Raw genomic sequence first — 230,686 nt, 5'->3', positions numbered from 1 at the left:
GGCGCGCCGGTGCCCCGAAAGACCGAAGAGCGGGCCTGACGCTCGCCCGCCACGTCGGCGACGAGGTTTCGGCGGGCGAGGACCTGTTCACCGTCTACGCGGAGACCGCGAGCAAACTGGACGACGCGCTGGCGCTCGCCGACCGCGCAGAACCAGTCCGGGTGCGAAGCCGCGAGGAAGCGATGGTCGAACGCGTCTGACTACCAGACCATCTGACCGTCGTCGGTGACGTTTCCGACGTACAGCAGATGCGTGAAGGGGACGAACGCGATGAAGTCGCCGCTCTCGTCGTAGAGTTCGACGCCGTTGTCGCCGTCTTCGTAATCGTCGCACTCGATTTGTTCGCCGTCGGAAATTTGGGCCTTGAACATCCGTGGCGTATTGCCAACGCCGACCGGCAAATGATTGTCGGCGAAGTCAGTCACTCGCCGATTCGAATCCGACGCGGGCCGGACGTTCGTAGTCGCCCAACCTCGGGTGGGTCTCGCGCATCCACGCGAAGACGACGAGTCCCGCGCTCGAACCGGACAATATTTTTCATATGCAACAATACTATCTGGCGGCACAATTTGAACCGTTCGCCGAAATACCGGCCAATTGCCGAACCAATATTGTGAATTCAGAACATACGAACGACCATGAGCACCGACTGGCGAGAGACGGTTCGACGACAGCGCGCCGAGAAGGACGACTACTTCGGCCGACACCCGCGCTCGCCCGTCCCGGACGACGAGCGCGAGGAATTCGAGGGCCTGAACTACTATCCCATCGACGAGGACTACCGGTTCACGCTTCCGCTCCACGAACACGACGAAAAAGAGCGCGTCACCGTCTCCACGAGTACGGAGGGCGAACAGGAGTACGTTCGCTGGGGAGAGTTCGAGTTCGAGGTAGACGGCGAGGAGATAGCCCTGCAAGCCTACAAGTCCGACCCCGACGAGAAACGCCTCTGGGTTCCCTTCCGCGACGAGACCAGCGGCGAAGAGACCTACGGCGCGGGTCGATACCTCGACCTCGAACCCGCCGACCACAGAACCGACGACGGCGAGTGGGTACTGGACTTCAACGAGGCGTACAACCCGACCTGCGCCTACTCCGACCGGTACGAGTGCCCGCTCCCGCCGATGGAGAACTGGCTGGACGTGCCCATCGAAGCGGGCGAGAAGTCGTACCACTGACCGACGAAGCTTTTTGACCGATTCGGCCGTGTCGGACGGTATGGGGGGTAGCTACGACTTCGAAGGCACCGAACCGTCCGTCCACGACGACGCCCACGTGAGCAGCGAGGCCACGCTCGTCGGCGACGTGACCGTCGCGGCCGACGCCAGCGTCTGGCCGGGCGTCGTGCTACGTGGCGACGTGGCTCCGGTCCGAATCGGCGAACAGTCTCACGTCGGAGACAACGCGGTCCTGCACGGCGTGACCGTCGGCGACCAAGTGATGGTCGGTCACGGGGCAGTTCTCAACGACGCCGAGGTGGCCGACGGGACGTTGGTCGGTTTCAACGCCACCGTCAGCACCGACGTGACGGTCGGCCAGCGTTGTATCGTCGCGTCCGGAACCGTCGTCCCGGACGAGTACGAGATTCCGCCCGAGTCGTTCGCTCGCGGGGTGCCTGCACGCGTGACACCGCTCGAAGAGACCGACGTGGACGCCACCGAAACCTTCGACGCGTACTCGTCGGGCGAGTACACCGACCTCGCGGCACGGCACGGCGACCTCTTCGAGTAGTTTCGACCGTGCTTTTCGACGTGAGACGCTTGTTCTGGCGCGTTGGGCGCGAAACGCAGAGTGAAATTCGGCCGTCCGGATTCACGTTGTACGTCGAGAGCGGCGACGAGGAGCACGGTTCGTCGGAGCGGTCTGTCTCCCCGCCGATGCGCGAGGAGTTCCACACCGCCAGCGAAGAGGTCCACCTCGAATCCGGCGAGCAGTACGCCATCCCCCTGACACGCGCCACTGATTCGAGGCGGGCGACGAGGTCGGGTCGTCTCGGAGTTCTCGTCGCCGAGTTACGACGAGAGGGACGCGTTCACCGACCCCGAAACCGACCGGATGGCCGGTTGCTACCGACCGTTTCCGGCTTTCCGCGTCGAGTTCGCTGGGTTCCTTCTCGATGCTGATCGCGTCGGCTTCGAACTCCATCGGGTCGGGACTTCAGGGCCGGGCGTGAGTGGTTTTGGCGGTCGTCGGACTCGAACTCCGCCGCATCGACCCGTTTCCGAAGCACCGTCAGGACTCCCACCGAACTGCCGTCACGACCGCTCTCGAACCGCCGTCAGGACCCAGTTCACGGCCCACAGCACGCCGACCACGCCAGCGGTGATGACGAAGTGGTTGCCGACGAGACTCAGCGCGATGCCGATGGAGTAGGCCGCGCTGTCGAGTTCCAGCGTCGGTAAGACCCCGTGATACCACTCCACCGCGTACCACCCGGCCAGCGCGACCGCGGCGAGGTGCGGCGCGTGCCGAATCCCGGCCGCTATCGGTTCCGCCCCCTCGAACTCCCGGAGAGCATCGGCACGGAAGACGAACGGGACGTAGACGAACACGAGCGCGTAGACGAAACTCGACCCGAGGACGTTCTCGGCACCCTGCGCGTACCTGCTGAGGATGACCAGTACGACCGAGACGGCGAGCGTGACGAACGCGTACATGAAGACGGCGAAACCGAATATCAGCAGGTAATCGCCGTGCCTGCGCGCTCGCTCGGCACACCGGTAGGAGTTCCGGACCGCGACGGACGACGTGAGCAAGAACAACAGGAGGACCGCGCCGACCGCGCCGGTGGTCGTGGTGGCGGACTCCTGGAACTTCATCAGATACACCGAGAGCGCGCCGAAGATGCCGATGACGGTGAACAACTGATGGTTGGTTTCGAGGAACTCCTCCATCGATGCCGGTCGCTCGTCCGTGGCTTCCGTGCGTCTCCGTCCCGCGAGTTCACCCCACCGACCCATGGGTAGTGGAGTCCGAGCGCTATTCATAAAAGCGGCGTAACTGCCGCCCGACAGGTCGCCCATGGGACCGGTCTCTCGTTCGTCTCGGCTCATTCGGGTAGGTATACATTGCCTTAGAAATCGAGAATGATGTGTAAAGACACGTTTCTATTCCTCTGTGCGACCGCACTCCGCTGACGGGAATACGCTGAAGTCGCTCCGCGTCGTCTATAGCCAACCGGATGACGCTCCTCGTGGACATCGCGTGCCCGGACTGCGGTTGGAAACGCTCCGTGCGAAAACGCGGACTCGGACGCTACTACTGCTCGAACTGCGGCTGCGAGTTCACGCAGTTCGAGGTCGTTCCCGAGTAGCGGCGTCAGTCGCCCTCTGCCGACGTTTCTGCCGGCTCGGCGTCCGTGCTTCCGCCGTCGAGCAGGCGCTCGGCCTTCTCGCGGTCCTCGGGGTAGCCGACGTCGACGCGCCACCCGTCCATCCGAATCGCGTCGATGGTTCGGCCGCTCTGAATCAGAAGGTCTACGGCCTCACTGATTTCGTATTCGCCGCGGTTCGAGGGCTGGACGAGGTGACAGGCGTGGAAGATGGCGGGCGTGAAGGTGTAGAAGCCGGTCATCACGAGGTTCGACGGCGGGTCCTCGGGTTTCTCCACTACGTCAGTAATCTCGCCGTAGTCGTTGGTGTCGCAGACGCCGTATCGGTCCGCCTCCTCGTAGGGCACTTGCTCGGTCAGGAACGCGGCGTCGGCGCGGTCCTCCCGCTGGCGCTTCACCACGTCGCCGAGGTTGGCGTCGAAGACGTTGTCGCCGAGCATCAGCATGAAGTCGTCGTCGATGTGGTCTTCGACCGTCAACAGGGCGTGAGCCAACCCTTTCTGCTCGCGCTGGTGAGCGTAGGTCATCGGAATTCCCTCGAACTCGTCGCCGTAGTGGCTGATGATGTCCTGCTTCCGGTAGCCGACCACCACGACGAACTCGTCGGCACCCAACTCCCGCAGTTGCTCGAAACAGTGCGTGAGAATGGGCTTCCCGTCTACCTCCACCATTCCCTTCGGTTTGTCCTCCGTCAGCGGCCGTAGGCGGGTGCCTTCCCCCGCGGCGAGTACGACGGCTTTCATGTCTCTCTGCCGGAGCGACTACTTGGAGTAATAAATAACTCTCGGCTGTGCAACCAGTAGGGAACGACGCACGCAGCGTGCCGGGGGACCGGACCGCCCGAGGGCTTTCGAGACTCGTCTCCGATTCTACGTACCCCCTCTGGACACCGTCGAACGTCGCGCCCGAAGGACTAACCCGACGCGATTCGAAGGACGGTCCATGTGGCCATGGGGACATCTCGCGGTGGGGTATCTGCTGTACACCGCTTTCGTTCACCTGCGCGCTCGTCGAGCTCCCGACGGTTACGCGACCGTCGCGCTGGCGTTCGGCACGCAGTTCCCCGACCTCGTGGACAAGCCGCTGGCGTGGACGTTCGGCCTCATTCCGAACGGCCGGTCGCTCACGCACTCGCTTCTCATCGCCGTCGTCGTGATACTGGTCGTCCAGGCCCTGCTCCGGCGATTCGACCGCGAGACCGTGGCGACCGCGTTCGGCGTCGGCTACCTCTCGCACCTGTTGGGTGACGTGCTATACCCCGTGGCGACCGGCGACCTCTACTCGCTCGGCTTCCTCGCGTGGCCGGTCGTGCCCGCGATAGAGTACGCGACCGAGCCGAGTTTCGCGGCCCACCTTCGGGGGTTGTCGCTGAGTTCGTTCGTCGCCATCGAAGGCGGGGTGGCGCTTCTGGTCTTCGGCATATGGCTCTACGACGGTGCGCCGGGCCTCCGAGTCGTCGCGGCGATTCCGCGGTGGGTCGGCCGGAAGCTCTCGATATAATTCGGGTAAGGCGTACCGACTCGCGGGCTGAAACGCCAATTTCGGCCGCCAGCGGATTTATACCAATCGTCGTGGATTGTCCGCCGGGGGAGAAATTCAGTGAGCCGTAAACACGCATCTTTGGCTATCATGCTAGTCATAGCCACGATTTTTGGGGGAGTAGCTACGTCGCTCGGCGCAACAGCACCTGATACCGAACGGGCCCAGTCGCCGCCGGGTGAGGTGGTACGGCAGACGCAAGTGGCCAACACGACGGTCACGTTCGAGAATCAGACGAGCGACGGCACCGTCGTCACCGTAGAGCGAGTGAACCTCACGGAGGGCGGGTTCGTCGTCGTCCACGACCGGAGCCTCCTGAACGGGTCGGTCCTCGAAAGCGTCCGCGGGTCCTCAGAGTACCTCGAAGCAGGGACCCACGAGAACGTGGAGGTGACGCTCGACGAACCGATCGACGAGTCCCAGACCCTGCTCGCGCTGGCCTACCGTGACACGAACGACAACCAGAACTTCGACTTCGTGGAGTCGCAGGGCCAGAACGACAGCGCGTACACGGTCGACAATCAGGTCGTCGTGGACGAGGCGTTCGTCACTGTCGAGGAAGTGACCGAGACGACCACGACTGAGACGACCACGACTGAGACGACCACGACTGAGACGACCACTACGACAGCGACGCCGACGGAAACCACTACAACTGAGACGACTACGACGGAGACGCCGACCGAAACGACGACGACTGAGACGACGACGACAGCGACGACGACTGAGACGCCGACCGAGACGCCGACTAAGACGACCACGACTGAGACGACGACGACAGAGACGCCGACGGAAACCACGACGACAGAGACGCCAACCGAAACGACCACGACGCCGGAGACTACGACGACGGTCGAGGAACCGATCGAGGAACGGCAGTTCACGTTCAGAGTCGATAACGCCGAGGTCGAGGAGTTCTCGTTCATCGTCGGGGACTCGGACGAGGTAGACCGGACGGTCGTCGTGGAGAACGTCTCGATTAGCGACCGGACGGTCCACGTGGACCTCACGAAACTCCTGAGCGGTGCGTCGCTCGAAGAGAGTCTCGGCGAGTCCGCGGACGGGGAGACCGCGATAGACCGGTCCGACCTCCAGACCGTCCAGTTCGTCCTCCGCGACGTGACGATTCAGAACGTCGAGTTCGTCGTGACCGCGCCGGAAGGCGTGAAGACGCGCCTACCGGACCGGACGACCACGCCGACCGAGACGACTACGACGACTGCGACACCGACCGAAACGACGACGACTGAAGTCGAGACACCGACAGAAGAACCGACCGAGACGCCAACTGAAACCGAGACGCCGACCGAGGAACCGACCGATACGACGACGACTGAAGTCGAAACGCCAACTGAAACGACTACGACCGAAACGACCACGACCGAAACCGAGACACCGACCGAGACGACGACCGAAACGCCGACTGCCGCGGAACCGTCGCTCCGGGTCTCGGGACTCAGTGCGCCGGGAACCGTCGTCTTGAACGAGGGGAAATTGGCCGTCAACGCGGAGGTCAGTAACCCGAGCGATCAGACCGTGACCGAGACGGTGCAACTCCGAATCGACGGGACCGTAATCGAGGAACAGACGGTGACGGTCGAACCCGGCGAGAGCTTGCCGGTGAAGTTCGCGGTCGACAAAGCCGACCTCGGACTCGAACCTGGCGAGTCGTTCCTCGGCGTCCTGACCGACGACTTCGGCGAGACGGTCACCGTCACGGTCAGCGAGCGTCAGCAGGAGTCGAACGCCACGACCGCGGAAGCGTAACGCTTCGGCGCTTTCTTTTTCGGTATCGGACGAGACCCGGAGTCGAGGCGACGAACAGGAAATCGAGCGTCGAGACTACAGGTATCCCAGGTCGGCCAACTGCTCTTTCATGTCGTCGGAGAACTCCGCCTCGTCGGTTTCGACCGCGGTCCAATCCACCCAGTCGTCGACGACGCCCGACAGCGTTTCGACGACCTCCGGATGCTCGTCGCTCACGTCCGTCTCCTCGTCCGGAAGTTCGAAGAGGTTGGACTTGCTGGCGCTTTCGAGATACTTGAACTCGCGCGTTCGAATCGCGCTGACGGGGTGCTCGTGGAGGAGTTCGGTGTCGAACCCCGAATTGATCTCGAAGAACTCGTCGAAGTCGGCGCGGCCCCGTTGGCTCAGGCAGTAGTCACGCGTCTCCGTGCGGAGGTCGTACCCACGGAACTGCTCGTGGTCGTGACCGAGGATACTCCCGATAGTCCGAGTCACGTCTACGTGCTGGACGAGTTCGTCGCCGTCGCAGTCGAGGTCCGCGCCCGCGACGACGAGCGGAACGTGCGTCAACGCGTCGTGGAGAACGAGGTTGTGGCCGACGAGTCCGTACTCGCCGAAGAGTTCGCCGTGGTCGGCCGTGATTACGAAGATGGTGTTCCCGTCGTCGTGCTCGCGAACGTGGTTCACTATCTCCCGCACGCAGTCGTCGGCGTAGGTTATCTCGGTGTCGTAGAGCGTCTCGATGGCGTCCCACTGTTCGGGCGTGAGTTGGCTCCCGTTGGCGTTGAGTCGGCGGATTCGCTCGGAACCGCCGTACACGTCGAGCGAGAGGTCTATCGCCTCGTCCATCGACACGGGGAGCGAGTCCCGAAATCGGTCGCGCGTCCGTCGCGGCGGACAGTAGGGATGGTGGGGATTCCCGATGTGGGCGTAGAGAAAGAAGGGGTCGTCGCCCTTCGCGGCGTCGGAGACCCACCGCTTCGCCATCTCGGTCATGACGTACGAGAGGTTGTGTTCGTTCCTGTCGAGGGTGAACCCCGGCCCGTGCGACCGGACGTTGAGCGCGTACTTCACGAGCGCCCGAGTCTTCGCGTTGAGCGGACTCCCTTCGTGCGACCCCAGATTCAACGCGTACTCGAACAGGTCAGTGACCCCGCCGTCGGCCAGATTCTTCGAGAGCCAGTAGAAGTCCCGAAACCCGCGGTCGAGACCGTTCGCGGAACTCAGATAGCCGTTCGGCGAGAGGCAGGCGGTCCGGTACCCGTCGTCGGCGAGCAGGGCCGGGAGCGTCGTCAGGTTCGGCGGGAGCGTTCGCATCCCCGACCCGTCCTTCCCGACACCGTGATCCGAGAGATACGTTCCCGTGAAAATCGAGGCGCTGGACGCTGGCGTCCACATCGAGTGCGCGAAGCAGTTCTCGAAGGCGGTCGCGTCGTCCTCCTCGGCCAACTGCCGAATCGCCGGCGTCGTGTCTCGGTCGTACCCACCCATCGGCGTGTGGTCCGCTCTGACACTCTCCAGCGTTAGCCACACCACGTTCGGAGAGTCGGATATCATGCGACCAAAACTCGACAGACGCCGGTATAGCTATTTCGGCTAGCAATCCGAAACGCGCGCTACCGGCGGGGCTACGTCGCGTTCTCTCCGGTCTCGGCCGAAGAACTCGAAGCGGCGACAGTGAGGCCAGCAAACCTTTGCCCGCGCGTGCCCTCCGTTCCGCTATGGAACTCGGACCCGACGAGGAAGGACAACCCATCGAAGTCTCGGTCGAGGACGAACCGCCGGGCATGGAGCGCGTGCGGGTTATCGCCGACCTACTCGACGAGGCGATCGAGATTCCGGGAATCAACTACAAAATCGGACTGGACCCCATCCTCGGCATCCTGCCGGTTGGCGGTGACGCCGTCTCGGCGGCCATCTCGCTGTACATCGTCGCCGAGGGCGCGCGGATGGGCGCGTCGCGCGATACCGTGCTGAAGATGCTGTTCAACGTCGGTGCGGACGCGGTTATCGGTTCGATTCCCGTCCTCGGGACGCTCATCGACGCGGTCTGGAAGGCCAACGAGCGCAACGTCGCGCTGTTGGAAGACGAGTTCAGCGACGGGTACTGAGCGGTAGAGTCGGAACCCGGCGCTGTTGGAAGACGAGTTCAGCGACGGGTACTGAGCGGTAGAGTCGGAACCCGGCAGCGTTTCTCTCCTTCGTAGTCGTAATTCGGCCCGCTGTACGGGTAACTTCATCGCCGTCGAGATTCTACGAGACGGTATGCCGACGGTCCAGACGAACGACATCGAGACGTACTACGAGCGACGCGGCGAGGGACCGCCGGTGGTCTTCGTCCACGCGGCCGTCCTCGACCACGCCCAGTGGACGGCCCAGATGGACGCGCTCGGCGACGAGTACACGACCGTCGCCTACGACGTTCGAGGACACGGCCGAACCGGCGGGTCGGCCGTCGACCCGTACTCGTTCGACCTGCTCGCCAGCGACCTCGACGCGCTCGTCACGGCGCTGGACCTCGACCGCCCCGTCGTCTGCGGCCTCTCGATGGGTGGCTGTATCGCTCAGGTGTACGCGGCGACCTACTCCGAGCGTCTCTCCGGACTGGTACTCGCCGACACGTTCGGCCCGGAACTGTTCGACCGCCGCGAATGGCTCCAGCGGTCGGCCGCCCTGCGAGCGACCGTTCCGCCGGTCCGACTCGTCGGCTACGAGCGGGTGGAGAAGCTACTGGTCTGGCTACACGAGCGTCTCTCAGGCGAGGGCGTCAGCGGCGACTACGAGAACGTCGAACGACTCCGGGCGGACGGGCCGAAGATGGAGACCGACGAGTTCGCCAAGGTCATCCGCGCCGTCGCCGCGTTCCACGAAACGGCGGTCGATTTCTCGGCCATCACCGTCCCGACGCTGGTGTTGTACGGCGAACGCGAACCGGCGTTCGTTCGCCGACACGCGACGAAGTTCGGGTCGGCGATTCCGAGCGCGTCGGTTCGGGAGGTCCCGGGCGCGGGCCACGCGTCCAACTTGGATGCCCCCGAGTTCTTCACCGACGCACTGCGGGAGTTCCTCGCGCGGGTCGCTCCGCCGGAGGCCGGGACCGTCGACGACGAACACGAGGAGGCGTAGTCCTCGATGGCCGCCTACGTTCCTCGTCGACTGTCGCTGCTCTACACGCTCTCGTCTATTCGGACCCAGCAGTAGCCGTACCGTTCCAACTCGAAGCGCCACTCGCCGGAACCATCTACACCTTCGCTACCACTTCCTCTGTCGGTGTTAGAGGAACTGATACATTTCTCGGAACTATCTTTATCTGTCTCGATGGCGTCAGACTCGCTATCGGCTTCCGACACGTCACCGGCCTCCGACTCACCACCGTCCTCGACTCGCTCGAACGCCGCCTCGCCGAACAGTCGCACGGGTCTGTGGTCCAGTTCTAGGGTCGCTTCGGCCTCGTCGTCGCCGAGGTTGTGGATCGCGACGACCCGCCCGTGGTCGCTCGACATTCGGTGGGCGAAGACCGCGGGGTCGTCGGTGTCGAACACCTCGCAGTCGCCGTGGCCGATTTCGGGACACTCGCCCCGGAGGCGGTTGAGACGCGAGAACCACTGGAGCAGGGAGTCGGGGTCGCCGCGCTGGTCGGCGACGTTGACCGACTCGTAGCCGTACTCGCCGCCGGAGACGACCGGGCGCACGAGGTCCTCCGGGTCGGCCGTCGAGAACCCGCCGTTTTTCTCGGAGGACCACTGCATCGGGGTACGGACCGCACTCCGCCCGGGGAGGTCCAGGTCGTCGCCCATGCCGATTTCGTCGCCGTAGACGACCAGCGGCGTGCCGGGGAGCGAGAACAGCAGGCTGTAGGCGAGTCGGACGCGGTCGTCGTCGCCCAACATCGGCGCGAGGCGTCGTCGGATGCCGCGTCCGTAGATGCGCATCTCCTCGTCGGGCGCGAACGCCTCGAAGACCGTCTGTTGGTCGGCCTTCGAGAGGCGACCCACGTTGAGTTCGTCGTAGTTCCGGAGGAAGTTGGCCCACTGGCCGCCTTCCGGTCTCGGGGGTAGCAAGTCCAACACCTCCCGAATCGGTTCGGCCTCCTGCTCGGCGAGCGCCAGCACGAGGTAGGCGTCGAGGAGGAAGTTCAACAGGACGTTCATCTCGTCGCCCTCGCCGAGTTCGTCGCTGGTCTCGGCGTCCGACGGAGCTCGGCCGGTCGTGGTACCGAAGTAGTCGCCGAGGTGTTCGGGCGCGTCGTCGGCCTCGGCGAAGAGGATGGCGTCGTCGCCGCGGCGTTCCACGAACTGGCGCATGTCCCGGAGGACGCCGTGGGGGTCGTCGAGTTTCGTGGATTCGAGACCGCCCTTGTTGTCTATCATCAGCGTTGCGGCGTCCACCCGGAAGCCCGAGACGCCGAGTTCGAGCCAGAACCCCATGATCTTCCGAATCTCCTCGCGAACGTCCGGATTGGCGACGTTGAGGTCGGGTTGGAAGTGGTAGAACCGATGGTAGTAGAACGCCTCGGCTTTTTCGTCGTAGCTCCACACCGTGTCCTCCTCGCCGGGGAACACCGGCCCTCGGTGCGGGTCGGGGTCCTCCGGCAGGTCCTCGCGCCAGATGTAGTAGTCGCGGTACTTCGACTCGGGGTCGCTTCGCGCGGCCCGAAACCACGGATGCTGGTCGGACGTGTGATTGACTACGAGGTCCACGATGACCCGAATCCCCCGGCGGTCGGCCTCGCGCACGAACTCCACGAAGTCCCCGAACGTGCCGTACACCGAGTCCACGCCGTAGTAGTCGGCCACGTCGTAGCCGTTGTCGCGGTTCGGCGACGGGTAGAACGGCAGGAGCCACAAACAGTCGACCCCGAGGCCTTCGAGGTAGTCGAGTCGTTCGGTCAGTCCCTCGAAGTCGCCCACGCCGTCGCCGTCCCCGTCCGCGAACGCCTCCACGTCGATAGCGTAGAACGTCGCGTTCTCGTACCATCGGTTTTTGGTTCCCATTTGGCACACCCCTCTCACGACGGCCGACGGGTTCGAGCGGCAAAACTGGTGTGGGCGAAACGGAAACGGAGCGTTAGTCGACGACGATGCCACGCGACCGGTAGCGTCGTCGTACTGTCGTACCCAACGGTACGTTTCTCCCATTTTCGAACCTCCAACGCCGGAATAAGACCGGAAATACCGGTCGAAGTTCGCTCAATTACGACGTTATGTGGTGGGAAGTTCGATACGGTCTGTCCTCTTAAAGGGTCGTGCCACCCAAGGCAGTTCCATGACCATCGAAGAGACCGGTGACGTACTCACTGCCGACCCGGAGACGGGAATCTACCGCGTGACGTACGATTATCCGTCGAACCCGCCGAGTATCGCCGTCCCACTCGCCATCGGGGAGATGACCGGGCGCGGAGTGACCGACCTCGAATCCCTGTACGAGGCCGGAGAGGTGGACCCGGACGCGCTCGACGATCTGTTTCGGCCGACCGCGAGCGGTATCGCTCCCGAGTGCCGCGTAACGTTCGCGTACCACGGCCACGAGGTCACCGTCAAGAGCTACGGTCGTATCGTCATCCGGACTCCGGACGCGTCGCGGTCGATATACTGAGGAAACTGCGGTGGGTCGCCGGCGTCGGCGCTCGCCGGTCGGGCCGCGAAAATCACTCGCCGAGAGATTATTCTCGGTCGGTCACTGGTCTCGGTCGCGCCCCAGACAGCGCTCACACGGTTCGAGGCCGCGTCGTTCCGCCTCGACTTTGGGCAGAATCTCGTGGGCTTGACCAGCGAACAGGTCGTCTCGTTTTACGGTGCCACAGACGCTCTCGGTTCTATCGCCGGTTAGGAGGTGGTAGGACCCCCCGCTACCGGACGCCGCTTCTAACGCCGTGATAACGTCCATCGGAACCTCCTTAAGATAGTACGGCATTATTTATAATGCTGTTTATCCCTGGTGTCAACGCGGTGTACTCTCGCCTTCTCCCCTCCCTCGGACCCGACCCTCCGACCGAACGTCCCCGGGCGGGTCGGTGTCAATCGACCCAAAACGCCGTCTAACGTTGATTTAACCTCCTCTCCGAGGAGAATGGCCTGAAACGCTAAGTGGGTCGGCGTGTTCTACCCTTCCGTTCTGGGGGGACTGATGGACGCGAGTACGCGAACAGCGACGGGGGAATCGGACCGGAGAGAAGCGGTAGTCGAGTGTTCGAGAGTTACTCGGACGTACGAGCGAGGCGGTAGCGGCGGGTGGTTCTCGTTCGGGGACGGGAACGACGCACGCGACGACCGGCCGACCGTCACGGCGCTCGAAGACGTGTCGCTCACCATCGAGCGCGGCGAGTTCGTCGGCCTGTCGGGTCCGAGCGGGAGCGGCAAGTCAACGCTCATCCACCTGCTCTCGGGGTTGGACTCGCCGACCGACGGAACCGTCACGCTCGCGGGCGAGGACGTGTCGTCGCTCTCCCAAAAGGAATTGACTCGTCTGCGACTCGAACAGGTCGGCATCGTCTTCCAGCGGTTCCACCTGCTCCCGTCGCTGTCGGCGCGGGCCAACGTCGCGCTCCCGCTGGTAGAGCGCGGGATGGGCAAGGGAGCGCGCCGCGAGGAGGCCGGGGACCTGCTCGAACGCGTCGGCCTCGGCGACCGACAGAGCCACCGCCCCGGCGAGATGTCCGGCGGCGAGCAACAGCGAGTCGCGGTCGCGCGCGCCCTCGCCGGCGACCCGCTCGTGGTCTTCGCCGACGAACCGACCGGCGAACTCGACACCGACACGGGCGCGGTCATCCTCGACTTGCTCGGGGACCTCGCCGAGGACCGGGCCGTCGTCCTCGCGTCCCACGACGAGCAGGCGCTCGCCCGGACCGACCGGGTGATTCGACTCCGCGACGGACGGGTGAAAGATGCCTGAGAGGACCGTAGAGGCGACGAGGGGGCAGTAGATGAGCAGTATCACGCGCTGGTTCGGTCTCGTCGGGGTCGCGCTCCGCCGGACCGCTACCAAGGCGACCCGGACCGCTCCGCGCCAGACCGCGGTCAGCGTCCTCGGCGTCGCCATCGCGGTCGCACTGATGCTGGTCGTCACCGCGACCGGTCTCGGTCTGGTCCAGGGGACGACCGTTCGAGGTGACGCCGTGGACTACTGGGTCGTCCCGGAGTCCGGCGGCGCGTCCACGATGGTCGTCTCCACCGAGTCGGTCCAACTCGGCGACGTTCACAGTAAGAGCGCCGCGCTGAACGAGGACGGGCGCGTCGAGTACGCGACCCCGGTACAGATTTCGGTGTTAGAGGTCGAGTCCGGCCCGAACAGCGAGTACGTCCTGGGGGTCGGAGTCGTCGGGTCGCCGAAACTCGACCGGGTGGCCGGACTCCCGACCGCGGCGCTCTCGGAGGGCGACCCCTACTACGCGAACGGAAGTTACGACGGCGAGTGGACCGGGGAGACCGTCCTCTCGAACGGCGCGGCGCAGCGTCTGGGCGTGAATCGGACCGACGACCTCTCGGTCAGCGGAGCCATCTCGGGGTCCCAGCGCGGCGACCTGCGAGTCACGGCCGTCGAGAACGTGGCCGTGGAGTCGGGTCTGTCCGGAATGCCGGTGATGCTCGTCCACCTGAGCGAACTCCAGGCCATCACCGGCGCGGAGTCCGGCGACCAGGCCGACCAGATACTCGTCCAGTCGAACGCCGGCGGACTGGAGTCGGACCTCGAAGACCGGTTCCCCGGCGCGAACGCGGTCACTCGCTCCGGGTTCGCCGCACAGAGTTCGACGGACTCGGACCTCCCGCTGGCGATGGGGCTGGCGGCCCTGCTCATCGCCATCGTGGTCGGCACCCTGTTCGTGGCGACCACGCAGGGCCTACAGGTCGAGGCCGACAGCGAGCAGTTGGCGACCCTCACCGCCATCGGTTTCTCCCGGCGCGCGCGTGCAGTTCTGCTCGTCGTGCAGGCGCTCGCGCTCACGCTCGTCGGCGGCGTCCTCGGCATCGTGTTGGCCTACGTCACGACCGCCGTCACCAACTACGCCGCCACGCGGGCAATCGCGCCGGTTCCCATCGCGAACTTCCATCCCCTGCTGGTGGTCTACGGTCTCGGAGTCTCGGCGTTCATCGGGATACTCGTCGCGCCCTACCTGCTGGCGATGGAGCGCCGGACCGAGGGCGTCGTGGAGGTGATTCGGTGACGCGACCTCGCGGCGGTCGCCGGACCACGGGGGTGGTTCGGTGAGCAGACTCCTCCGAAGTCGGCTCATCGCGACGGCCCGGAACCAGGCCGCCGCGGGGGTGATCCGATGAGCCGACTTCGGGTCGCGGTCTCGGTCGCGGCGGCCCAACTTCGCCACGACCGCGCCCGGACCGTCCTCGCGGTGGTCGGCATCGCGGTGGCGGTCCTCTCGACCACCCTGCTCGCCAGTCTCGGCTACGGGGTGTTCGAGACCGGCCAGCAGAAGTTCGACTCCTCGGGCCGGGACCTCTGGGTGACGGGCGGGTCACTCTCGCAGGGGCCGGGCGGATTCGGCACCTCCATCCTCGACTCCCACGAGGTGGCCCGCGACGTCGAGTCCCGCGAGGGGGTGAAGTCGGCGGTACCGATGGCCTTCCGGGCGGTCTACGTCGGAAACGGGTCGGGGGAGATGCGGACGCTCGTCGGCGTGGGCGTCCCCGGCGCTGGTCCGTTCGTCTCCTACGAGGAGGGCGAACTCCCGCACGGCGACGGCCACTACGAGAACGGCACCTACGAGGGGAAGATGTACCACGAGATAGTCATCGACCCCCGGACCGCGGAGATGCTCGACGTGGGCGTGAACGACACCATCTACGTCGGCGGGTCGGTCGAGAGCGCGCGGAACCACGAGTTCGAGGTCACCGGCATCTCCTCTACCTTCTCGAGTTTCCTCGGCGCCCCGACCGTGACGACCTACCTCAGCGAACTGCAGGAGGTCACGGGCACGACGGGCACCGACAAGGCGACGTTCATCACGGTCGATTTGGCCGACGACGCGAACGAGTCCGCGATGGAGCAGGAACTTCAGCGGGCCTATCCCGACTACAATATTCGGACGAACGACGAGCAGATGCGCTCGATTCTCCAGCACAACGCGGTCGTCATCGCGGTCGGGGCCGCGTTAGTCGTCCTCGCGGTGGTCGCGGGGTTCGCACTCACGCTCAACGTCCTCTCCATCGTCGTCTTCCAGCAGAAGGAGGAGCTCGCCGCGCTGACCGCGCTCGGCGTCTCCTCGAAGACGCTCGTCGGGATGGTAGCCGCGCAGGGCGTCCTGCTCGGCGCGCTCGGCGGCCTGCTCGGGGTCGCAGTCACCCCGCCGTTCGTGGTCGGTCTGAACTTCGTCGCGGCCGAAATCGTCGGTTTCGAGGGACTCGTCCAGGCACCGGGGTCGGTCCTCGTCCTCGGCGCGACCATCGCGCTGGTCATCGGGACGCTGGCGGCCGCGGTCGCTGGCTGGCGCACCCTCCGGACCGTGGGTATCGACCAGCTTTCGCGGTGAACGACGGGACGGGGCTTCCGAAGCCTCCACCCTCCTGCCGTCCCGGTACCGGTCTCGCGTCGTGGTGAACGAAGGACTCCGACTAGAGCGACACCGACTGGGCCCGCTTCGTGACGTTCCCGGCCGAGTCCTTCGCACGGAGGTTCACGTCGATGGTGCTTCCCACGGGGAACTGGAAGAGTTCCCATCCGGACGCGCTACCGCCGCTGGCGTCCTCGACCGAGAAGTTCACGTCCGACGACCCGTCGTTGACGACGACTTCGACCGTGTCGAGGTCCTCGTCGGCGTCGGCCGCGGCCCACTTGACCGAGAACATCCGGTCGTCGCCGAGTTGGTTGCTCTTGGAGACGTCGAATCGCTCGACGGTCGGCGCGGCGGACGGGAGGAGGTCCTGCACGCTCACCTCTTCCCCGTCGTAGCGGATGGTCCACTTGGTCTCGTCGAGGGTCATCGACGTGAACGTGCCGTCCACGTAGTAGGCGTCGCCGTAGCCGTTACCCGCGGTACCTGTGACAGTCACCGTGCCGTCGCCGTTGTCGGTGATGCTGTCGTTGCTCTCGGCGGAGTTGTCGCCTGCGGACGTGTTCTTGGTGACGCTCCCCTCGACCGTGAACTCGTACTCCACGCTCTCGGTGTCCGATCCCGAGACGAGTTCGAGCGGTTTTCCTTGGTCCTCGTCCCCGCTGCTACCGGACGACCCGTCGGTGGAGATGTCCGGCATCTCGGTGTCGCTGAGCGCCCAGCGGTCGAAGTAGACCGACTGGTCCTGTGGCGAGGTCCAACTGCCACCGAAGTAGGCGTTGAACCAGTAGTTGCAGCCGAGAGAGAGGTCTTCCGTGAACCGCATTCCCGACTTGTCGAGTTGCAACTCGTCGTTGACCCACATCTTGAGTTGGCCGTCGGCGTTCGCCGACCCGCCGTCGACCGAGTTCAACTTGATGTACTGGCCGACCTTCACCCATTCGCCCGTCGGAACGGTCGCCGCCCAGAAGTGGTCGCCGTACGTCCCGCCCTGGTCCATGTGGTACGTGTAGTAACCGATTTTCACGCCGTCGCTCGGGGAACCGTCGAACGTCGCGCGGGCCGACCACCCGTTCGTCCCGTCGGAGGGTTCGCCGCCCTTCGCACCGCCGGGTTCGGCGTTCGCGGGACCGGGGAGCTTTCCGGTACGGCCGGTGAAGTCGGGGGAGAAACGTATCCACGCGTTGGCGTACAGTTCGGTGGCTTCGGAGTCGAGATCGCCGGCTTCGACCGGGTCGTACGTCGCCGACATCCCGTAGTGGTTGTCCTCGGGGAACTGAACGCTCAACGCGTTACTCCCGGCCTTGACGGGGTCATTTACGCGCTCGTCGTAAGTGCCTTGTTCCCCCGTGTCAGTGAATACGTCTTCGTAACCGCTCTCGTCGAAGGTCTCGTAGACGAGTTCGTGTCCGTCTTCCGCCGCCGCACCGCGCGAACTCGTCACGTTCAGTCCGGCCACGGATGCCGCGGCCCCACCGGCGAGTTGAAGGTAACTCCGCCGGTTCAGTAGTGATGTCTCTGATTCGGATTCGCGTGCCGTTTCGTCGCGTGCCATGCAGTTTTCAATGCTCTGCAGACCTTTTAAATATTTACCGGAACGTCACGATTGGTGTTGGTCGGCTGTGACGAGGGTGATTCTCCCAAACGAATCCGTCCGGCTCTCGCCGCCGTTACTCTATTATAGAGTTCGATAGTTTCTCTTGTATGCCCTCGGAGGACAGAACCCGCCTTCGACTGTTCGCGGTCCACGTCCGGAATTCGGGAATCACCTGCTCGCGGCGACCGTCTTCTACGACACCGTCACCGCCCGCCCGACCCGGTAACCGGCATGTCGGATAGCGACCCGACGATTCTCGGCTTCACCGACCTGCGACCCGAGGAGTTGGTCGCACCGCTCGAAGCCGCCGATGCGTCCGGTCGCGTCTTCTCCTTCGAGGAGGCGGGTCCGGTCGCCAAACTCGTTCGGTCGGCGGTCCGAGGCGCGCGCGTCCTCCGAGCATCGGACGTCGACGCGATACTGCTCTACAACGGGACCGGGATTTTGGGGTTGGTATCCGTCGTTCTCGGCAGAATTTTCGGCGTCCCCCTTCTGCTCCGGGTCAACGGGGACATCTACAGACAACACGCCGACAGGTTGCGCGAACTCCGAGAGGACGACCGGTACGAGCGGGCCGCGGTCTTCGTCGTCTACCACCTCCTGACGAGACTCACGTACCGCGCTTCGAGGGGGTACGTCACCGTCTCCGACGACCTGCGCGACCGACTCGAATCGGGACCGGGCTATCCCGACCGGCCCACAGTCAGCGCCCGCAACCCGGTCGACGCGTCTCGGTTCGAGGACCGCGAGGAGGTAGACCGCATCTGCGGCGTGGACCTCGACGGGAAGCGAGTCCTGTTGACCGTGACGAACCTGAACTACGAGGGGAAGTACCGTGGCGTGGTCGAAATCGTGGAGGCGCTGTCCGATCTGCTCGCCGAACGCGACGATGTGGTGTACGTCGTCGCGGGCGACGGGACGTACTTCGACCGACTCGCGCGCTACGTCGAGACCCGCGTGCCCGAGACCGTCGCCGATCGAATCCTCCTCCCCGGCTACGTAGAGGACGTTCCGCCTGTGTTCGCCGCGGCCGACGTGTTCGTCTACAAGTCCTACATCGACGGCTACCCCAACGTCGTTCTGGAGGCCCAGGCCGCCGGACTCCCCGTGGTGGCGAACCCAGACTGGGGCATCGGCGAACAGGTCTCCGACGGCGAGACGGGCGTGTTGGTCCCGTCGGACGACCACGGGGAGTTCGCCGAGGCGGTGGGACGTCTGCTGACCGACGAGCGCTCGCGCGAGACGGTCGGCCGGAACGCGACCCGTAGGGTCCGGGCGACGAACTCCGACGAGAGCGTCGGCCGCGAACTGTTGGAAGCGGTCGCTCGCGTCCTTCGGGCGTAGCCGAGACCGGAGAGTGACGTTCTGCCTCGCTGGAACTCGGTACGATACAGCGCCGTCCGCACCGTAACCTGCCGCAACGTATTTCTATATATGGGTGTTTGGTCCGGTGCTACGGGGGTTTCCGACGTACTCATGAAAGCTATTATGTTAGGAGCAGGTCAAGGCTCGCGCTTACGTCCTCGAACCGACGGGAATCCGAAACTCTTCCTCGAGGTAGACGGAAAGACGATATTCGAGCGCCAACTCGACGCGTTAGCACCGTTAGTCGAGCAGGGACTCGTGGACGAGCGTATCGTCGTCGTTCTGGGATACGGATTCGCCGAGGACAGTATCGGAGATCGGAGTCGCTCGGAGAAAATCGACGAGTACGTCCGCATCGACGACCGATTCGAGTTCGAGATTATCGTCCTTCCGTACTGGAGTGCGGTCGAGAACGCCGCCTCCGCGCTCGCGGGTATCAACGTCGTAGACGACGACGCGCTACTGTTGTGCGGCGACGTTATTACGACCGACGAGCTACTGTCGTCCGTCGTCGAGCGGTTCCACGACGACCACCGCTCCGAGGGCTACAGCACCGTCGCCGCCATCGAAGGCGTTCAGGACGAGATGACCGCTATCGACTGGGACGACTCCCGAACCGTCACCGACTACGGCGCTATCGAGGGCCATCAGGAGGCCGGCATCTTCGTACTGAACCGCGACCACTTCGATACGGCCGGTCGCCTGCTGTGCGAGAACGCCGTCGAGGAGTGGTTCCCGATAGTCTTCCCCGAGGTGCCGTCGAAGGCCGTGACGGTGGACCCGCGACGACACGCCGAAATCAACACCGAGGAACACTTCCGCGAGGCCGAGCGAAAGCTTCCGCTCGAACCGGCCGACGGGAGCGAAATCGAACTGTGACGTTCGAATGAGTAACGCACTGACCGACGCGGCCGACGCGGTCGTCTCGTACGTGGTTCGGCCGTTCGTCTTCCTGCTCTCGCACCTGGTTCCGCGCAACGACCGCGTCTGGGTGTTCACCGCCGACTGGAGCGGCCGGTTCGCGGAGAACACCAAGTATCTGTTCCTCTACGCGGCCGAGCAGTCCGACGGGGTGCGACCGATCTGGATAGCCCGCGACCGCGAGGTGTTGGAGACGCTTCGAGCGCGCGGCTACGAAGCCTTTCACATCGACGACCGGCGAGGCAAGTACGCGGTTCTCCGCGCGAGATGCGTGTTCAGCTCTCACAGCATCCCGTTCTGGCCGTACGTCGGCGGTGCGCAGGTAGTCCAGACGTGGCACGGCAACGCGCTGAAGCGACTCGGGCGCGACCTCGAACTGGACGCCTCACCACTCGTGCGGTTGTATCGGAAGTACATCGTTCGGAACTGGAACTGGTTCGTGACGACCGGCACCGCAGACGCGCTCGCGCCGTTCGCCTCCGCGTTCGGAATATCGGACGACGAGGTGATTCCCAGTGGCTATCCTCGCAACGACGTGTTCTTCCGGGACGTGGAGGGCGCGACGGTCGGTCTCGACTCCGGCGTCTACGACCGGTTGCGGGACCTGAGCGACGACGCGACCCTCGTCTCGTACATGCCGACCTCCAGACGCGCGTTCCACGAGGACGCGGGTGTCATCGACGGGAGCAGACTCGACGTGGAGAACCTGAATCGACTCCTGGCCGACCACGACGCGTACCTGCTCCTGAAAGCCCATCCGTGGTCGGACGTGGAGATAGACGAAGACGAGTTCGACCGACTCGTCATGCTCCCGAACGGAATCGACATCTATCCGATTCTCCCGCTAGTAGACGTACTCGTCACCGACTACTCGTCGATCTACTTCGACTACCTCCTGCTGGACAGGCCCGTCGTGTTCTACTCGTACGACCTCGACGCGTACCGGGACGCCCGCGGACTCTACTTCGAGTACGACGACGTGACGCCGGGACCGAAAGCCACGACTTCCGAGGAGTTACACGAGTGGTTGGACCACTTCCTGCGCGGCGAAGACGGGTTCGAGGAGTCGCGGGCGCAGGTCCGAGACCGATTCTATCGCCATCGGGACGGTCGGGCGTCGGAGCGCATCTACCGGCACGTCCGGAACGTGGTACGGGGAGCGTCTACCGACCGGCCAGATTCCGCCGGCGGTGACGGTGGTCGCCGGTCCGCCGAGTGCGAAACCGACGCCGAGCAGTTGCTACGGGAGACGAAAACGTGACAGTTCCGTACGGGTTCCAATCCGTCGGTGGCGCAGTTCCTCCGAAAGATGTAGGTATAGAAAGGAATTAAATATAGGCGCTTAACGAACGTTTCTATTGCTCAAAACGATACGAATAATGTTCGAAGTCCGAGTTCGGCGGCGTCTCCACGCTCGTGGTTTCGTCCGGGCCGTCATACTTACGGACACACTCCAAATATAAGAGAGAGGGGATTCTAACGGACAATGACTGGGGGACGATGAGTGGGGACATATCACGAACAGAGAAGTTAGCAGCGTTTAGAGAGATCATCTACTATCGACCGCTCCTGTCGGGGGTAATACTGGTTTTGGGTATCGTCGCCGCTCTTCTCGAAGGTATCGGTCTCAGTTTCCTCATCCCTATTATCGGGTTCATCCAGTCGGAGAACGGAACGCCCGACAGCGGCATGGTCGGGATGTTCGCCGACGCCTACGAGTTCCTCGGCATCCCGTTCACGCTCGAAACCGTCGTCGTCGGCGTCACCGTCATCATGGCCGTCCGGTACGCGTCCGGGTTCGGCGTGATGTGGCTCGGCGAAGCCTTGCGCACGTTCTACGAACGCGACCTGAAACAGGAGGCGTTCGACGCCGCCATCGACGCGCGAATCGCGTACTTCAACGAGAAGGGGTCGGACGAGATTTTGAACGCCATCGTAACGCAGTCGAAGTACGCCGGAAAGAGCGTCTCGTGGTTCGTGAAGGTGCTTCAACCGTTGCTCCTCGCGCTGATGTACGCCGGGATTGCGATATATCTCGCGCCCGTCTTGACGCTCCTGACCGGCGTCGTCCTCGGCACCGTGGCGCTGGTGATCCGACACGGGTTGGAGTCGGGGTACTCGGTCGGAGACAAGGTATCCGAAGCGAACGAGCGGATACAGGAGGCCGCCCAGGCGGGGACGCAGGGAATCCGCGAGGTCAAACTCTACGGACTCGGCGACGAGGTGCGCAGGGAGTTTCGGGACGCGGTCGAACAGTTCGTGGACGCGACGGTCCACCTCCGCCGGAACGAGGCGGCGGTCCAGAACAGCTATCAGTTCGCCGCCGCCATCTCGATATTCGTCCTCATCTACCTCGCCGTGACGTTCACGTCGATGAACCTCGGGACCCTCGGCGTGTTCCTGTTCGCCATGTTCCGACTCGCACCCATCGTGAGTATGCTGAACTACCGCGTGTACCAGCTAGAGGGGAACCTCCCGCACGTCGTCAAGACCGACATGTTCGTCAACTCCCTGGAGCAGAACCGAGAGCAAGTCGACGGCGGCGTGGAAGACATCGGTGAGGTGAACGAGGTGGCGTTCGACGACGTCTCGTTCTCCTACTCGAACGCCGAGTCGGTCCTCGAAAACGTCTCGTTCAGCGTGTCGAAGGGCGAGTTCGTCGCGTTCGTCGGCCAGTCGGGTGCCGGGAAATCGACCATCGTGTCGCTACTGAGCCGGATGTACCTCCCCGACGATGGGGTGATAACCGCCGACGGCCGTCCCATCACCGACATCGACTTGGAGGAGTGGCGGTCGAAGTTGGCCATCGTTCGACAGAACCCCTTCATCTTCGACGACACGCTCTGGTACAACCTCACCGTCGGCAATCGGTCGGCGTCGCGCGACGAGGTCGAGCGCGCGTGCGAAACCGCACAGGTCTCCGAGTTTCTCGACTCGATGTCCGACGGCTTCCAGACTGAACTCGGCGAAGGCGGCGTCAGACTGTCGGGCGGCCAGAAACAGCGAATCGCGCTCGCTCGTGCGATTCTGAAGGAGGACGCGGACGTGCTCGTCCTGGACGAAGCGACGAGCGACCTGGACTCGGTGACCGAACAGCGCGTCCAGGCCGGAATCGAGTCGATGGAGCGCGACTACGCGGTCATCACGATAGCGCATCAGCTCTCGACCATTCGGAACGCCGACGAGATAAACACCATCGAGGACGGCCACATCGTAGAGCAGGGGAGTCACGACGTACTTCTGGAGAACGAGGGCACCTACGCCGACCTGTACAGTCGCCAGTACTCGGACTGACTCGGAATCAGTAACGAACCGTTCCCATATTTACACTTTCTTTATACGCTCTTGGTCCTCTAGCGCCGGTTACGGACCACTCACTGGCGGCGACTGGACCGTGATGATAGCAAATGAAACCGACGAGAAGACGCGTTCTCCTCGGCCTCGGCGCGGTCGCAGGCGGAGCGGGTATCGCGTACGTGGGGCGTGACCAGAGGCGAGCGGAGAAGGGGGTATCGGGAGACAGCAAGACGGCGACGAAACGAACCGGTGAGACCGAACGCGAGGAGACGACGACCGAAACGGAGACCACCACCGAACGGGAGACCACTACCGAACGGGACGTCGAGTTCCCCGAGCAGTTCGTCGAGTTTTCGTTCGACACGCCGGAGTCGCTCGAGAAGTTCACGGAACGAAACGCGACGCAGAACGTCGAGATCGGAGAGCGCGGCATCTCCTCGGATTCGAACTCACTCCAGGTGACGTTCCGCGAGGGGAGACACTACGGCACGTCGCTCCAGTATCAGTTCGACGAGGCTGGCTACCCCGAACCCGAGGAGTTGCACGTCCGCTACTACCTCCGATTCGGCACGTCGTTCGAAGTGCCCTACGAGGGTGGGAAGTTACCCGGCCCGGCGGGGACCTACGGGCAGGCGGGATGGGGCGGACGCCAAGCCGACGGGACGAACGGGTGGTCGGCGCGAATGTACTTCTACCAGAGCGACGACTCCGAGCGTCCGGTTCAACTCGCAAGTTACGTGTATCACGCGGAGATGGACAGTCCCTACGGCGATGTCTTCCACTGGGACAGGGAGAATGCCGGACGCTTGGAGTTGGGGAAGTGGTACCGAATCGACAACTACGTGAAACTAAACACGCCCGGCCAAGACGACGGCGTGCTGAAAGGGTGGGTCGACGGGGAGCGCGCACTCCAAGTAACCGACCTGCGGTTCCGCGACGTCCCTCGGATTCGAATCGACAAGTACTGGTTCGACTGCTACTGGGGAGGTTCGGTCCATCCTTCCGCCGACCACCACGTTTATTTCGACCAGCTGAAGCTGTACTCCGAATCCCGGGAGACGGACGACTGGGACGGAACCGAGACGGGGGTGACCCCGATACCGGAAACAGAGACGACCGAGGTCGAAACGGCCGAGGACGAAACGACCGACGACGAGTAGGCCGGCGACGAAGCGCCCAGTCGGTAAACGAACCCTCCGAGCCGACGCCGTTTAACCGCTACACTACGGTTCAAACGTACACCGAAACTTTTGTACTCACGAGTTGGCGTTACGATGGATGAGTACTGTAATTACGTTCCTGCGGGCGGCGTTGGCGGGGTCGATTCTGACGGTACTGTACACGAACGTCCTCTATCCGGTCGCGGTTTCGCTCTTGGGACTGCTTCACGGGCCGGAGTCCGAGGGACGGGTAGGTGGAGGCCCGGCGGACGGCGGCCGCCGAAGTGACCTCCCGAGCGTCTCTCTCGTCGTCGCGGCCTACAACGAAGAGGACGTAATCGCCGAGAAGATAGAGAACAGCCTCGCGTTGGACTACCCCGACGAAAAACTGGAGATACTCGTCTTCTCCGACGCGTCGAGCGACGCCACCGACGACATCGTTCGGTCCTACGCCGACGAGGGCGTCGAACTGGTTCGCGTAGAAGGTCGAGTCGGCAAGACCGAGTGCCAGAACGTCGTCGCCGACCGGGCCGACGGCGAGATTCTCGTCTTCTCCGACGCGAACAGCATGTACGAACCCGACGCGATACGCCGACTCGTCGCCCAGTTCGACGACGACGTGGGGTGTGTCGTCGGCGGACTCCACTACGAGAACGTCGGGAACAACACGGCCGCCATCCCCATCTACCGGCGGTTCGAGCGGTTCGTCCAGCGGTCGGAGTCCCGAACCGGGTCCATCGTCAAGGGGAACGGCGCGATTTACGCGGTCAGGGCCGACGACTACGTGCCGCTCTCGGCCGACCTGATGAGCGACTTCGGCGAACCGCTGGCGATTCGGTCCCGGGGCAAGCAGGTGAAGTTCGCGCCCGACGCGGTGGCGCTCGAACAGGCGCGCGACGACCTCGACTCCCAACGAGAGGCGGAGAATCGAATCACCACTCGGTCGTGGCACACGTTGTCGGAGTTCACCGAGTTGCTGAATCCCGTCGAGTACGGCACCTACTCGGTCAAGCTCTGGTCGCGGACGGCCCTGCTGTGGCTCACCCCGGTCATGTTGGGCGTCGCGGGGTCGTCGGCCCTCCTGCTCGCGCTCCTCCAACCGACGGGACTCCACCTCCTGTTCGCCGGGGGAGTGGCGGCGTTCGCGGTCTCGGTCGGCGTCACCGCCGGAGCGAAGCGTGCCGGACGTACCGCACCGCTTCCGCTTCAGGCGACCTACTACTTCGCCCTGCTCAACTACAGCCTCCTCGTCGGCCTCTCGAACTTCCTCCGGGGTCGCAACGTCGTGACGTGGGACACCGACGAGCGACCCGAGGAGACCGGACCGACCGCGGCGAACGCGACGAACGCGGCCGATCCACAGGGCTGAGCCAGCCACATGGCTTTACACTCAGTTCGTCGTACGCCGTCTGGATGCGGGGGAATCGAGACCGAACCGGGGGGCTGCAGGTGACTGCATCGTCGGCCGAGCGAACGGAACCGACCGAGAGCGAGACTGAGAGTGGTTCGGCGAGCGAAACGCGGGTGTTGCACCTGCCGCACTTCGACTCGAATCCGTATCAGTCGAATCTGGCCGACGCGCTCGAGTCCCGCGGCGTCTCGGCGACGCTGGCGAGCGGCTATCCGCTTTCGACGTTGCGAACGGTCGCGTCCGAGGGGCTTCCGGACGTTCTCCACCTGCACTGGATTTCGCCGTACCTCGTCGCCGACGGGCGACTCCGGACCGCGGCGAAGGCCGTGGCGTTCGTCGCGGGTCTGCTCGTGGCGCGACTGCTCGGGACGCGAATCGTCTGGACCGCCCACAATCTGGTCGAACACGAGCGCAGACGCCCCGAGTTCGAGCGATTCTGCAAGCGACTCCTCGTGACTCGGGTGTTCGACCGGGTGTTCGTCCACTGGCCGAGCGCGCGCCGCCGACTGGTCGAGGAGTACGACCTCTCCGGCGGCCAGCGCACCGACCTCGTGACGATACCCCACGGCAACTACGTCGGGGACTACGAGGACGAAATCGACCGCGCGACTGCGCGAGACCGACTCGGTCTCTCCGACGACGAGTTCGTCTTCCTCTACTTCGGGCGCATCCGACCCTACAAGCAGGTGCCTCGGCTAATCGAGGCGTTCGGCCGACTCGACGCCGACGACGCTCGCCTCGTCGTCGCCGGAAACGCGACCGACGACGAGTTGCGCGAGCAGGTCGCGTCCCGGGCCGCCGGAGACGACCGGGTTCGCTCGGTCCTCGAATACGTTCCGGACGACGAGGTCCAGACGTACATGAACGCGGCCGACGCCGTGGTCTTCCCCTTCCGGGACATCTTCACGTCCGGGAGCGTCCTGCTCGCCATGTCGTTCGGCAAGGCGGTCGTGGCCCCGGAGTCGGGGTGTCTCACCGACGTGGTCGGCGAGGAGGGCGGCGTCCTCTACGACCCGGACCACTCCGAGGAGTCGGACGACGCGGCCGAGACCGACGCGCTGACCCGAGCCATTCGGGAGGCCCTGTCGCGCGACGTGGCCCGGATGGGCCGTCGCAACTACGAGACCGCGGTCGGCTACTCGTGGGACGACGTGGCCGAGCGAACCGCCGACGCCTACGCCGAACTGCTGCGGTCCCGCCGAGAAGGGTGACCGCCGATCGAAGTGTCGCTACTGACGCAGGTTTCGCGCTATCTGGTCGGCCGTGCGCCGTACGTTGTAGGCGTTCCAGACGAACCGGTGTCCGTCCACGAGCGTGAGTCCTCCGCCCGAAGAGATGGTGTGTCGACCGGCCGAGAGAGGACCGTCCTCGCTCGGTGCGATTTCGGCGACCGGCTCCTCGGCGAACCCGGTCGACGTGAGTTCGGTCACGCGATTCACGACGATTTTCCGGCCGTACCAGTCGGCGCAGTACTGAGTCGGCCGATACAGGTCCCCGTCCGTAGTCCACGGAGTTCCCGCGGGTCTCGCGGCGCGAACGTCGGTCTTGACCGGGTTGTTCTCGTGGGGTCGCCACTCCCCGGTCAGGGTCGGCGCGTGCCAGAGATGCAGGTTCGTGTTCACCATGTCGTCCTGCTTCGTGAAGAACAGCCACCACCTGTCGTCGTGGTAGACCGGGGTCGGATCCACGCCCGCCACGTCGGGTATCAGCGTTCGCTCGCGCTCCCAGTCGTCGGGCGAAGCGACCCTGTACAGCGCAATCTCGTTCGCTTCGTGCGTCTCGGGCGTCGCGTAGAGGTCGCCCTCGTGTCTGAAGAGGTACGGATACGAGAGGTGGTACTGTCTTTCGAGGGCCGTCTCGACGGTCGGATTCCGTTTCCCGTCGTTCCGTTTGCCGTCGTCGTATCTCACATAGGAGATGTTCCCCGTCTCGTCTTCGTACGAGTACTTCTCGAAGAAAACGTAGGTGTCGCCGTCTATCTCGGCTGGAAACGGGTCGGCGACGAACTCGGTGTCTCTCGGCGACGAGTACCACTGGACGGTCGCCGACTTCGACTCGTCCAGGAACCTCTCGACCGGGGCTTCCGACACGCCGATGCTCCACTTCTCGTACCCTCTCGTCAACTCTCGGACCATCGCGGCGGCGCGTTTGGAACCGAACCGGAACATCTGGGACAGTCTCGGCGAGCGATAGACGGGGGCGTCCGTCTCGGAGGGCGACTGCTCCAAGTAGTCGGTCCGTCCGTTCAGAACGTCGACGGCGACCTGTGCTGGCCACTTCGTAGTACCGTACAGCGCCTGATCCAGATTCGCGGTCCACGAGTACGGAATCGTCGGGAAGTACCCGCGGCGAAGGATGATTCCGCCGTCGAGTCGCTCGGTCAGTCGCTGTAACACCGCTCCCGTCACCGGGTCGCCCTCGTATATCTCCCAGAAACACGGCGGGACGCCTCTGTACTTCCGCTCGTCGTCGTGGTGGAACGACCAGACGCCGTATCTCGGAACGTCGAGTATCTCGCCCTTGATGATGCCGAAGGCGAACCGCAGTACGAAGTCGAGGTCGAACTCGCGTATCCGGTCGAGGTCCGACTCGGAGAAGTACTCGGCATACCCCTCCTCTCTCACGTCACAGGCGATTCGCTCGACACCGCCGAGTTCCTCGGACAGGTCCACCGGTTTCCGAGACGCGCCGTCGTCCGAAATGTGCTGGTTGTACAGCCGCCACGAAGCCCTGTCCACCGTCTCCTTCGCGCCCTCGGACGTGGCCGTCTCGACCGCCGAACGGACCCGTTCTGCGACCCGGCCGATTCGGGACTCGCGGCTCCGGTCCGTCGTTCGACGGTCGTCGAGAACGAGCAGTTTCGGTCGGACGCCCTCCACGTCGAGCAGGTGTCGAATGCACTCGGCCTGCCAGTCGTCGAACGTCGTTCCGGTACACATGACACCGAACTCCAGCGTCGAATCGCCCCGGCTCATGTCGCCCGTCCCGGCCCTCCGTCGGTCTCGGCTACGGCCCAGGAGCGGACGTCGTACCTCTCTGGGGCTGTTGGGACTCTCATGTTCGGCTCCGACGGGACGACGGTCCGAACGCTCAAATAGCTCTTGGTAAGTTGACAACCAGAACGGTCGGAAATTACCTCGCCCCGTCCGCGTGACGCGTTCGTTTCCCTCCGTTCGCAGCGGCGCTCCCGCCGTTAATCTATTGTACGAGACTACAGTCTGCTGTTACATGCTCTCAGAGTACCGAAGCGACGTTCGACCGCTCCCGGAGCGCTTCGGATGAAATCGCTATACATCGCCCACACGCCGTATCACGTTCTCCTCGCCAGCACGCTCGCGGCGTCGGCCGAGGAGGACCGGGAGCGACATCTGGTGAGCGTCCTCGACTCGGACATGGCGGAGCTCTTGCGCTCGCTCGAACTCGACGAAGACCCGCCGTTCGACCACGTCTACTCTATACCGGGGACGCTGGACACCACGGGTCGGCGTGGCGAACTCCGCAAGAAGGTCAACAGCCTGCGAGTCCGGCGGTACGTGAACTGCGAGCGACCCGACGAACTCTACACGTTCAACGACCACCGCCCCGAATCGCAGGCCGCCTTCGACGCTCTGGGCGACGACGTGCGCCGCATCTACGTCGAGGACGGCACCGCCGCCTACGCTCGGTTCCCGCCAGCAGACGAGTGGACCCGCCTCGGCTATCTCAAGGCGAAACTGTTCTACGGCCCGTGGCGCAGAAACCCGCGGCTTCTCGGGACGACCGACTGGATAGACGAGGTTCGACTCGTCTTCCCCGACCACGCCCTGCCGGAGGTGCGAGCGAATCCCGTCGTTCCGATACCGCGAGAGTCGGTCCTCGTGCTCGCCGACGCCGACTGGTTCCGGCGGTACGTCGAGCAAAGCGGCGTCGACGAGACGCTGGACCGACTGGACGCGCTCGTCTTCGTCACCCATTCCAACTACGTTGGCGACATCTCGAACTACGTCGAACTCCTCGAAACGCTCGTGGACCGCCTCACCGAACGGGGGTTCCGCGTCGGCCTGAAGTACCACCCGCGAGAGAAACAGAAGGCCTTCGAGTTCGACCGAGACGACGTCGAGGTCCTCTCTCGCGGCGTCTCAGCCGAGGTTCTCTACGTCGCCGACCCGACGCTCGACTTCGTCGTCGGCGGGATGTCCACGGCGCTGTTGACGGCGCGGTGGCTACTGGACGACGCCACCGTCGTCTCGCTGACGGAGGTCCTCCAGCAGTCGAACCGCGAACTCCCCGACGTGTTCGAGCGTCTCGGCATCCACGTCCCCGAAAGTCGCTCCGAAGTGGCCCAGGTCCCGATTCGACGGTGACGGAACGCTCCGGCGATGGCGGGACCTCCGGCAGTCGTGGTCGCCAGGAGGGAAACGTGTTCGATACTCTCGGCAATACACGTAGGAGCTAAACGAAGAATTCCCTTTTCTACGACCGTATTTAGAACCGTCGAGCGTATCGATTTATTCCGACCGAATCACCGTGGCGGAACCGAAACGTCACGACTTCGCGTTCACCTCCAGTTCCGACGCGAGTGAGAAGTCGTCGCCCCCGATATTCAAGCGGTTCGGCGTCGTCGCCGTTGACATGCGAATCGTCTTCGTGACGCACAACGACCTCGGGCGGGCCTGCCTGGAGGAACTCGACGCGCTGGACGCCGACCTGCGCGGTATCTTCACTCGGCCCAAGCGCGAGGACATCGCCGACCAGACCGACCTGGAGGCGTTCGCGGCCGAACGCGACGTACCGCTCCACGAGACCGAATCCGTCAACGCCGACCCGGTTCGGGACCAGATCTCGGACTACGACCCGGACCTGCTGTTCGTCGTCGGGTGGTCGCGTCTCGTGAAACGCGAGGTCCTCGATATCCCGAACGTGGCCGCGCTCGGGATGCACCCGGCCCCGCTACCTCGCGGGCGGGGCCGCGCGCCCATCGCGTGGAGTCTCATCAAGGGCCTCGACCGGACCGCGCTCTCCTTCTTCCATCTGGTCGAAGAGGCCGACGCCGGCGATTTGGTCGGCCAGCGTCCCATCGACGTCGAACGCGATGACGACGCGGCGTCGCTCTACGAGAAGGTGGTCGAGGCCGGGCGTGAACTGATTCGGACCCACTACCCCCGGTTCGAGGACGGGGAGGTCCCCCGAACGCCGCAGGACGACGACGCGGCGACGTGGTGGCCCAAGCGCACCCCGGACCACGGACTCGTGGACTGGACCCGACCGCCCGGAGAGGTGTACGACTGGATTCGCGGCCAGAGCCACCCCTATCCCGGCGCGTTCTCGTTCGTGGACGACCGCCGGGTCACCATCTGGGCCGCTAATCCGCCGAGCGACGAGTCGGCCTTCTGCACGCCGGGCGAGATTAGCTACCGGGACGGCGACGCCCTCGGCGTCGGCGCGTGGGAGGGAATCGTCGAACTCACCCGCCTGCAGGTCGAGGACGGCGACGAGATTCCGGCGGGCGAACTGGTCGAGCGATTCGACGTCGAAGTCGGCGACTCCTTCGAGAACGCCCGGGACCGACTGTCGAACCGAAACTGACCGTCGTAGGAAACGGACCGTCGTCGGCGAGTCAGCGCGGGCCGAGCGCACAACGCTCGGCCCGCGCGACGGTCAGTACGACGACAGCGTTCCGAACTCGGCGTCCTCGTCGGCGTCGTCCTCGTGGCGAACGTCCACGTCCACGAAGTACGTCTCGCCGTCCACCTCGACGCGAGCGTTGTCGAACGGCGGAAACGTGAGCGCCCGGAGGACGTCGAGGAGTTCCTTCACGGTGTACTCGTCGTCCGGGTCGAGTTCGCAGAGGTCGGCGAAGTCGCTCTTCCTGTGAGTCGTCGCCTCGGTGTCGTCCTGCGGTTCCGCTTCGACCGTTCCGGCCTCGACGTCGGGCCACGTCTCCGTGAACAGTTCGAAGCAGGCCCGTTCGAGGCGCTCGTAGAGGTCTCGCCCCGTGTCGTCGAAGCGTTTCTCCACCCGCTTCCGGGCGATTACGTCGCCGGTGTCCACGCCGTCGTCCATGTAGTGGAGCGTCGCCCCGGCGGGGTGGCCCTCCACGATGCTCCAGACGTTCGGGTTGAACCCCCGCGTCTGCGGGAGCAGGCCCGGATGGAGGTTGAGACACCCTCGGTCGGGAACCGCCAAAATCTCGGGCGGAACGATGTGGCGGAAACCGACCGCGACCACGAGTTCGGGGTCGAGGTCGGCGACGAGCGACAACTGGTCGGCCTCGGTCAGCATCGCTCGGACGGCCACCGAGTCGCGGTCGCAGAGCCAGTCGTACACCCTCCGGCCGACGTTGTTCGTGCCGAGGAAGACGACCTCCGTGACGTCCGAGTCGGTCGCTGGCGCGTCCTCGCTCATGATTCGTGACCCAGTTCGTCGAGTGAGACCTGCCTGTCCTCCTCGTCGGCGATGTGCCCCGCGACGAGGGTGCGGATTACGTCCAGCGTCTCCTCGGGGTCGAGCACCGGTTCGCCCGTCCGGACCGTCTCCACGAACCGCCACAGCGTCCGCCGAAACGCCGTGAAGTTGTCCCGGAGGTCGTAGCGACCCGTCCGCTCGGTGCCGTAGACGTCCACCGAGAACGTCATCGGCACGTCGCCGAGCGTATCGACCTGCACGAGCGTGCCGCCGTCCATCCGAATCGCGGCCGAGGTGTGGTCGGCGTCGGCCGTCTCGACCGCGACCGGGCGCTGGTCCAGGACGCCGAAGATGGCGTCGAGCATGTGTGCGCCGTACTTCGGCCAGTTCTTGATGACGGTGCCCCGGACGAGTTCGACGTCGCCGAACCGGTCGGTGTGGGCCCGCGGCACGTCGAGGGACTGCGCGTAGCGCATGCCGGAGCAGGACATCAGTTGCCCGCGTTCGAGGTAGGGCCGGAACTCCGCCAACTCCGACCGGTCCATCGTCAGCGGTTTGTCGAGGAAGACCGGCGTTCCGTCCTCCAGAAATGGGAGGGCCATCTCGGCGTGGGTCTCGTAGTCGTCGCGCGCGATGATTACTGCGTCTACCGCGTCACCGAGCGATTCGAGGTCCTTCGCGGCGTTCGGAATTCGGGCCGCCTCGCAGAGTCGCTCGGTCTCGGCCTCGTCTTGAGTCCACGCGTGGGTGACGCCCACGCCCGGGAAGCCGAACTCCGAGGGGTCTTTCTCCCGGAGATAGTCGTGGATCACGTCCCACTCGGTTCGCGCGAACCCCTCGTCGGAGTAGCCGTTGACTATCGACGCGAACGAGTAGGGGTGTCCGTTACCCTCGCTGACGCCGACGACGCCGAGGTCGAGGCGCTCTACCACACCGTCCACCCCCCGTCGAGGACGACGTTCTGGCCGGTCATCCACTTGCTGGCGTCGGAGGCGAGGTAGACCACGATGCCCTTCATGTCGGTGTCGTCACCCATCCGACCGAGCGGGGTCCGGTGCTCGTAGTTCGGGACGAACACGTCCTCGTAGTCCTCCACGTCCTCCATCTCCTCGCTGTAGAATCCGCCGGGGCTGATGGAGTTGACTCGGATGCCCTCGCTGGCGAGATACGACGCGAGCCATCGACTGAACTGGATGACGCCCGCCTTCGCAGACCCGTAGGTCGGCGGGTTGTTGATGTCGCTGTCGCCGTAGACGCGGTGGTCCGGCGCGACGACGCCGTAGTGGCTCCCGATGTTGATTATCGTCCCGGCGTCGCTCTCGCGGATGGCCGGGAGCGCCGCCTGCGAGCAGAAGAACGTCTGAGTCAGGACGCCTTCGAGCGTCTCGGCCCACTCGTCTCTGGTCAACTCCTCGAACGGGACGCCGTAGCCGCTGGCGTTGTACGCGTTGTTGACGAGCACGTCTATCTTGCCGAACCGGTCCACGACTCGCTCGACCATCTCCTCGACGGCGTCCTCGTCGGTCACGTCCACCGACACCGCCATCGCCTCGTTGTGGCGCTCCGAGAGTTCGTCGGCCTTCTCCCGGCAGTCCTCGTACGTTCGGGAGGCGACGACGACGTTCGCGCCCGCCTCGGCCAGCGCGTCGCACATCTGCGAGCCGAGTTTCCCCGGGCCGCCCGTCACGACTGCGACTCGTCCGGTCATGTCGAACAGGTCCCAAACGGTTCGGTCCTCGGATTCACTCATGAATGCCCTCCTCGATCAGGAGTTCCGCGAGTTGGAAATCGAACTCCGTGTCGATGTCCACCGCGCGCTCTCGGTCCATCGTGACCGCGCCCGCCTCGCCGAACAGCAGCGAGGTCCCGTCCGGCGGGAGGCGGTCGATTTCGAAGGCGTAGACCGCGCCGGTGAGTTCGTAGCCGTCCGGTTGCTCCTGTCGCGGGAGCCACGGGTCGGCCCCCTCGACGAACGGTTCCGGCGACCCGTCGCGGATGTCCCAGAGTCGGTGGGGACTCGGGTCCGCCTCGGTGAACGTCGCCACCGAGTCGTAGTCGGCCGCCGGGTCCGCGAGGAGTTCCAGACAGTTTCGCACGTCGTCGCTCGTCCGGAGCGGACACGTCGGTTCGAGCATGACGAGATACTCGGCGTCCTCGCCCTCTTCGCGGAGTTCGCCGACTAGATGGCGGAGCGCGTCGACCACCAGCGAGTCGTCCTCGGCCAGCGAGTCGGGCCGCGTCACGACTTCTGCCCCCCAGTCGCGGGCCGTCGAGGCGATCTCGTCGTCGTCGGTCGTCACTATCGTCCGGTCGATTTCGGGCGTCTCCGCCGCCACGTCTATCGGCCACGCGACCAGCGGTTTGCCCGCCAGCAACCGGAGGTTCTTGTTCGGTACTGTCGTACTTCCCCCACGTGCGGGGACTGCGGCGACTACCCGCTTGTCGTCTATCATCTGACCCCCGATACGTCTTCAGTAGCGTCTCGTATAATTGTTCAGGCTGGTCTGACGGAGGTATCAGTGGGAAATCGGACGGTTGTGGGAACTCTCGGCCGGTTTCCTCAGCGTTGACGGACGGGTTACGATAGCCGACGTTTCGGACGTTCTCGTCCCCTCGCTAAAAACGAAATTACTGTGAGAATCTCCGCCAAAAACAGTGAGGGGATTCGGTAGAAAGCCCCCGTCCGCTCGCGGTCGTTGCACGACGTATCCGCCTCTCTCCGCACCGCCCGAGGCGGATAGTGGTCTAGCAAGCGACCGAGCGGCGCGCGAACGGACGGCCCCTTTCAGTCCCTCCGTCGGTTGTGTCAATCTGCTCCAACGGGGTTGGTCGGTCTTCCGTGGTGTCCCTAAACATCACATCTCGTGGTAATAGGTATATATGGAAACACTAGACAAATAAATAATTATGTTTAGAAAATATCTGTAATTCCACTTCTCAGTCGTCAGCAAATCGTCCACCCGCCGTCCACGACGAGATTGTGCCCGGTGACGTACCCAGAGGCGTCGGACGCGAGATAGACGACGGCCCCCTCGAAGTCCTCGGGGGTCGCCATCCGGCCAAGCGGCGTGCGCTCCTCGTAGCGGTCCACGAACTCGGGGTGCTGGTCGTCGAACACGCCGCCCGGACTGATGGAGTTCACTCGGACGCCGTACTCGCCGAGGTACGACGCCATGTAGCGAGTCAGGTTCAGAACTCCGCCTTTGATCGCGGCGTACTCGACGGGACTGGTCATCTCGGTCCCCTCGTACACCGAGAAGTCCGGGGCCTGTATCCCGTAGGTCGAACCGAAGTTCACGATGCTTCCGCCGTCGTTCTGGTCCATCATCGCCCGCGAGACGGCGTGGGCGGCCACGAAGTAGCTGTTGAGGTGGAGGTCGATGTTCTCGCGCCAGTCGTCGGCGGTCACGTCCTCGTACCGCTGGCCGTAGTTCTCGTTTCGCGGGTACGAGCAGTTGACGAACGCGTCGATTCGGCCGTGACGGTCGAGGACCGTCTCGACCATCTCGACCACCGAGTCCTCGTCGGTGACGTCCACGCGGAGAAACTCCGCGTGGTCTCCGAGTTCGTCGGCTATCTCCTCGCCGCGCTCGGCCGCCGCGTCGGCGACGACGACGGTCGCGCCGTGGTCGGCGAGTCCCTCGCAGAGTGCGGTGCCGATGAGTCCCGCTCCCCCCGCGACGACTGCGATGCTGTCCGACAGGTCGAAAACTCCCCCCATACGTCGGTTCTCACCGTACTCCGGGAAAACGGTTCGGGCGAAGGGGTCCCGAGTTACGCCGTCCGACTCACTGTCTGTCGCCGACGAACACCATGTAGTCGCTCTCGGCGTCGTCGTCCACGACCTGCTGGAACTCGTTGAGGTTGTCCATGAGGTACGAGTAGAGGTCGGAGTGCTGGAACTCCTCGATTTCCAGACAGAGTTGCGTGAGCAGTTCGTAGAAGTCGAGTCCGAAGAACCACGCCGCCTCGGCCGAGAACCCCGTGCGGTCGAACGCCGCCTCGACCGACTCCCTCGTGAACTGCTGGACACCTATCGGCGGAATCGAGTGGCGGAGCGCGCGGTCCGGAATCGCTCGGTGGACCATCGAGGACATCGACTCGGCGTTCATCACGCCGAGTCCGACGTGTCCGTCCGGTTCGAGCATCTCGTGGGCCAACCGAAGGTCGCGCATCGAGTGGGGAATCATTTCGAGGTACCCGAAGAACGTCACCACGTCGAACGTCTCGTCGGGGTTCCGCTCGGCGTACTCGTCGATGGGTCGCTGTTCGAGTTCGACGCCGAGCGTGTCGCGCGCGACTTCGACGCACTGGTCGCTGACTTCGAGTCCGACGGCGTCCCACCCTTCCGATTCGAGGTACTTGATGGACGCGCCGACTCCGCACCCCACGTCGAGCCATCGGCCGTCGTCGGCGTCGACGTGGTCCACCACGAAGTCGATTTTCGGCTTCGTGATGTTCTCCAACCGGTACTCTATCTGTTCCTCGTCGGTGTATATGCTCGCGAATTCGGAGTCGGTCTCGTAGTACTCGCTGAGTACGTCGTCGGGGAGTCGCTGAGTCTGGTAGACGTGCGAGCAGTTCTCGCACTGGGCGTACTCGTAGCCGAACATCTCGCGCACGATTTCGGCCTCGGTAGAGCCACAGACGTAGCACTCGTCTACGTCTACGTCTGCCCTGTCGAGAAACTTCCGGGCCTGCTGGCGCTTCTCCTCGACGCGTTCCTGCAAGTTCGATAGGTCCCGATGCTTGAACTCCCGCGGGTCGACCGGCTTTCCGTGGTACGTCTTCATACTCTGTCCCCTTCGTGGACCGGGAATCGACACGGTTCGGTCCCGTCGTCGGACACCTGCCGGCCGACTCTAATTCGTCCTTTCCGAGTGATAATTCTGGATTCACTGGTTTCGTTCCTCCTTGAGTTACTGTCAGTTCGTGTACTGGCACTCGAATTTCGCATACGATCCACCTCAGAGTCACACCATCGACCTACTTATACTTGACAGCCAATTGAAATTTACTTTACAGTAATTCCCGCTCAGGGGTCACGCCTCGAGGTCGAAGGTCGCTCCTCCGTGGGGGAACTCGTTGCAGTCCATTCGCGGGAGGGCCAACCGCGAGTTCCGAAATCGCCCCGGAGTCGCGCGAGCCGAAATCATCGTGAACGCCGCGTCACAGTCGGCCGCTTCGAGGAGGCGCTTCGTCTCGGCCGAGAACGTCTGGTCGGTCCCGTACGGATACGCGAACAGTTTCGCCGGGAGGTCGCCGACCCACTCGGCGAGCGACTCGAACGAGTCGGTTATCTCCTCGCGCTGTTGTGCCGAGGAAAGCCGCGAGAGGACGGGGTGATTGACCGAGTGGGCACCTACCACCATTCCGGCGTCGTGGAGTTCGCGGACCTGCTCGGGCGAGAGGTAGTACTCGTCGGCGCTGGGACCGGTCTCGAAACGCGATTCGACGTCGCCGAGTACGTCGCCGAGTCGGTCGTACGGCACCACGAAGTTGAGGACGCGTTTGAACGTCGTCAGCGCGTCGTCGGTCTGGCGCCCCTCGTAGGGGTCGTCGGCCGTTCCCGCGTCAGATTCGGCGAACTCGTATCGGGCGAGTACGTCGAACAGCGCGTCGCGGAGTTCGGTCGCGCTGTGCCGACCGGCGAGCGAGTGGACGCGATGGACCGGCAGGACGCCCTCGCCGACCAGCGGGCCGGTCGGGACGAAGAACACGCCGAACAGGTCCCGAGACGCCAGTTCCGGTAGGACCCACTCGTAGTGGTCGACCAGTCCGTCGTCGAAGGTGAGAACCGCCGCGTCCGCCGGCGGTACTCGGTTCCCGGTCACGCAGTCGAGGAACGACTCCCGGTCGAGGAGGTCGTACTCGGCTTCGAGGTGGTCCAACTGCCGCCGGAAATCGTCGAGGGCGAGGTGATAGTAGCCGTGCGGCGGTCTGTCGGGCGACGGCCGAACGTAGTGATACGTGACGACTCGCATCGTCAGCCGTTCACCATCGTCTCGTAGGCCGACGTGTTCTCTATCATGGCGATGATTTCGGACTTCGAGAGCGGGTCGACGTCGGCCGAGGTGTACTCCGAATCGAGGGAGTTTCGACTCTCGTAGTCGAGCGGTTCGTACCCGCAGTCTTCGATGAGTGGCGTGATGACGAACATGTCTTCGAGTTCTATCGTCTGCTGAATCTCGTCTTTGGATATCAACTTCTCGTGGATTCGCTCGCCGGGTCGCTTCCCGGTCTTGTGAATCTCGATTTCCGACGGGTCGTAGCCGAACTGCGGAGCGTACTCGGTCCGCATCGCTTCGGCGAGGTCCATCAGAGCGAACACCGGCATCTTGAGGACGAACGTCTCGCCGCCTTCCAGACGCCGGTAGGCGTCGAAGACCAGATCGGTCGCTTCCTCGATGGGCATGATGAACCGCGTCATCTCCTGGTTGGTGACGGTTATCGGCCCGCCGTCCCTGATCTGGTCGAGGAACACGGGGACGACCGACCCGCTCGACCCGAAGACGTTTCCGAACCGGACGCAACCGAACTTGGTGTCCTGCTCGCCCTTGTACGTGTTCGCGGCGATGGTCAACCGCTCGGAGAGGAGTTTCGTCGCGCCCATCACCGAAGTCGGGTTCGACGCCTTGTCGGTGCTTATCGTGATGAAGGCGTCGACGTTCTCCTCCATCGCGGCGCGAATGAGGTTCTGGGTCCCTAACGCGTTCGTCTGGACGGTTTCGAACGGATTGTACTCGTTCAACCCCACGTGCTTGAGTGCGGCCGCGTGAAACACCACGTCGATGTCCTCCATCGCCATCTCCAACCGGTTCCGGTCACGGATGTTCCCGAGAAGGAACCGTAGTCGCTCCGGAGAGGAGAGCCGCGTCTTCATGTCGAACAGCCCCGCTTCGTCGTTGTCGAAGACGCGAATAACCGACGGCTCCTCGTAGTCGAGCAGTCGCTCGACCAACTCGGAGCCAATCGACCCGCACCCCCCGGTTACGAGCACCTGTTTGTTCTCTAAGTCCGTCATCCCGACCGCTGTACCACAGAATAGCTAATAAATTGTCGGGACGGTTTGAATAATTGGCGGACGATTCGTACGTTTACGCTCCGCTGACCGCCTCTCGAACGGTCGAAACGATGCGGTCGGTCTGGTCCCGGGAGAGTTCGGGATGCATCGGAAGCGAGAGAACCCGCGACGAGACGTCTTCGGTGACGGGCAGGTCGCCTTCTACCGGACGCCGTTCTCGATAGTACTCGGTCAGGTGGACCGGCGGGTCCCAGTACACTTTCGACGCGACGTTCTCCGACGCTAACGTCTCGATAATCCGGTCTCGGTCGAGCGACTCGTCGAGTGTCACGGTGTAGAGTTGGTGGACGTGCCGACCGGAGCCGTCGCCTGCGTGCGGTTCGACGCCCTCGACGCTCTCTAACCCGTCGGTCAGTCGGTCGGCGGCGCGTCGCCGCCCGCCGACGAGACGGTCGATTTTGTCGAGTTGGGCGCACCCGATGGCCGCGACCACGTCCGGCATTCGGTAGTTCGTCCCCACGGAGACGTACCGACCGCTGTCTGCCGAGTCGAAGTAGCCCTCGGAGACGCGCCCGTGAGACCGATACAGCCGGATCTTCTCCGCCACCTCGTCGTCGTCGGTCACGACGGCACCGCCCTCGCCGGTCGCGACGATTTTGTTCTGGCAGAAGCTCAGCGCCGCGCTGTCGCCGAACGTGCCGACCATCCGGCCGTCGGCGTCCGCACCGAGCGCCTCCGCGGCGTCCTCGACCACGGCGACGTCGTGTTCTCGGGCGACGTCCACGATTCGGTGGATTTTGCAGGCGGCCCCGTAGGGATGCACCGGCAGGACGGCGGCGGTCGAGGGGGAGAGGGCGTCGCGAACGGCGTCGGGGTCGAGTCCGTAAGTGTCGCGCTCGATGTCGGCGAACACGGGCGTCGCCCCGACCAACTCTACCACGTTGGCGGTGGCGATGAACGTGAACGAGGGAACGATTACCTCGTCGCCCGGGCCGACGCCGTGCGCGACCAGCGCGCTTTCGAGGGCCGTCGTCCCGGAGTTGACGGTAATCGCGTGCTCGACGCCGAGATACTCCTCGATTCGGTCCTCGAACTCCGAGACGTACGGTCCCTTGGCCCAGTACCCCCCGCGACAGATAGAGTCGACGGCGTTCGTGACCTCGCCGTCGTCCCACGGAATCTCGAAGAGCGGTATTTCGTCTGTCATCGCCTCGAACGCTGTTCGACGACCGGGGGCTTAGGCTTTGTCGCGGTCGGTTCGCTCCCGGTCCGCGACTGGTCGATTCGGTGCGGGGCTCGAACGGCCGACGTGTCGAAACGACTCGTTACCGCCGTCGCCGGTTTCAGATACGGTGGTTTCGGTCTAAGCGGTCTCGCCATCTCGGGTCGATTCAACGGGCGAATATCGATGCTCCACGCGACGGTAATCGACGTTACGGCTTACCCTGGGCTAATCGTCCGTAATAGCGTCTGTAGGGGCCGTTCTACGAAGCGCGTAACTAAGTACCTCATGATGTAACACGTGCAGGAGTCGAGGGGGTGGGAAACGACACGCATGAAGAATTTAGAGGAGCAACCGGTATCTATCGAGGATACCCAGAAACCGACCGTCGCTATCGACGCGACCAGAGCGACGCCCGGCGACGTCGCCCGCACGACTCTTCGCGCGAAGATACGGGACTATCCCGTCCTCGTCAGCCACGACGGGGTCGCGTCCCCGGAAGCGCTCCAGATAGCCGACCGGGCCGGGGCGCTCGTCCTCGACACGTCCGAGTCGACGGAGGAGACCCAGATGACGCTCGTGAAAGCCGCCAAGACGTACGGATTCTGTGGGCTGATATGGCACGACGCGCCGTCCGAACCGATCGACTACTCCAGGACCGTCTACGAGTTCGAGAACTCCGAGGAGTACGTGGTGTCGGCCGCCATCGGGTCGTCGGAGGACCGAGGGGCACAGACCGAGGTGCTGGTCGCTATTCCGGCGTACAACGAGGCGGACACTATCGGTGAAGTGGTATCCGAAGCGAGACAGTTCGCCGACCGCGTGGTCGTCGTGGACGACGGGAGCGACGACGACACGGCAGCGCGCGCCGAAGAGGCGGGTGCGACCGTCGTCGCGCATCCGCGCAATCGGGGGTACGGTGGGGCGCTCCAGACCGCGTTCGCCGAGGCCGACCGTCTCGGCGTCGAGCATCTGGTGATACTCGACGGCGACGGACAACACGACCCCGCCGACGTACCGAAGTTGGTAGAGACCCAACGCGAGACCGGTGCGGAAATCGTCGTCGGAAGTCGGTTCCTCGGCGACAGCGACGTACCGCTCTACCGCCGATTCGGTCTCTTCGTGGTCAACACGTTGACGAACCTCGGACTGGCGACGTTCCACCGCGGTTCGTGGATACACGACACTCAGAGCGGCTTCCGGGCGTACGACGCCGACGCGATTCGGAGTATCGTCGAGGACGGCTCCATCGGGACCCAGATGAGCGCCAGCACGGACATCATCCACCACGCGCTCGACCGGAACTACTCGGTCGAGGAGGTCGGAACCCGAATCACCTACGACGGGGAGAACGCGAACAGCCAGCATCCGCTCTCGCACGGCGTCGTCCTGATTCGGAACATCCTGACACTCATCGAGCAGGAGCGGCCCATCATGCTCATCGGCGTGCCCGGATTCGTGGCGACGTTCGTCGGATTCGGACTCGGCTACTGGGCGCTCACGAACCTGTTCCGAACCGGGGACTTCCCGGTCGGACTGGCGATAGCGTCGGTGTTCTTCGTCCTCGCGGGAGGACTGGCCTGCTTCTCCGCGGTCATCCTCCACTCCATCGAGGTCCACCTCGGATGAGGCCACCTCGGACGGGTTCTCGACGGGTCTCGCTTGCGGTCGCACTCTCGGGCACGTTCGCAGACACGCTCTCCGTCGCGTTTACCGTCGCATTCCCAGTCGCGTCGTCTCCGCTCGGCGTCCCCACCGGTTCGGAACTCGCCCGGTAGATGCGAATCCCGCCGTTGGCGTACACCTTCCCCAGTCCCTCGTCGCGGTCGAGTCGCCGGAAGTCGCTCGGCCTGTACTTCCAGTATTCGGGGTACTCCGGATGGAGCGTCGGGTAGTACTCTTCGAGGCGCTGGGTCACGAGCAGGTAGCTTCCGGCGTGGTTCGGCGTGGCGAACGTCGAGGCGTTGTGGTACCCGAATCGCTCTGGAATCGGGCGTTCCGCGTACGCCCTGGGATTCGGTGCGACTCCCCGAAACGCGTGTTCCCAGCGGTGGCTGAAGCCGTACGCCAATCGGTCGTCGTCGCGGTGGTCGACGAACCACTCCATCCCGTCGAGGCGGGTCTCGGGGACGTGACTGTTCGTCCCTCGCTGGAGCGGCGAGTCGTAGGCCCCGAACACGACGAGACTGAAGAGAACGAGGACGACACCGACGACGACGACGTGCCGGGTGCCGAACGACCGGCGTGAGCCACCGACGTATACGTACGCCGCCGTCGCCACGAGGAGGACGGCGAAGAACTCGGCGAACTTGAGGAGTCGCGTCCACGTCAGCATGATTGGTTTGACGAGGAACGCCGCCGCCAGCACGGAGAAGAGTCCGAAACCAGCGACCCAGAACAGGTCCTGCCACCGGAGTTCCCGCTCGCCGTACCTGACGTGGTAGGCCAGGTAGAGGACGACGACGACGGTGCCGACCATGAGCAGGATTTCCAACCCCTTCCGGAAGACGACGACTTCGAGGAGGTCCGCGGGTTCGAGCGGGACGCTCCGGAGCGCGTTCGAGTACTCGCCCAGTTGCGACGTGCCGATACCCAGGAACAGCGACCCGAGCATGCTCACCGTCATCGTCAGAATCTTCAGGAACGAGTAGTACCACGAGACGAACACGACCCCGACGGCGACGGGTATCGCGACGACCGAGAGCGACTGCTTGACCGGCAGTCGGTCGCCGCGCAGACGAGACGTGGCGAGTTTCGAGGCGGCCACGAGCGCGACGGTGAACAGTCCGAGCAGCGTCGTGACGGGATGGGTGAAGACGAAGTAACAGAAGACGAGCGAGACCACCGCCACGAACCGATTCCGCGACCGTCGGACGCTGAACAGCGCGTACAGCAGGAGCGGGTAGAGGCTAAAGCTCAGCATGTTCGGGCCGAAGTACACCTCGGTCCGCTTGAAAATCGGGAGGAGCGCGAACGGGACGAGGTAATGGAACCCGGCCGGTTCGTCGGTGACTCGGACGCCCAGCGCCAAGATACCGAACCAGTACGCCACCGAGAAGACGGGTGCCAGGACGTTCTTGACCGCGTAGTAGTCGAGACCCGTGACCTCCATCACCATCACCGCGTGGATGTGGATTCCTGGGTAGTAGTTGCCCTCGTTCACGCGGCCGTTTTCGAGTATCTCGATGACTCGACCCAGATGGGTGAACATGTCGCCGCCGCCGAAGACGGCGTAGCCCCGTATCACCGGCATGAAGAGCAGGAACGTGTTGGCGAACAGGATGATTCCGGCACCCAACGCGAGATACCGTCTTCGGTGGGGCACGTCGGTCGAACCGAGGACGACGACGGTTCCGAGGACGAACGTGGCGACGATCCCGCCCCAGAACCACCACGGATAAGCGGCGTAGATGGAAATCTCGTACCCGCTGGCGCTCGAAGACGACGCAGTCAGGGCTAAGACGGTGACGAGCGTCAACGCGGCTATCGCAACCCCCTTGAGCGTTCGTTCCTCCACGCTGTGTCCCCCTCGACTTTCCGCTCGCGTTCTCTGCGTCGTAGAGCGTTCGACGACGACGGGGATAAATATACTGTCCACGCTCGTCGCGTCGTTTCGGGCGGTTTCCGTTCGCGTGGACTCACCTACGTATCTACGTTACCCGGCGCACACTGGCCTATTTATCTACTGGGCGCGCGCTGGCGCGACCTCGTAGTTTGAAGTCGCCCCATGCGCGCGGGACGAGCATCGCAGGAGAGTGGGAGGTGTGAGGTCCGCGGTCGCGGTGCTATGCGGTGACTCCTTGGCGTCGGGAGTAGCTAGCTTCTCCGTACTGGATTCTCCAACGCGTACGGCCGGAGAGGTCACTTAGAAAGCCCCCGCCCGGTCGCGGTCACACTCGCTTCGCTCGCGTGACCTCGGAAGACGCGGGTCGTCTTCCGGCGGTCGCTCAGCGACATATCCTCGCTCGCATCGCTCGCTCGGATAGGGGTCGCTGAGACGACCAAGCGATGCGCGACCGGGCGGCCCCTTTATCCTCCCGCGCCGGCTTTCTGGCCAAACTTTCGTTGCCGAAGGAAATATCCTCAATTGGAAAATAACTGAATGTACGTGTTAAAAACACATTTACCTTCCCGTCTTGCTTCGAATCAGTACGTCAGGCGCTTCCGGAGGAGGTCCTCGCCGAGTTCGACCGACGCCAGTCGCTCGGCGACTCGGCGACCGGCCCCGCCGTAGTCGTAGGGGTTGTCGCACTCGGCGGCGCGTCGTCGGACCGACTCGTCTTCGAGCGCGCGGTCGATTGCCTCGCGGATTTCGGCGCGGTCGTGGGCCACCGAGAGGGTGTTGTCCGCGCGCTCGCGGCCCTCCTGGCGCGGTCCCACGTCCACGACCGGCAGGTCGAACGAGGGCGCTTCGATGATGCCGCTGCTGGAGTTGCCGACCATCACGTCCGCGGCGGCCAGGAGACCGAGGTACTCCGCGCGCGGGAGGCTTTTGAACGTCTCGACCCGACCCGCGGCGGCGTACTCGTCCACGACGGCTATCATCTGTCGCCCGCCGGCGTCTGAGTTCGGATAGACGACGACCGGGCGAACGCCCGCGTCGGTGACGGCCTCCAGCGTGGCCCGCATCTGGTCGCCCGCCTCGTCGGGGACCGTCGTGACGGGGTGCTGGACCACGAGCGCGAGGGGTTCGGAACCGCCGAGGTCGTACTTCGAGACCACCTCGTCCGGGTCGGCGTACTCGCCGTCGAGAACAGCGTCGAGGCCCGGCGCGCCCACCGTGGTGATTCGCCACTCCTCCTCGCCGAGTTTCCGGATTCGGTCGGCGCTCAGTTCCGAGACCGGGAAGTGGAGGTGGGCGAACTTCGTCAGCGCGTGCCTGATGCTGTCGTCGATTATCGCGCCGTGCATCGAGTCGCCGCCGTGGACGTGCGCGACCGGGACGTTCATGTGCGCCGCCGCGAGACCGCCCGCCAGCGCCTCGTCGCGGTCGCCGAGGACGAGGACGACGTCCGGGTCGATGCTCCCCAGCGCCTCGGCGATTCCCTCGGTGCCGATGCCCAGCGACTTCGCCATCGAGAGGCCGGTGTCACCGGCCACCAGCATGTGGACCGTCTCGGTGACTTCGAAGCCGTCCGCTCGAATCTCCTCGACCGTGTTGCCGTGGTCGGGCGAGAGGTGCATCCCCGTGGCGATGGTCCGGAGCGCCAGACCCTCTGTCCCGCGTATCGCCTCCATCGAAGACCGGAGGAGTCCGTACTCCGCCCGGGTCCCCGTGACGACGCAGACGACGCGCTCGTCTGCGTCTCCGCTCGGACTGTCGCCTCCGTTCCGACCGTCTCCCTCCCCACTCATAGCGACTCGCGCACCTCCCTGACCAGACCGAACGCTTCGGCCGCCTCGACGCCCGCGGCCGCTCCACGCGTCCGAGCGCGAGCCCGGAGGCTCTCGGCCGAGCGCGGGTGCGGGAACTCCCGGGTCTCGGACTCGTACTCGGCGAACGCCTCGACCTTCGCGTCGAGGTGGTCGGTGATGTCCACGTAGACGTTCGGCGCGAACTGCGGTCGGTCGCCGCCCGTCCAGTCGGTCGAAGACGGGACCTCGTAGGTCAGCACTCGCTCGACGCCCGACCCCGGCCGGGTCGCCACGAGCGTCGAGTCGTAGAGCGCGCGGTGGTCGCCGTTGACCTCGCGGTCGGAGTGGGTGTAGACGACTTCGGGTCGGTACTCCTCGACCATCTCCTCGATTACCGCGTTGACTTCGACGTGGGGAACGTCGTCGAGTCGCATGTCGGGAAGGTCGCCGAAGTGGACCTCCGCGACGCCGAGTCGCCGGGCGCAGGCCTCGGCCTCCCGGCGCTTCTGCTCGACCAGCGATGCGTCGTCGTACTGCTGGGTCGCGCCCTCGGTCACGACGAGGACGTGGACCTCGTCGCCCGCGTCGGCGTGCTTCGAGAGCGTCCCGCCAGCGCCCAGCACCTCGTCGTCGGGGTGGGCGGCGACCGCGAGGACGGTACGGTTCTCCGCCATGCTACTCCTCCACCTCCCCGTCTACCGCATCCTCCGTGATCGCCTCGCCGGGTTCGAGCGTCTCCCGGGCCCGTCCACCGAGAACGCTCTCGTAGTTCGTCGGGGCCAGTCCGTCGGCGGGACGAGTGACGGCGACGTTCTCCTCGGACAGCGCGTCGCCCGCCTCGACGCGCTCGGTCGCGTGGAGGCTCTTGCGGATGACCGCCCGGTTCTCGCGCTCCTCCTCGGTCGGCACCTTCTCGGGGCTTCCCAACGCGGTGGCGGCGTCGCGAACCAGCGAGACCGCCCTGTCGAGTTCGTCGGGTTCCAGCGACGCGCGGTGGTCCGGGCCGGGGAGTCGGTTGCTCAGCGTGAAGTGCTTCTCCACGACCGTCGCGCCCGCGGCGACCGCCAGGCCCGGCGTCTCGGGGGCCGTGGTGTGGTCGGAGTACCCCACCGGCACCGGGAGTTCGTCGTCCATCGTCTGCATCGCTCGCAGGTTCGCGTCCCCCATCTCGGTCGGGTACGCCGACGTGCAGTGGAGGAAGACGAGTTCCACGTCCGGATTCGCCGACCGAATCACCTCGAACGCCTCGCGCACCTCCTCTAACGTCCCCATCCCCGTACTCACTATCATCGGCGTGCCGAACTCGGCGACGTGTTCGAGCAGGGGTACGTTGTCGAGTTCGCCCGAGCCGATTTTGACGACCGGGACGCCGAGGTCGGCCAGCAGGTCGGCGCTCCGTGCGTCGAACGGCGTCGAGAGGAACGTAATCTCCCGCTCGTCGCAGTACGCCTGTAGGTGTTCGTGGTCGGCCCGCGAGAGTTCGTAGTTCTCCAGCATCTCGTACTGCGAGCGGTCGTCGGTCGTCTCCTCCTGATAGTCGGCCTTCGGTGCCTGCTCGGTCACGAGTCTGTCGGCGGCGAACGTCTGGAACTTGACCGCGTCGGCATCGCTCTCGGCCGCCACGTCCACGAGTCGCTCGGCCATCTCGATGTCCCCGTTGTGGTTGACCCCCGCCTCCGCCACGAAGTACACCGACTCCGGGTCCCGGACCGCGTCTCGAAACGAATCCATGGAGAGTACAGCAACGTTCCTCCGTATAGGTTCTTTGTCGGTACTCGGCGGCCCGGAACCCGCCCGAACCTAAAAGCGTCGAAAGGTCGAATCGAGTGCCATGCGGATACCGACGACGGAGGACTTCGCCGAACTCGAAACGTGGGGGTTGGTCGAGAATCCGCGAGCGGCCATCGAGGACTACTCGGAGGAGCGAGCGGAGCGCCGGTGGGACAACGACCGCCACCGTCGCGCCCACCGGGAACACGACGAGAACCTGTCTCCGGAGTTCGTCGCCGACTCCCAGGCTTACTACCGGGAGCTGGAGCGACCCATCGACAGGCGGAAGTGGGAGTTCCTGAAGCGCCGGAAGGCGTGGTTCCACCCGCCGGTCGAGTGGGGTCGATTCGCGTCCCCGGACGCCTGCCGCATCCTCGACCTCGGGTGCGGAGACGGCGACGTGACTCAGCGAGTCGCGGAGTTCGTCGCGGGCCGGTGGACCCAAGCCGGATACGACGGCGCGCCGATGGAAATCGTCGGCGTGGACGTGAACGAGTCGCGCGTCCGGAACGCTCGCAAACTCACCGAGTCGCCGCACGAGAAGATTACGCTGACCTTCGAGCGGGCCGACGCGACCGAGCGACTGGACTTCGGCGACGACTTCTTCGACTACGCGCTGATGGCTGGCCTGCTGGAGGTGCTGGACGACGAGACGTTCGAGTCCGTCCTCGACGAAGCGCGTCGCGTCACCGCGCGAGGACTGTACGTCCGCGACCTGCTGGACGAGTACGAGGGTCTCCACCCGAGACCGAACCTGCCGGAGACGCTCTCGGAGTACGGGTTCGAGACGGTCGCGCGCCACGAGGTCTTCGAAGAGCCGTTCACCGAGGAGGGAACCAGGGACCCACTCGAAGTCTGGCCGATGAACGTCCATCAGGTCCTGTTCGCCGAGAACCCCGACTCACCGTCGCTCGCCGACCGATACTGACCTACCGCTTCGCGGCGTCCGGCACGGGGAGTGACCGATTCCCGTCGCCCGACCGAGTGACGTTCACCCAGAGGTGGGTCTCCTCGTACGCGCTCGCCACGCTCGGTTCAGCGGGCGGGTCGCCGCGGTACAGCAGGTACTGGAGTCGCAGATTTCGGCCGGTCATCGTCGGCCGGACTGTGTGTTCGTGACGCCACGTCTCGTTCGGCCCGAGGACGACCCGGAACCGATGGAGGTCACGCCGGTCGAGGACCGAGGCGTTTCCGGTCTCGCCGTCAGTGACGCGCTGGAGTTGCACGACGACGGTGTAGTTCGTTCGCTCGCCCTCGTGGTTCGTGACGCCGACGGTCAGTGGCTTGCCCTCTCCGCGGTCGAACTCGGTCGGGTAGTCGTCGGCGGTCAGTTGGTCGTCGCTCCCCGAGAGCAGGTAGAACTCGGTGTACTGCTGGCCGGGTTTGGGTGACGTTATCGCGTACCCGACGCTCCCGAGCGCCAGTACCAACGAGACCGCGAGCGCGACGTTCAGCGCCCGGTCCGTCGGCGTCTCGGCCGCGAGCAGTCCGGTCTTCGCCGTGGCGTACCAGTCCCGGTAGGGGACGCGAAACCGACGTTCCGGCGGGAGGTTCCATCGGCGAACCGCCGCGAGGACGGTCGCGGCGCCGGTGAACGCGCCGACCGAGACCACTATCGGGACGAGTCGGATTCCGACGGGCGTGAAGTTGAGCACCACGCCGACCAGCGGGACGACCACGAGACTCAGGCCGAGCGAGAGCGCGAGGCGTTCCCAGCCACCGATGGCACCGCGGCGAAGTCTTCGGAAGACGCCCTCGTCTCGGTCGTTTCTCGTGCCGTGGTCTCGCTCTCCGTAGTCTCGCTCCCCGCGGTCGTGGTGGTCGCGACTCGAACCGGCGCGTTCGGGAAACAACGCGGCCGTGAGTGCGTATCCGGGAGCCAAGAGCACGAACGTCAGTCCGAGACCGACGCGGAGCGGCGTCTCCGAGACGACCGGCAGGAAGACGGCGAGACAGGTCGCCGCGTCGAGCGCCAGCACGGCAGCGAGGTCGGCGGGGAGGCGTCGAACCGGGCCGGGAACCATCAGGCGGAGGGTCCGCGCGTCTATCATCGGTCGGCACCCTCCGTGGTCGCTGGGCCGTCGGTCCCGGTTCCGGCCTCGGTTCCAGTTTCGGTTCCGGTCTCCTCGGCGAGCAGCGACCCGGCGCGGAGAGCGGTCTCCGCCGTCTCGGTCGAGAGTCGCTGCGATGAGAACCGGGCGCGCTCGTAGGCCTGGGTCACGCGGCGGAGCGCGTCGAGCCGGTCGTCCGGGAGTCCGCCGTCGCGGCAGAGGGCGTAGAGTTCGGCGTGAGTGACAGAGTGGTCGGCCCCGAACTGGTCCACGAGTCGTCGGCGAACGGCGGCGTAGACCGTTTCGACGGCCGACTCGGGGTCGTCGCGGTCGAGTTGCTGGCAGGCGAGCGACAGGAGGAGCGTTCGCGACGCGCCGCCGGAGTCGGCGTCGGAGTGCGCGCGGCTACCGTTTCCGGACGCGAGAGGCCCGCCTCCCGTCGCCGGTTCGTCGCGGTCGGGTCGGAATCGACGGGCGGCGGCGTACGCGACCAGTGCGATTGCCGACCCGACGAGCAAGAGTGCCCACCACGGCGCAGTCGCGGCGGCGTGGACTGCGTCCGCGAGGAGCGAGGCGGGACCGCCGGGCGAGGGGAACGCGACCGTCTCGGTGGCCTGCGCTCGCGTCAGACCGCGACTCCCGTCGAATGTCGCGCTCGCGGTCACGTTGCCGTCTTTCCGGGCCGACTCCGGGACCGAAATCGTCGCGTCGTAGCGACCGGCGTCGTTCGTCTCGACCACCGCGAGCGCCGCGTTTTCGTCCACTCGGACGTGGACCGCCCGGTCGCCCAGTGGCTCTCCGTCCTCGGTCGTGAGTCTGCCGGCGACCTGGAGCGTCGTGCCGTTGCGCGAGGCGTTCAGCGACACCGCCGTGCCGACGCGCTCGACGGGGACGGTCGTCGTCGCGCTCTCGGCGGCCAGCGCCGCGTCTCGGAGTGCGAGCGAGACCCTGAGCGAACTCCGGTTCCCGGCGTCCGCCTCGGAGAAGCGACCCGAGAGGACGAAACTACCGTTCCCGGCCGTCGTGGCGTTCCCGAGGAACTCGTCGCTCGCGGTTAGTCGGACAGGCACGCCAGCGACCGGGGTTCCCTCGACGGTTACGCTCCCTCGGACTCGCACGGTTCGGTTGTAGGCGACGCTGTCGGGCGCGTCGGTGATGCGAACGGTCGGTTCGACTTGCCGGACGGTCACCGGAAGCGAGGCGTTCGAGGTCCGGTAAACCGAGTCGTTATCGGGGACGTAGCGTACGGTGACCGCGGACGCGTTCGCCGGGAGCGACGCGGGACGGTACGCGAGTCGGAACCCGCCGGTCGCGTTCGTGTTCGCCGTGGCGGTTTCGTTCCCGACGCGGAACGTCGCGGTCCGGTTCGCCAGCGGCGTCCCGTTCGCAGCGCGAAGTCGGCCGGCGACGACGAGTGGGTCGGTGAACGACGCGGTCCGGTCGTCGCCGGTCGCGGTCGCGGACAACTCGGTTCCGACGAACGACTCGCGTTCGACCTCGCGCTGGCGGGCGGTGACGTTCGCCGTGCGATTGCGGACGACGCGACGGCTTTCGGTGAGATTGGCGTCGGTCGTGTTCTCCGCCTCTCGGAGGCTACCGAGGAGCGAGTCACTGCGGCGCTCGACCCGGTTGGAGTAGCGTCGGAGTTGGCGGGCGAGTCGGCGAGCGCGAGCGTCGCTCCCGTTATCGCGGGCCGCCCGGTATCGGTCGTACGTCCGGTCGTATCTCTTCATCGCGGTCAGAAACGCCTGCTGTCGGCGTTGGGCGCGTTCGAGGGCCGTCGTGTTCGACGGGCCGTCTTCCATCCGGTCGGCCACGTCGGCGTACCGCTCGTACTCCTCCCGATACTCTTCGCCGATGGCCTCCGCCGCGGCGTCGTACTGTCCCTCGCTCAGGTTGGCCGAACTGCGCTCGAAGCGCGAACCGAGTTGGTCCACGAGCCACGCTTCGACGCTCCCGAGACTGCCGTCTTCTTCGAGTTCCGCCGGGTTCACTTGCCCGGGCGGGGAGTCGTTGGGCCGAGTCGTCGAGTCGTTGGCCGGGGACTCGTCGCCCGTCTGACCCACTCCTGCGACGCCCTCGGCCGAATTCGCCGCTTGGATACCCGACGTCTGCCTCGCGTCCGCGACGCTTCCGGCGGCAGCGGGGTCACCTGCTACGAGAGTCCCGGTCACGAGACTCACGACGAGGAGAGCGACCGCTAAACGGCGTTCTGTCGCGCCGACTCTCGGGAACAGATCACTCATGAGCAGACTCTCCTCGGACGCCGTGCGGACCAGCGGAACGTAGGTGTGAGAAAAACTACGACCGTTTTCTTGAAGATGACTGTTTTTCTCCCGCCCGGACCGTTCGGAGCGAACGTCTCGACGCCGCAGCGACTCTCCCGACGGGCCGTCGTCGGTCGAACGGAGGTTCGGCAGTCAGCGACTCGGCCGCGGGGAAACATATAGGAATATTAAACAAATAGAAATACGCTTCTACGAAACGTATTCATTTCCCTCTTCGAGGTAGGCCGTGCTTTACGCACTCGGAAGCCTACCCCTAGCCACCAGGGCGGGACTGGAAGGGGCCGCTCGGTCACGCGAGCGGTGCGCGGCGCATCGCGGCGCGATGCGACCGGTGCGGCCACGAGCAAGCGGGTGTGACCTCGGAAGTCTCAGTCCGCACAGGACTGCACAGCAATCGGACGAGTACTCGGAAACAGACTCACGGACGCGAAAATAGACCATTACCGTTCGAACGACCGGTATCTTCAATGGAGACGGCGGAGTTAGATACCGCCGTGCGAGCAGAGCGACGCTACTGGGGGGTGGCCGTCGTCGGCGCGTTGCTCGCGCTCTCGGCTATCACCCTCGACCGACCCGCACTCGTCGTCGGAGCAGCGGGTATCGGCGCGTGGCTGGTCTCGCGGCAGTTCGCCTTCGTCCGGGCGTCGGCCGCGGTTCGCTCCGCGCTCCGGGTCGAACAGGAACCCGAGCGACCGGTCGCGCTCACCGACCAGCCGATTCCGGTGTCGCTCCGGGTTCGACTCGCCCGTCCGTCGGCGCTGACGCTACGAGTCGCGCCACGGCCTCCCGTTTCGATGCGGCGCACGACGGGCGAGCGGGAGAACCGGGAGACCGACGACGCGACCGAAGCGACGACCGCCAGTTCGACCGACGCGGCGATCGGCGAACCCGCCGACGAGACGACTACCGAACCTACCGTCACGCTCGCTGCGGGTGAGACCGCAGTGCGGCGGACCGACACCTACGAGACGCCGGTCGCCGGAGACCACGCCTTCGACGCGCCGAGCGTCACCGTCACCGACCCGGCCGGACTGTTCACGCAGCAGTTTCAGCACGGCCCCGGGCGGACGGTCGCGGTCGAACCGCGACGGCCGCGAAACGTCCACATTGGCGAGGGCGGCGAGCGGGTCGTCGCGGCGTACGGCGACAGGACCGAGCGCCGACGCGAGAGCGGACTCGAGTTCGCGGAGCTACGCGAGTACGTCGCGGGCGACCCCGCCAGCAACATCGACTGGAAGACGACCGCGCGGATGGGCGAACCGTACGTCCGCGAGTTCGAGGCCGAGACCTCGCACCCGACCGCGATACTTTTGGACCACCGCGCGTCGCTCGGAGCGGGACCCGACGGCGCGACGAAACTCGACTACCTCCGGCAGGTCGCGCTGGCCGTCGCGCAGAACGCCCACGACCGCGACGACCCCGTGGGTCTCTACGCGGTCGGCGACGAGGGGCCGACCGAACTCCGCCACTTGGACGCGAGCGAGAACCACTACGACGAAGTTCGTCGGGCGATTCGAGAAGCGACCCCGACCGCGGCTACCGGCGGCCCGGAACGGAGCGTGACGTCCGCGGCGGCGCGACGGATGGCCGACGACCTCGCGAGCGACTCCGACGAGTACGCGACCGTACTCCGGCCGTATTTCGGGACCACGGACAGATACGTCTCGCAACTCGGCGACCGTCCGTTGGCCGGAACCGTGCGAATCGCCCGCTCGCGGTCTCGGAACACCGACCTGAACGTGCTGCTCACCGACGACGCCGCGCCCGTCGAGACGCTGGAGGCCGTCAAACTCCTGCACCACGGCGGAGGCCGCGTGCTGGTGTTTCTCGCGCCGAGCGTCCTCTTCGAATCGGGCGGATTGGCCGACTTCGAGCGCGCTTACTCCCGGTATCTGGAGTTCGAGGAGTTCCGCCGCCGACTCGAACGACTCGAACGCGTGACCGCCTTCGAGGTCGCGCCGGGCGACCGAGTGGAGGCCGTCCTCGACGAACAGCGGAGACGCCGCGCCGGAGCGTAACCATGTCAGGAGCATCCCCATTCACGAAACTCTCGTCCGTGGCCGAGACGCGAACGCCCGCCAGCGGCGTCGCCGCGCTCGTCGCCGCGGTCGCACTGGTCGTGAGCGTCGGACTGACGAACGGCAGTGTCGCGGCGGGTAGTATCGCGGTCGGTGAGCGCGCGGTGAGCATCACGGCGGGCGGTGTCGCCGCAGGCGGCCTCGTCCTCGGGACGTGGGCGCTGGCGGGACCGGTCTACGCCTTCGCGTTCGGCCAGATACTGTTCGCGGCGCTCGCGCCGTCCCCGTCCGGCGTGGAGGTGGGAGTAGCGCAGGTCGGACTGTTCGGACTGCTCGCGGTCCCCGTCGGCCGGGACGCCGCGCGCGAGACGGTCGGCGGGTTCGTCGTGGCGAGCGCCGGACTGGTCGGCCTCGGTGCCGGAGTCCACGACGCGACCGGCGAACTCTGGCCCGCGGCGCTGGCGGTGGCCGGCGCGGTGGCCGTCGTTAGCTACGCGCTCCATCGCTACGAACTCGTGGTGCTGGACCTCATGGAGGCCGAGGCATGAGTCGGCGAACGGACTCGCAGAACTCTGGGGCACCGAACTCGGACTCGCGGGACACGGGGTCGGCGAGGTCGGCGTCAGACGACGCCGAGGCCGCCGACCCCGCGAGTGGCGGGCCCGGACGTCCGAACGCGGAGTCGGACGGGGACGCGACGGCAGTCGAGGAACTCCGAGCGCAGGTAGCCGTGCTGGAGGAGGAGAACGACAGACTCCGGCGCGAGTACGCTCGCTCGAAACGAGCGCGTCATCGCCAGACCGCCCTCGGTCTGTTCGCGGTCGGCCTGGTCGCGGTGGTCGGCGGTCTCGCGCTCCCGGCGAGCAGGGACGTGTTGTTCGCGCTCGGCGGCACGGGACTGTTCGCGGGCGTGCTGACGTACTACCTCACGCCCGAGCAGTTCCTCCCCGCCAGCGTCGGCGAGAGCGTCTACTCTTCGCTCGCGGAGACCGGAGCGTCGATTCGCGCCGAACTGGGTCTCGCCGACGCGACGGTCTACGTCCCGCAGTCCGAGCGCACGACGCGCGACGAGCGAGTGTTCGTCCCGCAACGCGACGACTACGAACTGCCCGACGACGACGCGCTCGCCCGGACGTTCGTCACGGCCGAGGGACGACGCCGCGGCGTGGCGTTCGAACCGGTCGGAGAATCGCTGGTCTCCGAGTTCGAGCACGCGCTGTCGGGGTCGCTCGCAGGGGACCCCGAGACCCTGGCCGACCAACTCGCCGACGGGGTGGTCCAGCAGTTCGAACTCGCCCGCGGTCTCGACTCCGACGTGGACCCGGGCGAACGACGAGTCACCGTCGGAGTCGCCGGGAGCGCATTCGGGCGCGTGGACCGTTTCGACCACCCGATTCAGTCGTTTCTGGCGGTCGGACTCGCGCGGGGCCTCGGCCGCCCCGTGGAAGTCGAGACGGTCCGGGCGTCGGACGGTGACGGAGACGACTACGAGTATCTCGTGACCTGTCGCTGGCAGTCGACGGACGAAACGTAGAAATCGTCGGTCGGTAGGGGGTTTTCAATCGGTAACGGTCGTCAGTCCGTGGCGTCGGTGCTGGCGGGGTCGGCGAGTTCGACCTCCGTCTCGCTCCCGGGGGGTTCCACGCCGTCTACCACGTCCCCCACGACGGCCTCCGGGGACACGTCCGCGAGTTCGGTGTCGGCTTCGAGGACGAGTCGGTGGACCAGAATGGGTTCGGCCAGCGCCTTCACGTCGTCGGGAATCACGTAGTCTCGACCGTGGATGGCCGCCCGCGCCTTGCTCGCGTCGAGGAACGCCAGCGTGGCCCGCGGGGACGCGCCGTAGGCGACTTGCGAGTTCGACCGCGTGGCAGTCACCACGTCGAGGATGTACTCGCGGACCGGTTCGGCGACGTGAATTTCGTTGACCGTCTCGGTGGCCTCGTACAGTCCTTCGACCGAGACGACCGGCGACACGTCCTCGGGGGTGAGGTCGGGGTCGCGGTCGAACTGGTCGAGGATCGCTCGCTCGTCGTCGCGGTCGGGGATGTCTATGCCGAGTTTGAACTGAAATCGGTCGCGCTGGGCCTTCGGTAACTCGAAGGTGCCTTCCATCTCGATGGGGTTCTGGGTGGCGACGACGAGGAAGGGCGTCGGCAGGGTGTGGGTGTCGCCCTCGATAGTGACCTGTCGCTCCTGCATGGCTTCGAGCAGGGCCGACTGGGTCTTCGGCGTCGCGCGATTTATCTCGTCCACCATCACGACGTTGGCGAAGATGGGGCCGCGCTGGAGTTCGAACTCCCCGGTCGTCTCCCGGTAGACGTGGGTCCCAGTTACGTCGGCCGGGAGTACGTCGGGCATCATCTGAATCCGGTTGTACTCCAGGTCGATGGTCCGGGCGAACAGGCGGGCGATGGTCGTCTTGGCGACGCCCGGGACCCCTTCGAGGATGACGTGGCCGTCGGTCAGGAGGGCGATAGTCAGGAGTTCTACCGCGTCGTCGTTCCCCACGAGGACGCGGTCGGTCTCGTCGGCGACCGCCTCGTAGAGTTCCGCGGGGTCAGTCATTCGGCGAAGAGTGTCGTGACGGCCAACAATACGTCTTTTGCCAGTAATGGATTATTTCCAACCGTCGGCCTACTCGACGGAGTCGTCGTCGTTCCGGTCGATTCGCCGTGCGACGCGGCGCACGCGGTCGTCGCTCCAATCGGGATGGCGGCGCTCGACTGCGGCCACGACTTCCTCGGTCGAGAGCGTCGGCGAAGGCGTTCCGGATACCCCGAACCCCCATCCGCGCCGGAGGCGACGGAATCGGCGAGCCATCCGGGCCACTACTCCCTCTCCCGACCGCGTCCAGAGACCGACGAGCGCCAACCCGAGCGCGCCGAGACCGACCTGAGCGAGTGGCGACGACCGGAGGGCGAGTATCGCCGCGACGAGCGGCGGAACCTCGGCCGAGTGGATGTGGTCGAGCAGAACTCGGTCGCCGGTTCCGAGGAGGGTCCGGGCGAACGCGCGATTGTCGGACCGGTCGAGCATCGAGTTGACGAACACGCCGGAGTCGCCAACCACCACGACGCGGCCCGACCCGACGCGCTCGACCGTCGCCACGGGGCGGCGCTCGAGCGTCTCCGCCCCGTCGAGCGTCGCGTTCCGGTTCCGGTCGAGGTAGGCGTACTCGGACGTGTTGACCAGAATCGTCGCGCCGTTCGGTCGGACGACGGTCCCGTGGTTCAGCGTGAGCGCCGACACCCTCCGGACGAGTCGGTGGTCGGAGGTGTTCGTCGCCACCGGGAGCGACGGGTCCCGGTAGTTGTGTCGCTCGTCTCGGACCGGCGTCCGGTTGATGCGGGCGCTCGCTCCCACGGCCGAGAGCAGGGAGTTGGCGCGCGGGCCGTAGTCGTCGGCGACGACGAGCGTCCCGCCGCGAGCGACGAACTCGGCGACGGCCGCAGTCTCGTCCGGTCGGTAGGCGTCGTCGGGCGAGAGGACGACCGCCACGGTGTCGTTCGGCGAGGCCGAGCGATACGCGTCGGCGTTCCGGACCACCTGCGGTTCGCTCCCGACCGCCTCGGCCTGCGTCCGGAGCGCCGACCCGCCGTCCCACCCGTAGTTGTACGCGCCGAACGCGGCGTCCGAGGTGGTGGCCACGGTCACGCCCACGGCGGCAGTCGCGACCACGAGCGCGACGAGGACGACGCGAGGCCAGTCGAGGTCGAACGAGTCGAGACCGAACGAACCGCCGGCGGACGTGACGCGGTCGGAGTGGTCGCGGTCGGAGTAGTCGCGGTCGGACGAACCGCGGTCGGAGGTCACGGTATCGCTCCCTCCGGCATGAGAGCGAGGATACGCTTCCCGAGGAGATACGCGAAGACGAGCAGGCCGAGCAGGACGACCCACTTGAGTCGCTTGCGCCACGCCGGGGTCACGTCGAACGGGGCCGTGAACTCGACCATCACGAGAAAGCCGACGAGCGACGCGACGAGGAACACCTCCGCCGAGAGGGCGTCGAGGGTCACGAGGACGACGACAGACGCGAGCATCCACGCCACCTGCCCGTGGACGAACTGCCATCGACGCGCGGTAGCCATTGAAGCCAGTTCCACGGCCTCTCAATTGAAGGTGTTGCCCGTCTTCGCGTCGTTCTCGGCGTAAACATCGTTCTTGCAGTTGGTTTTGGGGTTAGAACGAGAACTATCTATTCCGTGAGCTACGGAGCCACCGCAGTGCACTGTGAACTGGGAAGATACCACGAAGCTAGCTGCTCCTTGAGCCAATCATACCGCACGGCACCGCCCCGCACCGCAACCGCGGACCTCACACCTCCCCAACCGTTTGCGGTCCTCGGCCTGCGGCCTGCGGTCCTCATCTCTCTCGCGGTTGGCGCGACCCGCGAGAGGTCGCGCCAGCGCGCGCCGGTAGTGGAATTGTAAATGTTTTCTGAATACCTTTTTATATTGTCTTAAGAAACACAAATATGGTTAAGCGCGGTAAAACACCCCCATTCTGCGTCTCCGTCCTCGGACCCCGCGCTCGGGTGCCTCGCCGAACACTCTGCCGCCTGACGCACCTTTTTACTCCCGCCGAGCGACTGTCCGAGCATGGAGTACACCACGCTGGGCGACACGGGCATGGAGGTCAGCCGAATCTGTCTCGGGTGCATGAGTTTCGGGTCAAGCGACTGGCGTCCGTGGGTCCTGGACCCCGAGGAGGGCGAGGAGATAATCGAGCGCGCCATCGACCTCGGTATCAACTTCTTCGACACCGCGAACATGTACTCGAACGGCGAGAGCGAGCGCGTGTTGGGTGACGCGCTGGAGGGCCGCAGAGACGAGAGCGTGGTCGCCACCAAGTGCTACTTCCAGATGGACGACGAGAATCCGAACTCGGGCGGTCTCTCTCGGAAGGCCGTCGAACAGGAGTTGGAGAAGTCGCTCGACCGCCTCGGGATGGACACCATCGACCTCTATCAGATTCATCGGTGGGACGACGACACGCCCATCGAGCAGACCCTCCGGGCGCTGGACGACGCGGTGCGCCGGGGCAAGGTCCGCCACCTCGGGGCCTCGTCGATGTGGGCCCACCAGTTCGCCGACGCGCTCCACACCAGCGACCGACTCGGACTCGACCGGTTCCAGACGATGCAGAACCACTACAACCTCGTCTACCGCGAGGAGGAGCGCGAGATGCTCCCGCTCTGCGAGAAGGAGAACGTCGGCGTGATGCCGTGGAGTCCCCTCGCGCGGGGGTACCTGACCCGACCGCACGAGGACATCGACGCCACGACCCGCGGCGAGACCGAGGAACACATGTACGAACACCCGTACCGCGAGGGCGGCGGGCGGGAAATCAACGAGCGCGTGCAGGAACTCGCGGCCGACGAGGGCGTGACGATGGCCCAGATTTCGCTCTCGTGGCTCCTCCACAAGGACTGGGTGGACGCGCCCATCGTCGGCACCACCAGCGTCGAACATCTGGAGGACGCAGTGGAGGCGCTCGAAATCAACCTCTCGGCCAGCGACGTCGCCTACCTCGAAGAACCGTACGAACCCGTGGAAGTGTCGGGCCACGACTGAGACCCGATCGGCGACGACTCACTACGATGAACCTCACACCACACGACGTGACGGCACCGGACGGCACGCTACTCCGGGTCTGGGAGGACCCGCCAGAAGGAGACACGCCTCCCGACGAAGCGGTCCTGTTCGTCCACGGAGCCATCACCCACTCGCGGGCGCTGTTCGCGCCGCCTGTCGAGGGCGACGATTCGTACTCCTGGCTCCGCGCGACCGCAGACGCAGGCAGGACCGCCTACACCCTCGACGTGCGGGGCTACGGCGATAGCGAGTTCCCGCCGGAGATGGACGACCCGCCCGAATCAAACGACCCGCCGATACTGGCCCGCGACGCCGAGTCCGACGTTGCGGCCGCCTTCGACTTCGCTGCGGAGCGCCACGATGCGATCCACCTCGTCGGCGTCTCGTGGGGGACGATGACGACCGGGCGCTTCCTCGCCGAGCGCGACCGCGACGTCGCCTCCTACGTCCAGTGCGCGCCGGTGTACGACCCGCCCTACGAGTTCGAGGATGGCATCTCGGCCCTCGGTCTCGACCCGGACCTCGACGCCTACTTCGTGGACCACGAGCGGGACGTGCGAGAGCGCCAGGACGGCGACGAGGACCCCGCGCTCTTCGAAGCGGTCTGGCGCGCGATGGTCGAGTCCGGGCAGGGAGACGCCGCCGACCGCGAATACGCCTACGTCGCGCAAACCGGCGCACTAGCCGACGTGAAGGCCTGCTGTGCGGGCGACCCGCCGTACGACCCCGGCGAGATCGCCGCGCCGACGCTCGTGGTCCGCGGGAGCGACGACGACACCTCTCAGCGGTCGGACGCGCTGACCCTCTACGACGAGTTGGGCGCGGCCGACGACCGCAAGGAGTACGCCGAACTCGCGGGCGCGGACCACTACGCGATGCACGGCGACCGACGCCGGGCGCTCTACGACCTCACGACGGCGTTCCACGACCGGAACCGAACGTCGTCCGACGTGGGTCGCTCGGACTGAGAGGCTCGGAAAGCCCGGATTTCTCGGAGAAACGTGCCTTCCATCTGTGATTGGACGAGTTGTACGAGTAGTTTCCCGTCTCGAAGACCACCGCGACCAGAAGGCAGGGATGCTCTCGGGCGGCGAGCGCCGACTGCTCGAACTCGCGCGAGGACTGGTCGTAGAGCCGAAACTGATGCTCCTCGACGAACCGTCTATCGGACTCGAACCTACTTACATCGAGCAGGTGTTCGACCGCATCCGGAGCCTCAACGGCCTCGGGACGACGATTCTGCTTGTCGAGCAGAACGCCGAGAAGGGCCTCTCGATAGCCGACCGAGGGTACGTGCTGGCCAGCGGGGAGATCAAGTTCTCCGGGTCCGGAACCGAGTTGCTGGAGGACGAGGAGGTCGGACGGTTGTATCTGGGCGGGTGAGCGATTCCCTGCGACGCCCTTCGCGGCAGAACCCTAATGAATCCGACGTACCAACCGGAGAGTCGTGACTCCTCGCTTCCCCGACCGAGTCGGTCAGGGTTCGCTCTCGCGTCTCGCCTCGTCGGTCCCGACCGAGGGCGACCGACCCGAAATTCCGGTCGAAGCGCCGTACTCCGGCGAAACTATCGGAACGATTCCCGCGGGGACGCCCGCGGACGTGAGCGCGGCGGTCGAGCGCGCCCGCGAGGCCCAGCGCGCGTGGGCCGACCGGGGAGTCTCCGACCGCGCCGAGGTCGTCCGGCGATTTCACGACCTCGTGCTGGACCGCCGGGCCGAACTCCTCGACGTGACCCAACTCGAGACCGGGAAGGCCCGCATCGACGCCTTCGAGGAGGTGCTGGACGTGGCGACCAACGCGCGCCACTACGCCCACCGCGCCGAGGACTACCTCGCGCCCTCGCGCCGGAAGGGCGCGCTCCCGTTTCTCACGAGAACCACCGTCCACCACCATCCGGTCGGCGTGGTCGGCGTCGTCTCGCCGTGGAACTACCCCCTCACGCTGGCGGTGTCGGACGCGCTTCCGGCCCTGCTGGCGGGCAACTGCGTCGTCTGCAAGCCCGCCAGCGAGACGCCCTACACCGCCCTCTTGCTCCGCGATTTGCTCCGAGAGGCCGGACTCCCCGAGAACGTCTTCCAGGTCGTGACCGGTCGAGGGAGCGAAGCGGGCGGCGCACTGGTCGAGGAGTCGGACTTCGTCTGCTTCACGGGAAGCACCGAGACGGGGCGGACAGTGGCCGAGCGGGCGGGCGCGAACCTGACCGACTGCTCGCTCGAACTCGGCGGCAAGAACCCGATGGTCGTCCTCGCGGACGCCGACCTCGACCGGGCGGTCGAAGGGGCAGTGCGGGGCTGTTTCACCAACGCGGGACAACTCTGCATCTCGTTCGAGCGCCTCTACGTCCAGCACGAGGCGTACGACGAGTTTCTCGATCGCTTCGTCCGGCGGACCCGAGCGCTCGACCTCCGGGCCGCCTACGACTACGGGCCGGACGTGGGGTCGCTGGTCGGGCCGGACCAACTCGAAACCGTCGAGCGACACGTCGAGGACGCCGTGGAGGAGGGAGCGGACGTTCTCACCGGGGGTCGCGCCCGGCCCGACCTCGGGCCGTACTTCTACGAACCCACGATTCTGCGGGGCGTGACCGACGAGATGAGAACCGGGCGCGAGGAGACGTTCGGCCCGGTCGTGGCGGTCCGGCCCTTCGACACCGAGGCGGAAGCGATTGAACTGGCCAACGACTCCGACTACGGCCTGAACGCGAGCGTCTGGACCGGAGACGCCGCCCGCGGCCGCGAAGTCGCCCGACGTATCGAGTGCGGGACCGTCAACGTCAACGACGCCTACGCCGCGGCGTGGGCCTCGGTGGACGCGCCGATGGGCGGGAGGAAAGACTCCGGACTGGGTCGGCGGCACGGCGTCGAGGGGTTCCTGAAGTACACCGAGTCCCAGACGGTCGCCGAACAGCGCGGCGCGGCGATCGGCCCGCCGCGCCGGGTTCCCGACTCGTGGTACGCCAAGGGGATGGCGCTGGCGCTCCGAGCGATGGACCGGATTCCGGGGGTGCGGTAGATGGCCGACCGCGAGACGTCGGTCTTCTTCACCGGCTTTCCGGGCTTTCTGGGGTCGGAACTGGTCGCGCGCCTGCTCGACAGATACCCCGAAGACGTGCCGATTCGGTGTCTGGTCCAACCGACGTATCGGGACCTCGCGGAGCGACGGGCCGCCGAAATCGAGGGCCGAAGTCGCGGCGGGCGTGTCGAACTCTACGAGGGCGACATCACCGAACCGGACCTCGGACTGGGCGACGACTACGCGGACCTCCAGGCCGACGCGGTGGAGGTGTACCACCTCGCGGCGGTGTACGATCTGGGAGTCGCCCGCGAGGTGGGGATGGCGGTCAACGTCGAGGGGACTCGCAACGTGCTGGACTTCGCCGAGGGTTGCCCGGACCTCCGGCGGTTCCAGTACGTCAGCACCTGTTACGTCAGCGGGCGACACGAGGGCGTCTTCACGCACGAGGACCTCGACGTGGGTCAGGAGTTCAACAACCACTACGAGGAGACCAAGTTTCTGGCGGAGGTCGAAGTCCAGAATCGGACGACCGAGGGCCTGCCCGCGACCGTCTACCGACCCGCCATCACGGTCGGCGACAGCGAGACGGGCGCGACCCAGAAGTACGACGGGCCGTACAACGTCCTGCGACTGCTCGACCGGCAACCAACCATCGACGCGGGCGTCGGCGTGGTGCCGACCTTCGGGAACCCGCGTGACTACGAGGTCAACGTCGTGCCGCGGGACTTCGTGGTCGACGCGATAGCACGTCTGAGCGCCCGCGAGGACTCCGTCGGCGAGGTGTATCAGCTCTGCGACCCGAATCCGCCGACCGTCGCGGGGATGGTTCGTGCGTTCGGGGACGCGCTCGACGCTCGGATTCTCCAGTTGCCGCTCCCAGGCGGTGCGACACTCGCCCGGCGCGCGCTCGAAACAGTTCCGGGTCTCGCGTCAGCGCTCGGCGCTCAACCGGCCGTCCTCGACTACTTCGTCCATCCGACGAGTTACACCTGCGGGAACGCGAGGCGAGACCTGCGGGAGAGCGGCGTCTCCTGTCCGCCGTTCGAGAGCTACGTGGAGCGACTCGTCCGGTTCTACCGCGAGCATCCCGACGTTCCGTCGGACGCGATGACGTGAGTCGGTCGCGTCGGAAGTTCTCCTCCGGAGCGGTTCGGTGACGTGAGCGACATTGGACAGTGTTCGCGTGGCTAAAACATTCTAGACCAGTCTATACCTTGCGTATATCGTTCTAAAAGAAACGAAAATACGCCCGAACGACCGAACGTCACGCTTCGACTTCGTTCCACTCCGACCCAGATGAGGACTCCGGTCGGGCGCACTTAACAGAAATCATTTACCGACCTCCGACATAGCCACGCACATGACCGACGACGACAGAACCGAACTCCGGACCGCCGCCGAAACGCTCGTCGAGGTTCGAGACGGCGTCTCCCACGACGAGACCGCAGAGCGCATCGACACGTTCGCCGACCAACTCCGGTCGATGGCCGACGCGAACCGCGGGCCGGACCACGGCCGACTTGACCGGTTGATGCACAACCTCCGCGAGGTGGCCGACGAGTTGGACGAAGAGAGTGCGGAGGACGTGCGCTCGGCGCTCGAACACGTCCGGTCGTACCGGGAGACCGTCGAAGGAGTCTGAGCTGGGAGCGGTTTTTCGGCGGGGAGGAGTCAGGCCGGGTGAACGGGGCGCGAGATCGCGCCGCGGGGGAGGTCGCTTCGCGTCCTCCGAGCGGTCACGCCGACGACGCGATGACGCCAGCACGCGCCAGAGCGACGGTTACGTTTTAGACTGGGCAACGAAACGGGATACGGAGTTCGTGGGGGTTGGCACAGGGGACTCTCCCGGCCTGAAAACGCCTCCGTCGTCGGTCGAAGCGGCGTAGCCGGCAGTCGACGTCGCTAGTTCGCGGTCGGGGCCTCCTTCTCGCCGACCGGTCGGAGTTCCGCGCTGAAGTGACGAAGCTCCGCCATCTCCGGTTCCTCGACGATTTCGAGACCCGAGATGTCGCCCGCGTCCCGGCGCTCGGCGACCTTCTCGAACGTCTCGGCGACGTGTTCGAGGTGGTCCGCGCCGTAGGTCCGGCGAGGGAGCGACAGTCGAACCAGTTCCGGTCGGTCCGTGTCGGGGAAGGCGAAACTCCCGAGTTCGACTCCGCGGACCGCGCCCTCGCGGTAGAGATCGCAGACTAGCGCCTGCCCGGGGAACTGCTCGCGCGGAACGTCGGGCAGGAACTCCGCGGCGTTCACGTACACCGCGTGACCGCCCGTCGGTCGCTGGACCGGCACGTCGCGCTCGGCCAGCAGGTCACCGAGGCGCTGGACCTGCCCCACGCGGTCGGCGATGTACGACTCCTCGACCGCCTCGCGGAGACCGACCGCCATCGCTTCGAGGTCCCGGCCCGCCATCCCGCCGTAGGTCGTGAACCCCTCGTATAGGATTGCGCGCTCGCGGGCCTCGGCGTGGACGTCGTCGAGGTCCGGGTCGTCGCGGAGTGCGACGAACCCGCCGACGTTGGCCAGTCCGTCCTTCTTCCCGCTCATGACGAGCGCGTCGGCGTACGAGAGTTGTTCCCGGGCGACGTCCGCGACCGACTCGCCCGCGAACTCGTCTTCGCGCTCCCGGACGAAGTAGGCGTTCTCGGCGAACCGGCAGGCGTCGATGACGAAGGTGGCGTCGAGTTCGTCGGCGACTTCGCGGGCCTCCCGGACGTTCTCGACGCTGACCGGTTGGCCCGCCAGCGAGTTGTTCGTGATGGTCAGCAGGACTGCCGGAATCCGTTCCTCGCCCACCTCGTCGGCCAACTCTCGGACTCGCTCCACGTCGAGGTCGCCCGCGAACGCGCGGTCGCCGTCCAGTGCTCCCTCGTGGGGGCAATCGACCGGTTTCGCTCCGTTGTTGGCGATGTGCGCTCGGGTCGTGTCGAAGTGGGTGTTGTTCGGCACGTAGTCGCCGTCCTCGACCAGCGCGCCGTAGAGGACGTTCTCCGCGCCGCGACCCTGATGGGCGGGTAGGATGCGCTCGAAGCCCATCACGTCCGAGACGGCCTCCCGAAGTCGGTCGAAACTCTCGCTCCCGGCGTAGGCCTCGTCGCCGACCATCATGGCGGCCCACTGGGACTCGCTCATAGTCCCAGTGCCGCTGTCGGTCAGGAGGTCCACGAACACCCCCTCCGAGTCGAGATTGAAGACGTTGTAGCCCGCTTGCTTCAGATTCGCCTCGCGTTCCTCGCGGTCGGGAAGTCGGATCGGCGAGACCACCTTCGATTTGTACGCTTTCATGTTCGAGGAAACGTCGTCACGGAACGTATTGTTTGCGAGACACGTTTGGCCGAGAGTGGTCGCCAGCGGAGTCTGTGTCCCGTATCTGGTCACTGACCGACGGACCTGTCCCCGGCGGGACGGGCGAACTTGTTATCGTTTACGTAAACGCAAACGATTTTGCCTCCGTTCTTTGATTTTACCACCAGCGGTGTGTTCGCCCGACAGACCTAAATTTGCCGTTACTCTGCCACTAGTTACCGTGCCTGATGATACCTCCAACGGGGGAGGCGACGACCGGACTCCGCCGTTCAGTTCCGACGGATCGGGCGAGGACGGACCCATCGGCGAACTCTTCGAGGCACTGGCGGACCCACGCTCCCGATACGTCCTCTCGTACCTCGAATCCATCTCTGTAGACGTGGTCGAACTCGCCGACGTCGCGGACCACGTCGTGGAGTGTGAAACGGCGGCCCCGGACCAGTCCGACCCCGACCGGTCCGGTCCCGACTCCGAGCGACACCGCCAGCGCGTCGCGGTATCGCTTCATCACAACCATCTTCCGAAACTAGACGACGCCGCCGTCATCGACTACGACCCGCGCACGAAGGCGGTCCGCTATTGGGGCGACGACCGAGTGGCGTCGTGTCTCGACCTGTTCGAGTCGGTCGAGAACGCGTAGCGTGCCGGACGGACCGTATTCGATGCGTTATCGGGACTCCTAATTTGAGGCTCGGAGCCGGTAATTATATGTATGTCCGCACACAATTCGTTCGTCGTTAGAAGGGACGAAATCGGCCAACCGAATCTGCGGGGAGGAAACGGGGGTTCGTAGTGCCGCGTTCCAACGAAATTGTATCACTGATAGTATGATAGACGCCAACGAAACCCGAGACGACGCCAGCGAACGCCGGACAGAGGCTCACCACGTTCACTACGACCCGAAAACCGACGAACGTCCGAGCGAGATACTCGTGGCTGCCGTCGCCGACATCGCCGACTCGAATCCGGTGGAGTTAGAACCGCTCTTCGAGACGGTCGACCCCGACACGCTGAACGACTTCGTCGGGACCGGCGGACTACCCGAACTGAGTGGCCAGATCTCGTTCACGTACGAAGGGTACGACGTGACGGTCTACCCGAGCGGACTTCTCGAAATCGAAACCGACGACTGAACCCTACAGACCGACTCCGACCGAAATCATCGGTCGCACCCGTCGAGCGCGACAGTTCTCGCCAGCGACTCGCCGAGCAGATACAGCGGTACACCGAACGACAACCCCAGCACCGCGAGTACGAAACCGACGAGAGCGATCAGTCCGCCTACCGCTGGCGGGTCGGTGAACGACACGAACCGAGTCGTCACGAGTATCACGAGCGCCACCGTCGCTCCCACGGCACGACGTTGCGAGACCGCGTCGCCTCGGCCAACGGCGTACCCGAGCGGAAGCGTCGCGGCGAGAGGGACCCCGAGTAACACGGTGTCGGACACCGCACTCGGCGCGTCGGGATAACTCAGCCACGTCACCAGCAGGGCTCCGATTGGAGGCGTTGCGACGGCCGGCGCGAGGAGCAACCACCACGGAACCGGACGACTCAGCCTCCCACGGACCGGCCCGCGACTCGGCCTCTCGCGAACCGATTCCCAACGACGTGTGGCGACGAGTACGAGCGCCGACGCGCCCACCAGCGCGTAAGCGGTGCCGGCGGCCGACAACGCGGTGATGTCGTCGTTGATAAGCGGCACCGACCCCGCGTAGAACGGATGAGCGATGGCGAGCAGGCCCAGCGCGAAGACGGCACGCGCCACTCGCTCGGGTCGCCGCAGACGGAGTCCGGCGACGGTCGCAGCTCGGTAGCCCGCGAGACCGACGACCACCGCGAGTCCGGCCGGGAGCAGGACCGCGAGGTTGTTCAGAACCGCAGGGAGTCCGCGACTCGCCAGCGCGATTCGGAGCGCCACCTGCTGGACGAGTCCGTCGTCCGACGCGAACGCGACGTAGGTGTCTTCGACGTACGTATCGACTCGGTACTCCTCGTCGCTGTGACTCACCCAGGTCACTCGGTCCACGCCGACCCGGCCCGACCCGGGACGCTCACCGACGTGACCCAGTTCGGGGTCGTTCACGACGCGAGTTCCCTCGGGCCCGACGACGGTGAACCGGTCGGCGTCCAGACCGTAGCTCTCCCGGCCGCTCGCGTGGACGTAATCGACTAACAGCACGCCGGCGCCAACTCGGTCGGCGAACGACGAGTACGAGAAGGTAACGGTGACGATGTGCCCTCGAACGCGGGCCGACACGTTCGAGAGGCGGCGCGCGTCGGGCTTTCGGTAGCCGTCGCCGAGTGCGTCTCGGACGATTCGGTCGAGCAGGTCGGCGTCGGACCGGAGACGCTCGGCCACCGACTCGTTCGTGAGGTGATTCCGGACGGTCCACCGGCCGGTGGCGTCCTCCCGGACTCGGACCACGGCTTCGCTCCGTGCGACGGTGGCGTTCAGACCCCGCTCGTCGGCGGCCTGCTCGAAGCCGTCGTCGCAGACCGGACAGAGCGGTTGGGGTGGCGAACTCGCGGGTGTGGCCGCGGGTGCGACCGCCGCCAATACGAGGAGGGCGACAAAGACGCGGCGTTTCACGTCGGGACGTCCTCGGGGATTCGGTAAGTGCTTTCCGTCGCACCTACGTCGGACAGCGAAACGGGGACTTCCCGCTCGTCGGTCTTGAGTGCCGAAGAACGCGAGGTCGAGAATTGGACTCGGACGGGAGACGTTTTCCGCGACCTGTACGGCCCTTCTGGCTTCCACCAGTTTCACGAACGCCGCTTACGTGGCGTCCGTTACTTGGCCTTCGTACGGAACCACTATGGTGGTCCCGTTCCGGGTCACTTCGGTTCTCCTTCGGGCTTTGACCTCGTGACCGTTTTACCGGTCGTTTAGTGTTCACCCGTAAGCAACCTCGGTTTCTTGCGAACGATTCGAGATTGCTCGTCCGACGTGTCCTCCCGACCCCGCGACAACTGTAGGTAGGAGCGAGTCGATATTAAGCATTTTTCGGGACTCCGTGATATGTGTTACCACATGAAAATCGCGCCCGACAGGTCCGTTTTACGACAGCGACGAACTCTTGTCTCTCGGGGCGGAACTGCCGAACGATGGCCGAGTATCCGCTCAAGCAGCGGTTCGTCCTCGATACGTCCGTGTTCTTCACCGACGAGATACTCCGGGACGACGAGAGTCGGGAGGAGGCGGTCGTCCGCCTGCTGGACCTCGTCGCCGAGGCGAAACTCTCGCTGAACATCTCCTGTTACGTCCCGCCGTCGATTCACGACGAACTCACCGCGATGCTCGAAGACCGCGGCGTCTCCGACGAGGTCTTCTCGAAACTCAACACGTGGGTCATCCAGAAGCACCCGGCGCGCTTTGAGGTCATGATTCCGGCCGAAATCGTCTTCGAGTTCATCGACGAGATGAGCGACCGAGTGAACCGAGGGCTTCGAGTCTCCGAGGAGGCGGTCCGCGAGGCCCAAGAACTCGACGGCGACCCGGTCGACGGACAGGAGTACATGACCGACGTGGACCAACTCGTCTCCGACCTCCGGGAGAAGTACCGGCGGGCGCTCCGACAGGGTGCCCTCGACTCACACGAGGACTTCGACCTGCTGATTCTGGCGCGCGAACTCGAAGCGGGAGTCGTCACCGAGGACATCGGCATCATCAGCTGGGCGGAGGACTTCGGACTCCGGTATCTCCGCGGCCGGGACTTCCCGTCGCTTCTGGAGGAGTATCTCGACGCGAGCGAAGGAGTGGAGTGACGCCGAAGCCGCCACCTCTTTGGAACTCGGAACTACTAGTTGGACACAATGAATTCGCTCGAAATCACGGGCCGTCTCGTCGCCGGCGTCTTGCTGATACTGGCGAACGGGTTCTTCGTCGCCATCGAATTCGCGTTGACGCGCGCTCGTCAGTTCACCGAGGACGAGTTCGTCGGCGACGGCAGTCCGACGCTGGAACGCGCGTGGGAGATGACTCAGAACCTGGAAATCTACCTCACCACCTGCCAGGTCGGAATTACGGCGTCCAGCATCGCCGTCGGTATCGTCGCCGAACCCGCGCTGGCCGCTATCTTCGAACCGCTGTTCGCGAACACGGTGCTGGCGTCGGTCGGGTCCGGCGCGATTATCGCGTTCCTCATCATCAACCTCGTGCATCTGACTCACGGCGAGCAGACCCCGACGTACCTCGGCGTCGAACGCTCCCGGATGGTCTGTCGGTACGGAGCGACCCCACTCTACTGGTTCAACTACGTCATCTCGCCGCTCATCACCCTCGGCGACTGGGTGGCGAAGGCGACGCTCAAACTGTTCGGCATCGAGATGACCGGCGCGTGGCTCGAAACCGAGGAGGAGGCCATCGAGTCGCGGGCCGACCTCCGGAACCGACTCGGCTCGGTCCTCGAACGCGGCGACATCTCCGAAGAGCGCCGCGACGAGGTGATGAACGCGCTCCAGATCGGCGAGCGGTCGGTCCGGGAGGTCATGATTCCCGCCGACGAAATCGTCGCGCTGTCCACCGAGGCCGACACCGAGGAGAACTTCCGGCGGATGGCCGACCGGCCCCAGACCCGGTATCCGCTGGTCGGCGAGGAACTGACCGACTTCCGGGGTATCGTCTACGTCCCGGTCCTCGTGCGCCACCGCGAGAAGTTGACGGGCGGCGAGGTAGACTTCTCGGAGTTGGCCGCGCCGCCGATGACCCTCTCGCCGGATACCGACGTGAGCGACGCCATCGACCAGTTCCAGACCGAGAATCAGGAACTCGCGCTGGTCGTCGAGGACGGCGACGTCGTCGGACTCGTCACCGTGACCGACATGCTGGAGTCGATCATGGGCGACATCGAGGACCCGCTGGACAAGGAACAACTCGCGGCGACCGGGAGCGCGTAGATTCGACGCGTTCGGAGTTCACAGGCCTCCGCCACGACTTTCTTTGTCGTCGCAGAGCTATTCGAACGAGTGTACCACGAGATTCTGGTACCGACGGACGGGAGCGAAGAGAGCGCGACTGCAGTAGACCAAGCCGTCGCGGTTGCGAGCCACCAGGAGGCGAGAGTCCACTTCCTGTACGTGGTCGACGTGGGAGAAGAGATGTCCGCGTCCGGCGTCGGAACCATCGCAGACGACCTCACGGAGACCTACGAGCAGGAGGCCGAAGACGCCCTCGACGCCGCCGCGACTCGGGCCGACGAGGCGGACGTCACCTACGAGCGAGCCACGCTCGAAGGCGTGCCCCACGAGGCGATTACCCAGTACAGCGACGAACACGATATCGATCTCATCGTCGTCGGAGCGAGTGGCCGAACGGGACTGGCCGAACACCTCCTCGGAAGTACGACCGACCGCGTGGTTCGCTCGGCCGACGCGTCGGTGTTGGTCGCGCGGGACTGAGAAACGCCCGGCCGCGGCCCGGCGCAACTCCGGCCCTTTCTGAGTCACGGATGCGCCGCCGACTCGTTACCGCCAACCCACCACTCAAATGCTCGGCCTCCGACGTTCCGAGCATGAACGTAGACCGCGACAGACTCCGCGAGGACCTCGAAGCAAACGCCGAGTTCGGCGAGATAGAGACCGACGAGGGGCGGGGTCGCACCGTCCTGACGGGCACCGAGGCCAACCGCGAGGCCCGGGAGTACCTCGTGGCGCGGCTGGAGGACGCGGGACTCGACGTGCGAATCGACGCCGTGGGGAACGTCGCGGGGCGGTGGACGCCCGAGAGCGCCGACCCCGAGACGGCCCCGGTCGCGGCCGGGAGCCACCTCGACTCGGTGCCGGAGGGCGGCATCTTCGACGGCCCGCTCGGGGTGTACTCGGCGCTCGAAGCCGTCCGAACGATGCAGGACGCCGGAGTCGAACCCGAGCGCCCGGTCGAAGTCGTCTCGTTCACCGAGGAGGAGGGCCAGCGATTCGCCTCGGGCCTGCTCGGGTCGTCGGTCGCGGTGGGCGAGCGGTCGGTCGAGCGTGCCCTCGCGCTGGAAGCCGACGACGGGACGACCCTCGAATCCGCACTCGACGCGATGGGTTTCCGCGGCGAGGGCCGCATCGACGCCAGCGAGTGGGACTCGTGGCTCGAACTCCACGTCGAGCAGAGCGAGCGACTGACCGACGCCGGGGTTCCGGTCGGCGTCGTCACCGCCATCACGGGCATCACCCACTGCGAGGCGACGGTTCGCGGGGAGGCCGACCACGCCGGAGCGACCCCGATGGGCGACCGGACCGACGCGCTCGCGGCGGCCAGCGAGTTCGTCCTCGACGTGGAACGGGCCGCGAACGAGGTCGTGACCTCCGCCAGCGACACCGCGGTCGGCACCGTCGGGAGCCTCGACGTGCGGCCGAACGCGACCAACGTCGTCCCCGGCGAAGTCGAGGCAGGGGTCGACGTTCGGGACGTGGACCGAGACGCGATGGAGGAACTGGTCCGGCGCGCTCGCCGGAGTCTCGCGCGCCTCGAACGCGAGCGAGGCGTCGAGACCGAGTTCCGGCGGCCCTTCGACCTCGCTCCCACGCCCATGAGCGACCGGGTGCGCGCTGCCGCTCACGACGCGGGCGAGGCGGCCGGAATCGAGACGCTGGACCTCCACTCGGGCGCGGCCCACGACACGATGCACGTCGCGGGCGTGACCGACGCCGGACTTCTGTTCGCACCCTCCCGCGAGGGCATCTCGCACAACCCGAAGGAGTGGACCGACTGGGACGACTGCGCGACCGCGACTCGGGTACTGGCGGGTGCGCTGGCCGACCTCGCGGGTGCGTAGTCGGACTCGCGGTCGGCCGAACTCCTTCGGTCCGACACCGCCGCCGGTCTTAGAACGATCGGTGCATACTAGAGCAGTATATTCATTCCTAAAAGATTCCAATATATTGTCGAGAGACGTGAAAGTCAGCCTCCGGGCGCGACCGCCGGTCGCGCGTAGGCGACTACTCCGGTTTCAGTCCGTCGCCAGTCACCCGCATCACGGCCTCGCCGTCGGCGAGGTTCGGCGCGTCCACGAGGCGCACGACCCGCTTTTCGCCCTTCGACTGGCGGAGGTAGATACGGAACGTCGAGGCGTGCCCGAGGATGTTGCCGCCGATGGGCTTGGTCGGGTCGCCGAAGTAGGAATCGGGGTTCGACTGGACCTGATTCGTCACGACCACCGCGGCGTTGTGGAGACTCCCCAACCGGACGAGGTCGTGGAGGTGCTTGTTGAGTTTCTGCTGGCGCTCGGCGAGTTCGCCGCGGCCGACGTACTCGGCGCGGAAGTGGGCCGTCAGCGAGTCCACGCAGACCATTCGAATCGGCCACTCCGAGTCGGCGTACTCCTTGGCGAGTTCGTTGGCCTTCTCCGCGAGGAGCATCTGGTGGTTGGAGTTGAACGCCTTGGCGACGTGAATCTGGTCCAGCATCGCCTCGATTAGTTCGTCCTCGGTTTCGACGCCGTGGCTGTCCATCCCGGCTCGCTTGGCGTCGTCTTCGAGTCCCCGAACCATGTCGTCGATGCGCTCGGGGCGGAACGTGTCCTCGCTGTCCACGAAGAGGACCCCGCCCTCCAGTCCGCCGTACTCGCGGGGCAGTTGGGCGTTGACCGAGAGTTGGTGAGTGATTTGGGACTTGCCAGTACCGAACTCGCCGTACACTTCGGTGATCGACTGGGTTTCGACCCCGCCGCCGAGCATCTCGTCCACCGCGGGGACGTTCCACGTCGCCTTGCCTATCTCGGCCCTGCGCTCGAGGACGTCCGAACCGGTCTCGAAGCCGCCCACGTCGGCGGCGTCGCGGGCCGCGCGGATGATGTCGGAGGCGTTCGACTCGCCCACGTCGGCGGTGTTCGAGAGTTCGCCGGGACTCGCCACCGCGATGGAGGCGAACGAGTCGTAGCCCGCGTCTCTGAGTTTCTCCGCGGTCGCTGGTCCTACTCCTGGGAGCGTGTCGAGTTCTTCTGTTGCTGCCATCGAGTGTGGTTAGCACCGCTAGGTGATAAGGTAGCGTATACAGGAGACCGAAAGTGAAACTGCTCGCGGCCGTAAGTCCGGCTTCGTCGGCCGCCCGGGTGGTAGTTCCTACGTATCCGACAGTTTCGTATGCAAACGGAGCGAAACGGCCAGTTTCGTCTGTTCGCCGCGCCGAGTGACTGCCGGTGGTGGGATCCGCAGAGGGCGTCCCGGTGGTTCGGCCCACCGAGCGCAGTCCTGTTCGTCGACTGCTGGTACGCCACTGCTGGTACGCCTGCCAAGGATTAACTGTGCGACCCGCGACCGTTCGACCATGGACCTACTGCCAGAGGAGACCCGACGATTCGTCAGCGCGATGGTACCCGACCGCGACGACACTCTGCGGGAGATGGAAGCCCACGGGGAGGAGATCGGCTTCCCGACGGTCGGTCCGGAGGTCGGCGGCTTCCTGCGACTCGTCGCCCGGATGGTCGAGGCCGAGCGGATCTTCGAGTTCGGGTCGGGGTTCGGCTACTCGGCCTACTGGTTCGCCGAGGCGCTCCCCGAGGACGGCGAAATCGTCCTGACGGAACACGACGCCGACGAACTCGACGACGCCCGCGAATTCCTGGAGCGAGGCGGATACGCCGACCGCGCCGTCTTCGAGGAGGGCGACGCGCTCGAAACTGTCGAGCGCCACGACGGTCCCTTCGACGTGGTGCTGGTCGATTGCCACAAGGACGGCTACCCCGACGCCTTCGACGCAGTGCGCGAGAAGGTGGCCGAGGGCGGCGTCGTCGTCGCCGACAACGCAATGGAGAGCGGGATTCAGGACTTCGAGACGATTCTGGAGATACTCGAAGGCGGCGACCCCCACGACGTGGACGACCAGAGCCGGGGTATCGCCGACTACCTGTTGGCGGTCCGCGACGACCCGGCGTTCGAGACGGTGGCGATTCCGCTCGGCGAGGGAATCGCGGTGAGTTTCCGAACGTAGCTCGACTCGAAACCAAGTTCCAGTCGCAGAATGAGGAAATTTTATAACTCGGCGTGCCATAGAGTAGCCCAGTACGAGCGATGGGAACAGACAGTTCCGACGCGCACGGTTACGACGACGAGTTCATCGACTTTCTGAGTCTGCTGAACGAACTCAAGGCCACTGGCTGTAATCTGCTGGTCGTCGGAGACGCGCGTCCGGAACTGTTCGTGCGCGCGAGCGAGAACCTCCTCGGGGACCCAGAAGCCCTTCGCTACCGCCTACTTGCCGTGACTGACGCGAGTTCGCGGAGTATCGCAGAGCGACTCCCCGACCCGGACGAGGTTCCACGCCCGCTGGCCGAGACGACGAAACTGGTCAATCACGCCGTCACACCGCGGTCGGTCACGTCGGCGACGACACCAGCCGACCCGACGGACCTCGTCAGGATACCGGAAACCCGAGTCGCCGACCCGCAACTCGACGGATTACAGACCGCGCTCGTGGAGGGCATCGAGGAGTTCGACCGCCGCGCCGACGGTCTCCGACCCGCGGAGTTACGCCTCGGCATCGACTCGCTCGGCAGCCTGTTCGACCACCACGGCGAAGACGTGGTGCAGCGATGTCTCCGGATGGTCGGGGGCTACGTCCGTGACCACGGCGCGATGGCCCACTATCTCCTGAAAGACGACTACGACAGCGAGCGCGTGCAGGCACTGGTCGGCGACGTAGACGCCGTAATCGAGATCCGGTCGGTCAATCCGGACGCCCACGACGCCCACGACGCCCAACAGCGGTGGCACGTCCCGACCCGGGACCTGACCACCGACTGGGTTCGGCTCTGAAACGGAACTGACCCCGGGCTTTTAACCGCTGGAGTTCCTCGGCTGACTACGACGTATCCCGACCCACAGTATGCACCCCGAGTTCGACTCGCTGACCACCACCGCCGGAATCGAGATACTCGACCCCATCGAGTCCCGGCGGTTCACGCTCCGGACGACGACGCCGATAGCCCCGATGCCGGCGACGACGGACGGGTTCCCGTTTCCGGTGGACACCGCCTGCGAGATTCGGACCGACGAACTCGCGCTCCCGTACACGATTCCGGTGGACGTTCGCTCGCCAGACGGGAGCCATCACGCCTCGATCAGTCCACCGACCCGCCGGGAGTTCCCGCCCGACGAGTACCTGCTGGACTTTCACGCGCCGATGAAACTCTACCTCCGAGTCGGGAGTTCCCTGGAGATAGCGGCCGACGCCGACGACGTGACCATCGATTTCGGCGAAGCGACGACGGTCCGCGTCGGTGCCCGGTCGTATCACAGTTCTCCGGCGGGGACCATCACCGTACCCGACGACCCGGAGGCCGTGATGGAGGCGGTATCGGCGTTCTCCTCGGCGCTCAAGACCACCTCGCCCGAACACGCTTGGCCGACCCTGCGCGGGCACCCGCCGCGCGTCGAGCGCAGCGACGAACTGTCGATTCCCGATGGTCTCGAGGCGCCCGACACCGGTATCTCCATCGAGGTCCCACCCGAGTACGGCCCCATCTACGGTGTCGCCCCGCTCGCGTACTACCTGGGCGCGAATCTGGTGCCGAGCGAGATTGCCCGTCTGACTACCGACACCGGGACCGGAGTCGCCCGGCACCTCGGCGACGACGCCGCGGAAATCGCGGAGACCGCCGGAGACCTCCTGAAGCGAGTCCTCCTTCTCGACTGCGTGACCCGGACCGAGGGGTACTTCCCGGTCGAACTTCACGAGCGCGAGGTCCTCGAACCGCAGGTGGACCTCGACTTCGAGGCCCTATACGAGACGCCGCTCGCCGAGCGATTGGCGACGTACCTCTCGGTGCCCGACGAAGCTGTCGACTCCATCACACCGACGTGGCACCGCGCCACACACGTCGAACCGGACGCGTCGGCGGTCGAACTTCTCCCGTACGTCGTCGACGACCTCCCATTGGTCCGCATAGAGTCACCCGTCGGCGAAGCGTGGAACCCGACAGAAAGCCAACGCGTGACCGAGGACGCCCTCGGGTCGTTCGTGCGCCGCGCCGAACCCGCCCGCGGCGACGACTTCGTGCGGTCGGCCGACACTCGTGCGCCGCGCTCGCCCCCGGACGACGATTCTACGAACGGGCGTGGCGTGCCCGGCGTCGGCGAGTACGTCCCGCTTCCGGAGGTGGACGCGCTGGAGCAGGCCTACGTCGGCGACAAGACGCCCGAGAGTGGTTCGAAGCTACTCGTCGAGGCGTTCCGGAACGAGACGCCCGAACACGAGGAGGGAGTCATCGAAATCACGGTGGTCTGCAACGACGACGAGATGCGAGCAGAGTGGGACGCCGTCTCGGAGGTATACGGCAGTCGAGACGACGTGTACGTTGACGTAGACTGTCGGTTCGACGTTTCGACAGGCGAACTCAGAGACCTTCTGGCCGAAGACAACCATGTATTCCACTTCATCGGCCACATCGACGGACTCGGATTCGAGTGCCGGGACGGGATCCTGGACGCGGAGACAGTCGAAGAGACCGGTGCGACGACAGTGCTGTTGAATGGTTGTCGGTCGCACGACCAAGGCATCGCGCTCGTCGAGGCAGGGGCGAACGCGGCAGTAGTGAGTCTGGGCGACGTAGGGAACGGTGGGGCAGTGGAAGTCGGCGAAACCCTCGCAAAGCTCCTTCACCACGGATTCAGCGTAGGATATTCGATGGAGATAGTCCGGAAGTACACGTCGATCGGTCGGGATTATCTGGTGGCAGGGGACCCGGGAGTAACGATAACGCAAACCGAGACTGGAATGCCGATCATGTATCACGTTTTCCCCGACGAGACCGAAACGGATGGTAAATTAGTAGCCGAATTTTATGCGTACCCCAACCAAAGACACGGTGCCGGATCAGTCATCGAATCGTACTTACCCGGCATTGAGGGCATGTTCTTTGGCGTCGGGGCGTGCGGCCACACCGAAGTGGCTCACAACGTACTGCACGAACTCCTAGAAGGCCGGACGAGACCACTAATAGTAAACGAGGAACTAGTTTGGAGCGACGTCTGGTTAAAGGAGGTCTAAGGGCCAATGACAGTGCCGTTGTCAGCAGCTACCTTTCCCGTTTCTGCGAGGATTACAATTAGTGCCCATAGCGCGCCCATCATTTTTGGATTCTCCGCAAGCCAGTTCCGGAAGTCGGATTGATGTGCCATACCAACCCTATATATTTCTGCTGTTATTATCTAATTTACTAAATGTTATAAACAAGAAAATTATAATAAAAAGGACAGGAAAAGATAATTCCTCCATCCTACGCGCGGCGTTTTATAATTATTCTACAGAAAGCTTTTCAGGTTTTCGGCCCTATCTGCCGTCCCTGACCCTTCTACCGCGCTTTCACGTCGAACTCCACGGGTGGTTCCGGGTGTAACGTCACCATGGGAATAAGTTCCGGTTCGTCGCGGCCCGCGTACTCCAACTCGAACCGGCGACCGATGGTCGCAAGTACGAACTTGGCCTCGCGCGTGGCGAACTCCTCGCCGATACACCGTCGCGGCCCGCCGCCGAAGGGATAGTAAGCGTAGTCCGGGCGCGAGGCGTCGTCGCGCGCCTCGTCGCTCCATCGCTCGGGCCGGAACCCGTCGGGGTCGTCCCACCAGCGCGGATCGCGGTGGACGACCCATTGGGGCATCGAGACGATGGCTCCCTCCGGGAGGTGGAATCCCGTCACGCTGTCGTCCGCGTTCGCTTCTCGATAGATAGTGTAGGCGGGCGGATAGAGTCGCATCGCCTCCTTCACGACCCGTTCGGTGTAGTCGAGTCGTTGGACGTCTTCGACCGTCGGATCCGAATCGCCGACGACCGCGTCGAGTTCGGCGTGGAACCTCCGCCGTGCCTCCTGGTTCTCCGAGAGCAGGTACCACGAGTAGGTCAGCGTGAGCGCCGTCGTGTCGTGGCCAGCGAGAAGCATCGTCAGTACCTCGTCGCGAATCTGTTCGTCGTCGATTTCGACCGCGCCTGCGTCTCTCGCCCGAAGGAGCAGACTGAGCATGTCGCCACCGTCTTCCGTTCTCTCGCCGCGCTCGTGCTGCCGAACGATGTCCCGAACGACGCGTTCGAGGCGGCGTTCGCCGCGTCGATACTTCACGTTTCGCGGCGTCGGCACGTCCGCGGGGACCAAACTCCGCACGTCGTCGGATCGGAATCGCCCGCTCACGTCGATCAGCGCCTCGGAGATTTCGCGCTCCATGCCGCCGAGTTCCGCACCGAGAACGGTCTCCACGATGATACGGAGTGTGAGTTGCGACATCGCCGAGTCCCCCTCGATACGGTCGCCGACGCTCCACGTCTCGGCGAGTTCGCGGGCGTCCCCGACCATCGTCTCTGCGTAGCGGTCTAACTGCTCGCGGAAGAACGCGGGTTGGATGCGCTTTCGCTGGCTCCTCCACAGGTCGCCCTCGCTGGTCAGGAGACCGTCGCCCAGTAGCCCGTCCAGTCCCTCGCCGTCGAGGTCCGGTTTCCGGTAGTTCCCGTAGTTCTCGGTCAGGACGTACTCGATTCCCTCGGGGTCGGTCAGCAGGTACACCTCGCGGTTCAGCGTGTCGATGCGTGCGAAGTCGCCGTACTCCCGCGCGCACTCCTCCATGAATCCCAGCGGGTCAGCCGCGAAATCGAGCGAACTGCCGAACACCGGGATACCGGTCGGGCCGCGTGGCTGTCGGTCGGCCATGCGACACGTTAGCTTGCAATCGGATTAAACTTACGCGCCATCGGACTCGCCGGACCGCTGGCAGTCCTCCGGGACGACGACCGTACCCGGACGGTCAGCAGACGTGGCCGCCGCCGTCGACCCAGACCGTCTCGCCGGTCACGTAGGAGGCCGCATCACTCGCCAGAAAGAGGTACGCTCCGGCGAGTTCCTCGGGGTCGGCGGCCCGCAAGGGGAGACCGGGGGTGTCGCTCTCGGGTTCCATCTCCTCGGCCTCCTCCGACCAGCCTTCGCGGATTTCGGTGGCGACCGGACCGGGCGCGACGGCGTTGACCCGCACGTCTTCCCGGGCGAGTTCGAGGGCCGCGCTCCGGGTTATCATCCGAATCGCGCCCTTGGTCGCGGCGTAGTGGCTGTGGTCCCACGCCGCCCGGCCCTGCGTGTCCGAGGAGGTGTTGACGACGACGCCCGGTTCTCCGCGGTCTATCATGTCGTTGGCGGCGATTTGAGTCCCGAAGAAGGTCCCGCGAGCGTTGACCGCGTGTACTTCTTCGAACTCCTCGGGCGTCACCTCGCGGAACCTCCGCTTGGTGTAGATTCCGGCGTTGTTCACCATCACGTCCACGCCGCCGAATTCGCGGGCCGCCTCTATCAGGGTCCGAATCTGGTCGGGGTCGGCCACGTCGGTCTCGACGTACTCGGCCTCGGCGCCCGCGTCGCGGATTTTCTCGTGGGTCGGAGCCGACTCGGTCTCGGCTTTCGGATCCTCCCGCACGTCGGCGGCGAGGACTGTCGCGCCCGCGTCCCCGAACGCGAGCGCGACGGCGCGACCGATGCCCGCGCTCGCGCCCGTGACGATTACCGTCGAGTCGGAGAAGTCGGGATTCAGCGTTGCCATCTCGACCTCATCGTCGGGCCGACTCACCGTAATCGCACTGGCTCCGGAGAGCCAGTCGGCGGCCTACATCGCCCAGTCAGCAATCCACGCCACCACACCCATCGCGACCATGGCGATGCCGATAGCGGAGGTCGTTGGCTCGGGGAAGAAAAACAGGACGACGCCGACGAGAAGCAAGGCCCCGATGAGCCCCTCGTCTAACCACGTCCCGCCCTCGTCGTCCGATTCGGTCGTCGCCGGCCCGGTCCCGGCGGTCCGGTCGTACTCGCCTTCGGTCGCGTCGGACCTGCCTTCGGTCCCGTCGTAGTCGGCATCCACGCTGCTGTTCGACGGCCAGATTCCCCACCCAGTCGGCGAGAGCGTCCCGCCGACGCCGGAGGGGAAGAAGGTGTCGTCTGTCGCCTCGTCGCCCGCGTACTGGTCGCGCGCGGGTTCGTCCCCGTGGACCTTCTTGTACGTGTCGTCGTACTCGTCGTCGGTGTAGGGGTCGTTCGGCATGTTGGAAAGAAGGGTTCTCACGCGGTTAGGGTCTGTGGCCGCGTGAAACCCTCGGGGAGTATCCGGGGTAAGTTGGAGTCGGGGTTGGAGGTCTTCGTTTTCGTGGTCGTGTGGTCGGAGGTGAAGGTGGAAGTGGAGTACGAGTTGGAGGTGGAGGGCGGTGAAAAGTAGCGAAGGTAGCTACTCCTCGAGCCAAGGAGTACCGCAACCGCACAGCACCGCATGCCCCCGGACGGCCCCGCACAGCACCGCACCGCAACCGCGGGCCTCACGCCTCCCCAACCTCCTCGTTCGCTCCGCTCACTCGTCCCTCGCGCGCCGTGGCGCGACCCGCGGTTCGGGTCGCGCCAGCACGCGCCGGAGATCTATGTGACGTCGAGCGAGTGCTGGTGGGAGCGCGTTTCTACCGCCGACTTCCTGGTCGTGGCTCGACGTGGGGTTTCGCCATCAGGTCTTCGAATCGCTGGTCGTCCAGCCACGTCAGCAGGTTCGCCAACTGCTCGCTCGCGGCGTCGAACAGCTCTGCACCTTTCTCCGGCGTGGCGTCGGTCTGGTCGCCGAGGACGCCGTTTTCGGTGTTGTCGATGGCGTCGTAGAAGTTGCGCGCGCCGTAGATGTACCCCTCGTCGCCCGGCCAGTCTACGAGGCCACCGTCGCGCGCGTCCTCCAGTTTGTCCGTGCGCACGTTCTCGGGGTCGAGGTGCATCATCATCGCCGTCTCCTTGGGACCTCCGTGCGGGCCGTTGACCTCGAAGAGGTCGTTCACGAGGTCCGGGACGGACTCGTCCCACATCCACTCGACGGCGTAGGCCACCTCGTCCTCGCGGAGGCGGCGTCCGACCTCCCGGAGGTGGGTCTGGTTCCCGCCGTGGGCGTTGACGAAGACGATGCGGTCGATGCCGTGGTACGAGAGGTTTCGGGAGAAACTCTCGACGTAATCGCGGAACTCCGGCGGGTCGGCCCACATCGTGCCGTGAAACTGCTTGTGGTGGGGGCTGACGCCGACGTTCACGGTCGGCACGCAGAGGAACCCGGTCCAGTCGGCCGCCTCGCGGGCGAGACCCTCCGCGATTCGGTGATCGGTCGAGAGCGGGAGGTGCGGCCCGTGCTGTTCGGTCGAACCCAGCGGCACGACTGCCAGCGACTCCTCGGCCACGTAATCGCTCAGTTCCGGCCACGTCTGGTCGGCGAGGTACATACCAGTAGGCCGGGAGCGAGCGGGTAAAATTCTTCCCCACGTTCGAGTCGAGAGCGGTCGGTAGTGCGACCGTCGTGGGGACCTGGAGATGTGGTTACCCAGAAGTAACCACGTTTCGCCAGGGTTAGCAAACGTATAATTCGGTCGCGGTCCACGCTTGGAACACGATGTCTGACTGCCTCGACGACGACGCCCCGCCGAGCGCGAAGCTAGTCGTGAAGGTACTCGAATACAACGACGAGGCGCTCACCCAGCAACAGATCAGCGACCGAACCAGACTCTCGCCGCGTACCGTCCGGAGTTCCGTCAAGCGACTCAAAGAACAGGAGGTCATCGAAGAACGCGTCTACATCCCCGACGCCCGCAAGCAGTTGTACGCGCTGACCGACTCGGTGCAGGAGTGTCTGCAGACGGGCGAGCGCGGCCCCGGAAGCGCCGAAGCGGTCTGACGACACCGAATCGAAACCACTTCTTTCGGCCCGTCTGTCTTCTCGGTCGTGACCGAGTTCGACAAACTCGTCCGTGACCGGATTCCCGATATCGTCCGCGAGAACGACGAGACGCCCGTAACCCACGTCGCCGACGGAGCTGAGTACCGCGAGCGCCTCCGGGAAAAGCTCTGCGAGGAGGCCGACGAGTTCCGCGAGAGCGGCGACCCCGAAGAACTCGCCGACGTGCTGGAAGTCCTCGCGGCGATTCGGGACGCCGAGGACGTAGAGCGGGCCGAACTGAAGCGCCTCCGCGAGGAGAAAGCCGACGAGCGCGGACGGTTCGACGACGGAGTGGTCTTGGAACGAGTAGAGTGACGCATCTATACAATCGTCGAAGGAACAAAATTATTACCTGAAGAAACGATACGAATTCCGGTTCCGTCAGTCGTCCGCCGACGGGTAGTCGCGTTCGAGGTCCACGTCGGCGAGCGACGGTTCGCCCTCGACCTCGTGGGTGCCGACCGGCGGCCGATTCACCTCCGCCGCGGCCGACACTTCCACGTCGGTTTCCTCCTCGATTTCGGTCATCTCGCCGTCGGCCTCGCGTGCGTCCTGGTCGATGCGCATCGAACAGAACTCGACGCCGCACATCGAGCAGAAACGCGCTTCCTTGTAGTTGTCGCCGGGGAGCGTCTGGTCGTGGTACGACCGGGCGCGCTCGGGGTCGAGTGCGAGGTCGAACTGGCGCGTCCAGTCGAAGTCGTACCGGGCCTCGGAGAGGGCGTCGTCCCAGTCGCGGGCACCCTCGCGGTCGTTCGCCACGTCGGCGGCGTGGGCCGCGATGCGGTAGGCCGCTAACCCCTCGCGCACGTCCTCGGCGTCGGGGAGACCGAGGTGTTCCTTCGGCGTGACGTAGCAGAGCATCGCGGCCCCGGCGCGGGCGGCCTCGGTCGCGCCGATGGCGCTCGTGATGTGGTCGTAGCCCGGTGCCACGTCGGTCACGAGCGGTCCGAGGACGTAGAACGGCGCGCCGTCGCAGACCTCCTGTTGGCGCTCGACCTGCCCCGCGATTCGGTCCATCGGGACGTGGCCCGGCCCCTCGACCATGACCTGCACGCCGTGGTCCCACGCGATTCGGGTCAGTTCGCCGAGGGTGTCCAACTCGGCGAACTGAGCGTCGTCGCCCGCGTCGGCGAGACACCCCGGCCGGAGACCGTCGCCGAGGCTGAAGGTTACGTCGTACTCCGCGAAAATCTCGCAGATCTCCTCGAACTTGGCGTAGAGGGGGTTCTGCATTCCGTTCTCCTCCATCCACTGCGCGAGGATGGACCCGCCGCGAGAGACGATGCCCGTCTTGCGGCCGTCGGTCAGCGGGAGGTGTTCCATCAGCACCCCGGCGTGAATCGTCTGGTAATCGACGCCCTGGGCGGCCTGCTTCTCGATTACGTCTAGCAGGAGTTCGTGAGTGAACTCCTCGACGCTCTCGACCTGCTTGACGGCCTCGTAGATGGGTACCGTACCGAGCGGAACCGGCGAGTGGTCGACGTTGGCCTCTCGAATCCGGTCCAGGTCGCCGCCGGTACTGAGGTCCATCACGGTGTCCGCGCCGTAGTGGACCGCGGTGTGTAGCTTCTCCAACTCCTCCTCGACGCCGCTTTCGGTCTCGCTGTTGCCGATGTTGGCGTTGACCTTCGTGGCGAACTCCCGGCCGATAATCATTGGGTCGAGGCGGTCGTGTTCGACGTTCGCGGGAATCACGGCCTGACCGTCTGCGACCTGCTCGCGGACGAATTCGGCGGATACCTGCTCTCGCTCGGCGACTCTCTCCATCGAGTCGGTGACCGTACCCTCTCGGGCGCGCTGTAGCTGCGTCACGGATTACTAGGTTGTACCACCGATTAATAAATCCGGTGGTCGAGGAAGTCGGTACGACCGCCTCGGTCCGACGAGTAGGCGACAGATGCGGAACCCAAACGCATTATATCGTCACCCGAAAACCACCACCCGATGGACAAGTGGAAGCGCCGCACGCTCTACTACCTCTCTACGCTCGTGGTCGTCTTCCTCGGCTACGCGATGGTCTACGACTACGGGATGGCCGTCTACGAAAATCACACTCAGCCGTTCTACCAGTCGCTACAGGTCGTGATAGAGACGTTCACGACGACGGGGTACGGGTCGGACGCGCCGTGGGAGACCCCCGAGATGAACCTACTGGTGATGATCATGGACCTCACGGGGGTCATCCTCATCTTCATGGCCCTGCCGGTGTTCGTGGTACCGCTCCTCGAGGACGTCTTCTCGACCACCCTTCCGACCGACGTCGAGGACCTCGAAGACCACGTAGTCATCTGCACGTACTCGCCGCGGGCCGAGGCGCTCATCTCGGAACTGGAGTCGTGGGGCGTGGAGTACGTCGTCGTGGAACCCGACCGCGAGCGAGCGATGGACCTCTACGAGTCGGGTCACTCGCTGATTCACGGCGACCCCGAGTCGGTCGAGACGCTGGAGGCCGCGAACCTCGACGCCGCGAAGGCGCTGGTCGCCGACGCCAGCGATGAGGTGGACGTGAGCATCGTCCTGACGGCCCGCGAGGCCGCCGAAGACGTGCGCATCGTCAGCGTCGTAGAGGAACCCGACCAGGAGACGTACCACGAACTCGCGGGGGTCGACGAGGTGCTCTCGCCGCGCCGACTCGTCGGCGAGAGTCTGGCCGACAAGGTGACGACCGCCGTCTCGACGGAACTCGGCGACGCGGTCGAAATCGGCGCGGACTTCGAAATCGCGGAACTTCCGATACACCGCGGGAGCGAAATCGCTGGCCACACCCTCGCCGAGAGCGGTATCCGCGAGCGGTCTGGGGCGAACGTCATCGGCGCGTGGATTCGCGGCGAGTTCGAGACCCCACCGTCGCTCGATCTCGAACTCGACACCGGCATGGTTCTACTCGTCTCTGGCCGACAGGCCCAACTCGAACGCCTCAAGGAACTCACCAGTACACAGACCCACAGACCTCGCCGGGGCACGGTAATCGTAGTCGGTCACGGCGAAGTCGGTTCGACCATCACCGACGCGCTCGCGTCGGCGAACATCACCTACACGGTGGTCGACATCGAGGACAAACCCGGCGTGGACGTGGTGGGCGACACGACCGACCCCGAGACGTTGGAGGAGGCGGGCATCGAACAGGCCCGGACCGTGGTGTTCACCGTCGCCGACGACACCCTCACTGGATTCGGGACGCTGGTCGCGCGAGACCTCAATCCGGACGTCGAGGTGCTGGCCCGCGCCGAGGAGACCGAGAACATCCAGAAACTCTACAGGGCGGGCGCGGACTACGTGCTGGCGCTCGCCACCGTCTCCGGCCGGATGCTCGCATCCACGATTCTGGAGCGCGAGGAGGTCATCTCGATGGACAAGCAGGTCGAAATCGTCCGGACGACCGCCTCGGAGTTAGCCGGCCAGAGCCTCGCCGAGGCCGACGTTCGCGCCCGGACCGGGTGTACGGTCGTGGCGGTCGAGCGCGACGGAGAAGTCGTTACGGAGGTCGGCCCGGAGTTCCGATTCCAGCACGGCGACGACGTAATCGTCGCCGGGACCGACGAAGGTGTCAACCGATTTACGACGCTGGCGAACTGAACCGGCTTAGCCGGAGCTATCCCGCGTTTAACGCAGCGTTTAGGTTCGGGGGTTTTTGTCGCTTGGCGTCGTAATCGGTCGAAGGGAGGACCCACGGGGGACCGAGAAACACGATGAACGTCATCGAAGGAGCACGAATCAGTTGGCGCAACATTCGGGAACACAAGCTTCGTTCGACGCTCACCACGCTCGGAGTCATCATCGGCGTCGCGGCGGTCATCACCTTCGTCACGCTGGGAGCGAGTCTCCAGCAGGACATCATCAGCACCGTCGCGGGCGGGAACGCCGCCACGATGTACGTGACTTCTCAGTCGCCGGGCGACAGCAGGGTGCCGTCGCTCGGCGGCGGTGGTGGGTCGGTCGTCTTCACCCAACACGACGTAGAGCAGATACGAAAACTGGAAGGCGTCCAACTCGCCGCACCCGAAAGTGGCATCGCGGCCTCGTCGGTGACGCACAACAACTCGACGTTGGGCAGACAGTGGATAACGGTCTCGTCGCCCAGCTACTTCCAGGTGCGGAACATCTCGTTCGTCGACGGGCGTCCGTACCGACTGGGCCAACGGGAGGTGGTGCTGAACCGGCCCGCGACCAAGATGTTCGGCGACAACGTCACCGTCGGCGAGAACATCACGTTCACGCGAGCGGCCAACGGCGAGACGCTGAACGCGACGGTCGTCGGCATCGTCGAGCAGAGTGGTGGCGGCGACGTTCTCGGGTTCGGTCAGGACGGCGCACAACCCCAGATCTTCGCGCCTAACGACCCCTACTACGAGCGGACGGTGGTGAGTCCGAACCTCCGGGCCCGCCAGTTGGTCTACGGGCGGATACTCGTCAAAGCCCAGAACCCGGGACAGGTCGATGCGGTGCAGGGCCGAGTGTACAACTACCTCGGCGAGGAGTCCGACGCCCGCCGACTGAAGTCCCAGTCCTACCAGTTCAAGGTCACGACGCAGGGCCAGATTATCGGTCAGGTCAAGCAGTTGACCAGCACGTTCACCGCGTACATCACGGGTATCGCGGTCATCTCGCTCATCGTCGGGTCCATCGGCATCGCCAACATCATGCTTGTGAGCGTGACCGAGCGAACTCGTGAAATCGGCATCATGAAGGCCGTCGGCGCGCAGAACCGCGACGTGCTTCAGTTGTTCCTCGTGGAAGCCGTCATGCTCGGCGTCCTCGGGTCGGCGCTCGGCGCGGTCGTCGGCATCGCCGGCGGGTACGCCGGAGCGCAGGCCATCGGACTCCCGCTGGCGTTCCAGCCGATCTGGTTCGTGGCGTCGGTTCTCGTCGGCGTCGTCGTCGGCGTCCTCGCGGGACTCTACCCGGCGTGGGACGCCGCCCACACCGACCCCATCGACGCGCTCCGGTACGAGTGAGTCGGCGCTCGGCGCGTCGGAGGGGATTCGGTCGCGCCGAACGACGGAAAAGATAGAGGGTCGTTCTCATGCCTAAAGACACATATAGAACCCCTAAAGAATTGAATTGTGGTCGTAAGCAATCGAAAACCTGTCTCTAAATCGATTTCGGGTCACATCGTAGCCGTAATCCGGGTCGTCCGAGCGCGACTACGGCCGCGTCACGCCGAGCGAATCCACCTCTCACGGCCGAAAGTCCTTTAATTCGTTTCGAATCGTTTTGCGTCGAAATCCGGCCTTGAACGACGGGTTCTGGGAGGTAACGACGCCGGAGAAAACGTGGTGGACGACGACGCGCCGAATAGCCACTGGATAACAAAGAGGCCCCGACACCAACGACGGATGAGACCGAGCGCGCTCTCTTCGAGCGCAGGGAATCTCTATGACGGAACAGAACCTCGCACAGAAGACGACGGTACGTGAGCAGGGTTACAAACGGGAGTGTCTCTGGCTCGCGCCTGCACTCCTCGCTTCAGTACTACTCTTCTACTTCTATCTGCGCTCGCACCCCTACCCCTCGTTCGGGGCGGGCCTCTACCTCCTCATCGCCGAGCGCATCTCCGAGATGGGCTACGCCCTCCCGAAGACGATTCCGTACTACACGGAAGGCGGCGTCCCCTTCTCGTACCCGCCGCTGATGTTCTACGTGGTCGCGGTGATTCGGGACGTGACGGGCGTAGACCCCATCGCTATCTCGCGGTATCTGCCGGGCATCGTGACTATCGCCTACCTCGTGCCGGTCTATCTGCTGGCTCGCGACCTCCTCGACTCGCGGCCACAGGCCGCGATGGTCAGCCTAATCGTCGCAGTGAGTCCGCCGGTTATCCAGTGGCACGTCTCGGCCGGCGGCATCGTCCGGGCACCCGCGTTCCTCTTCGCGCTGTCGGGCATCTACGCGGGCCTCCGACTCTACCGGGACCGCGACCAGCGGTGGGTCGTCCCGTCGCTCGCGCTGTTCACCTTGACCGTCCTGACCCATCCCGTCTACACCGTCTTCTTCGCGCTGTCGTACTTCCTGCTGTTCGTCCAGTTCGACCGCACGCTCTGGGGACTCACCCGCGGTGCAGTCGTCGGATTCGGCGGCATTTTGCTGGCCGCACCGTGGTGGACGCAGGTGATGGCCATACACGGCGTGGACGTGTTCACCGCGGCCGCGGGCACCCACGGTGGTCTCGGCGGCGGCATCCCGTCGGTGTCGGAAATCCTCAACATGGAAGCCGAGAGCCTCTTCGTCGGAACGGCCTGGTCGCTCTTGCCACTCGTCGGAATCGGCTATCTCCTGAAAGAGCGCCGGTACTTCCTGCCGGTCTGGTTCGTCGCGGTGACCGTCGTCATCGGGAAGCCCCGGTTCTCGGTACTGGTCGGGTCGTTCATCACCGCGGTGTTCCTGTTGGAGGCCGTCGGGACGTGGTTGAAGCGCGAGTCGCCGTTCGGCGTCGGTCGCAGAGAGGTCGTCACCGCCGCGCTGGTGCTGATAGCGACCGTCGGACTCGGTAGCGGCGCGATGTACGCGACCAGCGACGTGAACGCCCACGCCGGGAGTCCGTCGCTCCCGCAGTTCGTCACCCACGACGACGTGCAGGCGATGGAGTGGGCCGAGAAGAACACCAAGCCGAGCGCCACGTTCGTCGTGCAGGGCGACGCCGCCGAGTGGTTCCCACAGCAGACCCACCGGACGATGCTCGTCGGCCCGTGGGGCGTCGAGTGGAAGGGCCACGAACCGTACAACCGCCAGTTGAACCTCTTCCGGGACATCTCGTCGTGTAACTCCGCCCACTGCATGACCCACACCCTCTCGAAGGCGGGCGTGAATCCCGACTACGTCTACCTGCCGAAAGGGAAGTTCACCGTCCGCGGGATGGAGTACAAGCGGACGAGTCAACTGGCGATGTCGATGCACCTCTCGCCGAAGTACCGTACCGTCTTCGAGAACGACGGCGTCATCGTCTTCGAGGTGATGGACGGCGGGCAGGGCGAAGGGAGCGGATCGGACTCCGGCGGAAACGCAGGCCAGAACTCCGGCGGGAACTGACGAGTAACGAAACGCTACGAAGAGCTACGATATACGACGAAGAGCCGTGGAAAAAGCTCAGAACAGCGGGTCCAACTCGCCGTCGTCGTCCTCGATGAGGTCGGTCGTGTTCTGGTTGCTCTCCTGCTCGATGGCGTCGATGTTGTCCTGGGTCTCGACGGCGACCTCCTGTAGCTCTTCGACCCGCGGCACCTCCGAGACGCCCGACAGCAGGACGACGCCAGCGACCTGGTCGGTGTCGCCGACCGGGTAGTCGCCGCCGCGGACCTCCATCGAACCGGTCTGGTTCTCCAACCACTTGCGGCCCTTCTCGACGCCCTTCCGATTCAGATACTCCGGCGGCCCGCTAGCGACGAGTAGGGAGCGTTCGGCGCTGTCGATTTCGCAGGGCAGGGTGAGTCGCCCGAGCGCCGCCTTCCGGACGAGACTCGTGATTCGGTTGGTCGCGTGGGTCGAGTCCACCTCCTCGGTGCCGTCGCTCTTGAACCGCGAGAGCAGGCCGCCAGAGGGGTTGTCTACCTCCTCGGCCGCGTAGCCGACGGTCGAGACGCCGCCGGTGTCGAGCGTGTTGATGATCTCGCTGGAGTCCACGACGCTCTCGCCTACCTCCTCGCCGCGCGAGACTTCGCCCGCGCCGAAGAGGATGCCGAACCGCCGGACGATCTCCTCGTTGATGCGGTCGTAGCCCGATCCGACGCTCTCGCCCGCCTCGCGCCACGCGTCGTTGTCGAACACCAGCAAGTTGTCCACCTCGCGGACGAACGTCTGGAACGACCGGGCGGCGTTCAGGGTGTAGATGCCGCCCTCGTCCCTGCCCGGCAGGACGCCGAGTCCGTAGACGGGTTCGGTGTAGATGCGCTTGAGGTACTTGGCGAGGACGGGCGCGCCGCCCGACCCGGTTCCCCCGCCCATTCCGGCGACGATGAGGAAGGCGTCGATGTCGTGGATGGGCACGTTGTCTACTGCGCCCTGCACCTCGTCGATGTCCTCCTCGGCGATCTCCGCGCCGAGTTCGTTGTCCGCACCGACGCCGTGGCCCTTCACCCGCGACTGGCCGATGAGGACCTGATTCTCCTCGGGCACGTAGTCGAGACCGACGAGGTCGGCCTTCGCGGTGTTGACCGCGACCGCCGACCGGACCGCCTCGCCGCCGGTCCGCTGGTCGTACTCGATGAACTTGTCCACGATCTTCCCGCCGGCCTGCCCGAATCCGATCATCGCCAACTTCATGCCGACCCCTCCGTCGCGGTGTTCAATCGGTGCCTGTCGCCTTCGTCGTCGGCACCTGTAGCTTCGATACACTCCACGTGTTGGCTATGAAACATCCGTAACCCCCGCCGGGGTAGACCACGGGGACCCTGATAAATCCTCAGTACGGTTTTGTATCTCGGGGAACAACTATCTCGTACAGGACCGGCGTAACCGAGGTCGCGCTCTATCTGCGATTCCGGCGACCGCATCGCCGCGAGAAACGTACCCAGATACCGAGAGGTGCGAATTAGGACGCGTCAGCGAGACCGCGACCAGCAGTTAATTATCCGTCACTATCGGGGCGGCGGGGAAGGACGATGAAACGACTCCTTCTGGCCGTCCTGTTCGTCGTCGGATGGGTCGGTGGCGGGACGCGAATCGTCGACACCGACGCACAGGTATCAGCACAAGCGGGGGCTACCCATGCCGACTTCCCGCCGGGAGTGAACGCCAGCGGCGTGACCGACCCGCTGGCGCTGACCAACGCCGACCAGCAGGCGCTCGAAGACACGTCGTACACGATGGCGACCTCGTTCACGTTCCAGCGACCGAGAACGAGACTGGATAGCGCCGAGGAAACTCGGCGTCGGGTCGGCCGGGGCGGGTGTCTCGATTACGCCGACGCCGACACATTTTCGCCCACGGAATCGACGATAGCGTCCACGTCGTACTCGTCGTCTTCCTTGTCGAAGACCAGTTCACCGTCGGCGCGAACCTCGAACACGCCACTATCGCCCGTCACCAGCGCCACCGAATCGAGTCGCTCGCCGTACTCGCTGAGGAGCGCGTGCTGTACGTCCTGTGCCCGGTCGAGCATCCCGCAGGGGACGCAGTACTCGATTTCGACTTCCGTCATGGTCGTTCGGAGATAGGCTCCGGACTGACTTAAAACGGGGGAGGTCCGGGGAGGCGGATAGTCGGGAGGCCCCGAAGAGATAGGTACTCCGTAAGCCAATCGTGACCGCACCTGTACAGCACCGGCGGAATCTCGCTCCGGCGAGTCTGCGCTCTCTCCGCTGCCGACGACCTCACGCGGATGGGCGCGGTCGCAGTGCGACCGCGCCCGCACGCGCCGGGTGGTCGAATCAATCGAGCGGAACGGAGTCGGACGACCGGGAGCAAACTATACCTATATTAGAGACAAGTATAGAATCCCATAGTAATATTGTATAATTGTAAAGCCGTAAATCTGCCGGGCCGACCAACTCGCGTTAGGCGCTGGAGGCCAGCCGATACGTGTCGAACTCCTCGCCCGTGTCGGTGTCGCGGTCGGCCGCGGTCTCGACCGCCTCGCGGGCCAGTCGCTCGGCGTCGTCCAGACCGATGTCCTCGTCTCGGCCTTCGAGGACGCCGAGGGCCAACTGTCCGCCTGACCCGAACGCCACCGTCTCGTCGGTGACGACGCCGCCGTCGCTTCCGATGCCCCGGACGCGCGGCGCGTCGTCGTCCCGACCTGCGACGATGGCTTCGACGCCCTGCTCGGCCGCGAGGTCGCTGGCGACGCTGGCGAGTCGGTCGAGGCTCATCGGGTCGCCGTGGTCGGTCTCGTGGGACCGGACCTCGGATTCGAGTCTGCGGTGGAACTCGTCGATGTCGCCCGCGGCACCGACTGCGGCCGCGCCGACTTCGCCGAGGTCGAAGACGTGGCGCTTGCGTTCGCTCGACACGGTTCCGCCCGCCGTGAGTCGTCGGTCCCCCGCGAGTACGGCCCCGCCGTCCACCTCGATTCCGACAATGGTTGCCATGTTCGAGTGGATGACGTCCGGCAGGAAGTGCGTTGTTGCCGACCAGCGACGGTAGAGGACTTTGGAACCTGCTCCGCTCGCTGGACGTTGCACCGAGCGAGAACCGAGGCTACGGACGGGTCGGCTATTCGACTCGCACGAGGGCCCTCGGCGATCGGACCTGTGGACGAAGGGCAGTGAAAAGGAGTTGCGGGACTACGCGGTGATGGAGGACTTCTCTCCGAGGTGGCCCGCCTCCCACTCGCGGCGCGCCTCGATTTCGCGGCTCCCTCGGTCGGTGAGGGCGTAGTAGTTGGTCCGGCGGTCGCGCTGGCCCTTGTCTACCAGTCCTTTGTCCACGAGCGTGTCGAGATTCGGGTAGAGTCGGCCGTGATGAATCTCCTTCTCGTAGTAGGTTTCGAGCTCTTCCTTGATTGCGAGGCCATGCGGTTCGTCCTTACCCGCGATGACGTACAGCAAGTCCCGCTGGAAACCAGTCAGGTCGTGCATGAGTTACGAAAGACGATAGTTTCCCTATAATTATAAGCTTGGTGGCCGTTAAATTCAGTTTCCAACCGGAAGCGGGGCTTAGCTCGTGGTAGCGCGTATCGAAGTCTCTGCGAGACTGTTCATCCGTCTAACCTCTTTGCGCGCCACGGCCGACGACGCCACTTCAGGCCCCGTATAACAATGGCCGTTGGAGGGGAATCTCGCGGTACTGACCGCCGGAGTCGCGCGCAGGCTCCGCCGGACGATACACCATGAAGTATCTGTTCTTCACCAACACGCCGGCGCAGGTCCACCAGTACAGGCGCGCAGTCGCGGAACTGCGAGACCGAGGCCACGAGACGCTCGTTCTCGCACGGGACTACGGTTGCACCGAGACACTCCTCGACTACTACGATCTCCCATACGAACTCTACGGACGATGCGAGACCGAGAAGTTCTCGCTGGCCCGCGAACTGCCGAAACACGCCGCCAGAATCGTCTGGCGGACCCGCGAGTACGACCCCGATTGCGTCTTCGGGCGCGGGGCCTACGCCGCGCTCGCGGGAACGGTCGCCCGCGTCCCGGTCGTCCTCGTGGACGACTCCGGAAACACCGACTTAGACCACGCGATTTCGGTTCCGCTCGCCGACGCGGTGCTGACGCCACACACCTTCGAGAAGGACCTCGGCGAGAAGCACTACGAGTTCCGCGGCTTCAAGGAACTGGCCTACCTCCACCCCGAGGAGTTCGAACCCCAGACCGACGTGCGAGACGAGTTGGGCGTCGGCCCCGACGAGGACTTCGCCCTCGTGCGACTCAACGCGTTCGGCTCGCACCACGACGTGGGCAAGGCCGGGTTCACGTCGGAGAAGCGCCGGGAACTGGTCGAAGCGCTCGCCGAGGACGCTGCCGTCTTCGTCTCCGACGAGGGCGGCGACATGGACCTCGACAGGACGCCCGCCCGAGCGTTCGACCTCCATCCGGCCCTGCTCCACGACGCGCTGGCCGAAGCCTCCCTGCTGGTCGCCGACACACAGACCATGGTCACGGAGGCCGCGCTGCTCGGCACTCCGGCGATTCGTTCGAACTCCTTCGTCGGCGACGACGACATGGGCAACTTCGTCGAACTCGAACGCGAGGGGCTGATCTACAACCTCCGCGAGTTCGACGCGGTTCTGGACGCCGCGACCGACATCCTCGCGGACGACGACGCCGACGAGCGCTGGCGAAGCCTGCGCGACGACTACCTCGCCGACAAGGTGAATCTCACCGGAGTAGTCGTCGAGGTGGCCGAGAACGTCGCCGCGACGGGCGACGTTTCCGTCGCCGGTATCGACCGAGTTAACGGCGTCTCGCCGCGCCAGGACGACCGTTCGGCCCCTCGCGCGCTCGACCCAGAGACGGTCCGGAGCGACGGAGGGAAACGGTGAACGTCCTCAATCTGGTCTCGAACGAGGACGCCCGGTTCTTCGAGCAACAGACCGAGGTGCTGGAGCGCCGCGGAGTGGACTGCGCGACGATGAAACCGCCCGGCGACCACGTGGCCCGCGAGGACGTGACCGAGCGGTCGGCGGGCGACTACCTCCGGTTCGTTCCGCAGGTCGTCAGCGAGTCGCTCGACGGTTACGACGTGGTCCACGCCAACTACGGACTGACCGCTCCGGCCGCGCTCGCGCAGGTCCGACTTCCCGTCGTCCTCTCGCTGTGGGGGACCGACCTGATGGGCGAGTACGGGTGGCTCTCCAAGCAGTGCGCTCGCTACTGCGACGCGGTCATCGTGATGTCCGACGAGATGGCCCGCGAACTCGGCCAACCCTGCCACGTCATCCCGCACGGCATCGACATGGACCGGTTCGCCCCTCGTCCGACAGAGGAGGCCCGCACGGAAGTCGGGTGGGACCCGGACGCGCGCCACGTTCTGTTCCCGTATCCGCCCTCGCAGGAGGTGAAGAACCACTCGCGCGCACGTCGCGTGGTCGAGCGCGCGAGCGAACGAGTCGACGCCGACGTAGAGCTACAGGTCGTCTACGGCGTCGCTCACGCCGAGGTTGCGACGTACATGAACGCCGCCGACGCGCTCTTGCTGACCTCCGAACACGAGGGGTCGCCCAATTCGGTCAAGGAGGCGATGAGCTGTAACCTCCCGGTCGTCTCGACCGACGTGGGCGACGTGTCGGACCGACTCGACGGGGTGTCGGCCTCCCACGTCTCGGACTCGGACGACGAACTAGTGGAGGGACTGGTAGACGTCCTCGACGACCCGCGACGCTCGGACGGCAGGGAGGCGGTTCGGGACATCAGCCTCGAACGGATGGCCGAGCGCATCGAGGGCGTCTACGAGTCGGTCGTCTGACGTCTACAGAGACGCCCACACCTATTCTTTACGTTTCCCTTAGAAATACGTATATATTTATTGGAAAGGAAAGAACAGTGAAAGTCAACTTCTAGTCATCTTCCTCGTGCCGTCCGCGGGGATCTCCCAAACCAGGCGGTCGTCGATTCGTCGGCCCGACTCGTTGGTTTCTCCGCCACGGCACTTCGTTTTCCGGAGGTCGGCGCTCGGTTCTCCGACGAGTCGGGCTTCCTTTTACTGCACTTCCACGTTCGTTCCCCACCGCCTGTTCGCTAATCTGACCCTGATTGTGGATAGGCCACCACAACCTACCGTCGGGAAACTGACGCTTTCCCGAACTCTAGGGGACGAGTACCGTTCCGTAATCGCTCTAACCGCCGTACGACCGACCTATAGCCGGCCAAACTCGCGCTATCCCGATATAGGCGCTGGAGAACAAAGTGAGACGAAACGGATGGATACTCCGAAGGAACCATGAGTCTACAGGTTGCGGAGGGCGAGCGAACCGCCCAGTCTGCCGAGCAACGACTCGGCAACGCTCACGTCGTCGTCGGCATTCCCGCGTACAACGAGGAGAACGGTATCGGCAGTACCGTTCTCGGCGTCCAGCGGTGGGCCGACGACGTAGTGGTCGTAGACGACGGAAGCACCGACCGCACGCCTGTGATTCTGGAGCAGGCCGACGTGACCGTCTTGCGCCACGAGCGAAACCGAGGGAAGGGAGCGGCGGTCCGCACCCTCTTCGCCCACGCCCGGCGCACGGACTGCGACGCGCTCGTCCTGCTCGACGCCGACGGCCAGCACGACCCCGCCGACATCCCCACGCTGGCCGCGCCAGTGGTCGAAGACGAGGCCGACATGGTCATCGGCAGTCGCTACCTCGCCGAAGACGCGGGCGACGAGACGCCCGTCTACCGGCGACTCGGCCAAGTCGTCCTCGACTACTGCACCTCGCGCGTGACCGGTTCCGATCTCACAGATACCCAGAGCGGTTTCCGGGCGTTCTCGCCCGAATCGCTCGAACGACTCTCTCTCACGACCGACGGGATGGGCGTCGAGTCCGAGATGATAGACTCGGCGACCACCGAGGGCCTGACCATCACCGAACGGGCAATCGACGCCCGGTACGAGGACCTTGAAGGGCAGACCTACAACCCCATCAAGCACGGGTTGGCGGTCATGCTCTTTCTCGTTCGCCTCCTCAAGCGCCGCCGACCGATTCCCTCGCGTTCCGAAAAACGATAACATGTCTACGATACAGCTACCCACCGACCTCAGCGACCGCTACGAACTGCTCGCCGACCGACTCGACGGCTTCGACGGTGCCGACGATCTCGCCGAGTACGTCCTCGAATCTACCGCCGCCGAGATGGAGCGCGGCGACGCGGCCGACGCCGGGAGCGACAGCGCCGACGACGACGTGGTAGAAGACCGCCTCGAACAACTGGGATACCTCGAAAAGTGACTATGACAGACGGCTCAGTCTACGTGTTCGGGTTGGACGGCGTTCCGCCCGAACTGGTCGACAGAGGTATCGACGCCGGACGACTCCCCAACTTCGAGCGGATGCGCGCCGAGGGGACCGACGGCACGACGCGCTCGACCGTCCCACCGCTGTCGATGATAGCGTGGAGTTCGTTCGCCACGGGCCGCAATCCCGGCAACCACGGCGTCTACAACTTCATGCTCAAGGAGGAGGGCGAGTACGGGACGAACTTCGTCAACGCCGACACCCTCCGCGAGCAGTCGGTCCCGGTCTGGGAGTATCTCGACGCCGAGGACAAGCGGTCGGGCGTGATGAACGTCATGCCGGGCTACCCCCCGTCACGGACCTCGGGGTTCCACATCTCGGACAACATCACGACGCCCTCCTCGGGGTCGTACGCCTTCCCCGACGAACTCCAGCGGGACATCGAGGAGCGCGTCGGCGAGTACGACGTGGACCCCTACGAGGGGTACGACGACGGAAGCGACGAAGGGAACCTGAAGGGTCTCCTCGACAACTTCTTCGAGATAGAATCGAACCGCATCGAGGTCGCCAAGTTGCTCGTCGAGGAGTACCCCTGTGACTTCTACTCCCTCGTCTTCTCAGGCCCGGACAACATCCTCCACGTCCTCGGGCACGTCCTCGACGAGACCCACCCGAAGCACGACCCCGACGTCGCGGCCCGATACGACGACGAGCCCCTCGAACTGCTCGAACTCTACGACGACCTGCTCGGATGGGTGATGGACCGGATGGACGACGAGGACACGATGATGGTCCTCTCGGACCACGGCCACGGGCCGGTCTACCAGACCATCAACCTCAACTCGTGGCTCTACAACGCGGGCTATCTCGAACTCGAATCCCGGCCGTGGACCCGCCTGAAGCAGTTCGGCTACAACCACGTCTACGACGCCGTGGAGACGGTGATGAGCGAACTCAACCTCTTCTCGAAGCTCAAGATGGGGGTCGCCCGGACGAACGGCGACGGGTCCGGTCCCGACTTCGCGGAACTGCTGACAATCTCCCGGAGGGACATCGACTGGAGCCAGACCGCGGCGTTCACGGTCGCCAGCGGCGGCCAAATCTACCTCAACACCGGCGACCACCGGGAGGGCGCGATTCCCGAACACGAGTACGACCAGGTCCGGGAACGCCTGCGCGAGGAACTCCTCGCCATCGAACACCCCGAGCGCGGTGAGAGAGTCGTCGACTCGGTACTCTACGGGGAGGACGTGTACGGCGACGAGTACGCCGACACCCGGCCGGACCTCGTCTGCATGCCCGCACCGGGCTATCAGATTCAGTACCCCCAGACGATGAAGACCAAGCGGGTGTTCGCCGACCCCCCCAAAACCGGTTCGCACACCTCCCAACACGAGATGCACGGCATCTTCTACGCGTGGGGCGGCCCGGTCGAGAGCGAAACCGGCGTGACGGTCGATCTGACGGACTTCGCGCCCACGGCGTGTTCGCTACTGGACGTGCCCGTACCCGAGGAGATGGACGGCGAGGTCCGCGACGACGTGGTGGACGTACGGGCGGAGCGCGAGCGATTCGACGGGAAGGTGAAGACGAAGCGGGCGGTACGGGAAGTCGTCGGGGAACTAGGTGAAGACTGAGTCGAGGTCACTCGGCGTCTCGTCTGGCCGCGCTCCCGAAGTCCACCGTCGGTCGCTCGCCCTTCAGTAACTGCCCGCCGAAACTGTTCAGCAGGACGAGCGACACCGACAGTACCATCGCTATCATCGCGAAGACCGGATGGACCAGACCGGTCGCGGCCGCGGCGACGCCCACCCCGTTGAACGCGAACGCTCCGGCGAGGTTCTGCTCGGTCTTCCGATAGCTCCGGTCTGCGATTTCGTAGGCGTCCGAGATACCCCCGAGGCGGTCGTCCACGAGCACGACGTCGGCGCTCTCGATGGCGATGTCGGTCCCCGCACCGATTGCGACGCCCACGTCGGCCTGGGTCAACGCCGGGGCGTCGTTGATGCCGTCGCCGACCATCGCCACGCGGCCGCCCTCGGCCTGAAGCCGCCGTATCTCCTCGCGCTTGTCCTCCGGGAGCACCTCGGCCATCACGCGGTCGATACCGACGTGTTCGGCCACAGTCCCGGCAGTTCGCTCGCCGTCACCCGTGAGCATCACGGGCGTCGTTCCTTCGGCATTCAGCCGAGCGATGGCCTCCTCGGCGTCGGGTTTCACTGGGTCGCCCAGCGCGAGAAGACCGAGGACTGCACCGTCGACCGTGACTGCGACGACAGTAAGGCCCCGGTTCCGGAGTTCGTCGGCGTCGGCGCGCACCGCCGCGGGGAGTCCGGAGTCCGCCGCCCACGACGGTTTCCCGACTCGGATCTCGGTCCCGTCCGCGGTCGCTCGAACTCCCTTTCCGGTCACGCTGTCGAAGTCGTCGGGAGTCGGAAACTCGACGCCCAGCGCGCTGACGTGGTCCAGAATCGCGTCGGCGAGGGGATGTTCGCTGTACACCTCTGCGGTCGCGGCCCGGCGGACTACCTCCATCTCCCCGGCCTCACCCACGACGACCACTTCCTCGACGGCGGGTTCGCCCTGCGTGACGGTTCCGGTCTTGTCGAAAACGACCGTCTCGACCTCGCGGAAGGCGTGGAACGCGTCGGCGCTCCGCATGAGCAGGCCCCGCTCGGCGGCGACGCCGCCACCCCGGACGATCGCCAGTGGCGTCGCCATGCCGAGCGCACAGGGGTAGCCGAGGACGAGCACCGCGAGTGCGGCAAACGCGCCGCGTTGCACGTCGGGCGCACCGCCGACGAGTATCGGACCGACCGACCAGAAGAGCGCCGCCCCGACGGAGACGACGAACACGGCCGGGACGAAGTACTTCAGCACGCGGTCGGCGAGCGCGACGACGCCGGGTTTCATGGCCCGCGCGGCCTCGACCTCTCGGGCGACGCGATTCAGGAAGGCGTCCTCGCCGGTCGCGGTAACCTCGACGAGCAGGGTGCCGGTTCGGTTGACGCTCCCGCCGACCACCTCGTCGTCGGGCGACTTGTCGACGGGGGCCGACTCGCCGGTCGCCACGCTCTCGTCAACCGCGCTCTCGCCATCGATTACCCGTCCGTCGACCGGGACGCTCTCGCCGGGTTTGATACGCACCCGGTCTCCGACCGCGAGGTCGTCTACGTCGACCTCCTCGACGCCGCCGTCGTCGCTAACGCGGCGAGCGGTGTCGGGGCGCAGTTCGAGCAGTTCCTGCACGGCGCGGGAGGTCCGAGCGCGGACGAGGAGGCTGGTGTACTCCGAGAGAACGTGATAGCTCGTGACGAAAACCGAGACGGCGAAGAAGTGAACCGTCGGGAAAGACGGGAACCCGACGAGACCCAGAAGTCCGCCCGCCAACCCGGCGAAGGCCCCGGCTTCGAGCAGGACGTGCTGATTGAGAATACCGCGTCGAAGGCTGTGATACGCCTTGTCGAGGATGTACCGTCCCGGCCCGAGCATCGTCGCGAGCGCCAGTCCGAGCGCGGCGAGGTCCATCGACGCCGACTCCGACTCGAAGCTCCCGCGAACGAACACCATGAACACCATCAGGGCCGCCGCGATTCCCGAGAACACCCCGGCGAGCGCGAGTCGACGCTTCGCACGATCGAGTTCCGCGCGACGTTCTTCGAACTGCGCGGCTTTGTCGGCGGCGCGAATCGTGAATCCGAGGTCTCTGAGAACGTCTTTGAGTTCGACCTCTTCGACTTCGCCCTCGTCGTACCGGACTCGGACTTCCTCGTGAGCGAGGCTGACGCTCGCGTCCTCGACGCCCTCCGTCCGGTCGTACGCCGTCTGGATGCTCTCGGTGCAGAACGAGCAGCTCATCCCGCCGACGCGATACTGGACCTCGGTTTCGGTCACACGAGAGTGTGAGAACGAGACGCGAAAAAGCGTTACGCGTATCTCGGCACCGTCTCACTCCGACTCCACTTCCACCTTCGCCTCACTCTAACTCTACGGCCACCTTCTCCCCACTTCTGGCGGCCTCGTAGGCCGCCTCGGTAAGCGCGGTCACCGCCAGCGCGTCACGAGCAGTCGCGGGCGGTTCCTCGCCGGTCTCGATGCAGTCGATGAACGCCTCGGCCTTGTCGCGCTGTTGGCTCCGGTCGATGTAGGGGATGACCGTCGTGGAGTCGGCGTCGATTCGCTCCAGTTCGCGCTCCTCCCACTGTCGGCCTTCGAGGTAGACCGCTCCTTCGTCGTCCCAGACGTGTATGTGTTCGCGCACGCACGGGGCGTCGCTGTGGACCGAGATGGTGCCGTGCGCGCCGTTCTCGAACTCGACGGTGAGAACCGCGCGTTCGTCCACTCGGTCCTCGTCGTCGGCGAACACCATCTCGGCGCTGACCGAGGCCGGGGTCAGCCCCGTGGTCCACAGCACCGCGTCGATGAGGTGACTCCCGGTGTCGTAGAGGTTTCCGCCGCCCGAGAGGTCGGGGTCGGTCCGCCACGTCCCCTCGAATCGGGAGATCCAGTTCTGCGTGATTTCGGCGCTCAAGTAATCGGGGGTCGGATTCCGGTCGCTCGGGGAGTCGCTCTCGTCGTCGCCCTGCCACCGCCGTCGCGCGGTCTGGAACGCCGGGTTGAGGTGACGCTGGTAGCCGACCATCAGCACCTGCTCGCTCGACTCGGCGCGCTCCGTGAGGTCGCGGGCCTCGTCCAAGTCGGTCGTGAGCGGTTTGTCGCAGAAAACGTGGAGGTCGCGGTCGAGCGCCGCCGTCACCATCTCGTGGTGGAGGGTGTGGGGTGTTCCGACGAGTACCGCGTCGAGCGCCTCCGCGTCGAGCATCTCGCGGTAGTCCTCGTACTGGGAGCCGTCGCCGACGTAGAGGGTCTCGCCCGCGGTCTGTCGCGTGTCGGCGCTCACGTCCGCCAACGCCGTCACCGTCGAACGCGGGTCCGTGTTGAACAACTGACCGACCGTGGTTCCGATGTAGCCGCCGCCGATAACGCCGACTCTGAGTTTCTCGGCCTGAGACATTCGTGTTAGAGTTCACTACGAGGGGTCCCTTGACTCGTCTGGCCGCCTCCGGCAGTTTTCGACGGCTTCGAAACCCACCGGTTCTCGGACACTCCACCGTGTTCGCCAACTGAATCGAACTGCACCAGTTTCGCTCGGCGGACCCCCTACTCCGGCGGGCGCCATCGACACCTTCCATCTCGGCGCGCTGGCGCGACCTCGATCAGCGAGGTCGCCCTCCATGCGCGCGAGGGCTGCGCGAGCGAACGCGAGTGCAGGCTCGGAAGACGCGGGTCGTCTTCCGGTGTCTGCGGGAACGGACGTGACCGCAGGTTCGGAGGACGTTGTTTGTCCTCCGGTGTCTTCAGGAGCGAAGCGACTGAAGGCTCGGAGGACGTCGTTCGTCCTCCTGTGGACGAGTAGCGCAGGCCGAGCAACGCAGACGGTTGGGGAGGCGTGAGGCCCGCGGTTGCGGTGCGGGGCGGTGGCGTGCGGTAACTCCGTTGCCCACGCAGTAGTTAGCCTCACTACCTCCTCCGTTCGCGGTCACAGTACCGTTGCGGTACGGTCAGTTTGCGTCGGTTCGACCAGTTGCGACCGTCTCGAGGTCAAGACGAACACTGTCGTCATAATAATGTATAATACCCTAAACATACTTTACAATTATCTAACACATAAATACATTGCTGAAAAGAAGGGGAATACGTCCGGCGTAATCCGTTGAGCGATTCACTCCTCGTCGTCCGCGACGACCACGGCCATTTCCTCGCCGTGTTCGAGGTCGACGTCCTCCATCAGACGGAGCATGGTCACGTCGTCGCCGCCGTCCACGACGCGGGCGCGGAAGTGTCTGCCACTAACCTCCGGTTCCAACTCGTCGAGTCGGCTGAGAACTTCGAGACGGAACGTCTCGGTCTCGTTCACGGCCTCTTCCGGCACCCCCGGCCAGTCCGGGTCGGATGTGTCAGATACGAGCGCGTCAGGTGAGGGCGAATCGGGCGCATTCGAGTCCGGAGTGGGCGAGTCCGTGGTGACCGGGTCGGAGTCGGACGAGTCGGGGACCGGAAGGTCGGCCGACTCGTCGCGCGCACCGAACCGACCGTCGAATCGATCTACGTCGAGGCCTTCGGCTTCGAGGTCGGGGTCGGCGGCCCGGACTACTTCCGGGAGCGACTCGTCGGCCTCCGCCACGAGTTCGCCGAACCGGCCGCCGTTCGACTTCCAGTCTTGTGCGCGGATGGACTGGACCGCGGTCTCGCTCAGCCACGGCGGCGGCGACCACCGACCGTCGGCGTAGAGGGTCTGCTCGCGGTCGTCGTCGCTGGCCCAGACGAACCGCTCGTCGTACCGACCGCGGAAGTTCCGGAGCGCCCGCCGCGGGCCGTGGCCCGCGACGACGTGGACGGGGTCGAGTCGGTCGACCAGTTCGACGATGACCGCCAGCGGCGGGTGGTTGGCTACCTCGAAGTCGTAGACGGTGCAGGCCGCCGTCTCGACCGGGTCGGTCGCACCGCCGGTCAGTTGGACCAGCGTCGCCGACGAGTCGTCCTCGATCGCTCCGAACAGACGGCAGGCGCTCCCCTCGGAGGGGACTTCCGGCCCGGCGAAGGTGACGGTACCGCGTTCGAGCAAGTCGGTAGGCGAGTCGAAGACCGGGACCGCCTCGACGTTCGGAACGTCGTAACCGAAGTCGGCGTAGAGTTTAGCGGCCTGCCCGGCCAGCGTGACCGGAACCGACTCGTCCAGACGCTCGCCGAGGTGACCGAGCAGGTACGCGTAGTGGACTGCCGTCAACGCGCTGGCGGTCACGAGGACCGACGACCCGGCCTGAACGCGCTCGACGATACTGAAAAGCGAGTCCGAAAGCGCCTCCTCGAAGTCGTCGGTCGTGGAGACGTTGACGAACAGCGCGTCGATATCGACCGGTAAATCAGTCTGCAACCCCGGATAGCCCGCGACCCGCCGCGTCGTGAAGTCGCCGGTGAACAGGAGGTGGTTGGCCCACGACCCGTCGTGGAACTGGACGACGAACCCACCCGCGCCGGGCGCGTGGCCCGCCGGAACCGGAGCGACTTCCACGTCCGGAACGAGCGTCTTCCACCCGGAGAGCGGTTCGATGGCGTCGGCCACCGACCCGGTCGCGCCGATCTCGTAGTTCTTCTCGCCCTCGGTCAGTACGTCTTCGAGGACGTTCGCGGTCGGTTCGGCGGCGTAGACCGGTGCCCCGTCACGGAGCGAGTCGGCGAGAGAGGCGTAGTGGTCGAGGTGAGCGTGGGTCAACAGGACGGCCGCGAGATACTCGTCGTCGTCCAGCAGGGCGTCAAGGTCGACGTCGACCCCCGAGTCTACGAGGACGCAGGCCGTCCGTTCGTGGGGCGGGTCACGGAATCGAAGGAGGTACGAACCGCCTCCCTTCGACGGGTTCGCGTGCTGGTAGCTCAGGTTCATCGGCCGAGAAACCGGCCTCCCCTCTCTGTCCCGACACGATTCATGCTCCTACGAACGAAGGGGAGTGACGTAAATTCTTTTGTTATGCCCCGTATAATGTAGACTAGCTTTTAACCGAATGGCCGTTTCGGTTCGAATGTTACAATTTCGGTACCAGACCGGCTGTCACAGGTCGGTCACTTTCGGTGGCTTTCCGTCCGTTCGGCGTCACGTCTCCCGGTCGAAGGACGTGATTCGGCCCCACGAACTCTTCTTACCCCAGAGACCCGACCGCATGCACTCCAGTTCGACGATTTGGGAGTTGTCGACGAAGAGGTTGACCTCCGGACCGAAGTTCTTGATGTACCACTCGAACACTTCCGGGTCGGCCGCCTCGAACACGCAGTTCTCGATGCCCACTTCGTTGGCTATCTCGAAGGCCACGTCGGTCCGCCACTCCCGGACGCGCTCGGTGATGCCCTCGGACTCGACCATGATCTTGTACGCTCCGGCGTCGAGGTGTCGCTGGGCCTCTCGGATGGCGCTCGCTGGGTCGATCGCGGCCTCGCTCTCCAACTCCTCGACCGACGACGCGCCACCCGCGCCGAACTGGACGTTGATCTCTGGCTTGGCCTTCAGTCCGTGGTCCTGTACCATCTCGGTCAGTTCCACCAGGTCGTCGGTGTCGATGGCGATGAACCCCGACGAGATCTCCACGACGTCGAATCCGATATTTCCGGCCTCTTCGACGTACTGCTCGACGTGGTCGTGGTCCTTGACGAGGACGTTCTCCACGAACCCGCCGGTCGAGACCTGGACGTCGTACTCGTGGCAGACCGAGATGAGTTCCTCGACCGCCTCCTCGGGCATCAGGGCGAACGACCCGCCCGAGAACTTGTAGATGTCCACGTACTCGCCCATCGTGTCGAGGATGTCCCGCAACTCCCGTGGCCCCATCGGGTCGTAGTACGGCCCCCGAATCTCGGTGATGCCTTTCTCCCGCGGTTTCGATTCACGCTCGTTGACGTGCAGAAAGTCGAATGCTCGGTCCATCGCTGTTCCCCCGACAGAGGTACTACGAACCGACACTTTACTGTTGGGCAGTCTCGCGCGACAGGAGGTAGTACGTCGCTCCGACGCCGAGGAGACCGGCCAGCACGCCGACAGGGAGGCCGACTATCGCCGACGGCCAGATGCGCGTGCTGAGCAGTTCGGTCACTGTCACGGCGACGGCGAGGAACGAGACGACTCCGACTGCCAGTGCGACGGCCAAGTTTTTGACGCTCACGGCGGGCACCACTCAGTCCGTAATCGTAAGCGTACCGACCCGGACGAATCCATTATAAGCCGCGGAATTGAATCGCGCCACGGAATGACACGCAAGTTCCTCGTCGTCGGGGGAGACGCCGCAGGCATGAGTGCGGCAGGGAAGGCCAAGCGCGACGACCCGGACCGGGAGGTTGTGGTGTTCGAGCGCGGCGATTGGGTGTCGTACGGGGCCTGCGGTCTGCCTTACTACGTGAAAGGCGAAATCGCCGACCTCGAAGACCTCCTCGTGGTCGAACCGCGGAAGTTCGTCGAGGAGCGGGGCATCGACCTCCGGCGCAACCACGAAGTCGTCGCAATCGACCGGGACGACCGGACCGACACCGTCGAGAGCGAGGAGGGACGCTACGAGGAGTCGTACGACGACCTGCTCCTCGCTACCGGAGGCCGGGCCGCGCGGTCGGGAGTACTGTCGCGGGCAATGGAACGGGCGCAGGCACTCCCGCACCCACGGGCGGCGTCGTCGGAACCGGGTGATGAAGGCCTTCGCCTTGGAGGTCGCCCGCACCGGACTGGACGCTCAGGAGGTCGAGGCGGCCGGATTCGACCCGGTGGCGACCACGCTCACCACCATCACTCGCGCTCACTACTACCCCGACTGGTCGCGAATCGTGGTTCACGTCACCGCCGACACCGACTCGGGCCGCCTGCTCGGCGTGAGCATGGTCGGCGCGGAGGGTGCGGCCCACCGCATCAACTCGGTCGCGGCCGCCCTCCACGCGGAGATGACGGTCGGCGAGTTCGGGAACCTCGACTTCGGCTACGCCCCACCGTTCGGCCCGGTCTGGGACCCGGTACTCCTCGCGGCGAAGGCGCTCGGTGACGAGATGGAGGCGGGCGGCGACCGACGGCGCACTCAGCCACAGAACCCAATTACTTCGACCCCGTAAGGATTTCATGACCTATCAAACGACGGTCGGGTGGTCGCTGCTCTCGTCCGGTGTCGTCACGCTTCTCCTGAAAATACTGCCGTGGGACTCGCTGTGGTGGGGTCTCCTCTTCATCGTCCTCGGAGTCGCACTGCTCTACGTCCGTCAGTGACGAAACCGAAGGCGTCCGAACCTACACGTAGACCCTGGTGACGTGGCCGCCACAGCCACACTGCTCGACGTACTCCCACGAGATGTCGCCGCCGAAGGTCTCTTCGAGTTCCTCGTACAGGTACGTCTCCGGGTGGCCGTGGTCGCCGTGGGTCACGAGGTTGACGTGGTTCCCGCCGGCGGTGTGTTCGACCGCGGTCTCGGCCTGTTCGAGGACGAGGTCGCGGCTCTCGGCGTGATGCGGTTTTTCGAGGTTGGCCGACCACGAGTTGTCGTGAACCCGGTCGGTGATGGGTTCTACGTCGCGGTCCAACTCCACGTCGTGGTCGCGGTCGTCGCTGGTCGTGTCCATGTTCGAAGTGAGGTCGCGCTCGGGGGAAGGAGTTGGCCCGAACGTGTTCGGCTCCGAATTACTCCAGCAGTGCGACCAACTCCGACACGTCGTGGTCCTCCAACTGAACTACGGTCTCGACTATCTCGTCGCGCTCGGCTTCGTCGTACCGCTCCCCGGCGGTCTCGTGGAACTTCCGTTCGATTTCGTCCCACGACATCGGGTCGCTGGGGTGGCCCTCGAAGTGGTCTTTCTCGACGAGGTACGCGGTCCCGTCGGCCATCTCGACCGCCACGACCGCGGGCATCTCGCCGTTTTCGAAGCGAGCGGTGAGTTCGGAGTCCTCGGAGACCTCTACCTTCTGGAGGAGTTCCTGTACGTCGTCGCGGCGGATTCGCTCGGGGTCGTACTGGTCGTTGGTCATCTCGCGGTCGATGAGCGCGGCCGCGAGCATGTACGGCAACGAGTGGTCGGCCTGGGCTTTGGTCTCGACCTCGTAGCGACTCCCTTCGCCGCCGCCGATGATGAGTTTCGCTCCGGCGAAGGTGTCGAGGCGGATCTTCTCGATCTCCTCGTGATCTATCTCCTCGCGCTCGGCGAGTTCGATGACGCCCTCGACGGCCGACTGAGCGTAGGTCTCGGCGACGTACTTCTTGGTCATCACGTCGTGGACGCGCTCGGCTGGCGTGAACTCGGCCTCGAACTCGCCCGAGACGGTCTGCTTCCACCCCTTCTGGCCCTCGAAGAGGTTCTTCGGGCCGTCCATCCCGTTCTTGGCGAGAAAGGCGGAGTAGACCGCGTTTCTGGCGGCGTTGGCCGACGCGATGCCCTTCCACTCCGAGATGCCTTCGGTACGGGTGACGCGGAGGGCGTTGTGCGCGGTGCCCGCGATGCCGATGGCCGACCGGAGCGGTTCGCGCTCCAACCCGAGAATCTTCCCGGTACCGGTAGCAGCGGAAATCACGGTGTGGGTAACGTGGTCCCACCCGCGGTCGCGGACCGGCGCGTTCCACGCCAGCGCGCCTTGGACCTCGTAGGCGACCCCGACCGCGGTGAGCAGGTCTTCGCCGGAGGCGTCGGCGTACTCCCCGCAGGCGAGTATCCCGGCGACGTTGTCGCTCGGGTGCGGCGTCTCCCCCGGCGCGAGAAACGAGTCCATGTAGTCGAGGTAGCGCACGAGCGTCGTGTTGTACATCGTGGCGTCGGGCGGCGAGGCGGTCGCGGCGACGGCCGACGAGTCCGACTCAGGGGAACTGCCACCGCCCCAGAGCGTGCATCCCTCGCCGCCGAACTCGGCCACGGTGTCGCCGACGACGCCGACCGGTTCCTCCTCCATCGCGGCCACGGCGATGCCGAACGAGTCGAGGATGCGTTTTTTGAGTTCGTCTACGGTGTCGTCGCTCAGGTCCTCGAAGTCGAGGCCGAGCGCGAAGTCGGCGATGTCGCTGGTCGTGGTCATGGTGGACCTGCGACGCTTCGCGGCAAAAAACGGGCCGGGCGTTCAGTCGGAAACGTGGATTGTCCCGACGGTAAGGACTGATTACGCGCGGGGAATCGCAACGTAGGAACCCGCGTTAGGAAAGGTACGCCATCTCTTTAGAAATAATATAATTTCTCTTAGATAGATATAACCATCTCCTCTGGACGAATCACTCGGTGAACGCAGAGACGACCGTTCGCGCCAGTGGAAGTACACCGAAGAGAGCGTCCAGTCGTCGGCGGGGCACGGTCCGTCTTCCGGGCGCGTTCACTCCGCCGACCAGAAGGCGTCGTCGCCGTGGTCGTCCTGCCACGCGAAGGCGAACAGTCGCCGTGCGGCCAGTCGCGTCAGTTCGCGGCCGTCGTCGCTCTCACCCGTCGCGCCGTCCCAGCGAGTGCCGTCGGCCTCGAAGACGCCCTCTCCCACCGCCTCGAACTCGTAGCCCGGATGCTCGAAGGCGTGAATCCCGTCGGGCGTGGCGAACACCGCGATGGTTCGGCCGCCGACCTCGGCCGTGACGACGCCTTCCGCGCCCTCGACGCGCGAGAGGGGGAATCCGAGAGCGTCACCCTCTACCTCGACCCCGAGAACCGCCGCCTTGGGGTCCAAGTCGTCGCGGTCCCACTCCCGGCCGCCCTCGCCGCGGTGGGCCGCGAGTCCGAACCCGTCGCTCTCGAAGTAGTCCGCGTAGGGCGCGTCGTCGTACTCGATGGGTTCGGGGTCGTCGCCCGGCCCGCTGGCCTCGCTCTCGCCGCCGGGCCGTTGGAGGACGAGACCGTCGGGATGCTCGTCCCGGAATCGCTCGTAGGTCGTCACCGCCGAGGGTCGGACGCGGAGCGACTCGCCCGCCAGTTCGCCCGCGATGGCCGCGCCGAGCGACTGTTTCCACTCGGATTCGGTCTCGCGGTCGTACATCACGAGGTCGTCGTCGGCGAGTTTGCCCGAGACGCCGAAAGTTAGAACCTTGCCCGCGACTTCCCGGTCGTACACCACCGCGCTCCCGCAGAGCGGACACCACGTCACCGCGATGGGGTCGCCGCCGAGTTCGTCGTTGACGATCTCGTGGTAGTTCAGAATCCGGACCGGGTACGCCCGAGCGGTTTCGTCGCCTTCGACCACGATGACCTCGTCGTCGGAGTCGCCGAAGTAGCCCTCGCCGAACTCCGGGTCGTCCACGCTGGGAATCGCGTCCCGCGGAATGACCTGCCTGACGTTCATCGTCGGGGATTCGAAGTCGAAGCCTAAAACGCTACCCGTCGCCTACCCGTCCCAGTAGATACCGGCCTGCTCGTCGTCGCCCTCGCCGTCGGCGCGGGCCAGCGCGTCCAACTTCTCGCGGTTGACGTGTTCGACCAGTTCGAGCGCCTCCTCCATCCACGCGTAGAGGCCGACCGTTAGCCGACGCCGGACCTCCTCGACCGGAACCGGCGAGTAGACGTTGACGTAGCCGCCGTCCTTGAGGAGGCGTTGGCGCTTGTCCAGCAACCCGATGTCGGTCAGGTGATTCAACTGCCTGCCGACGGTACTCCGGTCGATGCCGAGTCGCTCTGCGACGTCGGACGCGGTCGATTCGCCGTCCTCCATCAGGCAGAGACACACCTTCAGGCCCGTCTCGGAGATGCCGAACACGTCCCGGAGAACTACCGCGAGGTCGGGCGACTCGACCGGCGTCGCCTCGACGGCGCTCATCGATTCGTCACAGCAGGACGACGAGTCGCCGAACGACACGTCTCCACACTCGTCGCAAACGTACACCCCTGAATTCGTGTGACTACCACTCATGGTCGTCGATTCGTCGCGGACTCACAAGACAATTTGGTGAGCGACTGGTGAGGCGGTTTCGTGTAGTAACGTCTCCGAGTAGTAACGGCCCCGAGTGGTGACTCCGTGCAGTAGCCTCGAACCGAATCGTCCCGGTGGGTCGCAAAAAAGACTGCCGAAACGTCGGAAGGCCCTGCGTTCAGCGCCGTCGGGCCGCGAACGCACTCCCCGCGAGTAAGACTGCGAGTCCGACCAGAAGCGACACCGGCCCGAACCCGGAGGCGGGTGCGCTCGCCTCTACCGTGGTGGTCTCGGTCGTGGTCGTGTCATCCTCGGCGGCGGGCGTCTCGGTTTCCGCGTCCGTCGCGCCGTCCGCCTCCTCGGTCTCTTCGTCTGCAGGCGTCTCCTCGTCGTCAGGCGTCTCTTCGGCCGCGGTAGTCTCACCGTCGGCCGCGGGCGTCGTTTCCTCGTCGGCAGGGGTCGTCTCCTCGCCCGCGTCGCCGTCACCCGCGCCCTCGCCGCTGACGACCGTTCCGGTCGCGTTGGCCTGCGGTTCGTTGGTCGAGACCGTGAAGTTCGTGTTCGGAGACACGTCCGAGAAGTCGAACGTGGCCTCCCACGTGCCGTCCTCGGAGACGGTCGCGGTCTGGCGCTTCAGGAACGGGTTCTGGCCCGTGTTCGTGGCTTCGATGGTCAGTTCGGTGCCTGCGGCGACCGAACTCTCCCCGGAGATGGTGACGTCGCTCGCCGAAGCGACCTCGACCGGTTGGTCGAACGTGACGTTACGTTCGACCACGGTGAAGTTCGTCACCAGCGAAGTGGTGTTGTCGGCCGAGACGTAGGGGTTCGCGTCCGTAATCGTGAAGTTCGCCCGATAGGTCGTGTCGCGGTCCAGTTCGTTCGAGTCGATGACCAGGAAGAACTGGTCGTTCTCCTCGTCCACGACGAGGTTCGCTCGGTCGAGTGGCACCTGCTCGGACGGCACGTTGATCTCGCCGACGCGAAGCAGGTTCATCGACAGTCCCGTCTCGTTGTCGTTGAGGTCCGAGAGGTTCTGCACGTAACTGTACAGGCCCGAAGCCTGCACCTGCACGATAGCCCAGTCCTGATACGCGACGTTCTGGTCCTGGGTGGCGACCTCCGACAACCGCGTCGCGTTTCCGACGTTCGCGCGGTCGGGCGCGGTCCACACCTGTATGCCCTCGGTCGAGCGCTCGCTCAGGAGTATCGACCCCACGTCGCTCCGCGTCGCCCCCACGGACACTTCGATGGGGTACGTCGCGGCGTCGAGACGACCGGGAACCGGGTCGGTCACCAACTGGAAGTCGGTCAAGTTGTCCTCGCCGACCACCGAAATCCCCGGCGAGTCGGGTGATAGTCCGGCCCGGAAGGTGTCGATCTCGACGGTCGCTACCCCGTCTTCGTTGGCGTCGACGACGGTGAACCGCGAGAGGTAACGGACCTGTTCGGACCCTAGCGAGACCGTCGCTCGGTCGGTCCCGTCGAAGTTGACGTTGAACCGAACCACGTCGCCGCGCTGTTCGGTGATGCTCCCGTCCGCGAGCGACGCGGTGCCCTCGACTGGCTCTGTCACAGATATCGTGGCGTCGCTCTGTGCAGTACCGTCGGACGTGAACACGGTGACGTTGTACGTCCCCGGTTCGACGCCGGTGAAGTTGGCGGCGAAGCCGGCGTCGTCACTCGCGTTCCGGGTGGCGACCGCTCGGCCGTCACGAACCTCGACCGACGAGAACACGTCGGCTAACTGCGACGCGCTCAGTTGGTCCGAGAAGAGGTAGAACCCGTAGCCCGCGCGGTTCGACTCGAGCTGGAGGTCGGTTCGAGCCTCGGGACTGTCGTCGTTCCGGACCGTCGCGTCGGCGAAGGTGACGTCGAGCGACTGGTTGGTAATCTCGAAGGCCGCATCGTTCACGTCGCCGGTGCGTTGTGCGACGCCGTTCTGGAAGACGACCGGTCGCTCGTTCCCGTCGACGACGACGTACCGACCGTCCAGGTCGCTCGACGAGAACACCGCCGACCCGTTGCCGTCGAGTAGCACCTCGGTGGCGAGTTGGCCGACCTGCCCGTTCTCGACCCGGCGAATCGCCCAGACCTCGCTCGCGTTCTGTTCACCCCCAGAGAACCGCAGGAACTGGCCGCTCCAGAACACCTCCTCGGAACCGACGGCAACCGACCCCAAGCCGTCGTCTTGAGCCTGATACGTAGTCTCTGCGTCCGACATCGTAGCACCGGTAATTCCCGCCGTCACCGCGCTGACGACGAGCAGTGCTGTCAGTAGTACACTCGTGCGTGTTCGTGTCATGATTTCCCCATTTCCCCCTCCCGCACAATCATCTCTCGAACGGACGTGCGGGCGTTCGTGAGAATTTCGGCGAAATCCGATAAGTATCTTGTGACGGTAGGGTCGGCTTGTTCCCGAACAAAGAGAGCCTAGCCCGGCGAACCCGCCACAACTGACCGCGATTCTAGGTCGCTCTCGTCGATTCCATCGTTGTCGAATCATCAACTCTCCCACACCGTCTCGGAATCACCGTGACCATCTTCTTCGAACCAGTGACCCCTCCCACTCGGCGCGTGTGACCCTTCCACCCGGCGCGTGAGAGTAACGCGCGCGAGGGACGACCGAACGCAGTGAGGGAGGAGGGTGGGGAGGCGTGAGGCCTGCGGTCGCGGTTGTGGTGCCGAGCAGTACGGTGCGGTAATCCAGTGGTTCGAGAAAGAGCTAGTCCGTTAACCGTGGCCGAAACTACGACGACGGACTAGCGAGCAGCGATGAACCGGAGGACGACGACGAACCGGAGAGCGACGACCCGGAGAGCGACGGACCGAAACCGACGAATCGGCAACGGGCAGCGAGATGTTTCGCAGTCCTACAGCGGCGTCCACTTCGTCGTGAGGTCTCGGTGCGGGACGTGCCAGCGTTGTTGAGCGTCGTGGCCGTGGTCCACGGGGTCCACCGCCCGGAGTTCGATGACCGCGTCCGCCAGCGTGCGGAGCGCCTGTACGCGTCCGTCCTCGTACCCGTCCGGGAGGACGAAGTGTGCCATCCCGCCGCGGTCGCGGACGCGCTCACCGACAGCGTCGAGACAGCGCCGTACTACGGTCTCGTCGTAGTGTTCCAACAGCGGAACGAGCGAGTCGATGCCGACCCGGAGGTCGGCCGGAGCTAGCGCGTCGACCGAATCGACAAGGTCGTCGATGGCGTCCACGAGTCCGGTCCGAAGCCCCTGTAGCTCGGGGTCGGCGACGCGGATTTCCTGGATTCCGGTGAGTTTCGACCGCGTCGTCTGGTCGGTCGCGGCCGTGACCGACCGCGGTGCGCCAGCGTGGTTCACCAGCCGGGTCGTCTCGGTCAGCGGGCGCGGCGTTACGTCCCGGTCCGGGAGTCGGTCTGCGACGCTCTCGGTCGTGGCGTCGGTGATGGCCAGAACTCGATGGCGAATCGCCTCGGCGTCGCCCAGCAACTGTTCGCTCGCCCGAGTGAACAGTTCGCGTGGCGCGTCGCCGACGACCAGCAGAGCACAGCCCGTCGCCTTCAGTTCGTTTAGAAGACTGAGGAACGCCGTGAAGTCGTCCGGGGGTGAGCCGTCGTCCGGCCCACGAAAGGTCGTCTGTCCCGTCGTCATTGATGGAGTATGACAGAATTCCACCCATACCTTTATAAAATTACTCTCTCGGTGAACGTCGATTTAAGTGATTTCTATATTCGTTCTGGAATATCCAGTGGACGTTCTTTCTCGATTCGTGCCCTGCGCGACGGAAATCACGCTGGTCCCGAAATTACTGGATTCTCGGCCGAAACTCCAGTCGGTGTCTGACGACCGATTCGTGTACGAACGAGTTCCGAGGCCGTAGCGATGCGTTCCACGGGAACGTCAACCAGCCCCACTATTCGCCACGTTGGTATTTCTATTCCATTTATATTCTAGGAAATATATAGAAAAATAGAAACTAGCAGGAGGAATAAATAACGCTGTGATGGCAGTAAAGTCAGCGGTTACAGATTGGCTCACAGGGAATCCGAAACTACTGGGTGCGCTATGTACGCTGATGTTCCTGCTCGCTGAAGTAGGAAACGTCGTCGCTAGCGGGGATGCAAAGGCAGGTCCTTGACTTCAGAACCACGTATCGGACCACACCAACTCCCCATCGACGATTAGCGGTTCAGAAATCGAAATGAACTCTTGGTTGAGTTTTTCAGGCGGTACTCGTAGTTTACTACCGGACTCCACTGCTATGTGGTAGTCTTGGATTTCGGAGTGATGTAGCCGAAACGTGGAACCCATGCCGTAATCTCGAGCCGGATACGAGTACGGTGTCGCTTCGATTTCCTTCGACCGTTGGTTACTTTCGGTGTTCTGTTCGATATGGAATATGGTCGGCACGCCGTTTTCACAATACGCAAGCGTCACGCCCGAATCGCCGACCACCACGTAATCCTTCCCGAGAGAGGTGTGTTCTCGCACGAGCGTCATCGCGTGGCCGATGCTGAACCCGTAGTGGAACAGTCGCGCCAGCGTCTCGCCGACTTCCACCGCACCGTCGTTCCACAAGTCGCCGAGGCTCACGACCACCGCACGGGCACCCATCTTCACGAGTTCGACGCCCTGGTCGTGCGAGCGACACCCGTTCAGGAGGACGGTCTGGGCGTTCACCTCGTCCAACGACTCGGCGTCGAGTATGCCGTCCGAACACTGGAAGCCGAGACCGTCGATGTGGCCGACGAAGTGGAACATGTCGCTCTCCTCGGCGAGCAGGGTCCGGAGTTCGTCGGTCGAGACGCCGAACTCGCAGGTGACGTTCACACGCAGGTCGTCGCGGTCGCCGTAGATTTCGGCCGCGGCGTCCCACTCCGCGCGCATCTCGTCGTCGTTGCAGACCACCGTGATTTCGACCGTTCCGTCTTCGGACGGGGTGGTGTCGCGTTCGAACGCTTCCCGGAGTAGCTTCGTCCCCTGAATCGGCGTCCGGTCGCCTATCCACGCCTGTTCGAGCGCGTCGGTGTCGGGTAAGGGAATGTACCCGTCGATGCCGGGTACGCCACGCGCGGCGCTATCGTCGAAGGGCGATTCGTTCTCTTCGGTCTCTTCGCGCCCGGACTCGGCGTCCTCGAGTCCGTGGTTCCGGCGATTCGAACGCCGGAGACTGGCCGACCGACGGAAGTCGCCGTCGCCACCTATCGTTCCGGACTCGGCGTCGCCACCCGTCGCGCTCGGCGACCGGACGAACGCGTCCAGCGCTTCGCCCGTCCGTCGCTGGACCTCCGTCGGCGACCACCCCTCGTCGCTCGTCGCCTTCACCGCGACCAGGGACAGGTCGTTGATCACGTACGGCAGGAGTTCGACCGGTTCGGGACCGGGGTCGCTCTCGACGTGAGTGACGCGATGCCACGGCGCCTCGATTGCCTCGATTGCCTCGCCGGACACCGCGAGATAGGCCGCGAGGCGGTCGGCGGGTGACGCTCGATAGAGCGACTCCAGGTCGAGGTCTACCTCGGACTCCAGCACGTCGCGCTCGTAGAGGTCGTCGGGGTAGAGTCCCTCGGTTCTGGTCACGCAGTCGAGCAGGAAGACGCGCTTGAGGATGCTTTCGACCGACTCGCCGACCGCCGACACGTCGCCGCCGAGGTGCCGAGTCACGCCGGAGTCGGCCGCGAGGGTCGCCTCCTCGCCGGAGACTACCTCCGCGCCGAGGTAGTACGCCAGCGGCGCGACGGTGTAGACGTGGCCGTATTCGGGCGGCACCGTAATCGTGATTCCAGTTTCCGGAGCGTCGAGTTCGTCCGGAATCGACAGTTCGTCGCCGCGCTCAACGCGCGGCGGATGTCCGCGAAGGGTCGGCCACGAACGCTCGGGCGAGGTGGTCTTGAGCGCCGAGGAGAACGCCGACACCGCCTCCATCACGGCCTCCGGGTCGTCGGGCACGGTGATGGTGGCCGCTGGCGAACTGTGGTACGACCGCGCACCGACCTCGACCGCCACCTCGTCGGCGAACGCGATTTCGACGCTGTCGTCGGTGGCGTCGATGGTCATCGACCCGCTGGTCCGGAGGTAGAGTTTTATCGGCGAGTGGAGTTCCAGCAGGTACTCGTCGGCCGGAAACTCCCGTGTCGTGGGCAGGTCGACGGAGACTCGGTGTTCGCCGTCCGGCGTCCGTACGTCCAACGGAATCGTGGACGAGAACGAAATCCGGGTCGTCCGAATTCGGCAGGCCGCGGCGACCGGAAACGCGAACCGGTCGGGGTCCGCGTCCGTCGGGTTCACCGCCGACTCCGTGAGAAGCGAGAAGTGACGCGTCTCGATGGGGTCGACTACGTCGAGGCCGGTCGGGTCGGACGACGACGTAAACTTCGGTTGCGTAGGCATGATTGTAGCGGCCTCGTGAACCGTACGGGACGGTCACAGTCGGCCGGTAAAAATCCCCGGGCACGCGTCACGATTCGTCGGTGTCTACGGGTTCGCCATCGACTCGTTCCATCTCGACGGTTCCGGCGGGAACGCGATACCGACGCAGGAGTCGCTCGGGCGCGTCGGCCGAATCGACCGTCCGGTCCACGGCGTAGGCTGAGTAGACCAGTTCCTCGGTTCCGACGTCTACGACCGCGTAGCCCCAGTGACTGCTGTCGAACCACTCGACGTGGGGATTTTCGGCCTGAAGCGCCGCGACGACGGTTTCGGCCTCCGAATCCGGAATGTTCCCCATCGCCACGAGATTGTCGCTACTGACCGCCGGAGCCATGAATTCGACGCCCGCGCGCTCGGTCGCCGACTCGTCGCGTCCCGACTCACCGCTCCCCGAGTCGAGGCTCTCGCCGAGGGTCAACTCGTAGTCGGTCAGCAGATAGGCCGCGAGATAGCTGTGCATGTCGCCGGTCAGCGCGACCACGTTCTCCACGCCCATCTCCGCGAGAGACGACAGGACGCGCTGGCGCTCGGTCCGATAGCCGTCCCACGCGTCGGCGTTGACCGTCGCCTCGCCGCCCTCGACGAATCGGAAGGCGGCCGCCAGCACCTCGTTCCCCCAGAGTTTCCACCGGGCCTCGGAGTCGGCCATTCCTCGCAGGAGCCACCTCCGCTGGTCGGCACCGAGCATAGTCCGGCCGGGGTTCTCCGCGGCGACGTCGGCAGGTACCGACGGACCTCGTTCGTCGGCGTTCGGCGGCGGCGACCGGTAGAGTCGCTCGTCGGTCACGAACAGGTCCGCGAGGTCTCCGAACCGGAACGACCGGTAGAGCCTGAAGTTCTCCCGGATGGCATCGGGGTCGAGTTCCGCTTCCTCTTCGCCAGAGGGTTCGTATTTCGCCCTGACCGGGACGTACTCGGTGTACGCCCGGATACCCTCGACGTACAACCGACGCATGAACTCGGGGTCGTCGCCACGCGGATGGCTGTACGTCTCGGGCGCGTCGGTCTCGTCGTTCCACCAGCGGTCGTTGACGATTTCGTGGTCGTCCCACGTGTGAATCAGGGTGTGACGCCGGAGGGCGCGCTGGAGGAGTTCGTCCGAACGGTACGTCCGGTAGAGGTGTCGATAGTCGGCCAGTTCCGAGGCCTGTCCCCGCCCGCTCGGCAGGCTAATCGACCGGTCTCCCGGACCGTCGCCGGCGTACTCGTAGATGAAGTCCCCGAGGTGGACGAGGAAGTCCACGTCTGCCTCGGCGATGCGACCGAACGCGCCGAAGTAGCCGTGGAGGTAGTCGTTACACGACGCCACCGCGAGACGGAGCGAGTCGGGGCTCGCTCCGGGGTCCGGCAAGGTACGACACCGACCGACTTCGCTGGCGTCGCCGCCGTAGACGAACCGGTAGAAGTACCGTCCGTCAGATCCCAGTTCGCCGTCTACGTCCACGGTCACGGTGAAGTCCCGGTCCCGACCGAACTTCTCGGCCGGAACGACTCCCCGGTAGACGACTCGGTCGAACCCCTCGTCTGCGGCCACTTCGACGGCCAGTGGCGTCTCGCCATCGTGGGCGTCCGGGTCGATTCGCGTCCAGAGTAGGACGCCGCTCGCGGTCGGTCCCCCGCTTGCGATCGACTGGGGAAAGACGGAGGTTGCTCGCTCGCGCTCGACTTCGAAGGCGTCACCGCCTGCGGTCGCCTCGGGCACGAGTCGGACCGCGGCCGCGTCCCCCGCCGAGAGCGCCGACAACGTGGTTCCGAGCGTGGACGCACCTGCGGCCTCCAACACGTCGCGGCGGGTCGGTCGGCGTTCAGACACGGGGTCGGTGTCGTCGCGGACGTGCATATAGATACGGGACGGCTAGTGGAAACTCTCGAAACCGTGCTAATTATTAGCACCTAATCGGTTTATTTATTTATCCATCCCTTCACGACCCTTATATGGAACGCGCGCTCGCAGTCGTCGACGCAGAGGAGTCTACGAAGGCCCTCGTCCGAGAGGCGGGCAAACTCGCCGCCGCGGTAGACGCCGAACTGGTGTTGCTACACGTCACGACGGACGAAGAGTACGAGGACACCCGACAGACGATGGAGTCGATTCCGAACAGTCCGGTCGGCTACTCCGCCAGGAAGGCCCGCGAAGGGGCCGAGGAGTTCGCGGCCGACGTCGGCCGCGAAGTGCTGGAGGGCGTCGACGTGTCGTGGGACGCGGTCGGCGAACTCGGCGACGAGCAGACCGAAATCCTCGAAACCGCCGAGGCCCGCGACTGCGACCACCTGTTCATCGCCGGCGAGAAACGTTCGCCCGCGGGCAAGGCGCTGTTCGGCGACCTCACCCAGTCCATCATCCTCAACTTCGACGGTCCAGTGACTGTGGTGACGGAGTAGGGACTCTTTCTGCACTGCGAACGGGGAGCGCCGCCGATTCGAGGGCCATCACCTCGACGGGCCAACGACTTTCCCCACAGGAGTCGTTTGGCCGAGCATGAGCCTCTACGAGCAGGTCGCAGACCTCCGCCTCACGGTCGAGTCCGTCGAGTACGAGCGCCGCGAGCGCGAGACGTCGAAGTTCACTCGCGCGACGACCGTCGTCTCGCTGTCGGGCGAGGGCGAGACCGGCCGCGGCGAAGACGTGACGTACGTCGCCGACCTCCACCCGATTCCCGACCGGTTCGACCTCGCGGGCGAGTACACCGTCGACTCGTTCTCCGAGGCGCTGGCCGACCGCGACCTCTTTCCCGAGGCGGACGCCGACACCGAAGTAGACGACCACTTCAGACACTACCGGCAGTGGGCTTTCGAGAGCGCGGCGCTGGACCTCGCGCTCCGGCAGGCCGACACCCACCTCGGCGCGCGACTGGACCGCGAGTACGACCCCGTCCGCTTCGTCGCGAGTCCGCCGCTCGGCGACCCGGCGAGCGCCGACCCGATTCGGCGGTGGCGCGACAGAAATCCCGAACTGGAGTTCAAACTCGACGCCGACGACGACTGGACCGCCGACCTGGTGTCGGACCTCTCGGACCTCGCTGGCGCGGGCGTTCGCGTGGTGGACTTCAAGGCCCACTACGAGGACGCGGAGGTGGCGGGGAGCGCCGACCCCGACCTCTACCAGAGAGTGGTCGAGGCGTTCCCCGACGCGATTCTGGAGGACCCGGCGTGGACCGACGAGACCGAACCGTCGCTGGATTCGGCCCGCGACCGGGTGTCGTGGGACTACCCGATAACCGAAGTCGAGAGCGTCCGCGACCTCCCCTTCGAACCCGACTGGCTCAACATCAAGCCCTCGCGGTTCGGCTCTGTCGAGTCGCTGTTCGACACCATCGACCACTGTGCGGACCGGGGGATTCGGATGTACGGCGGCGGCCAGTTCGAACTCGACGTGGGGAGACGCCACCTCCACCTGCTCGCGTCGTTGTTCTATCCGGACTCACCGAACGACGTGGCTCCCTCGGCCTACAACGACCCCGACCCGCCCGCGGACCTCCCGACGAGTCCGCTCGACGTCGCCAATGTCCGAGGATTCCGGTAGCTACGCCGTCGAAATCTCGAACCGCGCGCCGCCCGCCTCGCTCTCGGTCGCGGTGACGCTCCACCCGTGGGCGTCCACGATGCTACTGACGATAGAGAGACCGAGTCCCGACCCGCCGTCGGCCGTGGTGTGGCCGTGTTCGAAGACCCGTTCGCGCTCGTCTTCGGGGATTCCCGGCCCGTCGTCTTCGACGTAGAAGCCGTCTCTACCGCCGTGCGTGGCGGTCGGTGCCTCGTCGGCGTTCGACTCCTCGCGCGTATCGACGCCACCACCGAGTACGCCGACGCGGACGGTCACGTCGTCGCCGCCGTGTTCGACGGCGTTGCGGAACAGGTTCTCGAACAGTTCTTGGAGGCGACCGTCGTCGGCCTCTATCTCGGCCAGTTCCACCGCCACGTCGAGGGTCGCCGCGCCCGTCGAGACGGTAGACCACGCCCGCCTGACGACGGCTTCGAGGTCGACCTGATCGGTTTCGCTCACGTCCTGGCCCTGTCGAGCGAGTTTGAGTAGGTCCTCGATGAGCGACTCCATCCGGTCGAGCGCCGACCCGGTCTTCTCGAAGTGGCGGTCCTCGCCGGTCTCTCGGGCGAGTCCGAGGTGGCCCTGCGCGACGTTGAGGGGGTTGCGAAGGTCGTGGGAGACCACGCTGGCGAACTCCTTGAGTCGCTCGTTCTGGCGCTCCACCTTCCGCTTGCGCTGTCGGCGTTCGGTCACGTCGCGGGCCGACCCGAGGTGACCGAGTTCGCCGTTGTAGGAGATGACCTGCACGCTGAGTTCGACGTAGCGGACCTCTCCGGCCTTCGTCCGGACGCGCAACTCGTAGTGAGGCGTGTCGTCGTCTGCCTCGTCGTTCTCGATGATCTGTCTGACGCGTTCGCGGTCGTCCTCGTGGACGACGTCCCAGACGGACATCCTCAGGAGTTCCTCGCGGCTGTATCCCGTCAGTTCCGCGACTCGGTCGTTGACGAACTGGAACCCCTCGTCGCTGTGGATGAAAATCGCGTCGTGACTACCTTCCACGAGCGTGCGGTACTTCTCCTCGCTCTCGCGGAGCGCCGACTGAGAGTCGATTCGCGAGATGACCTCCGTGACGTGAGACATCAGGAGTTCCGCGAGTTCGAGGTCGTCCCCGTCGAACGCGTCGGCCTCGCGCGACCCCGCTTGGAACACCCCGTAGTCGCTCAGCGGAACGCTGAGGATGGAGCGGTACTGCTCTTGGACGGGTTCGGCCTCGTCCATCGTTCGCACGTCCGGAATCAGGAACGACTTACCGTTCTGGAACGTCCGGCCGGCGAGTCCCTTGTCGGCCTCCAGAGCGTCGTAACCGTCGTTTGGCATTTCGGTCGAGGTCGCTTTCGGGACGAGATAGCCGTCCTCTGCCACGTCGATGCCACAGATGTCGAACTCCAGAATACCCTCTGCGGCGTCCACGCCGAGGTGATACACTTCCTCCTTGCTGTGGCAGGCCTCCATCTCGGAGGCGACCTCGTGTAACTCTTCTATCTTCCGCTTCTCTTCGCGTAACTGTTCGCTCATGCTCGTGTTCGGTTCTCTCTTGGACGCCGACATCGCGGTCCACGCGTGGCGGGCATCCGCGGTCCGACGGGACGGTCGGCGGCCCGAGGCGGGAACCGATTCGGTTCGTTTGCTTGCTCGTCGACCGGAGTAAAAATACGTTTCCCCGCCACGCTGACCGAAGGTTCGCGGCGACACGTTGGTTGTAGACTCGGACACTCGGTCCCCTCAGGCAGGCGTCCCCGACGCCGACGGTCGCTTCGCGTCACCGAATCGACGCACGTCGGAAGTTTCACGCCGAGCCCCGAGTTAATCCAACACATGCCGTTTTCTCTCTGGACTGATGTTACGTTCCAGGCTTAAAACAGATGCCATTCACGTACGGAAACCGAAACGTCATTACGACGATACGTCGTCGGCGACGGCCCGCACCGTCTCGTACTCCTCGTCCGCGTACGCGATGAACCGCACGTCCACCAGCGATTCGGGGTCGAACGACGCGAGTTCTTCGCAAACGATACGCGCGCCCTCCCGGAGGTCGAACCCGGCGACGCCGCAACCGAGCGCCGGAATCACGAGCGACTTCGCGTCGAGTTCGTCGGCCGCTTCGAGGCTGTTTCGAGTGGCGTCGCGGATGCTCTCGGCGGTCGCCTGCCCGTCTCCGTAGTGCGGCATGGCCGCCGCGTGGACCACGTACGTCGCGTCCAGGTCGTAGGCGTCGGTGACGGCCACTTCGCCGAGGTCTATCGGTCCCGCGGCCATCGCTTCCTCGTTTATCTCCTCGCCCGCCTTCCGGCGGAGCGCGCCCGCCACGCCGCTTCCCATCCGTAGACTCGTCCCCGCGGCGTTGACCAGAACGTCGGCCCGCTGTTCGGCGATGTCGCCCTGAACCACGCTGAACTCCATGTCGGAGACGACGCCCGCAAAGGTCAATTAGTTTACCCACGCCGCCCTTGGGAAAGAGGACAAAACCCATATATTGCGGCTGGATGTATCGGGTTGTATGTCGAACGAGTCGAAGACGCGACTCTCGCGGCCGTGGTTGGTACGCGTCGTGGTGTTGCTGGTCATCGTGTCGTTGCTCGCCCCCTCCGCCGTCTCCGCGCTCACGCACGAACCGACGAACCTCCAGAAGGGTACCATCGAGGAACCCGCAGGCGGAACGACCGTCATCTCGGTACAGGGCTACAAGTTCCAAGGGAAGGCCAACGGGAAGAAGCCCGCCCGACTCGTCGGGGTCGGCCCGCGCGGAGACGTGCAGTGGGTACACCAAGGTTCGGAGTTAGACGTGACGTGGTTCTACGACGTGGACCCGTTAGACAACGGGAATCTGCTCGTCACCGGAACGAGGAAAGGCGGGACGACTATCTACTCGTACAACCCCGAGACGGACGAGATCGTCTGGCGCGAACGGTTCGACGACGCCCACGACACCCACGACGCCGACCTCATCAACGGCGACCAACTGCTGGTCGCCAACATGCGTAACTACAACACGACGAGCGAGGTGAACGAGGACCGCATCTTCATCTACAATCGCACGACCGAGGAGATCGTGTGGGAGTGGCAGTTCGAAAAACACACTAACTGGACGAAAGACCAAGGCGGAACCTACGCGGCGAAACCGCCGAAGAACGACTGGACTCACGTCAACGACGTGGACAAAATCGCCGACGGCGAGTATCTAATCTCGCCGCGGAACATGGACCAGGTGATGGTCGTCAATCGCTCCACGAAGGAGATCGAAATGCGCGTCGGGAGCGACGACGACTACGACGTGATGCACGAGCAACACAATCCGCAGTACCTCGAAAGCGAGAACGGCACGCCGACCGTCCTCGTAGCCGACAGCGAGAACGACCGCATCGTGGAGTACGCCAAGCGCGGCGATACGTGGAAGCGGACATGGACGCTCGGGTCGAGTCAGAGCTTCAACTGGCCCCGAGACGCCGACCGCCTTCCCAACGGTAACACGATGGTCGTGGACTCGATGAACGACCGCGTCATGGAAATCACGCCCGAGGGAGAGATCGTCTGGGAGTTCTACTCGCCGTGGGCACCCTACGACGTAGAGCGGATGCACCTCGGCGACGAGGCCAACGGCACCGGCCCGACCATCGCCGACCAGAACGCCGAGGGAGAGTACGGAGTCACCGGGAGCGCGGGCATCACGCCCGGCACCGGCGACCGACTGACCTTCTCCCAGTGGCTGTCCGCCGCGTTCGCCGGAACGGCCATCAGCGAACCCGTGGACTCGTTCGCCAAGCGATGGGGCCACGTCGCCCCGTGGATTCGTCCGGTCTGGATGGGGCCGTGGGACTTCGTGGGCGCGGTGTTCGCCGGTCTCCTGCTCGTCGGCTGGATAGTCGGTGAACTGCTCTACAACCGCAAGCGCATCTCCAACGGCGTCAGACGGCGTCTCGCCTGACGACTACCTCCTCTTCTCCGTCCTCCCTCGTTCTTCTCCGTCCTCCTTCGTCCTTCTCCCCGCCCGCTCGGTTCGCTTACTCTCCGGTGTCGCGCTGGCGTTTCCACTGCTGGAGGCAGTCGTCGCCACAGAAGTGATAGGTGCGGGCGACCACCTCCCCGATCTCGGAGATGCTCTCCTCGCGGAACATCGGATGGGGCTCGAAGATGTCGATAGTTTTCCCGCAAGTGATGCACCCGACGAACTGGACCTCGGCGTCGCCTTCGTACTCGCCGTAGAGTTCGGGCATGGAGCTGGATACGCGAGCGAGCGGCGTAGATGTATCGCCTCTCCGAGTGCGTTCGAGAGGGAGTCGACACGACGCCGTGCGACGCTCCGTCCGACACTCGACCGGCCGATGGCTTGAGGCCTAGAACGGTCGTACGCCCGCCATGAAGGCTATCACGCTATCGGGAGAGCGAATCGAGTGCGACGAACTCGAAGAGGGGCGAGAGGGCGTCGTCCTCTACCACACCGAGCGAATCGTCGGCTACGTCCCCTACGAGCGACTGGACTGCGTCACCGAGACCAGAAGCCCCGTCGCGTCGAGTTCCATCCGGTCCATCGGCTACGACGAGGACGACGAGGCGCTCGAGATCGAGTTCGAGAGCGGCGGCGTCTACCGGTACGCCGACGTCTCACGAGAGACCTACGAGGAGTTCCTCAGCGCGCGGTCTCACGGGTCGTACTTCCACAAGAACTTCCGTGGCCAGTACGATTACCACCGGATTCGGTAACGTCCGACTACTCCGGTTCGGGCGCGGGTGCGGTCAGCATCGGCGGGTCGCTCCCCTGGAGTTCGACCGGGAAGCCGAACTCGCTCACGAGGTCCGCCCCGGTCCGGACGTGGTCCGTCACCTCGGGTATCGCCACACGACCGCCCGCCAGCGCGAGGAAGACGACGAGTTGGTCGGCGGTGTGGGCGTCGACTGCGCCGCGACTCCCGTGGAACGTCAGCGCCGACTCGACCGCCTCCGCGCCGACCGCTCGGGCCGGTCTTCCGCGCTCGCCGAGGGCGTCGAATCCCGCGGTCGCCTCCTCGTAGTCGAGCGCCAGGGCGAGCGCCGACCCCGGGGAGTCGGTCTCGACCGAGGAGACGGTCTTCTCGGTCACGGACACCTCGTCGCTCACGTCGTGCACGTCCTCGCTCAGGCGCTCGTCCGGTCGCAGGCGGTCGACGGCCTGCAAGCGCTCGGCCGCGACCGCGGCCTGTCGCTCGGCGACTTCGGCGTCTGAGAGGTCCGCAGACGCCTTCGAGAAGATTCGTGCGCCGTCGAGCGACCCGCGCTCGGTCAGGTCGAGCGGGGAGGGCGACGAGGGTGCGAGAAACAGGGTCGCTTCGCCGCCGCCGACCGGGTAGAAACCGGTCCGAGTACGGTCCACCGCGGCGAAGACGCCCGCCTTCCGGACCAGCGGAAGTTTCACCTGCCGGTAGTGGGCTACGGTCGGCGACCACTTCACGTCGGTCCCGCCGGTCGCGGTGACGGCCAGCGGTCGGTCGAGTCGGAGCGCGACCGGCAGGAGCGCGTCGAACAGCAGGGTCACGCTCCCCGCGGTTCCGACGTCGATTTCGACCCGGCCGCCCGAGGGCGACCCCGGCCGGAACTCCACCTCCTCGGAGCCCTGCTCCGCGCCCGAGACGCTGGCGTCGCAGACCTCGGCCGCGGCCCGGACCGCCGCGAGGTGTTGCGGTTTGAGACCGGGCGTCGGTCGGTCGCCTCTGACGTTCTCCATCCGAAACGACCGGTCGGCCACCATCGAGAGCGCGAGCGCGGTCCGGAGCAGTTGGCCGCCGCCAGCAGAGCCGTCGAGTTCGAGCAGTTCGTCCTCGGTCATCGGTGGGCGTCCTCCTCGGTCATCGGTCAGTGCGAGATCCGTCGCTTCGACTGGAGGTAGCGTGACTCGCTACCTCGGGACTCGGTCGCCGAAGTTCCGGGGACCGAGGTTCTGGCGTTCCACGGCCCACCGTATCGGTCGATCTCGCCCGCGGACCGGTGACTCCAGTGCTCGACTGGCCGTTGGCTCCGACGGTCGTCCGACTGCTGACGCTCGCGTATGGCGGGGTGGCCGAGTCGGCGCTCGACCGATTTCACCCGTTCCCGACGGTGTTGGGTCCGGGTTCGCTGGTCGTCTACCTCCAGTGCCGTGATGACGCGGTCGTCGGGGACCGCCCGGTGGGCGGCCTCGGCCGCGGCGAACACCTCCGTCGGGTCGTCGGCTTCGATGACCGTATCGGTCGGCGTCGTCTCGTAACTCACGTCGAACTCCTCCAGCGCCCCGACCGCGCTGGCGACTGCACCCGACATGCTCCCGTCGCGGGTCGGAATAACTTCGAGTCGGGCGACGACGGTCATCGCGTCTCACCTCGTGCGGCGTCGGCCTGCGCGGTGTCGATTCGTCCGAGGGTCGCGGTTCGTCCACGGGTCGCGGTGCGTGCTTCGGAACTCATGGTCCGGGGAGGGTACGCCGACGTGCGGCAAAACGGTTTCTCTAAGCGGGCTTGCAGGTGTGCAAACGGTTACTATCGCAGGTAGCGTAGTGAACTCGGAGATGAGAATGACTCGACGAGTAGCCCGAGCGAGCGCCGACCGACGACGGGGAAACCGCCGCAAGGAGCAGGTCCGGGAACTGGAAGAGCGGGTACATCGATTGGAGTCGCAGGTCGAGCGGCTTCGCCGGATGGTCCAAACTAACGGCGAGACCGCCGACGAGTCGGCAGTCGGTCCCTGCCCGCACTGTCGGAGCGGCGTCGTCGTTCACCGCGACGACGCGCTCCGCTGTTCGGCGTGCGAGTACGGCCGGTTCCTCTGAGGACACCGGCAGTTAAACCGCTCGCCCGCGAAGCACCGCCGATGATACGGAACCGCGACGAACTCGCGGGGTCTCCGTCTCGCGCTCTCGCGCTCGACTGCGTGGCCGCGGGTGTCGAGGCCGCCCGACCTCGGCGGGTCGTCAGAGAGGCGGTCGAACTCGACGCCGACTGCGCGATTCGGACCGGGCCGACCGGCACCAACGTCAACGACCTCCGCGTTCTGGTGGTTGGTGCAGGCCAAACAGAACCTTGATTATGACCAACCATATAGTTTCTTGACAATTAAAATAGATTCTATCACAAATATGTAGTTGTCCGGAAGTCGATCCAGCGGCCGGTCGGCCACGGAGCGGCGCGGCGCGCTCCGCTCGCGTGACCGCGAGCGGGCGGGGCTTTCGAAGTTTCGATAACCCGTCTCACACACAAGACCAACCCTCGCTAGCGACGTGTTCGGCAACCGGACCTATGAGGTTCGGAGTCGTACTCGGGACTCATGAACACCGCAGAGGTTCTCGTTGCGGGACTCGAAACCGAAGGCGTCGAGTACGTGTTCGGGCTTCCGGGCGAGGAGAACGAGGCGACGATGTTCGCGCTCCGGGATTCGGACGTCACGTTCGTTCCGGTTCGCCACGAACAGGGCGCAGCCTTCATGGCCGACGTGTGGGGCCGACTGACCGGCGACGCGGGGGTCTGTCTCTCGACGCTCGGACCCGGCGCGACCAACCTCCTGACCGGGGTCGCCGACGCCAACCTCGACAAGGCACCCCTCGTCGCGATCACCGGACAGGGCGGACTGGAAAGTCTCCACAAGGAGAGCCACCAGACCCTCGACGTGGTCGACATGTTCACGCCCGTGACGAAGTGGAACGCCCAGATTTCGGACCCCGGTATCGTCCACGAGTCGGTTCGGAAGGCGTTCAAGACCGCCGAGTACGAGAAACCCGGCGCGACCCACCTCGAACTCCCCGAAGACGTGGCCTACGAGGACTGCGAGGTCGAACCGATGGAGAGCAGGAGAAGGGTCCGCAGGCCCGAACCCGACGTGCCCTCAGTCGACGAGGTCCGGGACCTACTGGCCGACGCCGACCGACCCCTCGTCATCGCGGGCAACGGTGCGGTCCGGACCGACGCCAGCGAGAATCTCCGGTCGTTCGCGGAAAACTACGACCTCCCCGTGGCGGCGACCTACATGGGCAAGGGCGCGGTATCGGACGACGACGAACGCTCCCTGCTCACGCTCGACTCGGGCGACCACGAGGAGGCCTCCGACGCCATCGACTCGGCCGACCTCGTGATTACGGTCGGCTACGACATCGCCGAACACGACCCCGCCGACTGGAACCCCTCGGGCGGGACCACCATCGTCCACCTCGACAGCGAACCCGCGGAGGTGTACGAACACTACAACCCAGACGTGGAGGTCGTCTCGGACATCGCGGCGGCCGTCCGCGAACTCGACGCCTGCTGCGAGGAAATCGACGCCGACTTCGAGAGCGACTGGTACGACGACCTTCGCGAGCACATCCTCGCGGACGTGACCGCCGTCCCGGACGAAGACGACTCCTTCACGGTCGAGGGTGTCCTACCGATTCTCCGGGACGCGATGGACTCCGAGGACGTACTCCTCTCGGACGTGGGAAGCCACAAGATGACCATCGCCCAGAACTTCGTGACCTACGAGCCCAACACCTGCATCATCTCGAACGGACTCGCCTCGATGGGCATCTCGGTTCCCGGCGGTCTCGCGGCCGACCTCGCGGTCGATTCGAACGTCGTCGCCGCGACCGGCGACGGCGGGTTCATGATGAACGCCGCGGAAATCGAGACCGCGACCCGAATCGGCTGCGGGTACACGATCTTGCTGTTCAACGACGACGAGTACGGTCTCATCACCGAGGAGCAGGTCGAGCACCGCGGGGAACACTTCGGCACCGAACTGCAGAATCCGGACTTCCAGACCTTCGCCGAGAGCTTTGGTATCGAGGCCTACCGCCCCGACGACTGGGACGAACTGGAGAGCGTACTGGAGACGGCTGTGGGGAGCGACGAGATGTCGCTAGTCGAAGTCGTGATCGAGTAAGGTACTGTCGGTGGAGTAAGATACGACTGGTCGAGTGGAAAAGGCCAGTCGATTGACGGGAGAACGGCGGAGCGGTTTCGGACCGAGGCAATGGACTCATTACGGACCGCATTCCACATTACGTCGTGCAGTCTCCGGGATACGAGCGCAACCACACACCACAGTTACAGGTTCTCTACGTCGGAGACGGTGGTCGCGTTGCCGAGCGAGCGGTCGCTGACCTCCGAGAGCGGACCGCCGCGGAAGTAACCTCGGTGACGACCGCGACCGCGGTACTCGACCGGCTCGAAGAGGAGACGGTGTCCTGCATCGTCTGTGCGAACCCGCTCGCCGACGTGGACGTTCTCACGCTACTCGACGGTGTCCGAGACGTTTCGCCTGACGTACCCTTCGTCGCCGTGAGCGAAACCGACGACCCGGACCTCGCGTCGGCGGTACTCGCCCGCGAGGCTACCGATTACGTCCACTGGCGCGAGGAGTCGTATCGACCCCGCCAACTGACCCGGCGCGTCGAGAACGCCATCGACCGCTATCGAGCGCGCCGAACGGCGAACTGGACGACCGCCTACTTCGACGCCTTGGTCAATCAGGCACCCGACGCGGTGCTCACCATCGACACCGCGAACGAGATCGTCTTCGCGAACCCCGCAGTCGAGGAGGTGTTCGGGTACGCTCCCGAGGAACTGGTCGGCGAACCGCTGACGACGCTCGTCCCGGAACACCTACGCCAATCCCACCTCGACGCCTTCCGTCGCTACCAGGAGACCGGCGAACGGACGCTCGACTGGGACTACGTCGAGATGTCCGGGCGGCATCGAGAAGGCCACGAGGTCCCGCTGTCGCTCTCGTTTCGAGAGATCACCTACGAGGGCCAGGCGTTCTTCTCCGCCATCGTCCGCGACGTGACAGAACGAAAGCGGGCCGAGGACGAACGCCGACTCCTCCACGCGACGACTCGGTCGGTCGCGGCGGCCGACACGTTCCTCGACGGGCTCGAGGCGACCATAACGGAGGTGTGCGACGCGACGGAGTGGGCGTACGGCGAAGCCTGGGTCCCCTCGGAGGACCGAACGCACCTGGAAAGAACCGACGCGGCCTACACGGTTTCGGACGCCTACGACCCGTTCAAACTGGTCTCGAAAACGACGTCGTTCGCCTCGGGAGAGGGACTCCCGGGACTCGTCTGGGAGCGCAACGAGCCGGTGTGGATGGAGAACGTGGCCGCGCTCACCCCCGACGTGTTCCCCCGTACGGACGACGCCGAGGACGCCGGGTTGAAAGCCGCGCTCGGCGTGCCCGTACTCGACGGAGACGACGTCGTCGCCGTCCTCGCGTTCTACATGGCCGAAGCGAGGCCGACCGACGACCGACTCGTCGACATCGTCACCACGGTCGCTACGGAACTGGGCGAACTGATGGTCCGCAAACGGGCCGAGGACGAACTCAAGCACGAGAAGGAGTTTACCGAGGGTGCCCTGAACGCGCTGCCGGACATCTTCTTCACGCTCGACCTCGACGGACGGTTAGTCCGCTGGAACGACGAGGCGAACGCGGTGACGGGGTACGACAACGACGAACTCGACGGTCGCCTCCCGACCGAACTGTTCTCGAACGACGGGGCCGAGCGCGTCGTCGAAGCCATCGAACGCGTGTACGACGACGGTTCGGCCCGGGTGGAGGCCGACCTGAGGACCAAAGACGGTCGCGAGATAGCCTACGAGTTCACGGGCGCGCTACTGAGAGACGACGCGGGCGACCCCCTCGGTATCGCCGGAATCGGCCGGGACGTCACCGACCGGAAACGGCGGGAGGCCGAACTCGAAGCATCGCGGGAGAAGTACCGGAAACTGGTCGAGACGGCCCCGGACGCCGTCTTCCTCGTCGACGCGGAGACCGGGACGATTATCGACACGAACGACGCCGCAGAGCAACTTCTCGGCAAGTCCCGTGAGGAGATCGTGGGGATGCACCAGTCGGAACTCCACCCGCCGGAGGAGGCCGAACGATATCGACGCCTCTTCGAGGAACACGTCGAATCGGGCGGCGTAACTCGGGAGGACGACGATTACTACGTCGTCCGGGACGACGGCCGCGAGGTACCGGTCGAGATTAGCGCTGGCGTGGCGGAGATCGGTGGGCGGACGATAAATCAGGCGGTGTTTCGGGATATCACCGGTCGAAAACAGTACGAGGAGACGTTGGCGGGACTTCGGGAGGTCACCCGCGACCTGATGGCCGCCCAGACCAAGACGGAGATCTGCAACGTCGCCGTCTCGACCGTGCGCGGCATCCTCGACCTCCCCGTCTGTGGGGTGCACCTCCTCGACGGGGACGAGCGCGTGCTTCGTCCCGTCGCATCGACCGAGGAAGCCGAGGAGTTGTTCGACGGCGTTCCGAGTTTCGAGGAAGACGAAGGGCTCGCGTGGCGCGTCTACGCGTCGGGGACACCGGAGCTCTACGACGCCGTCGCGAGTCAGGACGACGTCTACAACCCCGAGACGCCAGTCGAGACCGAGATGATTCTACCGTTGGGCGAACACGGCGTTCTCACGGCGGGTTCGACGATGGACGAGGAGATAACCGAGGCCAAACTCGACCTCGCAAAGATACTGGCGGCGAACACCGAGGCCGCCCTCGACAGGGCCGACCGCGAGCAGACTATCGAGCGCCAGCGCGACCAGTTGCAGGCGGAACTCGACGAGGTGTTCGAACGCATCGACGACGGGTTCTTCGCGCTGGACGAGAAGTGGCAGTTCACCTACGTGAACGAGCACGCCGAACGGCTCTTCGATGTGGACCAGGCTGACCTGTTTAACGGTAACATCTGGGAGGTTCTCCCCGAGATTCAGGAGTCGGAGGCCTACGACGCGTTCCATCGAGCGGTCGAAACCCAGAACAACGTCTCGCACGAGGAGTACGTCGAGGCGTTCGGCGCGTGGTTCGAGTTCCACGCGTACCCCTCCGAGAGCGGTCTGTCGGTCTACGTCAGGGACGTCTCCGACCGAAAGCGTCGGGAGCAGCGACTCGAAGAGCAGAACGAGCGACTGGAGAGTTTCGCCAGCATGCTGGCACACGAACTCCGAAACCCCCTCTCGATCGCCCAGATCTACCTTCAAACGGCCGAGAGCGGGGACGAGTCGGCGTTCGAGCAGGTAGCCGACGCCCTCGACAGGATGGAGGACATGATCGACATCCTGCTGGTGATGACCCGCGGGGGCGACGCGGCTATCGACCCCGAACTCGTCTCCCTGCGCGAGGCCGCGAGCGAGGCGTGGGCGGACGTCGCCGCCGAACAGGGCCGACTCGAAGTGGAGACGGACGTCCAGGTCGAAGTCGAACCGCACCATCTCCAGCACTTGCTCCAGAACCTCCTCCAGAACGCCGTCGAACACGGTTCGACGAGCCGACACGCTTCGGACGACGACGCCGTCGAGCACGACGACGGCGGCCTGACGGTTCGAATCGGGACTCTGGAAGACGGATTCTACGTGGCGGACGACGGGAAAGGCGTCCCGGAAGCCGACCGAGAGCGGATCTTCGAGGCCGGATACACGACCGACGACGTCGGAATCGGCCTCGGACTGACGTTCATCGCACAACTCGCCGAGATATACGACTGGGAGTGTGACCTGACAGAGAGCGACGAGGGCGGCGCTCGGTTCGAGTTCTCGAACGTGGACGTCGTCCCTTCGACGGACTCGTAGTCCCGTTTTCACTCCCCGAGAATCGGAGGGGGTTTATATTGCCCCCTGGGCGGAAGGTCCAATCACGATGAACGCAGACACCAGCAACTCGGGCGGCGCTATGGACCGACGAACCTTCCTGAAGGGCGCGGCGGGGGCCGCGACCATCGCGGTCGCAGGTGCAAGTGCGAGCGCGCCCGCGGCGGCCCAGTCGGCCTTCGATGGGTGGTTCGACGGCGTGTCGAACTACGACGGCGTGGTCGACGAGACCGGCCAACCCGAAGTCACTATCGAGGTGGGCGCGAAGGGCAACAACGGCGCGTTCGCGTTCGGCCCGGCCGCGGTCCGGGTGGACCCCGGCACCACGGTGGTCTGGGAGTGGACCGGCGAGGGCGGCAGTCACAACGTGGCGGCCGAAAACGGTTCGTTCGAGAGCGAGATGGTCGGCGAACAGGGCCACACCTTCGAGCAGACGTTCGAGGAGAACGGCGTCGTCAAGTACGCCTGTACGCCGCACAAGCCCATGGGCATGAAGGGTGCAGTCGTGGTCGGGTCTGACGCGGCGTCGGCCGCCGCGTCCGGTTCCAGTGGCTCCGGCGACTCCAGTAGCTCCGGCGGGTCGAGCCTCGGTGACACCCTCACGGTCGGGTTCGGCGGGGCACTGCTCGTCGGCCTGCTCGGCCTTCCGCTCGCCGACATGCGGAGTCGCCGAAAGAAGTCGAAGTAGCGCGGGCGACTCGTTCCAACTCTCGTCGCTACTCTATCGTCACGTCCACGTCTTCGTCGCTCGCGTCGGCCTCTTGGACCCACATCGTCTTCTTGTTCACGAACTCCTCGATGCCGTGTTCGGCCAGTTCCCGGCCGTAGCCCGAGTCCTTCACGCCGCCGAAGGGGACTCTGGGGTCGGACTTGACGAGTTCGTTGACGAAGGTCATGCCCGCGTCGATTCGATGGGCCACCTTCCGGCCCCTGTCGAGGTCCTGCGTCCAGACCGACGCGCCCAGTCCGAGGTGAACGTCGTTTGCGACTTCGATTGCTTCCGCTTCGCTCTCGACTTCGAAGACTGCGGCGGCGGGGCCGAACACCTCCTCGCAGGCGGCCACCGAGTCGCGGGGCACGTCGGTCAGGACAGTCGGCGGGTAGTAGAACCCGTCGCGGTCGAGCGGTTCGCCGCCGAGTTCGAGGGTCGCGCCCTCCTCGACGGTCTGCTGAACTTGCTCGTGGAGGCTCTCCATCAAGTCCTCGCGGGCCTGCGGACCGAGGTCGGTGTTCTCGTCGGTCGGATCGCCCACGGTCAGGTCGTCCATCTCCGAGACGAACTCGTCGAGGAACTCGTCGTAGACGTCGGTGTGGACGACGAACCGCTTGGCCGCGATGCACGACTGCCCGGCGTTGAGGGTCCGTGCCTGCGCGCCGGTCCGGGCGGCGGCCTCCAAGTCGGCGTCGTCCAGTACGACGAAGGGGTCCGACCCGCCGAGTTCGAGGACCGACTTCTTCAGGTTCTGGCCCGCGGTCTCCGCCACGGAGCGACCCGCACGTGCGCTCCCGGTGAGCGTGACCGCCACCACGCGGTCGTCTTCGATGACCCCCTCGGCCTCGTCGGAGTGAATAACGAGAGACTGGAAGACCCCCTCCGGATAGCCCGCCTCCTCGAAGACCTCCTGAATCGCCTGCGCACACCCCGGCACGTTCGAGGCGTGCTTCAGCAGGCCGACGTTGCCCGCGGTGAGGTGCGGCGCGGCGAACCGAAAGACCTGCCAGAACGGGAAGTTCCACGGCATGACCGCCAGAATCGGTCCGAGCGGTTCGTAGGAGACGTAGGTCTCGGCGTGGGAGGGTCCGGGACGGCGCTCGGTCTGGAGGTGTTCGGCCGCGTTCTCGGCGTAGTAGTCGCAGACCCACGCGCACTTCTCGACCTCCGAGACGGCCGAATCGACGGGTTTGCCCATCTCTCGGGTCATCAACTCGGCGTACTCCTGCTTGTTCTCCCGGAGTACGTCCCCGGCGTTCGCCAGGAGTTGCTGGCGCTTCCGGATGGGTACGTCCTTCCACTCCGCGAAGGTCTCGGTCGCCGCGTCGAGCGCGGCGTCCACCTCTTCGTCGGAGTCGTCCGGTACCGGTTCGAGCGACTCGCCGGTCGCGGGATTCGTGCGGTCCATGTCGTCCGAAGTACGTCGCCCAGCGGGTTGTAGCTTCGGGCGAGTCGGCGGAGTTCGCATAAATACGCATTTGCTTAACAGTTGAGAGTATGCGTATGACGATTGTACGTATTTCCGAGTTCGCGTCACGGTCTCGAATCGATTCTCCGCACACGGTGTTCTCACCGTCACGGTCGACCCCACGTCAGACCAATCCACGCGACGAAAATCGCGGTGTCGAGGTTTCCGGAACGAGGGACGACATCGGGAGCGAGGGATAGCATCGGGAACGCTAGCTGCTCCTCGAGTCAACGAATGACGGCACCGCACTGCACAGTACCGCGAGGACCTCACGCCTCCCAACCGCGCATAGCCGACGTTGTTCACCGCTCTCGCAAGAAACTACGCGGGCGCTCTCGGAAAAATACCCGACAGACATTTATAACGTTACGCTCAGCCTGAGTGAAACCGTCGGTAGGTGAGATAAAGATAGTCGAGTCCGACGGTGGGCACGCTGGTCTTCGGCCAGCCGCTGTGTGCATCTGACACCGACCATACCATCGTCGCAACCGGGAGCAATCACTCCCGGATTACCTGGTGCCGCCTTCGAGGACCTCCGCTACTCCCGGAAAAGAGAGGCCGCCGAATTAGCTCATTCCATTTCGGTCGTGTCGTACATCTGGCGACTGGTGCCTGCACCGCCGAACTTCTCGATATCCACGTTGTCGTACCAGAACCGCTCGTCGGTCCGGTGGTAGACCGGGAGGAACACCACGTCCTCCCAGTTGGCCTCCTCTATCTGGACGTAGGACTCGTTGCGAGCCTGCTCGGCCTCGTCGGTCGGCGCGGGGTTGTCCTGAATCTGCTCGTAGGCGCTGGTCGCCTGCTGGGCCGCCTCGGTGCCCGACCAGTTGACGTACGAGATGGGCGCGTCCTGCGACGTGTCGGTCTGCGGCGGGTTGAGCAGTTGCAGGAAGTTGTCCGGGGCGGGCCAGTCCATGATCCACCCGAGCGAGTACGCCTGAAGGTTCCCCTCGCGTCCGCGCTGGAGCAGGGTCGAGAACGGTGCAGTCTCGATGTTCATCTGGATGTGAGCACTGGCCAACTGGTCGCGCAGGAGTTGGCCCGTCTGTTGCCACGTGTCGGAGCCCTCGTAGATGGTGAAGGTGAACTGGTACTGATTGTTCGGGCCGTATCCAGCCTCTTCCATCACCTGTCGGGCCTGTTGAAGTTGGGTCTCGTTGTAGCCGTACGGGTAATTCTGCTGTGCGTGCTGGTCGTACGCGTCCGGACCGCCGGGGTAGATGTTCGGCGGCGTGAAGTGGTACGCGGCCTCCCCGCGCCCCTTGAATATCTGCTCGATGACCTGCTGTTGGTTCATCGCGTAGGCCGCGGCCACCCGCGCGGGTTTCTCGACTTGCGCCGTGTTGAACCCGATGTAGAACGCGTTGATGGTCGCCACGCCGAGGTAGTTCAGCGTCTCGCCGTTCCGAACCGGGCCGTAGGTACCGACATCCCGCCCGAGATCGTCGGTGTTCTCGACGCTGACCTTGTTCGGGTCGTAGAACGGCGTCGGAATCGGGAAGTAGTCTGCGTTCCGGTTCATCGCGTAGGTGTACCGGGCGTTGTCGTCCTCGATGATGCGCCAATTGACCGCGTCCAGTTGAGGAGTCTCGCCGTGGTAGTCGTCGAACCGCGAGACCTCCGCCTCGTCGTTGGACTGCCACGTCTCGAACTGGAACGGACCGGCGCCGATGGGGTTCGAGGTGGCGAATTCCTCGTACTCCATCTCACCGTCGTACCCCTCGATGTCGCCGAGGATTCCCTCCGGAAGCGCCGCGAAAGACGTGTACGCCAGCATCGGGAGCGTGGCGTGGAACGGTTCTTCGAGCGTCATTCGGAGGGTGTAGTCGTCTACCGCCTCGACCGCCAGCGTCCCCGGTTGATAGTTCCCTTCGTCGTCGGTCTCGTGCTGGATGCCAATCGACGACAGGATGAAGTACGCCCGCCGAGACTCGTCGGAGGCGGCGAGGCGCTCCCACGAGTAGACGAAGTCCTGCGCAGTGACTTCGCCGAAGTCGCCGTGATACTGCGCGCCCTGCTTGATGTTGAACGTGTACGTCGTGAAGTCATCGGAGGTCTCGAAACTCTCCGCGAGGAGGTTTTCGACCTCGATTTCTCCGTCCGGATAGTTCATCAGAGCATCGAATATCTGCTGAATGACGACCCCGGAAGCGGTGTCAGTCGCCTTGATGGGGTCGAGCGTGCTCATCGTGGCGTTGATGAGGTTCAGCGTGCCTCCTTTGCCCCCCTCCTGCTGAGCGGTAGTCGTCTCTTGTCCGGCCGCAGTACCCGTAATCGCGACAGCCGATGCCGTCCCACCGGTCGCTTTCAGGAACGACCGACGAGACATGTTGGATTTCTCGGACATGCAAATAGAAGGACCACGCTATGCCATATGTATTTAATTATTAATAATGCGATAAGGTGTGTTTAGTAAAAAGAAAGCCTCTGTCGCGTGTTTCTCCGTAACACCTCAAATAGAACACGTCATCCGAGATAACCGAAATCGGGTTCGGAGTGAACAAACACCGCCACGACGAGAGTCGTCCGTCGCCGAACGGAAATCGTCCGTCAGCCGACGAGTACGAGGCGGAGTGCGGACTGCGGATGCGTACCGGGGAAAACAGACATTCCATCGAAGCTAACGTAGTACCTCCATGAGCCTCGGACGTACGAGACACGGCGAGCGCGAGACGATGTACGACTGGCTCGTCGCGCTGCTAGCGGTCGGCCTCGCTGGAATTCACGTCTACCTCGGCGTCACGGCCGACGAACCGCAGTTCCTCGTCGTCGGGGGCCTGTTCCTCGTAGGAGTGTTGTTTTTCTTCACCGGGTACTGGCGCGCGATACTCTACCTGCTCGCGGCGGTGTACGTCGGTACGCTGGGCGTCCTCTGATTGTTGGGTGGGACGGAGTACCGACAAATCGGCATCGTGACGGGAGCGATTAGCGTCCTGTTTCTCGGACTCGTCGTCTATCTCTTCTTCCGGGAGTCCGGGGCGAGGTGATGGGCGAGTGAGACGACGCTATTCCACGTACACCGAATAGGTGATGACGCCGAATCCGGCCGCGGTCAGCGTACTCTCGATGACGAGGACGGTCGTTCGATTCACGCCCACCACCTGGTCGGCGATGCCCGCCAGAAACGCTCCGAGCGTGACGATGCCGAATCCGACCGCGAGCGCCCGGAGCGCGAGCGAATCGGTTCGGCGGTAGGCCTTGTACGCGAAGAAGGTGATGAGTCCGCCGAGCGTGAGCGTGATAGTCTTGAGCGCGATTACGAGCGACGTGACGCTGGCTAAGTCCGAATTCATGTCTCTTTTCGCACCTCCGACCACATGTCCGCGAGTTGTTCCTCGGCACTGCGAGACGGTCGTGAGACGGTCACGTCGAGTTCCTGGTCCTTCGTCACCGAGAGCGACACTTCCTCGAAGTCGAGGTCGTAGCGAGTCGTGTGGTGGCCGTCGCTTCGGACCTCGGTCAGTTCCGAGAGCAGCGATGCCTCGCTCAGCGCGTCGAGTTTTCGATAGACCGTCGAGAGCGGGATGTCCGCCGCGTCCGAGATCTCGCTCGCCGTCATGGGTTCGTCGAGTTGCTTGACGATGGCCCGGCAGTCCGGGTCGTCGAGTGCGTTGAGGACGGCCTGTAAGTCGGGCGTTTCCTCGACGCCCGCCGGGTCTCGAACCATCTAGTCCGACGTTTCGAAAGGGAACACATAATTCGTTCGACTCAGCGACAGACTCGGCCGTGGGAGACCATTCCCTCGAACTATCGTGACGAGAGAACTCACCCCATACCGAACATGTTCAGATCGTGTCCCAGCCAGTGGGAATCAGCGTCGGCGCTCTTTAAGTAGCCCTTCTTAGCTGGAACTGTACCAATGAGCGATATCGGAGCCCCCGGAAACGGACCGTCCCGACGCGACTTTCTGAAAGCGACCGGCGCTGGCGGTCTGGCCGCCACCGCCGGATGTACGGCCCCGAGCAGTCAGAACCAGCCGACGACCCAACAGCAAGCGATGGAATCTCAGAGCTCTCTCCCGACGACGAGTCCCCCGGAAGTAGTGAACGTCGACGAACAGGGCGGTAAAGTCACCCTCAGTTCGACGCCAGCCAAGCACGAAGTCCACCCGCTCGACACGATGGGTGGCCCAGTCGAACTCCCGCAGGTCTGGGCGTTCCAGGCCGACGACCGCGACCCGAGCGTCCCCGGTCCCATCCTCCGGACGACCGAAGGCGAGGACATGGAGGTCACGTTCGACAACACGGACGGTATGCGCGCGCACACGGTCCACTTCCACGGCGTCCGGAAGACCTGGAAGAACGACGGCGTGCCGACGACGACGGGCATCACGATAGAACCCGGCGAGAAACACACCTACGACATCCCGGCCAACGTCCCCGGAACCCACGTCTACCACTGCCACTTCCAGACCCAGCGACACATCGACATGGGGATGTACGGCATCTTCCGCGTGGACCCGAAGGGGTACGAGGAAGCCGACAAGGAACACTTCCTGACGTTCAAGGACTGGGACTCGCGGCTCCCCCGACAGATGGCCGGCGAGAACGTGAACTACAACCCCCGAGAGCGACATCCGGACGTGTTCACCATTAACGGCAAGAGCGCGCCGCGGACGCTCCACCCCGAGGACGGGTCGCCCATCATCGTCAAACAGGGCGAGACGGTCCGACTGCATCTGGTCAACGGCGGCTACATGTCCCACCCGATGCACATCCACAACCACCGGTTCCAGGTAGTGGAGAAGGACGGCGGCACGATTCCGGAGGCCGCGCGCCACGACGAGGACGTGACCAACATCGCGCCCGCCGAGCGCCACACCATCGAGTTCGAGGCCGACGCCGACCCCGGAATCTACCTGATGCACTGCCACAAGGTCAACCACGTCATGAACGGCCGGTCGTACCCCGGCGGGATGCTCGGCGGACTCGTCTACGAGGACGCGATGGATACCGACATCTTCAAGCAACTCATGGAGTATGCCGGATACGAAGGCTAAACTATGACGCGACGATGCACGCGACGCGACGCGATGAAAGGTGCCGCCGCGGCGTCGGCCGCTGCGGCCGGACTCTCCGGTCCCGCCGCCGCCGAGACCGACCTCTCGGCGTGGTTCGACGGCGTGTCGAACTACGACGGCGTGGTCGACGAGACCGGCCAACCCGAAGTCACTATCGAGGTGGGCGCGAAGGGCAACAACGGCGCGTTCGCGTTCGGCCCGGCCGCGGTCCGGGTGGACCCCGGCACCACGGTGGTCTGGGAGTGGACCGGCGAGGGCGGCAGTCACAACGTGGCGGCCGAAGACGGTTCGTTCGAGAGCGAGATGGTCGGCGAACAGGGCCACACCTTCGAGCAGACGTTCGAGGAGAACGGCGTCGTCAAGTACGCCTGCACGCCGCACAAGCCCATGGGTATGAAGGGCGCGCTCGTGGTCGGCGACGCAGAAGTCGGTACGTCCGGCGGTGAGTCCGACCACGGCGGCGGCATCTCACTGTCGGCCAACCAGTACGCAATCGGCGGAAGCATCCTGCTCGGCCTGCTCTCGCCCATCGCGTTCGCCCTGGTCCTGTTCAAGCGCGACCCGGACGGGCCCGACCGGTAATCTAACTCGCCGTTCTGTCGCTCTTCTTCGGTCGTTACGCAGGCACTCGGAGACTCGACTGGCCGCGTCGCCGTCTCGGACGGTCACGTACGGCGACGCGGACGGCCACGTACGGCGAGCCGGAACTGGTCGAACGCCAGTAGAGCAATACGTATGTTTCTTAAACGACGATATCCATTTCCTTAGCTAGTAGATATGTTTCTCCGGTGAGCCACCAGTTACGGCCAGTCCGTCTCCGAGATTCCAGAGTTTCGTCCCGTATCGGCGATCGCGTCGCACCGTCCGCACACCTCGAACTCCGTTCTTCCGCCCGTTCTCGCGGGACGACGCGATACACGTCGGACGCGAACGGCCTAGTCGAATCTATGACTCCGCACAAACTGTTGTCGTTCTCCCCGGACGGGAAGTGATACTGTCCGGACGCCGTCTCTCGGGCCTCCGTGGCGAGTAGTACTTCCATGGTCGGATCACACCTCGTCGAGGAACGCCGAGATGGATTCGACCTGTTCGTCCGGACGATACCGAATCTGACCCGCCCGCGGGTCGTACTCCACGACGCCGTACTCCTCCAGTTTCGGGAGGTGGACGTGGTGGAGTTGGCGCTTGGCTACGTCCGTCGAGGACTGGTCGGTTCCGCCCGACTCGACCTTCACTCGTCCGAGTTGGGCACTCAGTACCTCTACCGTCGCCGTATCGGCCGCGTTCTCGTCGAAGTACTCGATTACCTTCCGACGTTCCTTACTCGCTAGAAGGTCCAGTACGCGGTCGATCTGGTCCGGGTCCTCGTTCATTGTCTCACTCCTGTAATATAGAGCATCTATGCGGTGTATTCGTACGAAGAACGTATTAGCCCGCTGTTATCTCGTATCGTCACTGGTACCACACCGAGCGTGCTCGGTTTACTACACCACGGTGAAGGGGCGTGAGACGATTGGGGACGGCGTTCACCCGATTAATCACAAACGGAAAGAGCAGTCGGTTCGGTATTCCTTTCAGAACCCATTTTCAGACGCTAGTCGACTGCCGATAAGAAAGTACGGTCCCGTTTCAACCCTGCCACAGAGTGGCAGGGACCGGCACGCAGTCGGTAAGTGGTTGGGACACTACTGAATGCGTGCCACTCTTACGTTCGATACCCGGCCGTATGTAGTTTGTGTGATTAAGTGAGTGAACTATATTCAGCGACGCGTTATCACATTTCTATCGACCGTTTTCCAGTTGGCGAGCGACGGTGCGTACCCGTTTCCGCACAGACGCAGTACGACACGACAATGACTAAAGGATAGGCCGACCAAATATCTGTATCTCCGGGGATTCCCCGGTGGTGGTTGGGACACCATGGTCGATACCGACAAACAAGAACAGGCCGCTGGATTACTCCAGCAACTCGGCCTGAAAGAGTACGAGGCGAAGTGTTTCGTCGCCCTGACGCGGAAGGAGACGGCGACAGCCAAAGAGATAAGCGATATTGCGGACGTTCCCCGGACGAGGGTCTACGACGCGATTCGGGTGTTGGAAGCGCAGGGACTCGTCGAGATCCAACACACGAACCCGCGACAGTATCGGTCAGTACCGCTCGACGAAGCAACTCAGACCCTCCGGCGGCAGTACGAAACGCGCGTCGACGAACTCCAGGAGGCCTTAGACGACATCGAACCGGCGAGCGAGACCGACAGCAAGGTGACACACGAGGTCTGGTCGCTGTCGGGCACCGAGGGAATCACGAGTCGGACGCTACAACTCCTCGAAGACGCCGAGAGCGAGATTATCTTCGTCGTGAGTTCCCCCTCCATCGTCACCGACAGCCTGATCGAGAGACTCAACGAAGCCACGGCGAAGGGCGTCGACGTCCTTGTCGGGACGGCGATGCCGGAACTGTACGACGAACTTCGGGAGTCCGTCCCCGACGCGGAGGTGTTCGTGTCGGAACTCGACTGGCTACACGGCGGCGGCGACGACGAGATAGCTATCGGCCGGATGCTGTTGGCCGACCGGAGTACGATTCTACTGAGTTCGATAGACGCGAGCGGCCAGACCGAACGGGCGATTTTCGGCCGCGGGTTCGAGAACGGACTCGTCGTCATCACGCGACGACTGATGTCTACCGGACTGCTCTCGAGACAGGACCCCGGTAAATAACTCGAACTGTCACGATGTATTCGAACACCGACTCTGCGAGGGTAGAGTACGACGCCGAAGCGGATCTCTACGAGGCCACCTACGACGCCGCCACGCCCCCGAGCGTCGCCATTCCGACTGCGATGGAACAGATTACGGGAACGGCGATGGCCAAACTCGACCCCACGTACGAGGTTCTCGACCTGGAGGCGCTAGACGACCTCTTTCGCCCGATGGCTGGCGGACTCGCCGACAGAAGCGGCCGGATGTCGTTCAACCACCGGAATCACCGCATTACTGTTTTCAGCGACGGTCTGCTTACGATACGACCACTGGACGGCAATTCCGAGGGCGACGATTTCGATGCCGACCGAAGAGACGACACGGTGGACGCCGACTGACGCCGACCGAGAAGTCCACGACAGACGGGTCGACGGTCCCGTCCACCTACCGGTAGCTCTCCGGCCCTTCCGCCGCGAGGTCCCGCAACCGAGCGACTCGCTCCGCGGTCGGCGGATGCGTCGCCTCCGCCACCGGCAGGCCGGCGAGCGGGTCGCCGTCCGGCGACTCTTCTCGTCGGACGATTCCGTGGGGAAGGAAACAGAGTTCGCGGACGCCGCCGGCCCGAGTGCCATCCGACCGAGCGCCCGCTCTCGCGTCCACGGTCGGCCGGGCGGGCGCGTCGCCGTCCAGCGTCTCCAGCGCCGACGCCATCGCAGCGGGGTCGCCCGCGAGCAACGCTCCGGCGCGGTCGGCCGCGAACTCCCGGTACCTGGAGAGGCGGCCGCTCAGGGCGACCACCGGGAGCGCCAACAGGCCGAGCGCGACCCCGCCGAACAGGGCCGAGAAGACGGCGAACCCGCCGAACGCGAGGAGAGACGCGGCGCTGAACGGCGGCGCGGACACCAGCGACGTGCTGACTGCGTACCCCACGACGGCCGCGACGCCGAGCGCGAGCGTCCGGGAGGGGCCGCCCGAGTCCCCCACCATCGAGTAGTCGTCGTTCGCCAGCGCCGGGAGGAAGGTAGCCAGCGTCATCACCGCGGCGTCGCGGTTCCGGAGGTGAGCGAGTTCGTGGGCCAGCACCGCGTCGAGTTCCGCCTCCGAGAGCGCGTCGAGCAGGCCGGACGAGACCACGATGGTCCCGCCACGCAGGTCGCCGACCGTGAAACTGTTGGGCACATCGGTCTCCGCGACGGCGAGGGCCGGCGGGGTAACGTCGGCGGTCTGAGCGAGGCGGCGCACCCGAGCGTGGAGGTCGGGAAACGCGTCCTCGGAGACCGGACGGGCGTCGGCCGTTGCGAGGGCCTCCCGGCGGGTGTACCGAAGTTGTGCCCACGCGAGCCCGAGCGTCGCGGGCGCGACGAGCGCGACCCACGCGACGCCGGACAGTCCCTCGGCCTGCCCCCCGACGATGGGCAGGAACCACGGCCTGAGGAGGTACGCGACGACCGCGACGAACAGCGCGTCGGCGACCAGTACCAGCGCCAGCGTGGCCGCGATTCGGCGGGTGAGGTCGGCGTCGTCGGGCGGACTGTCGTTCGAGGCGGAGTCTCGTGGCATGGAGGGCGGACCGAGTGGGGCTATGGCGGAGAGGAAGATATATTTGACTGAAGTCTTTCCTCTCGTCCGTGGTACACGAACGCCGCCGCGCCGCCCTCGCCGCCCTCTGCGTCTTCGCCGTCGCCCTCGCCGCCACCCTCCTGCCCGCCAGCGGATTCGGGAGCCAACCCGCTGGCGTCGGAGTCGGTGGAGGCGGTCCCGACGCACCTCCCGGCGACGGCGGAGGCACCGACGCCGACCTGCGAACGTCCGCCGAATCGACTTCGACGACCGCCACGACCAGCGACGACTCCGATTCGACCGATAGTGGGGACGAAGAAACGTCAGAATCGACGACGACGACCGCGACGAGCGAGACCACGACCGCCGCCAGTGACTCCGACTCCGGCGGAGGTGACGACCTGCTCGCCGCCATCGTCGTCGTTCCGGTCGCGCTCCTCGGGTTCTTCGCCATCGTCGGCTTCTGGACCGGCGCGCTCGCACTCGGCGAGGCCGCCGGACCGCTCCCGTTCACCGTCGAGGTCGGAGGGACCACCATCGGCGAACTGGTCGCGAGCGTCCCGACACGCACGATGGCAGTGGTCGTCGGTCTCTCGGCGTCGGTCCCCCGACTGCTCGACGACGCCGCAAGCCTGACCCGAGAGGTCGGGAGTAGCTTCGGAACCCTCCTCGGGGCCGCCGGACGCGAGGCCGCCGACGCCCTCCGAATCGGCGCACAGGGACTCGCCGTGACTGTCACCGCGATTCCGCGCGCCCTCGCCGGACTCGGTGCCGGAGCGGGCATCGCCTCCAGTCTCGGAAGGGTCGGCGTGCCGAGTCTCGGCCGCGGCGGGAGCGACGACCGCGACCGACGGAATCGGTCGGGGGCGACCGCCGACACCGAGGACGCCGGGCCGCCCTCCGTCGAGGAGGCGTGGGAGGCCATGCGCGACCGGGTTCCGGTCCGGAACCGAGACGCCCGGACGCCCGGCGAAGTCGCCCGGAGCGCGGCCGAGCGAGGCTATCCCGACGAGGCGGTCCGGCGACTCACCGACGCCTTCCGCGAGGTCAGATACGGCGACCTACCGAGAGACGACCGAACCGACTCGGCCCGGTCGGCGCTCGGCCGACTTCGGGACCACTGGAGGGACGACGAGTGATTGCGCGACTGCTCGGCCGAGCGACCGAACGCCTTCGACAGCCCCGAACGCTGGCAGGCGTCGGCGGGTCGTCGTTGGCACTCGCGGTCGGCGTGGCCTTCCTGCCGTGGCTGTTCCCGGCCGCGGTGTTCCGGCCGCTGTCGGGACTCGTCGGTTCGCCCGCGGTGATCCTCCTCGTCGGCGTCGTCGCGGGGTTGCTGGGCGCGCGGGCGCTCCGCGAGACTGCGACCGGCGCGACCGACGCGAACGGCGACGGAAACGCCGACGGACTCGACCGTTGGACTCCGACGAGAGCGCCCGAGCGGGCCTACTACGACGAACACCGGACCGCCGGAAGCGCGGTCGATTCGGCGCTCGACGTGGACCCCGGCGAGACCGACGACGTCGACGTCCGACGCCGAAACGCCCGGGGACGAATCCGCGAGACAGCGGTTTCGGTGGTCGCCGACGCCGAGCACGTAGACCCCGAAACCGCGGCCGAGGGAATCGCGGCGGGGTCGTGGACCGACGACCCCCGAGCGGCCGCCTTCCTCGGCGGCCGACACCTCGCGCCGCTCCGGACCCGCATCCGGGACTGGGCCAGCGGCGAGCGTTTCGATCGATGGGCGACCCACGCCGTCGCGGAAGTCGAAGCCAGCGAGCGCGGCGAGAGCGACCGAACGGAGACCGAGGTGGCCCGACGATGAACGTCAGACTCGTCGCTCCCCTGGTCACGTTGGGTCTGCTCGTGACCGTCTACCTCGCGGCGTTCCGAGTCGCTGGAGCCAAGAGAGGCCTGTGGAGAACGGAGGCGTCGGACTTCGACGCGACCGAGGGAAGTGCGACCGACGGAAGCGACGGGAACCAGAAAAGCGGCGAAGACGACGCTACGGAACCCGAAGACGGCGGGCAAGTAGACGACGACCGGCCGCCCGCCATTCGAATCGGGCCGCGGTGGGACCCCGGCACGACCGTCGCCCTGCTCGCGGGCGCAGGCGGCATCCTCACGAAGAACACGACGATATTCCTCGCCGGAGTCGTCGGCTTCGCCTTCGCGGCCTACCGGTACGGCACTCGACCGCCGGAGGTTTCGGTCGCGGTCGAACGCGAGATTGCCGACCGGTCGCCGCTCCCGAGCGATAGCGTGGAGATTACGCTGACCCTCCGAAACGAGGGCGACGAGCCGATTCCCGACCTCCGAGTCGTTGACGGGGTGCCCGAGCGACTCGGCGTCGTCTCGGGGTCGCCGCGTCACTGCACCAGCCTCCGTCCCGGCGAGCGAGCCGTGTTCTCCTACTCGGTCAGAGCGCGGCGAGGCACCCACGAGTTCGGGTCGACCAGCCTCGTCGCCCGGAACGTCAGCGGAAGCGTCGAGCGACGACTGGAGTGCGAGGCCGAGGTGAAGCATGAGGGTGAGCACATCGACGAGTCGGCGACGATAACCTGCGAGACACGCGCCGACGACGTGCCGCTCCCGGCCGACACCTCGTCACACCCGGGCCACATCACGACCGACTCCGGCGGCGAGGGCGTGGAGTTCTACGCCACCCGGGAGTACCAGTCGGCCGACCCGATGAGCCGAATCGACTGGAAGCGGTACGCCAAGACCCAGGAACTGACCACGGTGGACTTCCGGGAGACGCGGGCCGCGACCGTGATGATGGTCGTGGACGTCCGGACGCCCGCCCACGTAGCGCGCCGAGAAGGAGAACCCGACGCGGTGGAACTCGGCGCGTACGCCGCCGAGCGACTGGTCGAGGCGTTCGTCCGGCGCAACGACCGGGTGGGGCTGGCACTGTTCGGCCCGGAAGGGCGATACCTCGAACCCGGAGGCGGCGACGACCAGGTCGCCCGCGTCCGGGCCGAACTCGAATCGACCCCGCCGCCGAGGGACTACGGCGCGGGCTTCTTCGACACCAAGCGCCGGAAGCGCGCCCACGAGTCCCGGTTCGAGACGCTCCGCAAGCGGATGCCCGACGCGGCGCAGGTCGTCTTCCTGTCGCCGATGGCCGACGACTACGCGGTCGACGTGGCCGAGCGATTCCGGGCCTACGGCCACGCCGTGACGGTCGTGAGTCCGGCGGTCTCGGGGAGTGGCACCCCGGGCGGCGCGATAGAAGGAATCGAGCGCGACCAGCGACTCGCCGACGTTCGGGGCGGCGGGATTCGGGTCGTGGACTGGTCGCCCGACGAGCCGATTCGGACCGCGGTCTCGAAAGCGACCGCGAGGTGGTCCGGATGAGCCGAGTCGAGTCCGACTTCGGAAGCGAGACCGCGAGCGTGCCGGAACGACGCGCGACGAGGTTCAGCGGGACCGTCGCGGTGCTGGTCGCGCTCCTCGCGGGACTCGCGCTCGGGGTCGCCGACGGGAGTCTCGGACCCGTCCTCGGGAGCCTCTTCGGGGCGGTGCTGGCCGCGCTCGGCGTCCGGGCCGCCCAGTCGGCGACGAACGCGCGCCGGGCGGTCGGCAGCGTCGGCGTCGTCGCGGGGGTGGCCGCGTTCGCTGGCGTGGCGCTCCTCGGCGGCCAGGCGGTCGCCCTGCTGGTCGGCGCGGCAGTCGCGGCCGCCGCAATCGACGCGACCGTCTCGTTCGACGCGCGGGTCGAGCGCCCGGCCGTCCGGGCAGTTTGGCGCTCGGCGACGGTGCTCGCGGTCGGGAGCGTCCTCGCTGCGGGCATCTCCGCGGGCGTGTTCGTCGCCCTGTTCCAGTTCGTCGGCAGTGGTCTCGTTGACGTCGCCTCGGCCAACGCCCTCGCGCGACTGATTACGCTACAGGTCGAGATTCTGCTACTCGCGGAGTTGGTCCACTGGGCGGTGCCAATCTTGGACCGGTGGCTCCCCGAGGACCGGGACCTCCGGGCCGCGACGCTCGACCGGTTCGACGTTCGAGTCGAGGACCTACCGCGGGCCTACTGGCTGGTCTTGGGCCTGCAAGTCGTCCTCGCGCTCACCTCGTGGGGGCCGCGGTGGTTCGCTGGATTCCTCGAACTGCTGTCGGTCCTCGGCGACGTGATCGAGTTGGTACTACTCTCGGGCGTACTTCACGTCCCGCTCGCCGTACTCGTCGCCGGACTGGTCGGCGTCCTGCTCGCGCGGGTCCTGCAGTCCCTGTTCGTCGCGTGGGCCGGGAGCGACCCGCCGCGGTCGGTGGCCCACGCCACGGGCGGTCTCGTGACGATTGCGGTGGCGACGCTACTCGCTGCCGCGTTTCCGGGGATCGCCGACGCGCTCGGCGGGACTTCGGGGTTGGACGTGGCGGCCACCGTCGGGTCGGTCGGCCTGACCGCGACGGTATCCGGAGCGATGGCGGCCACGCTGTTCGCTGTCGCGGCCGCCCGGCGCGCCCTCGCGGTGGCGGTCGCACCGTGGGCCGCGACCAACTCGGCCAGCGGTTTCGCGGTGGCCGGCGGCGCGCTAGTCGTCGCGTCGCTGGTCGTCGCGTTGGACGGCGGGTCCGCGCTCGCGGTGTTCGCCGGAGTCGCCGCGGCGCTGGTGGTCCACGACCTCGGAACCAACGCGGTCGAACTCGGCGCGCAGGTCGGACCGGAGGCCGAGACGCGCGCCGGCGAGGCCGCCCACGCGGTCGGAACGCTGGTGGTCGGCGCCGGCGGAGTCGCGCTGGCGGGCCTGACCGCGTTCGTCATGGGGTCGGTCGAGTCGTCGCCGCCCGCGTGGCGGGCCAGACTCGCCGTCGCGCTCCTGCTGGTCGCAGTGGTGTGCTTCGCGGTGCTGTTCGAGCGAGAGTAGCAATATATACGTTTCTTTTAGAAATAGAGAGATTACTCGTACGGTCGTATTTATTTCTAAAACGGGTCGAAACGATGTCGGGACCCGAATTCGGACCGACCGAGGGGCCTGTCACCCGAGCGGTGCGTGGCGCACCGCGCCGCGATGCGACCGGTGCAACCACGAACGAGCGAGCAGGACCGTATTCCGGTGGTCGCGGGCCGCAGGCCCGCGGCTTACACTCAGTTCCGGTCCGCTCCGAGAACCATCACCGTCACGCGTGCCACCGAGTCGAAGTCTCGCAACCGATACACTAACTGGCGGACCTGCTCGGCCGGACCCTCGCAGAACGCTGTCTCCAGACACCACTCGCCGCGGTGGACGTGATTGGTCGCGGTGATGACCTCGCCGAAATCGTGTTGAATCGCGTGGAGGTCGTGGACCACCGCGTCGTGTTCGTAGTCGTAGGCGAGGACGGCCATCACCTCGCCCTCGGCGGCTTCGAGGTCGGCGTGGGACTCGACGTACTCGCGCATGGCCTCCCGGACGGCGCGAGAGCGAGAGTCGAGACCCTCGGCCTGCCACGTCTCGTCGAAGGCCGCGAGTACGTCGTCGGGAACGTTGAGACTCGTTCGCATGTCCGAAGGTTCTCCGTACCACTGGTTGGATATTTCGGATTCGAGACTCGGCACGACGTGGGTGGGCGAGTCGAAGCTAGCTGGACCGCGGCGTCTCGCTGTACGGAAACCGCTACCGGCTGAAATCACTCGGTCGAGCAGTCCACCCCGAGAGTATTACGCGAACCGCGATTCGGTAATAACAACCTGTTTAGGTGGCGTTTCTGTACCGACTCACAGAGATGATACCGGGTGACGCAGTCGGACTGTTCGCTGGCGCGGTCGCGCTCGGCGTGGTCCACGGCATCGAACCGGGCCACGGGTGGCCCGTCGCGGCCAGTTACGCCCTCGACCAGTCGAACAAGTGGCTCTACGGTTTCGCGGCGAGTTTCCTCCTCGGGGTAGGTCACCTCGTCAGCAGTATCGCCATGGTGGTCGCGTTCTTCTTCGCCAAGCGGTATTTCGAACTCACGCAGGTCAACGAACCCATCGAACTCCTCGGCGTTCAAATCGGTGGGCCAGTCGGCGTCGTGGCCGGTATCTTGCTGATCTTACTCGGCGTCCGAGAGTACGTCAACGGCCACAGCCACTCCCACGACGACCACTCGCACAGTCACGACGGCCAGTCGCACGACCACGGCCACGACCGCGACCACTCGCACGGCCACGTCAACCACGACCACGACGACCACGACCAGCAGTATTACGTCGGTGATACGCCCGAATACGCGACCTCGAACGAATACGACCACGGCCATTCACACGACCCCGACCATTCGCACGGCCACGGCCAGTCGCACGGCCACCCCCACGGTCACGATTCGGACCGCGGCCTCCTCGGCAAACTGAAGATGGCGGTTCCCTTCGTCGGCGGGCACAGCCACGGGTCGGCCGAGGAGGCCGCGGAGCGCGGTCTCTGGGGCATCGCCGGGTTCGCGTTCGTCCTCGGATTCGCCCACGAGGAGGAGTTCGAGATCATAGCCATGTGCGCCGGGTCGGACTACTGCCTCTCGCTGATGACCGTCTACGCGCTGACCGTCGTGGTCGGCATCGTGACGCTCACGCTCCTGCTCATCGCGGGCTACCAGCGGTACGAGGAACGCGTCGAACGGTACACCGACTACCTCCCGGCGTTCTCGGCGGCGGTGTTGATCGTCATGGGTCTCGGGTTCATTTCGGGGCTGTTCTGACCCGGGAGAATCGGAGATGTTTCCGGCGTTCTTACGTTGTGAAGGATATCGTTCCTCTAGAACGACGAAACCGAGAGTACGGACGCCGTCACCCGTTGCGGCCGCTTGTGTTCGCGCGAGCGGCCAGTCGGATCAGATTCCAGATGACGAATCCGACCAACAAGCCGACGAGTATCGGAGCGGGTTCCAGTCCGCTGTGACCAGCGTGGAGAGGTAGGAGGGTCATGCGCGGCTATTCGGTCGCCGCGGTAGTCAATATTCCTGTCTCGGGTCGGACGGAATCGTCGCGCGCAAAGTAGTAAATATTTCTACAGAAATTCGCTTCTGAGAGCACGGCTACATAAATATCGTTCAGGCAACACTTTAGGGGTGAGCGGGCGTCCCGTTTCACGACGCAATGCCGCGCAGAATCACCGAGTGATACCGATGTCGAACGACACGAACGCGAACTCGAGTCCGAGCGTCGTCCTGAAGTATTACCTCTACAAAGCGATCGGCAATCCCGGGTTCGTCTACCCCATCTACGTTCTCTATCTGCTCTCGAACGGGCTGAGTTACGCCGAAATCGGAGCCATCGGCGCGGTGCAATCGACGCTCGTCGTCGTCGGAGAGATGCCGACCGGTTACGTCGGCGACCGCATCGGCCGCCGGAACAGCCTGCTGGTCGCACAAGTGCTGTACACCGTCTCGGCTCTCGGGATGATTCTCGGGGAGAGTTTCCCCGCGTTCGTCGTCGCGTTCGGACTCCTCTCGGTCGGGATGACGTTCGTCTCCGGGAGCGCCGACGCGTGGCTGTACGACATCCTGGTAGAGCGCCTCGACGAAGAGCGGTACACTCACGTCCGCGGGCGCGGCGGTGCAGTTGGCCAGTGGGTCATGGCCGCGACGATGATAGTCGGGAGTCTGCTCTACGTCGTCGACCCGCTCTACCCCTTCGTCGCACTACTCGGAACGCGATTGCTGACGTTCGTCGTCGTGCTTTCGCTACCGAAGAACGCCCAGTACGCCGACGAGGGCGAGACCGACGACAACAGTCTCACCGTCCTCGAAGCCGTGCCCATCGTCCGCGAAAAGCTGGCTACTCGGCCGCTCCGGTCGTTCGTCGCGTACATGGCGCTCTTCGTCGGCGTCACGATGCCCGTCGCCGCGTACATCCAGCCGATTACGGTCGATGCCCTCGAATCGAACGTCGGGTCGATGTTGTCCTCGGTCGGAGTTCCGGAAGCGGCATCGCTCGGCGTCCTCTACGCCGCTTTCACGGCTGTCTCGGCGGTAGCCAGCGACCGAGCGAGCGACCTCGAAGCCGCGTTCGGGATTCGGAAAGCGGTACTCGTCGTGCCGATGGTGACTTGCGTGCTGTTGGTCCTTCCCGCGTTCGCTCCCGTACTCGCCTTCCCGATGTTCTTCGCGCTGAAAGGGTCCCAGTCGATTCTACGACCCATCGCCGGGCAGTACCTCAACGACCACGTCGAGTCGGTCGGGCGCGCGACCGTCCTCTCGTCGGTCTCGATGGTGTACGCCGTGTTCCGGATTCCGCTGACGCTCGGAAGCGGAATAGTCGCCGACGCCTTCTCGCCGCTGGTCGCTGTGGCTGCGCTCGGCGGAGTCTTCCTCGTGGGCGGGTCCGCGCTCTACCTGTGGCGACCGCCAGTCAGAAGGAAACCGGAGGCGAGTCCAGCAGAAACGGTGGCCTCGGACTGAGAAAACAAAAACGAAAGTCGTCGGCGGTTACCGCAGGAAGCCGAACAGTTCGTAGTCGTGGTCGGGCGTGTACCTGCGGAACAGCAGACTGTTCGTCAGGACGCTCACGCTGGAGAACGCCATCGCGCCGGCCGCCAGCACGGGCTGGAGCAGGCCGAGCGAGGCCAGCGGAATCATCGCGGTGTTGTAGCCCAGCGCCCAGAAGAGGTTCTGCTTTATCTTCGCCAGCGTCCCCTCCGAGACGCGGATGGCCTTCAGCACGTCGGCCGGGTCGTCGCGCATCAGGGTCACGTCGGCGGCCTCGATGGCCACGTCGGTCCCGGAGCCGATTGCCGCGCCGACGTAGGCCGCGGCCAGCGCGGGCGCGTCGTTCACGCCGTCGCCGACCATCATGGCTTTCCGGCCCTCGTTCTGAATCGACTCCACGGCGTCGGCCTTGTCCTCGGGCAGGACCTCGGCCCGGACGTTCTCGGGGTCGATACCGACCTGCTCGGCGACAGCGCGGGCCGTGCGCTCGTTGTCGCCGGTAATCATCATGACCTCACGGCCGGTCTCGTGGAGTCCGGAGACCGCCTCCGCTGCGCTCTCCTTGACGGTGTCGGCGTCCGCCACGACGCCCGCTAGCTGGCCATCGACTGCCACGAGCATCGCGGTCTTGCCCTCGCGTTCGAGTCGCTCCATGGTCTCCTCGGCGCGCGAGACGTCGATGCCGTTGTCCTCCATCAGCTTACGGTTGCCGACCAGCACTTCGCCGTGGCTGGTCGTGGCCTCGACGCCGTGACCGGGCACGTTCTCGAAGCTCTCGGGGTCCTCGACTTCGAGGCCGCGCTCCCGCGCGCCTTCGACGATAGCCTGCGCGAGGGGGTGTTCGCTCCCCTTCTCCGCACTCGCGGCGGCCGAGAGGACGAACTCCTCGTCGATTTCTGTCGCGGGGGACTCGACTGCTCCGCCGTCTGCGACAGTCTCGCTCCCGCCGTCCGCCGCCGGGCCGAGCGCCACCACGTCGGTCAGGCGCATCTCGCCCTCGGTCAGGGTACCGGTCTTGTCGAAGACCACGGTGTCCACGTCGCGGACCCGTTCGAGGACGTCGCCGCCCTTGAACAGGACGCCGTTCTGCGCGCCGATGGAGGTGCCGACCATCGTCGCCGCCGGGGTCGCCAGTCCGAGCGCGCAGGGGCAGGCGATGAGGACCGCGGAGGCGAACACGACCACCGCGAACTCGAACACCGAGACGGTTCCCCCCGCGATTTCAGGGCCGCCCGCGACCAGTCCCCAGAGCGGAAGCGACTGGACGAATCCGGAGAGAGCTTCGGGGAAGAGGAACCAGAGCGTCCCCCAGAGGAGGGCGTTGGTGATGACCGCGGGCACGAAGTACGCCGAGATGCGGTCGGCGACCTGCTGAATCTCGGGTTGGCGGCTCTGGGCCTCCTTGACCATCTGGACGATCTGCTGGAGCGCGGTTTCGGACCCGACCTTGGTGGCTTCCACACGGAGAACGCCGTTCTCGTTGACCGTCGCGCCCACCGCCTCGTCGCCGGGGCGCTTCTCGACGGGGACCGACTCGCCCGTGACCATCGACTCGTCCACGGCGCTCTCGCCCTCGCGGACGACGCCGTCGGTCGGAATCTTCTCGCCGGGCCGGACGACCATCAGGTCGCCGACTTCCACGTCCTCGACCGGGATTTCCTCCTCCTCGCCGTCCCGAACGACCGTCGCGGTGTCGGCCTCCATTTCGAGGAGTTTTCGGAGCGCGTCGCTGGCCTGGCCCTTCGAACGGGCTTCGAGGTAGTTACCCAGCGTGATGAACACGAGGATGAGCGCGGCGGTGTCGAAGTAGTAACTGCCGGCGATGAGGCCGAGCAGGACCGCGACGCTGTAGAAGTACGCGGTCGAAGACCCCAGCGCGATCAACACGTCCATGTTCGCGGTTTTGTTCTTGACGACCGCCTTGTACGAGTTCTCGTAGAACTCCTTGCCGAGGAAGTACTGGACCGGGGTCGCCAACCCGAACATGACCCACCCGAGCGGAACGCCGAACAGCGCCTCGCCGAGCAGGTCGTCGAACAGGAAGTGTTCGAGCATGAAGAAGATGAGCGGGGCCGAGAGGACCGCGCCGAAGACCGTGAGTCGGAGCTGTCGGCGAATCTCGGCCTGTCGGGCGGCGTCCCGGCGGTCGGTGCTGGACTGGCCCGCGTCACCCGCCTCCCCGTCCTCGCGGACGGGCGTGTAGCCAGCGCCCTCGATGGCTTCGTAGAGGTCGTCGCGGGCCACGTCGTTGGGGTTGTAGCGCACGACGCCCTCGTCGGTGGCGTAGTTGACCTCCGCGGAGATAACGCCCGGCAGGGCTTCGAGGGCGTCCTCGTTGGTCTCGGCGCAGTTCGAACATGTCATGTCGGAGATGCCGATGGACACCTCCTCGGAGACGGGGTCGTAGCCCGCCTCCTCGATGGCCGCGTAGATCTCGGCCAGCGTGACTTCGCCCGAGTCGTACTCGACGGTCCCCTCGTCGGTGGCGAAGTTGACGTTCGCCGACTCTACGCCGTCCAACTCGCTCAGGGCGTCTTCGACGGTCCCCGAGCAGTTTGCGCAACTCATGCCTCGAATAGCGAGGTGTGTGGTTCGCGCCATAGTTTCCTCCTTGATATAACGTAGGGGACCCACGTTAATGCGGTTTGTCCCTTATCTATCGTAGTAGATTTCCGTTTCTACTTTCGACACCCTAGACAAATGCGGGCGAAATTTTTGTTTCTAAATAACTGACGTCGGTCGGGTGTCGCGTCCGACTCCGTGTCGCCTTGGATACGATACAATATCGTTGTTTTAGCAATGTATTTCAACCTCTAAGAAACATAGATGCGTCTTTGGAGAGCACGTGAACGTATCGTCGGAACGTAGATATTCGTCCAGAGACGAATCGTGCAAGCCAGCGAATCCTCACTCGGTCACGTCGACGACCTCGTACCGGACGTTCTGCTCTCGGAGGGCGTCGGTGTGGGGCGTCAGTTCGGTCGCAACCGCGAGGAGGAGTACGTCGAGGCCCTTCGCCGCCGCCTCCCGGACCGCGTCGGTCGTCCCGAAGCGAACGTCCGGGTCGAGTCCGGCGTCCCGGGCCGCGGCCAGCGCCTCGGTCCCCGCGACCGCCAGCAAGTCGTGAGAGTCGGCGCAGTCGGCGACGACGGACGACTCGACTGCGCCACTTCCCCCGTCGCGGACCGCGGGAATCGAAATCGCAGTCACCTTCCCGAGGTCGTAGTCGAGGACGCCCTCGAAGTCGGTGACGCCCACGTCGGCCCCTGCCGCCGCGTCCGTTACCGCAACTGCAGTTGTACTCCCGGACCGGCCGGGAGTCGCGTGCAGCGTCCCGTCCCGCATCGAGAGCGACACGGTGTCGCCCTCCGACACGTCGGCCGTGGCGATGGCGGTTTCGACCTCGACTTCACCGATGACGTCCTTCGAGACGTGTTGGACGTACTCCCGGAGTTCGTCGGTCTGACCCATGAGCCAATCGACGCCCTCTTTCGTGACCTCGTACCGACCTCGGCCGTGCTTTCGGACGTACTCCTGTTCGACGAGGTCCCTGAGATAATCGCTGACCGCCTGCGAGGTGACGCCGATGGCGTCGGCGATTTCACGCTGGCTTACCGCGGGTTGGCGTTCCGCGATTTCGGCGAGAATCTGGTATCGCGTGGCGTTTCGTTTGCTACGAAGCACGTTCGCTCCGTCGTCACCGTCCGGACCCTCCGACATGGCCGACCCTTCGAGGTCGTACTGCAAGTATTTTTGCGTTAATCCCGGCGTAGTTTCGGTCTCGCGCTATCGAAGCCCGATTAATGAAAACAGGCTTTTACTAGTACAACCAAAATTGTTTTAGTCCTCGCCCGAGGTTGTATCCAGTAATGGCGAGGATAGCGCTCCCACGAGAAGCGAAGGCCGGTCCGACCAAGTCCGAGGTTCGGGCCGTGTTACTGGGCAAACTCGACCTGAACGCCGGCGACCACTTCGTCGAAGTCGGTGCCTGCACGGGTGCCGTCACCATCGAAGCGGCTCGACGTGCCGGACGGGTCACTGCCCTCGAACGGAAGTCCGAACGACTCGAAGTCGCCCGCGAGAACCTCGGGGCCAACGACACCACTGCGGAAGTGGAGTTGCGCGAGACCGAGGCACCCGAGGGACTCCCCGAAGACGCCGACGCGCTGTTCATCGGCGGAAGCCGGAACTACGAGGCGGTCCTCGACCACGCCGTCGAAACGGGCGTCCGAAGAGTCGTAATGAACGTCTCTCGGCTGGAGGTCGCGGGGTCGGCGGTCGAGGCCTTCAGGGAGCGAGACCTGCTCTCGGAGGTCGTCCAGTTTCAGGTTAGTCACGGCTACGAGTTGGCCGGGGCGACTAGCTTCGACTCCCAGAATCCGGTCTACATGCTCGTCGGCGAGACGAGCGAAGACGGGGTGACCGACGCTGACGAGTCGGCAGTCGAAACCGAGGAGGTGTCAGCGTGACCCTCTACGGCGTCGGACTCGGACCGGGAGAGGCCGACCTCGTGACGGTCCGAGGCGAGCGCGTCCTCGAATCGGCCGACGTGGTGTACTCGCCCGGCCGCCTGTCGCGGTCGGTGGCGACCGAGTACGTCCCCGAGTCGAATATCGGCGACCTCGACTTCCCGATGACCCGCGACCCCGAGGAGTTGCGGACCGCGTGGAAGGAGGCCGCCTGTGAGGTCGCTCCGAGAGCGCGGGAGGGCGACGTCGCGTTCGTCACGCTCGGGGACCCCAACGTCTACTCGACGTTCGGCCACCTCCGGCGGACGATGGACGCCTTCCACCCCGAAGTAGAACTCGAAATCGTCCCCGGGGTGAGCGCGGTCACCGCGTTCACGACCGCGCTGGGCGTCGAAATCGACGCCGGGGCCGGCCTCGCGCTGAAGGAAGCCTCCGGCGGCGCGTCCCCGTCCGGGCCGGACCGGATGGTCCTGTTCAAGGTGACCGACGCGCCCGCGACCCACGAGGGCCTCGACGCCGCGGGCTACGACGTGACCTACGGCCGTCGCCTCTACATGGAGCAGGGCGAGACCGTCGTGACCGGAGACCCCGAGGAGGTCGCCGAACGCGACTACTACACCCTCGCCTACGCCGAGAAGCGCGGCATCGAGAAGGACCGCGCGACCGCCGGGTTCGACGCAGAAACCAATACAGACCCTGGGGAAGCCGACGGTCGGACAGCGGAAACCGAGGAGGGGTCGGCGTGACCGACCCCCAAGACGCCATCGACGCCCAGAGCGAGGTTCGACGCCGGGAGCGCGACGAGCGCGTCTACGAACACACCGCGGGCGACGTGCAGGAGGGAGTCCCCTTCGTCGGCGCGGGACCGGGAGACCCGGGACTGCTGACGGTGACGGGCAAGGAACTCGTCGAAGACGCCGACCTCGTGGTCCACGCCGGGTCGCTGGTCAACAGCGAACTACTCGACGAGTACTGCGACGACGCCGAACTCGTCAACTCGGTCGGCAAGGACCTCGAAGAACTCGTCCCCCTCATGCGCGACGCCTACGAGGACGACCGGAACGTGGTCCGACTGCACAGCGGCGACCCCGCAATCTACGGCGCGGCCCTCGAACAGATGGACGCCTTAGAACACGCGGACGTGCCCACGTACTTCGTTCCGGGCGTGACCTCGGCGTTCGCCGCGAGCGCGACCCTTCGGACCCAACTCACGCTCAACGAGACGGCGAACCACGTCGCCTTCACTCGACCGCAGGGCAAGACGCTGGACCCCGAAGAGGACCACATCGGCGAGTTCGTGGAGATGGGCGACGTGACGACCTGCATCTATCTGGGCACCCACGCGGTCGGCGAGACGATGGACCGCCTGCTGGACGAGGGCCACGACCCCGACACGCCCGTCACGGTGGTCTACCACGCCTCGTGGCCCGACGAGGAGATTATCGAGGGCACCGTCGAAACCATCGGCGAGAAACTCGAAGACGCCGGATACCGGGCCTCCGCGATGGTCATCATCGGTCAGGCGGGCACCGGTGCGGGGTACGAGCGGTCGTACCTCTACGGCGACTGGGCGAACAGCGGACCGAACGACAGCGAAACGGAGGCAGACGACTGATGAGTACGGACAACGACAGTTCGACCAGTAGCTGTAAAGCACCCGATTCGGACGGCGAAGTGGCCGAAGAGATAGCCGTCATCAGCTTCGAGCGGAAACTCGGCACCGCCGAGGAGATCGTCGAGGGAATCGGCGACCGGTACGACACCATCGACGTCCTCGAATACCACGGCGACGTGTTCGAGGAACACTGGGGCGAGTACGACTGTTTCGTCGGCCTGATGGCCAGCGGTATCGCCATGCGAAAGACCGCCCACCTGCTCGACGACAAGTGGGACGACCCCGCCATCTGCGTCGTGGACGAGGAACTGACGTGGGCCATCCCCATCACGGGCGGCCACCACGGCGCGAATCAGGTCGCCGACGACCTCGCCTCGATGGGCGCGGTCCCGGCGATGACTACCGCCTCGGAGGCCGCCGACGAGCAGGGCATCGAGAAGCAGGCGAAGGCCCTCGACGCTCACGTCGTCAACGGCGACTCGACCGTCGCCACGAACCTCGCGGTGCTGGACGACGAGCTCGGCCCGGTCGAGCGTCTCGACGGGCCGAAGGCGGTCCTCGTCGGAGACGACGTGACGGTTCTCAAGCGCAATAAGGACGACGGGAAGGGCGTCGTCCTCGGGACGGGAAGCGTCTCCGGAGCGACGAAAGACCAGTTTCTCGCGGCGTGGAAGCAGGCCCTCGCGGAGACCGACTACGACCTCGAAGACGTGGAGTTCGTCGCCACCGGCACTCGGAAGGACGACGAAGAAGGGATGCTCGCGGCGGCCGAGGAGTTGGACCTCGGCGTGGTCGCCTTCGAGAAGGAGACCCTGGAGGAGTTCGAGGGACCCACCCCGTCCAGGTCCAAGGAACTCATCGGCTGGCCCGGCATCGCCGAGGCGTCGGCCATCGCGGCCGGGCGCGACCACGAACTCGAAGCCGAGAAGACCCGGTACGACGACGCCGTGACCGTGGCGGTGGGGCGATAGCATGGCGGGCGATAGTGAGACCGGCGGCGAGGAGGACGCCGACGAAACCGGTACCCTCTACGTGGTCGGCATCGGCCCGGGCCTACCCCACGCGATGACCCAGGAAGCCAAGGACGTGATTTCGACGGCCGACTGCGTCATCGCTTCGAACCTCTATCAGGAGTTCCTCCGGAAGGACGGTACTCTCGCCCCCGAAACGGCGACGGACGGCGGGACGGCGACCAGACCCGACGGGAGCCAACAGGAGGTCGTTCGGTCCTCGATGGGCCAGCAGGTCGAACTCGCCCGGGAGGCTTTCGAGCGCGTCCGAAACGGCGAGGACGTGGCTCACGTCTCTGGTGGCGACCCGAACGTGTACGGGAAGAGCGACCTCGTGTTCACGATGGCCGAGGAAGAGGACGCGACCGACGTGCCCATCGAAATCGTGCCGGGCGTCACCGCGGCGCTCGGCGGGGCGGCGAACCTCGGCGCACCCCTCAGCAACGACTTCTGTACGGTCTCGCTGTCCGACAAGTGGCGCGGCTGGGACGAGATAGAGGAGAAACTCCGGGCGGCCGCCATCAGCGGCTTCGTCGTCGTCCTCTACAACTGCTGGCGCGACTACGAGCGCGCAATCGAGGTCCTCCGCGAGGAGCGCGCCGACCACGTTCCGGTCGGCATCTTCAACGACGCGGGCCGGGGCGAGGACGGGCGCAACCTCGAAGACGAGACCCACACCATCACCACCCTCGGCGAGGCCACCGACCACGACGAGAAGGTCGGCGGCATGGGCACCTCGATTCTCGTGGGCAACCACGAGACGAAGGTGTGGAGCAACGACGACCGAGAGTATCTCGTCACCCCGCGCGGCGGGCGTGACGTAGACGACTTCTGAACCATGAGTACGGACGATACTGAATCGAAATGCGGCGCATCGGGGAGTACAGAGAGCGAAACTAGCGAATCGAAGTGCGGCGCGACGAAAACCGAGGCGAGTACGGAATCGAAGTGCGGCGGGTCGAGCAGTTCGTCCTCCTCCGAGTCGAAGTGCGGCGGTTCCAGCGACGACGAGGAGGTCGGTTCGACCGTCGAGGACTTCGACGCCGACCCCGGCCGCCTCGTGGCGGTCGGCCTCGGACCGGGCGAAGCCGAGGGCATGACCAGTCGAGCGAAGACTGCCCTCGCGGACGCCGAGCACATCGTCGGCTACACGACCTACGTCGACCTCCTGCCCGACGAAATCACCGACGACGCCGAGGACATCTACTCGACCCCGATGTGCGGCGAGGTGTCCCGGACCGAGGAGGCCATCGACCGGGCCTTGGCGGGCAACGACGTGGCCATCATCGGGAGCGGCGACCCCAACGTCTACGCGCTGGCGGGTCTCGCGCTCGAAATCCTCGAATCCAAAGGCGGGACGGCCTCGATGGTCGATTTCGAAGTCGTGCCCGGCGTCCCGGCGGCCCAGTCCTGCGCGGCGCGGGTCGGCGCGCCCCTCGTCAACGACACTGTGAGCATCAGCCTCTCGGACCACCTCACCGACATGCCGACCATCGAGTCGCGGCTCCACGCCACGGCCAAGGAGGGGTTCACCATCGCCATCTACAACCCGTGGAGTCGCAAGCGCCGGGAGAACTTCGAGAAGTGCTGCGAGATTCTGCTGGAGCACCGCGACGAAGATACCCCGGTCGGCATCGTCCACGCCGCCGGGCGCGAGGACGAGGAGGTCGAGATAGCGACCCTCGGCGACCTCCCGGACCTCGGCGAGACCGACCTGATAGACATGACGACCACCCTCCTCGTGGGCAACGAGGAGACCTACGTGTGGGACGACCGGATGGTCACCCCGCGCGGGTACGAGACGAAATACGACTACTGAGAGAGATGTATCGAGTAACCATCGACACCGACGCCTGCGACGGCATCTTCGCCTGCCTGACCCGCGACGACCGATTCGCGGAGGGCGAGGACGGACTCGCCACGCTCGACGCCGAGGGCGTTCGCCGGGAGGACGGCCGCGTCGTCGCGGAGTTCGAAGACGACCGCCGCACCGACGCCGAGCAGGCCGCCGAGGCCTGCCCGCCTGGAGCCATCAGCGTGGAAACGGTCGAAGACGGGGAGTCTGCGAGGACGGAGACCGTCGAAGACGAGGCGTCTGCGACGGCGGGGGCGGTCGGCGATGAGTGACGCCGAGGTCGGTGCGAGCCCGCCCGACGACATGCTGGCGAGCCACCCCGAACTGGCCTACTTCTGGGGCCGAGTCGCCGGGGACGGCGAGGTGACGCGGGACGGTATCGAAGTAGTCACCGGCAACGAGATCGCCGCCCGGCGACTGGCCGCGGTCGCCGGATCGGAGCGCGTGGACCACCGACTCTCCGAGCGGGCGTACGCCCACGACACGGCCGTCACGCGGACCGAAGACGAGTACACAGTACAGGTCATCGGGGCGACGCTCGCCGAGCGCGCGAGCGCCGCGCTCGGACTGCCCATCGAGGACCAACCCGGCGGCTACCGGTTCGACGCCTTCGCCGACCACGACCGCCAACTCCTCCGGGGACTCTCGGAGGGATGTGGCACCATCTGCTTCAAGAGTTCGAGCGGGGCGGTGGGAATCTCGTTCGCCCACGAGGACAGTAAATTGGTCGAGACGATTCGAGGACTCGTGGAGCGCGCGAGCGTCGAGGCCCCGACCGGCGACGTGTCCGAGGCTTCGTCGGGCCGGTACTGGTTCGGCGTCGACGACGACGCCGCGGCCCGGTTCGGCGAGTGGCTCTACGACGGCACCGAGGAGTCGGGACTGTTCGCACCGAATCGGCGGCGGAAACTACGTCGGAGCCTCGAACAGGCCGCACAGATAGAGAAATGAGCCGGACAGTCGAGAGCGAAACCGAGACCGGGGCCGGGTTCGAGGACGAGGCCGTCCTGCTGGTCGGCCACGGCTCTCGGCGCGAGAAGTCGAACGAGCAGGTCCGAGACCTGGCGGCCGCGCTGGAGGAGCGCGTCGGCGTGCCGGTAGACGCCGGGTTCCTCGAACTCGCCGAGCCGTCGATACCGGACGCCATCGACGGACTCGCGCCGGCAGTCGAGGTGCTATCGGTCGTCCAGTTGTCGCTGTTCGCCGCGAGCCACGTCAAGAACGACGTGCCGCTGGCGATAGAGCAGGCCCGCCGCGAGCATCCCGAGGTCGAATTCGACGTCGGGTCGCATCTCGGCGTCCACCCGGCGATTCTCGACCTGCTGGACGACCGGGCCGCGGCGGTGGAAGAGGAGTTGGGCGTGGACCGCGAGGACGACGACGTGGCGGTCGCGCTCTGCGCTCGCGGGTCGAGCGACCCCGACGCGAACGCCGACGTACACAAACTGGCGCGCCTGCTCTACGAGGGCCGCGAGTTCTCGTCGATCGAGGCGACCTTCGTCGGCGTCACGGAGCCGACGCTCGACGAGACGCTCCACGGAATCGCCAAACAGCGACCCGACGCCGTGGTCGCCCTGCCGTACATGCTCGGCGACGGCGTGCTGACCCAGCGGGTCCGCGACTGGACCGACGAGTTCGCCGAGGAGTACCCGTACGTCGAGGCCGCGGCGGGCGACCCGCTCGGGACCGACTCCCGCCTGCTCGACGTGCTGGCCGACCGGTGGCAGGAGGCCCGGACCGGAAGCGTGGAGATGTCCTGTGACACCTGCAAGTACAAGGTCGAACTCGACGGCTACGAGGAAGACCAGGGCGGGGCGCGGGCGATGCTCCGGGCGTTGACCCACCAGGAGGCCCACGCCGATCGCGAGGACGTGGACGACGACCCGCACGTCCACGACGCGCCCGACAAGCACGTCGTCGTCTGTACCAACCAGACCTGCGCGGCCGAGGGGTCGGCCGCGGTCCTCGAACGCCTCCGACAGGAGGTCCGGGACTCCGAGGAGGCCGACGCCCGAATCACCCGGTCGTCGTGTCTCGGGCAGTGCGGCGAGGGCCCGATGGTCGCCGTCTACCCCGACGGCGTCTGGTACGGCGGCGTCGGCGAGGACGACGCCGAGCGAATCGTCTCGTCCCACCTCGACAGGGACCGCATCGTGAGCGATATCGTAGACCAAACCCTTTGAACACGGATTAGAACGATGAGCTGTTACGAAATCGAAGCACTACGACTCGGACTGATGAACGTACTCGGAACCGAAAACGAGAGCGCCCGCCAGCACGCCGAGAAAGAGTTGGAAGGCCACCTCGACGGCCCGGTCGGGGCGCTCGCGGCGGCCGAGACGCTCGCGGAGATCGAACGTCACCTCGACGCCGCGCTGGTGGACCTCGAAGAGGAAATCGCTCGGACCGACGACGACGCGCCCGAATACGACTACCTCCGGGGTCGGCTGGTCGCGGTCCGCGACGCCGAGCGGACGGTCCAGCGCCTGACCGCGCAGGGCGAGAGCGTGCTGGGCGGTCTGGGCGAGGCCCACGACGTGCTCCACGAGGCGTTCCCGGTCGAAGACGAATGAGCATCGAACGAACCGGCGTCTCGGTCGGCTTGGGCGAGGTGAGTCCTCGCGGGAGTCGCCAGCAGTGGCGGCGCTCCAGCGTGGCCCCGTTCGAGGACGGCTTCGCGGTCGGAACGGCCGACGGGACCGTACGGGCGCTCGAGGCCGACGGCTCGGAGCGATGGCGCGAGTCGGGCGAGGAGATGGCGGTCGCGCTCGCCGGATCTGCAACCGGCCTCGCAGTCGGCACGCGGGGCGACCGCGGCCGGATTCGACTGCTCGGCGATTCGGGCGAGGAACAGTGGTCCTACGACACCGCCGACGACCTCTGCGGTCCCGCGAAGGACACCCTGTTCTGGTACCCCTACGTGGTGGACGTGATCGCGGGAGAAGCACGGCTCTACGCCGCGGCCCGGCGGTACGAGCGCGACGGTGACGAACGCGTCTGGCGGAGCGCGGTGTACGCGTTCGAGTCCGACGGTGGGGTCCGCTGGCGGTACGAGACCGACGCCTCGCCCATCGCGCTCTCGCTCGGGGACGACCGACTCGCGGTGGCCAACAACCGTTGCGGCGGCGACCACGACCGCGGTCTCGTCGTGCTGGACGCCGCGACCGGCACCCCCGTCGCGGACTGGGACCCCGGAACTGAAGGCGAACGCCGGGTCGGGGACGTGTCGCTCTCCGGAGGAGCGATCGCCGCGGCGAGTCACGGCGACTACCGGGGCTACCTGCTCGGGGCGGAGAGCGCCGAGAAGCGGTGGGCCGCTGACCTCGGCGTCGAGCGCGAAATCGGCGACGAGACGCTGTACGCCTACCCGAACCACGCGCATCTCGCGGCCGACGCCACGGTGTTCGTGACGGGCAACACCTTCCCCGCGGAGGGCCGCGAGGCCGAGGGTCGGCATCCCAACGAGCACACGATCACGGCGATTTCGCGCGAGGACGGCGACCGCCTCTGGTCGGCCCCGGTCGGCGGGTTCGTCGGCGAGGTGGCGGCGTCGGGCGGCCGGGTCGCGGTCCCCTACGCCCAGCACTTCCGCGACCGCGACCCGGAGGCTCACGCTCTGCGGGTGTTCGACGCCGCGGAGGGGCCGGTCCGCGAAATCGAGAGCGGAGGCATCGTGACCGCGGCCGCGCTCTCGGGCGACCGCGTGGCCTTCGTGGAGGAACCGGTCGAGTACCACGACGAGGGCGACGTTCGCGGGGAGTATCGGCTTCACGTGGAATCAATGTGAGCGCGTCCGACCCGCGGACGAGAAGACCGAAAGCGAACCGGCCTCGGTCTGCGACTTCTCTGGGAAGCGGGTGGCGCGGACGAAGGGACTCGAAACCGACATCGGCCCCTCACAGGTGCGACGGCGGAAGAACAGCGGAAAAGCGTCCGGACTACGAGTCGATTGGTGCCGGAGCGTCGTCGCCGAAGACGCGTGCGTAGGTGTCGAGGTACGGTTCGGTTCGCGGGTCGTGCCAGACGTCTTCGTAGATCGAGCGCAGCGCCTTTATCGCCATCGGGTCCTCGGTCCAGAACTTCGGCGTCTCCTCGTTGAAGTCCGCCAGCGTCGGACTGAACGTGAATCCGGCTTCCCGCCAACCGGCCTCCTCGTCGCCTTTGAACAGCACCATGCGAATCCACGGCGTCGTCACGTAGGTGCGGGCCTTTGCGTTCTCCCAGTCGCCGTCCGACTTCAGATACTCTCGGAGTCCGCCGTACCTGCCCCGGATGAACGAGAGGTCGGCGTCCCGCTCGCGCCCGATCGCCTCTTCCATCTCGAAACCAGTGTACGCACCCGTCTGGGCGTCGGACCGCCTCGCGGGATCGATGACGAGGAGCCGAGTGTGAACCGTCGGGTCGACGAACTGGTCGAAGTCGTCCATGCCGTCGATTCGCTTCGTGTTACCCGACAGGCGGCGAATCTCCTCGGCGTCGGCGGCGGCAGCCGCGATTCGTGCACCGTACTCGCCGTCGACCCGTTCGACGGAGACGTCCTCACCGAAGAGGTCGACGAACAACTCGTCGGAGAGCTCCTCCGCGACCTCCTCGCGGACCGCCTCCTCGTCGGGGAACCGCTCATCGAACCATCGCCATCCGCGCCGCATCCCGAGGAAGACCGTGATGAGCGCGCCGAGTGCGCTGAGTCCCGTCACGACCGTTCCGACGAACGCCGTCATGGCCCGCACCCTCCGTCCGCGGCGAACAGTTGGTACCCGAACAGTCCGAGCAGCGTCTTGGCGTCCCGGACCTCCCCGGCCGTGACCAGCGAGCGAAGCTCCGAGAGCGGCGTCAGTTCGACCGAGACCGATTCGGTCTCGTCCATATCGCGTTCCGCGGTCGGTTCACATCCGTGCGCCACGAAGTGGTGATGCACGCCGTCAGAGATACCGTTCGTCGTCTCGACCGTCATCGTCGCTTCGAGGCGGTCCGGGCGATAGCCGGTCTCCTCCGCCAGTTCGCGGCGTGCCGTCGCCGCCGGGGATTCGCCGTCTTCGATACTACCGCCGGGGAGACCCGTGACACTCCGCCTGACCGGCTGACGCCACTCGGTGACCGTGACGACTTCGTCGTCGGTCGTCACGGGGAAGACGACGACGGCGTTCGGTTCGCCGACGTACTCGAAATCGAACTCCCCACCGTTGGGGAGCTCGACGTGGTCCGCCAAAACGTCGAACGAGCGTCCCTCGTACACGGTATCGGTCGAGTTGGTCTCCCAGGAGAGGTCTCTAGTCACACTCGATACCTTCAGACGGCATACTATCAATATACCGGGAAGAGCGTGGTAGGAGACTGGCGGACGTCACGGGCGACGGCGAGGAGCGCACTTCCGAAGACGCGCACCGGTTCGACGCCGAATCTTTAAGTCCGACGGCCACGAACACCCCCACGTGTCCACGCAGAACTGGCCGCGAGAGATCGGCGACCATCACGTCAACGACCGGTGGGAGTGCGAGGACTGCGGCGCGGACTTCGACTGCCTGTCGCAGTTCCGCGAGACGGATTGCGAGTAACGAGAGACGCACTGCCGTCACCGGGGAAATAAATATATTGTCAAAGAAAACGAAATAATATCTTAAAGAATTAGTAATATTTCTATTCCGGTGAGTCCGACGGTCAGTCGAGACTGTCCGGATTTCCGACGCCTAATCGGTCGGCTTCGGGACCGAACTCCTCGCGGATCAGGTCCGGAACCTCACCGGGCGTCACGTCGGAGTACCATCGGCTTCGCGGGTGAATCGCGAGAGCCGTTCCGTCGGCGCTACAGAGGCCGAGACAACTCGTCTCGGCGACGTGGACGCGCGACCAGAAGACGCCGCGTTCGCGAAGCCACTCTCGAACCGCTTCGAAGACGGCCCGGCCGTGAGCGTCCGCACAAGAGGCGTGTTCGGAGTCGCGGTCGTTCGTACAGACCAGTACGTGGTCGGTGAAGCCGTTGGCGCGGACCTCCTCGGTGCGGTCGTTCATCAGTCGCTCGAAACCGCTTGGGGCCCCTCTCGGGCGGAGCGCCGTCCCTCTGCGGTCGGTCCTCCATCGCGGTCACGTCGAACAAGCCACGCGTGCGCACCGGCGAGAACGACCCAGAGACCGGCCTGTCCAAAGACGACGAAGCCCCGATGCGACGCGGCGAGGTCGGTCGAGACGACGCCGGGGGTCGGGTTCGCGGGAGCGAGCAAGACCGGGACGCCGAGGAGTCCGAACGCGAGCGCCGCGCCGCCGATTGCGGTACTCGTCCCGAAGCGCGGTTCGAGACGCCGGTAGGCGTACCCCGAGAGGAGGCAGACGGCAGCGCCGACGACCATCATCGTCGCGTACCAGAACGTCCGAACGTCGGTCGGAAGCCCCTGCTCTACGCCAGCGGGCCGTGGCGGGAGGACGAGCCACGGGGCTCCCGAAACCGTGACGAACCCGGCGGCCGCGAGTAGGTAGCTCTCGGTGTCGGACGCTCCGGGGAGAGTTGGTTCGAGGAAGTAGTACGCGAGGCCGAACGTTACCACCCCGAGAAGGACACCCCACACGACGCCGGAACCGACGCTGACTGCCCCGGTAACAGCCTCGGAGACGACCGATTCGTGGTGACCCCCCTCGCCGTGATGGCCCGTCTCGTCGTGGCTCTGCGTTTCCGCCAGTCCCACGAGGGGATTACCCACGAGAGCGACGAAGAGACCGAATGCGAGACCCGCGACCAGTCCGGCCTTCAGGCCACGTAGTACGTAGTCGACGAGCATCGGAACTAGTGGCAGGTGATTCCTGCGGCGTGTCGGAAGTTGTGCATCGAGTCGTGTAGCATCGGGTCCTGACCGAACAGGAGTGCGAACCCGAGCGCGGCGACGAACGCGAGGCCGATGGCCGTCTTCGTCGCCGTGAGTTCGGTTCGGGCGGATTCGATTCGACCGTGAACGGAGTCGTTGGCAGTCGCCATTATAAACTCAATTTTAACAAAAACAAGCTAAGTTGTAAAACTTTCGTCGCGGCTACTCGCTCGTCCCGACGGACGCGCCGACTGCGACCTCGACTCGCTGGGCCGACAACGCGGACAGGGGGACGCGCTCGGCGTCGGTGACCTCGGTTATCGCGCCAACCAACCCCTTCTCGCCGTCGTCGCCCGCGTCCACGACCACGACGTGAGAATCTCGCTCGGCGAGTCCGCGGGCCGCCCGCCGGGTCGCCTCCGTGGGGCTTCCCTCGGCGACGTTGGCCCGGCCGTCGGTGACGACCACGACGACGCTCGCGTCGGAATCGGCCCGCTCGACCACCTCGCCCGCGGTCCGGAGTCCGGCGGGGAGCGGCGTCCGGTCGCCGACCGGCAGGTCCTTCAGATGGCGGGCCGCGAGGGCGGTGCTGTCGGTCGGTGGGAGCAGGACCTCGGCGTCGTCGCCAGCGAACGCGACGAACGCGACCTCGTCGCGCTGCTCGTAGGCGTCTTTCAGGAGTTCCAGCACGACGCCCTTGGCGGTCCTCATCGCCGAGCGCATCGAGACGCTGGCATCTACCGCGAACACGACGAGCGTCGACTGCTCGCGCGCCCGAACGGACGCTCGGAGGTCGCGCTCGGCCACCGCGTCCGCGCCGCGACTCGCCGCGGCCCGCACCGACGCCGCGGCGTCCACGGCGTCGCCGGATTCGGCGCGCTCGGTCCGGACCCGCGCGCCTCGGCCCTCGGAACTCGGAGTCGCCGCGGCCCTCGTGCCGCCCGCGTCTCCGGCCCCTGCTCCGGTTGCGGTGTCGTCCGCCTCCATGCCGTCGATTTCGTGGCGCTCGGCCTCGCCGACGCCGGGCCGGGCCTGACCGGGCATCAGGGGAGTTCCCGCCTCGGAATCGCCGTTCGAGTCGTCGGGGTCGGCGTCCGGTTCGTCCCCCGAATCGTCGCGGTCGTCGGGGGTGTCGCCGGAGTCGTCCGCGCCAGATTCGACTTCTGCGGGCGATTCGCACCCGGTCCGGCCGCCTCGCGGAGCGTCGTCGTCCGGGGAATCGTCGGCGTCACCCTCGGACTCGTCGGCATCACCCGCATACTCGTCTCGGTCGTCACCCGACTCGCCGGCGTCGGCCTCAGTCTCGGAACCGCCGTTTTCCCCGGATTCAGTTTCTGGTCCGCTGTTTCCGTCGGCTTCGCCCTCTCCGCGCTCGTCGTCGAAGTGGTCGTCCAGCACGTCCTCGGAGTCCGGGGCGTCCTCGAAGGGGCGACTCTGAAGTCGGTGGGGGAGCGCGAGTTCGGCGGCCTCCCGAACGTCGGATTCGAGCACTTTCACCCGGCGGTCGAGCGCCGCGAAGGTCCGGGCCGCGCGAGCGACCGCGATGTCAGCGCGGTGGCCCTCGACGCCCGCGTCCCGGCAGAGTTCCGCGATGTCCTCCTTGAACTCCGCGGGGAGGGTCACGTCCGCGAGATGTTCGCGGGCACTCACGAGTCGGTCGCTCACGGCCTCGGTCTCGTCGGCGAACCCCTCGTGGAGGTCGGCCCCGTCTTCGAGCGCCCGGTCGAGAATCGTCACCCGGTCGGCGACGTCCTCGCATCCGGTGACGGTGGCCTGAAGCGCGAACCGGTCCCGGAGTTGGGGACGGAGGTCGCCCTCCTCGGGGTTCATCGTTCCGACCAGCGTGAAGTTCGCGGGGTGAGAGACGCTGACGCCGTCGCGCTCGACTCGGTTGACCCCGCTGGCGGCTGCGTCGAGGAGTACGTCCACGAGGTGGTCGTCCAGCAGGTTCACCTCGTCCACGTAGAGGATGCCCCGATTGGCGCGAGCGAGCAGACCGGGGTCGAACTCGGCTTCGCCATCCAAGGCGTCGGCCACCGAGAGGGTGCCGACGACGCGCTCGCGGGTCGCTCCGAGCGGGAGGGTCACGAGAGGGACCGGCCGGGTCTCGACCGGCGGGTCGGTTCGGGTTCGACACTCCGCACATTGGCTCTGTCGCTGGCTCTCACCTTCGGAATCGTCGGGCGGACAGCCGTAGGGACAGTCGGCAATCACGCGCTGGTCGGGCAGGAGGTCCACCAGGGCCCGAACCGCGCTCGATTTGGCGGTCCCCTTCTCGCCGCGCGCCAGCAGACCGTCGAGACTGTCGTTCGCGGCGACCACGAGAAGCGCCCGTTTCAGGCGCTCCTGCCCGACGACCGCCGGAAAGGGGACGGTCGAAGCTTTTTTGGAGCCACGTAGTTCAACCATACTTGTACTACTACAATGGAGATTTAACAACGTTATGCCAACGATTGCACTCTACACCGCCACCGAGAACGAGTTGGGGGCCGTACAGCGGGCCGCCGAGAGACTCGACGGTATCGACCTCGCCGTCCGGTCCGAGAGCGACTTGAACGACGGGACCGACGTGGACGCGTTCGTGGACGAGATCGAAGACGCCGCGGCCGCGGTCTTCTGGCTTCACGGCGCGGAGGACAGCATGCCGGGATACGATCACGCGGTCTCCCGCCTGCGCGAGGCGGGCGTCCCCCTCGTCGTCAAATCGACGGGTGACGCCTTCGCCTTCGAGGACACCAGCGTCGCCGAGTCCGACCGGAACCGGGCCTACGACTACCTCGAAAAGGGCGGCGCGGTCAACGTCGCCAACCTCTGTCGGTTCCTCGCCAGCGAGTACGCCGGAGAGGGAGGAGACGAGGCGACAGGAGACGACGAGGGGGAGAACGAGGAGACCCCCGATTTCGACCCCGACGACCCGGTCGAACTCCCGACGGAGGGCGTCTACCACCTCGACCACCCCGGCGCGGAGTACGCAGACCTCCGAGAGGAACTCGACCCGGACAGACCCACCATCGGCGTCTGGTTCTACGAGTCCCACTGGACCCACGAGAACACGCGGTACGTGGACGCGCTCGTCCGAAAAATCGAAGACGAGGGCGCGAACGCCCTTCCGGTGTTCTGCAATCCGGCCACAGATACGGAGGAGCAAGAAGACGCCGAGTGGGTCGTGGACGAGTTGTTCACGGACGAGAGCGGGGAGCCAGTCGTGGACGCGGTCCTCTCGTCGTTCATGTTCTCGCTCTCGATGGAGGAACGCGGCCGGAGCGCCAGCGACGAGGGCGACGACGCCGAGGAAGTCTTCCTCGACCGACTCGGCGTGCCGGTCCTCCAGACCGTCACGACCATGCGCTCGCGCTCGCGCTACGCGGCCAGCGACACGGGCGTCATGGGCTTCGAACTGGCGCTTTCCGTGGCGCTCCCCGAGTTCGACGGTAACGTCGTCACCCATCCGATTTCGGGCAAGGAGCGAACCGACGACGAGGCCGGAATCGGGAGCGCGCCCAAGCAACACTTCCCCATCGACGACCGGGTGAGCCACGCCGTCAGCCTCGCGGTCAACTGGGCCGAACTCCGCCACACGCCGAACGACGAGAAGCAGATTGCGGTCGTGCTCCACAACTATCCGCCGAGCGACGACGGCATCGGCACCGCCTTCGGACTCGACAGCCCCGAGAGTACGGTCAACCTGCTGGACGAACTCGACGCCCGGGGGTACGAGATGGGTGGTTCACTTCCCGAGAGCGGCCAGTCGCTCGTGGACAGACTCACCGCACAGCTCACGCTGGACGACCGCTGGGTCGCCCCCGAGGACGTGCGCGAGTTGAGCGTGGACGTGGTGGACTCCGACCAGTACCGCGACTGGTTCGAGGGGAAGGACGACCGATTCAGCGATAACGTGGTCGAGGAGTGGGGCGACCCGCCGGAGCGACCCTTCGCCATTCCCGGCGTCGAGTTCGGCAACGTCCTCGTCACGGTCCAGCCACCGCGCGGGTTCGGCATGGACCCCTCGAAGGTGTACCATGATTCGGACCTCCAGCCGCCTCACGACTACGTGGCCTTCTACTCGTGGCTCCGCAACCGGTTCGAGGCCGACGCGGTGGTCCATCTGGGAACCCACGGCAGTCTGGAGTGGCTTCCGGGCAAGACGGTCGGACTGGACGGCGAGAGCGCGCCCGACCAGCTAATCGAGGATATTCCGAACGTCTACCCCTACATCGTGAACAATCCCGGGGAAGGCACGCAGGCCAAGCGACGGTCCTACGCCGCCATCGTGGACTACCTCACGCCGGTCATGTCCAACGCGGGCACCTACGACGAAATCGGCGAGTTGGAGGAGCTCGCCCGGCAGTACCGCGAGGCCGGGATGGAGGACGCCCGCGCCGACGACGGCGAGAAGTTGGCCGACGAGATTCGCGCCCTCGTAGACGAACTCGATTTGGCGGTCGAGTTGGGCATCGAGGGGCAGATAGACGAGACGGCCGACGTGCGCGGACCGGGGGAAGCCGGAACCACGCTCGCGGAGGGCGACGTGGAGGGCGACGACGTGAACATCGACGAACTGGTCGAGCGCGTCCACGAGTACGTGACCGACGTGAAGACCACCCAGATTCGGCTCGGCCTGCACACCATGGGCGAACCGCCCGCGGACGAGCGATTGACCGAGTATCTCGTCGCGCTCACCCGACTCGAGAATCCGGGCGCACCGAGCCTCCGGGAGAGCGTCGCGGGCGTGCTGGGCGTCGAGTATCAGCAGATGCTCGATTCCCCCGGCGCGTACGACGACGACCTCGGGATAACCTACGCCGAGGCCGCAGACGAGGTGTACGAGGCCAGCCTCGAACTGGTCGAACATCTCGCGGCGAACGACTTCGACGCCGAGGCGATAAACTGGAACCTGCTCGTCGTGGACATCGACCCCCTCGGCGACGGCCGGGCGAGAAGCGGTGCGCACGACGATTTGCGGGAGGTCCTGCAATTCATCTGTGAGGAGGCCGCGCCCAGAGTCGAGGGCGCGGAGGACGAAATTCCCCGGACCGCAGAGGCCCTGTCGGGCGAGTACGTCCCGCCGGGCGGGAGCGGCGCGCCGACCCGCGGCGGAGTGGACCTGCTCCCGACCGCGCGGAACTTCTACACGCTCGACCCCCGGAAGGTGCCCGCGAAGTCGGCGTGGCGCGTGGGTCGAGAAGTCGGAAACGGCGTGGCCGAGCGCCACGAGGACGAAGAAGGTGAGTACCCCGAGGAGATCGGCGTCGTGGCGTGGGGCACCCCCACGGTCAGGACGCGCGGCGAGACCATCGCCCAGGTGCTCGCGCTGATGGGCGTCGAACCAGAGTGGACCGACGCCGGGCGCATCGACGACGTGACCCCCATCCCCCTCGAAGAACTCGACCGCCCGCGAATCGACGTGACGACCCGCGTCTCGGGGCTGTTCCGTGACGCGTTCCCGCAGGCCGCGGGCGTCATCCACGACGCGGTAGACGCCGTGGTCGAACTGGACGAACCTCACGAGATGAACTACGTAAAGAAGCACGTCGAGGAGGAAGCCGAGGAGTTGGCAGAATCGGGCGTCGAGGACCCCGAATCGGCCGCGAAACAACGGGTGTTCACTACTCGGCCCGGCGGCTACGGCGCGGGGACGAACAAGGCCGTAGACGAGGGCAACTGGGACGACCGCGCCGACCTCGCGGAGGTCTACACCCAGTGGGGTGGCTACGCCATGGGGTCGCGCGGGAAGGTCTCGGACGCCCACGACGCGTTCGAGCGTAGACTGGGCAACGTCGAGGCGACCGTGAAGATCGAGGACACGTCCGAGCAGGACGAGTTCGACTCCTCGGACTGGTACGCCTTCCACGGCGGCTTCATCACCGCAGTCGCGGTGACCGCGGGCGAGGAACCGGCCTCCTACGTCGGCGACTCCAGCGACCCCGACAACGTGGACGTGTACACCAACGAGGAGAAGGTCCGGAAGGCGATGCGCGCTCGCGTCCTCAACCCCGAGTGGCTCGACAGCATGGAGGACCACGGCTACAAGGGCGCTGGCGACCTCTCGACCGCCGTAGACGTGGCCCTCGGGTGGGACGCGACTACGGGCGTCGTGAGCGACACCCTCTGGGAGGACGTGGCCGAGAAGTACGCCTTCGACGAGGACCGCCAGGAGTGGCTCCGGGACGTGAACCCGTGGGCGCTCGACAGCATCACCGACACACTGCTCGAAGCCATCGACCGCGACCTCTGGGACGCCGACGACGAGACCGAAGACCGACTGCGCGACCTCAATCTCGACGTAGACGGTGACCTGGAGGCGCTTGCTTCGGCGGCGTCCCCCGCGGAGGTGAGTGGCGATGACGACTGAGGATGCTGGCTCTGATGGCGAGAGATCGAACGACTTCGAGGAGTACGCCGACCTCGGCGCGACCACCTCGAACGCGATGGATATCGCCGAGACCAGCATGGACCGGGTGCGAAAGCTCGTGCCCGACGAGACGCTGGCCGACCGAATCCGCCAGAAGTCGGTCCACGCGACCGGCGACCCCGAGTTCCAGCACCTGATGCGGTTCACGGGTGCAGACGAGAGCGAACCGGTCCGGGCCGGAGCGCGGGCGGTCCTCGACCAACAGCCCGTCGTGACCGACATCACGATGGTCAAGGAGGGAATCACCGGCCGAGGTCACGACTGCGAGGTTCGGAAGGCCATCGGGAACGGTACGGAGTTGGCGGCCGAGACCGGGATGACCCGGACCGCCGCGTCCGTCCTCGAACTCGACAAACGAGGCGTCTACGACGGTGCAATCGCCACCGTGGGAAACGCCCCGACCGCGGCGCTCGCGCTGGCCGACTGCATCGAAGACGGGACTCGGCCCGCGGTCGTGGTCGCCACCCCGGTCGGCTTCGTGAAGGCCGCCGAGAGCCGCGAGCGCCTGCGGGAAGTCGCAGAAGACCACGGCGTTCCCGTCATCACCAACGTCGGTCGGCGCGGCGGGAGCGGCCTCGCGGCCGGACTGACCAACGAGTTGATTCACGTCGCCAGCGACGTTCGGGACGGCGAGGTCGACCTCGCTGAGAGCCGGGAAAAGACGAGCGAACGACGGCGGGACCACGGGGTCGACCTCGGATGAGCGACGACTACGACCTCGACTCGGGACCTGACCCCGCCGACTTCGCGGCGGCGGAACCGGAGTCGTCCCCGGCAGAGGCGGACGACTCTGCTCGGCCAGTCCACGCGGTCGGCATCGGGCCGGGAAACCTCGACTATCTGACGCCCCGCGGCGAACGGGCGATTCGGGAGGCCGACGTGGTGGTCGGCTTCGAGACGGTCGTGGAGTTCGTGGCCGACCGGACCGACGCCGACCTGATGACCTGCGGGTACGCCGACGAGGGCGAGACGCTTTCGGCCTTCGCCGAGCGCGTGGCCGACGGCGAGACCGGGACCGCGGTGCTGATGGGCGACCCGAACCACTCGGGCTACCAGTTCGTCGGCAAGGTCGAGCAGGCGGTCGAGCGCGCGCTCGGGGAGCGCGAGGTACGAAGCACCTCGAATGCGAGCGGTAGAACCGAGAGCGCGGACGAATGCCCAGTCCGGGTGATTCCCGGCATCTCCTCGCTTCAGATGGCCGCGAGCAGGGCGCGGACCCCGATGGAGACCTCGGCGTTCGTGACCCTCCACAAGAGCGGCGACATCTCGCCCGACCTCGACCGCCTCCGGGCGGCGGTCGGCGACCGGAACCTGCTGGTGCTCCCGCGCCCCTTCGACTGGATGCCGGGCGACGTGGCCGCGGAGTTGCTCGACGCGGGCGGGTCGCCGTCGCTGGAGGCGCTGGTCTGCGAGCATCTGACCCACGACGAGGAGTCGATTACGCGGACGACGCTCGGCGACCTCGCGGAGAGTGCCGGCGGAACCGGCCGAGAGGACACGCCCTTCTCGGACCTCTCGGTGCTGGTCGTTCGAGCGGAGTGACCTCACTTCTTTTCCGGGGAAGTCAGTAACAGCAGAAGAGTCTGCAGTCGGCGACGACCCGCGAAAAGCCGATCGCTCCCCGTCCTCCGACCGCCTCAGAGCGCGCCGTGTCCGTCGGTCGCCACCGGACGGCGGGCCTGCGCGAGCGAGGCTTCGAAGGAGGCGGGGGCGTCGTCGGTCGCGAGGACGCGTTGCTTCTCGACTTCGGCGCGAATCGCCCGGGTGATGCGGGGGTGAGCGCCCAGCGGGTCGGCGTACTCGACGCCGCCGCGGTCGAGTTCGAGTTTCGCGGGAATCCCCTCGTCGGTGGCCTCGGTGCGGTAGGCGAACAGGGGCACCGCGACCGCGCGGTCGTTCGAGACGTTGTAGCGAGCGCACTCGACCGCGGGGTTCTGGACGAGGTAGGCGGTCCGGACCTCGCCGTAGTCGGTCTGCTCGCGGATGCGAGCGGCGTGGTACTCCGCGGTCTGTCGCTGATAGGGGAGCGAACTGCTCCCGAACGCGACGACGACGAGCGTGGCGTCCGGCCCCGAGGGGACGCGGGCGGCGGCCCGCTCTACCAGAACCCCGGTCGTCGCCGAACTCCGGCCGACCGGTTCGCAGTACCGAACGTCGCCCGAGACGTACGAGAGCGCGGCGGGAACGTCGTCGGTCGTCTCGTGGGTGTGGGCGGCCCGCATCGGAATCACGTAGGTCACGTCGGCCGCGACCGATTCGAACATCTCGCGCAGGTCGCGGATGGGTTCCGGACCGTAGAAAGCGGTGTGTACCGAGTCCGCGACTGGTCGGTCCCGAAGTCGGTTGGCGTGCGTTCGGAGTACGTCGCGTGCGTCCGGGGTGTCCGTGCCGACGAGTACGAGTGCTTCCTCTGTCATTGATGAACCTCACGCCGCCCAACCAAGTAAGTTTTAGTTACTACAATTGGGCTTGATTTGGTCAACGCGAGCGCCAACCAAATATGTTTTGACAGCAGTACGAAGCGAACGGTCGAGCTATCGAACGAGTGAGGTACAGGGTGGAGGCGACGAACGTCTCCGAAACGCGAGGGTCACCTGTCGAGCCACTCGCTCGTGTCGCTCCTGACGCCGACCACGTCGCCGACGACCGTGACCGCCGGTGGTTCGACCCCGGCCGCCTCCTTCTCGGCTTCGATGGTCGCCAGCGTTCCGGAGACCGTCTGTTCGTCGCGCCACGTCGCCTTCTGGACCATCGCCACCGGGGTCTCTGCCGGGACCCCGTGTTCGCGGAGCGCGGCGACGTTGGTCGAGAGTCGCCTGACCCCCATCAGGACGACGAGAGTGCCCCCGCTGACGACGGTGTCGGCGAGCGCGTCCCAATCGAGTGCGCTCTCGTCCTTGTCGGGGGTCTCGTGGCCCGTGATGACGGTGACGCTCGACGCGCACTCGCGGTGGGTCAGCGGGATGCCCGCGACGCCCGGAGCGGCCACTGCGCTCGACACGCCCGGGACGACCTCGAAGGGAACGTCGGCAGCGGCGAGGTGCTGTGCCTCCTCGCCGCCGCGGCCGAAGACGTGCGGGTCGCCGCCCTTGAGACGGACGACCGCCGCGCCGTCGCGCGCGAGGTCGACCAACATCTCGTTGATTTCGTCCTGCGAAGTCCGGGCGGGCGGGCGCTTGCCCACGTCCACGGTCTCGACCGACGCGGGGAGTTGGTCGTGTACGTCGTCGTTGACCAGCGAATCGTAGAGGACGAAGTCCGCGCCTTCGAGGAGTCGCCACGCCTTGCGCGTGAGCAGTTCGGGGTCGCCGGGTCCCGACCCGACGAGGTACACCTTGCCGCCCGCGGCCGTCGTGCCGACCGATTTCGAGTCGGCGGTCGGGTCGGTGTTCCCGTCCGCCGAGTCCCCGGTCGCGCAGTCGCCGACCGAACCCACCCGCGAGGCCGCCGCGCCGCGGTCGGTCTCCGGGGCCGAGTCGGCAGTGAGCGTCTCGAACCCGTCGCTCGACCGCGAGGTTTCCGAAACCGAACCCAGCGAACTGCGCTCGGACGACCGGCCCTCGTCGGCGTCGGCCCTGTAGCGGTCACCGATGTCTTCGTTCATCACTTTTACAAATAACCTTTAGTTACTTCAATCTTGCTTGTACTACCGGGGTTGCACTTCCGACGGAAGCCGACGGCCCCTGAATCGTCGTCGAAACCGGAACGCGGAGGGAAAGGAAAATAAAGTACGAAGAATTATTCTTGCCCCTTTAGAATATTTATATCTTGTTTAAAATATGAATTAGTTGTCTTCGGTTCGTTACCGCCGACTGCGATGCTCGAAACCACAGTTGATTAAACCGTGCTTGTTCTAACCACGAGACGATGGTACTTCGGCGCGGAGACACTGACGAGCGGATTCGGGAGGCCCGAGCGTGAAGGGGTTCGTCCTCGGCGGGACGAGTTCGGGCGTCGGCAAGACCGTCGCCGCGCTCGCCGTGACGCGGGCGCTTCAGAACGACGGGCGAGCGGTCCAACCCGCGAAGGCCGGACCCGACTTCATCGACCCGAGCCACCACCAGCAGGTCGCCGGACGCCCCTCCCGGACGCTGGACTGCTGGCTGGAGGGCCGCGAGGGCCTCCGGCGCAACTACTACCGGGGCGAGGGCGACGTCTGCGTGGTCGAGGGCGTGATGGGCCTGTACGACGGCGACGGTTCCAGCACCGCGATGGTCGCCGAGGCGCTCGACCTGCCGGTGGTCCTCGTCGCGGACGCGAGCGCCGGGATGGAGAGCGTGGCCGCCACCGCTCTCGGGTTCCGGGAGTACGCCGAGCGCGCGGGACGCGACGTAGAGGTCGCCGGTGTCCTCGCCCAGCGCGCCCACGGCGGCCGCCACGCCGAGGGCATCCGCGAGGCCCTCCCGGACGACCTCACCTACTTCGGGCGAATAGCACCGAACTCGGACCTCGAAATCCCGGACCGCCACCTCGGTCTCGAACTGGGCGAGGAGCGACCGCTGAGCGACGACGCGCTGGACGCGGCCGCCGAGAACGTTCGGACCGGCCGACTGCTGACGGTCGCTCGGGAACCGCCGCGACCGACCGAGACGACTGAGGACATCGGGACCGACCGCGAGCGAACCGACACGCGAATCGCAGTTCCGCGGGACGCCGCGTTCCGGTTCTGTTACCCCGCGACGATGGAACGACTCCGGGCGCGGGCCGACGTGACGACGTTCTCGCCGGTCGCGGGCGACGACCTGCCCGACTGCGACGGGGTGTACCTCCCGGGCGGCTACCCGGAACTCCACGCCGCCGACCTCGCCGAGAGTCCGGCGCTCACGACGCTCGCGGACCGGGCGAGCGAGGGCCTGCCGGTCCTCGGCGAGTGCGGCGGTCTGATGGCCCTCTGCGAGTCGTTGACCACGACCGACGGCGAGACCTACGAGATGGCGGCGGTCCTCCCGGCCGACGTGGAGATGCGCGACCGGTATCAGGCGCTCGACCACGTGGAACTCCGGGCGCGCGAGGGGACGCTGACGGCGATCGGGGGCGACCGACTCCGCGGCCACGAGTTCCACTACTCCAGCGCGGACCCCGCGACCGACGCCCGGTACGCCTTCGACGTGGAGCGCGGCGACGGCATCGACGGCGACCGCGACGGCCTGACCGAGTACCGGACGCTGGGAACCTACTGCCACGTCCACCCCGAGAGCGGCGCGTTCGACGCGTTCATCGATCAACTATGACCGACGACACGACCGACACCGCGAGCGACGACGGCACCGGCGCGAAAAACGACGATAGCACGGATTCACCTGCCGACGGAGACATCGAACCCTCGGCCCCCGACGAGTTCGGTCTCGTCCAACTCTGGTGGGGCGACGGCAAGGGCAAGACCACCGCGGCGATGGGGATGGGGTTCCGTGCCGCGGGCCACGGCTACCGGGTTCACATGGTCCAGTTCATGAAAGGCGGCGCGGGGAGCGTCGAGGACGTTCGAGGCGAGTACAACGCAATCGAGAACTTCCCGGGGTTCAGCTACGAGAACACCGGCCACTACGGCTGGCACGGCTTCCTCGACGGCTCAGACGACGACGAGCACGCGGCCAAGGCCAAGGGCGGCCTCGCGCGCGCCGAGGAGATCGTCGAGGCCTCTAGGGACACCGGCCCCGTCCCGCTCGACGCACCTCCGAAGAAGGGCGTCCACATGCTGATACTCGACGAAATCCTCTACGCGGTCAGCAGGGACCTGCTCGACGCCGACGAGGTGCGCGACCTCGTGGAATCGAAACCCGACGACCTCGAACTCGTCCTGACCGGGAGCCACGAGCGCCCGGAGTTCGCCTGCGAACTCGCCGACCTCGTGACTCACGTCGAGAAGGAGACCCATCCCATCGATGCGGGCCAGGGCGCGCGGAAGGGAACCGAGTACTGAGATGGCTCGGAGGACCGACCCGTGACCCGGACCCTGCTGGTCGCCGGGACCGCGAGCCACGTCGGCAAGAGTACGGTCGCCGCGGGCCTCTGTCGCGCGCTGGCCGACGCGGGCGTCTCGGTCGCGCCGTTCAAGGCCCAGAACATGAGCAACAACGCCCGGGCCGCGCTCTCACCGGACGAGGACGACGAGAGCGACGATAGCGGAACCGACTGGGGCGAAATCGGCGTCTCGCAGTACGTGCAGGCCCGCGCCGCCCGAGTGACGCCGACGACGGACATGAACCCGGTCCTGCTCAAACCTCGCGGCGATGGCGAGAGCCAACTCGTCGTGCAGGGCGAGGCGGTCGGTCACTTCGCGGCGGGGACGTACTACGACGACTACTGGGAGACCGCCCGGAGCGCGGCAGTCCAATCCCACGACCGACTCGCCGCCGACCACGAAGTCGTCGTCGCCGAGGGCGCGGGGTCCATCGCCGAAATCAACCTCCACGACCACGATTTGGCGAACGTCGAGACCGCACGGTTCGCCGACTGCGCCGAGGTGCTCGTCGTGGCAGACATCGAACGCGGCGGCGCGTTCGCCAGCCTCTACGGCACCCTCGAACTGATGCCCGACGACGTGCGCGAGCAGGTCGCTGGCGCAATCGTCACGAAGTTCCGCGGCGACCGGTCCATCCTCGACCCCGGCATCGAAGAGTTCGAAGCGAGGACCGGCGTGCCGATACTCGGCGTCCTGCCGTACGACGACCCCGGTCTCCCGGAAGAGGACAGCGTCTCGCTCCCGGCCCCGGGCGAGCGGTCGGTCCGAGGAGGAGACGACGTGCCCGACGACCGCTCGGTCAGGGTCGCGGTGCCGCGTCTTCCCCGGGCCTCGAACGTCACCGACATCGAGCCGCTGGCCCGCGAACCGGGCGTTCGCGTGGCGTACGTGCCTCTCGACGCAGAGTTTACCGACGACCTCGCGGAAGCCGACGCGGTGGTCCTGCCGGGCACCAAGAACACCGTGGACGACCTGCTCGCACTAGGCGAGGCGGGGTTCGACGACGCGCTCGCGGCCTTCGACGGACCTATCGTCGGCCTCTGCGGGGGCTATCAGATGCTCGGCGAGCGAATCACGAACGCCGGAATCGAGAGTACGGAAGACCGCGAAACCGTCAGAGGCCTGGGCCTGCTTCCGGTCGAAACCCGGTTCTCGACCGACAAGCGGGTCGAGCAGGCCACGCGGTCGGTGGTTGGCGCGGGACCGATAGCTGGTGCGTCGGGGACCGCCTCGGGGTACGAAATTCACATGGGCGACTCGGAGCCCACAGGGGAGGTAGTCCGGCCCCTCGGACCGGGGAGTGCAGCCACGGACCACGTGCTTGGAACCTACCTCCACGGACTCTTCGAGAACGAGAACGTCCTGTCGGCGTTCGTCGCGACGGCGTTCGAATCCGCGGGCGAGACGGCCCCCGAGTGCGAGAGGACTTCGGGGTCGCCCTACGACGCCGCGGCCGAACTGGTCCGGGAGTACGTGGATTTGGCGGCGCTCGGGTTGCCCGCAGCGTAGGCGAAACGGGACGGAGACGAAATCAGTCTGCGGGCGACCGACCGACGATTAAGAGCCACCCCATTTACGGTCCGCAACGGCGATACGTTCCGTGTGAACAAGCAGATAGAGATCGTTCAGTCGGGGAGTCGACAGCAGGCCGAGAGTTCGGCCAACAACCGCATCGAGGAGTTCGAGGCCGACGGCTACGACCTCGTGGACCAGGAGATAGCACTCGGGGGCAACGGCGTGACGCTGCTACTCGTCTTCGCGTCGAACGAGTAGGGCCGCGATTCCGCGGGAATCGGGCTCAAAAGCTTCGGGATGGGTTACGGACTGTAGTCCGGCGACTGGGCCTCGACGGCGTCGGCAACCTCGTCCAACTGCTCGCCGAGCGTGTCGTCTCGTGCCGTCGTGACCACTTCGCCAGGGCCAAGGTCGCCTACGGGCGTGATGCCTCACCACCTACGGAGTCGCGCCATTCGATCCACGGGCCGAACGCGGGCTACGATTCGTGGACCTTCTCGCCGCGGTGGAGGCGGTCCGCGATGGTGTAGGTCTGCTCGGCCGAGCGCCGCGTGGGGACGTGCGCGGACACGTAGCGCGCGGTGGCGACCATGTGCGTCCGGGCCTCCTCGGGGTCCTCGGTGAGGTCGAACCGCTCGAAGGCGGCCTCGACGTTCTGGAGCGTGTGGAAGTCGGCGTCCTCGCGGAGGAGGCCCTCGCCGAGAACCTTCTTGAGTTCTGCGGGGTCGCCGCCGTCCCGGAGGTACGAGGCGACGAGTTTTCCGGCGGCGTCGACCTCGCCCTCCTCGTCGAAGACGTCGAGCAGTTCCTCCCGGAGGTCGTCGGGTGCCTCGACCTCGGTCCCGTCGGGGATGGGCGTCGGCGGCGTGTTGAGGAACCGGTCGAGGTAGACGCTCATCGCGCCAGCGAGGGCCCCGCGGTAGGCCGCGGACGAGTTAGTGCGCAGTGCCGCCTTGTGGACCGCGTTGGCGTAGCTGTAGGTGTGGTGGACCGTGTTCCAGTCGTTGAACTCGTTGGACGTACCGAACTGGGCGACCCGGCGGCCAGCGGCCTGCGCGACTTCGCCCGCCAACTGGGCCGGAGTCGCGCCGTTCTGGACCGCGGCCTTCATCGCGGTGATTATCTCCTCGGGGTCGTCCGAGAGCAGGGTCTCGGCGAATCCCTCGGGGGCGTCCCACTCCGCGTCTTCGCCGTCCTCGGCGAGGTCCGGCAGTTCGTCGTAGGCGTCGTAGGTGAGTTGGGCCACGTCGATCGGCTGTCGCCACGACGAGAGCTCCTCCGAGCGCGTGGCCTCGGTGAGTCGGGGAATCACGCTCGGCAGAATCTCGTCGGCGTGGTCCCAGCCGACGTGGTCGAGCGCCTCGCACGCCTTGTTGATGAAGTCGAACGTGTGGCCCGCGGCCATGTAGAGGTGGTCCGTGGCGGCCAGATAGAGGATGTCGGCTACCTCCTCCGGTTCGAGCGTGGCGATGGCGGTCTGGAGGCATCGCTCCGCGCCGTCCCGGTCCCGAACCTCGATGGTCTCGCGGAACCACGATTCGAGACGCTCGCGCGAGAGGTCCCGGGCCGAGAACGACGGCTGGTCGAACTTCGGGGGTTCGCCCTGACAGTCCTCGGCGACCCGGTAGAGGCCGGTGTACACGGCTCGTCGCTGGTCGTCGGGACGCAACTCGTCGTGGAGGTTCGCCATCGCCGAGAGGATGGTCAGGCCCGAACTCCACCCGTCTTCGCGGTACTGCGCGCCGAACTCCAGACCCTGCCGGAGCGGGTCGGTGTAGGCCACGCCCTCGTCGGCCAGTCCGATGACCGACTTGGCGACCACCAGGCGCAGACTCTCCTCCAGTCCGGTCCGAAGTCTGTCCGTCCAGTGTTCGACCGGCGGCAGGTCGGGGTCGGGATGTGGGTCCACGTACACCTCGCCGTCCCGGACTTCTGTCGGGAAACTCTGCACGTCGTCGGCCCACGGGTCGAAGGTGTCGCCACAGGAGAGTTCGAATCGCGCGTGGTGCCAGTGGCACGTCAGGATACCGTCGTCCACCGTCCCGTCTGCGAGCGGGAACCCCATGTGCGGACACCTGTTGTCCACCGCCTGAAACTCGCCCTCGTGGTGGAAGACCGCGATTGCTCGACCGCCTGCTCGCGTCACTATTCGACCCTCCTCGTGGAGTTCGTCTGCGTCGGCCACGCTGACGAACTCCGCGTCGTCTGATTCTTGCGTCGCCATAGAACGTGGTTCGTCAGCAACCCTCAAAACGATTCGCTGAAGCGATATTTTGTACAGAATCTGTCACTAGTCGAACGAGTCGAGCCTGCGAGAGAACGACACCGACGCCGACGGACCGGTCTCTCCGCCGTCGCGCACCGAGGCATTGGTCCACGAGGTCTCACGCCGAGAGTCGCCGTCGAGTAGCGTTTCGCGCTTCTCGGCCAGCATCCGGGCGAACGTCTCCTTGGCCTCGAGTCGCTCGTTCTCCCAGACCTTGATGCGGTCGTCGGGGATGTGCTGGCGGTGGTGGAATCGGAGTTCGACCTTGCTCAGCATCGTGACGAACGAGTCGAGAAACTCCTCGATTGCGGCGTAGTCGGGGTCGTCGGCCTCCAGCAGGAGTTCGACCGTCTCGTACCACTCCAGAAACAGTTCGTAGGCTTCGGGGTAGTCGTCGCGGGGGTAGGTCTCGACCATGGTTTCGAGCGACTCGACCACGAACCCCCGAGTCGAGTGCGAACCGACCTCGAAGTCGCCGAGAGTGTACTGGGTGTCGAGGTCCACCCGCTTCAACTGCGACCGAAGGTCGCTGTAGGTCCGAACGAACTCGTTAGGGACGTAGTGGCGATAGAGGTACTGCTGGATGCCTTCCGCGTTCGTCCGTGCGAAGTTCTGGACCGCCCACTCCACCGCCTCGTCGATGCGGGCTTTTCGCTCGCTCGGGACGGGAAACTCCCAGTCGTTCACGTCGTCGGCAGGGAGGTAGCGCTGGCCCGACCAGAACTTCGCCGAGGGAGCGACGTAGAAGTCGCCGGTGAGACTCTGCTCGTCCACGACCTCGCCGTAGACGTACCAGTACCGGGGAAGGCCGACGTTGCAGTCGAGTTCTTCGGCGAGGTATCTGTCGGTGAGACAACTGAGTTTGTGAAACTTCGAGCGAGAAATCGCGGCGTTCGCCGACTCGTCGAGTCCCACGAGGAGGCGGTAACAGAGGTACTCGCTCGGCCCGAAATCGTCGGGCCGGGTCACGGTCGGACACCTCCGCGTCCGACCTCGCGGTCCGGAGGTCCGCGAACTACCCGCGCCGGTGAAGTGAGTGGTCCGAACACGTCCGTAGCACCTCGCGCTGCGACTGCTCGTGAGCGTCCGTCCGACTGGGCGTCCGCGCGGACGCGAACGACCCAGGACGACCGAGTGAAATCGGTAGCCTCCGGGGGGTCGCCCGCGGCGCACGGACCGACTCGGAACGAGATGTCTTGCGAGCGTCTTGCAGAGGGTTTTCAGATAGGTCCTTCATAAATGTTCGTATTACCGATACATATTGCCTCGTAATAGTATGAGCCCGGAAGAAAGGAGGTGTCCGGGGGAGTTCAGGCCGCTTCCTTCAGTTCTTCGTACTGCTCTTCGAACCTCGACTGGCAGGACGAACAGCAGAACTGGTAGAGTTCACCGTCGATACGAGACGTCTCGCCCTCGCTGGTGACGGAGTTCCCACACTCGTCGCACTCCAGCGCGAACTCGACGCCACGGGGTTCGGGACGCCACGCCGAATCTTCGAGCAGGTGAACGTCGTACTCGCGGACTGCATCGGTGTCCAGCGCGTCCGTCAGCAGGGGTTCGATGGCACCGTTCTGAAGGCGAGCGTGGAAGATGACGTGACCGGCGGCGGTCACGAAGAGATGTTCGACGCCCTCGATCTCTTCGACGTCGCCTCGAACCTCCGAGACCCGACCGGGTTCGACGTGGAGGTCCACGAGGACCGCGATGCCCTCCGAGAGGAGCGACCGGTCGAGGTCCACCGTGAACCGCCGGACGACGCCGAGTTCCCGGAGGCGGTCGATGCGGTCGGAGACGGTCGGCGGCGAGAGGTTCACCGCGTCGGCTATCTCGTTGTACGGTCGGCGGGCGTCCGCCACGAGCAGTTGCAGAATTTCGAGGTCAGTTTCGTCGAGTTCACGCATTATCGAAGGGATTGTCCCCCCAAGATAGAAACACTTTTCGTCATATCACCGAAAATCGTGAGAAACCAAAACAAACGGTCGGTCGGGTCGACCTCCTACCGACTCACGACTCGGTCTGCACGGGTTCGCGGTCCTCGCGGGCCCGTTCGATTCTGTCCTGTACGTCCACGGTCCGGCCCGTCTCGGCCGCCTCGTAGGCAGACTCCGTCAGCGCGGTCACCTGTAGCCCGAACGAACCCGGCACAGCGGGGTCGGTCCGGTCCTCGACCGACCGCACGAAGTCCGAGAGTTTGCGCCGAGTCAGCGTCGTGAAGTCGCGGTCTCCCGCCACGTCGCCCTCGTAGGTCACGCCGTCCTCGAAGACAGTGAGTCGGCCGTCCGCGTACCGAACGTGGCCGTCGGTTCCCCAGAGGACCATACTCTCGTCCGGTTCGCCGTTGGTCCCGTCGCCGACGACGCCGACGCTGGCGGTGACCGGGCCACTGTCCGCCGCCTCGCGGTCCAGCGTGAGCGCCAGCGCGGAGTTCACGTCCACGGTCTCGCCGCGGTCGTCGGTCACGGCCGCGACGGTGCGAGGTTTCGCGTCGAGCGACCAGAGGAGGGCGTCGAGCAGGTGACTTCCGGAGTCGTAGAGTTGACCACCGCCCGAGAGGTCGGGGTCGGTCCGCCACGAACCGCGCTGAATCTCTATCCAGTCCTGCCCGAGGGAGGCGTTGGCGGCGTGGATCTCGCCGATTCGGCCCGAGGTGACGATTCGCTTGAGTTCCCGAAAGAGAGGATCGAAGTGGCGCTGGTAGCCCACCTGAAGGACTCGACCCTGCTCGCGGGCCGCGGCCACGAGATCCACGGCGTTATCGATGCCCGTTACCATCGGTTTCTCGAGGAACACGTCCACGCCCGCCGCGAAGCAGTCCATCGCCTGCTCGTAGTGGAGAGTGTGCGGCGTGACGACGTTCACCGCATCGAGGTCGTGTGTGGCCAGCATCTCGTCGTGGCTCTCGTAGGTCGGTACGTCGTACTCGTCGGCGAAAGCCTCGCGCGCGCCATCGGACACGTCCGCGCCCGCGACGATTTCCACGTCGTCCATCTCGTCGTACACTCCGAGTTCGAGACTCCCGAGTCCACCTAACCCGACCGCACCGAGTCGTAGTTCCATACCCTGCGCCGCGGATGTACTCAATGTAAATCTGTTGGTTTAAATCTAAAATTCGGGTTCAGGGGCTTGCATTTGAAGAGACGCCGAGCGTGTACCACCGTCGTCGCGTCACTTTCCGACAATACGTTTTCGGACTTACAGTCGCTCCTACCCGGCCTGTGACGTGTCTCGCTTCGCCCAGAATACCTAACTTCGGCCGGACCCTGTTCGTTACAGAGGACCGATACGATGGGGGAAATCGCAGTCGTCCATATGGATCTGATGTCCAAAGGGGGTGGCGAAGCGGTCGCGATGAACGTCCTCGAAGCCCTGCAGGAGGACCACGACGTGACGGTTTTGACCCTGACCGACCCCGACCTCGACGAACTCAACGACTACTTCGACACGAGCGTCGATACCGACGACCTCACCGTCGAGCGGGCGGGCTATCTCGCTCCGTGGATGAACGAGGAGTTCGGCCTGAAGTACTACGTGCTTCAGAACGCCCTGCTCGGTCGGTACGCCAGTCGGCGGAGCGACGAGTTCGACCTGCTGGTCAGCACCATCAACGAACTCGGACTCGGATCCGATTCGGTCCAGTACGTCCACTTCCCGTTCGACTGGACCGTGAGTTGCGACGACCGCGAACACATCTTCCACCCGACCATCGAGGAGGACTCGCTCTACGAGCGACTCGCGACGTGGGTCGCCGGGGTGAACCGCGAGGACATCCGCCAGAACGCCCTGCTCGCCAACTCCGACTGGACCGCCGACGTGGTCGAAGACGCCTACGGAACCCGACCCGAAGTCCTCCACCCGCCCATCGACACCCGGGAGTTCGAGGACCGGCCGTGGGACGAGCGCGAGGACGGCATCGTGACGGTGGGCCGCATCGAGCGCAGCAAGCGCATCAGAGAGCTAATCGAAATCACGGCGGGCGTCCGCGAGCAGGGGCACGACGTCCACCTCCACGTCATCGGCCCGACCGTGGACGACGAGTACCGCGAGGAGGTCGAAGCCCTCGCGGCAGGCCGCGAGTACGTCGAACTGGAGGGCGAGGTCCCGCGCGAGGAACTGGTCGAGCGCATCTGCGACCACAAGTACGGCATCCACGGCAAGGAGTACGAACACTTCGGGATGGCGGTCGCCGAACTCGCGGCGGGCGGCGCGATTCCGTTCGTCCCGAACGACGGCGGCCAGCACGCCATCGTCGACGACCGCGAGGAACTGCTGTACGAGAGCGTCGAAGACGCGAAAGAGAAGGTCGCACGAGTCGTGGCCGACCCCGACCTCCAGCGCGACCTCCGGGGACAGATGGGGCCGCGCGCGATTCGACGCCGGTTCGGCCGCGAGCGATTCCAGCGCCGGATTCGCCGAATCGTCGCCGACGCGCTCGACCGGCCGAACGCGGACGTTCCGGAAAAGCCCGCCGACGCTCCGGCCGAGCGACCGGCGAGCGGGGACTGAAGCGGAGGGAGACCGAAGCGCGGGAGACTGAAAGGCGAACGGTCAGACGAGGTTTCGGTACTGCTTCTCCAGCGCGTCGGCGGTCCGCTCCCAGCGATAGCTCTCGCGAGCGTGGTCGCGACACGCCCGGCCCGCGGCCGCGCGCTCGGCGGGCGCGAGGTCGGCCCACGCGTCCATTCGGTCGGCCAGCGAGGCGGCGTCGACCGACTCGACGACCGGTTCGGTCGGGACGCGGGAGTCGCTCCGGAGTCCCGACAGAATCTCGGTCGTCCCGCCGACCGGAGTGGCGACGACAGGCGTGCCCGACGCGAGGGCTTCGAGGGTGGCGAGACCGAACCCCTCCAGTCGGCGGGTCGGCAGGACGAAGCAGTCCGCGGTGGCGTAGGCGCGAGGGAGGTCCTCGTCGGGGACGTACCCGAGGAAGGTCACGCGGTCCGAGATGCCGAGGTCGACCGCCTTCCCCTCCAGTTCCTCGCGGAGCGGGCCGTCGCCGGCGACGTAGAGGTGAGCGTCGGGGTGGTGGCGAACGACCCGACGGAAGGCCCGCAGGAGCATCTCGTGACCCATCCGCGGCGAGAGGCGGCGGACCGTGAGGAAGTCTGTGCCGGCGTCGCCAGCGCCGCCGTCGGTCTCCAAAACGGGGTCGCGCCCGCGCTCGCCGACCGACTGCATCGGGCCGTAGGTTCCGGCGTCCGGGCGGTAGCGCTCGGTGTCCACGCCGCCGGGGACGACGGCGGGGTCCGCAATCGGGCCGTGGACCTCGCGGAGTTTCCCGGCCATGAATTCGCTGAGCGCGAGGACCCGCTCGCAGTCGGCGAGGATTCGGCGCTCGATTCGCTCGCGGAGCGCGGCGTTGAGGCGGCGGCGCGGGGCCGAGACCGACCGCTCGTGGCCCGCCCGGATGCGATACTCGGTGGGCCACGGACTGTGGAACGTCGCGCTTCTGGGAACGTCGTCGGGGACCAGCAGGTCAAGCAGGGGGTCGGTGACGGTGCCCTGAAAGCTCACGAGGTCGGGGTCGGGCAGGGCGTCGAGGTGGTCGCGGACCGCGCGGACCGCGTCGGGGAATCGGGCCGCGATTTCGGACGCGGAGCGGTCGGCGACTTCGAGGTCGTAGCGTGCGACTCGGACGCCGGCAATCGTCTCGCGTGCGGGTACGTCCCCGCGGCGGCGCGTGAGGACCGACACGTCGTGACCTCGGTCGGCGAGTCGCCTGGTCGTCTCGTAGACGTACCGGCCCGTGCCGCCGGACCCCGGGTCGGGGTAGAAGTCGTGGGCGGCCACGAGAAGGTGCATGGAGGAGAGACGGCGCTGGCCGACTAATGTTCGTCGGCCAATCGGGGGTTCTCGGACGATAGAGACGATATTTTAAGGGGACCGCGCGAGACCGACCGGACATGGTAGTCCTCCCTCCGAAGCGAATGGCCGCGGAAGCCGTCCCCGTCGCCGCGATTCTGCTGTTCTGGAACCTGCTCGCGGGTATCGCCCAGTTCCAGAACGTCGGCGGCACGGTCGCCACCGCGGGCGTCGTCATGGCCGCGCTCTACGTCGCGGTCCGCGGCGTCTCGCTCTCGGCCGAAGTCCTCCCGCCGACCGTCGGCGACACGAAGGCCGTCCTCTACGAGAACGCGAGCATCGCGGTCCCCGCCGGGGCGTGGTTCGTCGCCGCGATGGTCGTCGGCGCGATAGAAGCGCACGTCTACGAGTTCACGTGGCTCATCTCGTCCGTCGAGACGGCGCTCGCCGGCGGCGGTCTCGCCGTCGTCGGTCTCTACGCGGTCGCGGCCGGGTACAGGACGCTCGATGGCGCGAGCGCGACGGGCGGCGGCGAGACTTCGACCACCGACGGAACCGACGCCGACGGAACCGGGACCGACGGCACCGCCTCGGACGACTGACTACCCGAGGACGACCGCCGCAGGACGGCCCTTCGCGGAGGGTCGTAGACCACGGGTTTCGTGAATGGGTGCAGTCCACGGGTTTCGTGAATCCTCACAGTCCACCGGACGCGCCGTGCCTGCGCTCGGCCGCATCTGCGGTGCGGTCGCGGCCGAGCGCAGGCGCAAGCGGGGAGGTACGGGGGCGCGGTGCTGTGCGGTCGCGGTGCGGTATGATTGGCTCACAGAGTGGCTACCTTCGCCGACTCGTCTGCGGTCCTGGCACAGTCGAGGTACGGTCGTAGATGCTGTCGTGGTGCAGTTGCGGTGCGGTCGTAGGTGCTGCCGCGGTACAGTCGCGGTGCTCCCTCGTATCGAGAGGAGCTAGCACCACGGCGGTGAGAAATAATTACATCTCCTTAAACAATAAAATGATGTTCTAAAAGTATAGCTCGTTAGTTAAAGGCAATAATTGTACCCATATCACGAGCCGCGGCGATACGCCTCCAGCCACGGCGGAGCCGTCCTGTCTTTCGACCACTCGAACAGGTCACGCTTCTCGTTGGCGTAGTAGAGTCGGTACGCCTCAACGTAGTCGTCGGCCTGCCACTCGCCCGTCACCTGCGGCGGGTCGCCCGGTTCGCCCGGCCAGTCGAGCGCGGCGACGGCCGCCTCGTCCAGCGACTCCACGGTGGCCCAACTCCCGTGGGTCTTCTCCGGCGGGTGGTCCCACCGATAGCGCCACTCCTCGTGGGCGGCCTCGGCGTACGCCCGGAGGTAGGCCCAGTTGTCGTAGTGGGCGGCGGCCCACCGCGTTAGCGGGTGGTCGGCGTGGGTGAAGTAGAGGGCTTCGCGGACTTCGGGGTCGCCCTCGGCGTAGCCATTGAGTTGCACCGCAGTCGTCAAAACCATCGCGTTCTCGAAGACGGACGAGAGGACGTGCGAATCGACCAGCCATCGCGCCGTCTGGTCGAGGTCGCGGTCCAGCCAGAAGGCGTTGACCATGCGACGGGTAGGGGTTCGCGGGGTTTAGGGACGTTGGCGACGGGGGAAGTTTCGGTTCCGAGAGCCTCTACTCACTCCGCACCGCCCGCGCAGAAATAGTTGCTTCCGGAGCGACTGAAGTGAACGCGACCGGGCGGCCCTTTCAGTCCCACCCGAGAGTTTGTATCACCGAGCGCATCCCGGTGGTTTGCGTGGTCGAGCGCGTCTCGGTGGTTTGCCGCACCGAGTGCCGTCCGACGGGAGTCACCGAAAGTACGAGCAGACGCGGAGTGTCGTCCGAAAACGGTTAGTGGTGTCGGCGAGACGTGGCGTTCGATGCCCTCCACTCGTCGGTCCCTTCGACGGTTAGCCGCCAGTAGCGGCGGTCTCCTCGCCGTCGTCGCGCTCGCTGGCGTCGCCGCCGCACAGACACCGGGCGTCGAACCCTCGTTCGACCTCCGAATCGAGATGCGATTCCTCGGCGCGCTCGTCGCCAATCTCCTGCTGGCCGGTGCGCTCGTGGTCTTCGGCCCGAGCTACGCCCGAGAGACCGTGGCCGAACTCCGCGAAGACCCCGTAAGCGCCTTCCTCTGGGGATTACTCGTCGGCATCGGCGTCCCCGTTCTGCTCTTCCTGCTCGCCATCACTATCGTCGGACTCCTCGTCGCCATCCCCGGAGCCATCGCGTTCGCAATCGTCGGACTCGTCGGCAACGCGGTCACTATCGTCTGGGTCGGCAGTCTGCTCGTCGGTGCGGACGGTCGCGTCGGCGGTAAAACCGCCGCGGTCGGCGCGCTGGTACTCGCCGCCCTCGGAGCGATTCCAGTCCTCGGAGACCTGATAACCGCAGTATTCGGATTCGTCGGTCTCGGCGTCGTCGGGCGTCGTCTCTACGCGGCGTGGCAGGACTGACCGAAGCGAAACTCGACGGTGAAGACCGGCGAGTCGGCGAACAGCGTTTTGTCGCTCGCTACCGTCGGTCCTCCGGAGAACTATGGCGGAATACGACTTCGGCGGCCGAGTGGCGTTCGTTACGGGTGCTGCACGCGGACAGGGACGGTCGCACGCGCTGCACTACGCCGAGAACGGCGCGGACGTGGTGTGTGCCGACATCTGCGAGACGACCGACGAATCGACCTACGAACTCGGCGACGAGACCGAGTTGGACGAGACGGTCCGAGAGGTCGAGGAGCGCGGCGGGCGCGCGCTCGGCGTCCAGATGGACGTGTCCGACGAGGCGAAAGTCGAGGCGGGCGTCGAACACGCCGTCTCGGAGTTCGGCCGCATCGACTTCCTCGCCAACAACGCCGGGGTCGCACCCGTCTCCGGACTGATGGAGTTGGACGAGGAGACGTGGGACCACGCGCTCGACGTGAACCTCAAGGGGATGTGGCTCTGCGCGAAGCACGTCGGCGAGCACATGATAAAGGGCGGCGAAGGCGGGCGCATCGTCAACACCTCCTCGACCGCCGGGATGGTCGCCTCGCCCGGTCTCGGCCACTACACCGCCGCGAAGCACGGCGTACTGGGGTTGACGAAGACCCTGGCGATGGAGTTGGCCCAGCACGACATCACGGTCAACGCGGTCTGTCCGACCGCGGTCGACACCCCGATGACCGGCGGCATCGTCGAGTCCATCGGCGAGGACATGGCCGAAGTCGCCGAACAGTCCGGCCCGGACAACGTGCTGGGCGAAATCGTCCAACCCGAGGACGTGAGCGCGGCGTTCATGTGGCTGTCGAGCGACGACGCCCGATTCGTCACCGGCATCGCGCTCCCGGTGGCGGCCGGAGCGACCGCGATATGACCGACCCGAGACCCTCCGGAGTTCGATACCCGTGAACTGGAACCAGTTCATCGACCGCGACCGGAACCGAGTCGCGTGGTGGCTCTACCTCACCGCGCTGGCGCTCGGGGTCGTCTACGTCGGCTACTCCTTCGTCGGGATGTTCGTGCTGGGCGTGTTCTTCTACTACGCCGCACGGCCGATCTCTGACCACATCAGTAAACACATCGACAACGACGGACTCGCGGCCGGACTGACGCTGGCGGGCATCGTGACGCCGATACTCCTGATAGTCGTCTACGTCGCGCTGGCGGGACTGCGCGACGTATCGTCGCTCTCGGGGATGCCGGGAACCGGACTGCTCGCGCCCCTGCTGAACGTCGAGAGTCTCAGCACCAACCAGCAGAGCTTCGTGGAGACGCTCCTGAACGACCCGTTGCAGATTCAGTCGGCCGACACGGGCCGGATTCAGCAGGTGGCGACCGCCGCCCTGTCTGCGCTCGGAACGGTGGCGAACGTCCTCATTGTGCTCTCGCTGGCGTTCGGCCTCGCTTTCTTCCTGCTCCGGGACGACGACCGCATCGCGGCGTGGTTCACCGACGAGATAGCTCCCGAGGGGTCGGCGGGCCACGCCTACGCCTACGCCGTGGACGACGAACTGGAGACGGTGTTCTTCGGCAACGTGCTGTTCGTCCTCACGATGGCCGTCCTCGCGGCGATCGTCTACTACGGGTTCAACTTCGTCGCGCCGCCCGCGCTGACCATCCCGTTCGCCATCCTGCTCGCCTTACTGACCGGAATCACCAGTCTCATTCCGCTCGTGGTCGGAAAAGTGATCTACGTCCCGCTCGTCGCGTACCTCGCGTTGGTCGCGTCCACTCAGGGTGGCGTGGCGATGATTTACCCCATCGGCCTGCTGGTGGTGTCGTTCCTCGCGCTCGACATCCTGCCCCAGACCTTCCTCCAGCCGTACATCTCGGGCAATGACATCCACGTGGGCATCATGATGTTCGCGTACATCCTCGGCCCGATGCTGTTCGGCTGGTACGGCTTCTTCCTGCTCCCGCTGTTCTTCGTGCTGGTGATTCAGGCGGTCCGCATCGTCGTGACCGATCTGCTTCACGGCGAGGAGCTCACGCCGGACGTGGACGCCGCGCCCTCGCTGGGTGAGCGCGACCTCGGGGACCTCGGCGACGAGGACGAGTCCGACGACTCGGCCTCGACCTCGTCGTGACCGCACAAACCTGTTTTCGGACAACTACTCTCGCACGAAAATCGGGGTCCCCGGATTCCCGGCGTCTCGGTATCCCAGCGACCGGAGCGCGTACACGAGGTCGGCCAGCGCGTAGTCCTCGCGGGCGGTGACGGGCCTGCCGTCGTCGGTGTAGTCGGCGGTCGCCTCTCGAAGTATATATAAATTGATTGCACGCGAGCGCGCGGACGAGCGAACCACGGATTCGAGTTCCTCGGATTCGGGTTCGCGCGCTCCGGACCCCGATTTGCGCGTCACGGACGTTGACTTGCACGCCTCGGCCCGTGAGTGCGTCTGTGAGCGCGCGACCGAATCCGCGTCCGCGGTCTCACGTGCGTTCGCAATCTCATCTGCGCCCGCGGTCTCGACCACGTTCTCCTCTTTCCCACTCACGTTCGCGTCGCGCTTGCGGGCGAGCGCGGCGCGAACGGGAGCGTCGGCGGGGCCGAGGTCGTAGCGCTCGCGCTTGGCTTCGACGCGCTCGCGGAGGTCGTGGTGGGTCCGGCGGGCCGACCGGTCGGGGTCCCGGACTCGCTCGACGTGGGCTACGAGTCGGCGATTGGCCTCGACTGCCTCCTCCCAGTTCTCGACCGCCTGCGCCGCCAAATCGCCGAGTTCGTCGGGGTCGCCGGCGAAGCCGTAATTCTCTGGCACGCAGTCGTAAATCCACGGTTCGTCCCGGAGCACGAGCACCTGCCCGCTGGCGGCCTGCTCGAAGGGCGTCCGGGCCATTGTCTCGTACTCGCTGGCGCAGACCGCGAGGTCGCCCCGACGGAGGGCGGTCTCGTAGGTCTCGCGGTCGGCCTCGGGGAACGCGCGGACCCACTCGGGCGCGGCGTACTCGTCGGGGATGGCCTCCATGCTCGTGAGCAGGGTCTCGACGCCGAACTCGTCGTGGAGGCGCTCGCCGACCGCGAGCAGTAGGTCGGCGTGCTTCTTCTCCCAGAGCGACCCCGCGAGGTGGAGATACCGTGGCCGGTCGGCGTACGACTCCGAGAACTCGGAGCAGTCGATCGGACTGCCGGTTTCGACGGCCCCGTCGAGGGCGGCCGCGACGACTTCGGGCCGGAGAACGTCTGTCGCGTGGTCGCGGAGTCGGTCGGTGTCGATTCCGGCTTTGAACCAGATGCCGTCGGCGAAGACGGCCGCCGCGGCCTCCATCCGACTCTGGAACTCGTTGCGATACGAGCAGTAGCGGTACTTCCGCGGGACCTGTAGGTCGTGGACGTTGGCGATTACGTCGAAGGGAGCCACGTCGGCCGCCCAGTGGTCGGTCCGGGCGCAGAGCCACTTCTGGAGGTCGAACCGACCGGTCCGGCGCTGGTCCACGACGCAGTCGAGGTACGCGCCGCGGTCGTAAATCTCGCGCTTCAACGCGACGAGTTCGGCCCAACTGTAGCCGCCCTCGGTGAAGATGCTGCTCTCGTCGGCGTCGTCCGCGCCGAAGGTCTCGGCCCGAATCGCGGTGACCCGCTCGCGGTCGGCCAGAATCGCCTCGTCGGGGACTTGCGGCGGCACCAGCCAGTAGACGTGGAGCGAGGCGTCGCGGTCGAGCCAACCCCGAACCCACGTCACCGCGTCGCCGAGGGTGCCGTTTGCGCTCGGGTCGTCGGGTCGGTAGAGTTCCGGAACGATGAGGACGCGCATGGGAATCTTCGAGATCGGTCGGGAAAGAGAACGACGCCGACGGTATTGAAAACCTCGGCCGGGAGGAGTGGCGTTTCGGGCGATGGGAAGACGACCCGCTTCCTCCACGCAATCGCGCCGTCGGCGCGATTGCGCCAGCGCGCGCCGGGTGGTCGGCGGTCTCAGTTTCGGTTCTCTCGATTTCGGTCCGACTCGCCGCTCGCGGAACCGCTCGATTCTTCGGCCATCAGGGGTTCGAGCGCGTCGTAGAACGCCTCGGTGTCCGCAGGGAACACCGAAATCGGCTTGGGTCGCCCGACGACCTTGATTCGCGCTTTGCCGCGTTTGCGGTAGGTCCAGTAGAGACTCACCCCGCCGAACGCCGCGAATCCGAGGCCGAGAGCCGCGTTTCGTTGGGTGGAGTAGAGTCCCCACCCGACGAGGACCGCACTCAACACGCCGAGGAAGTAGTCGAAGTCCTCGACCGTCACCTCGGTCACGTCGTCGAACGCGACGCTGGTGAGTTCGTCGTCTGCGGAGACGAGCAGGCGGTCGTCGGTCAGCGCGACCGACCCGCCGGTTCGCAGGGCCAATCGCTCGCGCACGGTCTCGCCGTCGGCGAGCGCGTCGGAAGGGACAGTCACGTCTCGGTGGTTGGTATCGGTGTGCGAAAAAAGGTCGGTTCGAGAGGTCGAGTCGGAGGCCGTCAGTCGGCGCGCTGTGCGGGTTCGTCGGGTTCGGACTGTCGGCGGTCCCAGAACGACTCGAAGTCGCCGTCGTCCTCGGTCAGGTCCTCCCACGCGGTGAGGCCGCGCTCCTCGCGCGTGCCGGGGATGGTGTTGTCGAGGAAGAACGCGACGATGCCGCCGACCGCCATGCCCGTCCCGCCGATGACGAAGATGGTCGTGGCGACCACGTCAGAGCCGAGAATCGGCCCCAGAATCGGCACCGCCTGCATGCCCTGCTGGAACGCGGCCGAGGCCGAGGCGTCCATGCCCGAACCGACGTTGGACATGTAGCCCGGAATGGCGAGGCCCGAGAACAACGCGAGACCGACGATGAAGACGTTCCGGTTGCTGTCGAGGTCCACGTACTTGAGTTGCGACAGACCGACCGCGGCAATCTGGCCGAACATCACGATGTAGAGGCCGCCGATGATGGGGGCCGGGATGGTGGCGAACAGTTGCCCGACCGGGCCGAAGTAGCCCACGACTATCATCACGGCCGCACCGATTTGGACGACGTAGCGCGACGCGACGCCCGTGATACCGATTGCGCCGACGTTCTCGGTGTAGGAGGTCGAACCGTTTCCGGTGCCCATGATGCCTGCGAACGTGTTGCCCAGGCCCTCCATGCCGATGCCGTGGTTGATGCGCCGGGCGTTAGGTGCGCCGCGGCCGGCCATCCGGGCGACCGAGTGGTAGTCGCCGAAACTCTCGATGGCCGAGGCGAGCATCCCGGCGACCATGCCGACGATGAAACCGGGCGTGAACAGCGGCATGCCCCACTGGAAGGGGTAGATGGGCTGGAACAGCGGCGCTTCCGCCACCGAACTCAGCGCCACGTAGCTCACCGACCCCTCGGCGAAGACGCCGACCACGGAGAGCACGGCCGCGATGGCCCACGCCGACGCGATGCCGAGCAGGACCGGGAACAGTCGGAACGACCGATGGTACCGGTCGAGGTACTGCGAGAACCCGACGATGAGGACGAGCGTCAGACCGAGCAACCACCAGTTCTGGCCCGTGCCGGGCGCGCCGAAGTTCGGGTTCTGAATCTGCGGGACGTTGAACAGCGCCAGTCCGATGAGTGCGATGACCGGCGCGATGACGACCGGCCCCATGTGGCGCTTGAGCCAGCCCATGATTCCGAAGTAGCCGATGAGTACCTCGACGAGTCCCGCGACGATGACTGCGCCCATGAGTTCGCGTATCATGAGCTCCCAGCCAGCACCGTTCGACGCGAGGACGCCGATGATGGCGAGCGCGGGCGCGAGCATCGAGAAGGTGCCGCCCTGCACGATGGGGTACCGATTCCCGACGGTGGTCTGGGCCAGCGTGGCGATGCCCGACACGACGAAGAAGGTGCCGATGAGTCGAGCGGTGGTCCCGCCGGGCATCCCCATCGCACCCGCGAGCGCGAGCGGAATCGCCACTGTCGCACCGATCATCGTCAGGTAGTGCTGGAACCCCAGCAGGATGGACTCGCCGAGCGGCGGTTTGTCCTCGATGCCGTACTCGATGTCGACCGACGCTTCGGCGTCGGATTTCACGCTGGGACCTTCCGGCGTGAGGTCCTTCTCTACCTCCTGGAAGTCGTCGCCCTCGTCGCTCATGGCGTCTCACCCGAACGGTCCAGCAGGTCGTGTGAAGTTCGTGACACGATAACAGTACTCACAAGTGGCATACCTACCAATGCATAAACAATTGCCATAAAAATACCGGTAATTTTTTCGTCTTTCTGTCTTGGAACCGAACCGATTCGGGAGTTCGCCGTCTTCGGCCCTCTCGGGGGAACCTATTTGACCGTCCCTCGAAAGGGGTGTGGTATGGTCACAGAACCCAGTTACGACGTTCACGCCGAGCTGAACGTGTCGGTGGAGATGCGCGACGGTACGAAGCTGGCCACGGACGTGTATCGACCCGCCGACCCGGAGACGGGCGAGGCGATTCCGGACCCCAAGCCCGCCCTGCTGGACCGCACGCCCTACGGCAAGCGCGGCCGGATGGAGCGCCACGGCGAGTGGTTCGCCGAGCGCGGTTACGTCGTTGCGATTCAGGACTGCCGAGGTCGCTTCGAGAGCGAGGGCGACTACTACATCTTCGTGAACGAGGCCGAGGACGGCCACGACACGGTGGAATGGCTGGGCCAGCGCGACTACTGCGACGGGCAGGTCGGAACTATCGGCACCTCCTACGGCGCGTGGGTCCAGTCGGCGCTCGCCACGCAGGACCCCGACCACCTCGAAGCCATGTTCGTGAATCAGGGTGCCGCGAACGGTCGGGAAGCCACCTTCCGGCACAACGGGGCCTTCGAGTTGCGGTGGCTCTGCTGGGCGCTGACGTTGGGCGGCGGATTCGCCCAGAAGGCTCTGGACGACCCCGACGTGCAGCAACGACTCGCCAACGTGGACGTTCGGGAAGTGCTCGCGGACGGCCCGGTCCATCGCGGCCAGTCCCCCTTACGCCACATCCCGAACTACGAGGAGTGGGTCTTCGACCTCACGGAGTCCGGCGACGCGGAAGACGACCTCTGGCAGTCGCCGGGCGTCAACTTCGAGCGATTCCGCGGGGAGAGCGCGGACGTGCCGACGGTCTACGCCGGGGCGTGGTACGACTCTTACACCAAAGCGACCTGCGACAACTTCGAGGCGCTGGCCGACCGGAAGGACTCGGACCACTTCCTCCTGATGGGACCGTGGACCCACGGCTGGAACGCCTACCCCCTGCCGTCGTGGAACAAGTCCTACTCGGGCGAACTGGAGTTCGGCGAGGCCGCCCTGCGGGACTACCAGGAAACCCGCCTGCGCTTCTTCGACCACTACCTCAAGGGCGAGGAGACGTGGAGCGACCAGCCGACGGTGCAGTTCTTCCGGATGGGCGCGGAGACCGAGGGACACTCCGGAGCCGAGAAAGGGACCCAGACCCGCGAGGGCCGCCTCTTCCACGGCGGGGAGTGGGCCGAGGCCGACGAGTGGCCCCTTCCGGACGCGGAGTTCACGAAGTACTTCGCGCACGCCGACGGGACGCTCGCGCCGGAGAGACCCGACGCCACGGACTCCGCGACCACCTACGAGTTCGACCCGAAGGACCCGGTGCCCACGCTCGGGGGGAACTGCTCGTCGTACATCAGCTACGAACCCCGCGAGGAGTCGATTCTGGAGTACCCCCTCGGCGAGCGCAAACTGCTTGATATGACGGGCCGCGGCGGGTACGACCAGCGCACCCGCGAGGACACCTACTTCGCGGACCCGCCGTACCGACCGCTCGAAGAGCGCGACGGCGTGCTGGTCTTCCGGACCCCGCCGCTGGAGGAGGCCGTCGAAATCGCGGGACCGATTCGAGTGCGGGTGTTTGCTTCGACCGACGCGCCAGACACCGACTTTACTGCGAAGCTAATCGACGAGTACCCGCCGAACTCCGAGTTCCCGAACGGGTTCGCGCTCAACCTCAGCGACTCCATCTGCCGGGCGCGTTACCGCGGTTATCGGGACCACCCGGACTTCGTGGAACCGGGCGAGGTCTACGAGTTCTACATGGAACCGTACCCCACCGCGAACGTGTTCGGCGAAGGCCACCGGATTCGGCTCGATATTTCCTCGTCGAACTTCCCGCGCTACGACGTGAACCACAACACGGGCGGGCCGCTGTACGGGGACCGGGAGTACGAAGTGGCGACGAACACGGTGTACCACGAGGCGGAGCATCCGACGCACGTCGAGTTGCCGACTCGGCCGCGGGACTGAATCCGTTCGCTCGGGGTTCCTGTCAGGTATCGTTGTTGTTCCTCGAACAATCCTCGGCCGCTTAAGTCCGCTGGGCAGTACTCGTCAGTCAATGAGCAACTCGGGCGACGAGTCGAGCGAGCGGCAGGGTGCGGTCGAACACTTGAACACTGCGCTGTCGGCAGACCGACTGGACGAGGCCAAGTACCACGTTCGGCAGGCGATTCAACTCCTCGACGTCGAGTGACGCCGGGCGAGGCGCGAGCGCTCACTCGGAGACGGTCGAATCGCCCACGTCGGTCGCGTTCTCCCGTAGTTCGTAGGTCAGGACCGACTCGGCGAAGGTCGCGAAGCCGTGGTCGATGCCGTCGCTCCACGCCGCCGTCTCGTTCGGCACGCCGGGAAGGTTCTCGTCGTGGAGGGCGCTCATCAGCACGGGTCCTCGGTCCACCATGAGCACTCGCCCGATTCTGGGCGTGTCGTTCGTGACGCCGAACCACTCGACCAGTCCGGACGTGAAGACGAGGGCGTCGATTTCGGTGTCCGCGATACGCTCGCGGACCGTCTCGTCGTCCGTACCGACGTGGATGGCCACACCGCGCTCGTCGGCCGCCGCGAGCGCGTCTACTAACTCTCCGTCCAACAGGATATCGTCGAACGTGATCAACAGAATCTCGTCGGTCGCGTCGGCGACGAGGTCGAGTACTCGCTCCGTGACCTGCTCGTAGTCGTTGATGGCCCACACCGCCTGCTGGTTCTCCTTGTACACAGGTTCCATCTGGCGGAGCGTCTCCTCGACCGTCTCGAAGTGAGACTCGTACTTCTTGCGGAGAATCCGGACGGCGGTGTTTACCGACACGCTCTGGAAGGTCCGCGGTTCGCCTTCCTGCAACTCGACCAACCCCCGCTCTCGGAGGCGGTCCATCGTCTCGTAGACCCGCGAGCGCGGGATGTCGGCCACCTTCCCGATCTCCTTGGCGGTGCCGTGAGGGAGTCGCGTGAGCGCGACGAAACACCGGGCCTCGTACTCGGTCAGTCCGAGCCGTTCTAACCCGTCTACTGCTACCCGTACCTCTTCCATACACGCGGAAGGGGTGGAAGACAGTAGTGCCTTTGGGCGTTCCTCCGCGAGCAACAACACGACTGGTGTTCCTCCAGAACTGTCGCTTCTCTTAAACGTATGTGGCGAGTAACTCCGATGTAGCCACGGACGAACCCCGTCGGATTTCTTCGGAGCGAACTTCGAGACCGACCGACGTGGCTCCAAGGGTGAACCACAGATGGAACGTACGACTACCTCACGCTCGACCGATGCACAGTCTCTCGATACCGTTCTGGCGCTTCTCCGGAACGAGCGCCGCCGGCACGTCCTCGCGGCACTCTCCGAGCGCAGCGGTTCGGTCCCTGTACGGGAACTCGCCGAAGCGGTCGCGGCGCGCGAAATCGGGACCGATATCGACGCCGACGAAATCTCGTCGGAAACGGCCGAGAGAGTCGTCGCGTCGCTGCACCACCTCCACCTGCCGAAACTGGCGGACGCCGACGCGGTCGCTTACGACGACGAGGCTGGCACCGTCTCGCTCGCGCAGGCCGAGGACTTCACGCCGTTTCTGCGCGCGATCGACGAAAGTCGCTGAACGCCGCGCGTCGGACGTTTCGAAGGTAGACATAATTAATTCTGTTCTAAACATAATTATACAAATTCTTAGAGAACAATAACATTTACGTCGAAACGGGCGGAGTGAGAAAACCGAGCGTCGAGAGAAGCTACTCCTCAACGAACGCCACGCACCGACAGACCGACGATTCGCCGCCGCGGAACCGCCACGGGAAAGTGCCGATCTGGACGCGCTCGTTCAGCAGTTGCTCGGGGACTTGAGCGTTCTCGACGTGGATGATGCCCTCGGGGAACAGTTCGGTGTGCATCAGTTGGTACCCCTCGGGCGGGAAGATTTCGTCCAGGTCCTCCACGCCGTGCTTCTCGCGGGCCTCGCGGGCGAGTTCGGGCCGTACGTCACGGACGACGGTGTTCATCGGGTGGTCGGCGCTCCCGCAGTCGAGAATCAGGTAGTTGAGGTTCTTCTCCTTGCACCAGTCGGCGAACTCCTGATTCGGGCCGGGATGCTTGCAGAAGAAGGCGTGGGGGTCTGCCTCCTCGCGGTGCCACGCGTACTTCTGGTAGCCCGTGTGGACGAAGAGGATGTCGCCCTCGCGAACGTCCACCACGTCCTCGATCATGTCGCTGGTGTAGACGTCGTAATCGCCCACTTTGTCGGAGATGTCGGCGATTACGGCGTCGCCCACCAGTTCGTCCAACCCTACCGACTCGATGTCCCGCCCGCTGGCGACGAAGTGCTTCTCGCCGTCGAGGTGGGTGCCGGTGTGGTTCATGAACTCTATCTTCTGGCCGTTGACCTTCTCGGTGTCGAGGCTCTTCTCGTACCACACCTTGGGGTTGTCGTAGGTCGGCCACGCGGGGGTGTCCTGCGACCACGGCTGCGTCAAGTCGTACATCTGATAGCCATCTAGCATTTCGAAATCGCCTCTGGACTCTTGAGAGGTTGCGGGAACCTCTTAAAGATTGGTATGGGAGAACATACTAAATGAATTCTTCACAATGACAAAACGGCAGATGAATCTCGACAGAGCAAGATACGGGAAGGGAAATTAGTGGTAGAGACGCTGCCGAAATAGCAGGTAGATCGGCCATTCGAGCCCTATCTGCTCGGCAAACGTTCGTCGGTCCCACTAATCTTCACGACGTGCTGCCGTCGGCGAAGACCGCCTTCGTGGATGCCGTGGAACGTCCACTTCACCGCCGTTCCGTCGTGCGATGGAAGTACCCGTTTTTCCTCGATGCGGGCGTCCGGAGAGGCTTCGTAAAGTTCGGTGAAGTACTCACGAAACTCTGTCCTCGTCAGTTCGTCGTCCTGCACCGGGTTCGAGAACGTCCCTTCCCAACCATCCACGCAGAGAACGCCTTTCCCTGACTTGTATGCGAGTGATGTTACCTCTTGACAAGAGGTGGAAGTATGGCGAACGACGGATGTGCGCCCTGCGTTCGACACACCGTTTCCGTCGGAGGGGTTTCGGCAGTGACTGTGAGCCCTCACTCTACTGTACCTACTGGCGCGGACGGACTGACTCCCAGCAGAAGACCTACGCGAACAGGACCGGAGACCGGGCTAACGTTTCCGCCCACCCACGGCTCTCGCTGACCGGCGGTTCCCGAGTTCCCCGGCGTCTACGGTTCGAACGCGACGTTCGTGACCGTGTCGATAACTCCCGTCACCGAGTGAATCTCCCCGGCGACGACCTGCGGAAGGTCGTCCGGGTCGTCCAGTACAATCTGTGCGATAATGTCGTAGTCCCCCGTCACGACGTGGACGGTATCGACCGAGTCGAGGTCGGCGATGTCGCCCGCCGCCTGCGACACCGCGCCGGGGTCCACCATGACGTTGACGTAAGCGTCGGTCATATCCCCGACCATGTACGTTATGCTATGACATACCAATTTCAGCGGTGGCAAGGATTGCCACTGCGAGGGGGGCGCAGGCCCCGACGGCGGTTCGGTCGCTGCGTCCGGTCGTCTGACTACTCTGCCTTTCAGAAGAACAGTTTCGGGCCCTTCGGGAGCTATTTCGTTCTTTAGAGGGGCCAGACTCGTTACCGATAGCTAGTCTCCGCCACGAAAACGGCGTTCTCGATGCGCTCCGAGCGACGATGTGCTTCGAGGGTGCCCCTCGTCGTCGTACGCATACTGACGGCGGGCTCACATCACTCATCGAATGAAGGTGAGTCACACGGTAATCCACACCAAGGTTTATTACCACCCTGCGTTATAGTCCAGTATCCGTCGCTTTCCATCGAACGGCCCGCCCGACGGCCGGTCGTTCCGCGGATTCGGTATCGCTCGCAAACTATCGTAAGACCAAGACGCTATGAAACCGGCACCGTTCGAATACCACCGACCGACGACAGTCGCCGAGGCGACCGACCTGCTGGCGGAGCACGGTGACGCCGAGTTGCTGGCCGGCAACCAGTCGCTGGGCATCGTGATGGCCAACCGACTCGCCACGCCGGACCACCTCGTCGACCTCAACACCGTCGAGGAACTCGCCTACGTCGAGGAGCGCGACGACGCCGTCGCGATCGGAGCGATGACCCGCCATCGGACCATCGAGCGCTCCGGCCTGCTGGCCGAACGACTGCCGATGCTCCCCGAGGCCGCCGAGCAAATCGCCGGGCCGAGCGTCCGGAATCGAGGGACGTTGGGCGGGAGCGTCGGCGAGGCCGACCCGGCGGGCAACTACCCCGCCGCGCTCGTGGCGCTCGACGCGACGCTCGAAATCGTCTCGGCCGAAGAGGAGCGCGAGGTCCCGGTATCCGACTACTTCGTCGCGTACATGTTCACCGACCTCGCGGAGGACGAACTCATCAGGGCGGCCGAGATTCCGACCGACCCCTTCCCGCCCGACCGCACCGGGATGGCGTTCCTCGAACTCAAGCCCACCGCCCAGACGTGGCCGACCGTCAGCGCCGCGACCGCGGTCCGGGTGGACGACCCGGACGCAGACGAACCGGTCGTCGAGGAGGCCCGCCTCGCGCTGGCGAACGCCGCGGACGTGCCCCTGCGCGTGGGCGAGGCCGAGACCGAAGTCGAGGGCGAACCGCTCTCCGAGGGCGTACTGGAAGCCGTCGCCGAGAAAGCGACCGCGGCGGCCGACCCCGAGGACGAGATGCACGCCGACAGCGAGTTCAAGATAGAGGTCGCGGGCGAGTACGCCCGGCGCTCGCTGGCGAAGTCCTACGACCGCGCGACGAACGCGACGACCGACGATACAACTGAACCATGATGGAATTCGAAGGCGAGTTCGAGTCAGACCTGCCCCGAGACGAACTGTGGAGTTACTTCACCGACCCCGACGTGCTGGCCGAGTGCGCGCCGGGCACCGATTCGATAACGCTGGAGTCGCCACACGAGGTCACGGCGACCATCGCAGTCGGCGTCGGGAGCGTCAAACCCACCTTCGACGTGGAGATGGTGGTTACGCAAGCCGACCGGCCGGAGGTACTGGAGATGCAGGCCGACGGCAACGCCTCCCGGAACGCCTTCGACGCGGTGGCCGAGATGAATCTGGAGGAGAACGGCGACGGCGGGACGATTGCTCACTGGTCTGCCACGACCGACGTGTCGGGCATGATCGCGAGCATGGGCCAGCGCGCGCTGGGGAGCGTGACGAACAAGTTGGTCAGCGACTTCTTCGAGGACCTGGAGGAGAAGGCCAGGGAGGGCGAACCTGCCGAGTCGAAGTTGGAAGCCAAGCCCGACGTTGAGGCGTCGCTAGAGGACTGAGAACGCAGACTATCGGTACTGGCGACCTTCGTCGGTGAAGCGCAATTTCGTGTTCGACTCCGGGCCGGGCGTTCGGGTCCGTGACGAGCAGTTATTCGTGGCCACCTACGACGTCCCCGAGTCGCGGTCTCGTATCCAGAAGTACCCGCCGCCGAACGCGAGTTCGGTAATCGAGAGAACTACCGCGATGTACGCGTTCTCGGACACGCCGTTCCCGTACGTGGTGAACAGCCACGTGACTCCGAGGAGTGATTCCAGCCACAGTAACGAGGAGAGCAGAACCCTGCTCCACCCGACGAGTTCGGCCGGATGCCGGTCTTCGTGCCATACGACGACGGCCCCTGCGAAGACCACGGAGAAGACGAAGTACACGCCGAACGCTACGCCGACGCCGAAGGTCTTCCCGTAGATACATCGAAGACTTTCCGTTCGGTCGAGGTCGGGGTCGATACTCATCACTTACGGTGGTTGGTGTTACCCTCGAACTGCGTTTCGAGAAGTCGCCGCGAGCGGTGGATTTTCCGGACGGTTGGGTCGGTCCGGCGACGTTCCTTACCGATGGTTCACGGTCGCTTCGATGTCCACGGTCGGACGGAGCGTCAGCGACGGCCGGAACGCCAGCGGCCCGTCGGTGGTAACGTCGAGGTCGACCGACGTAGCCATCGTCGCCAACGCCATCGTCAGTTCCAGTCGGGCAAACCGCATCCCGATGCAGTGACGCGGCCCGCCGCTGAACGGGAAGTAGGCGTACTCCGGCCGCGTCACGTCGCGCGTCCATCGGTCGGGGTCGAACGTCGTCGGGGCCTCCCAGTAGCGGTCGTCGCGGTGGAGTACCCACTGCGGGAGCGTCAACTGGGCCCCGGCCGGAAGTTCGTACCCGCCGAGCGACACCTGCTCCGTCGTCTGCCGGTTGACTGCCCACGCCGGCGGGTACAACCGGAGCGTCTCCCTGACGACGTTGCGGACGCGCTCCAAGTCCTCGAAGTCGCCGGTATCTGGGAGGTCGTCGCCCACGACCTCCTCTACTTCCCTCACCATCGACTCCCTGACCTCGGGATGGCGGCCGAGTTCCAGCCACGCGTACGTGAGCGTCACCGCCGAGGAGTCGTGGCCGGCGAGCAACAGTCCAACGAGGTTATCCTCGACCTCCGACAGCGTGAGGTCGCCGCGGTCGCGCGCCGCCAGCAGGACCGACCGGACGTCGTCCCCCTCGGTCGAGCGTCCGTCGAGGACCGTTTCGACGTAGTCGTTCAGTGCCTCGACGTTCCGTTCGAAACGTCGCTCGGTCGGCGTCGGTATCCACTCGGGGAGGAGGCGTCCGAACCGGCGAGGGTCGGCGCGGTCGACGAGCGCGTCGGCAGCGTCCAGTATCACTCGTTCGTTTCCGCGAACGTCCACGCCGAGTAGCGTATCACCCAGTATCCGTAGCGTCAAGAGCCGCATCTCTCGATGCAGGTCCAGCCGTTCGGCGTCCCACTGCTCGACGTGTTCGGCAGTCCGGCGCGCCATTCGCGCGCCGTAGCCGTCGATTTTCTCCCACGTGAACGCCGGGCGGAGTGCCCGTCGGAGTCGTTCCCATCGCTCGCCCGTGGTCCCGGCTAACGCGTCGTCTTCGATTCCGCTGAACGTCTCCTGCTGGTCGCGGCCGACCGCGAACTTGTCCTGGCGTTCGACCAACACCTCCTCGACGAGGTCGGGGTCGGTGACGAGATACATCGAGCGTCCGGGGAACTGGAGACGGACCACGGGACCGTGGCTCGCCCACTCCTCCAACGCGCCGAACGGGTCCCGCGAGAACGCCATCCCGTTCCCCAGAACCGGGACGCCGTCGGGACTCGGCGGAGTCGCCGGTTCGCTCATGCATCCCACTACCGGACGGACCGAAATAGTTCTAGGCTGTCGTATCCGAGCGTGAGGGCCAGGTCGAAGCGCCTATTCCTCCTGTTCCCGCACGCGCTCCCGAACCCGATTCGGCGTGAGCGGAATCTGATCAGCCTTCACACCCAACGGTTCCAGCGCCGCGTTTATCGAACACGCCACGCTCGCCGGGCCGTCTATCATCCCGCCTTCGCCGGTCCCCTTCGCCCCGGTAGCTGTGAACGGAGAGGGCGTCTCGCTGTGGTCTAACTCCATCTCGGGGACGTTCTCGATGGAGGGCAACCGGTAGTCGAACAGCGTGATGGCCTGCGGTTGGCCCGACTCGTCGTAGCCGAACTCCTCCTGTAGCGCCGCGCCGATGCCCTGCGCGAGGCCGCCGTGGGCCTGCCCCTCCACGATGGTCGGGTTGAGTTGGGTCCCGCAATCGCGGAGCGAGTAGAGTTTCAGGATTTCGACCTCGCCGGTCTCGGCGTCCACCTCCACGATGGGCGCGTTGGCGGCGAACGCCGCGGTCGGGTAGACCGGGAACTTCCGAGCGAGGGCTTCGTCGAACTCGTCCAATTGTGTAGCGGGGTGTTCGTAGTCGTAGCTCGCGCGGGTGAGTTTCTCGTCGCGGTCGGCGTCGGCCTCCGCGAGGTCCGCGAGCGAGAGGCTCTCGCCGGTCACGCGCTCTACCTGCCCGTCGCGGTAGGTCACGTCGCGGCCGGGGCAGTCCCAGACCTCGGCGGCCAGCGTTTCGAGGTTCGACGCGAGGGTGCGTCCGAGCCCCTGCGCCGCGCCCGAGACCATGACCGCCATCCGAGAGGCTGCGCTCCCGTACTCGGTGGGGGCTTCGGTGCTGTCGAGGTAGGCGACCTCGATGACGCTCGGCAAAACGCCGAGTTCGTCGGCGAGCAGTTGGGTCACGAGGGTCTGGTGGCCCTGTCCGGACGAGTCGGTGGCGAGATAGGCCCTCACGGTCCCGTCGTCTCGAATCTCGGCCCGGAGGTGTTCCGGGAGTTCGGCCACGTCCTCGCGGTCGCGATCCGCGAGGTCGTCGCGGTCGGAACGCTGGCGGTTGGTCCAGTCGGACCCGGAGACGCCCGGTTCGATGTGGACGGTGGGCCGAGCGCCGCGGTACTTGCCCTCCTCGCGCTTTCGCTCGACGAGGTCGGGGTCGAGCAGACCGCCGTCGCGCTCCTCGTCGATTTTCTCTCGGACGTGAGATAGGGCGGCGGGGAAGTCCCCCGAGTCGTAGACGTTCTTCGAGGGGAGTTCGTAGGGCATCTGGTCGGACTCGACGAGGTTCCGGCGGCGGAGTTCGTCGGGGTCGATTCCGAGTTCGTCGGCGGCCTCGTCCACAATCATCTCCAGCGCGTAGAGGTGGGCGGGCACGCCGAATCCGCGGTAGGCGGTCTGGCAGGTCTTGTTCGTAAGCACGAGGTCGTACTCGTACCGGGCGTTCCGCACGTCGTAAGCGTTCGTGAGTACAGAGAGGGGCTTGAGGACCTGGTTCACGGGGTAGCGCGGCCACGCCCCGAAGTCGTCCACGAACCAGAAGTCGAGACCCCGAAAGGTGCCGTCGTCGTCCACCGCGAGTTTGACGTCGTACTCGCGCTCGGTCGAGTGCATGTCCCCGCCCTGCAGGTTCTCGATGCGGTCCTCCACGAAGGAGACCGGCCGGTCAAGTTCCTTGCTCGCCATCGCGGCCAGACAGCAGTAGCGATGGATGGCGATTTTCGTGCCGAAACTGCCGCCCACGTCCGGCGGAACCTCCAGGTTCACGTCGTCGGGGTCGTAGCCGAGGGTCTCGTACACCGTGTCGTCCACCAACGTGTGAAGTTGGATGTTGCAGTCGATGTCGAACGAGTCGGTGTCGGCGTCGTAGTCGGCGACGACGCCCGCCGTTTCGAGCGGGACGCCCGAGATGCGGCCCCACGAGTAGGACCCCTCGACCACGTTGTCGGCCTCATCGAAGGCCTCCTCGGGGTCGCCGAACGAGAGTTCTTCGTGGTCGCCGACGTTGGTCCCGAACTCCTCGTGGACCAGTACGTCGTCCTCGCGGGCCTCGCGGGGGTCGACGACCGGCTCTCTGGTCTCGTACTTCACGCTCACGAGGTCCACCACGTCCTCGGCGACGTAGCGGTCGTCGGCGACGACCGCTGCGACCGGTTCGCCGACGTACCGGGCCTTCCCGTCGGCCAGCGACCACTCCTCGAAGCCCGATAGGCCAGCGGGCATCGGGTTGTAGTCGGTCTTCAGGTCCTCGGCGGTCAGCACGAGGTGACACCCCGGATGGTCCTCGGCCGCGCTGGTGTCGATGGACTCGATGTCGGCGTGGGCGTGCATGCTCCGGACGAGCGCCATGTGGAGGGCGTCCTCGGGCGCTTTGTCGTGGACGTACTCGGCCTCTCCGGTGAGGATGCGCCGGTCTTCGACCCTGTCGAGGCCTCGTCCGGTGAACTGCTCCTCGCTCGCGGTTTCGGTCTCGCCGTCGGGGCCGACATCGCTGTCGGCCTCGGGGCGCGAACTCATTCGTCGTCCTCCTCGGCGTCACCGCCGTCGGCGACTCGTTCGGCCTCGCCGTCCACTCGGTCGGCCGCGCGATTCACCGCGTCGTAGATGTTCTGGTAGCCGGTGCATCGACAGACGTTGTCCGCGAGTCCGGCCTCGATTTCCTCGTCGCTCGGGTCGGGGTTCTCGCCGAGGAGTTCCTTGGTCGCCATCACGAACCCGCTGGTGCAGAAGCCACACTGGAGGGCGTGTTCCTCGTGGAACGACTCCTGAATCGGGTGGAGCGTCCCGTCGTCGGCCAGTCCCTCCACCGTCTCGATTTCGGTACCGTCGGCCTGCACCGCGTAGGTCAGACAGGACTTGACGGCCCGACCGTCCATCAGAACCGTGCAGGCTCCACAGACGCCGTGTTCGCACCCGACACGGACCCCTCGAAGCCCCTGCGCGTCTCTGAGGAAGTCCGAGAGTTTGTGGCGAGGTTCGACCTCGGCGGAGACGTCCTCGCCGTTTATCGTCAGGGCGACCTCCTCCGTGGGGTAGTCGAGGGAGCCGGGGGTGTCGTCGGTACTCATGGTAGATGGTGACGTATATCGGGGCACCGCATAAACGTTGTCCCGAAACTGACTGGAACGGAACGGTCAGGGAACGGTTTCCAGATTCGAACCGCTTCGAAGTCCGAATCACCTCGAAACCGGAACTCGCCGTCTCACTGGCGGTGCGCCGAGTCGATACTCCGAGTTGGTACGTAGTCTGATACTCCGGACCGGCGCGCCCATGCGCGCGAGGTCTGCAGGAGCGAAGTAACTGAAGGCTCGTCGGAGTGTGGCTCTGACGGTGGACGAGCGAACGCGGTGAGCGGGGAGGCCGGGGAGGTGTGAGGTTGTCGCGGTGCTGTGCGGTACGATTGGCTCGAGGAGTAGCTAGCTTGTCGTTCCATTTTCGCCGTCGGTCCGTTACAGCGACGCGAATCGGCAGCGTCTGGACCGACAAGGAGAGAGACGGTACAACCTCGCAACTAAACAATCTATATATGTTTTAAACAAATGTAAAAATATCTATAAGCAACTCGTACACACCTATAGGGACACGAGGATTTTAGCCGACTCCGACCACACGTCCGACCGTGATACTCGGTGCGCTCCTCGCGGCCGGAACCGGAACCAGATTCGACGGGGAGAACAAACTCCTCGCGGACCTCGACGGTGATCCGATAGTCGCCCACTCCGCCCGGACTCTCGCCGAATCGAGCCTCGACGCAACCGTCGCCGTCGTCGGCCACGACGCCGAGGCGGTCGAGCGCGCGCTCCCCGACGAAGTCCGCGTCGTCGCCAACCCGGAGTACGAGCAGGGTCAGAGTACCTCGGTCCGGCGGGCGGTCGCCGCGGCCCGCGAACAAGACGCCGAGGCGGTACTGTTCGCGCTCGGCGACCTGCCCCGCGTGAGCGTCGAGACGGTCGAAGCGCTCCTCGAAACGTACCGAGAGTCCACCGACGACTCCGAAGCCACCGACGACCCCCAGACCCCCGGCATCGTCGCGCCGCGGTACGACGGCCAGCGCGGCAATCCCGTCCTCTTCGACGCCCGGTACTTCGGCGACTTGGCGAGCGTCGAGGGCGACACGGGCGGCCGCGCGTTGCTGGAATCCGAACCCGTGGCGTGGGTGGACGTGCCGGACCCCGGAATCCACCGCGACGTGGACACGCTGGCCGACCTCAGAGAGCTTCAGGACGAGTCGTCGAGTTCCGACCGCGGGTGAATCGGACCCTCGCTGTCGGTCAATCGGCCACCGTCCCTGCCGTTGGACACCGCCAGCGCCTCGCCGACGATGGAGAGCGCGATCTGGGTCGGTTCGCCGCCGCCCAGGTCGAGACCGACGGGGGTCGAGACGCGGTCCAGGTCGTCGGCCGAGAGTTCGACGCCCGCCCCGGCCATCGCCTCGCGCAACTGCTCGAATCGCTTGCGCGGTCCCATCAGACCGACGTAGGGCACGGCCGTCTCCAGGAGCGATTCCAGCGCGAGTCGGTCGTCCACGAAGTTGTGGCTCATCAGCACGGCGTAGGTGTCGGCGGGCCGCGAGAGGGCCTCGGCGACCTCGGAAGGGCGAGTGGCGACGACTTCGTGGGCCGCGGGAAACTGCTCGCTGTCGGCCCGCGCGCCGCGTGCGGTGGCGACCGTCACCCGGAACCCGGCGTCGCGGGCGATACGCGCGACCGGGAGCACGTCCGCGCCGTGACCGAAGACCAGCAGTTCCGGAACCGACTCCAGTCCGTCCACGAACACCGCCGCAGTCCCGCGGTCGGTCTCGACTTCCACGGTGTCCGAGCGACCTGCGGCGGCGAACTCGCGTGCCTGCTCGCGGACCGCCGCGAGCAAGTCGTCGGGAAGCGTCGGCCGGGGGTCCGTCGATTCGGTCGAACCGTCCGCGTCCACGAGCGCACGGGCACCCACGAGTGCGTCCGGGTGGTCGCCACCGACGACCGTGAGCAGGGCCACGCGCTTTCCGACGACCTGCTCGCCGTCCGACGGTGCTCCGGAAGCGTCGCGTTCCGCACTCCCGGCCGCGAGGCGCTCCAGCGCGGGCCGAAAGCTCTCGTCCGCCGGTTCGACCAGCACGTCGATGACGCCGTTGCATCCCAGTCCGAACCCCCACGAGTCGTCCTCGCCCGTGAGGTCGAAGGTCTCGCAGAGCGGGCCGTCCGCGAGCGCGCGCTCCGCGAGGTCGGCGACCGGGCCTTCGAGACACCCGGCGGTGATGGCCCCGACCGACTCGTCGCCGAGGACGCGCTTCGCGCCGGGCCGCCGGTAGGCCGACCCCTCGACGGCGACGACGGTGGCGACGGCGGCGTCGGTTCCGATGGCGTCTCGGAGGGTCTCGCGGACCGACAGCGTGGTCGCGCTCCATCCGTCCATTTCGTCGCTCATGCTCCGTGGTAACAAGTATTGATATTTAGGTGTTGGCGTCGGAGGCCGAAGCAAGTGACGAGAGAGAAGGAAACGAGGAACGTCGAGGTGGAGAGCGAGAACGAACGGTGGGAATCGCAGAGAAGCTTGTGGCTCCGTGAGCAACGGAGCCACAGCAACCGCACAGCACGGCACCGCAACGCTACCGCCACCGCGACGGCCTCACGCGCCCTCGGCGGCCGCGGATGCGACCGCCGTCCACCGTCGGAGGACAAACCGCGTCCTCCGAGCCTTCAGTCGCTTCGCTCCTGAAGACCCCGCGTGAGAGCGATGCAGACCCACGAACGTAAAGATATATCCGTCGCTCCGTCGCTATTTCCCGCATGGACTTATCAGGGAAGTCGGTCCTCGTGACTGGGGGTGCCGGACTCATCGGCACCCATCTCACCGAGTCACTCGCCGAGGACAACGACGTGCTCGTCGCTGACAACTGCTCGAAGGGCAACCGCGAGTGGGTGCCCGAAGCGGCCGAATTCGCTGATTGCGACCTCACCGACGCCGACGACGTGGCCGAAGTCGTCACGAGCGACCTCGACGTTATCTTCCACCTCGGGGCGCTCTCGGACGTGAACCGCGGCGACCACCGGCGCGTCTTCGAGGAGAACAACGCGATGCTCTACAACCTGCTGGAACGCATGGACGAGGTCGGCCTGTCGAACATCGCCTTCGCCTCCTCCTCGGCGGTGTACGGCGAAGCGCCGCGTCCGACGCCCGAGGACTTCGCGCCGCTCGAACCCGTCAGCACCTACGGCGCGAGCAAATTGGCTGGCGAGGGCCTCCTCTCGACCTACGCCCACTCCCACGACTTCACGACCTGGATGTTCCGATTCTCGAACGTCGTGGGTCCACACCAGCGCAACAACGTCATCTCGGACTTCATCGAGAAGTTGCTCGAAGACCCCGAAACCCTCGAAATCCTCGGCGACGGCCGACAGGAGAAGTCCTACCTCCACGTCGAGGACTGCGTGAGCGGGATGGAACACGTCGTGGAGAACACCGACGACCCGACCAACCTCTACAACTTGGGAACGAGAACGACCATCTCGGTGACGCGCATCGCCGAGTTGGTCAGCGACGTGGTGGGGTGTGACCCCGAGTTCGAGTACACCGGCGGCGACCGTGGCTGGACTGGCGACGTGCCCAAGATGCGCCTCTCCATCGAGAAGGCCAGTGCTATCGGCTGGTCGCCCGAGCGCGAGAGCGCCGACGCGGTCCGGACCGCGGCCGAGCAGTTGTACGACGAGCTGGCCTGAGTCGTACCGAAAACGTCACCCGCTTTTCGCGGTCGTCGCGAACTGGTCGCGCGAGACGTGAATGCTCGTCCAGTAGAGTTCGCCGTCGTGGCGCACGAGGTACGTCCCGTCGACGCGGCCCGCTTCCGCGGCGTCCGCCTCGTCCTCCCACGCGTACCGGACCTCCTCGTGCGGCCGGAATCGGGTCGCCAGTTTCAGCGCGGCGTCGGGCGGCGACTCGTCGTGGGGAACCGAGTAGTCGCTCTCTTCGATGGCCTCCGAGACGATGTCGCGCTCCGCGTCGGTCAGCCCCGAGAGCTCGAACTCGTATCGCTCGCGGATCTGCGCGCCGTACTCCTCGGCCGAGGGGTGGACCTGTTCGGACTCGTAACGGTACGTCTTCAGGTCGGTCTCGATAGAGCCGTCCACCTCGAATCGGCCCTTCGTCTCCGAATCCCAGACGATGACCGAGCGTTCGGGGTCGGGCACCAGCGCGGAGTCGGGAATCTCGCTGTCGAGGTAGAGCAACGACGACCCGAACCCGAGGAAACTCCCGTCGTAGTCCAACTTCTCGCGGTCGACCGCGGGCAACTCGTCGTAGCGAATCGTCTCGCTCTCCGAGACCGACCCTTCGGCCGGGTCGAGCGTGAACTGGAACGTGGTCGCGGGTTTCGACTCGACGATTTCGTACGAGAGCCGGTAGACCGACCCGTCGTAGACGAAGGGCTCGTCCGCCGGAAACGGGGCATCGGTGTCCTCGACGGTCACGGACTCCTCCCCTACGGCGTCGGCGACGAGTCGGCGTCGGTCCGAAGGGCCGACTTCGACCCGATAGGTCACTTCCTCCGCGATTTCGTGGTCGTTGATCGGTTCCATTCGGAGGGAAATCGCCGGCGCTTTCGCGCATCCGGTGCAACCGCCAGCGGTGGCGATGGCGAGGGTCGCGCCGGTAGCGAGGAACTCGCGGCGGTCCATGGCGCGAGGGTTTCCGTGGGTGCCTGATAAAACGTGGGTTCGGAGCGAGGAACTCGCGCCTGCTCACTCCTCGCCGAACACGCCCTTCTCGGCCAGTTCCTCGATCTCGGCCTCGGAGTAGCCGATTTCGCGGAACAACTCGCGGTTGTCCGCGCCGAGGCGGGGAGGAGGCGACTCGAACCCGCTCTCGGCGTTGGCGTAGTTCAGCGGATGCTCGACGACCGGAATCTCGCGGTCGGACTCCTCGTCAGAGATGTGGGTCACGACCCCGCGAGCCTCGGTCTGCTCGTTGTAGAGCGCCTCCTCGACGCTCTGGACCGGCCCGGCGGGGATTCCGGCCTCCTCGACCAGAATCTCCATCCACTCGTCGGTCGTCTTCTCGGTCAGTTCGGCCTCGATTTCGGCTTCGAGGGCGTCCATGTTCTCGACGCGGTCGGCGTTGGTCTCGAACTGAGGGTCGGCGAACAGGTCCGGGCGGTCGAGGGCTTCGCAGAACTCCCGCCAGAGCTTCTGGTTGAGGCAGGCGACGTTGACGTGGCCGTCTGCGGTCTCGTAGGTCTGGTAGGGCGCGAGAACCGGGTCTTTGGTGCCCATTCGGGTCGGTTCCTCGCCAGCGAAGACTTTTCCGGCCTGCTTGGTCAGCCACGGCAGGGTCGCGTCGAGCATCCCGAGGTCGATGTACTCCCCCTCGCCGGTCCGTTCGCGCTTGTAGAGCGCGTTGACGATACCGAATCCGGCCCACATTCCGGTGATGAGGTCCGTCTGTGGCAGGCCGACCTTGACCGGCGGACGGTCGGGTTCGCCCGTGACGCTCATGATGCCGCTCATCCCCTGGACCAGCAGGTCGTAGCCCGGTCGCTCGCGCCACGGGCCGGTCTGGCCGAAGGCCGAGATGGCGCAGTAGACGATGTCGTCGTTCTGCTCGCGGATGCTCTCGTAGTCCACGTCGAGGCGCTCGGCGGTGCCGGGTCGGTAGTTCTGGACGAACACGTCGGCTTCTTCCGCGAGGTCGTAGAGGGCCTCGCGGCCCGCTTCGGACTTCAAATCCAACTCGACGCTCCGCTTGCCGTAGTTGACGGTCCAGAAGTAGGGCGACTCGCCGTCCACGAACGGCGGCCCGGAGTGGCGGTTGTCGTCGCCCGCGTCGGGACGCTCGACTTTGACGACCTCCGCGCCCTGATTGGCCAGCATCAGAGTGGCGAACCCACCCGTGACGAACGTCGTGAGGTCGAGAACGCGCACGCCGTCCATGATTCGGTCTGTCATGGCAATGAGGGCGGATGGAGTGTACTAAAAGGTTCGGTCGGCACTTCCATTTGAGTTCGATTTGCAAGGTGTGCGCCCGATTCGGTACACCCGAGGAAACACGTCATCACCGTACGATTTCAACGAGCAAACGGGAGAGATATCTACGCCCCTTCGTAGTCTGCGTTACTGTCGGAGAGCGTTGGTTCTACACAAAGTATTTCACCCGATTACGTCAACCACGCAATATGAAACGCCGCCCTCTCCTCGCGAGTTCGGTCGCTACGACTCTGCTAGCGTCCGGTTGTCTCTCCGCTGTTCGTGATCGTGAAGAAGGTTCTCCGAACGAGTCGGACGGATCACCGCCTCCGCTGTCGGACGATAATCCGGCATACGGAACGGACTTCACCACGGGCAACGGGTGGCCCGTTGCCGGGTACGATGTCGAGCGGAGTGGCTACAACCCGAACACGGTTCCGCCCCGTGGTCAGGTCGGTGCTGCGTGGCTTCGAACGCCCATCGAGGGCCAACGAACGTTCCGCACGACCCCGCCAGTAACTGACGACAGCTACGTGTACGTCGGGTCAGTCGAACACCGGGAGGACGACGAAAACCGCGGACTCGTCGTGGCCTTCGATGGGGAAACCGGCGAACGTGCGTGGCGGACCATCCTCGAAGCGGAGGACATCGAGAGCATCGCACGCACCAGCGAAACGCTCCTCGTAGTAAGCACGAGCTACGACCCACAGCGTGCAGGCCTCACTGCGCTCGATTCGTCGAACGGAAGTAAGCGATGGCGCGTCAACTTACCGTCGAATCCGCGCGGAGGACCCGTCGTCGTCGGTGAGCGAGCATACGTTGCATCGGACGAGGGTGGACTGACAGCCGTCTCGCTCGATGGGACACGCCACTGGGACCGACCGGTTACAGAGGGCGAGGAGTACGTCTCGACGCCCCCGTGTGCGAGCGACTCGACCGTGTTCGTCGGGACTGACCAGGGACGTGTCTGTGCCTTCGCTGCAAGTGACGGAGAGTTGCGATGGCGCACCGACGTGGTTACCGAGAATCACCGTCCTCGGATACAGAGTCTTCCGGCCGTCGTCGGCCAGACGGTGTACGTGACGGGAACGGACTATCGGGTTCACGCCGTCGACGCGGCGACTGGTACCGAGCAGTGGTCGACGCGCCTACTCCGGAAAAGCTACGGTAACGCGATTCCCTCGGTCACCGTCGTCGGGGAGACCGTCTACGTCAACACCATCCACGGCGGGCTGCTTGCACTCCGACGGAGCGACGGGAGCGAACGATGGCGTACCGGAAAGTACGGTGGGAACCTCCCACCTGCTGCAGCGGGCGGTTTGATTCTCGGTCCAACTTCGGACGGGTCGGTGCAGGCGTACGACTCGAACGGAGAGAAGCGTTGGCGGTTCGAGATGCCATCGTTCGACGCCGGAATGGCCGCGTACGTGATGAATCCGAACGTTGCGTTAGCGCACGACCGAGCGTACGTCTCACTCCACGACGGACGTGTCTACTCGCTCGGAGCGAAATAGAGACCAGACGTCCCCGGGCCTCCCGAAAGACACCGACGTACTTCTCGCTCGACACGGCCTCACCGTCTCACTCCCACAGCAGGACGACGGCAGTTTGCCGGGCGTATCGCTGACCTGTCGTCACAGAGCGCCTTACTATCGAAGGTTCTTTCTCATACAGGTTGCCGAACTCGGGCACAATTCCGCGAACTCGGTCGTCCGCTGGATGCGTGCTGGAACGTTTTCCCGAACGGTCTCTTCGTAACCGCACCGTCGGAAGAACGCTTCTGCGGTCGTGGTCAGCAAGTATAGCGTCTCCACCTCGATGGTTCGTGCGTACTCTTCCAGTGCGTCACACAGTGCTACTCCGTAGCCCTGTCCGCGATTCGGTTCCGTAACGACGACCGACCGGAGAAGTCCGTCCGAACCGTGTGTTTCGACACCTCCAGTACCGATACACTCGGTGTCGGAGTAGGCCAGGAAGAAACACTCGGACTTCGATCGCACGTCCTGATACGGAAGCCCGTTCGCTTCCAACAGGGACTCGACACGGTCTACGCTATCGTCGTCCACTCGTCGAATGGTAAGTGAAGAGTTGCTCATACGGTCTCGGTGAAGTTCTGGAGCGAAGGACGGTTCTGACGACTATGCCGACGACGACTCTCCAACGGCTCGAAACGTCGGTCAACTCGCTTCATCGGTGGGAATCTGCGTGACTGTAATCTGAGCCGTGCCGCCCAGGTCGAACGTGAACCCCTGGCAGTCGTAGAAGCATCTGGTTAGTCGGTAGACGCGTCGCCCGCCGACGAACAGGCCGGCGATGCTCGCGAGGGCTACGGTGCCGACCAGCGGTTGGCTTACGAACCACAACAGCAGGGGAATCGCAGTAACCAGGACGTAGCTCACGAGGACGCTCCGCCACGTAGGTTGGTCGATTAGTGGGCGATTTCGTGGAACGATCGGTGGCCTGAACATTGTTACGGTATCAGTTTTGTCGGTGTCTGGTCGTATCTCCGCCGATCGAAACAGTCGGCAGCACGTTCTGGACCGCGATACTGCGACTGTCCGGATCGGTTCTTTTGCTACGGTCGAGACTCCGTTGCCGGTTTCTCTCCTTCTATCGTCGCTGCGACGACGTAGTCGCTCAAATCGCGCTCGTCGTCCCACTCGTCGATGAACTCTTCGCTGTCCGCTTTCGGCTCGATGGAAACGTCCGTAAATCCGGCTTCGGTCAGCATTGCTTCGAGCGCGGATACCGATGCCGCACCACCGACACACGCTGCCACCGACGTCGGGTCGGCCCGTAGGTCGGTCGGTAACTCGGCGGTTAGGACGACGTCCGAGACGGCGAGGCGTCCGCCCGGTCGGAGGACGCGATACGCCTCGCGGAACACCTGCGGTTTGTCCGGCGAGAGATTGACGACGCAGTTCGAGAGAATCACGTCCACGGACTCGTCGGCGACCGGAAGGTGTTCGATTTCACCGAGTCGGAACTCGACGTTCGTCGCGGCGTTCGTCTCGACGTTCTCGCGGGCCTTCTCGACCATCTCGGGCGTCATATCGACACCGATGACCCGACCGTCTGGTCCGACTTCGCGGGCGGCGAGGAAGCAGTCGAAACCGCCACCGGAACCGAGGTCGAGGACGGTATCTCCCTCCTCGAGGCTGGCGATTGCGGTCGGATTACCGCAGCCGAGATTCAGATTCGCGTCCCCACTGACGGCGTCGAGTTCGTCGGCCGAATAGCCGAGTTTCTGCGCTTTGGCAGAAGAGGCTTCGCCACAGGAGCTATCGTCGCCGCAACACGACGACGACTCCGTGGCTATGCGCGAGTATCGTTCGCGAACGGCGGAGCGCTGTTCTGCCGAGTCGAGTCGCTCGCCGTCTGCGTCGTTGGTGGATGTGGTATCGGTCATTGTCGTGTTATCTCGTCTCGTCGAGGACACTGAGAAGTCGGTTTGCGCGGGGCGTCGCGGTATAGTACCGCCATCGGCCCTCCTTTCGCCGCTCTACTAACCCAGCACTGAAGAGTCGGGAGAGCGCCTGGCTGACCGCTCCCTGACTCACTCCCAGCGTGGGTTCCAACTCACAGACGCAGACAGCGTCGTCGGCTTCGGCAATGAGTCGGAGCGCTTCGTATCGGGTGTCGTTGCCGAGGGTTGCGAGGACTTCTACGTCAGCAGCTACCTCCGGTTCCGACAGGGAATGGGAATGGCTAACCGAACAACAATCGGCTCCCTGCTCGCGTTGCGTCTCGGATGGCTGGCCGTCTGTCTTCTGCCCACTCATTTTAGCACATCCTAATATTAGACTCTACTAATATAAGCGTTCGGGTCGTATTTCTCACACGATGAAGAAGAAGCATATGTCAACCGGTCTATATAGAGTGAACGATGCCCTCCGACGACCCCCTACGAGTTCCCACGAAACCGCAGAACCGACGCCTCGCCGCCGATTACTCCAGGTGAACGCGAGCGCTCTCGTCGCAGGGGTAGCCGGATGTGCCGGGTCAGGTGACCGGACCACCACTGAGCAGACGGAGAAGGCGACTACGACCGAGGAGACGCCACCGACGACCGACGAGAGCGAGCGACGGCAGACCAAAACGAACGGGCCGATACACGGCGCGCCTGCAATCGCAGGACGGCGTACGTCGGGAGCCGTGACAGTCGTCTCTACGCCGTCTCGACGCGAGACGGGTCCGTGAACTGGCGATTCGAACTACGAGACCGGGGTCGACGGGTCGCCGGCTATCGCCTACGGGGCCGTGTTCGTCGTCGACCAGTCAGGCGTGCTGTCTGCCATCGTTGGCGACCGTCGAAGCGTCGTAAGAGAGTATAGAGAACGACTCTGCCACACGGTACGCGTTCTCGATAGCTCAGTGGATGCCCATCGCTTCGATCTGTTCTTGATACCGATTTCGAATCGTGACCTCGGTGACCTGCGCGACCTCGGCGACCTCGCGCTGGGTCTTCTTCTCGTTGCAGAGCAGGGAGGCGGCGTAGATGGCCGCGGCCGCGTACCCCGTCGGCGACTTGCCCGAGAGCAGGCCCTTCTCGGCGGTCACGTCGATGATCTCGTTCGCCTGCATCTTCACTTCCTCGCTCACGCCGAGTTCGGAACTGAACCGCGGCACGTACTCCTTCGGGTCGACCGGTTCCATCTCGAGGCTGAGTTCCTTCGCGACGTACCGATACGTCCTGCCGATCTCTTTCCGCTCTACGCGAGAGACCTCCGAGACCTCCTCGAGACTCCGGGGGATGCCCTCCTGGCGGCACCCGGCGTAGAGACAACTGGTCGCGACGCCTTCGATGGACCGGCCACGAATCAGGTCCTCTTTGAGTGCCCGTCGGTAGATGACCGACGAAACCTCTCGGACCGAACGGGGGACGCCGAGCGCGGAAGCCATGCGGTCGATTTCGCTGAGCGCGAACTGGAGGTTGCGCTCGCCCGCGTCCTTGGTCCGGATGCGCTCCTGCCACTTCCGGAGTCGGTGCATCTGACTTCGCTTCTTCGAGGAGATAGATCGGCCGTAGGCGTCCTTGTCCTTCCAGTCGATCTGGGTAGTCAGTCCCTTGTCGTGCATCGTCTGGGTCGTGGGCGCGCCGACCCGACTCTTGTTCTGTCGTTCGCTGTGATTGAACGCGCGCCACTCCGGCCCGCGGTCGATCGCCTGTTCTTCGATAACGAGTCCACAGTCTTCACAGACGACCTCGTTACTATCTCCACTCGTAACGAGGTTCTCCGAGTCGCACTCCGGACAGCTCTGACCCTCGCCCTCCTTCTCCTCGGTTTCCCCTTCCGACGTGTGGTCGCGCTCACGTTCTCGCTGCCGAGTTGGCCGGACCATGAATATGAACCGCAACTAATCGCTTGACGGTTTAATATGTATGGTTCTGACAGAGAACGGGACCGTCGATTTCGATTCACGCCGATTTCCACCGGGAGTAGTCGTTAGCGACCGCAAGTTAGCTCGTTTGCCCCATACGGGGAGGGATTCGTCGAGTCGGCGAGGGCCTCGGCGAACGCGGTGTCCACGTCGAGCAGACGAACTGGAGGACGAACGAGGCCCTGCAACCCGATGATCCCTGGGCTCTCCGGCCCACCCCTTTAACGAGGGACAGGTTCCGGATAGCACGCCTTTCAGGACGTGAAAACGGCATCGCGGATCGTTCGAAGGTCAGTGGTCGAACCACAACAGCGGTGTGTAACTCCCCGCGAGTTGGCCGGAGACGGGGAGCGAACCAGCGACGGCCCAGCCGTCGGGACGTCGCACGAGTACCGTCCCGCGGTGGGTCGCCGCGACGACGGCACCGTCGACGGCGGTCATTCCGGTGATAGTCTCGTCGGGGCGCGGATGCTCGACCGGTTCGACCGTCTCGCCGTCACGGCAGACGAACAGCGCCGGGTCGGCGTCCTCGTCGTCCCAGGTCGCCGTGTGCGCGAGCGCGCCGCCGGCGTAGATGTCGCCGTCGACCGAGAACACCGACCGGAAGTAACGCTGTTCGTATCCGTCGTCGAGGCGCGTCCACGACCGTCCGGCGTCCACCGTGCGGAACAGTCCGAACCCGGTCGCGGCGACGAACTCGTCCGGACCGACCACGTGAAGTTCGTGTACGTCGTCGTCGACGCCCTCGCGGCGCTCCGTCCACGTTTCTCCCCCGTCGTCGCTGACGTGAACGCCGCCGACCTCGACGCCTGCGACGACTCGGTCGGGTGCGGCGGAGTGTACGTCGAGGTCCCGAACCTGCGCGAGGTTCTCGTGGCGGGGTAACCGCCACTCGTCGCGTGACGGCAACTCCCGAAACGCCTCGAGTTCCCGCCACTCTACCCCGCGAGGGAAATCGCCTTCGTCGCTCGTCCGGGAAACGTAGACGTGTGCGGGCCGGGTCCCCGCGTACAGCCTGCCATCGGGACTCGCGCCGACCGCGTACACCTTCTCGCGGGGAACGTCGAGGTTCGTCCACTCGTCCCCATCGGGCGAGTGAAACAGCCCCGTCTCCGTGGCCGCGAACGCTCCTTCGAACTCTTCGAACTCCCGGACACGCACGACCGGTCCCGGGTCGAAAACGGTCTCCACGGTCGTCTCTCCAGGCCCGTCGATGCCGGTCAACCGATGTACTCCGTCGTCGCTTCCTGCGATGAGCATACGCGCCTCGTTCGTCGGGGTGGATGATAAGAATTTGCTGGAAGCCAGTTTTGTAATATAATTTATATGAATAGGTGAGGAAATAGAGTGCGACGCTGACGAGAACGCCCGTCAGGTGCCGGCGCTACGACGGCGCGGCGTCGGCGGCGGGTTCCCGGACCGGTCGCGTGACCGTCCAAAGGAGACCGGCGACGAGCGCCACGGCCACGCCGGTCCCCGAGAGGAACGCCACCGGGCCGACGACCGCCGCGACTCGACCCCCGAGGACGTTCGCGGTGCCGGACGCGAGCGAGAGCGCCATCGAGACCCCCGACAACACCGTCGCGCGTCCCACGTCCTCCAGTCTATCGTTGACGTACTCGTTGCGGACGGGGCGAGTGACCCGCTGGATACCGCGTCTGAAGAACAGCACGGGGACCAGCAGCAGCGGGACGACGGCGAAACTAGCGTACGCGATTCCGACAGCGGGAACGAGCAACAGGAGCACCCCGCGGGTTCCGATTCGATCCTGTAGCGGACCCGCCGCGCTCGAGGCGGCCGCGGAGACCAGTTTGAACCCGGCGTAGAGGAGGCCGAGTCCGGTGATCGGGACGCCGACCGCACGAAGCGCGGGCTGTTCGAACACCCGCGTCACGGAGAACGCGAGGTTGAACAGCGCGGCGTAGACGACGAGCCAGCGAATCGACGGTCGCGAGAGCTGTGCGCGCAAGACGCGTGCGGCCTCGCGGATGCCCATCTGCGCGTCGTCACCGTCCGCGTCGACCTCCTGCGTCCTCGGGAGCGTGAACAAGAGCGGCAAGCCGAGCGCCGCCAGCCCCGCGTTGGCGAGGAACGGGACGGTGGGATCGACGGTGTACAGGAAGCCAGCGGCGAGCGCCGTACCCGCGGAGACGACCCGCAGGGTCGAGTCGGCGCGGCCGCTGATCCGGGCGTACTCGTCCTCGGCGTCACGGTCGGCGAGCAGTTCGTACAGCCACGCGTCGGCGGTGCCGGTCCGGAACGTCCACCCGACCGCCCACAGGACGTAGACCGCAGTGAACGCTGGCGTCGAGTCGGCGACGGTGAATCCGAGCATCACCGCGACCACGACGCTGTTCCCGAGCGCGAGTGCGGTGCGGCGGCCGAGCAGATCGCCGAGATAGCCGGTCGGAAGCTCCGAGGCGACCATCGCGAACGAGAACGCCCCCTGTACGAACCCGATGTCGGCGAGTCCGAGCCCCTGCGCTTCCATGTAGACGACGGAGACGGGGAGGTAGAAGCCGGGGGAGAGCGTCGCGCGGTAGAGGTAGTAGCGCCGAACCAACGAGACCATATCGGCGCTACTGATGGTGTTCACAAAAACGTTCCCGGAAGTGAATTTTAGTAGGTGGTGCTACTGAAACGCGTTACAGGAGTCGTCCGGGAACCCGACGGTTCGTGGGGATGCTGCGAGTCGGGGACAGGTCTCTGCCCACTTAGGAATGAAAAATGTGTCTTTCGTAATTGCATAGATTGTCGGGGCCGAATTTCGGCGGCGACCGACCGCACTAGGACACCCTCGACGAATCCGCGGTAACATCTAACACGAACTCCATCGAATGCGACGATATGACCGGGCGATCGACCGTACTCACCGCGGTCGAGTCGGACCGAGAGCGTTCCGCGCTCCGAGAGCTACTGAGGGAGTTCCACGAGTGGATGGCCGAACACGCGGGCGACGCGTACGACCCCGACGACGAACTCGCCGAGGATTTCGGGTCGCTGGACGGAGAGACCGAAAGTTGGGCGTGGATCGCCCGCACCGAACGTGACCCGTCGGGATGCGTCCTTCTCTACGGTGAGACCGACGAACTGGCCGAGTTCCGTCGGCTCTACGTCAGACCGGCCTACCGCGGCGAGGGAGTCGGGCGGAGACTCGTCCGGACGGCCATCGACCGAGCGCGAGCGCGGGGCTACGAGACGCTCGGCCTCACCACGCCACCGTGGAGCGAGGCCGCGGCAGCACTCTACGAGTCGATGGGGTTCGAGCGCACGCCGCCCTATCCCGAGACGCGGCTCCGCGAGCGGTACCACGACGAGGCGATTTTCATGCAACTCGACCTGAGCGAGTCGGAGAGCGACGCGACGGACACTTGACGGACGGAGCGGCAGACGCGACGGTGGCCCACAGAACCGACTTTTAATAGCTGTCGTGTAGCGCGCTAGTACATGTCAAGCGCGAACTCGACCGACTCACCGCTGGAAGCGGCCGCGGGAGTCGCCGGAACCGAGGCGACCGAGGCCTTCGGTCTGCTGGCCAACGAGACGCGGTTGGCGATACTGCTAGCGCTCTGGGAGGCGAAAGAACCGGAGCGGCCTCGGTCCGAGCAAGCGGTACCGTTTTCGAAGCTCTACGAGCGCGTCGCCATCGGCGACTCCGGCAACTTCACGTACCACTTGGACAAACTCGACGGGACGTTCGTGCGCTCGACGGAGGAAGGGTACAAGCTCACCAACACCGCGGCGCGCGTTCTCAGAGCGGTGTTCGCGGGCACGCTGACCGAAGACCGGTCTTTCGAGGGCGAACCGTCCGACTTCGAGTGTTACCGGTGCGGGTCGTCGCTGGTCGTCGATTACACCGACGAGAACGAGACGATTCAGCGGTGTCCCGACTGCGAGGGCGCGTATCGCTGGCCCGAGTACCCGTCGGGGATGGTGGCACACGCCGACCTTCCACCGGCCGCGCTGGAGAACCGCACGCCACAGGAGATGCAGCGCAAGGGAAACACGTGGATTCGGAACCGGCTGATGACGCTCCTGAACGGCGTCTGTCCCGACTGTGCCGGGAAAATCACCACGACCACGCACGTCTGCGACGACCACGACGCGCCCGAGGGAACCGTCTGTGACAACTGCGGGTCGGTCTACGAGGTCCGGTTGCTCCACGTCTGCGAGGTGTGCAAGTTCGACTGGTGGCTCTCGCTGGGACTCCACGTCGTCACCGAACTTCCGGTCAAGGTGTTCTATCACGACCACGGAATCGACCTCGAGAGCGCCATGGACGAGTCCTCGATAACCGTGCTCTACGACACCATCGAAGAGCAGACGGTGGTTTCGGAGGACCCGCTGGAGCTTCTGGTCCGGGTCGAACTCGACGGCGACCGACTCGACGTGACCCTCGACGATGCGGGCGACGTCCTCGACGTGTCCGAAACCGCGGACTGACTAGTCGCTGTCCAGTCCGACATCGATGTGCAGTCACGCGAACTGCACTCAGGTACAGTAAGCGCGATTACTGAATTGTGGTACAGATTATTCTTTTGTATAAGTGCCGGGTACAGGCATTCGGGTGTTGTCGACACCCTCGAAAGAGTAAGCTAGCGAAAACGGAACAGAGAGGCCCGAGAATGAAAGACATCGAACGACGAACGAATCCAAAGACGACGGACCGAACGGGGGGTACCGGTCGACGAACCTTCCTGAAGGTGGGAGCGATGGCGGGTGCGACGGCAGTAGGTGGGGCGGTCGTAACCGGGACTGCCAGCACGCGTACCGAACCGAGGGCAGACCTGACAGTTCAGGACGGCGAGTCCGCCGAAGTCGGTGACGGAACCGTGAAGACTGCGGCCGTCACGAACTCGTCGGGGGAACTCGTCTCGTTGGACGTTCACGTCGACGACGACGCGCTCGCCTCGGTGGACGACGACGGGAAGAAACCGCACGAGAGCGTCGCGGCCCACCTCTCGCTTCCGAGCGACGTGGACACCCACCAGTTCACGTTCGTGGGACTGCACTACAACCCGGTTGGGCACGCGCCGCCGGGCGTCTACACGGTTCCGCACTTCGACTTCCACTTCTACACGGTCGAAGAGTCCACCGTTGAGTCGATTCCCTTCGGACTGGCCGCCTACGACGTCCCGGACGAGCAGTTCCCGCCGGGGTACCGACTCGAGGACCCGCGTCTCATCGTCCCCGAGATGGGCGAGCACCTCCTCGACGGGACGGCCCCGGAGTTCGGAGACGGCGAGTTCACCCACACCTACGTCTACGGGACGTACGACCCGGCCATCGACCCGGAAGACCCGAAACGCGTCGAGGAGATGGAACTGGAGGACGAGAAACGGGAGGTGCCGGTCTTCGAGGGCGACGGCGAGAGCAGGCTTCACTTCGTCGAGCCGATGGTCACGAACGAGTACCTCGCCGACCTGGAACAGGAGACGTCGGTCGACGTGGAGACGCCGGAGGTGTTCCCGGTCGAGGACCGCTACCCGACCGAGTACGTTCTGAAACCCGACGATTCCGGCGTGTCCGTCTCCATCGGCGGTTTCGAGGAGTTCCCCGGACCGAGCGGCTGAGGCCGTGACGAGTGCGGCCCCCTCGGAACGACCGTCCGGCGAAGTACGGGAAGCGCCGTCCTGGTCCCGGCAGTCACTCGGATTTCTTCGAACTGGTCCGCGAAGCGACAGACCAAAGTCACCCGCCGGAGTCAGTTCGGCCCATGACCGAGACCAACGAGGAACTCGTCTCGCAACTCGAAGCCCTCGGCGTCGAGTACGTCTTCGGCTACCCCGGCGGCCGGGTCATCGAGCTTTTGGACGAACTTCCCGAGTCCGACGTCGACGTGGTCCGCCCGCGCGACGAGCGCGAGGGGAGCGTCATGGCCGAGATGTACGGCCGCCTGACCCAGAAGCCGGGCGTCCTCGCCGGGCAGGGACCGTGGATCGGAAGCCTCGGTACTATCGGCCAGATGGAGGCCCGCCTCTCCTCGTCGCCGATGGTCGTCCTGACCGAGGCCAGCGAGCGCGGCGACTACTCGACGCTCGCGCCCTACCAGCAGTCGCGCGGCGACTACGGGGGGCTGGACCTCCCGAAGATTCTGGACGGCGTGACCAAGGAACACTGGTTCCCGCGCTCGCCGACCGAGACTCTCCGGAGCGTCCAGTTGGCGTTCAAGCACGCAACGGCTGGTCGGCCCGGACCGACCGCGGTCATCTTCGACGGCGACGCCATCACCGACGAAGTGCCCGAGGACCCGATTCCGCCCGTCTGGGACGCCGACGAGCAGGTCCGCAACTGGGACGCCGCGCCGACCGAGCGCGACGTGGCGGCGGCGGCCGAGGCGTTCGCCGAGGCGGAGCGGCCGGTTATCGTCGCCGGAAACGGCGTCCACGCCGCGCAGGCCTACGACGAGTTGCAGGCCGTGGCGGAGGCCTACGACGCGGTGGTCGTGACCTCCTACCTCGGGAAATCAACGATTCCGGAGACCCACGACCTCGCGGGCGGCGTCATCGGTTCGTTCGGCCACGAGGGCGCGAACCAGGTCGTGAGCGAGGCCGACGCTCTCCTCGTGGCGGGATGCCGGATGAACCCGATGGACACCAACTGGCAGGCACCGAGTTTCGTTCGCCCGGAGGAGCAGACGATTATCCACGCCGACATCGACACCCGGAACGCCGGGTGGGTCTACCCCGCGGACGTGGGCCTGATCGGAGACGCTGAGGAGAGTCTGCGGGCACTGGCCGATGCCGGTGACGGAACCAACGACTGGGCGCGCGACCGCGCCGAATCGGCCCGCGAGTCCTTCTCGGCTCCCGAATGCGACTCGGACGCCTCGCCCATCAAACCCCAGCGCGCAGTCAAGGAAATCGAGGCCGTCGTGGACGACGAGACCATCGTCACCGCCGACTCCGGAAACAACCGCTTCTGGCTCCTCAACTACCTCCAGACGCCGGCGATTCGGACTTACTTCGGGTCGGGCGGCGTCGGCGGCATGGGGTGGGCGACCCCCGCGGCGGTCACGGCCGCCATCACGACCGATTCGGACGTAATCGGCGTCGCGGGCGACGGTGGGTTCACGATGACGATGACCAGCGTGGAGATCGCGGTCGAGCAGGGCGTCGCGCCCACCTTCGTCGTGCTGAACGACACCAGTCTCGGGATGGTCCGCCAGATGCAGGACGGGGAAGGCGACATCGCGGGCGTGGAGTTCCACGACACCGACTTCGTGGCAATCGCGGAGGGCTTCGGCGCGGAGGGAATTCGGGCGACGACCCCCGACGAACTCGGCGTTGCGCTCGCCGAAGGGAAGGAAAACGACGTGCCGACGGTCATCGACGCCCGCATCGACCGCGAGGAGGACATGGCCGAGCAGTTACAGTCGTCGTTCTACGCCGAAGTCGGCGGGCTTCACGAGTGAGGTAGCGAGACGCATCGGCCCGAGCTATTTTACGGTAGGCTACCGTTCTCCGGCCGCAGGGTGTGGGAAATAATGACATATAGTAACGGTGGAACTTCCAGACGGCAGTTCGTCAAAGCGGTCGGCGCGTCGGGGGCGGCGGCAGGGTTGACCGGGTACGTCGAAGACGGGACCGTGGGAGAGGTGCAAGAGGGCGGCACGACGACGCTCCAGTGGGCGTCCGACGCCGACCTGAAAGGGGAGACGTGGAACGAACAGCTTCAGCCGGTGCTGTACAACAACGGCCTGTCGAAGGACATCGAGGTAAACGTCCTCGCGGGGCCGAACGTGACCGACAACCGGCGGGCGCAGTACCAGCAGTGGCTGTCGGCGGGTCGCGCCAAGCCCGACATACTGTACATGGACAGCGGGTGGACGATTCCGTTCATCGTCCGGGACCAGTTGGTCAACTTGAACGAACGGCAGGGCTTCCCGCAGAGCGCCATCGAAGAGATCGAGAGCCAGTACTTCGAGGCGAGCGTCTCGACCGCGAAGGGACCGAACGGCGACCTCTACGCGCTCCCGATATTCCCGGACTTCCCGACGATGCAGTACAACAAGCAGTACCTGAAGAACGCCGGGTACGGGCAGTCGGACTTCGACGAGTGGGCTCAGAACTCGATGAAGTGGGAGAAGTTCTCGCAGGTCACCAAGG

At 65.5% G+C, this 230,686-nt stretch carries 212 protein-coding genes and 3 pseudogenes (1 of these 215 cut by a window edge); 113 read left to right on the top strand and 102 right to left on the bottom strand.

The genetic code is table 11. The features are described from left to right. Positions 1–200 carry the 3' end of an AMP phosphorylase gene (locus E2484_RS15830; RefSeq protein ID WP_137286154.1) on the top strand. Its footprint begins 1,279 nt before the window's first position, so the window shows 200 of its 1,479 coding nt (coding positions 1,280–1,479); its start codon lies beyond the left edge, outside the window; it ends in the stop codon at positions 198–200. Here E2484_RS15830 and E2484_RS25080 read toward each other — a convergent pair whose 3' ends face one another. Then, positions 201–371: a hypothetical protein gene (locus E2484_RS25080; RefSeq protein WP_170977380.1), complete on the bottom strand. Its 171-nt coding sequence runs from the start codon at positions 369–371 to the stop codon at positions 201–203. It lies immediately after the preceding gene. 267 nt (positions 372–638) lie between these two features. Between E2484_RS25080 and E2484_RS15825 the strand changes: the two genes are divergently transcribed. Together E2484_RS15825 and E2484_RS15820 are read left to right on the top strand one after the other, a co-directional pair. Further along, positions 639–1,178 carry a DUF1684 domain-containing protein gene (locus E2484_RS15825; RefSeq protein ID WP_137286153.1) on the top strand — a complete coding sequence of 180 codons (540 nt, stop codon included), beginning with the start codon at positions 639–641 and terminating at the stop codon, positions 1,176–1,178. A 40-nt stretch (positions 1,179–1,218) separates the two neighbouring features. Further along, positions 1,219–1,731 (top strand): gamma carbonic anhydrase family protein, encoded by a 513-nt coding sequence (locus E2484_RS15820; RefSeq protein ID WP_137286152.1) that lies wholly within the window; start codon positions 1,219–1,221, stop codon positions 1,729–1,731. Positions 1,732–2,255: 524 nt separating this feature from the next. On the opposite strand, the gene E2484_RS15815 is transcribed toward E2484_RS15820, so the two are convergent. Then, the gene (locus E2484_RS15815; protein ID WP_137286151.1) at positions 2,256–2,960 is read right to left on the bottom strand and encodes a hypothetical protein; all 705 of its coding nucleotides are present in this window, start codon (positions 2,958–2,960) and stop codon (positions 2,256–2,258) included. Between the two features lie 221 nt (positions 2,961–3,181). Here E2484_RS15815 and E2484_RS25720 point away from each other — a divergent pair, with 221 nt between their 5' ends. Continuing rightward, positions 3,182–3,313 (top strand): hypothetical protein, encoded by a 132-nt coding sequence (locus tag E2484_RS25720; protein WP_321112671.1) that lies wholly within the window; start codon positions 3,182–3,184, stop codon positions 3,311–3,313. A 5-nt stretch (positions 3,314–3,318) separates the two neighbouring features. Here E2484_RS25720 and aglF read toward each other — a convergent pair whose 3' ends face one another. After that, positions 3,319–4,074 carry a UTP--glucose-1-phosphate uridylyltransferase AglF gene (aglF, locus tag E2484_RS15810; protein ID WP_137286150.1) on the bottom strand — a complete coding sequence of 252 codons (756 nt, stop codon included), beginning with the start codon at positions 4,072–4,074 and terminating at the stop codon, positions 3,319–3,321. 199 nt (positions 4,075–4,273) lie between these two features. Between aglF and E2484_RS15805 the strand changes: the two genes are divergently transcribed. Further along, a complete protein-coding gene (locus E2484_RS15805) occupies positions 4,274–4,831 on the top strand; it encodes a metal-dependent hydrolase (protein ID WP_137286149.1) in 558 nt (185 codons plus the stop codon). 129 nt (positions 4,832–4,960) lie between these two features. Beyond that, a complete protein-coding gene (locus tag E2484_RS15800; protein WP_137286148.1) occupies positions 4,961–6,637 on the top strand; it encodes a DUF7282 domain-containing protein in 1,677 nt (558 codons plus the stop codon). Positions 6,638–6,712: 75 nt separating this feature from the next. On the opposite strand, the gene E2484_RS15795 is transcribed toward E2484_RS15800, so the two are convergent. After that, entirely contained in the window at positions 6,713–8,173 is a 1,461-nt protein-coding gene (locus E2484_RS15795) for a sulfatase (protein ID WP_137286147.1), read from the bottom strand. A gap of 164 nt (positions 8,174–8,337) precedes the next feature. On the opposite strand from E2484_RS15795, the gene E2484_RS15790 reads away from it, so the two are divergent. Both E2484_RS15790 and E2484_RS15785 read left to right on the top strand, forming a co-directional pair. Continuing rightward, positions 8,338–8,727 (top strand): DUF4112 domain-containing protein, encoded by a 390-nt coding sequence (locus tag E2484_RS15790; RefSeq protein ID WP_137286146.1) that lies wholly within the window; start codon positions 8,338–8,340, stop codon positions 8,725–8,727. A gap of 154 nt (positions 8,728–8,881) precedes the next feature. Next, positions 8,882–9,742, top strand: a complete 861-nt coding sequence (locus tag E2484_RS15785; RefSeq protein ID WP_137286145.1) for an alpha/beta fold hydrolase — start codon at positions 8,882–8,884, stop codon at positions 9,740–9,742. Between the two features lie 41 nt (positions 9,743–9,783). On the opposite strand, the gene E2484_RS15780 is transcribed toward E2484_RS15785, so the two are convergent. Then, positions 9,784–11,610: an alpha-amylase family protein gene (locus E2484_RS15780; RefSeq protein ID WP_137286144.1), complete on the bottom strand. Its 1,827-nt coding sequence runs from the start codon at positions 11,608–11,610 to the stop codon at positions 9,784–9,786. Positions 11,611–11,881: 271 nt separating this feature from the next. On the opposite strand from E2484_RS15780, the gene E2484_RS15775 reads away from it, so the two are divergent. Beyond that, the gene (locus tag E2484_RS15775; RefSeq protein ID WP_137286143.1) at positions 11,882–12,211 is read left to right on the top strand and encodes a HalOD1 output domain-containing protein; all 330 of its coding nucleotides are present in this window, start codon (positions 11,882–11,884) and stop codon (positions 12,209–12,211) included. A gap of 81 nt (positions 12,212–12,292) precedes the next feature. Here E2484_RS15775 and E2484_RS15770 read toward each other — a convergent pair whose 3' ends face one another. Continuing rightward, positions 12,293–12,502 carry a hypothetical protein gene (locus E2484_RS15770; RefSeq protein ID WP_137286142.1) on the bottom strand — a complete coding sequence of 70 codons (210 nt, stop codon included), beginning with the start codon at positions 12,500–12,502 and terminating at the stop codon, positions 12,293–12,295. 240 nt (positions 12,503–12,742) lie between these two features. On the opposite strand from E2484_RS15770, the gene E2484_RS15765 reads away from it, so the two are divergent. From E2484_RS15765 to E2484_RS15755, 3 genes are all read left to right on the top strand, one after another. Beyond that, entirely contained in the window at positions 12,743–13,507 is a 765-nt protein-coding gene (locus tag E2484_RS15765; RefSeq protein ID WP_137286141.1) for an ABC transporter ATP-binding protein, read from the top strand. A 31-nt stretch (positions 13,508–13,538) separates the two neighbouring features. Beyond that, the gene (locus E2484_RS15760; RefSeq protein WP_137286140.1) at positions 13,539–14,777 is read left to right on the top strand and encodes an ABC transporter permease; all 1,239 of its coding nucleotides are present in this window, start codon (positions 13,539–13,541) and stop codon (positions 14,775–14,777) included. A 108-nt stretch (positions 14,778–14,885) separates the two neighbouring features. Next, positions 14,886–16,097 carry an ABC transporter permease gene (locus tag E2484_RS15755; RefSeq protein ID WP_137286139.1) on the top strand — a complete coding sequence of 404 codons (1,212 nt, stop codon included), beginning with the start codon at positions 14,886–14,888 and terminating at the stop codon, positions 16,095–16,097. 82 nt (positions 16,098–16,179) lie between these two features. Here E2484_RS15755 and E2484_RS15750 read toward each other — a convergent pair whose 3' ends face one another. Beyond that, entirely contained in the window at positions 16,180–17,673 is a 1,494-nt protein-coding gene (locus E2484_RS15750) for a polysaccharide lyase (RefSeq protein ID WP_137286138.1), read from the bottom strand. Positions 17,674–17,946: 273 nt separating this feature from the next. Between E2484_RS15750 and E2484_RS15745 the strand changes: the two genes are divergently transcribed. The 7 genes from E2484_RS15745 (at position 17,947) to E2484_RS15715 (ending at position 27,080) form a co-directional block, all read left to right on the top strand. Further along, the gene (locus E2484_RS15745; protein ID WP_137286137.1) at positions 17,947–19,059 is read left to right on the top strand and encodes a glycosyltransferase family 4 protein; all 1,113 of its coding nucleotides are present in this window, start codon (positions 17,947–17,949) and stop codon (positions 19,057–19,059) included. Between the two features lie 132 nt (positions 19,060–19,191). Beyond that, positions 19,192–19,959, top strand: coding sequence for an NTP transferase domain-containing protein (locus E2484_RS15740; RefSeq protein ID WP_170977379.1), 768 nt, complete (start codon positions 19,192–19,194; stop codon positions 19,957–19,959). A 7-nt stretch (positions 19,960–19,966) separates the two neighbouring features. Continuing rightward, a complete protein-coding gene (locus E2484_RS15735) occupies positions 19,967–21,262 on the top strand; it encodes a CDP-glycerol glycerophosphotransferase family protein (RefSeq protein ID WP_137286135.1) in 1,296 nt (431 codons plus the stop codon). Positions 21,263–21,501: 239 nt separating this feature from the next. After that, positions 21,502–23,295, top strand: coding sequence for an ABC transporter ATP-binding protein (locus E2484_RS15730; RefSeq protein ID WP_137286134.1), 1,794 nt, complete (start codon positions 21,502–21,504; stop codon positions 23,293–23,295). A gap of 113 nt (positions 23,296–23,408) precedes the next feature. Next, entirely contained in the window at positions 23,409–24,458 is a 1,050-nt protein-coding gene (locus E2484_RS15725; RefSeq protein ID WP_137286133.1) for a polysaccharide lyase, read from the top strand. Between the two features lie 118 nt (positions 24,459–24,576). Further along, entirely contained in the window at positions 24,577–25,827 is a 1,251-nt protein-coding gene (locus E2484_RS15720; RefSeq protein WP_137286132.1) for a glycosyltransferase family 2 protein, read from the top strand. Positions 25,828–25,871: 44 nt separating this feature from the next. Next, positions 25,872–27,080, top strand: a complete 1,209-nt coding sequence (locus E2484_RS15715) for a glycosyltransferase (RefSeq protein ID WP_137286131.1) — start codon at positions 25,872–25,874, stop codon at positions 27,078–27,080. Positions 27,081–27,098: 18 nt separating this feature from the next. Here the strand turns inward: E2484_RS15715 and E2484_RS15710 are convergent, their stop codons facing one another. Further along, positions 27,099–28,844, bottom strand: a complete 1,746-nt coding sequence (locus tag E2484_RS15710) for a glucosamine inositolphosphorylceramide transferase family protein (protein WP_137286130.1) — start codon at positions 28,842–28,844, stop codon at positions 27,099–27,101. Between the two features lie 303 nt (positions 28,845–29,147). Here E2484_RS15710 and E2484_RS15705 point away from each other — a divergent pair, with 303 nt between their 5' ends. Together E2484_RS15705 and E2484_RS15700 are read left to right on the top strand one after the other, a co-directional pair. Beyond that, a complete protein-coding gene (locus E2484_RS15705) occupies positions 29,148–30,212 on the top strand; it encodes a polysialyltransferase family glycosyltransferase (protein ID WP_137286129.1) in 1,065 nt (354 codons plus the stop codon). Between the two features lie 163 nt (positions 30,213–30,375). Then, positions 30,376–31,434: a methionyl-tRNA formyltransferase gene (locus E2484_RS15700; RefSeq protein ID WP_137286128.1), complete on the top strand. Its 1,059-nt coding sequence runs from the start codon at positions 30,376–30,378 to the stop codon at positions 31,432–31,434. Between the two features lie 72 nt (positions 31,435–31,506). Here E2484_RS15700 and E2484_RS15695 read toward each other — a convergent pair whose 3' ends face one another. The 9 genes from E2484_RS15695 to E2484_RS15650 form a co-directional block, all read right to left on the bottom strand. After that, positions 31,507–32,253 carry a methionyl-tRNA formyltransferase gene (locus E2484_RS15695; RefSeq protein WP_137286127.1) on the bottom strand — a complete coding sequence of 249 codons (747 nt, stop codon included), beginning with the start codon at positions 32,251–32,253 and terminating at the stop codon, positions 31,507–31,509. Further along, positions 32,250–33,185, bottom strand: coding sequence for a Gfo/Idh/MocA family protein (locus E2484_RS15690; RefSeq protein ID WP_170977378.1), 936 nt, complete (start codon positions 33,183–33,185; stop codon positions 32,250–32,252). Before E2484_RS15690 ends, E2484_RS15695 begins: the two co-directional genes overlap by 4 nt. Further along, a complete protein-coding gene (locus E2484_RS15685; RefSeq protein ID WP_137286125.1) occupies positions 33,179–34,003 on the bottom strand; it encodes an SDR family oxidoreductase in 825 nt (274 codons plus the stop codon). The genes E2484_RS15690 and E2484_RS15685 overlap by 7 nt, the downstream gene beginning before the upstream one ends. Further along, positions 33,996–34,706 carry an acylneuraminate cytidylyltransferase family protein gene (locus E2484_RS15680; RefSeq protein WP_137286124.1) on the bottom strand — a complete coding sequence of 237 codons (711 nt, stop codon included), beginning with the start codon at positions 34,704–34,706 and terminating at the stop codon, positions 33,996–33,998. The genes E2484_RS15685 and E2484_RS15680 overlap by 8 nt, the downstream gene beginning before the upstream one ends. A gap of 491 nt (positions 34,707–35,197) precedes the next feature. Then, positions 35,198–35,974: an oxidoreductase gene (locus tag E2484_RS15670; protein WP_137286122.1), complete on the bottom strand. Its 777-nt coding sequence runs from the start codon at positions 35,972–35,974 to the stop codon at positions 35,198–35,200. A gap of 67 nt (positions 35,975–36,041) precedes the next feature. Next, entirely contained in the window at positions 36,042–37,046 is a 1,005-nt protein-coding gene (locus tag E2484_RS15665; RefSeq protein WP_137286121.1) for a class I SAM-dependent methyltransferase, read from the bottom strand. Positions 37,047–37,295: 249 nt separating this feature from the next. After that, a complete protein-coding gene (locus E2484_RS15660) occupies positions 37,296–38,237 on the bottom strand; it encodes a polysaccharide deacetylase family protein (protein ID WP_137286120.1) in 942 nt (313 codons plus the stop codon). Positions 38,238–38,239: 2 nt separating this feature from the next. Then, entirely contained in the window at positions 38,240–39,277 is a 1,038-nt protein-coding gene (locus E2484_RS15655; protein WP_137286119.1) for a polysaccharide biosynthesis protein, read from the bottom strand. Between the two features lie 73 nt (positions 39,278–39,350). Next, complete coding sequence (locus E2484_RS15650; protein WP_137286118.1) at positions 39,351–40,484, bottom strand: DegT/DnrJ/EryC1/StrS family aminotransferase; 1,134 nt, start codon at positions 40,482–40,484, stop codon at positions 39,351–39,353. A gap of 348 nt (positions 40,485–40,832) precedes the next feature. Between E2484_RS15650 and E2484_RS15645 the strand changes: the two genes are divergently transcribed. Next, a complete protein-coding gene (locus tag E2484_RS15645; RefSeq protein ID WP_137286117.1) occupies positions 40,833–42,128 on the top strand; it encodes a glycosyltransferase family 2 protein in 1,296 nt (431 codons plus the stop codon). On the opposite strand, the gene E2484_RS15640 is transcribed toward E2484_RS15645, so the two are convergent. The 4 genes from E2484_RS15640 to neuB all read right to left on the bottom strand — a co-directional run bounded on the left by E2484_RS15640 (position 42,094) and on the right by neuB (position 47,585). Beyond that, positions 42,094–44,016, bottom strand: coding sequence for a hypothetical protein (locus tag E2484_RS15640; protein WP_137286116.1), 1,923 nt, complete (start codon positions 44,014–44,016; stop codon positions 42,094–42,096). The genes E2484_RS15645 and E2484_RS15640 overlap by 35 nt on opposite strands. Positions 44,017–44,645: 629 nt before the next feature. Then, complete coding sequence (neuC, locus tag E2484_RS15635; protein WP_137286115.1) at positions 44,646–45,854, bottom strand: UDP-N-acetylglucosamine 2-epimerase; 1,209 nt, start codon at positions 45,852–45,854, stop codon at positions 44,646–44,648. Beyond that, positions 45,851–46,528, bottom strand: coding sequence for a PIG-L deacetylase family protein (locus E2484_RS15630; RefSeq protein ID WP_137286114.1), 678 nt, complete (start codon positions 46,526–46,528; stop codon positions 45,851–45,853). Before E2484_RS15630 ends, neuC begins: the two co-directional genes overlap by 4 nt. A 1-nt stretch (position 46,529) precedes the next feature. After that, a complete protein-coding gene (gene neuB, locus E2484_RS15625) occupies positions 46,530–47,585 on the bottom strand; it encodes an N-acetylneuraminate synthase (RefSeq protein ID WP_137286113.1) in 1,056 nt (351 codons plus the stop codon). Positions 47,586–47,685: 100 nt separating this feature from the next. Between neuB and E2484_RS15620 the strand changes: the two genes are divergently transcribed. Next, positions 47,686–48,552, top strand: coding sequence for a class I SAM-dependent methyltransferase (locus E2484_RS15620; protein ID WP_137286112.1), 867 nt, complete (start codon positions 47,686–47,688; stop codon positions 48,550–48,552). A 1-nt stretch (position 48,553) separates the two neighbouring features. Here E2484_RS15620 and E2484_RS15615 read toward each other — a convergent pair whose 3' ends face one another. Continuing rightward, positions 48,554–49,675, bottom strand: a complete 1,122-nt coding sequence (locus tag E2484_RS15615) for a DUF1616 domain-containing protein (RefSeq protein WP_137286111.1) — start codon at positions 49,673–49,675, stop codon at positions 48,554–48,556. Further along, the gene (locus tag E2484_RS15610) at positions 49,672–51,921 is read right to left on the bottom strand and encodes a HEPN domain-containing protein (protein WP_137286110.1); all 2,250 of its coding nucleotides are present in this window, start codon (positions 51,919–51,921) and stop codon (positions 49,672–49,674) included. The genes E2484_RS15615 and E2484_RS15610 overlap by 4 nt, the downstream gene beginning before the upstream one ends. Before the next feature lie 509 nt (positions 51,922–52,430). Here E2484_RS15610 and E2484_RS15605 point away from each other — a divergent pair. From E2484_RS15605 to E2484_RS15595, 3 genes are read left to right on the top strand one after another with little or no spacing between them, the layout of a single operon-like run. Continuing rightward, positions 52,431–53,981: a DUF58 domain-containing protein gene (locus E2484_RS15605; protein WP_137286109.1), complete on the top strand. Its 1,551-nt coding sequence runs from the start codon at positions 52,431–52,433 to the stop codon at positions 53,979–53,981. 2 nt (positions 53,982–53,983) lie between these two features. After that, a complete protein-coding gene (locus tag E2484_RS15600) occupies positions 53,984–54,529 on the top strand; it encodes a hypothetical protein (RefSeq protein WP_137286108.1) in 546 nt (181 codons plus the stop codon). Further along, on the top strand, positions 54,526–55,515 hold the full coding sequence (locus E2484_RS15595) for a hypothetical protein (protein ID WP_321112670.1): 990 nt from the start codon (positions 54,526–54,528) through the stop codon (positions 55,513–55,515). The genes E2484_RS15600 and E2484_RS15595 overlap by 4 nt, the downstream gene beginning before the upstream one ends. Positions 55,516–55,556: 41 nt before the next feature. Here E2484_RS15595 and E2484_RS15590 read toward each other — a convergent pair whose 3' ends face one another. The 3 genes from E2484_RS15590 to E2484_RS15580 all read right to left on the bottom strand — a co-directional run bounded on the left by E2484_RS15590 (position 55,557) and on the right by E2484_RS15580 (position 58,072). After that, positions 55,557–56,549: an AAA family ATPase gene (locus tag E2484_RS15590; RefSeq protein ID WP_137286107.1), complete on the bottom strand. Its 993-nt coding sequence runs from the start codon at positions 56,547–56,549 to the stop codon at positions 55,557–55,559. A 69-nt stretch (positions 56,550–56,618) separates the two neighbouring features. Further along, positions 56,619–57,797, bottom strand: a complete 1,179-nt coding sequence (locus E2484_RS15585; protein WP_137286106.1) for a DUF4350 domain-containing protein — start codon at positions 57,795–57,797, stop codon at positions 56,619–56,621. Continuing rightward, on the bottom strand, positions 57,794–58,072 hold the full coding sequence (locus tag E2484_RS15580; RefSeq protein ID WP_137286105.1) for a hypothetical protein: 279 nt from the start codon (positions 58,070–58,072) through the stop codon (positions 57,794–57,796). The genes E2484_RS15585 and E2484_RS15580 overlap by 4 nt, the downstream gene beginning before the upstream one ends. Before the next feature lie 510 nt (positions 58,073–58,582). Here E2484_RS15580 and E2484_RS15575 point away from each other — a divergent pair. The 6 genes from E2484_RS15575 to E2484_RS15550 all read left to right on the top strand — a co-directional run bounded on the left by E2484_RS15575 (position 58,583) and on the right by E2484_RS15550 (position 64,236). After that, entirely contained in the window at positions 58,583–59,557 is a 975-nt protein-coding gene (locus tag E2484_RS15575) for an aldo/keto reductase (RefSeq protein ID WP_137286104.1), read from the top strand. 26 nt (positions 59,558–59,583) lie between these two features. Next, positions 59,584–60,546 carry an alpha/beta hydrolase gene (locus tag E2484_RS15570; RefSeq protein ID WP_137286103.1) on the top strand — a complete coding sequence of 321 codons (963 nt, stop codon included), beginning with the start codon at positions 59,584–59,586 and terminating at the stop codon, positions 60,544–60,546. Positions 60,547–60,592: 46 nt separating this feature from the next. Then, a complete protein-coding gene (locus E2484_RS15565; RefSeq protein WP_321112669.1) occupies positions 60,593–60,961 on the top strand; it encodes an ATP-binding cassette domain-containing protein in 369 nt (122 codons plus the stop codon). A gap of 64 nt (positions 60,962–61,025) precedes the next feature. Continuing rightward, positions 61,026–62,591, top strand: coding sequence for a succinic semialdehyde dehydrogenase (locus tag E2484_RS15560; protein ID WP_137286102.1), 1,566 nt, complete (start codon positions 61,026–61,028; stop codon positions 62,589–62,591). Beyond that, positions 62,592–63,710 (top strand): SDR family oxidoreductase, encoded by a 1,119-nt coding sequence (locus E2484_RS15555; protein ID WP_137286101.1) that lies wholly within the window; start codon positions 62,592–62,594, stop codon positions 63,708–63,710. A 244-nt stretch (positions 63,711–63,954) separates the two neighbouring features. Then, the gene (locus tag E2484_RS15550; RefSeq protein WP_137286100.1) at positions 63,955–64,236 is read left to right on the top strand and encodes a DUF7553 family protein; all 282 of its coding nucleotides are present in this window, start codon (positions 63,955–63,957) and stop codon (positions 64,234–64,236) included. 260 nt (positions 64,237–64,496) lie between these two features. On the opposite strand, the gene E2484_RS15545 is transcribed toward E2484_RS15550, so the two are convergent. Next, complete coding sequence (locus E2484_RS15545; RefSeq protein ID WP_137286099.1) at positions 64,497–65,876, bottom strand: tryptophanase; 1,380 nt, start codon at positions 65,874–65,876, stop codon at positions 64,497–64,499. A gap of 241 nt (positions 65,877–66,117) precedes the next feature. Here E2484_RS15545 and E2484_RS15540 point away from each other — a divergent pair, with 241 nt between their 5' ends. Further along, positions 66,118–66,537, top strand: coding sequence for a DUF7344 domain-containing protein (locus E2484_RS15540; RefSeq protein WP_137286098.1), 420 nt, complete (start codon positions 66,118–66,120; stop codon positions 66,535–66,537). A gap of 187 nt (positions 66,538–66,724) precedes the next feature. Beyond that, positions 66,725–67,030 carry a HalOD1 output domain-containing protein gene (locus E2484_RS15535; RefSeq protein ID WP_137286097.1) on the top strand — a complete coding sequence of 102 codons (306 nt, stop codon included), beginning with the start codon at positions 66,725–66,727 and terminating at the stop codon, positions 67,028–67,030. 26 nt (positions 67,031–67,056) lie between these two features. Here the strand turns inward: E2484_RS15535 and E2484_RS15530 are convergent, their stop codons facing one another. Further along, the gene (locus E2484_RS15530; protein WP_137286096.1) at positions 67,057–68,490 is read right to left on the bottom strand and encodes a hypothetical protein; all 1,434 of its coding nucleotides are present in this window, start codon (positions 68,488–68,490) and stop codon (positions 67,057–67,059) included. A gap of 515 nt (positions 68,491–69,005) precedes the next feature. On the opposite strand from E2484_RS15530, the gene E2484_RS15525 reads away from it, so the two are divergent. The 4 genes from E2484_RS15525 to E2484_RS15510 all read left to right on the top strand — a co-directional run bounded on the left by E2484_RS15525 (position 69,006) and on the right by E2484_RS15510 (position 72,661). Further along, positions 69,006–69,665 (top strand): RNA ligase partner protein, encoded by a 660-nt coding sequence (locus tag E2484_RS15525; RefSeq protein ID WP_137286095.1) that lies wholly within the window; start codon positions 69,006–69,008, stop codon positions 69,663–69,665. 48 nt (positions 69,666–69,713) lie between these two features. Continuing rightward, positions 69,714–70,796, top strand: coding sequence for a hemolysin family protein (locus E2484_RS15520; protein WP_137286094.1), 1,083 nt, complete (start codon positions 69,714–69,716; stop codon positions 70,794–70,796). Between the two features lie 69 nt (positions 70,797–70,865). Further along, positions 70,866–71,297, top strand: a complete 432-nt coding sequence (locus E2484_RS15515) for a universal stress protein (RefSeq protein WP_137286093.1) — start codon at positions 70,866–70,868, stop codon at positions 71,295–71,297. Between the two features lie 113 nt (positions 71,298–71,410). Next, entirely contained in the window at positions 71,411–72,661 is a 1,251-nt protein-coding gene (locus E2484_RS15510) for a Zn-dependent hydrolase (RefSeq protein WP_137286092.1), read from the top strand. Positions 72,662–72,824: 163 nt separating this feature from the next. Here the strand turns inward: E2484_RS15510 and radA are convergent, their stop codons facing one another. After that, positions 72,825–73,838 carry a DNA repair and recombination protein RadA gene (radA, locus tag E2484_RS15505; protein ID WP_137286091.1) on the bottom strand — a complete coding sequence of 338 codons (1,014 nt, stop codon included), beginning with the start codon at positions 73,836–73,838 and terminating at the stop codon, positions 72,825–72,827. A 313-nt stretch (positions 73,839–74,151) separates the two neighbouring features. Between radA and E2484_RS15500 the strand changes: the two genes are divergently transcribed. From E2484_RS15500 to E2484_RS15490, 3 genes are all read left to right on the top strand, one after another. After that, on the top strand, positions 74,152–74,814 hold the full coding sequence (locus E2484_RS15500) for an O-methyltransferase (protein WP_137286090.1): 663 nt from the start codon (positions 74,152–74,154) through the stop codon (positions 74,812–74,814). A gap of 80 nt (positions 74,815–74,894) precedes the next feature. Beyond that, positions 74,895–75,638 carry a DUF7504 family protein gene (locus E2484_RS15495; RefSeq protein ID WP_137286089.1) on the top strand — a complete coding sequence of 248 codons (744 nt, stop codon included), beginning with the start codon at positions 74,895–74,897 and terminating at the stop codon, positions 75,636–75,638. Positions 75,639–75,708: 70 nt separating this feature from the next. Continuing rightward, positions 75,709–77,871: a CHAT domain-containing protein gene (locus tag E2484_RS15490; RefSeq protein WP_137286088.1), complete on the top strand. Its 2,163-nt coding sequence runs from the start codon at positions 75,709–75,711 to the stop codon at positions 77,869–77,871. Here the strand turns inward: E2484_RS15490 and E2484_RS26320 are convergent. The 4 genes from E2484_RS26320 to E2484_RS15475 all read right to left on the bottom strand — a co-directional run bounded on the left by E2484_RS26320 (position 77,868) and on the right by E2484_RS15475 (position 80,894). Continuing rightward, positions 77,868–78,002, bottom strand: coding sequence for a DUF7503 family protein (locus E2484_RS26320; RefSeq protein WP_449272304.1), 135 nt, complete (start codon positions 78,000–78,002; stop codon positions 77,868–77,870). The two genes, E2484_RS15490 and E2484_RS26320, sit on opposite strands and share 4 nt — an antisense overlap. Before the next feature lie 173 nt (positions 78,003–78,175). After that, entirely contained in the window at positions 78,176–79,519 is a 1,344-nt protein-coding gene (locus E2484_RS15485) for a cytochrome P450 (protein WP_137286087.1), read from the bottom strand. Between the two features lie 94 nt (positions 79,520–79,613). After that, positions 79,614–80,396, bottom strand: a complete 783-nt coding sequence (locus tag E2484_RS15480; RefSeq protein ID WP_137286358.1) for an SDR family NAD(P)-dependent oxidoreductase — start codon at positions 80,394–80,396, stop codon at positions 79,614–79,616. A 63-nt stretch (positions 80,397–80,459) separates the two neighbouring features. Beyond that, positions 80,460–80,894 carry a DUF308 domain-containing protein gene (locus tag E2484_RS15475; RefSeq protein WP_137286086.1) on the bottom strand — a complete coding sequence of 145 codons (435 nt, stop codon included), beginning with the start codon at positions 80,892–80,894 and terminating at the stop codon, positions 80,460–80,462. Positions 80,895–80,936: 42 nt separating this feature from the next. On the opposite strand from E2484_RS15475, the gene E2484_RS25715 reads away from it, so the two are divergent. Continuing rightward, positions 80,937–81,065 carry a hypothetical protein gene (locus tag E2484_RS25715; protein ID WP_321112668.1) on the top strand — a complete coding sequence of 43 codons (129 nt, stop codon included), beginning with the start codon at positions 80,937–80,939 and terminating at the stop codon, positions 81,063–81,065. Between the two features lie 232 nt (positions 81,066–81,297). On the opposite strand, the gene E2484_RS15470 is transcribed toward E2484_RS25715, so the two are convergent. Beyond that, complete coding sequence (locus E2484_RS15470) at positions 81,298–82,092, bottom strand: creatininase family protein (RefSeq protein WP_137286085.1); 795 nt, start codon at positions 82,090–82,092, stop codon at positions 81,298–81,300. Positions 82,093–82,259: 167 nt separating this feature from the next. On the opposite strand from E2484_RS15470, the gene E2484_RS15465 reads away from it, so the two are divergent. Together E2484_RS15465 and E2484_RS15460 are read left to right on the top strand one after the other, a co-directional pair. Further along, a complete protein-coding gene (locus tag E2484_RS15465) occupies positions 82,260–82,541 on the top strand; it encodes a winged helix-turn-helix transcriptional regulator (protein WP_137286084.1) in 282 nt (93 codons plus the stop codon). 48 nt (positions 82,542–82,589) lie between these two features. Beyond that, positions 82,590–82,898, top strand: a complete 309-nt coding sequence (locus E2484_RS15460) for a nucleoside triphosphate pyrophosphohydrolase (protein ID WP_321112667.1) — start codon at positions 82,590–82,592, stop codon at positions 82,896–82,898. Between the two features lie 66 nt (positions 82,899–82,964). Here the strand turns inward: E2484_RS15460 and thiC are convergent, their stop codons facing one another. Further along, complete coding sequence (gene thiC, locus E2484_RS15455) at positions 82,965–84,398, bottom strand: phosphomethylpyrimidine synthase ThiC (protein ID WP_137286082.1); 1,434 nt, start codon at positions 84,396–84,398, stop codon at positions 82,965–82,967. Positions 84,399–84,530: 132 nt separating this feature from the next. Here thiC and E2484_RS15450 point away from each other — a divergent pair, with 132 nt between their 5' ends. The 3 genes from E2484_RS15450 to E2484_RS15440 all read left to right on the top strand — a co-directional run bounded on the left by E2484_RS15450 (position 84,531) and on the right by E2484_RS15440 (position 89,612). Then, the gene (locus E2484_RS15450; protein ID WP_137286081.1) at positions 84,531–86,162 is read left to right on the top strand and encodes a potassium channel family protein; all 1,632 of its coding nucleotides are present in this window, start codon (positions 84,531–84,533) and stop codon (positions 86,160–86,162) included. A gap of 113 nt (positions 86,163–86,275) precedes the next feature. Further along, on the top strand, positions 86,276–87,541 hold the full coding sequence (locus E2484_RS15445) for an ABC transporter permease (RefSeq protein ID WP_137286080.1): 1,266 nt from the start codon (positions 86,276–86,278) through the stop codon (positions 87,539–87,541). Between the two features lie 421 nt (positions 87,542–87,962). Then, positions 87,963–89,612, top strand: a complete 1,650-nt coding sequence (locus E2484_RS15440; RefSeq protein WP_137286079.1) for an ArnT family glycosyltransferase — start codon at positions 87,963–87,965, stop codon at positions 89,610–89,612. 57 nt (positions 89,613–89,669) lie between these two features. Here E2484_RS15440 and E2484_RS15435 read toward each other — a convergent pair whose 3' ends face one another. The 4 genes from E2484_RS15435 to E2484_RS15420 form a co-directional block, all read right to left on the bottom strand. Beyond that, the gene (locus E2484_RS15435) at positions 89,670–90,842 is read right to left on the bottom strand and encodes a tubulin/FtsZ family protein (protein WP_137286078.1); all 1,173 of its coding nucleotides are present in this window, start codon (positions 90,840–90,842) and stop codon (positions 89,670–89,672) included. Between the two features lie 634 nt (positions 90,843–91,476). Further along, positions 91,477–91,719: an Rdx family protein gene (locus tag E2484_RS15430; protein WP_137286077.1), complete on the bottom strand. Its 243-nt coding sequence runs from the start codon at positions 91,717–91,719 to the stop codon at positions 91,477–91,479. Positions 91,720–92,074: 355 nt separating this feature from the next. Next, positions 92,075–92,608: an Ntn hydrolase family protein gene (locus E2484_RS15425; protein ID WP_137286076.1), complete on the bottom strand. Its 534-nt coding sequence runs from the start codon at positions 92,606–92,608 to the stop codon at positions 92,075–92,077. Between the two features lie 195 nt (positions 92,609–92,803). Next, positions 92,804–93,097, bottom strand: coding sequence for a PadR family transcriptional regulator (locus E2484_RS15420; RefSeq protein WP_137286075.1), 294 nt, complete (start codon positions 93,095–93,097; stop codon positions 92,804–92,806). Between the two features lie 251 nt (positions 93,098–93,348). On the opposite strand from E2484_RS15420, the gene E2484_RS15415 reads away from it, so the two are divergent. The 5 genes from E2484_RS15415 (at position 93,349) to E2484_RS15395 (ending at position 98,537) form a co-directional block, all read left to right on the top strand. Beyond that, positions 93,349–94,506, top strand: a complete 1,158-nt coding sequence (locus E2484_RS15415; protein ID WP_137286074.1) for a DUF354 domain-containing protein — start codon at positions 93,349–93,351, stop codon at positions 94,504–94,506. Next, positions 94,503–95,429, top strand: a complete 927-nt coding sequence (locus E2484_RS15410; protein ID WP_170977377.1) for a glycosyltransferase family 4 protein — start codon at positions 94,503–94,505, stop codon at positions 95,427–95,429. Before E2484_RS15415 ends, E2484_RS15410 begins: the two co-directional genes overlap by 4 nt. A 474-nt stretch (positions 95,430–95,903) precedes the next feature. Beyond that, the gene (locus tag E2484_RS15405; protein ID WP_137286073.1) at positions 95,904–96,674 is read left to right on the top strand and encodes a glycosyltransferase family 2 protein; all 771 of its coding nucleotides are present in this window, start codon (positions 95,904–95,906) and stop codon (positions 96,672–96,674) included. 1 nt (position 96,675) lies between these two features. Beyond that, on the top strand, positions 96,676–96,894 hold the full coding sequence (locus E2484_RS15400) for a hypothetical protein (RefSeq protein WP_137286072.1): 219 nt from the start codon (positions 96,676–96,678) through the stop codon (positions 96,892–96,894). Between the two features lie 2 nt (positions 96,895–96,896). Then, complete coding sequence (locus tag E2484_RS15395; protein WP_137286071.1) at positions 96,897–98,537, top strand: alkaline phosphatase family protein; 1,641 nt, start codon at positions 96,897–96,899, stop codon at positions 98,535–98,537. Between the two features lie 7 nt (positions 98,538–98,544). Here the strand turns inward: E2484_RS15395 and E2484_RS15390 are convergent, their stop codons facing one another. The 5 genes from E2484_RS15390 to E2484_RS15370 form a co-directional block, all read right to left on the bottom strand. After that, positions 98,545–100,794 carry a heavy metal translocating P-type ATPase gene (locus E2484_RS15390; protein ID WP_137286070.1) on the bottom strand — a complete coding sequence of 750 codons (2,250 nt, stop codon included), beginning with the start codon at positions 100,792–100,794 and terminating at the stop codon, positions 98,545–98,547. Between the two features lie 82 nt (positions 100,795–100,876). Next, positions 100,877–101,914, bottom strand: a complete 1,038-nt coding sequence (locus tag E2484_RS15385) for a Gfo/Idh/MocA family protein (RefSeq protein WP_137286069.1) — start codon at positions 101,912–101,914, stop codon at positions 100,877–100,879. 708 nt (positions 101,915–102,622) lie between these two features. Next, positions 102,623–104,341, bottom strand: a complete 1,719-nt coding sequence (locus E2484_RS15380; RefSeq protein ID WP_137286068.1) for an MBL fold metallo-hydrolase — start codon at positions 104,339–104,341, stop codon at positions 102,623–102,625. A 207-nt stretch (positions 104,342–104,548) separates the two neighbouring features. After that, complete coding sequence (locus E2484_RS15375; RefSeq protein ID WP_137286067.1) at positions 104,549–105,373, bottom strand: phosphosulfolactate synthase; 825 nt, start codon at positions 105,371–105,373, stop codon at positions 104,549–104,551. A gap of 37 nt (positions 105,374–105,410) precedes the next feature. Next, a complete protein-coding gene (locus tag E2484_RS15370) occupies positions 105,411–105,608 on the bottom strand; it encodes a hypothetical protein (RefSeq protein ID WP_321112666.1) in 198 nt (65 codons plus the stop codon). An 84-nt stretch (positions 105,609–105,692) separates the two neighbouring features. On the opposite strand from E2484_RS15370, the pseudogene E2484_RS26170 reads away from it, so the two are divergent. Both E2484_RS26170 and E2484_RS25075 read left to right on the top strand, forming a co-directional pair. After that, positions 105,693–106,536, top strand: a pseudogene (locus E2484_RS26170) (FAD-dependent oxidoreductase). Between the two features lie 7 nt (positions 106,537–106,543). Beyond that, a complete protein-coding gene (locus E2484_RS25075; RefSeq protein ID WP_170977376.1) occupies positions 106,544–106,687 on the top strand; it encodes a hypothetical protein in 144 nt (47 codons plus the stop codon). Between the two features lie 21 nt (positions 106,688–106,708). On the opposite strand, the gene E2484_RS15360 is transcribed toward E2484_RS25075, so the two are convergent. The 6 genes from E2484_RS15360 to E2484_RS15335 form a co-directional block, all read right to left on the bottom strand. After that, the gene (locus tag E2484_RS15360; protein ID WP_137286066.1) at positions 106,709–107,038 is read right to left on the bottom strand and encodes a CGCGG family putative rSAM-modified RiPP protein; all 330 of its coding nucleotides are present in this window, start codon (positions 107,036–107,038) and stop codon (positions 106,709–106,711) included. Positions 107,039–107,096: 58 nt separating this feature from the next. Next, positions 107,097–108,476 (bottom strand): MmgE/PrpD family protein, encoded by a 1,380-nt coding sequence (locus E2484_RS15355; RefSeq protein WP_137286065.1) that lies wholly within the window; start codon positions 108,474–108,476, stop codon positions 107,097–107,099. A 288-nt stretch (positions 108,477–108,764) separates the two neighbouring features. Continuing rightward, on the bottom strand, positions 108,765–109,715 hold the full coding sequence (locus E2484_RS15350; RefSeq protein WP_137286064.1) for a DUF3179 domain-containing protein: 951 nt from the start codon (positions 109,713–109,715) through the stop codon (positions 108,765–108,767). A gap of 42 nt (positions 109,716–109,757) precedes the next feature. After that, entirely contained in the window at positions 109,758–110,279 is a 522-nt protein-coding gene (locus E2484_RS15345; protein ID WP_137286063.1) for a helix-turn-helix domain-containing protein, read from the bottom strand. Between the two features lie 178 nt (positions 110,280–110,457). Next, positions 110,458–112,581, bottom strand: coding sequence for a BGTF surface domain-containing protein (locus E2484_RS15340; RefSeq protein ID WP_137286062.1), 2,124 nt, complete (start codon positions 112,579–112,581; stop codon positions 110,458–110,460). A 568-nt stretch (positions 112,582–113,149) separates the two neighbouring features. Beyond that, on the bottom strand, positions 113,150–113,905 hold the full coding sequence (locus E2484_RS15335) for a DUF7504 family protein (protein WP_137286061.1): 756 nt from the start codon (positions 113,903–113,905) through the stop codon (positions 113,150–113,152). 352 nt (positions 113,906–114,257) lie between these two features. On the opposite strand from E2484_RS15335, the gene E2484_RS26315 reads away from it, so the two are divergent. Then, entirely contained in the window at positions 114,258–114,392 is a 135-nt protein-coding gene (locus E2484_RS26315; protein ID WP_449272306.1) for a DUF7503 family protein, read from the top strand. A 2-nt stretch (positions 114,393–114,394) separates the two neighbouring features. On the opposite strand, the gene E2484_RS15330 is transcribed toward E2484_RS26315, so the two are convergent. Together E2484_RS15330 and E2484_RS15325 are read right to left on the bottom strand one after the other, a co-directional pair. Next, entirely contained in the window at positions 114,395–116,644 is a 2,250-nt protein-coding gene (locus tag E2484_RS15330) for a CHAT domain-containing protein (protein ID WP_137286060.1), read from the bottom strand. Positions 116,645–116,711: 67 nt separating this feature from the next. Further along, positions 116,712–118,523, bottom strand: coding sequence for an alkaline phosphatase D family protein (locus E2484_RS15325; protein WP_137286059.1), 1,812 nt, complete (start codon positions 118,521–118,523; stop codon positions 116,712–116,714). 95 nt (positions 118,524–118,618) lie between these two features. Between E2484_RS15325 and E2484_RS15320 the strand changes: the two genes are divergently transcribed. Together E2484_RS15320 and E2484_RS15315 are read left to right on the top strand one after the other, a co-directional pair. Then, positions 118,619–119,065, top strand: coding sequence for a universal stress protein (locus tag E2484_RS15320; RefSeq protein ID WP_137286058.1), 447 nt, complete (start codon positions 118,619–118,621; stop codon positions 119,063–119,065). 97 nt (positions 119,066–119,162) lie between these two features. Beyond that, entirely contained in the window at positions 119,163–120,206 is a 1,044-nt protein-coding gene (locus tag E2484_RS15315; protein WP_137286057.1) for a hypothetical protein, read from the top strand. Here the strand turns inward: E2484_RS15315 and E2484_RS15310 are convergent, their stop codons facing one another. Then, entirely contained in the window at positions 120,207–121,742 is a 1,536-nt protein-coding gene (locus E2484_RS15310; protein ID WP_321112664.1) for a PAS domain S-box protein, read from the bottom strand. A gap of 378 nt (positions 121,743–122,120) precedes the next feature. Next, on the bottom strand, positions 122,121–122,627 hold the full coding sequence (locus E2484_RS15305) for a macro domain-containing protein (RefSeq protein WP_137286055.1): 507 nt from the start codon (positions 122,625–122,627) through the stop codon (positions 122,121–122,123). A 97-nt stretch (positions 122,628–122,724) separates the two neighbouring features. Between E2484_RS15305 and E2484_RS15300 the strand changes: the two genes are divergently transcribed. Beyond that, positions 122,725–124,149 (top strand): aryl-sulfate sulfotransferase, encoded by a 1,425-nt coding sequence (locus tag E2484_RS15300; protein ID WP_137286054.1) that lies wholly within the window; start codon positions 122,725–122,727, stop codon positions 124,147–124,149. A 76-nt stretch (positions 124,150–124,225) separates the two neighbouring features. Here E2484_RS15300 and E2484_RS15295 read toward each other — a convergent pair whose 3' ends face one another. Further along, a complete protein-coding gene (locus E2484_RS15295; protein ID WP_137286053.1) occupies positions 124,226–124,438 on the bottom strand; it encodes a DUF7576 family protein in 213 nt (70 codons plus the stop codon). Between the two features lie 142 nt (positions 124,439–124,580). Between E2484_RS15295 and E2484_RS15290 the strand changes: the two genes are divergently transcribed. Further along, positions 124,581–124,925, top strand: coding sequence for a KTSC domain-containing protein (locus E2484_RS15290; RefSeq protein WP_137286052.1), 345 nt, complete (start codon positions 124,581–124,583; stop codon positions 124,923–124,925). 7 nt (positions 124,926–124,932) lie between these two features. Here E2484_RS15290 and rtcA read toward each other — a convergent pair whose 3' ends face one another. Then, positions 124,933–126,024 carry an RNA 3'-terminal phosphate cyclase gene (gene rtcA, locus E2484_RS15285; protein ID WP_321112663.1) on the bottom strand — a complete coding sequence of 364 codons (1,092 nt, stop codon included), beginning with the start codon at positions 126,022–126,024 and terminating at the stop codon, positions 124,933–124,935. A 26-nt stretch (positions 126,025–126,050) separates the two neighbouring features. After that, positions 126,051–126,542 (bottom strand): thiamine-binding protein, encoded by a 492-nt coding sequence (locus E2484_RS26165; RefSeq protein ID WP_137286051.1) that lies wholly within the window; start codon positions 126,540–126,542, stop codon positions 126,051–126,053. Positions 126,543–126,744: 202 nt separating this feature from the next. Here E2484_RS26165 and E2484_RS15275 point away from each other — a divergent pair, with 202 nt between their 5' ends. The 5 genes from E2484_RS15275 (at position 126,745) to E2484_RS15255 (ending at position 133,490) form a co-directional block, all read left to right on the top strand. Then, complete coding sequence (locus tag E2484_RS15275; RefSeq protein ID WP_137286050.1) at positions 126,745–126,999, top strand: hypothetical protein; 255 nt, start codon at positions 126,745–126,747, stop codon at positions 126,997–126,999. A gap of 41 nt (positions 127,000–127,040) precedes the next feature. Further along, a complete protein-coding gene (locus E2484_RS15270) occupies positions 127,041–127,253 on the top strand; it encodes a glycerate kinase (RefSeq protein WP_137286049.1) in 213 nt (70 codons plus the stop codon). Between the two features lie 240 nt (positions 127,254–127,493). Further along, positions 127,494–129,080, top strand: coding sequence for an acetolactate synthase large subunit (locus tag E2484_RS15265; RefSeq protein WP_137286048.1), 1,587 nt, complete (start codon positions 127,494–127,496; stop codon positions 129,078–129,080). Between the two features lie 125 nt (positions 129,081–129,205). Continuing rightward, on the top strand, positions 129,206–132,784 hold the full coding sequence (locus E2484_RS15260) for a PAS domain S-box protein (protein ID WP_137286047.1): 3,579 nt from the start codon (positions 129,206–129,208) through the stop codon (positions 132,782–132,784). A 67-nt stretch (positions 132,785–132,851) separates the two neighbouring features. Then, positions 132,852–133,490 (top strand): halocyanin domain-containing protein, encoded by a 639-nt coding sequence (locus E2484_RS15255; RefSeq protein ID WP_137286046.1) that lies wholly within the window; start codon positions 132,852–132,854, stop codon positions 133,488–133,490. 28 nt (positions 133,491–133,518) lie between these two features. On the opposite strand, the gene E2484_RS15250 is transcribed toward E2484_RS15255, so the two are convergent. Further along, entirely contained in the window at positions 133,519–134,922 is a 1,404-nt protein-coding gene (locus tag E2484_RS15250) for an NAD-dependent succinate-semialdehyde dehydrogenase (RefSeq protein WP_137286045.1), read from the bottom strand. Between the two features lie 631 nt (positions 134,923–135,553). Next, positions 135,554–137,332: an ABC transporter substrate-binding protein gene (locus tag E2484_RS15245; protein WP_137286044.1), complete on the bottom strand. Its 1,779-nt coding sequence runs from the start codon at positions 137,330–137,332 to the stop codon at positions 135,554–135,556. 289 nt (positions 137,333–137,621) lie between these two features. Between E2484_RS15245 and E2484_RS15240 the strand changes: the two genes are divergently transcribed. After that, entirely contained in the window at positions 137,622–137,861 is a 240-nt protein-coding gene (locus tag E2484_RS15240; RefSeq protein ID WP_137286043.1) for a hypothetical protein, read from the top strand. Positions 137,862–137,990: 129 nt separating this feature from the next. Here E2484_RS15240 and E2484_RS15235 read toward each other — a convergent pair whose 3' ends face one another. Together E2484_RS15235 and E2484_RS15230 are read right to left on the bottom strand one after the other, a co-directional pair. Next, a complete protein-coding gene (locus E2484_RS15235; protein ID WP_137286042.1) occupies positions 137,991–138,278 on the bottom strand; it encodes a DUF7521 family protein in 288 nt (95 codons plus the stop codon). Further along, entirely contained in the window at positions 138,275–138,652 is a 378-nt protein-coding gene (locus tag E2484_RS15230) for a helix-turn-helix domain-containing protein (RefSeq protein ID WP_137286041.1), read from the bottom strand. Before E2484_RS15230 ends, E2484_RS15235 begins: the two co-directional genes overlap by 4 nt. A 192-nt stretch (positions 138,653–138,844) precedes the next feature. On the opposite strand from E2484_RS15230, the gene E2484_RS15225 reads away from it, so the two are divergent. Both E2484_RS15225 and E2484_RS15220 read left to right on the top strand, forming a co-directional pair. Then, positions 138,845–139,984 carry a multicopper oxidase domain-containing protein gene (locus E2484_RS15225; RefSeq protein ID WP_137286040.1) on the top strand — a complete coding sequence of 380 codons (1,140 nt, stop codon included), beginning with the start codon at positions 138,845–138,847 and terminating at the stop codon, positions 139,982–139,984. Between the two features lie 3 nt (positions 139,985–139,987). After that, positions 139,988–140,458: pseudogene (locus tag E2484_RS15220) on the top strand (halocyanin domain-containing protein); the annotation flags it as partial. Between the two features lie 596 nt (positions 140,459–141,054). Here E2484_RS15220 and E2484_RS15215 read toward each other — a convergent pair. Next, complete coding sequence (locus tag E2484_RS15215) at positions 141,055–141,378, bottom strand: DUF7344 domain-containing protein (protein WP_137286038.1); 324 nt, start codon at positions 141,376–141,378, stop codon at positions 141,055–141,057. Between the two features lie 547 nt (positions 141,379–141,925). Between E2484_RS15215 and E2484_RS15210 the strand changes: the two genes are divergently transcribed. Next, positions 141,926–142,726, top strand: coding sequence for a TrmB family transcriptional regulator (locus tag E2484_RS15210; RefSeq protein WP_137286037.1), 801 nt, complete (start codon positions 141,926–141,928; stop codon positions 142,724–142,726). 14 nt (positions 142,727–142,740) lie between these two features. Beyond that, positions 142,741–143,106: a HalOD1 output domain-containing protein gene (locus E2484_RS15205; RefSeq protein WP_137286036.1), complete on the top strand. Its 366-nt coding sequence runs from the start codon at positions 142,741–142,743 to the stop codon at positions 143,104–143,106. Between the two features lie 46 nt (positions 143,107–143,152). On the opposite strand, the gene E2484_RS15200 is transcribed toward E2484_RS15205, so the two are convergent. Continuing rightward, positions 143,153–144,268, bottom strand: coding sequence for a M48 family metalloprotease (locus tag E2484_RS15200; protein ID WP_137286035.1), 1,116 nt, complete (start codon positions 144,266–144,268; stop codon positions 143,153–143,155). A 68-nt stretch (positions 144,269–144,336) separates the two neighbouring features. Between E2484_RS15200 and E2484_RS15195 the strand changes: the two genes are divergently transcribed. The 4 genes from E2484_RS15195 to E2484_RS15180 are packed head-to-tail and all read left to right on the top strand — an operon-like array spanning position 144,337 to position 149,133. Then, complete coding sequence (locus E2484_RS15195) at positions 144,337–145,407, top strand: DUF4129 domain-containing protein (protein WP_137286034.1); 1,071 nt, start codon at positions 144,337–144,339, stop codon at positions 145,405–145,407. Further along, positions 145,404–146,093 carry a DUF7269 family protein gene (locus E2484_RS15190; RefSeq protein WP_137286033.1) on the top strand — a complete coding sequence of 230 codons (690 nt, stop codon included), beginning with the start codon at positions 145,404–145,406 and terminating at the stop codon, positions 146,091–146,093. The genes E2484_RS15195 and E2484_RS15190 overlap by 4 nt, the downstream gene beginning before the upstream one ends. Continuing rightward, positions 146,090–147,628, top strand: coding sequence for a DUF58 domain-containing protein (locus E2484_RS15185; protein WP_321112661.1), 1,539 nt, complete (start codon positions 146,090–146,092; stop codon positions 147,626–147,628). Before E2484_RS15190 ends, E2484_RS15185 begins: the two co-directional genes overlap by 4 nt. Further along, positions 147,625–149,133 (top strand): DUF7519 family protein, encoded by a 1,509-nt coding sequence (locus tag E2484_RS15180; RefSeq protein WP_137286032.1) that lies wholly within the window; start codon positions 147,625–147,627, stop codon positions 149,131–149,133. The genes E2484_RS15185 and E2484_RS15180 overlap by 4 nt, the downstream gene beginning before the upstream one ends. A gap of 221 nt (positions 149,134–149,354) precedes the next feature. Here the strand turns inward: E2484_RS15180 and E2484_RS15175 are convergent, their stop codons facing one another. Next, a complete protein-coding gene (locus E2484_RS15175; protein WP_137286031.1) occupies positions 149,355–149,750 on the bottom strand; it encodes a CopG family ribbon-helix-helix protein in 396 nt (131 codons plus the stop codon). A gap of 221 nt (positions 149,751–149,971) precedes the next feature. Between E2484_RS15175 and E2484_RS15170 the strand changes: the two genes are divergently transcribed. After that, the gene (locus E2484_RS15170; RefSeq protein ID WP_137286030.1) at positions 149,972–150,919 is read left to right on the top strand and encodes a HoxN/HupN/NixA family nickel/cobalt transporter; all 948 of its coding nucleotides are present in this window, start codon (positions 149,972–149,974) and stop codon (positions 150,917–150,919) included. A gap of 88 nt (positions 150,920–151,007) precedes the next feature. Here the strand turns inward: E2484_RS15170 and E2484_RS25070 are convergent, their stop codons facing one another. After that, positions 151,008–151,145, bottom strand: coding sequence for a hypothetical protein (locus E2484_RS25070; protein WP_170977375.1), 138 nt, complete (start codon positions 151,143–151,145; stop codon positions 151,008–151,010). A 200-nt stretch (positions 151,146–151,345) separates the two neighbouring features. On the opposite strand from E2484_RS25070, the gene E2484_RS15165 reads away from it, so the two are divergent. Beyond that, positions 151,346–152,620 (top strand): MFS transporter, encoded by a 1,275-nt coding sequence (locus tag E2484_RS15165; protein WP_137286029.1) that lies wholly within the window; start codon positions 151,346–151,348, stop codon positions 152,618–152,620. A gap of 27 nt (positions 152,621–152,647) precedes the next feature. Here the strand turns inward: E2484_RS15165 and E2484_RS15160 are convergent, their stop codons facing one another. Both E2484_RS15160 and E2484_RS15155 read right to left on the bottom strand, forming a co-directional pair. Next, positions 152,648–155,215: a heavy metal translocating P-type ATPase gene (locus tag E2484_RS15160; protein WP_394347921.1), complete on the bottom strand. Its 2,568-nt coding sequence runs from the start codon at positions 155,213–155,215 to the stop codon at positions 152,648–152,650. Between the two features lie 339 nt (positions 155,216–155,554). After that, positions 155,555–156,367: a DUF7839 domain-containing protein gene (locus E2484_RS15155; protein WP_137286027.1), complete on the bottom strand. Its 813-nt coding sequence runs from the start codon at positions 156,365–156,367 to the stop codon at positions 155,555–155,557. 149 nt (positions 156,368–156,516) lie between these two features. Between E2484_RS15155 and cbiT the strand changes: the two genes are divergently transcribed. The 11 genes from cbiT to E2484_RS15100 are packed head-to-tail and all read left to right on the top strand — an operon-like array spanning position 156,517 to position 165,383. Further along, positions 156,517–157,116 (top strand): precorrin-6Y C5,15-methyltransferase (decarboxylating) subunit CbiT, encoded by a 600-nt coding sequence (gene cbiT, locus E2484_RS15150; protein ID WP_137286026.1) that lies wholly within the window; start codon positions 156,517–156,519, stop codon positions 157,114–157,116. Next, positions 157,113–157,862 (top strand): cobalt-factor II C(20)-methyltransferase, encoded by a 750-nt coding sequence (locus E2484_RS15145; protein ID WP_137286025.1) that lies wholly within the window; start codon positions 157,113–157,115, stop codon positions 157,860–157,862. Before cbiT ends, E2484_RS15145 begins: the two co-directional genes overlap by 4 nt. Continuing rightward, the gene (locus tag E2484_RS15140) at positions 157,859–158,731 is read left to right on the top strand and encodes a cobalt-precorrin-4/precorrin-4 C(11)-methyltransferase (RefSeq protein ID WP_137286024.1); all 873 of its coding nucleotides are present in this window, start codon (positions 157,859–157,861) and stop codon (positions 158,729–158,731) included. Before E2484_RS15145 ends, E2484_RS15140 begins: the two co-directional genes overlap by 4 nt. After that, positions 158,731–159,702, top strand: coding sequence for a cobalt-precorrin 5A hydrolase (gene cbiG / locus E2484_RS15135; protein ID WP_137286023.1), 972 nt, complete (start codon positions 158,731–158,733; stop codon positions 159,700–159,702). Before E2484_RS15140 ends, cbiG begins: the two co-directional genes overlap by 1 nt. A 1-nt stretch (position 159,703) precedes the next feature. Then, positions 159,704–160,576: a precorrin-3B C(17)-methyltransferase gene (locus E2484_RS15130; protein ID WP_137286022.1), complete on the top strand. Its 873-nt coding sequence runs from the start codon at positions 159,704–159,706 to the stop codon at positions 160,574–160,576. A gap of 3 nt (positions 160,577–160,579) precedes the next feature. Next, complete coding sequence (gene cobJ, locus E2484_RS15125; protein WP_137286021.1) at positions 160,580–161,560, top strand: precorrin-3B C(17)-methyltransferase; 981 nt, start codon at positions 160,580–160,582, stop codon at positions 161,558–161,560. A gap of 5 nt (positions 161,561–161,565) precedes the next feature. Next, positions 161,566–161,868, top strand: a complete 303-nt coding sequence (locus E2484_RS15120) for a ferredoxin (RefSeq protein WP_137286020.1) — start codon at positions 161,566–161,568, stop codon at positions 161,866–161,868. Further along, positions 161,861–162,547, top strand: a complete 687-nt coding sequence (locus E2484_RS15115; protein ID WP_137286019.1) for a cobalamin biosynthesis protein — start codon at positions 161,861–161,863, stop codon at positions 162,545–162,547. The genes E2484_RS15120 and E2484_RS15115 overlap by 8 nt, the downstream gene beginning before the upstream one ends. Next, entirely contained in the window at positions 162,544–163,779 is a 1,236-nt protein-coding gene (locus tag E2484_RS15110) for a CbiX/SirB N-terminal domain-containing protein (protein WP_137286018.1), read from the top strand. The genes E2484_RS15115 and E2484_RS15110 overlap by 4 nt, the downstream gene beginning before the upstream one ends. A 15-nt stretch (positions 163,780–163,794) precedes the next feature. Beyond that, on the top strand, positions 163,795–164,169 hold the full coding sequence (locus tag E2484_RS15105) for a DUF3209 family protein (protein ID WP_137286017.1): 375 nt from the start codon (positions 163,795–163,797) through the stop codon (positions 164,167–164,169). Continuing rightward, a complete protein-coding gene (locus E2484_RS15100; protein WP_137286016.1) occupies positions 164,166–165,383 on the top strand; it encodes an outer membrane protein assembly factor BamB family protein in 1,218 nt (405 codons plus the stop codon). Before E2484_RS15105 ends, E2484_RS15100 begins: the two co-directional genes overlap by 4 nt. A gap of 151 nt (positions 165,384–165,534) precedes the next feature. Here E2484_RS15100 and E2484_RS15095 read toward each other — a convergent pair whose 3' ends face one another. Then, complete coding sequence (locus E2484_RS15095) at positions 165,535–166,317, bottom strand: hypothetical protein (RefSeq protein ID WP_137286015.1); 783 nt, start codon at positions 166,315–166,317, stop codon at positions 165,535–165,537. Beyond that, entirely contained in the window at positions 166,314–166,874 is a 561-nt protein-coding gene (locus tag E2484_RS15090; protein ID WP_137286014.1) for an NUDIX hydrolase, read from the bottom strand. Before E2484_RS15090 ends, E2484_RS15095 begins: the two co-directional genes overlap by 4 nt. Before the next feature lie 154 nt (positions 166,875–167,028). Here E2484_RS15090 and E2484_RS25695 point away from each other — a divergent pair, with 154 nt between their 5' ends. Next, a complete protein-coding gene (locus E2484_RS25695) occupies positions 167,029–167,151 on the top strand; it encodes a hypothetical protein (protein WP_321112660.1) in 123 nt (40 codons plus the stop codon). A 103-nt stretch (positions 167,152–167,254) separates the two neighbouring features. On the opposite strand, the gene E2484_RS15085 is transcribed toward E2484_RS25695, so the two are convergent. Genes E2484_RS15085 through E2484_RS15070 form a run of 4 tightly spaced genes read right to left on the bottom strand, consistent with a single transcriptional unit; the run spans position 167,255 to position 170,799 of the window. Continuing rightward, entirely contained in the window at positions 167,255–167,605 is a 351-nt protein-coding gene (locus E2484_RS15085; protein ID WP_137286013.1) for a (2Fe-2S) ferredoxin domain-containing protein, read from the bottom strand. After that, on the bottom strand, positions 167,605–168,366 hold the full coding sequence (locus tag E2484_RS15080; protein ID WP_137286012.1) for a CbtA family protein: 762 nt from the start codon (positions 168,364–168,366) through the stop codon (positions 167,605–167,607). Before E2484_RS15080 ends, E2484_RS15085 begins: the two co-directional genes overlap by 1 nt. Positions 168,367–168,371: 5 nt before the next feature. Continuing rightward, positions 168,372–168,560, bottom strand: a complete 189-nt coding sequence (locus E2484_RS15075; RefSeq protein ID WP_137286011.1) for a CbtB domain-containing protein — start codon at positions 168,558–168,560, stop codon at positions 168,372–168,374. Between the two features lie 52 nt (positions 168,561–168,612). Continuing rightward, positions 168,613–170,799: a VWA domain-containing protein gene (locus tag E2484_RS15070; protein ID WP_137286010.1), complete on the bottom strand. Its 2,187-nt coding sequence runs from the start codon at positions 170,797–170,799 to the stop codon at positions 168,613–168,615. Positions 170,800–170,833: 34 nt separating this feature from the next. Between E2484_RS15070 and E2484_RS15065 the strand changes: the two genes are divergently transcribed. From E2484_RS15065 to E2484_RS15055, 3 genes are read left to right on the top strand one after another with little or no spacing between them, the layout of a single operon-like run. Next, positions 170,834–174,742, top strand: coding sequence for a cobaltochelatase subunit CobN (locus tag E2484_RS15065; protein ID WP_137286009.1), 3,909 nt, complete (start codon positions 170,834–170,836; stop codon positions 174,740–174,742). Continuing rightward, a complete protein-coding gene (locus E2484_RS15060; RefSeq protein ID WP_137286008.1) occupies positions 174,732–175,505 on the top strand; it encodes a precorrin-8X methylmutase in 774 nt (257 codons plus the stop codon). The genes E2484_RS15065 and E2484_RS15060 overlap by 11 nt, the downstream gene beginning before the upstream one ends. Then, positions 175,502–176,344 carry a cobalt-precorrin-7 (C(5))-methyltransferase gene (locus E2484_RS15055; protein WP_137286007.1) on the top strand — a complete coding sequence of 281 codons (843 nt, stop codon included), beginning with the start codon at positions 175,502–175,504 and terminating at the stop codon, positions 176,342–176,344. The genes E2484_RS15060 and E2484_RS15055 overlap by 4 nt, the downstream gene beginning before the upstream one ends. Positions 176,345–176,439: 95 nt before the next feature. Here the strand turns inward: E2484_RS15055 and E2484_RS15050 are convergent, their stop codons facing one another. Both E2484_RS15050 and cobA read right to left on the bottom strand, forming a co-directional pair. After that, entirely contained in the window at positions 176,440–177,219 is a 780-nt protein-coding gene (locus E2484_RS15050) for a CbiX/SirB N-terminal domain-containing protein (RefSeq protein ID WP_137286006.1), read from the bottom strand. A gap of 61 nt (positions 177,220–177,280) precedes the next feature. After that, positions 177,281–178,136: pseudogene (gene cobA / locus E2484_RS15045) on the bottom strand (uroporphyrinogen-III C-methyltransferase). Positions 178,137–178,719: 583 nt separating this feature from the next. On the opposite strand from cobA, the gene E2484_RS15040 reads away from it, so the two are divergent. The 4 genes from E2484_RS15040 (at position 178,720) to E2484_RS25065 (ending at position 182,537) form a co-directional block, all read left to right on the top strand. Next, complete coding sequence (locus tag E2484_RS15040; protein WP_137286004.1) at positions 178,720–180,033, top strand: cobyrinic acid a,c-diamide synthase; 1,314 nt, start codon at positions 178,720–178,722, stop codon at positions 180,031–180,033. Further along, positions 180,030–180,722, top strand: a complete 693-nt coding sequence (locus E2484_RS15035; protein WP_137286003.1) for a cob(I)yrinic acid a,c-diamide adenosyltransferase — start codon at positions 180,030–180,032, stop codon at positions 180,720–180,722. Before E2484_RS15040 ends, E2484_RS15035 begins: the two co-directional genes overlap by 4 nt. A gap of 21 nt (positions 180,723–180,743) precedes the next feature. Next, on the top strand, positions 180,744–182,273 hold the full coding sequence (locus tag E2484_RS15030; RefSeq protein WP_137286002.1) for a cobyric acid synthase: 1,530 nt from the start codon (positions 180,744–180,746) through the stop codon (positions 182,271–182,273). A gap of 93 nt (positions 182,274–182,366) precedes the next feature. Next, positions 182,367–182,537 (top strand): hypothetical protein, encoded by a 171-nt coding sequence (locus E2484_RS25065; RefSeq protein ID WP_170977374.1) that lies wholly within the window; start codon positions 182,367–182,369, stop codon positions 182,535–182,537. A gap of 220 nt (positions 182,538–182,757) precedes the next feature. Here E2484_RS25065 and E2484_RS15025 read toward each other — a convergent pair whose 3' ends face one another. The 4 genes from E2484_RS15025 to E2484_RS15010 all read right to left on the bottom strand — a co-directional run bounded on the left by E2484_RS15025 (position 182,758) and on the right by E2484_RS15010 (position 187,602). Beyond that, positions 182,758–184,503, bottom strand: coding sequence for a Rieske (2Fe-2S) protein (locus E2484_RS15025; protein ID WP_137286001.1), 1,746 nt, complete (start codon positions 184,501–184,503; stop codon positions 182,758–182,760). A gap of 66 nt (positions 184,504–184,569) precedes the next feature. Continuing rightward, on the bottom strand, positions 184,570–185,514 hold the full coding sequence (locus E2484_RS15020; protein WP_137286000.1) for a hypothetical protein: 945 nt from the start codon (positions 185,512–185,514) through the stop codon (positions 184,570–184,572). Between the two features lie 341 nt (positions 185,515–185,855). Beyond that, the gene (locus E2484_RS15015; RefSeq protein ID WP_137285999.1) at positions 185,856–186,446 is read right to left on the bottom strand and encodes an AsnC family transcriptional regulator; all 591 of its coding nucleotides are present in this window, start codon (positions 186,444–186,446) and stop codon (positions 185,856–185,858) included. A 103-nt stretch (positions 186,447–186,549) separates the two neighbouring features. Then, the gene (locus tag E2484_RS15010; protein ID WP_137285998.1) at positions 186,550–187,602 is read right to left on the bottom strand and encodes a Gfo/Idh/MocA family protein; all 1,053 of its coding nucleotides are present in this window, start codon (positions 187,600–187,602) and stop codon (positions 186,550–186,552) included. Between the two features lie 228 nt (positions 187,603–187,830). Between E2484_RS15010 and E2484_RS15005 the strand changes: the two genes are divergently transcribed. Then, positions 187,831–189,048: a glycosyltransferase family 4 protein gene (locus E2484_RS15005; RefSeq protein ID WP_137285997.1), complete on the top strand. Its 1,218-nt coding sequence runs from the start codon at positions 187,831–187,833 to the stop codon at positions 189,046–189,048. Positions 189,049–189,090: 42 nt separating this feature from the next. Here the strand turns inward: E2484_RS15005 and E2484_RS15000 are convergent, their stop codons facing one another. After that, positions 189,091–190,344 (bottom strand): glycosyltransferase family 4 protein, encoded by a 1,254-nt coding sequence (locus E2484_RS15000; RefSeq protein ID WP_137285996.1) that lies wholly within the window; start codon positions 190,342–190,344, stop codon positions 189,091–189,093. Positions 190,345–190,445: 101 nt separating this feature from the next. Here E2484_RS15000 and E2484_RS14995 point away from each other — a divergent pair, with 101 nt between their 5' ends. Further along, positions 190,446–190,946, top strand: a complete 501-nt coding sequence (locus E2484_RS14995; protein WP_137285995.1) for a hypothetical protein — start codon at positions 190,446–190,448, stop codon at positions 190,944–190,946. Positions 190,947–191,408: 462 nt separating this feature from the next. Here E2484_RS14995 and E2484_RS14990 read toward each other — a convergent pair whose 3' ends face one another. Beyond that, positions 191,409–191,930, bottom strand: a complete 522-nt coding sequence (locus tag E2484_RS14990; RefSeq protein WP_137285994.1) for a hypothetical protein — start codon at positions 191,928–191,930, stop codon at positions 191,409–191,411. Between the two features lie 315 nt (positions 191,931–192,245). Between E2484_RS14990 and E2484_RS14985 the strand changes: the two genes are divergently transcribed. The 3 genes from E2484_RS14985 to E2484_RS14975 all read left to right on the top strand — a co-directional run bounded on the left by E2484_RS14985 (position 192,246) and on the right by E2484_RS14975 (position 194,929). After that, entirely contained in the window at positions 192,246–192,821 is a 576-nt protein-coding gene (locus E2484_RS14985) for a hypothetical protein (protein WP_137285993.1), read from the top strand. An 82-nt stretch (positions 192,822–192,903) separates the two neighbouring features. Further along, a complete protein-coding gene (locus E2484_RS14980) occupies positions 192,904–193,716 on the top strand; it encodes a mycofactocin-coupled SDR family oxidoreductase (RefSeq protein WP_137285992.1) in 813 nt (270 codons plus the stop codon). Between the two features lie 31 nt (positions 193,717–193,747). Beyond that, the gene (locus E2484_RS14975; RefSeq protein ID WP_137285991.1) at positions 193,748–194,929 is read left to right on the top strand and encodes an AI-2E family transporter; all 1,182 of its coding nucleotides are present in this window, start codon (positions 193,748–193,750) and stop codon (positions 194,927–194,929) included. A 24-nt stretch (positions 194,930–194,953) separates the two neighbouring features. Here E2484_RS14975 and E2484_RS14970 read toward each other — a convergent pair whose 3' ends face one another. The 3 genes from E2484_RS14970 to E2484_RS14960 all read right to left on the bottom strand — a co-directional run bounded on the left by E2484_RS14970 (position 194,954) and on the right by E2484_RS14960 (position 198,908). Beyond that, on the bottom strand, positions 194,954–196,594 hold the full coding sequence (locus E2484_RS14970; protein ID WP_137285990.1) for a glycosyltransferase: 1,641 nt from the start codon (positions 196,592–196,594) through the stop codon (positions 194,954–194,956). Positions 196,595–196,755: 161 nt separating this feature from the next. Continuing rightward, positions 196,756–197,217 (bottom strand): hypothetical protein, encoded by a 462-nt coding sequence (locus E2484_RS14965; RefSeq protein WP_321112659.1) that lies wholly within the window; start codon positions 197,215–197,217, stop codon positions 196,756–196,758. A 62-nt stretch (positions 197,218–197,279) separates the two neighbouring features. Continuing rightward, the gene (locus E2484_RS14960) at positions 197,280–198,908 is read right to left on the bottom strand and encodes a uracil-xanthine permease family protein (protein WP_137285989.1); all 1,629 of its coding nucleotides are present in this window, start codon (positions 198,906–198,908) and stop codon (positions 197,280–197,282) included. A gap of 213 nt (positions 198,909–199,121) precedes the next feature. On the opposite strand from E2484_RS14960, the gene E2484_RS14955 reads away from it, so the two are divergent. Both E2484_RS14955 and E2484_RS25690 read left to right on the top strand, forming a co-directional pair. Beyond that, complete coding sequence (locus E2484_RS14955; protein ID WP_137285988.1) at positions 199,122–201,038, top strand: CocE/NonD family hydrolase; 1,917 nt, start codon at positions 199,122–199,124, stop codon at positions 201,036–201,038. 91 nt (positions 201,039–201,129) lie between these two features. Next, positions 201,130–201,264, top strand: coding sequence for a hypothetical protein (locus E2484_RS25690; protein WP_321112658.1), 135 nt, complete (start codon positions 201,130–201,132; stop codon positions 201,262–201,264). Positions 201,265–201,285: 21 nt separating this feature from the next. On the opposite strand, the gene E2484_RS14950 is transcribed toward E2484_RS25690, so the two are convergent. Continuing rightward, complete coding sequence (locus E2484_RS14950; protein WP_137285987.1) at positions 201,286–202,098, bottom strand: TrmB family transcriptional regulator; 813 nt, start codon at positions 202,096–202,098, stop codon at positions 201,286–201,288. A gap of 199 nt (positions 202,099–202,297) precedes the next feature. Here E2484_RS14950 and E2484_RS14945 point away from each other — a divergent pair, with 199 nt between their 5' ends. After that, the gene (locus E2484_RS14945; RefSeq protein ID WP_137285986.1) at positions 202,298–202,654 is read left to right on the top strand and encodes a DUF7344 domain-containing protein; all 357 of its coding nucleotides are present in this window, start codon (positions 202,298–202,300) and stop codon (positions 202,652–202,654) included. Positions 202,655–202,784: 130 nt separating this feature from the next. Here E2484_RS14945 and E2484_RS14940 read toward each other — a convergent pair whose 3' ends face one another. The 3 genes from E2484_RS14940 to E2484_RS14930 form a co-directional block, all read right to left on the bottom strand. After that, a complete protein-coding gene (locus E2484_RS14940; RefSeq protein WP_137285985.1) occupies positions 202,785–203,549 on the bottom strand; it encodes a cyclase family protein in 765 nt (254 codons plus the stop codon). Positions 203,550–203,734: 185 nt separating this feature from the next. Further along, positions 203,735–203,953, bottom strand: a complete 219-nt coding sequence (locus tag E2484_RS14935; protein ID WP_137285984.1) for a nuclear transport factor 2 family protein — start codon at positions 203,951–203,953, stop codon at positions 203,735–203,737. A 308-nt stretch (positions 203,954–204,261) separates the two neighbouring features. Further along, positions 204,262–204,495, bottom strand: coding sequence for an Lrp/AsnC family transcriptional regulator (locus E2484_RS14930; protein WP_170977373.1), 234 nt, complete (start codon positions 204,493–204,495; stop codon positions 204,262–204,264). A gap of 463 nt (positions 204,496–204,958) precedes the next feature. Here E2484_RS14930 and E2484_RS14925 point away from each other — a divergent pair, with 463 nt between their 5' ends. Beyond that, on the top strand, positions 204,959–205,873 hold the full coding sequence (locus tag E2484_RS14925; protein WP_137285982.1) for an FAD binding domain-containing protein: 915 nt from the start codon (positions 204,959–204,961) through the stop codon (positions 205,871–205,873). After that, the gene (locus E2484_RS14920; protein WP_137285981.1) at positions 205,870–206,373 is read left to right on the top strand and encodes a CoxG family protein; all 504 of its coding nucleotides are present in this window, start codon (positions 205,870–205,872) and stop codon (positions 206,371–206,373) included. Before E2484_RS14925 ends, E2484_RS14920 begins: the two co-directional genes overlap by 4 nt. A 105-nt stretch (positions 206,374–206,478) precedes the next feature. On the opposite strand, the gene E2484_RS14915 is transcribed toward E2484_RS14920, so the two are convergent. From E2484_RS14915 to E2484_RS14900, 4 genes are all read right to left on the bottom strand, one after another. Continuing rightward, positions 206,479–206,829: a hypothetical protein gene (locus tag E2484_RS14915; protein ID WP_137285980.1), complete on the bottom strand. Its 351-nt coding sequence runs from the start codon at positions 206,827–206,829 to the stop codon at positions 206,479–206,481. Between the two features lie 96 nt (positions 206,830–206,925). Further along, positions 206,926–208,233, bottom strand: a complete 1,308-nt coding sequence (locus E2484_RS14910) for a cytochrome P450 (RefSeq protein ID WP_137285979.1) — start codon at positions 208,231–208,233, stop codon at positions 206,926–206,928. A gap of 72 nt (positions 208,234–208,305) precedes the next feature. Further along, positions 208,306–210,765: a xanthine dehydrogenase family protein molybdopterin-binding subunit gene (locus E2484_RS14905; RefSeq protein ID WP_137285978.1), complete on the bottom strand. Its 2,460-nt coding sequence runs from the start codon at positions 210,763–210,765 to the stop codon at positions 208,306–208,308. Continuing rightward, positions 210,762–211,316: a (2Fe-2S)-binding protein gene (locus E2484_RS14900; RefSeq protein ID WP_137285977.1), complete on the bottom strand. Its 555-nt coding sequence runs from the start codon at positions 211,314–211,316 to the stop codon at positions 210,762–210,764. Before E2484_RS14900 ends, E2484_RS14905 begins: the two co-directional genes overlap by 4 nt. A 551-nt stretch (positions 211,317–211,867) precedes the next feature. Here E2484_RS14900 and E2484_RS14895 point away from each other — a divergent pair. Beyond that, positions 211,868–212,500 (top strand): nucleotidyltransferase family protein, encoded by a 633-nt coding sequence (locus E2484_RS14895; protein ID WP_137285976.1) that lies wholly within the window; start codon positions 211,868–211,870, stop codon positions 212,498–212,500. On the opposite strand, the gene E2484_RS14890 is transcribed toward E2484_RS14895, so the two are convergent. Then, complete coding sequence (locus tag E2484_RS14890) at positions 212,467–213,666, bottom strand: XdhC family protein (RefSeq protein WP_137285975.1); 1,200 nt, start codon at positions 213,664–213,666, stop codon at positions 212,467–212,469. The two genes, E2484_RS14895 and E2484_RS14890, sit on opposite strands and share 34 nt — an antisense overlap. Before the next feature lie 362 nt (positions 213,667–214,028). On the opposite strand from E2484_RS14890, the gene E2484_RS14885 reads away from it, so the two are divergent. Next, positions 214,029–214,958: an NAD-dependent epimerase/dehydratase family protein gene (locus E2484_RS14885; RefSeq protein WP_137285974.1), complete on the top strand. Its 930-nt coding sequence runs from the start codon at positions 214,029–214,031 to the stop codon at positions 214,956–214,958. A 15-nt stretch (positions 214,959–214,973) separates the two neighbouring features. Here E2484_RS14885 and E2484_RS14880 read toward each other — a convergent pair whose 3' ends face one another. Beyond that, positions 214,974–215,912 (bottom strand): hypothetical protein, encoded by a 939-nt coding sequence (locus E2484_RS14880; RefSeq protein ID WP_137285973.1) that lies wholly within the window; start codon positions 215,910–215,912, stop codon positions 214,974–214,976. 63 nt (positions 215,913–215,975) lie between these two features. After that, entirely contained in the window at positions 215,976–217,178 is a 1,203-nt protein-coding gene (locus E2484_RS14875) for a CaiB/BaiF CoA transferase family protein (RefSeq protein ID WP_170977372.1), read from the bottom strand. Between the two features lie 227 nt (positions 217,179–217,405). Between E2484_RS14875 and E2484_RS14870 the strand changes: the two genes are divergently transcribed. Further along, positions 217,406–218,710 (top strand): PQQ-binding-like beta-propeller repeat protein, encoded by a 1,305-nt coding sequence (locus E2484_RS14870; RefSeq protein ID WP_170977371.1) that lies wholly within the window; start codon positions 217,406–217,408, stop codon positions 218,708–218,710. 135 nt (positions 218,711–218,845) lie between these two features. Here the strand turns inward: E2484_RS14870 and arsN2 are convergent, their stop codons facing one another. The 4 genes from arsN2 to E2484_RS14850 form a co-directional block, all read right to left on the bottom strand. After that, positions 218,846–219,292 carry an arsenic resistance N-acetyltransferase ArsN2 gene (gene arsN2, locus E2484_RS26160; RefSeq protein ID WP_137285970.1) on the bottom strand — a complete coding sequence of 149 codons (447 nt, stop codon included), beginning with the start codon at positions 219,290–219,292 and terminating at the stop codon, positions 218,846–218,848. Positions 219,293–219,373: 81 nt separating this feature from the next. After that, on the bottom strand, positions 219,374–219,595 hold the full coding sequence (locus E2484_RS14860) for a hypothetical protein (RefSeq protein ID WP_137285969.1): 222 nt from the start codon (positions 219,593–219,595) through the stop codon (positions 219,374–219,376). A gap of 176 nt (positions 219,596–219,771) precedes the next feature. Further along, positions 219,772–220,605, bottom strand: coding sequence for an arsenite methyltransferase (locus tag E2484_RS14855; protein WP_137285968.1), 834 nt, complete (start codon positions 220,603–220,605; stop codon positions 219,772–219,774). A 7-nt stretch (positions 220,606–220,612) separates the two neighbouring features. Next, positions 220,613–220,978, bottom strand: coding sequence for an ArsR/SmtB family transcription factor (locus E2484_RS14850; protein ID WP_137285967.1), 366 nt, complete (start codon positions 220,976–220,978; stop codon positions 220,613–220,615). A 175-nt stretch (positions 220,979–221,153) separates the two neighbouring features. Here E2484_RS14850 and E2484_RS14845 point away from each other — a divergent pair, with 175 nt between their 5' ends. Beyond that, positions 221,154–221,396, top strand: coding sequence for a hypothetical protein (locus E2484_RS14845; RefSeq protein ID WP_137285966.1), 243 nt, complete (start codon positions 221,154–221,156; stop codon positions 221,394–221,396). Between the two features lie 171 nt (positions 221,397–221,567). On the opposite strand, the gene E2484_RS14840 is transcribed toward E2484_RS14845, so the two are convergent. The 3 genes from E2484_RS14840 to E2484_RS14830 form a co-directional block, all read right to left on the bottom strand. Continuing rightward, positions 221,568–222,539, bottom strand: a complete 972-nt coding sequence (locus E2484_RS14840; RefSeq protein WP_137285965.1) for a transcription initiation factor IIB — start codon at positions 222,537–222,539, stop codon at positions 221,568–221,570. 330 nt (positions 222,540–222,869) lie between these two features. Then, positions 222,870–223,838, bottom strand: a complete 969-nt coding sequence (locus tag E2484_RS14835) for a WD40/YVTN/BNR-like repeat-containing protein (RefSeq protein ID WP_137285964.1) — start codon at positions 223,836–223,838, stop codon at positions 222,870–222,872. A 124-nt stretch (positions 223,839–223,962) separates the two neighbouring features. Next, entirely contained in the window at positions 223,963–225,150 is a 1,188-nt protein-coding gene (locus E2484_RS14830) for an MFS transporter (RefSeq protein WP_137285963.1), read from the bottom strand. Positions 225,151–225,425: 275 nt separating this feature from the next. Between E2484_RS14830 and E2484_RS14825 the strand changes: the two genes are divergently transcribed. The 5 genes from E2484_RS14825 to E2484_RS14805 form a co-directional block, all read left to right on the top strand. Beyond that, positions 225,426–225,953: a GNAT family N-acetyltransferase gene (locus tag E2484_RS14825; protein ID WP_137285962.1), complete on the top strand. Its 528-nt coding sequence runs from the start codon at positions 225,426–225,428 to the stop codon at positions 225,951–225,953. Between the two features lie 72 nt (positions 225,954–226,025). Then, positions 226,026–227,021, top strand: a complete 996-nt coding sequence (locus tag E2484_RS14820; protein ID WP_137285961.1) for a winged helix-turn-helix domain-containing protein — start codon at positions 226,026–226,028, stop codon at positions 227,019–227,021. A 182-nt stretch (positions 227,022–227,203) separates the two neighbouring features. Next, a complete protein-coding gene (locus E2484_RS14815) occupies positions 227,204–228,151 on the top strand; it encodes a hypothetical protein (protein ID WP_137285960.1) in 948 nt (315 codons plus the stop codon). 143 nt (positions 228,152–228,294) lie between these two features. After that, positions 228,295–229,992, top strand: coding sequence for a thiamine pyrophosphate-binding protein (locus tag E2484_RS14810; RefSeq protein WP_137285959.1), 1,698 nt, complete (start codon positions 228,295–228,297; stop codon positions 229,990–229,992). Between the two features lie 72 nt (positions 229,993–230,064). Then, the coding region (locus E2484_RS14805; protein ID WP_137285958.1) for a twin-arginine translocation signal domain-containing protein at positions 230,065–230,686 on the top strand (622 nt) is incomplete at its 3' end.

The organism is Halorussus salinisoli (assembly GCA_005239435.1).
Taxonomy (GTDB): domain Archaea; phylum Halobacteriota; class Halobacteria; order Halobacteriales; family Haladaptataceae; genus Halorussus; species Halorussus salinisoli.
This window is presented reverse-complemented; position numbering and strand designations above follow the sequence as displayed.

Coding starts and splice junctions, on each gene's coding strand:
- E2484_RS25080 (WP_170977380.1), bottom strand. CDS start 371: ATGTTCAAGGCCCAAATTTCCGACGGCGAACAAATCGAGTGCGACGAT.
- E2484_RS15825 (WP_137286153.1), top strand. CDS start 639: ATGAGCACCGACTGGCGAGAGACGGTTCGACGACAGCGCGCCGAGAAG.
- E2484_RS15820 (WP_137286152.1), top strand. CDS start 1,219: ATGGGGGGTAGCTACGACTTCGAAGGCACCGAACCGTCCGTCCACGAC.
- E2484_RS15815 (WP_137286151.1), bottom strand. CDS start 2,960: ATGGGTCGGTGGGGTGAACTCGCGGGACGGAGACGCACGGAAGCCACG.
- E2484_RS25720 (WP_321112671.1), top strand. CDS start 3,182: ATGACGCTCCTCGTGGACATCGCGTGCCCGGACTGCGGTTGGAAACGC.
- aglF (WP_137286150.1), bottom strand. CDS start 4,074: ATGAAAGCCGTCGTACTCGCCGCGGGGGAAGGCACCCGCCTACGGCCG.
- E2484_RS15805 (WP_137286149.1), top strand. CDS start 4,274: ATGTGGCCATGGGGACATCTCGCGGTGGGGTATCTGCTGTACACCGCT.
- E2484_RS15800 (WP_137286148.1), top strand. CDS start 4,961: ATGCTAGTCATAGCCACGATTTTTGGGGGAGTAGCTACGTCGCTCGGC.
- E2484_RS15795 (WP_137286147.1), bottom strand. CDS start 8,173: ATGATATCCGACTCTCCGAACGTGGTGTGGCTAACGCTGGAGAGTGTC.
- E2484_RS15790 (WP_137286146.1), top strand. CDS start 8,338: ATGGAACTCGGACCCGACGAGGAAGGACAACCCATCGAAGTCTCGGTC.
- E2484_RS15785 (WP_137286145.1), top strand. CDS start 8,882: ATGCCGACGGTCCAGACGAACGACATCGAGACGTACTACGAGCGACGC.
- E2484_RS15780 (WP_137286144.1), bottom strand. CDS start 11,610: ATGGGAACCAAAAACCGATGGTACGAGAACGCGACGTTCTACGCTATC.
- E2484_RS15775 (WP_137286143.1), top strand. CDS start 11,882: ATGACCATCGAAGAGACCGGTGACGTACTCACTGCCGACCCGGAGACG.
- E2484_RS15770 (WP_137286142.1), bottom strand. CDS start 12,502: ATGGACGTTATCACGGCGTTAGAAGCGGCGTCCGGTAGCGGGGGGTCC.
- E2484_RS15765 (WP_137286141.1), top strand. CDS start 12,743: ATGGACGCGAGTACGCGAACAGCGACGGGGGAATCGGACCGGAGAGAA.
- E2484_RS15760 (WP_137286140.1), top strand. CDS start 13,539: ATGAGCAGTATCACGCGCTGGTTCGGTCTCGTCGGGGTCGCGCTCCGC.
- E2484_RS15755 (WP_137286139.1), top strand. CDS start 14,886: ATGAGCCGACTTCGGGTCGCGGTCTCGGTCGCGGCGGCCCAACTTCGC.
- E2484_RS15750 (WP_137286138.1), bottom strand. CDS start 17,673: ATGGCACGCGACGAAACGGCACGCGAATCCGAATCAGAGACATCACTA.
- E2484_RS15745 (WP_137286137.1), top strand. CDS start 17,947: ATGTCGGATAGCGACCCGACGATTCTCGGCTTCACCGACCTGCGACCC.
- E2484_RS15740 (WP_170977379.1), top strand. CDS start 19,192: ATGAAAGCTATTATGTTAGGAGCAGGTCAAGGCTCGCGCTTACGTCCT.
- E2484_RS15735 (WP_137286135.1), top strand. CDS start 19,967: ATGAGTAACGCACTGACCGACGCGGCCGACGCGGTCGTCTCGTACGTG.
- E2484_RS15730 (WP_137286134.1), top strand. CDS start 21,502: ATGAGTGGGGACATATCACGAACAGAGAAGTTAGCAGCGTTTAGAGAG.
- E2484_RS15725 (WP_137286133.1), top strand. CDS start 23,409: ATGAAACCGACGAGAAGACGCGTTCTCCTCGGCCTCGGCGCGGTCGCA.
- E2484_RS15720 (WP_137286132.1), top strand. CDS start 24,577: ATGAGTACTGTAATTACGTTCCTGCGGGCGGCGTTGGCGGGGTCGATT.
- E2484_RS15715 (WP_137286131.1), top strand. CDS start 25,872: ATGCGGGGGAATCGAGACCGAACCGGGGGGCTGCAGGTGACTGCATCG.
- E2484_RS15710 (WP_137286130.1), bottom strand. CDS start 28,844: ATGAGCCGGGGCGATTCGACGCTGGAGTTCGGTGTCATGTGTACCGGA.
- E2484_RS15705 (WP_137286129.1), top strand. CDS start 29,148: ATGAAATCGCTATACATCGCCCACACGCCGTATCACGTTCTCCTCGCC.
- E2484_RS15695 (WP_137286127.1), bottom strand. CDS start 32,253: ATGAGCGAGGACGCGCCAGCGACCGACTCGGACGTCACGGAGGTCGTC.
- E2484_RS15685 (WP_137286125.1), bottom strand. CDS start 34,003: ATGAGTGAATCCGAGGACCGAACCGTTTGGGACCTGTTCGACATGACC.
- E2484_RS15680 (WP_137286124.1), bottom strand. CDS start 34,706: ATGATAGACGACAAGCGGGTAGTCGCCGCAGTCCCCGCACGTGGGGGA.
- E2484_RS15670 (WP_137286122.1), bottom strand. CDS start 35,974: ATGGGGGGAGTTTTCGACCTGTCGGACAGCATCGCAGTCGTCGCGGGG.
- E2484_RS15665 (WP_137286121.1), bottom strand. CDS start 37,046: ATGAAGACGTACCACGGAAAGCCGGTCGACCCGCGGGAGTTCAAGCAT.
- E2484_RS15660 (WP_137286120.1), bottom strand. CDS start 38,237: ATGCGAGTCGTCACGTATCACTACGTTCGGCCGTCGCCCGACAGACCG.
- E2484_RS15655 (WP_137286119.1), bottom strand. CDS start 39,277: ATGACGGACTTAGAGAACAAACAGGTGCTCGTAACCGGGGGGTGCGGG.
- E2484_RS15650 (WP_137286118.1), bottom strand. CDS start 40,484: ATGACAGACGAAATACCGCTCTTCGAGATTCCGTGGGACGACGGCGAG.
- E2484_RS15645 (WP_137286117.1), top strand. CDS start 40,833: ATGAAGAATTTAGAGGAGCAACCGGTATCTATCGAGGATACCCAGAAA.
- neuC (WP_137286115.1), bottom strand. CDS start 45,854: ATGAGTGGGGAGGGAGACGGTCGGAACGGAGGCGACAGTCCGAGCGGA.
- E2484_RS15630 (WP_137286114.1), bottom strand. CDS start 46,528: ATGGCGGAGAACCGTACCGTCCTCGCGGTCGCCGCCCACCCCGACGAC.
- neuB (WP_137286113.1), bottom strand. CDS start 47,585: ATGGATTCGTTTCGAGACGCGGTCCGGGACCCGGAGTCGGTGTACTTC.
- E2484_RS15620 (WP_137286112.1), top strand. CDS start 47,686: ATGCGGATACCGACGACGGAGGACTTCGCCGAACTCGAAACGTGGGGG.
- E2484_RS15615 (WP_137286111.1), bottom strand. CDS start 49,675: ATGATAGACGCGCGGACCCTCCGCCTGATGGTTCCCGGCCCGGTTCGA.
- E2484_RS15610 (WP_137286110.1), bottom strand. CDS start 51,921: ATGAGTGATCTGTTCCCGAGAGTCGGCGCGACAGAACGCCGTTTAGCG.
- E2484_RS15605 (WP_137286109.1), top strand. CDS start 52,431: ATGGAGACGGCGGAGTTAGATACCGCCGTGCGAGCAGAGCGACGCTAC.
- E2484_RS15600 (WP_137286108.1), top strand. CDS start 53,984: ATGTCAGGAGCATCCCCATTCACGAAACTCTCGTCCGTGGCCGAGACG.
- E2484_RS15595 (WP_321112670.1), top strand. CDS start 54,526: ATGAGTCGGCGAACGGACTCGCAGAACTCTGGGGCACCGAACTCGGAC.
- E2484_RS15590 (WP_137286107.1), bottom strand. CDS start 56,549: ATGACTGACCCCGCGGAACTCTACGAGGCGGTCGCCGACGAGACCGAC.
- E2484_RS15580 (WP_137286105.1), bottom strand. CDS start 58,072: ATGGCTACCGCGCGTCGATGGCAGTTCGTCCACGGGCAGGTGGCGTGG.
- E2484_RS15575 (WP_137286104.1), top strand. CDS start 58,583: ATGGAGTACACCACGCTGGGCGACACGGGCATGGAGGTCAGCCGAATC.
- E2484_RS15570 (WP_137286103.1), top strand. CDS start 59,584: ATGAACCTCACACCACACGACGTGACGGCACCGGACGGCACGCTACTC.
- E2484_RS15555 (WP_137286101.1), top strand. CDS start 62,592: ATGGCCGACCGCGAGACGTCGGTCTTCTTCACCGGCTTTCCGGGCTTT.
- E2484_RS15550 (WP_137286100.1), top strand. CDS start 63,955: ATGACCGACGACGACAGAACCGAACTCCGGACCGCCGCCGAAACGCTC.
- E2484_RS15545 (WP_137286099.1), bottom strand. CDS start 65,876: ATGAAAGCGTACAAATCGAAGGTGGTCTCGCCGATCCGACTTCCCGAC.
- E2484_RS15535 (WP_137286097.1), top strand. CDS start 66,725: ATGATAGACGCCAACGAAACCCGAGACGACGCCAGCGAACGCCGGACA.
- E2484_RS15525 (WP_137286095.1), top strand. CDS start 69,006: ATGGCCGAGTATCCGCTCAAGCAGCGGTTCGTCCTCGATACGTCCGTG.
- E2484_RS15520 (WP_137286094.1), top strand. CDS start 69,714: ATGAATTCGCTCGAAATCACGGGCCGTCTCGTCGCCGGCGTCTTGCTG.
- E2484_RS15510 (WP_137286092.1), top strand. CDS start 71,411: ATGAACGTAGACCGCGACAGACTCCGCGAGGACCTCGAAGCAAACGCC.
- radA (WP_137286091.1), bottom strand. CDS start 73,838: ATGGCAGCAACAGAAGAACTCGACACGCTCCCAGGAGTAGGACCAGCG.
- E2484_RS15500 (WP_137286090.1), top strand. CDS start 74,152: ATGGACCTACTGCCAGAGGAGACCCGACGATTCGTCAGCGCGATGGTA.
- E2484_RS15495 (WP_137286089.1), top strand. CDS start 74,895: ATGGGAACAGACAGTTCCGACGCGCACGGTTACGACGACGAGTTCATC.
- E2484_RS15490 (WP_137286088.1), top strand. CDS start 75,709: ATGCACCCCGAGTTCGACTCGCTGACCACCACCGCCGGAATCGAGATA.
- E2484_RS26320 (WP_449272304.1), bottom strand. CDS start 78,002: ATGGCACATCAATCCGACTTCCGGAACTGGCTTGCGGAGAATCCAAAA.
- E2484_RS15485 (WP_137286087.1), bottom strand. CDS start 79,519: ATGGCCGACCGACAGCCACGCGGCCCGACCGGTATCCCGGTGTTCGGC.
- E2484_RS15480 (WP_137286358.1), bottom strand. CDS start 80,396: ATGGCAACGCTGAATCCCGACTTCTCCGACTCGACGGTAATCGTCACG.
- E2484_RS15475 (WP_137286086.1), bottom strand. CDS start 80,894: ATGCCGAACGACCCCTACACCGACGACGAGTACGACGACACGTACAAG.
- E2484_RS15470 (WP_137286085.1), bottom strand. CDS start 82,092: ATGTACCTCGCCGACCAGACGTGGCCGGAACTGAGCGATTACGTGGCC.
- E2484_RS15465 (WP_137286084.1), top strand. CDS start 82,260: ATGTCTGACTGCCTCGACGACGACGCCCCGCCGAGCGCGAAGCTAGTC.
- E2484_RS15450 (WP_137286081.1), top strand. CDS start 84,531: ATGGACAAGTGGAAGCGCCGCACGCTCTACTACCTCTCTACGCTCGTG.
- E2484_RS15445 (WP_137286080.1), top strand. CDS start 86,276: ATGAACGTCATCGAAGGAGCACGAATCAGTTGGCGCAACATTCGGGAA.
- E2484_RS15440 (WP_137286079.1), top strand. CDS start 87,963: ATGACGGAACAGAACCTCGCACAGAAGACGACGGTACGTGAGCAGGGT.
- E2484_RS15435 (WP_137286078.1), bottom strand. CDS start 90,842: ATGAAGTTGGCGATGATCGGATTCGGGCAGGCCGGCGGGAAGATCGTG.
- E2484_RS15430 (WP_137286077.1), bottom strand. CDS start 91,719: ATGACGGAAGTCGAAATCGAGTACTGCGTCCCCTGCGGGATGCTCGAC.
- E2484_RS15425 (WP_137286076.1), bottom strand. CDS start 92,608: ATGGCAACCATTGTCGGAATCGAGGTGGACGGCGGGGCCGTACTCGCG.
- E2484_RS15420 (WP_137286075.1), bottom strand. CDS start 93,097: ATGCACGACCTGACTGGTTTCCAGCGGGACTTGCTGTACGTCATCGCG.
- E2484_RS15415 (WP_137286074.1), top strand. CDS start 93,349: ATGAAGTATCTGTTCTTCACCAACACGCCGGCGCAGGTCCACCAGTAC.
- E2484_RS15405 (WP_137286073.1), top strand. CDS start 95,904: ATGAGTCTACAGGTTGCGGAGGGCGAGCGAACCGCCCAGTCTGCCGAG.
- E2484_RS15400 (WP_137286072.1), top strand. CDS start 96,676: ATGTCTACGATACAGCTACCCACCGACCTCAGCGACCGCTACGAACTG.
- E2484_RS15395 (WP_137286071.1), top strand. CDS start 96,897: ATGACAGACGGCTCAGTCTACGTGTTCGGGTTGGACGGCGTTCCGCCC.
- E2484_RS15385 (WP_137286069.1), bottom strand. CDS start 101,914: ATGTCTCAGGCCGAGAAACTCAGAGTCGGCGTTATCGGCGGCGGCTAC.
- E2484_RS15380 (WP_137286068.1), bottom strand. CDS start 104,341: ATGAACCTGAGCTACCAGCACGCGAACCCGTCGAAGGGAGGCGGTTCG.
- E2484_RS15375 (WP_137286067.1), bottom strand. CDS start 105,373: ATGGACCGAGCATTCGACTTTCTGCACGTCAACGAGCGTGAATCGAAA.
- E2484_RS25075 (WP_170977376.1), top strand. CDS start 106,544: ATGACCTATCAAACGACGGTCGGGTGGTCGCTGCTCTCGTCCGGTGTC.
- E2484_RS15360 (WP_137286066.1), bottom strand. CDS start 107,038: ATGGACACGACCAGCGACGACCGCGACCACGACGTGGAGTTGGACCGC.
- E2484_RS15355 (WP_137286065.1), bottom strand. CDS start 108,476: ATGACCACGACCAGCGACATCGCCGACTTCGCGCTCGGCCTCGACTTC.
- E2484_RS15350 (WP_137286064.1), bottom strand. CDS start 109,715: ATGAACGTCAGGCAGGTCATTCCGCGGGACGCGATTCCCAGCGTGGAC.
- E2484_RS15345 (WP_137286063.1), bottom strand. CDS start 110,279: ATGAGTGGTAGTCACACGAATTCAGGGGTGTACGTTTGCGACGAGTGT.
- E2484_RS15340 (WP_137286062.1), bottom strand. CDS start 112,581: ATGACACGAACACGCACGAGTGTACTACTGACAGCACTGCTCGTCGTC.
- E2484_RS15335 (WP_137286061.1), bottom strand. CDS start 113,905: ATGACGACGGGACAGACGACCTTTCGTGGGCCGGACGACGGCTCACCC.
- E2484_RS26315 (WP_449272306.1), top strand. CDS start 114,258: ATGGCAGTAAAGTCAGCGGTTACAGATTGGCTCACAGGGAATCCGAAA.
- E2484_RS15330 (WP_137286060.1), bottom strand. CDS start 116,644: ATGCCTACGCAACCGAAGTTTACGTCGTCGTCCGACCCGACCGGCCTC.
- E2484_RS15325 (WP_137286059.1), bottom strand. CDS start 118,523: ATGCACGTCCGCGACGACACCGACCCCGTGTCTGAACGCCGACCGACC.
- E2484_RS15320 (WP_137286058.1), top strand. CDS start 118,619: ATGGAACGCGCGCTCGCAGTCGTCGACGCAGAGGAGTCTACGAAGGCC.
- E2484_RS15315 (WP_137286057.1), top strand. CDS start 119,163: ATGAGCCTCTACGAGCAGGTCGCAGACCTCCGCCTCACGGTCGAGTCC.
- E2484_RS15310 (WP_321112664.1), bottom strand. CDS start 121,742: ATGAGCGAACAGTTACGCGAAGAGAAGCGGAAGATAGAAGAGTTACAC.
- E2484_RS15305 (WP_137286055.1), bottom strand. CDS start 122,627: ATGGAGTTCAGCGTGGTTCAGGGCGACATCGCCGAACAGCGGGCCGAC.
- E2484_RS15300 (WP_137286054.1), top strand. CDS start 122,725: ATGTCGAACGAGTCGAAGACGCGACTCTCGCGGCCGTGGTTGGTACGC.
- E2484_RS15295 (WP_137286053.1), bottom strand. CDS start 124,438: ATGCCCGAACTCTACGGCGAGTACGAAGGCGACGCCGAGGTCCAGTTC.
- E2484_RS15290 (WP_137286052.1), top strand. CDS start 124,581: ATGAAGGCTATCACGCTATCGGGAGAGCGAATCGAGTGCGACGAACTC.
- rtcA (WP_321112663.1), bottom strand. CDS start 126,024: ATGACCGAGGACGAACTGCTCGAACTCGACGGCTCTGCTGGCGGCGGC.
- E2484_RS26165 (WP_137286051.1), bottom strand. CDS start 126,542: ATGACCGTCGTCGCCCGACTCGAAGTTATTCCGACCCGCGACGGGAGC.
- E2484_RS15275 (WP_137286050.1), top strand. CDS start 126,745: ATGACTCGACGAGTAGCCCGAGCGAGCGCCGACCGACGACGGGGAAAC.
- E2484_RS15270 (WP_137286049.1), top strand. CDS start 127,041: ATGATACGGAACCGCGACGAACTCGCGGGGTCTCCGTCTCGCGCTCTC.
- E2484_RS15265 (WP_137286048.1), top strand. CDS start 127,494: ATGAACACCGCAGAGGTTCTCGTTGCGGGACTCGAAACCGAAGGCGTC.
- E2484_RS15255 (WP_137286046.1), top strand. CDS start 132,852: ATGAACGCAGACACCAGCAACTCGGGCGGCGCTATGGACCGACGAACC.
- E2484_RS15250 (WP_137286045.1), bottom strand. CDS start 134,922: ATGGACCGCACGAATCCCGCGACCGGCGAGTCGCTCGAACCGGTACCG.
- E2484_RS15245 (WP_137286044.1), bottom strand. CDS start 137,332: ATGTCCGAGAAATCCAACATGTCTCGTCGGTCGTTCCTGAAAGCGACC.
- E2484_RS15240 (WP_137286043.1), top strand. CDS start 137,622: ATGAGCCTCGGACGTACGAGACACGGCGAGCGCGAGACGATGTACGAC.
- E2484_RS15235 (WP_137286042.1), bottom strand. CDS start 138,278: ATGAATTCGGACTTAGCCAGCGTCACGTCGCTCGTAATCGCGCTCAAG.
- E2484_RS15230 (WP_137286041.1), bottom strand. CDS start 138,652: ATGGTTCGAGACCCGGCGGGCGTCGAGGAAACGCCCGACTTACAGGCC.
- E2484_RS15225 (WP_137286040.1), top strand. CDS start 138,845: ATGAGCGATATCGGAGCCCCCGGAAACGGACCGTCCCGACGCGACTTT.
- E2484_RS15215 (WP_137286038.1), bottom strand. CDS start 141,378: ATGAACGAGGACCCGGACCAGATCGACCGCGTACTGGACCTTCTAGCG.
- E2484_RS15210 (WP_137286037.1), top strand. CDS start 141,926: ATGGTCGATACCGACAAACAAGAACAGGCCGCTGGATTACTCCAGCAA.
- E2484_RS15205 (WP_137286036.1), top strand. CDS start 142,741: ATGTATTCGAACACCGACTCTGCGAGGGTAGAGTACGACGCCGAAGCG.
- E2484_RS15200 (WP_137286035.1), bottom strand. CDS start 144,268: ATGCCACGAGACTCCGCCTCGAACGACAGTCCGCCCGACGACGCCGAC.
- E2484_RS15185 (WP_321112661.1), top strand. CDS start 146,090: ATGAACGTCAGACTCGTCGCTCCCCTGGTCACGTTGGGTCTGCTCGTG.
- E2484_RS15180 (WP_137286032.1), top strand. CDS start 147,625: ATGAGCCGAGTCGAGTCCGACTTCGGAAGCGAGACCGCGAGCGTGCCG.
- E2484_RS15175 (WP_137286031.1), bottom strand. CDS start 149,750: ATGCGAACGAGTCTCAACGTTCCCGACGACGTACTCGCGGCCTTCGAC.
- E2484_RS15170 (WP_137286030.1), top strand. CDS start 149,972: ATGATACCGGGTGACGCAGTCGGACTGTTCGCTGGCGCGGTCGCGCTC.
- E2484_RS25070 (WP_170977375.1), bottom strand. CDS start 151,145: ATGACCCTCCTACCTCTCCACGCTGGTCACAGCGGACTGGAACCCGCT.
- E2484_RS15165 (WP_137286029.1), top strand. CDS start 151,346: ATGTCGAACGACACGAACGCGAACTCGAGTCCGAGCGTCGTCCTGAAG.
- E2484_RS15160 (WP_394347921.1), bottom strand. CDS start 155,215: ATGAGTTGCGCAAACTGCTCGGGGACCGTCGAAGACGCCCTGAGCGAG.
- E2484_RS15155 (WP_137286027.1), bottom strand. CDS start 156,367: ATGTCGGAGGGTCCGGACGGTGACGACGGAGCGAACGTGCTTCGTAGC.
- cbiT (WP_137286026.1), top strand. CDS start 156,517: ATGGCGAGGATAGCGCTCCCACGAGAAGCGAAGGCCGGTCCGACCAAG.
- cbiG (WP_137286023.1), top strand. CDS start 158,731: ATGAGTACGGACAACGACAGTTCGACCAGTAGCTGTAAAGCACCCGAT.
- E2484_RS15130 (WP_137286022.1), top strand. CDS start 159,704: ATGGCGGGCGATAGTGAGACCGGCGGCGAGGAGGACGCCGACGAAACC.
- cobJ (WP_137286021.1), top strand. CDS start 160,580: ATGAGTACGGACGATACTGAATCGAAATGCGGCGCATCGGGGAGTACA.
- E2484_RS15120 (WP_137286020.1), top strand. CDS start 161,566: ATGTATCGAGTAACCATCGACACCGACGCCTGCGACGGCATCTTCGCC.
- E2484_RS15115 (WP_137286019.1), top strand. CDS start 161,861: ATGAGTGACGCCGAGGTCGGTGCGAGCCCGCCCGACGACATGCTGGCG.
- E2484_RS15110 (WP_137286018.1), top strand. CDS start 162,544: ATGAGCCGGACAGTCGAGAGCGAAACCGAGACCGGGGCCGGGTTCGAG.
- E2484_RS15105 (WP_137286017.1), top strand. CDS start 163,795: ATGAGCTGTTACGAAATCGAAGCACTACGACTCGGACTGATGAACGTA.
- E2484_RS15100 (WP_137286016.1), top strand. CDS start 164,166: ATGAGCATCGAACGAACCGGCGTCTCGGTCGGCTTGGGCGAGGTGAGT.
- E2484_RS15095 (WP_137286015.1), bottom strand. CDS start 166,317: ATGACGGCGTTCGTCGGAACGGTCGTGACGGGACTCAGCGCACTCGGC.
- E2484_RS15085 (WP_137286013.1), bottom strand. CDS start 167,605: ATGAACGACCGCACCGAGGAGGTCCGCGCCAACGGCTTCACCGACCAC.
- E2484_RS15080 (WP_137286012.1), bottom strand. CDS start 168,366: ATGCTCGTCGACTACGTACTACGTGGCCTGAAGGCCGGACTGGTCGCG.
- E2484_RS15075 (WP_137286011.1), bottom strand. CDS start 168,560: ATGGCGACTGCCAACGACTCCGTTCACGGTCGAATCGAATCCGCCCGA.
- E2484_RS15070 (WP_137286010.1), bottom strand. CDS start 170,799: ATGGTTGAACTACGTGGCTCCAAAAAAGCTTCGACCGTCCCCTTTCCG.
- E2484_RS15065 (WP_137286009.1), top strand. CDS start 170,834: ATGCCAACGATTGCACTCTACACCGCCACCGAGAACGAGTTGGGGGCC.
- E2484_RS15060 (WP_137286008.1), top strand. CDS start 174,732: ATGACGACTGAGGATGCTGGCTCTGATGGCGAGAGATCGAACGACTTC.
- E2484_RS15055 (WP_137286007.1), top strand. CDS start 175,502: ATGAGCGACGACTACGACCTCGACTCGGGACCTGACCCCGCCGACTTC.
- E2484_RS15050 (WP_137286006.1), bottom strand. CDS start 177,219: ATGACAGAGGAAGCACTCGTACTCGTCGGCACGGACACCCCGGACGCA.
- E2484_RS15035 (WP_137286003.1), top strand. CDS start 180,030: ATGACCGACGACACGACCGACACCGCGAGCGACGACGGCACCGGCGCG.
- E2484_RS15025 (WP_137286001.1), bottom strand. CDS start 184,503: ATGGCGACGCAAGAATCAGACGACGCGGAGTTCGTCAGCGTGGCCGAC.
- E2484_RS15015 (WP_137285999.1), bottom strand. CDS start 186,446: ATGCGTGAACTCGACGAAACTGACCTCGAAATTCTGCAACTGCTCGTG.
- E2484_RS15010 (WP_137285998.1), bottom strand. CDS start 187,602: ATGGAACTACGACTCGGTGCGGTCGGGTTAGGTGGACTCGGGAGTCTC.
- E2484_RS15005 (WP_137285997.1), top strand. CDS start 187,831: ATGGGGGAAATCGCAGTCGTCCATATGGATCTGATGTCCAAAGGGGGT.
- E2484_RS15000 (WP_137285996.1), bottom strand. CDS start 190,344: ATGCACCTTCTCGTGGCCGCCCACGACTTCTACCCCGACCCGGGGTCC.
- E2484_RS14995 (WP_137285995.1), top strand. CDS start 190,446: ATGGTAGTCCTCCCTCCGAAGCGAATGGCCGCGGAAGCCGTCCCCGTC.
- E2484_RS14990 (WP_137285994.1), bottom strand. CDS start 191,930: ATGGTCAACGCCTTCTGGCTGGACCGCGACCTCGACCAGACGGCGCGA.
- E2484_RS14985 (WP_137285993.1), top strand. CDS start 192,246: ATGCCCTCCACTCGTCGGTCCCTTCGACGGTTAGCCGCCAGTAGCGGC.
- E2484_RS14980 (WP_137285992.1), top strand. CDS start 192,904: ATGGCGGAATACGACTTCGGCGGCCGAGTGGCGTTCGTTACGGGTGCT.
- E2484_RS14970 (WP_137285990.1), bottom strand. CDS start 196,594: ATGCGCGTCCTCATCGTTCCGGAACTCTACCGACCCGACGACCCGAGC.
- E2484_RS14960 (WP_137285989.1), bottom strand. CDS start 198,908: ATGAGCGACGAGGGCGACGACTTCCAGGAGGTAGAGAAGGACCTCACG.
- E2484_RS14955 (WP_137285988.1), top strand. CDS start 199,122: ATGGTCACAGAACCCAGTTACGACGTTCACGCCGAGCTGAACGTGTCG.
- E2484_RS25690 (WP_321112658.1), top strand. CDS start 201,130: ATGAGCAACTCGGGCGACGAGTCGAGCGAGCGGCAGGGTGCGGTCGAA.
- E2484_RS14950 (WP_137285987.1), bottom strand. CDS start 202,098: ATGGAAGAGGTACGGGTAGCAGTAGACGGGTTAGAACGGCTCGGACTG.
- E2484_RS14945 (WP_137285986.1), top strand. CDS start 202,298: ATGGAACGTACGACTACCTCACGCTCGACCGATGCACAGTCTCTCGAT.
- E2484_RS14940 (WP_137285985.1), bottom strand. CDS start 203,549: ATGCTAGATGGCTATCAGATGTACGACTTGACGCAGCCGTGGTCGCAG.
- E2484_RS14930 (WP_170977373.1), bottom strand. CDS start 204,495: ATGACCGACGCTTACGTCAACGTCATGGTGGACCCCGGCGCGGTGTCG.
- E2484_RS14925 (WP_137285982.1), top strand. CDS start 204,959: ATGAAACCGGCACCGTTCGAATACCACCGACCGACGACAGTCGCCGAG.
- E2484_RS14920 (WP_137285981.1), top strand. CDS start 205,870: ATGATGGAATTCGAAGGCGAGTTCGAGTCAGACCTGCCCCGAGACGAA.
- E2484_RS14915 (WP_137285980.1), bottom strand. CDS start 206,829: ATGAGTATCGACCCCGACCTCGACCGAACGGAAAGTCTTCGATGTATC.
- E2484_RS14910 (WP_137285979.1), bottom strand. CDS start 208,233: ATGAGCGAACCGGCGACTCCGCCGAGTCCCGACGGCGTCCCGGTTCTG.
- E2484_RS14905 (WP_137285978.1), bottom strand. CDS start 210,765: ATGAGTTCGCGCCCCGAGGCCGACAGCGATGTCGGCCCCGACGGCGAG.
- E2484_RS14900 (WP_137285977.1), bottom strand. CDS start 211,316: ATGAGTACCGACGACACCCCCGGCTCCCTCGACTACCCCACGGAGGAG.
- E2484_RS14890 (WP_137285975.1), bottom strand. CDS start 213,666: ATGAGCGACGAAATGGACGGATGGAGCGCGACCACGCTGTCGGTCCGC.
- E2484_RS14885 (WP_137285974.1), top strand. CDS start 214,029: ATGGACTTATCAGGGAAGTCGGTCCTCGTGACTGGGGGTGCCGGACTC.
- E2484_RS14880 (WP_137285973.1), bottom strand. CDS start 215,912: ATGGACCGCCGCGAGTTCCTCGCTACCGGCGCGACCCTCGCCATCGCC.
- E2484_RS14875 (WP_170977372.1), bottom strand. CDS start 217,178: ATGACAGACCGAATCATGGACGGCGTGCGCGTTCTCGACCTCACGACG.
- E2484_RS14870 (WP_170977371.1), top strand. CDS start 217,406: ATGAAACGCCGCCCTCTCCTCGCGAGTTCGGTCGCTACGACTCTGCTA.
- arsN2 (WP_137285970.1), bottom strand. CDS start 219,292: ATGAGCAACTCTTCACTTACCATTCGACGAGTGGACGACGATAGCGTA.
- E2484_RS14855 (WP_137285968.1), bottom strand. CDS start 220,605: ATGACCGATACCACATCCACCAACGACGCAGACGGCGAGCGACTCGAC.
- E2484_RS14850 (WP_137285967.1), bottom strand. CDS start 220,978: ATGAGTGGGCAGAAGACAGACGGCCAGCCATCCGAGACGCAACGCGAG.
- E2484_RS14840 (WP_137285965.1), bottom strand. CDS start 222,539: ATGGTCCGGCCAACTCGGCAGCGAGAACGTGAGCGCGACCACACGTCG.
- E2484_RS14835 (WP_137285964.1), bottom strand. CDS start 223,838: ATGCTCATCGCAGGAAGCGACGACGGAGTACATCGGTTGACCGGCATC.
- E2484_RS14830 (WP_137285963.1), bottom strand. CDS start 225,150: ATGGTCTCGTTGGTTCGGCGCTACTACCTCTACCGCGCGACGCTCTCC.
- E2484_RS14825 (WP_137285962.1), top strand. CDS start 225,426: ATGACCGGGCGATCGACCGTACTCACCGCGGTCGAGTCGGACCGAGAG.
- E2484_RS14820 (WP_137285961.1), top strand. CDS start 226,026: ATGTCAAGCGCGAACTCGACCGACTCACCGCTGGAAGCGGCCGCGGGA.
- E2484_RS14815 (WP_137285960.1), top strand. CDS start 227,204: ATGAAAGACATCGAACGACGAACGAATCCAAAGACGACGGACCGAACG.
- E2484_RS14810 (WP_137285959.1), top strand. CDS start 228,295: ATGACCGAGACCAACGAGGAACTCGTCTCGCAACTCGAAGCCCTCGGC.